We start from the raw sequence: 230686 nt of genomic DNA, 5'->3' as shown, positions 1-230686 counted from the left end.
AGATATGGACCACACAACAGGCGCCCGTCCGGTCCGAAGACGAGCTATTTCGAAAATCTTTGCACGAGCATGGCGATGATGATGATGACGCCCTGCACCGCGGCGACGAGGTATTCGGAAACGAAATCCGACAACACCATCAGGTTGGCGATCAGCTCCAGGATCACCGCACCGGCGATGGTGCCCCAGATGCGGCCCTTGCCGCCCCGCAGCGCCGTTCCGCCAATGACAACGGCCGTTATCACCTGCAGCTCCCAAAGCTGTCCGGTGGTCGGGGTGGCGGCTCCCAGACGAGGCACGTAACAGATTGCGGCGACCGCCACGCATGCACCCTGGATGACATAGGCAATGGTGCGCGTCTTGACGACCGAGATGCCCGAATAGCGGGCGACGTCCTCGTTCGCGCCCACCGCCGCGCATTTGCGGCCATATTTGGTCTTGTAGAGGACAAATGCGCCGACCACCGCAACGAGCGCCGACAGAAGGATCGGCACCGGAATGCCCGCGACGGCGCCGAAATAGACCGGCCGGTACGCGTCCCGCAGCGAGCGATCGATCGGGATCGTGCCGCCATCGGTCATATAGGTGATCAGTGCGCGGAAGATACCCATTGTGCCGAGCGTGGCGATGAACGGCTCGATCCTTCCGACCGTGACGATGAGACCGTTCGCGAGGCCGCATAGAAGCCCCGCGACGACTGCTATCACCATGCCTGCCGGGATGGCCCAAAGGCCGAGGCTGGGGGCCATCATGTTCATGAACATGATCGTGACGCCGGCGATGAAGGCGACCATCGAGCCGACCGAAAGGTCGAGCCCGCCTGATGAGATCACAAATGTGGCGCCGACGGCTATGATGGCGACATAAGCGCTGCGCGTGATCACGTTGCCCAGGTTTGTCGCGGAAAGAAAATCCGGATTGATGAGGAATCCCGCCACCAGCAGTGCGAACAATGCGAGGAAAGGGCCGGCATCCGTCCACGAGAAATGGTGCTGCCTGTCGCTTCGGGCAGACATGGAATGGGTAAGCGCCGTCACTGTCTTCCTCCTTGGGCCGTGCCATGGCCTTTGTCACTGGTCGCCAGCAGCGCGATGTTGCTTTCGATCATCGTTTCGCCCGAGACCTCGCCGCTGATCCTGCCTTCGCGCATGACCAGGACGCGGTCGCAGATGCCGACCAGTTCCTGCATCTCCGACGAGATGACGATGCAGGCTTTGCCTTGGCCCACGAGTTCCTGGATGAAGGCGTAGATCTGCGCCTTGTTGGCGATGTCGATCCCGCGCGTCGGCTCATCGATGATCACGACCGAAGGATTGGTCAGGAGCACCTTGGCCAGCAGAAGTTTCTGCTGGTTTCCGCCCGAAAGCTGCCCTGCCCTGGCGTTGTGGCTCTTCACCCGGATGTCGTAGCTGGAGACGGCCCGCGCGAGCGCCTCGGATTCGCGGCCGCGCAGAACCAGAAGTCCCGGATGCAGAAGGCCAAGCGACGAGAGGGTCAGGTTCGGCGCCAGCCGCTCCTGCAAAAGCAGGCCCTTGCCCTTGCGATCTTCCGTCAGATAGCCGATGCCCGCCTCTATGGCCTCGCGCTGTGAATGTATCTGTATCGGCGAACCGTTGAGCTCGATCGTAGCCGTCGCCGGCCTAAGCCCCACAATGCCTTCGAACAACTCGGTTCGCCCCGCCCCGATCATGCCGGCGAAGCCAAGAATCTCGCCTTTGTGAACGGTAAAGGACACGTCCCGTGCATAACCTGGAACAGTCGCGTTTCTGACGGTCAGCATGGGCCGGCTCGTCTGGACCTCGCGCTTGTGAGGATAAAGCGCGGCGAGTTCGCGCCCGACCATAAGCTGCGCCATGTCGGCCTGGCTCAACGCATGGCCGGGATAGGTGCCGATCATCTTGCCGTCGCGCAGGACCGTGACCTTGTCCGCCAGCCGCTGCACCTCGTCGAGGCGATGGCTGATGTAGAGAACCGCGATGCCCCGCGCCCTGAGCCCGAAGATGATGGCGAGCAAACGCTCGACCTCCCCACCGGTCAGCACCGCTGTTGGCTCGTCGAAGATGACGACCCTGTGGTCGTCGAGCAACGCGCGGGCGATTTGCACGAGCTGGCGATCCGCCAGCGAAATGTCTCGGACCAGCGCGGTCGGCGACACCTCGCAACCGATCTCGGCCAGTTTCGCGGCCGCTATGCGGCGCATGGCGCCTTCATCGACGATTCCGCGCCTGGAGAGCTCGCGGCCGAGAAAGAGATTGTCAGTCACCGTGAGCGCTTCGGCCAGGAGGATTTCCTGATGCACCAGCGCGATGCCGGCCGCCTGCGCCTGGTGAGGTGCCCTGAAACTCACGCGGTCACCGGCCATGGACAGGCTGCCGGCGGTTGGCTCGATGTAACCGGAAAGCAAGCGCATGAACGTCGACTTGCCGGCGCCATTCTCGCCGATGACGGCATGGATCTCGCCAGGGAAAATATCCAGCGTGATGTCCGACAACACGGTCACCGGGCCGTATTGTTTGCAAAGCCCTTCCGCGCGTAGCACCGGAGCCACAGCCGGTGTGGGCTCCGGCGGCAAAGCGGTGACGCTTCCGTCGATGCGAGTGGCAACTGGCATCGCGGCCTACTCGAATGCAGGCAGGAGCCTGTCCCGCGAATTCTCTATGTGCACGCGCATGGCCTTTTCGGCGGCAACCGGATCGCTGGCCGCGAAAGCGGCGAGGATGGCTTCGTGCTCGTCGAGCGCCTCCTCGGTGACCCGCGAGTGATACATCAGGCGGAAAATGTGGAAGTGGGTGTGCTGGTGGTTCAGCGTTTCGCGGATGAGCTCGTTCTGCGCGAACTCCATGACCTTGTCGTGGAAGATAGCATCCTGGCGGGCGAAGTTCGAATAACGCAGGCGTTCGTCCTTGCCCACCCGCCTGGCCATCACGCCAGCCGCCTCCTGCAAAATCATCAGCCGGGCTTCATCGAGCGCAGCGGCTGTCTTGGCGGCGGCTGCGGGTTCGAGCAGCAGGCGCAGTTCATAGAGTTCGTCGAAACGGCGCCGTGTGATCTGGGGCGCGGCTCGGTACCCGATAAGATGGGTTTTCACCACCAGGCCCTCGCCTTCCAGCCGCCCAAGAGCTTCGCGGATGGGCGTATGCGAGACGTTGAACTCCTTGACGAGGTTATCGACGGTGATCCGCGATCCCGGAGCTATCTTCAGCGACATCAGCTGCTGGAAGATCGCCTCGTAGACGTCGCCCGACAGGCTGTTGGCGCGCTGGATGCGGCCTGTCAACCGAGCGTCATTGTCGACGGTAAGGTCTGGATTCTGCATGTTTTGCCTCTTGACAGGGGCGACCTCTAACACGATGCTCCGCGCAATTCAATCCTATATCCTATACGATTTTATAGAGGATATTTCGTGAGGCAGGAAAACTCGACGACGGCTCTGGCCCGTGCCTTGCCCGAACCACGCCACGCACGCTGGGCAAGCGGTGATCTCCGATCCCCCGCTCCCCAATCCATATTCGAAGGACACACTTCATGACGCTATTTGCAGCAGCCCGGTTGCCGCATGAGATTCTTTTCGGCAAAGGCCAGCGCCACGCGCTGCCTGATATTGCCGCCAGATATGGCCGGCGCGCATTCATCTGCACGGATGAGCGTTTCGCCGGGACGCCAATGTTCGCGCAGATCAGCGCGGCACTGAGAGCAGGCTCGATCGAAACGCTCGTGTACGATCGCATCCTCCCGGATGTCCCTCGTGACAGCGTTGCCGTCTGTGCCGCCCATGCGAAGGACTTCAAGCCGGACATGGTGATCGGGATCGGTGGCGGCAGCTGCCTGGACATGGCCAAAAGCGCCGCGCTGCTGATCAGTCACGGCGGGTCGCTTCAGGACTACTACGGGGAGTTCAAGGTGCCCGGCCCCACGCTTCCGGTAATCGCGGTCCCGACCACCGCCGGCACCGGTTCGGAAGTGACGCCGGTGGCGGTGATCTCCGATCCGGAGCGGACGCTTAAGGTCGGCATTTCCAGTCCCCATCTCATTGCCGCGGTCGCGCTCTGCGATCCGGAACTCACCTCGACATGCCCGCCCTCCCTCACGGCAATTGCCGGAGCCGACGCGCTCACCCACGCGATCGAAGCCTTTACGTCCGCCAAACGCGGCGCCGATCCGCACTTGCCGCAGCGGCATGTCTTCGTCGGCAAGAGCGCCCTTACCGATCATTTCGCGCTGCTGGCCATCCAGCTCCTGGGCCGCAGTCTCGAAAAGGCGTACAGGGACGGCTCGGACGAAGACGCACGCGCCGATGTCATGATGGGAGCGCTGGCGGCCGGCTGCGCTTTCGGCACGGCCGGAACGGCGGCTGCCCACGCCGTGCAATATCCCGTCGGCGCGCTTACCCACACGCCGCACGGATTGGGCGTGGCGACGATGCTTCCCTACGTGATGAGCTACAATCTGCCCGCCGCGACCGACGAAATAGCGGCGGTCGGCGCCGCTCTGGGGGTGACGGAGACAAAGAGCGCCGAGGCGACCGCGCGCGCCACCATCGATGAGGTGGCCCGGCTGTTCGCGGCGATCGGCATCACCCGCACGCTGGCCGATCTGGGTCTTCCACACGACAAGATCGACTGGACCGCCGAGCAGGCGCTCGGCATCGATCGGCTGATCAAGAACAACCCTCGTCCTTTCGACATCGCCGCGATGCGGCGGCTGGTGAGGGCCGCCTATGACGGCGACATGGCCGCAAGCTCAGTCTGACCAGAGGTGATGAGATGAACGTACCCCAAGGGCAACTCAACGAAGATCCGGACATGTTCGACTACACCACATTCTCGCACGGCCTCTATATCGACGGACACTGGCGACCGTCTTGCGACGGTCGTCTCATTGAGGTGATCGATCCTTCCACGGAGGCCGTGATTGCGGCTGTCCCGGACGCCACGATTGCCGATGCCGCCGCTGCCGTCGAGGCGGCTGCGAAGGCGGCGGCAGGCTGGCGCGCAACCGCGCCGCGCAAGCGTTCGGAAATACTGCGGCGTTGTTTCGAATTGATGGTCGAACGGTCCGATACGCTGGCGGCGCTGATCTCGCTGGAGAACGGCAAGGCGCTGCGGGACGCGCGCGGCGAGGTCGCCTATGCGGCTGAATTCTTCCGCTGGAATGCCGAGGAAGCGGTGCGCATCAGCGGCGAGTTCGGCCTGGCGCCGTCAGGCGCCAACCGGATCGTCGTTGATTATCATCCGATCGGCATCTGCGTGCTCATAACGCCCTGGAATTTCCCCGCCGCCATGGCGACACGCAAGATCGCGCCGGCGCTGGCCGCCGGCTGCACCGTCATTCTGAAGCCCGCCAGCGAGACGCCCCTGACCGCCTACGCGCTCGCCGCGCTGTACGAGGAGGCGGGTGTGCCTCCCGGCGTCGTCAATGTGCTCACCACTTCGAACCCCGGACCAGTGACCTCCGCCATGCTCGCCGACCCGCGCGTCCGGAAGCTATCCTTCACCGGTTCGACCGGCGTGGGTCGTGTTCTGCTGGCCGAAGCCGCCAAGCACGTCATCTCATGCTCGATGGAACTCGGCGGCAACGCCCCGTTCATCGTCTTCGATGACGCCGATCTGGACGCGGCCCTCGACGGCGCGATGGTCGCCAAGATGCGAAACGCCGGCGAGGCCTGCACGGCAGCCAACCGCATCTACGCGCAGGCCGGCATCCATGACGCTTTTGCCGAAGGTCTGCGCCAACGCATGGCCGCGCTCAAGCTCGGTTCAGGCACCGACCCGGACACCGAATGCGGTCCGATGATTACCAGGAAGGCCGTCGACAAGATCGATCGGCTGGTCAAGGACGCGGTCGCCCGTGGGGCCAGGACCCTGTGCGGCGGCGCGGTCGCCGACGACAAGGGCTATTTCTATCCGCCGACCGTCCTTCGGGACGTGCCCGCCAATGCCGAGATGGCGCAGGAGGAGATATTCGGTCCGGTGGCCCCGATCAGCCGCTTCGAGAACGAGGACGAAGTCATCGCGCGCGCCAACGACACGGAATACGGCCTTGCCGCCTACATCTACACGCGTGATCTGGCCAGGGGCATGCACGTGGCATCGAAGATCGAAACGGGCATGGTCGCGCTCAATCGCGGCCTGATGTCGGATCCGGCGGCACCTTTCGGCGGCGTCAAGCAGAGCGGCCTTGGCCGCGAAGGCGGACAGAAGCACGGCATTGCCGAGTTCATGGAGGCGAAGTACATCGCCGTGACCATGTGAACGGGCACCCCATGCAGAATGATCCTTTCCGCATCCGCGACCACGTCGCCGAGTTCGACGACATCGTCGCCGAGATCGTTCGTCGCAGCACGGAGGTGCGCGCAACAATACCGATGGTTGCCGACATCGCCTATGGAGCGGATGCCACCGAGACCATCGACCTGTTCTTTCCGGAGGGCAAACGCGACCGCCTGCCGGTCCATGTGTTCATCCATGGCGGCTACTGGCGCATGTTCTCCAAGCGCGACTATTCCTATGTCGCCGAGACGGTGACGCGCGCCGGCGCAATCGCGGTCATCGTCGATTATGCGCTGATGCCGGCTGTGAGGATGGCCACGATCGTCGACCAGGTGCGGCGCGCCAAAAGCTGGGTGCTCGACCATATCGGCGATCACGGCGGCGATACCGAGCGCCTGACCGTGAGCGGACATTCAGCCGGCGCCCAACTTGCGACGATGCTTTTCAATGACGACGGCCGGACTTCGACAATCAAAGGCGCGTTGCTGCTTGGCGGTCTCTACGACCTGAAGCCCCTTCAGACCTCTTTCCTTGCCGCCGAGATCGCGATAACGGACGAGGACGCAGCCAGGTTCTCGCCGCTCACCCGCCGTTTCGATCCGTCGGTGTCGGTCGAGATCGCTGTCGGCACCGATGAAACGCCGCCATTCCACAGCCAGGCCGAGGCGTTTACGCGGCATCTGAAGGAGCAGGGACTACAGGTCTCGCAGACCGCCCTTCCTGGAGCCAATCACATGAGCAGCGTTCTCGACCTCGGCTTGGCCGGCACCGAGGCGGCAACCATGCTGACAAACCTGGTTTCCGGCTGAGGCCATTGGCGTTCCGTCAAAAGCTGGCACTTTCAGCTGTCACCCGCGTCCCGAGCGCTTTACCTGTCTCCATCGGATCTGCTCTCACCGCGCGGGGTTGGAAACGATCGCTCATGCGATGCCAGCGCCAGCTGGCTGAGCATGACGAATTGACGGACATCCACCGGCCGCGCAACGAGGTCGTCGAGCTTCCCGAACAGCGGCATCAGATGTGGCATGGAGAGGTGCCTGTCGAGATCGTCCTTCGAACGCCAGTTCTCGTAAAACATGAATACGCAGGGGTCAGCCGGGTCGACATGGAAGTCGTAGTTGATGCAGCCCTCCTCGGCACGTGTCGGTTCGACGAGGCCCGACAGGATTCTTTGCAGTTCATCGCGGGTTTCGGGTTTGGCAACCACGGTGCCGATGGCCGTATAGGGAACCGTCATCTCATTTCCTCCCCTGGCTGAGTGCAACGGCAAGGATGATGATGGCGCCGCGCGCGACTAGCTGCTGGCTGAACTCCAACCCCATCAGAATCAGGCCGTTATTGATGAGGCCGATCATCAGCGCGCCGACAATTGTCCCGATCACCGTGCCGGAGCCGCCGAACAGGCTGGTGCCGCCAAGCACCGCCGCGGCTATCACCGACAGTTCGTCGCCTTGGCCGAGTTGGAAGCGCCCCGATTGCAGCCGGCCGGCGTAAAGCATTCCGGCCAGCGCCGCCGCCATGGCCGAGATGGTAAGCACGCGGAACTTGACCGACTTGGTGTCGATGCCGGAATAACGCGCCGCGATCTCGCCGCCGCCGGTGGCCAGCACGCGGCGGCCAAAGCTCGTTCGCCTCAAAACGACGTGGCCGACGGCTCCCGGCACCAGCATCCAGATCAGCAGCACCGGCACCGGCCCGACATTGCCGCCGCCGAAGATCCAGGAGTAGCTCTTCGAGATGATCGGCACCGCAGCCGTATCGCTGATCCACATTGCGGTGCCGGTAGCGATGCCCATCATAGCCAACGTGGTAAGGAAGGATGGAATTCCGACCCGCGTCGTCAACAGGCCGTTGAAGGTGCCGACGACGGCGCCTGTGGCGAGCCCCGCCATCACACCGGTGATCGGTCCGCCGGCGTCGATCGCCATCGCCGTCGTCACCGAGGCGAGACCCGCGACGGCACCAACGGACAGGTCGATCTCGCCTGCCGACAGAACATAGGTCATGGCGATCGCCATCACCGCGATCATCGCCGTCTGCCGCACGATGTTGAGCAGGTTGTTGAGGTTGAGGAAGCCCTTGTCGAACAACGTTATCGCGAAAATGATGAAGATGACGACGAAACCGATGTAGATGATGTTCTGCCGCCAGTTGGTGAGCCCAAGCCTCGCTGCCAGCGAGGACTGGGACGCGGCAGCCTGACTAGTGGACATGTATTCCTCCCTGGCTCTTGCTCAGCGCTTTCTGGATGACGATCTGCAGCTTGCGCTCGGCCGCCTGGAGTCGCGCAACCGGATCGTTCTTTGGCGCCGAGGGATCGTCGAGATCGGCGCGGCTGACATCGTCCACGACGCGCCCCTCGGAGACGACGATGATACGGTCGCAGGCCGACAGCATCTCGGACAGCTCCGACGAGATCATGATGATTGCCTTGCCGGCGTTGGCGAGCTGGCGAACCAGCAGGATGATTTCCGACTTCGAACCGATATCGATGCCGGAGGTCGGCTCGTCGAGGACCAGGATCTCCGGATTCCTCGAAAGCCATTTGCCGATGACGACCTTCTGCTGGTTGCCGCCCGAAAGTGTGCGCACCGGGCTGTCGCGCGATGCAGTCTTGATCCGCAGCTGGGCGATCTGGCGATCAGTCAGCTCGCGCATCTTTTTCGTCGACACAAAGGCCTTGCTGCTCAACTGGTCGAGCACGGCGAGCGTCATGTTGGAGGCGACCGAATGCTCCGCGATGACGCCCTGCCGTAGCCGATCCTCCGGCACCAGCGCCACACCGGCCTCGATGGCGTCACTTGGTCTGGCGATCGCCACCGGCTCGCCGGCAATGCGGATCTCGCCTTCGACGATCGGATCTATGCCGGCGATGACGCGCGCGATCGCCGACCGCCCGGAGCCCAGCAGCCCGGCTAGGCCGACCACTTCGCCGCTGTGGACGACGAAGCTGACGTTCTTCGGTTTCTCCACCCCTGAAACACCGTCGAGCTCAAGCAGCGGCGCCCCGACATTCGATTCGCCGCGTACCACGTCGGACAGACCACGCGAGCGTTTGCCGACAATATGCTCAATCATCGTTTCGATCGGCAGTTCCGACATCGGCGCGGTGATGACGTTGCGGCCATCGCGCAAGATCGTGGCGCGGTCGGCGATGCGGGCTATCTCGTCCATGCGGTGCGAGACATAGATGATGGCGACGCCTTCCGATCTCAGTTTGCGCAGGAAGGCAAACAGCCGCTCGACATCGGATACCGCCAGCGCCGTCGACGGTTCATCCAGGACCAGCACTTTCGCATTCTGCGAGATCGCCTTGACGATCTCCGTCAACTGCCGTTGGCCGGCGCCGAGATTGCCGATCGTCGCTTTCGGATCGACCTCGACCTGCAGCATGTCGAACAGGTCCTTGGCGCGTTTTTCGGCGGTGCGATCGTCGATCAGGCCGAACGCGACCTTGGCTTCGCGGGTCAGGAAAACATTCTGCGCCACGGTCAGCGTGGGGATGAGGCTCATTTCCTGGAAGATCATGGCGATGCCCGCCCGCCTTGAAGCTTCGGGCGAGATTTCGGCGAGTGGCTTGCCATCGACTAGAATGGTACCGGTGTCCGGTACATGAACGCCGTTCAACACTTTCAGGATGGTCGACTTACCGGCACCATTGCCACCGAGCAATGCGTGGATTTCGCCTTTCTCTACCCGCAGGTCGACATCGACCAGCGCCTTGACGCCGCCGAAGGATTTGGTGACGCCTTTCATTTCCACCGCATGAACAGGCGCCGCGATTGTCATGGTCGGACCTTGGTCCACTGGCCGGATTGGCCGGATTCGATCAGCGCGTCGGCCACCCGCTCGGTCTTGTAGCCATCCTCGAAATTGGGCAAGGGCTGCTTGCCCGAAACAATAGCCGAGAAGAAATCGAAACACTCCACGATCTTGGTTTCGGAATAGCCGATGCCGAGCGCCGGGATTGGCCACAGACCCGACCCATAGGGGTGCGCCGGACCGGAATAGACGGACCTGAAGCCGCGTGCATCCGCAGGATCATCGGCAAACATCACCTGCAATTCGTCGCGCCGTTCGTAGTTGAAAGCAATGGAGCCTTTGGTGCCGTGGATCTCGAAAGTGATGAAATTGTTGCGGCCATAGGCGTTGCGGGTCGCCTCCAGCGAACCGATCGCGCCGTCGGCGAATTTCAGCAGCGTCATCACCTCGTCGTCGACGTCGACCTCAGCCCGCTCGGTATCGGTATTCCTCTCTGCCGCGCCGAGCCTGTCGAGATTGCCGCGTTGGATCGGTCGCGTTTTGTTGTAGGTGCGCACCAACGCGCTGACCTCGGCGATCTCGCCGACCAGATAACGGGCAAGGTCGACGACATGGGTGCCGATGTCGCCGATCGAGCCGGACCCGGCGATCTTCCTCTGAAAGCGCCAGGACAGAGGCGAATCCGGATCGGCCGACCAGTCCTGCAGATAGGTGCCGCGGAAGTTGAGAATCTTACCGATGCGGCCTTCCTCTATGTACTGGCGGGCAAGCGCCACTGCCGGCGTGCGACGATAGTTGAAGGCAACCATGTGGATGACGCCGGCTTTGTTCACCGCGTCGAGCATGGTCTTTGCCTCGTCGCCGCCGCGCGCCAGCGGCTTTTCGCAGATGATGTGCTTGCCGGCTTCAGCGGCCGCGATCGCGATCGCGGCATGGCTGTCGTTCGGGGTGACGATGTCAATGACGTCGATGTCGGATCGCGTCACCACCGAACGCCAGTCAGCGGATGATTCCTCGAATCCGTAGCGACGGCGGCCTTCGTCGGCCAGTGCCTCGGTGATGTCGACCACCACCTTGCGCACGGGGATGGCGGGGGCGGGCCAGAAGAACATCGGCATCGTCGCATAAGCGAGCGCATGGGCTTTACCCATAAAGCCGCCGCCGATCATCGCCACGTTGAGCGTCTTGGTCATGATGGTCTCCTGTCGAATTGAGAAGAGGTGCGGCCGGCTGGGAGTGCGCCGGCCGCAGGGCGCGCTACATGCTGCCCTTGATCTTGTCGGTCGCCTCGGCGTGATAGACGGCTTTCCAACCCTCGAGCAGCGTGTCCTTGGTGACGGGCAGCGCCGGCAAGGCGACGAAGGCCGGAGCCTCCTTGCCGAGCAGACCGTAGCCTGCGAGCAGGGCTTCGGTGACGCCCTGGTCAAACGGACGCTGGGCGCCCAGGCCCTTCACGAAGCCCCCGCCCGCCATATTGATTGCGACGTTCTCGCCGAGGTCGCAGGTGGTGATGACAAGGTCGTCGCGACCAGCGGTGCGGGCCGCCGAGATGACGCCTTCGGCCGGCACGTCCCACACCGCCCAGATGCCGTTGATGGCAGGGTTGGAAGTGAGGATGGCCGATGCCGCCTTTTCGGCGTCGCCGGTGAAGTCCGGGCCGCCAATGCCTTGTTCGGCGACAATCTTGATATCGGGGTAGTTGTCGGCGATCGTCTTCTTAAAGCCATCATAACGCTGTTTGGTGACAAAGAAGTCGGCGGCGTGGAAGACCAGACCAATGTCGCCCTTGCCCCCCAGCGCCTTGGCCATCAGATGCGCTGCGGCGACGCCGTTGCCATAATTGTCGGCCGAGACTACGGAGACGTAATCCTTGCCCGCGACGAAGCCGGCCGGCACGTTGTCCATGAACACCAGCTTCACGCCCTTATCGGCAACTGCCCTGTACGCGGACGCCGTCGCCGACGGGTCGGTGGGGATCGAAACGATGATCTTGGGGTTCTGGGCCATCACAGTTTCGAGGTCGGCGACCTGCTTTTCCGGCTTGAATCCGGCATCGGTCGTGGCGATCACCTCGATGCCCATCTTGCCAAACTGGTCTTTGAGGCCGGCGATCTGCGCGCGTGACCAGTCATTGCCGCCATAGTGCATGACGATCGCCGCCGTCGCCTTCATGTCCTTGATCTTGGCCAGTTCCTCCTGCGTCAGATTGACGGACGCCGCCGACGCTGGAGCTTCGCCGTTCGGCCCCTTGGAGAGCACTGTCTTCTGCAGTTCGGCGAGTGCTGAATCGGGGTCGGCGAAAGCGGGAGCTGCGGTATAGAGGCTGGCGGCCAGCAATGCCGCCGTGAACGTCCCGGCTATTGTGTTGAAACGTGTCATTTGGGTCTCCTCCCTGATGACAGGCTTGGTACCTGTCGGTTCAACTCTGCTTCAAAGCGCTCTTCAGATATTTCATGCTGAGTTCCGCCCCTTGCTTGGGGTCTGGCCAGGCATCCAGCTCGGTTGCGATCCAGCCGGAAAATCCGGTGTCCTCGAGCGCCTGGATGATCGGCTCCATATCAAGGTCGCCGCGGTCGAGCGGCGTGAAGGCGAAGGGATCGCGCTGCCAGCCCTTCAAATGCACATAGCTGATGCGCTTGCTGAATTCGCGAATCTGCGCGGCCGGATCACCGCCAGCGGCTGCCAGATGCGCGGTGTCCGGACAGAAATCGATCGCGGTATGTTTGAAAATCTCGCGAACTTCGTCGGGACCTTCGACGATGGTCGACAGATGCGGGTGATAGTGCGCGCGCAAGCCCGCCTTGGCTGCGATGTCGATGACCTTGTCGAGCGCCGCGCCGAGGCGCTTGAAATCATCTGGCTGCCGGCCTTTGGCTCGCTTGGCGCCACCGCCGACGACCAGATGCTCGCCGCCGAGTTCGGCCACGGCAGCCGCTCCGCGTTCGATCCGCGCCAACTCCTCGCCAAGGATATCGTCGAAGATAAAGTTGGCACCGGAGTAGCCGGCCACGAGCACGACGCCGGACTGGTCCAAGGCAGCGCGCAGCGCGCCATTGCGTCCTTGATAGTCGAGGAGATTGCCGTCGAAGAGTTCTGTTCCGGTATATCCGGCCGATCCAATGTCGCGGATCGCCTGCTCCATGTCACCGAAGGTGCGATAGGTAAGCTGGGTGATCGAAGTGACGCCGACGGCGTTGCCACCGAGCGCACCCCAGCAATTGGCGTGATAGGCCAGTTTCACCGGCATCTCGTATCCTCCCTGCCTGTAGCCGATGCATCACCGCGCGCAGCGCGGGGCCGGCATCTTTGGCTGGAGAAGAATTCGGACAACGGACGTGCGACATCCTTCGCCTTCGCGAGGGCTGTCGACGTTAGGAGCCCTCCTCCGAGCCTGGCTGATACTTATGCCCGCCTTTCGCCGCTCGTCAATCATTAAAATGCAAAAGTCGGCATACTTTTGTTTGTAAAATACATAAGTTCCTGCTTGATCCGTAAATGAGGCCACGGTACCCATGGCTAACGGCGTGATGACCCTGAGCCGGCAGCGATAGAGATCGGGAGATGAGCCTCGGCAAGACTATGGACGAGCGCAGCGCCACAGACCCCGTACAGTCGGACCAACCGCGCCGCGCCGCCGGCCGGCCGCGTGCCAGCGAATCCGCGCATGGCAGCCTGGCCACGCTGCTCAACCTTATACGGACCGAGGCGGCAACGACCCGCCAGGAGCTAGAGAACCAGTCGGAACTGGGGCGCGCCGTCGTCACGGATCGTCTCGCCACGCTGCTTCGGCTAGGGCTGATAGAAGAAGGCGAACTCGGCCCGGCGATCGGCGGACGCGCACCACGCCATGTCCGCTTCCGGCCGCGCATTGGCATGATCCTGGCCGCCGTGCTCGATCATTCCTCGCTGGCAGTCGGTGTATCAGACCTGTCCGGCCGCCTGCTGGCCGAACATCACGAAGCGGTGGAACTGGCCGCAGGTCCCGAGCCGGTGGTCCAGCGGCTAGCAACGCTGTTTGCCTGGATGCTGGAAGAGCATGGCAGTGAGGCCAGCATCTGGGGCATCGGGCTGGCGGTGCCCGGAGCCGTTGAGAAATGCGATGATCAGCGGCTGTTCGCGCCGGCGCTGAATGCGTTCCAGAACTGGGATGGATTCCCTTTCGTCGAGCAGTTGGCCACGCTTGTCGGCGCGCCGGTATGGGTGCGAAGCGGCGTCCAGACGATGACGATGGGCGAACTGAAGTCCGGCAGCGGCCTCGCCGACATGATCTTCGTCAAGCTCGGCCGCTCGATCAGCGCCGGCGTGGTTTCGGAGGGAGCGTTGCACCGTGGCGCGCAGGGCGCTGCCGGCATGATCGGTCATACTTTCATCGAGGGCAGAAATCTCGAAGCTGTTGCCGGCAGCGAAGCGCTCGGACGCGAGGCCCGCCAGGCGGCCGAGAGCGGGAGCAGCCCCTATCTGGCCGAGATGCTTGCGCGCGCCGGCGAAGTGACGGTCACCGACGCTGGCCACGGCGCCCAATTGGGCGATCCGTTCTGTATCGACCTTCTCGGGCGTTGCGGCCGTGCGGTCGGCGAGGTACTGGCGCCATTGGCCAATCTGCTGAACCCGTCATTGATCGTACTCGGCGGCAGCGTGGCCCAGACCGGGGACATACTGTTGGCAGCCGTACGCGAGGCGGTCTATCGCCAGTCGCATCCGATCGTCACCCGCGACCTGCGTATCGTCCGTTCGCAGATGGGCGGCTCGGCCGGACTGGTCGGCGCCGCCCAAGTCGTTGCGGAAGCACTGTTCGATGCGAAATTTCTGCAGGGGTGGATTACGCTCGGTTCACCGCGTGAGCATCCGGAATTCAAGGATTTTCTCGCGCGGGCCGCACTCGGAACCAGCGCTCGCCCGGCAAAGCCACGGCCACCGGGAGGAGCGCTTGCATAGCATCGCCAAGTCGGCCGGGCCGCGTGAACCTGGGGAGGGTTGAGGAATGGCGATCACCGGCCTTGGGCCGCATGGCGAACGGGCGGTTCCAGCCGACCAGGTCGGGTTGTCGAATGCCGACGCCGATCTCGCCCGCAACCGGCGCTTCTCGGTCGCCATCGTTCTCCACACCACCAAGAGCGACTGGGCTAAGGAGGAATTGGCCGGGATCGTCACCACGCTTGGCCGCTACGGAGCGGCGGTGGTCGAGGTCGTCGACTGCGGCTTCGACATCGAGCGGCAAATTTCGGAACTGAAACGGCTGGCCGGCGAAGCCGTGGATGCGGTGGTCTCCATTCCAATCGGCAGCAACCGTGCCGCCGACGCGCATCGTGCAATATCGGCGGCCGGAAAGAAGCTGTTGCTGCTCGACAATGCCCCAACCGGCATGCTGCCCGGCAAGGATTACGTCAGCGTTGTTTCCAGCGACAATTTCGGTCTCGGTCAGATCGGCGCAGAACTCCTGGCGCCACATATACCACAGGGCGGAAAGGTCGGCGTTCTGGCCTATGGCATCGATTTCTTCGCGACGCATGAGCGCGAGATTGCTTTCCGAAAATGGATGGCTGCTCGACGTCCCGACCTGACGCTGGTTCGCGGCAAGTTTGCCGACGTGTCGCAAGCGAGAGCCGCGACCGCCGACTTGCTGCAGGCCAATCCGGAGCTCGCCGGACTGTTTGCCGTCTGGGACGTGCCGGCAATCGCTGCCGTCGCGGCGATCCGCGATGCGGGCAAGGCTATTCCGGTGACGACAGTCGACCTCGGCAACGACGTCGCCACGGACCTCGTTGGTGGAGGCCTGATCAAGGGCATCGCCGCGCAACTGCCTCACGATCAGGGCGTTGCTACGGGCATTGCCACAATTCTCGGCCTGCTCGAACGCCAGCCGCCGGCCTGGATCGCGCTTCCCGGGCTCAGTGTCACGGCCAGCAATGTAGTAGAAGCCTATCAAGTCGTCTGGCGCACACCAGCGCCCGCCGCCTTGCTAATGGCGCGCAAGCCACGAAACAGCCTGCCTTGACCGACAATGTCGTCTTCGCGAGGGACCGCGCGGCAAAGAGCAACGGCACGCTGATCACAAGCGGTCCGCGTCTCGTCGGCGCCATCATGGCGTCAAATGTTTGCCTGGGCATCCGCAAGCAGGAGCCCGAGCTTCAGGCGATCCTCAACAAGGCGCTCGGCGAGATGGCCGCGGACGGTACGCTCGCGCAGATGTCGAAGAAGTGGTTTGAAGTGGGCTTGAGCCCGAAGAGCTAAAACAATTCCAGGAAAAGTGTAGAGCGGTCTTCCCGGAAAAGCGTGTAGCGCTTTCCCTGGAGAATTGCATAAAAGTGATAGAGCGCTTCGTCATTTCCATCGAACGATGAACCGCTTTAGGATATCGAGCCGCGCGCCGCTCGGCGCCGCAGCTATTGCGAGGCGGACATTCGGCCGCAGGTTCTGCGAAAACTCAGCTGGATACGGCCGTGATCTGGGCGGCCTTGTCGGCGCGCAGCAGCATGCCGAAGAGGTCGCGTGGCTCATCCGGGTCCGCCAGCAGATCGAGCTCCTCGTAGAGGCCGGTGCGCTGAAGCTGGTCGCGGACGTAGCGCAGCGCGGAAAAGTCCTCGATCGCAAAGCCGACGGAATCGAACAAGGTGATCTGGCTGGCATCCCGGCGGCCGGCGGCCTTGCCGGTCATCACTTGCCACAACTCCGTCACGGGATGGTCCGGCTCGAGTTGCTGGACTTCACCCTCGATGCGCGACTGCGGCGGGTATTCGACGAATATGTCGGAGCGCAGCAGAATATCGCGATGCAATTCCGTCTTGCCGGGGCAATCGCCGCCGACGGCATTTATGTGCACGCCCGATCCGACCATGTTGTCCGTCAGGATGGTCGCGGAGCGTTTGTCGGCGGTGACCGTCGTGATGATGTGAGCCCCTTCCACCGCCTCCTGCGCCGAAGCGCAGATCGCGATGTCGAAACCGAACCCCGCAAGGTTTTTCGCGCACTTCAAGGATGCCGACCGATCGATGTCATAGAGGCGAAGCCTGTCGATGCCGAGCAGGGCCTTGAAGGCGATGGCCTGGAATTCCGACTGGGCGCCATTGCCGATGATTGCCATGCAGTCCGCCGCATTGGGAGCAAGGTATTTGGCCGCGACGGCCGACGTCGCCGCCGTGCGCAACGCGGTCAGGATGGTCATTTCCGAAAGCAGCATCGGATAGCCATTGCCGACATCGGCCATCACGCCGAACGCCGTCACGGTCTGGCGCCCGTCGCGCGTGTTTTTTGGATGACCGTTGACATACTTGAAGCCGTAGAGCTGTCCGTCGCTCGTAGGCATCAGTTCGATGACGCCGTCGATGCTGTGCGAAGCGATGCGCGGGGTCTTGTCGAACAATTCCCAGCGTCGGAAATCCTCTTCGATATAGGCAGCGAGATCGATGAGAAAGCGATCGATGCCGACGGCAAGAACCAGCTTCATCATGTGATCGACGCTGACGAAGGGCACGATGTTGAGATGGGGGGTCACAGTTCAATAACTCCGTGTGGGACGGTCCATGATCCGCCGGCCCATCAGGCTCGCGGTCAGGTCCACGAGAAGGGTTGCGGTGCGGTTGCGTTCGTCGAGTGCGGGATTGAGCTCGACCAGGTCGAGGCTGGTGACGAGACGGCTGTCGTGCAACATCTCCATCACCAGATGAGCCTCGCGGAAGGTGGCGCCGCCCGGCACGGTGGTGCCCACGGCAGGCGCGATCGAAGGGTCGAGAAAATCGACATCGAGGCTGACATGCAGCATGCCGTTTTCGGCACTGACCCGCTCGAGAAAGGCGCGAAGCAGCGGGGCCATGCCGTATTCGTCAATCATGCGCATGTCGTGCACGGTGACGCCCGCCTTACGTAGCGCTTCGCGCTCCGCCGGATCGACGCTGCGGATGCCCAGTGTGCAGATACGGGCCGGATCCACGCAAGCCGCCAGGCTGGGGAAGTAGCCTTCGAAGCCGGGTTGCCCGCTGGCATAAGCCAGCGGCACGCCATGCAAATTCCCGCTGGTCGTGGTGTCGAGCGTGTGAAAATCAGGATGTGCGTCGAGCCACAGCACGAACAGCGGGCGGCCGGCTTCCGCCGCCCGGCGGGCGATACCGGCCAGCGTGCCGGCGGAAATGCTGTGGTCGCCACCAAGGAAGATCGGCATGGCGCCGGCGCTGGCTGCATAGGCCGCCTCGGTAATCGCCGCCGTCCATGCGACGATTTCCGGCAGCGCCTTCAAGGCGGCATTGCCGTGGCTGATCGGGCGCAGATCGGCAGAGGCGACGGTGCCAAGGTCGGCCAGCGTATGCCCGAGTTCAGTGAGCGCTGCCGCCAGGCCTGCGGTACGCAGCGCACTAGGCCCCATCTCGCAACCCATCCGGCCCGAGCCGACCTGGATCGGTGCCCCGACGATCGTACAATGCATCCGTATTTCCCCGCGCGTTTTCTAGGCCTCATTGGAGCGCGGATAACTGGCAGGATGAACATATCAAATTGGCAAATTTGTCGAAATTGGCTATCAAAATGGAATGATTTGATTGCATTCTGAGCCATGGATCAGCTTGACGAACAGCTCATCACGCTTTTGCGGCATGACGCGCGGCGCAGCATCTCGGACCTTGCCATGGATGTCAGCGTCTCGCGGGCAACGGTCAGGTCTCGCATAGAGCGCCTTGAAAAAGCCGGTGCGATCATCGGTTATACCGTCATCCTGCGAGCCGATGCCGTCGACCAGCGTGTACGCGGCATCATGATGGTGGAAATCGAAGGGCATGCCGCCGATCGTGTGATCCGCGCTCTTGGCGGCTTCTCGGAGGTTTCGACGATCCATACCACCAACGGCCGCTGGGACCTGGTGATAGAACTGGGGACACAGACACTGACCGAATTCGACGCCGTGCTGCGGCGCATCCGCCTGATCCCCGGCATCACCGGCAGCGAGACCAGCCTGTTGTTGGCGACACCCCGGAGCACCAAGGCGCGGCTTTGATCGCTGTCTGCGAATAGCCTAGCTGGCCAAACCGGCAGTGCTGCTCCTGCACCGTTGTGCGGCGCAACCCTAAATGAGCTCGGACTTGGCCAACCTGTGGCAACCTCCAGCGGGGGCGGACCTTGCTGAGAAGAACAGAGCTGCGTGAGCGGCGAGATCTGTCATCGACCCGCGTCACGCGACACCGATTGAGCGAACGCGTCAAGTCGCGCAAGTCTGCCCCGTCCTAGTGTTGGTGGCCTTCCGGCTCAACCATCTTGAACGGCAGGACCTGTTGCTTGCCCTTAGAGGTCAGGATCAGCCTCGCCTCGAACTCGTGCGGCTCGGCGGGGGCGACGCTGCTTTCACGGCGGTGGTGATTGCCGGCGACAGGCCCGAGCGAAAGCGTCTCGGGACCTTCGGACCGGTCGATGATCACGGTCGCCCCCAGATCGTCGGCATGGCTGTCGATGGTGAGACGCAAGCGCTCGCCAGCGGGCGTATCGACGATTTCGAGCGTTCCCGTTGCCAGGTCGCTGACGACCTTGAAAGGCTCCGGCGCATGATCGGCGTGGGCCGAACCGCCCGCCACGGATCCGCCTTCGCCTTCCAGACGGATGTTCGCCTCCGAGAGCGCCGGCAGGTGGTCGAACAGCTCCCCTCTCAAAGCCTCCGCGATGCCGACCACATCCTTTGCGCTCGCTGTCTCGGCCACCTTGATGGCGATATCCGCATGCAGCCTGTGGCCGATCCAGCGCGCCCGCACCTGGGCGACCCGTTGGATGCCCCTCACATGTTCAGCCGCATGATGGATTTCCTCGACGATGCCCGGCTCGACGCCATCCAGCATGCGTGTCAGCACCGCCTTTGAGGACTGCCAGACGATGGCGAGGACAGCCACAGTGATCAAAAGGCCGATGATCGGGTCCGCGAGCGGGAAGCCTAGCCAGACGCCGGCCGCGCCAAGCACCACCGCAAGGCTGGTGAAGCCATCGGTGCGGGCGTGATAGCCGTCGGCGATCAGGGCCGCGCTGTTTATCTCGCGGCCGACGCGGATGCGGAATACCGCGACAGCCTCATTGCCCAGGAAACCGACGAGGCCGGCGGCGGCAACCCAGCCGAGGAAGCTGATGGCTTGGGGATGGATCAACCTGTCGATCGCCTCATAGCCGGCGACGATGGCACTGAAGAGGATAATCAGGACGATGATGATGCCGGCCAGGTCCTCGACCCGGCCAAGGCCGTAGGTGAAGGTCTTGCTGGGCTTGCGCCGCGCCAGCATGAAGGCGATCCACAGCGGGATGGCGGTGACCGCGTCGCCGACATTGTGGATGGTGTCGGCAAGCAGCGCCACGCTGCCCGAGAGGAATACGATGACCAGTTGCAGCACCGCTGTGAGGGCTAGCAGCACGAACGACCATTTGATCGCCCAGATGCCGCGTGTGGTCGTCGCGATTGTGGGATCGACCACGCCATGCGTGTGGCCGTGTCCGCCCTCGCCATGGTCATGGCCATGCCCGCCGAAGCCTTGAGCTGCCGGGCCGAAGCCGAACCAGCCGCGAATGCCGTCCATCATGGAGCGTGTCTCACAAGTATTTGGTGATGTCCTTGAATTCATCGATCGAGCGGCGCTGCTCACGCGGCAGCGGCCCCACGACATCTTCCAGGCAGTGGTTTAGGTGATCCTGGATGAGCGTCTTCTTGGCCTGGGAAACAGCCCTTTCGACGGCATGAAGCTGCTGGGCAATGTCAAGGCAAGGCCGGCCTGCTTCGATCATCTCAATAACGCCCCTCAGATGACCGTCGGCCCGCTTCAGCCGTTTGACGATGTCGGGATGGGTCTCGTGAATGTGGGGACGCTCTTTCATTCTGAAGTGCTATCCCCCCGGAGGGGATATTGTCAATTCAGGATGCTCGATTCCCCGCGGCGTCCCGAACGCTACTTTCGACGGTTGCATGGCTGGTTCTGGCGATCGCGGCGCCAGCGACATCGCCCTGACGCTGCGCACCACTGTTAAAATGCACCGACGCGATGACGTAGCGCGGCGCCCCTAAATGTGATCATGCCGTATCGGCTGCGGGCGCACTCAAAACCCCGTGCGGCAAAGGTTTTCAAGATCCGCCTTTGCTATTCCCTCGAGGCCGAGCGCGGGAAGAATATCGTTATCCCCCTTGAGATCGCGACCGTAAGCCGCCGATAATATCGAAACTCCAGACTCGTGGAGCGTCGCCGGTTTCTCGGTGATCTTACCCAACAATACGGTCGGCAGCAGTCCAAACGGAACATCCTCGAGAATGTAGCGGCTTTCGATTGTTGTCGGACCAAAGCCGCCACGGCCTTGACGATCCATCTCCTGGTTCATCTCCGAAACGGTTCCCTTCGGAACATGAAACGACAATGAAAAATGCTCCTGGACGGTGCGAACCGCGATACCAAAATGGGCCGCGATGGCTAGCCGTTCGGCATCCAGAGCCTCGATAAGGCGGCCAGCGGCAGGGGTGACGTTTCCCCCCTGGCTCCATTGCTCGGCTTTTTCCATGCGTGTCAGGTTGAGAAGGGCAATTCCCAAGTGGTTTTGCGGATTGAGGTTGCTGAGCGCGATCGCAAGCATGCCGTCGCGCTTGACGAAACGATCACCGAATAAGCTCGTGCAAAGTCCGTATCCTTCATCCTGAGCTTTGAAAGGCAGCGTCGCGACATCAAGCTTCTGGCGAATGGTGGTGACATGGACCTCGGTTGGCCCGAGTTGCCGCCCGGTCAACAGTGTTGTGCCCCACAGGACGATCGGCAAGCTGACCTTGCGCTCCGCCAACCGCCTGGAGAGATACAGTGCCCCGAACGAACAATGCGAACTGATGATGACCGGGATTCCATCGATCAGATGGGGGGCGGCAGCATCCATCACCATCCTGTGGCCGTAAGCCGGAAGTGCAATCACCACCACGTCCGCGTTGGCGATGGCATCCTTGCAATCCTTGGCGATGCGCACCGGTACCGTCGCCGCGATGTCCCCCGTCGCTTTCAACAATTCGCCGGTAGCCAACCCCTTGGTGCGCTGCCCCGACGGTGACCAAAGCATTGGCGAATGCCCCGATCCTGCCAAATAGGCGGCAAAGCCATAAGCAATTGCTCCGGCGCCCAGAATACTCACGCGCATAATATTCCTCCTGTCGCAGGCTTTGTGGTTCGAGAATCCTTGCCGCCGTCACCTGAATTCTTTTCTTCAGGAGGCTTCGCAAGCTGGAGCCGCGTCTGACGTCCCTGTCCGCCTCCGACCCGGATTCTGGCGCTGAGGCCGGCATATGCACAAAGCCCGTAACGAACATTCGTTTCCGCTTGACATATATCAAAAACGAATGAGACGATGTCAATCATACGGATTACGCATGTAGGAGAAACATGGAAACCCGGGACCTTCAGACCTTCCTTGCGGTTGCTGCCAGCGGCAGTATCACCAGGGCGGCTGACATGCTCGGGCGTTCCCAGCCTGCGGTGACGCGCACCATTCAGGAGCTCGAGGCCGAACTTGGCTTCGAATTGCTGCATCGGATCGGTCGACGGGTGCAGTTGTCTGAAGAAGGAGTCGCGTTCGAGGAGGAAGCACGACGCCTGCTGATGTCCTTCACCGAACTCGCAGCGCGGGCCAAGATGATCGCCGCCGGCAGAGGGCGAATCCTGCAGATCGTCACCACCTCCGCGATCGGCACCGGCTTGATCCCTACGGCCTTGGCTGAACTCCAAGGTGCCGAGCTTCCGCACGAGACGCATCTCGGGCAGTTCCTTCCCTCGACCGTCGCTCAGGAAGTGCGCAGCGGACGTGCCGAGGTCGGGTTTTCAAGCCTGCCGCTCGATACGCCCGGTCTGGATGTCCTGCGGCTCTATTCGGCGCCTGATGTTGCTGCCGTGCGGGAGGATGATCCGCTGGCCGAACTAGATGTCATACCGCTTTCCGCTTTTGCCGGCCGCCGCGTCGCCACGTTGCTCAACCCGCTGCGTTTCCAGTTGCATGTCTCCAAGGCGTTGGCGGCCAGGGGCATCGACACCGGGCCAGTAATCCGCACGAATACCGCCTATGGCGCGTTGCAGATCGTACGCCGGACTGGTGTTGCGGCTGTCATCGATCCCCTCACCGCCTATGGCGTGGGCTTGCCTGGGGTCGTCATCCGCCCGATCGACGTAACCGTCCTCTTTTATTGGGGTGTTGTGGCTGGCGAAAAACGCCCCCTTCGTCCAGTCGCGCAGGCGTTGGTGGATGCGGTCGAGGCGGTGGCTGAACGGTCGATCGTTGGCTTCAAGAAACTCGATCCGACCCTGGCCGGCCAATTGGTGGCCGATCCTGCCTCCGGCACAAATCACGGAACGGGAATATGAAGCACACCCCCAGTTCGCACCCCCCGAGAGGTCTAGCCGCGCTTGAAGCACAACTTGCTCAGGACCTCGATTTTCTCGAACTGCCTGCCAAGCCATGGGTTCCCGCGCGTTCGCGCGATGGCGTGCCGGTCCGTGACGTCGTTGTGATCGGCGCCGGCATGTGCGGACTTGCTGCCACCGCAAAGCTGGTGCTGACGGGGATAACCAATGTCGTCGCCTATGACGCGGCTCCGGCCGGCTTCGAAGGGCCATGGATAACGTTTGCCCGCATGCAAACGCTCCGGTCGCCGAAAACGCTGCACGGTCCGTCGCTCGGCCTGCCGCAGCTGACATTCCGCGCCTGGTTCACGGCACAATGGGGCGTCGAGGCATGGCGGTCGCTGGACAAAATCCCCAAGGGCCAGTGGATGGACTACCTGGTCTGGTATCGGAACGTTCTTGGTCTGCCGGTGCGCAACAGCGTGCGCATGACAGGCGTTGCAGCCGTTGGCGATCTGATTGCGATCGATGTCGAGGGCGCGGAAACCGGCCGGGTTCTCACCCGTCGTCTCGTTCTAGCCACCGGTCGGTCCGGTCTCGGCGGTTTTGCCGTGCCCGATTTCCTCAGGGGCATCGATCGCTCCTATTGGGCCCATTCTGCCGACGATATCGATTTCGATGCACTGAAGGGCAAGCGTGTGGCGGTTATCGGCGCCGGTGCCTCTTCGATGGACAATGCCGCGACGGCGCTCGAGGCGGGCGCCGGTTCAGTCGACATGTTGATCCGGCGCAAGGAAATGCCGCGCATCAACAAGCTGACCGGAATCGGCAGCCAGGGTGTCATCCTCGGCATGTATCATTTGCCTGACGCCTGGAAGTGGAGATTCTTCGACTACACCGCCTCGACCCAGACGCCGCCGCCGCGTTCATCGACGCTTCGCGTGTCTCGTCATGCGAATGCCCGCTTCTTTCTCGACTGCGGCGTGGTCGCGGTAAAGGAAGATGCCGGAGGCCTTCTGGTCGAAACCACGCAAGGACCGGTGCGCTACGATTTCATGATCGCTGCGACCGGCTTTTCAAATGACTTCAGTGGTCGCCCGGAATTCGCTGCCCTCGCCCCACACATTCGCACCTGGTCGGATGGTCGATATACGCCGGACATGGGGCCGCCGCGCGCAGGCATGTTGGAGGCACCGGATCTCGGCCCCGCCTTCGAATTCCGCGAGCGCGTCCCCGGTTCCTGCCCGATGCTGGCGCATGTCCACTGCTTCAACGACGCCGCCATGCTGACCCATGGTAAGGTCTCCGGCGATATCCCGGCCGTCAGCGCCGGTGCCGACCGTCTGGTCCGCGGCATTGCCGCGTCGCTGTTCGCCGAAGACGTCGAAACCCACTTCGCCAATCTGATCGCCTATGACACCCCGGAGCTTCTGGGCGACGAATGGGTCGATTCAACACCCTTGTTGCATAAGGAGGCCGCACTGTGATCGACGCAATGGACAAGGCTGCGGGTCTTCACCGGACGATGCCCTTTTCGCTGCACGGCGGTTTCGGCCCGAATTCGTGCGAGGGGCTGAGGAATGTCGCCTCTCCGTCCTGCAGCCGGCAAACGATCAGGGGCTGGCGCCGAATTTGCGGGTCGCTCTGGCCCGTCGCATGGCAGCTCTGAACGCCGATCCTGTCCTGATGGCCGAATATGACGTGCAACTGGCTCAGCTTGGTCCCACGGAGCAGCTTCTGTCCTTGGCCTGGGGGGAAACGGGTTTGAATGAACCCCTGGCGACCATCGCCCGACATGTTGACCTGATCACCCTGACGCCGAAAAAGGCGGAGGCGAGCCACATTGCTCTGCTCGCCCAAGCCGGATTGAACAATCCCCAGATCGTTGCGCTCTCCGAATTGATTGCCTTCATCAACTTCCAGACTCGGGTCGCAACCGGCTTGCGATTGATGAGGCGGGCATGATTTCCTCGGTGCGCCTGAAGCCGCTGAATTGGCATCCCTATATCGCACCGGTCGAGCTATCGGAGGCAACGCCGGAACAGCTCGAAGCGATGAAGGTTACGCCGTCGGCCAAGAAAGTTTCGGAATATGTGCGCACCCTTGTGCATGATCCCGAGAGCTATCTTGCCCGCACGGTGTTGTTCAACGCGATCATGTACGTCGAGGGCGGGCTTGCCCGTCCCGACCGCGAGCTTGGCGCATTGGGTGCCTCGATCGTCAATGGCTGCAAATTCTGTGCCGTTGTTCACGCCCGCCGGCATGCAGAGCTGACCAAGAGCGATGAAGTGGTCACCGCGCTGTATCTCGACAAACCTGAAAAGCTCGGGTCGCGCGATGCGGCAATCTACAACTTTGCCCGCCGCCTGTCGGCGGCGCCGTCGGAAGCGACGGCAGACGACGTCGCCTCGCTGCGATCAGTCGGCATGAATGATGCCGAGATCATCGACCTCGTCCACGCCATAGCGATCTTCGGCTGGGCAAACCGGCTGATGCATGTCCTGGGCCATGCGGAGAGCGAGTGATGACGTCGCATACGGTCAAGCCAGTCCGTCCCACACTTTCCGAAGGGCCAACCAGCAATGCTTGAACTCAAAGATATAAAGCTGTCTTACGGAAGCACGCAGGTCCTGAACGGCGTCAATCTCTCGGTAAAGCGGGGTGACGTGGTGTCGATCATCGGCCCCAGCGGCACCGGCAAGACCACGCTGCTGAAATGCATCAACTATCTGGCCAAGCCGTCGTCAGGAACCATCGCGTTCGATCAGATTCGGATGGATTACCAGCGTGCCGACAAGGCCGCTGTCCAGGCGATCCGGTTGAGGACCGCGATGGTCTTTCAGCAGTTCAACGTCTTCAAGAACATGACGGTCCTCCAGAACGTGATGGATCCGCTCGTTGTGGTGCAGCGCAAATCCAGGGAAGAGGCGCAGGAAATCGCGCTCAGAGAGCTCGATCGGGTCGGTCTCTCGTCGAAGCGAGACAGCTATCCATCCCAGCTCTCGGGCGGCCAGCTCCAGCGCACCGGCATCGCACGCGCGCTGGCGGTGCGTCCTGACGTCATCCTCTTCGATGAGCCTACGTCATCGCTGGACCCTGAACTTGTCGGTGAAGTTTTGAAGGTGATCAAGGATGTCACGTCGTCAGGGATCACGTCGCTGCTTGTGACCCACGAGATGCAATTCGCAAAGAACATCTCGAACCGGATCGTTTTCATGGACCGTGGCGTGGTTGCCGCCGACGGCAATCCGGCTGAAATCTTCGACGCGCCTTCCAGTCCACGACTGGCTCAATTCCTGCAGTCAGAACTCGCTTTTCAATAGCTCAACAAGAAGGGAACCCAAGAAATGTCTGCAATCACATCCGGTTTTTCCCGCCGCTATGTCCTGGCCGTCGCTGGTGGCATCGCAATTGCCCTTGCAACCGCGGGGACCAGCTATGGTCAGGCCGTCCGGACGATCAAGATCGCGACGTCTGCCGAATCCAAGCCGCTGGCCTGGGGCGCCATCGGCGTCGAACCGCAAGGCTATGAGCCCGATCTTCTGAGGGCGATCAATGCGAAGCTGCCGCAATACAAGTTCGAAATGGAAGGTGTCTCTGATATCGCCCAGGAAACCGGCCTTGCCACCGGGAAGTACGACATCGCCGTAGGTGGCTACTACAAGTCGCCCGAGCGAGAGAAGCAATTCATCATTCCAGAGAACCCGATGGGCGCCAGTCTGATGAAAATCTATAGCAAGAAAGACAGCGGCATAAAGGAAATGAAGGACCTGGTCGGCAAGAGGATCGTTCCGACCACGGCCGGTGGCGGAACCTACAAGTTCATCATGAACTGGCAGAAAGAGAATCCGCAATACAAGCTCGACGTCACGGCATCGAGCGCCGGGATCCCCTACCCGAACCGCCTGGATGAAGTTCAGAACGGCAAGTTCGACGCATTGGTTCTACCGTCTAACCTCGGTGAGCAGGCGGTCATCGACAACAAGAAGCTCGATATCGTCGCATCGGATCCGGTCTACAGCAACAACACGTACATGCTGATTCACCGGTCAGCGGAAAACAAGATCCTGGCCGAGGACGTCAACAAGGTGCTCAAGGAACTGAAGGACGACGGCACGATCGACAAGCTCTCGCAGAAGTGGTTCGGCGAGGACATCGTGAAGTACATGAAGTAACAAGGCGTCCTTAGCTGCATCTGGATAGCCGGCGTTGAGGCAGAACTGCAAGAAGGAGTGTTCCAAGTGGACGTTTCTGCTATGATTCCCGAGTTGCTCTCGGCGTTGCCGCTGACGCTGGCCATCACTTTTACGGCCCTCATTGCTGGGCTCTGCCTAGCTCTCCTTGCGACAACACTCCGGGTCCGCAGGGTGCCAGTGATCAGTCACCTGGCGGATCTCTACGTATCCTATGCCCGGAGTGTTCCCGTCGTCCTCCAATTGTTCGTTGCGTTTTACGGGCTTCCCTTGCTGGTAATCCTGTTCGGCTCCGAAGATTTTTTCTCGCCGACGATCGCCGCGATGGTGGCGTTGAGTTTTTATCACGGCGGCTACCTGTCAGAAGTCCTGCGACCTGCATATCTGGCCGTCGATCGCGGCCAGCATGATGCGGCAGACAGTCTTGGATATACCTTTCGCCAGAAAATCACGCGCGTCATCGGGCCACAAGCAGTGCACTTCGCATTGCCGGGCTACGGGAACTCCGTCATCTACCTGATCCATAACGTTGCGCTGGTGATGTACATCGGGGCGGCGGATGTCATGGCGACCGCGCATTTGATCATGGAGCGCGACTATAATCAGTACCAGTTCGAAACCTATCTCGTGCTGGCGGTCATCTATTCGGTGATGTGCCTGATCGCATGGCTCATCGTCCGCTTCTTCGAGCTTCGTTCCCCGATGCAGGCACCGGAGGCTACGACATCTGCTCAGATCAAGAACACACTGATCGCGAGCGTGTGACCTAACAAGGGTATTTGACCATGTTTGAGACCGATATCCTGCTCCAGGACTCGCGGGAAATTCTGGGCGCCGTACCCGTAACGCTTGCAATGGCCCTCACGATCTTCGTGCTCTCGACGATGGTCGGCAGCCTGTTTGCGCTCGTGGAATATAGACGGATTCCCGCACTGCGAGAGCTCGTCATGGCCTACAAGGTCGTCTTCAAGGGCGTTCCGATGGTGATCGTGATCTTCCTCGCCTATTTCGGTCTTCCCCCCGCGCTTCAGTTTCTGTTTTCATTGGTTGGCATAGACTTCAACGCCCACCAAACGCCCAATTGGGTTATCCTTGTCATTGCGGTGACCGGCTGTGTCGCGGCGTTCCAGGCCGAGATTATCAAGGGAGCCCTCAACGCCTTTGACACCGGTCAGGCAGATGCAGCCTATTCGCTTGGCTATACAAGGGGCCAACTGTTCCGACGGGTGCTATTTCCCCAGGTCGCCCTGACAGCAATTCCCGATCTGACAACCTCGATGATGGTTATCATGAAGGCGCTTTCACTCGGATTCGCCATCGAGGTTGTCGATATCTTCGCGCAGTCACAGCTGACCGCCGCGTTGAATTTCTACTATCTCGAAGCCTTCGTAATTGCCGTCGTGATCTACATGGTGATTGCCTATATCGTCACACAAATCGCCGACAGGCTGGAGCAAGCGCTTAGGGTACGGACCTGAGGATGTAGAATAGAATCTTCTAGCAAGATCGACTTGTCTTCCGCGGAAGCATCCTGGTAGTCGATGCCGCAATCGATGCGCGCCTCGAGCCGTGCGGCGTTCCGCGAACCGTCACGGCGGCCGACCTTATCTGGTGCGGAATCGAGGGATAGAGCCGAGACAATTTGAGGCCTCTCGTTAAGAATGCGATAACCAATTGGTAACGGTGCCTGCCTAGCTTCGTGATCCGATGGCCGGCTCGCCCGGCCACATTTTACACGGAGCGGCGACGGGCGGGCGGATGTATCTGGTAATGGAGAAGCTTGTCGCCTTCCCGGCGTCATTGTTGAAATTCGCCTTGAGGATCTCGGTCGTCATCGTGTTTTGCGCCGCCTCTGCTTCCGCCGTGCAGGCCAATTCCAGATTTTCAGGCATTGTCATCGATGCCAAGACAGGCAAGACCCTCTACAGAGATCATGCGGACGCTCCGCGCTATCCAGCGTCTCTCACCAAGATGATGACGCTCTACCTCATCTTCGACGCGCTCGAGAGCGGCAGGATCTCGAAAGGCACGGCGATACCGGTGTCGGCCAATGCCGCCAACGAGGCTCCCTCCAAACTCGGACTGAAGCAGGGTCAAACGATCACCGTCGAACAGGTCATATTGGCGCTGGTAACGAAGTCCGCCAACGATGCCGCGACGGCCATTGGCGAGTTCCTCGGCGGGTCGGAGGTCGGCTTTGCACGTCTCATGACGCAAAAAGCACGACAGTTGGGAATGACCTCCACCACGTTCAGGAACGCTAACGGACTGCCCGACACAGCCAGAAGACCACGGCGCGCGACATGGCACGCCTTGGCCTGGCGCTCAGGGATCATCACCCTGGCTATTATTCCTACTTCAACACCCGATCCTTCAAATACAAAGGTCGGCGCTTCGGCAATCACAACCATCTGCTCGGCCGGGTGAAGGGCGTGGATGGGATCAAAACGGGATACACGAATGCCTCGGGCTTCAACCTGGTTTCTTCCGTCGAGGCGCAGGGCCGCAGCATCGTCGCGGTGGTGATGGGCGGACATACGGTCAGGAGCCGAGATGCACGCATGAAGCGTCTCATCAGCCGCTATCTGGCTAAGGCTTCCAACGGTCCGGACCGGTTCAGGATCGATCGTGGCGGAGAAAGCGCATTGGTCGCCTCCGCGGCTTCGAACGCATCGGTGCCCACTCCGACGTGGAAGCCAGCCCGGGTGGCCGATTCCCGAGCCGCTTTCGCCGCTGAGGCGATGGGCGATGTGTCCAGGGAGCAGGCCTTGTCTGCCGATGCCATCGATCCGATCAGCACCGCTTCCACCCAAGAAGGTCAATGGATCATCCAGATTGGATCGATGCCAAGCAAGGCCGCAGCTCGTGAAATCCTTTCACTGGCGGCTCGCAAAGCGCCAAAACTGCTTTCGAACACTTCTGCTTTTACCGAGGCCTTCGAAAAAGATGGCGATGTGTACTACCGCGCCCGATATGCCGGCTTCGATAACAAGTCGGAAGCGTGGCGCGCTTGCGGGCGACTGGCGCTCAAAAAAATCGATTGCTACGCGCTCACTCGGTAGGTGGGATCGAACGCCCATGCGAACGCTGCAACTCGCCTCTCCCGACGTTGTCTCACCAGGACCACGCGGCAATATCGAAAGATGTCCTCGAGCCCTCTTCAATCCTTCGCATGGGGCTTCGGTGTGAGACGCCGCGGTTGTGCGCCTCGGAGCAACGTCGTCTCGTCGACTTATCAAGACACCGGTTGCGGCTTTTTCGTCACGGGTAGCGTCCTTCGTTGTTGCCTCATCGCTGCACTATGTGTTGCAACTGTCACAAAGGCCGGCCCTCAAGCTGCTGTCAACGGGATTGCCTTGCCCCGCTTCGCGTCGTTGAAGAGTTCTCCTGTGAATATGCGGGTCGGACCGGGCACCCAATATGACGTCGAATGGGTTTATGTCCGGCCCAGGATTCCGCTTGAAATCTACCAGGAATATGGAAACTGGCGGCGCGTGCGAGATTGGCAGGGAACATCCGGCTGGGTCTTCGGTCCGCTTCTTTCGGGGCGAAGGACCGCTGTAACCGCCCCATGGAGCAAGGACAAGATCGCGCTGCGCCGGAAGCCTTCGGTTTCCAGCCTCGTCACCGCCTGGCTGGCGCCGGAAGTAATTGTCGAACTGGTGCGCTGCGACGGGCAATGGTGCAGGGTCGCGGTCAAGTCGCTGGCAGGTTTCGTCAGGCAAACCCGCCTTTGGGGCATCTATCCTAACGAAACACTCTAACAGCAGCACTCGTCAGAAGGCTGCTGCTGGTCGGCCGGTGATGGCATTTCGCGTCGCCTTCAGCCAAATCAAACCTCGCGAGAAGAACGCCGAGTTGAGGGCGTTCCGCACAACTATGGCTGACATCTGGCCGGCGATAGCGCCCCTCCCACCTGTCGCGAGCCTTCGCGACGGCCTGCCCGACTATTCCGGCGGCCGTCGAGCAATGGACTTCCTCAAGTCAGCCGTCTCCCAACACTACCTCCGCGGGCAGGTTCCAAACGTCATTCGGCAGCTTCGACCGATCTCGATGCCGCCACGATCCGCGCGGCACAATATTTGAACTCGGGGATCTTGCCGTAAGGATCGAGCATAGGATTGGTAAGCATGTTGGCCGGGCTCTCATTAAAGCAGAACGGCATGAACACCATGCCATCGGCGACCTCTCGATCGGCCCGCAGAATGGCTTCGACAATGCCGCGCCGCGTCTCCACGTTGATCACGTCTCCCTGCGCCAGGCCGCGGCGCTTGATCTCGTAGGGATTCATTGCAGCAATGCCGTAGGGCTCGATCGCGTTGAGCACCCCGGCGCGGCGTGTCATGGCGCCCGTGTGCCAGTGCTCCAGCAGGCGCCCGGTGGTTAGCACCAGAGGATATTCGTCGTCGGGCACCTCGTCGGGAGGCAGGAGGTCGGCGGGCACGATGCGCCCGCGGCCATCCGCGGTCGGAAACCCGGTGGTGAAGACGATCTCGTTGCCAGGAACATCAGGACCATCGGCAGGATAGACGACGGACTCCTCGCGTTCGATGCGCTCCCAGGAAATGTGCTTCAGCGACGGCATTACTTGCGCCATTTCGCCGAAGACGTCCGAAACGTGCCCGTAGTTCCAGTCCAGCCCCATGCGTCTGGCAAGCTCGATGATGAGATCGAGATCCTGCCGCGCCTCGCCCGGCAGGTTGACGGCCGGCCGGCCGATCTGCACCTGCCGATTGGTATTGGTGTAAGTGCCGAGCTTCTCAGCATGCGCGGAGGCAGGGAGCACCACGTCGGCATGCCACGCTGTTTCGGTCAGGAAGATGTCCTGAACAACCAGATGCTCTAGCTTGGCGAGTGCGGCGCGCGCATGGCTCTGGTCGGGATCGGACATGGCCGGGTTCTCGCCCATGATGTACATGCCCCGGATCTCGCCGTCATGGATCGCGTCGACGATCTCGACGACGGTCAAGCCGCGTTTGGGGTCGAGCGTCTGGCCCCAGAAATTCTCGTACTGGCCGCGGATATCGGCATTCTCCACCGATTTGTAGTCGGGGAAATACATCGGGATGAGGCCCGCGTCCGAGGCGCCCTGGACATTGTTCTGGCCGCGCAGCGGATGCAGGCCTGTGCCGGCGCGCCCGACATGCCCCGTGATCAGCGCCAGCGCGATCAGGCAGCGCGAATTGTCCGTGCCGTGGGTGTGCTGCGAAATGCCCATGCCCCAAAAAATCATCGAGCGCTCCGCCTTGGCATAGGTGCGCGCCACCTCGCGCAGTACACCGGCCTCGATGCCGCAGACGGGAGCCATCGCCTCGGGCGAAAAATCCTTCACCTTGGCCTTCAATGCCTCGAAGCCGGAGACATTGGCCTGGATGTACTGCTCGTCATAGAGCCTCTCTTCTATGATGACGTGCAGCAGCGCGTTGAGCATCGCCACGTCGCTGCCCGGCTTGAAGCGCAGCGCATAACTGGCGTGGCGCATCAGTTCCTGGCCGCGTGGATCCATCACGATCAGCTTGGTGCCGAGCTTTGCCGCTTGCTTGAAATAGGTGGCGGCCACTGGATGGTTTGTCGCCGGCCGCGCCCCGATGATGATCACGCATTCGGCCTTCATGGCGTCCATGAAAGGCGCCGAGACCGCGCCAGAGCCAACGCCCTCCATCAGAGCGGCCACGGAAGAGGCGTGGCAGAGCCGGGTGCAGTGGTCGATATTGTTGGTGCCGAAACCCTGCCGGACGAATTTCTGGAAGAGATAGGCCTCCTCGTTCGACCCCTTTGCCGAGCCGAAGCCAGCCAGCGCCTTGCCACCATGCTGGTCGCGGATGCGTTTCAGCCCGCTGGCAGCGCGCTCCAGCGCCTCTTCCCAGCTGGCCTCACGGAACACTGTCAGCGGGTCGACATTGCGCAGATCAATGTCGCCGGCCTTCGGCGCGTCGTCGCGCCGGATCAGCGGCTTCGTCAGCCGTTCGGGCGACATCACATAGTCGAAGCCAAAGCGCCCCTTGACGCAGAGCCGGTTCTCGTTCGCCGGACCGTTGCGGCCGTCAACCTGGACGATTTTATTGTCCTTGACGGCGACCTGCGTCTGGCAGCCAACGCCGCAAAACGGGCAAACCGTATCGACGACCTTGTCGAACGCCTGGACGACACGCGTCTTGCCGGTCTCGTCCATCAGCGATTTCTCGTAGAGCGCACCAGTCGGGCAAGCCTGGACGCATTCGCCACAGGTGACGCAGGTCGACAGGCCCATCGGATCGTGCATATCGAAGACAGGAATCGAGTGATTGCCGCGCTCGGCCATGCCGATCACGTCGTTGACCTGCACCTCGCGGCAGGCGCGCACGCAAGCGCCGCAGGTGATGCACGCGTCGAGATTGACGGCAATGGCCGGATTGGTGATGTCGAATTCTGGCGCTAGCCCCTCCTCGGTGAACTTGGAACGGTATCGGCTGCCCGAAATCCCCATCGAACCGGCCCATTGCCAGAATGCCGACTGGTTGTCTGGACCGTCGCTCGCCGGTCGCATGTTGCTTGCGAGAAGCTCGAATACCATCTCGCGCGATTTGCGGGCGCGTTCGGTATCGGTTTTCACGACCATGCCGGCGGAAGGCTGGCGAACGCAGGAGGCAGCCAGCACGCGCTCGCCTTCGATGTCGACCATGCAGGCGCGGCAATTGCCGTCGGGACGATAGCCCGGCATGTCGACATGGCACAGATGCGGAATCTTTGTTCCCTGGCGCTTGGCGACATCCCAGATAGTCTCGCCAGGGGCGGCGCTCACGGTTTGCCCATTGAGGGTGAATACCACGCTCTCGGCCATCAGAGGTCACTCCGGAAATGCGTCAGCAGATGGTTGATCGGATTGGGCGCCGCCTGGCCCAGGCCGCAGATCGACGAATCGCGCATCACGGCTTCGAGGTCGCGAATCTTATCTTCCGGCATCGGGCCCTGCTCCTGCAAGATAGCCACCAACTTTTCGGTTCCCTCGCGACAAGGCGTGCACTTCCCGCAGCTCTCATGTTTGAAGAATTTCATGAGGTTGAGCGTGACCTGCTTTATATTGTCGGCCCGCGAGAACACGACTATAGCATGGGAGCCGACGAAGGCGTCCTGCTTGGCCAGATCGCCGCCGAAATCGAGCGGAATGTCCCCCAGTGCTGCTGGCAGGATGCCGCCTGAGGCGCCACCCGGCAAATAGGCCTTGAACTCATGACCGTCCGCCATACCGCCGCAATAGTCGTCGATCAATTCGCGTACCGTGACGCCGGCCGGCGCCAGCTTGACGCCGGGATTTTTCACCCGGCCGGATACGGACCATGAGCGGATGCCAGGGTGGCCGGGCCTGCCCTGCGCAGCGAACCATTGCGCGCCCTTTTCGACGATGTCGCGGATCCACCAGAGCGTCTCGACATTATGGTTGAGCGTCGGTCGTCCGAACAGGCCGACCTCGGCGATGTAGGGGGGGCGGTGGCGCGGCATGCCGCGCTTGCCCTCGATGCTTTCCAGCATCGCACTCTCCTCGCCGCAGATATACGCACCAGCGCCGCGGCGGAGCTCGATGAAGCCCGGCTTGACGATGCCGGTGGCCTCGAGTGCGGCGATCTCCTGACGAAGAATGGCGAGCACCGCAGGGTATTCGTCACGCATGTAAAGATAGATCCGTTCCGCCTCGACGGCGTGCGCCGCGATCAATGCACCCTCAAAGGCACGGTGCGGATCTCGCTCGAGATAGATGCGGTCCTTGAAGGTGCCGGGCTCCCCCTCGTCGCCATTGATCGACATCAGACGCGGGCCCGGATAGGAACGCACGAACTGCCACTTCTTGCCAGCGGGAAAGCCCGCACCGCCCAGACCCCTCAAGCCTGCATCGCCCAGGGTGGCGATGAGCTCGTCCGTGGTCAGCGCCCCAATCCGTACCCGCTGCAAAAGCTGGTAGCCGCCCGCCTGCCGATACGCCTCCAGCCCGACATAATCGGGCAGGCTCACACCGGTCTCCGCTGCCGCGGCCATGCGCCTCAGGCCCTCGGCGGTTGCCTGGTCGACCTCGCGATCACCGATACGCGCGGCAGGCGCGCCAGCGCAACGGCCCATGCAGGGCGCACGCATGACCCTGATCGCCGCTGGATCGGCGCCCGCTTGCAATTCGGCCAGGAGCGTGTCGGCGCCCGCCAGCATGCAACTCACTGAATCGCACACGCGGATTGTCAACGGCGCCGGCGGGATCTCGCCTTCCTTCACAACGTCGAAATGGTCGTAGAAGGTCGCCACCTCGTAGACCTCGGCCTGCGACAAGCGCATATCTTGCGCCAGCGCCCGCAAATGCCGCGCCGACAGGCAGCCATATCGGTCCTGGATCAGATGAAGGAATTCGATCAGCAAGTCGCGCCGTCGCTGGCGCGCGCCCAGGAGCGCCTGGACCTCGGCGAGCGCGGCGTCATCCAGCGGCCTGCCCTTTGGTCCGCGATCACGCGGCCGTCGTTCCTGGATCGTCATGTGCTCACCTCCCCGAGTGAAACGCCCTTACCTCTTAACGATACCCCGCGGACCAGGATGTCGACTATGAGGCACGACATGTCCCCTGCACGACCAGCGCAAGCATTGCCTCGCAAATCTTGGGGCCGCCGCCGACGGGGTGCAACTCGTCACATCGTCGCGGGCTGCGTCTTTTCGATCATGAACACGACGCGATCGCCGTCGCGCTCCGTCGCTTCAAGTCGCTCGCCCATCTCGTTGAGCAGATTGGGGATATCGATGACCGCCAGCGGGTCCGTGCAGTGAACCTCGAGCCGCTCGCCTGGCCTCAAGGCTTTCAACGCCTTGCGGGTCTTGAGCGCGGGCAAAGGGCACTTAAGCCCGGTCAGATCCAGCTTCGCCGTGGTTATCATGGTCGGCATGATGCCCGACGGGACCTGGCCGCGTCAATCGAGCCTGGGTTGCGGCTCTCGTTTCGAGGACGCGATCCGACGGCGCTCACATAAGACTGGAATAGGGGAGGAACTGGACCGTGTGACCTGGCTCGACACGGACTATCTCCTCTCCCAACTCGACGAGACCGTCGGTCGCGACCAGGGATGACAACAGTCCTGCGCCTTCCCTGGGAAACTTCGTCGCTTCGTAGCATCCATCCGCGGCCGCGCGTACGCTTGCTCGCACATACTCGCGCCGTCCCTGCTTTTTGCTATAGGAAAAGGCGGCCCGCATAGCGATCGGGGTCGGTGGTTGCTGGAGGGCCCCCGCAAGGGCGAGGATTGCCGGGCGGGCAATATGCGCGAAGGTGACGAAGCTCGCCACCGGATTGCCAGGAAGTCCGATCAGCGGGGTTCCATCGATCACCCCCATGGCGACCGGCCGGCCCGGCTTGATCGCGACGCGCCAGAACACCAGGGTTCCGGCACTCTCGACGGCGGCCTTCACGCAATCTGCCTCGCCCGTCGACACACCGCCCGAAGTCAGGATCAGGTCATGGCTCAATGCCGCTTCGCTCAGCTTTTCAGCGATCAGGCTACTATCGTCCACGAGGATACCGAGATCGGTGATGTCGCAGCAGAGTCGAGCGAGCATCGCCGTCAGCATGAAACGGTTGGAGTCGAAAAGCTGCGCCTGTCCGCGCATGTCTCCCGGCGCGACGATTTCGTCTCCGGTCGAGAACACTGCGACGCGTATCCTGCGCCTAACCTGGAGTTCCGTGAACCCCAATGCGGCGGCGAGCGCGATATCTTGCGGCCGCATCCGATGGCCCGCCGGGAGGACGGTCTCGCCCAATGCGACATCTTCACCCGCAGGGCGCACATTGGCACCCTTTTTCAGGCCGGGCGGGAGAAGGATCCTGCCGGAGCCGTCGATGCTCACGTCTTCCTGCATGAACACCGTGTCGGCCCCGTCGGGCATTGGAGCGCCAGTGAAGATGCGTACCGTCTGGCCCGGCCGCACAGGTTCATTCGCCGCCATGCCGGCCTGAACCCTCCCGGCAACGGCGAATGCCGTCTCGACGGTCTGCGGCAGATCTGCCCCTCGCACGGCGTAGCCGTCGACCGCGGAATTGGTGAAGGGCGGCAGCGCCAGCGATGCCACCATCTCTTTTGCCAGGACGCGCCCATCCGCCAGCAAGAGCGGGACCGTCTCGACCTCCTCTACGGCGCTGAGTTTCGAGGCGATCAGCGCGGCAGTCTCGTCGATGGGCCGCATCTGTCCGCCGAAAGCGAAGCAGTCATCCGAGATTTGCGCCATTTATATTCCCACTCTACGAGCGTGTCGGCTTCTTCGTAATCGCATCAATCCGGCTTTTTTTAATCAGCTTCGGTTGAACAGCCTGTAAGATACGGCAAGCTAGCGCAGGCGCGAGCCAGAATACGACGTCAGGAGACTGCCATGCCTTTGATGCTACGCCAACCGGAACACGCTATCATCACACCCGATCCGCAAGACCAACGGCTGACGGAGCTGGTTGCGGGCGTCGACCATACAGGCGCGGCGGTAGAGGTCCGCGTACCGATCGAACGTGCCCTGACGCTCTATCTCAACGCTCAGGAGATCGTCACGATGATGACGGTCAACGACTACCCTGAATATCTTGCGCTCGGCTATCTGCTGAACCAGAACATGCTTCTGCCCACCGATGTGGTGACGGACGTCGAGTATGACGAGGACCTCCAGGTCGTGGTCGTTCGCACCGAGCGCAACACCGACTACGAGCAGAAGCTCAGAAAGCGAACGCAGACTTCGGGTTGCGCCCAAGGCACTGCCTTCGGCGACGTGCTGGAGGCGATCGAGGACATCACGCTCCCGCCCGCTGAGCTTCGCACCTCCTGGCTCTACGAGCTGACGCACAAAATCAACACCACGCCGTCGCTCTATCTGGAAGCAGGCGCCATCCATGGCTGCGTCCTTTGCAGGAAGGGCACGCCAATCTGCTATATGGAAGACGTCGGCCGCCATAACGCTGTCGACAAGATCGCCGGCTGGATGTACCGCCACGCCATCGATCCGGGGGACAAGATCATGTACACGACCGGGCGGCTGACCTCCGAGATGACGATCAAGACGGTTCGGATGGGCATTCCCATCCTGGTTTCGCGTTCCGGCTTCACCGCCTGGGGTGTGGCGCTGGCCCGCCAAGTGGGGCTGACGCTGGTCGGCCGGGCGCGCGGCAAGCGCTTCACCGCACTTTCGGGCCAGGAGCGGATCGTCTTCGACCAGGATATCGCTTCGGTCGATGAGGAAGCGCCGCGCCACCGCCGCAAGGGTGCCGAGCATGACGACTGAGCGGCCCATGACGCTGGGCGTCGTGCTCGCCGGCGGTCTGGGTCGGCGCATGGGCGGCGGGGACAAGCCGACGCGCGTGATCGGCGGACGCACGATGCTCGAGCATGTCATCGAACGGCTAGGACCTCAATGCGACGGGCTCGTGCTTAGTGCCAATGGCGACCCCGTTCGTTTCGCCCGTTTTGGCCTGCCCGTCGTCGCCGACACGATCGAGGGTTATCCGGGGCCGCTCGCCGGCATGCTCGCCGCGCTCGATTGGACGGCGGACAACAGGCCCGACGTCGAGTGGGTGGTCAGCGCCGCCGGTGATTGTCCTTTCCTGCCGCGCGACCTCGTTGCACGCCTCCAGCGGGCGCGCATGACCGAGGGGGCGGATTTGGCGGTGGCGGCATCCGGTGGTCAGGCGCATCCGGTCATCGGGCTCTGGAAAGTCGCCCTGCGGGACGAATTGCGGCATGCGTTGACCAACGAGAGCCTGCGCAAGATCGACCGGTGGACCAGTCGCTACGGCCTTGCCACCGTATCCTGGCCGGCAGAGCCGGTGGACCCGTTCTTCAACGCCAACACAGTCGAGGACCTCGCCGAAGCCGAGCGGCTGGCCGCGTTGCTTGCCGCTAACCCGGCCGGCTGAACCCCGCGCGCTCCAGCGCCGAATGCACCTCGTCGGCCTGGAGGACTTCGAGGAACGCGTGCACCGCGGGCCGATCCTTTCGCGCGCAAACCAGCGCGAAGTCGTAGTGCTCTTCGGTCAACGGGATAAGACCGAGCCCGGCCGCACGCGCGACCGGCGCAATGGTGACGCCCCAGTCAGCGCGCTTCTGTGCCACAGCCGCGGCCACGGCATTGTGTGTGCGCGGCTGGTTCCAGTAGCCGTCCGGGCGTTCCGCGCCGAGGAGTTGGTCGATCAGGATACGCGTTCCCGAGCCTTGGTTGCGGTTGACCATCATGCAATCGGGATCGGCGAGCGCGGCACGGACCGCATCCTCCGCGCCGAGGCCCTCGAAGCGCTCGTCCCCTCGGCGGAACACCAAACCTTGCATGCGGCGCCAGCCTGGCACGAGTTCGAGACCGTCACCGAGGAAGGGCGCGTTGTAGTTCCGCGTCTTCGGGTCGAAGAGATGGATGGGAGCGAGATCGCACTCGCCGCGCTTGGCCGCCGCAAGACCGCCCAGGCTTCCCACAGACAGCGAGCGCACCGAAATACCGCGACGCGAAAGTTCGCCAACGACCAGATCGAGGCCGACGCAATGACTGCCGATGACGACGAGGTCGGGAACGCGGACCCGCGGCGTGAACAGCGTCACCGGCACGTCGGCACCGGCAGGCACGTGATCGGCCAGGGCCTCGATGCGGATGAAGCCATCCGCCTGGGTAAAGGATGTTATCGCTCCCGAGCCCTTACCAGTCGGATAGGCCGTCAATCCTCCCTGCCCTTGCACAAGGGAGACCATCGCGAATTCGGTCCGTCCGAGTTCTGAAGGAACCCGCAACGGAAGGCTTGCGGTGACCTGAGCATCGACGCGCGGCGGCAGCCCCGCCATGCGCCGCAGGGCGGGTACCACCATGTCATGGAAGGTGAACATGGCCGAGGTCGGAAATCCCGGCAGGACGATGACCGGCTTGCCCCCGCACACCGCAAGGCAAAGCGGCTTTCCGGGCTTCAGCGCCACGCCGTGGGCGATGATGCCGGGTTTGCCCAGTCGGCCGATAATGCGATGCGTGACATCCCCTGCCCCTTTGGACGTGCCGCCCGACAGGATCATTACGTCGTGGGCGGCGAGCGCCTCGCGCATAGCCGTCTCAAGCGTTGCCTCGTCGTCCGGGAAGGCGCCGAGAAAATGCGCTTCGCCGCCATTTTCAGTGACAGCCGCAGCGATGATCGGCCCGTTGGCGTCATAGATGCCGGCCGCCCGCAGCGGCTCGCCCGGCTGAACGAGTTCATCGCCAGTGGAGAGCACGGCCACGCGTGGCCTGCGCGCCACGGCCACTTGTGCGATTCCGCACGCGGCGAGCATGCCGATTTCGCGCGAGCCGATTTGCGTTCCGGTGCGCAGCACGACCTCTCCTCGCGCCATGTCGGATCCTGCATTGGAGACAAACTGGCCGGGCGAGATGCCGCGCCCCACCTCGATGGCACTCAATCCCACCGGATGCGTATGCTCCACCATGATGATGGCGTCCGCGCCACGCGGCAGCGGCCCGCCGGTTGCGATGGGCGTGGCGGTTCCGGTCAGAACGGGGAGTTGCGGAACCGTGCCGCAGGCAATCGCTTCCGCATTCAGCTCAAGCCGAACGGGACGGGTTTCAGAGGCGGCAGCCAGATCGGCCGCACGTACCGCGAAGCCATCGACATTGGAGCGGTCGAAGGGCGGCACGTCGACCGGCGCCGCCACGTCCTCGGCAAGAACCAGCCCGAGCGCGTCGGCCAGCGTCCGCGTCTCGGTCGGCAACGGGCGGGGAAACAGCGCTGCCTCGAAGCGAGCCAGCGCAGCTTCGCGCGACAATATCGTCAGGAACTGCTCCTGCCCGCTGTTCTGCCGGGCCGATGATGGAGAATTCGTCATAGCGGCTCACTCGATCAAAAGTTGCGGAGCGGAAAGGCGGAGACGGGCGTACCGGCGGCATACCCTTCGCTATCGCCCGGGACCGCAAGCCAGGCGTCGGCAAGCCGCATCGCGTCCAGCGAAAAGTCGCCGACCGCGAGCGGCGTCCACATGTCCCTTTCCTTCCCGAGCAGAACGAGCTCGTAAAGTCCGACCGCGGATGAGATTTTCCGCGAGAGCGGCAAGATGATGCCGGGCCGTTCAGATCTGCCCGACAGGCGGTCCAGGACTGGCTGGACAAGCGCAAGGAACCCGGCGAAAGCTTGGTGCGGCGATCCGGCCAATGCGACCACCGGTGTCTTGCCGAGCCGGCCTATTGCCGTTGTCCCCCCGGGCCGTAAGGCAATGCCGTGCCCAATCAACACCCCGCGCCGCGCCAGAGCCTCGGCGGTCACGTCGGCGTGGCCGTCACCAGTACCGCCGATCAGGAGCAGAAAATCGCAGGCCTCGCCGTCAAGAGCGACAATGATCGATGCCGCGTCGCGCTCTACGGTCTCTATACCGACGATCGAAACGCCCGAGGCACTCAGGCTCTCGACCACGAGCCGCATGGAGAATGTCTCGTGGCTGTCGGCAGCGACATCGATCACGCGCACGCGCGGGCTCCGTATGGCAAGCTGGCTCAGTCCCACTTTGCGGGCGACCAGCAGGTCGGCGACGCCGATCGCCTTTCCCTCAAGCATTGGCGGGCGGGCCGCCGCCATATCCTCGCCCGCCCGGCGCACACCCTGACCGGGCACCGCTTCAGCTGCTGCTTGGATCATCGGTCCACTGCAATCGACGAGGCCGGCCTGCAGCACACAGTCGCGATCTTCAGGCATGGCCTCACCCGTCTCGACCCAGATCGGCGCGACCGGCAAAACTAAGGGCGAATAGGCTGATGCCCCCATGAGGTCGAGGGCGCGACACGCCCAGCCGTCGACGGCAGCGATGTCTCGCACAGGCTGAGCCGGCACGACAGGCGGCATCCCGGCAGCGACATAGCCCAAGGCTTGTTCAGGCGGCACCAAGCGGGGGGTGACGGGCATTACACCATCGAGCAGCGCGTCGAGCGCCGCTTCCAGGGGAGTCAGCGGGCCCGTCGAAGAAAACGTTCTCGTCATGGCGCGATATTGAAGCAGACGCGAGCCTGTTTGCAACCAGCTTCAGGAACGCCCGCGCTGCGCGTTCGGGAAGAAGAGCTGCTGGCCGTCGATCTTGTACTCTCCGATCGCCTTCTGGCCTTCCGGAGAAATCAGCCAATCGATGAAGCGCTGGCCGGCCTCCACTTTGACGCTTGGATGCTTGTGAGGATTCACCAGCATCACGCCATACTGATTGAACAGCCGCTTGTCACCCTCGACGGCGATGTCCAACTCGCCACGATTCTTGAATGACAGCCAAGTGCCACGATCGGAAAGCGTATAGGCGTTCATGGCTGCCGCGGCGTTGAGCGCCGCCCCCATGCCCTGCCCGATCTCCTTGTACCACGGGCCCCTGGCCGCCTCGATGTCGATGCCGGCCGTCTTCCACAGACCCAATTCGGCCGAATGGGTGCCGGACCTGTCACCACGCGACACGAAGGCCGCCTTCTTGGCTTTGATGGCGATCAGCGCGGCTGCGATGTCCTTGGTCCCGCTGACGCCCGCCGGGTCGCTCTTGGGGCCAACGAGGACGAAGTCGTTGTACATCACGTCGAAGCGCTTCACCCCGAAGCCTTCCTCGATGAACTTCTCCTCCTGCGCCTTGGCATGGACGAAGACCACGTCGGCATCGCCACGCCGACCGGTGTCGAGCGCCTGACCGGTGCCCTGAGCGACAATCTTCACGCCGATGCCGGTTTTCTTCTCGAACAGCGGCAGGATGTGATCGAACAGGCCGGAATCCTGGGTCGAGGTCGTCGACGCCACGACTATCGACTGGTCCTGGGCAGGCGCGCCGCCTGCTAGCATCAGAAGCACCACAAGCGCAGAGAATATTCGGCGGGTCAGCATCTCAATCTCGGTCCAGTTGATCAAAGCACGAGCTCGCCGCGCACGAAGGCAGCGGCTTGCGGGGTCGCGGGGCGGTCAAGGAAGTCGTCGGCGTCGGCATGCTCGCAAACGCGCCCCCGGAGCAGAAAGACGACGTCTGCCGCGATCCTGCGCACTTGGCCGAGATGGTGCGACGCCATGATGATTTTCGTGCCCGATTGGGCAGCCGTGATGATGATCTGCTCGACAAAACGCGTCGCCGCCGGATCGAGGCTGGCTGTCGGCTCGTCGAGCAGCAGGATTTCGGGCTGGCGCGCCAGGGCCCGGGCGAGGGCCAGCCGCTGCTGCTCGCCACCGGAGAGATGCCGTGCCGGACGTGCCGCGAGATCGAGAAGACCGACGCGCTCGAGCAGTTCCTCCACGCGCGGGGCCCGGAGCCGACGCGGACAGCCGGCTTGAGCCAGTGCATAGGCGACATTCGCGGCCGTCGAGCGGCGCAGCATCACCGGCTTCTGGAACAGGATTGCACGCCGTGTCGGCGGGGAAAACGTTCGTCCCCCCCAAGTCAGGGTTCCAGCAGAAGGTGCAACAAGCCCCATGCAGAGCCGCAGCAGGGAGGTTTTGCCCGACCCGTTCGGGCCGACGACCAGAGTCGGCGCGCGCGGCCCGATTGTCAGGTTCACCCGGTCCAGGATGGTCGTCGCACCGGCGACCAGCGACACGTCATCGAAGACAAGTGGAAGATCGCTCTGAGCAGCCCGCATCCCTAACCAGCCCGTTGCTCGGACCAAACTCGCACGCCCCAGGCGGCGGCGTTGATCAGCAAGATGAGGAAAATCAGCATCAGGCCGAGCCCCATGGCGAGCGGCAGATTTCCCTTCGAGGTTTCAAGTGCGATTGCCGTCGTCATGGTGCGGGTGAAGCCATCAATGTTGCCGCCGACGATCATCACGGTGCCGACCTCGGCCGCCGCCCTGCCGAAACCCGCGAGCAGAGCCGTGACGAGGCTGAAGCGGCCGTCCCACAAAAGCGTGGCGACCAGGCTCGCCGGCCCGACCTGCATCGCAGTCAGTTCCTCACGGTACTCGCGCCACAGATCCTCGACCGTCTGGCGAGTCAGCGCGGCAATGATGGGCAGCACCAATAGCGCCTGTGCGATGACCATGGCGGCGGGTGTGAACAAGAGGCCGAATTCACCCAGCGGCCCGGATCGCGATAGCAGCAGATAGACCGTCAGCCCGACCACCACCGGCGGCAGGCCCATGAAACCGTTCAGCAGCACGACGATCGCCGAACGACCGGGAAAGCGCACCAGCGCGATAATTGCGCCCAGCGGAAGGCCGGCGATCATGGCGATCGCGACAGCCAAAAGGCTCACGGCGAGCGACAGGCGCACGATGGCAAACAGCGTGGCGTCGCCGCTCGCGATCAGTTGCCATGCGCCTAGCCCTTCCGACATTGCTCCTCGCAGTCCTGTCCCGTGTCAATGTCCTGCAACTCCTCCGTCACTGTCAAATCCTTGAACCTGAACAGGAATATGCATATCAGTGCAGGATGGATTTGCTGACGACGTCCGAAGCCGCCGACTATCTGCGCATTGGTGAGCGCAAGCTTTATGAGCTGATTGCGGAGGAGCGTGTCCCGTGCAGCAAGGTGGCGGGCAAGTGGCTGTTTCCTCGGCATGAACTCGACCGTTGGGTCATGTCGGGGTTGATCCGGCCTGCAGGAATGACGCAATCCGAGCCGCCGCCGATCGTCGGTGGCAGCCAGGACGACCTGCTCGAATGGGCTCTCCGCCAATCAGCCTCCGGCCTGGCCTTTCTGACGGAAGGCACGGAAGCCGGCGTGACACGCCTGCTGCGCGGCGAGGTGTCTGTCGCCGCGATTCATTTCCACAGCCCCGACCCGGACCCGAATGTCGCCGCGATTGCGACTAGGCCGCGGCTTTATGATGCGGTGCTGGTCGGATTCGCCCGCCGCGAGCAAGGCCTGCTGCTCGCGCCAGGCAATCCAAAATCGCTCAACAACCTGACCGACGTACTTGCGACCGGCGCACGCATCGCGGTTCGTCAACGCGGCGCAGGCGCGGACATGCTGCTCACGCAATTGCTGGCGGACTCCGGCGCGAAAAAGGACGACGTCAATCGGTTGGAGCCGCCCTGCCTGACCGGACCCGATCTCGCGGCTGCCGTGCGCATTGGTAGGGCCGATTGCGGAATTGCCACGCGCGCGGCCGCCCGCGCCGCTGGCCTCGATTTCGTTCCATTGGCCTGGGAAAGCTTCGATCTCCTGATGCGGCAGCGGACCTACTTCCAGCAACCGATCCAGGCGCTCCTGCGTTTGCTAGGGCAGGAAATCTTCGCCAGCCGCGCCGCCGAGCTTGGCGGATACGATCCATCGCCCGCCGGGCAGATACGGTTCTTCAAGTAGCAGCCGACCCCGATCAAGCCGCAGCTCTCATCCAAGATCGATCTCGCCCTCCACGACATGGCGCAAGCCTGCCGGCTCCGAGGTGATGACGGCCCTCACGGTCAGTCGGCCCTGTCCTTTCAGGCCCTTCTCCGCCACGGCTTTCTCGATTGCCTGCTGCGAAGTCACGCCGACCTGCTTCAGGAACTTGCGCATGGAGACGTTGAAGGGATCGGTTTCCATATTCTGGGTCATATGATTGCCTCGAACGGTGTGGACGATATGGCCGGTCCGGCAAGCTTGGTGCCCGCAACGGCGGCGCTGCGCCAACGGAGCACGGAATGGCCCGGGGTGCAATGAGGACGACGCTCGCACTATGTCTGACGCGGTCCGTTCCTCTGTGGCGTAACAACGCGTGGTGCCGAGATTCCTGGTCATGCCGGAGCGCCGCGGGCGATTGCCGTGACGGCCGATGGGCAAACGGCGATCACCGGTGGTTTCGCAGCAAGTGGCAACTGATGAAGGGCATGATGGGATGGGCTGTTTTTCGCCCGTCAGCGCGCCCTAAGCAATCCTGGTACCACTACGAGCATCGAACAGATGCACCTTGGATACCATGATCTCCAACCCAACCTCTTGATCAAGTTTGAAGGGCGGCTGATCCCGCACCTCGGCCACGAGGTCGACTCCACCTGCACTTAATGTAAGCTCCTGGGCCTCACCGGTCGGCTCGACCACTTGCACCCTCGCCTGAGAGTGGTTGCCACCAACCGAAATGTGCTGCGGACGAATCCCATAAACTACCCCATCCTTGTCGCCCATCCGAGCATCCGCCGGCAAGGGTAAGCGCAAGCCCTGATCGGCGACGAATGCGCCGTTGTCGATGCGGCCCTCGATCAGGTTCATTTCCGGCGAGCCGATAAAGCTTGCGACGAACAGATTGACTGGGTTCTCGTAGAGCTCGGAGGGGCGGCCGATCTGTTCGATCCGGCCTTTGTTCAACACCACGATGCGGTCGGCGAGCGTCATCGCCTCGGTCTGGTCATGCGTGACATAGATGCTTGTTCGGCCGAGCCGTTGGTGAAGCTTCTTGATTTCGGCGCGCATCTTGACACGCAACTTGGCATCGAGGTTGCTGAGCGGCTCATCAAACAGGAAAGCGGCTGGATCGCGCACGATGGCGCGGCCCATGGCGACACGTTGGCGCTGGCCGCCGGACAACTGCCGCGGCATGCGGCCAAGCAGATCCTGCAGGCCAAGGATTTCGGCCGCCGCCTTGACCCTCGAGACAATCTCTTCCCTAGGGACCTTCGCCAGTCGAAGCGCGAAGCTCATATTGTCGGCCACGCTCATATGCGGATAGAGCGCGTAGCTCTGGAAGACCATGGCTATGTCGCGCGACTTGGCCGGCATCTCGTCGACGACACGCCCGCCGATGCGGATCTCGCCGGTCGTCTGCTCTTCCAGCCCGGCGATCATGCGTAGCAGCGTTGACTTGCCGCAGCCTGACGGACCGACCAGCACCACGAACTCGCCACTGGCGATCTCGATATTGACATCGCGCAAAACTTCCACGGCGCCGAAGCTCTTGCCGAGCTGTTCTATCTCAATTGCAGACACCTATTGTCCTCCCGTCCGGCACCACTCATTTTTGTTGAGCATGCCGCCATGCTCGGTATTCGGCCTCGCCCTCGGGGCTCAACGGATAGTATTTCCGCAGGTCTCCCCCTTGCGCCAGGCGCGAGCGCGAAAACTCTTCCCACTCAATATGCGCGCCGGCGAGCTCGACCAATTTTGGAGCAAGGGCGACCGGCACGACGACCACGCCGTCATCGTCGGCGACGATGATATCGCCAGGGATGACCAGCACGTTCGAGCAGGCGATGGGAACGTTGACGGCGAACGGCACGATGTTGGTTTGGGCGTGGAAATTCGGCGTGACGTCCCTCACCCAGATGCCGATGTCCAAAGCCGCCGCCTGGGCGGAATCGCGGATGCAGCCGTCGACAACCACGCCGGCCCCGCCGCGCCCGGCGAAATAGGTCAGCATCATCTCGCCGAAGATGCCGCTTCCCAGATCGCCGCGCGCATCGACCACCACCATGTCGCCCGGCTGCGTGGGATAGAGCACGTGACGGTGTAACTGCCGCTCCGGCTCCTCATATTCGGTCTCGTTGTAGAGATCCTCGCGCTTCGGCATGCACTGGAGCGTGAGAGCAGGCCCCGCCGCCGTGCGGCCCAGCCTCAATGGACGCGGGCCCCGTATCTGCGGGTCGCGAACGCCCATCTTGTGGTAGAGTTCGCTGGCCAGCGTCGCCGAGCCGATCGCCGCAAGCGCATCGACCAATTGTCTCGGCGGCCGCGAAATGTCCGATATCGCCGGTATCTGATCAGCTGCCATTCCGTATCCTCCGATTGCGCGGCGAGGTCCCTGACCCCACCGATCGTCACTCAGTTGCGTATCCCGTCGTCGAAGCCGTCGAGCGTTCTGGGTGCATGTCCGCCATTCAGCCGCGGACGGCACCGGTGGTGAGACCCTTGACCAGCAGCCCCTGGGCAAACCAGACAAACACCAGGGTCGGGATGACCATCAGGACGCCGGCTGCCGACATCGCGCCCCAGTCGATGCCGAATTGCGAGACGAAGTTGGTGAGCCCGACCGGCAGAGTCTGCGCGGCCTTGCTGGAGGTCAGGGTCAGGGCAAGCAGCAGGTCGTTCCAGGTGAAGAGGAAGGTGATGACCGCGCTGGCGCCAATACCAGGAGCAATCAGCGGCGTCACGATCTGGACCAGCGTGCGCACCGTGCCGGCGCCGTCCGACTGGGCAGCCTCCTCGATCTCTTTCGGCACGTCCTGGATGAAGCCCAGAAGCAGCCAGATGGCGACAGGCAGTTTGGCCGCCGTATGGCTCAGGATCAGCGCCCAGATGGTGTCGAGAATGCCCATGGCGGCAAACACGGCAAAGAGCGGAATGGCAAGCGCTATGACCGGGATCATGCGCATGATCAAAAGCATCCCGAAAATCAGCATGGCGCCCGGCATCCTGAAACGCGACAAGGCATAGGCGCAAGGAATGGCCAGCAGATGGACGAGGATGACCGTCGCCGCCGAGACGATGACGGTGTTCCAGACATAGTCCATCGTGTCGTACTCCGCGAAAACGGAGACGTATTGTGTTAGCGTCGCGGTCTCGGGAATGATGTGCACCGGCACCGAGAAGATGTCGGCCGAACTGCGGATCGACGTTAGGAACAGCCATACCAGCGGAAAGACGGTGAACGCGACGGTCAGGGCCAGCGCCATATACTGGCCGGCGGTTCCCACCGTAAATCGACGGCGCCGGCGCTTTGGCCTGGGACGTGCGCTAACGATTGCGGCTTCGCTCATATCGCTCTCCGTTTCGCAATCAGCCACGGTATTCCGTAGAGGAGCCCGAGCACGAACAGCGACATCCCCAAAGCAATGTAGGAGACGGCCGCCGCATGTCCGAAATCCACCGCCTGAAACGCCAGCAGGTAGGAATAGACGGTGAGCAGGTTGGTGGCGCCGCCCGGCCCGCCCTGCGTCATCAGCCAGACGACGTCGAAGGTCCGGAACGTGTCGATGATGCGAAGCATCAGGGCGATCATGATGATCGGACGCATCAGCGGCAGCACGATATGCCAGAAGCGCTGCCATGGCGTGGCGCCGTCCACGGTGGCCGCCTCGAGCGGTTCCTGCGGCAAGGACTGCAGGCCGGCGAGGAACAGTAGCACCATCAACGGCGTGTTCTGCCAGACATCGGCGACGATCACCGAGACGAGCGCCCAGGTCGGATGGTTGAGCCATGGAATGTCGGGCAGGTTGAACATGCGCAACAGCGCGTCGACCAGGCCGTACTGGGTGTTGAACAGCCACCGGAAATTCAGGCCCACCACTGCGGGCGCGATCATCGGAGGCACCAGGAGCAAGGTGCGCGCGAGCCGCATGCCGCGCAATTTGCCATTGACGAGCACGGCGATCGCCATTCCAGCCACCACTTCAATCGTGATCGAAATGATGCTGAATATGGTCTGATTTCGCAGTGCCTGGTTGAACTGGCGGCCGAAGAGTTCGTCGGTGTAATTTGCCATCCCGATGAAGGGCGCCGAACCGCTCAGATCCCAGCGGAAGAAACTCATGGTGAAAGAGTATCCGAGCGGATAGAGCAGGATGGCCAGCATGACGAGGAGCGCCGGGCTGGCCAGAAGGTATCCTCTCTGCCAGGTGTAGGGCAGCGGCGAACGTCGCCGACGCCTCGACACCGTATGCTGCGCGACGGACGGCATCGTCAATCGTAAGCTCCGGCCCGACGCATGATCTCCTCAGCCTCCGTCGCCGCCTGGTTGAGCGAGTCCGCGGGAGAGACCTGGTCGGTCAAGGCCTGTTCGATGGCCGAAAACATCAGCGTGCAGACTTTCGAGAAGCCGGCTAGCTTCGGCCATTCCTTGCCGTTGGCTATCGTCGTCTCGAGCTGCTGCAGCCACACTGCCTGAGGCCCCTTTGCCGCTGATATCACTTCCTTGGCGATCGCCTGGCTGCTGGGAAAGTTGGTGAATTGGTCGAACTGCAACCGCTGCGCCTCCGGACCGACCGTATACTTGATGAATTCGACGGCGGCGTCCTTGCGTCCGGATTGTCCGTTGAGCGCCATGGCATGCGAAATGGCGCATGAAATCGCGGCCTTGTCCTTGACGTAGGGCGCAGTCGACCACTTGCCGACGACACGTGAGGTCTCCGGATTCGATAGGGTCGCGAAGGCGCCCGGCCAATCGAAATTCGCATAGACCGTGCCGGACGAGAATTCGGTCGAATTCTCGTTCCACTGATAGCCTACCGCATCGGGTGGCACGATTTTGTGCTTCTGGATGAGATCGCGATAGAAGGTCAGGGCCTTGATGCCGGCTTCGGAATTGAAGGCCGGCTTGTTGGCCTGGTCCACCCAATCGCCGCCGGCTTGCCAGAGCAGATCGCTGAAGGTGCGTTGTGCTGGATCGCCCTGCCCCGGCACGACCAGCCCATAATGGCCATTGCCGGTCAGTTTCAGCCCGACGTCGACGAGCTCCTCCCAGGTCTCAGCCGGCTTCAGGCCTTTTTCCTGATAGATATCGCTGCGGTAGTACTGGACGCGCGAATCCATGTTGCGCGGAATGGCCGCCAGATTTCCAGTCTTGGGATCGCGCAGATACTTGACAGCGACCGGGTAGAATTCCGCGAGTTCGCTGTCGCTGAAATAGCTGTTCAGCGGCGCAAAATGGTTGAAGTAGGAATCGATCTGCGCCGTATGGGTGCTATAGACGTCGTATTGGCTCGATCGCGCTGCGCTCAACGTGACCACCTTCGCGGTCAGCGGGGTGAATTCCAGCAAGTCGTAGCGAACCTTGATACCGGTCTTGGCGGTGAAATCCTGAACGATCTTTTCCCAGTATTTGGGATAGAGCGGGCCGCCGGTGATCAGCAGTGCGGTGATCTCGTTCGCGTCTGCCCTGGCGATCCATGGCGCGGCTAGCGAGCCGGCCGTCACTGCCGCGCTCGCGGCCAGGAATTTGCGTCTCGATAGGTTTGCGGACATCATAATCTCCTCCTTGGTTTGATTGGTCGGCCCATCCAAGGGTCGGCCGATAACTTCAACCTTTCCGGCAAATCCGCGGCGGCTTGCTCCTCCCGCAGCGAGACTGCCTGGACTACGTCCCGAACGACGCTTGCGAGCCCGCCGGGCACCGTTCGATCCTCCCTTCCCGCAGGCCGAGTTATAGGCTACTGAGCACCATGAGATAAGTTGACTGCATATCTAGCTATCAGCCTATAAGCTTATCAGACAAGTGGATGTTAATGATGGATGCCATGGAGGTCAAGCTTCAAACTTTGCCCAAGCAGGTGGCCGGCGTGCTCGCGCGCCGCATCGCCAGCAGCGGCGTCGCCGGCGGCCAGGGACCGTCGGAGCAGCAGATCCTTCAGGAGTTCGGGGTTTCGCGCGCGGTGGCACGGGAAGCGCTCAAGATCCTGGCGTCTCTCGACATGATCGAGATCGCGCAGGGACGACGCGTGGTGCTGCGTCCCGCAGACGAATGGGACTATCTCAGTCCATTGCTTATCGACTGGCTGCCGCCCGAGCAGACCCGCGAGATCTTGGCGGAAGCACACGCAACGCGGATAATCATCGAACCGGCCATCACCGCCATCGCGGCCAAGCATATGACCAAAGAGAACCTCGAGCGTCTTGGCACTCTGCTGGCAGCGATGTCGGCCAGCGAAGACAATGCGGACGCCTATCTGAAACTCGACCTGGATTTCCACATGGAGATTTGCCGGGCAGCCAAGAATAGGATCCTCGACCGCTTCATGTACTCCTCCCGGTGGTGGCAGATGGCAAGCAGGCGCATCAGCAACCAGGTGCCTCATGCCCTGCCCTCGGCGACTGAGATGCACAGAGCGATCTACGAGGCGCTCGTGGCGCGTGATGCAAAACGGGCGGAAGAGGCGATGCGCCGGCACCTGAAGATCACCACGGCCGTTGGCCTGCCCCCATAAGAAATCGCCAGCCGATGCTCCCGAGCGGCGCAGCCAGCAATCGGGCTGGCCGCGCCGCTGCGCGCCGGGAGGACGCGGCCGATATCAGGCGCTTTTTGCTTGCTGTTCCTGGCGCTGGCGCGCGCGAAAACCGAACATGTCGCCCTTGTCTTTGATTTCCGCCCATACCGGTCCGGTAATCTTGTCGATGGCAGCGATGTCCGCGTCGGAAATCGCCCAGCCTGTGCTCTCAGCATTTTCCTCGAGTTCCTTGACCGTGCGCGCGCCGACCAGCGGCGAACTCACGCCCGGCCTGCTGGTAAGCCACTGGATCGCAAGCTGCGGAACCGTCTTGCCGTAGCGCGCCGCAATCGGCTTCAGGGCGTCGACGGCGTCAACCGCGCGCTCGTAGGTGCCCGGCTGGAACAGAACGGTGGTGCGGCGCTCATCGCCTTCGACGAATTTGGTGTCCGGCGACAACAGCCCTGTAAGCAAACCCTGGGCGAGACCGCTATAGGGCATCACGCCGATATTATGCTTGCGGCAATAGGGCAGCGTCTCAGCCTCAACCTCGCGCCACAGCATGTTGTAGGGTGGCTGGAGCACGTCGATGACGCCATGCTGACGGGCGCTGTCCATGTCGGCGGTGCTGAAATTCGAGACGCCGACTGCCTTGATACGCCCGGACGACCGCAGCCGCTCCATCATCTCCATGGTCGGGCCGATCGGAAAATCCGAGTTCGGCCAGTGGACAAAATAGACATCGACATAGTCCGTCTGCATCCGCTTCAGCGAACCGTCGAGCGCCGCCTCAATCGCGGCGGGTTCGAGGTGATTGGGCGCAACCTTGGTCGCGATAACAGCCTTGTCGCGACGGCCGGCCAGTGCCTTTCCGACGATCTCCTCGGCATGGCCATGTCCATAGGCTTCGGCCGTGTCGATCAGCGTTATGCCAAGCTCCGCGGCGCGTCGGATCACCCGGATCGATTCCTCGTCGTCGGCCGCGCCCCAAAAGGCGCCGGACATACCCCAAGTGCCTAGACCGATCTCCGATACCCTGACCGGCGACGATCCCAACTGTCGCTGTTGCATCCTGTTCCTCCTGATTGGCAGGCAGGGCCATCACCCTGCTGATGTCCAATTTATACGCTTATATACTCGTCTAACAAGTAGGTTCCGGCGGATTTATGGCGCTTGGCGCGGAGCCACGAATTTCCCAAATGATTCAATGATACCTGCCGCTGCGAGGTGTATTCGCGCAAAATCGTTCAAAGGGGGTTTACGTTCCATCTTCTCATCTTGTATGCTTATTGGACAAGTTGACCTAACTGACCATATGCATTTGTAGGCGCCGCGCGCCATCACGGGGAGGAGGTTTCGATGAAGATCACGGACATCAGGACAGCGGTCGTCGCCTATCACGGCAAGGCGACCCTGATCCGCATCGATACGGACGCCGGCATCTCCGGTTATGGCGAGGCAAATCCCGATGCAGGCGCCGCCGCAATCGTCGGGCTGATTTCGGAACTGAAGTCGGAACTGATCGGCCAGGATCCGCGCAATGTCGAATATTGCTGGGACAAGATTCGCCGTGACCATGTGTTTTCCGGTGCGCAAGCCGGCGTCTTTCTCATCGCGCTGACCGGGCTGGAGATGGCGCTCTGGGACGTGGCGGCGAAAGCCGCCGGGCAGCCGCTTTATCGCTTGTTCGGCGGCAAGTTCCGCGACCGGATAAGACTCTATGCAGATTGCGGCGATGGCGATGAGGAATCGGGATCGCCGCAGGGATGCGCGGCACGCGCGCGCCGCATGGTGGCGGAAGGCTTCACGGCGCTGAAATTCGACATCGACAATCTGCGCCACCCGGCGAAGTTCGACGCGGTGAACCATACCATCAACGGCGCCGAGTTGCGCTTCATGGTCGAGCGTGTTGCAGCGGTCCGCGATGCGATCGGCCCCGACGTCGATCTCTGCATCGACCTGCACGCGCGCTACGACGTGCTCAGCGCCAGCCGCATAGCGGCCGAGATGGAACGGTTCAACCTTCTCTGGCTGGAAGAGCCGATCCCGGCGGAAAATGTCGAGGCCCTGAAGCAGATCCGCATGCGGACCAAGACGCCGATCTGCGTCGGCGAAAATCTCTACCTGCGCTGGGGCTTCCGCGAACTGTTCCAGAACTATGGCGCCGACGTCATCATGCCTGACGTGCCGAAATGCGGCGGCCTTGCGGAAAGCCGCAAGATCGCGAATCTCGCCGAGATGTACTATGTGCCGTTCGCGCCGCATCTGGTGTCGACGCCGCTGGGCACGATGGCGACATGCCATGTCTGCGCCAGCGTTCCGAACTTCCTCGTTCTAGAGTGGCACGCGCTTGAAGAGCGGGAGGCGTGGGACAGTTACGTGCGCCTTCCGTACGGCGCGAAGTCGATCGTCGAGGACGGCCACATCGTGGTGCCTGACGTGCCCGGCATCGGCGTCGAACTCGACATGGAAGGCGTCCGCAAGCACGCCGTGCCAGGCTTCGGCATCTTTGAATAGCTGACGACCGGGCCGGGCGGATTGAACTGCCCGATCAAACAAATCCGTTGTGAGGAAGCCATGGGCAAGCGGATCATCTTCACCGGCGGCAGTGGCAAGATCGGCCGTCACGTCATACCCTACCTGCTCGAGCGCGGGCATCAGGTTCTGAATCTCGACCTGACGCCGCTCGATGTGCAGGGCGTCGACACCGTCATCACCAATCTTGCGGACGCTGGCGAGACCTACAATGCACTGACGCTGCATTTCGGGTTCAACGAATACTTCGGCGGAAGGAGCCGCGGCCCGGTCGACGCAGTGGTCCATTTCGCGGCGATCCCGCGGATATTCCTGCGACCGGATAACGCCATGTTCACCGCCAATGTGCAGTCGACCTACAATGTGATCGAAGCCGCCACCAAGCTTGGCATCCGCAAGATCGTCACTGCTTCCAGCGAAACGGTGTACGGTGTGTGCTTTGCCGAAGGCGACCGCGATTTCACATCGTTTCCGGTGGACGAGGACTATGACGTCGATCCGACCGACAGCTATGGTCTCTCCAAAGTGCTGGGCGAGAAGATTGCGCGCTCTTTCGCCTCCCGTACTGGAGCCGACGTCTATGCCCTGCGGATCGGCGGAGTCGTCGAACCGCGGGATTATGGCCGCTTCCCGGAATTCCTGGCCGACGCCTCGAAACGGCGGCGCGACGGCTGGACCTACATGGACGTGCGCGATCTTGGCCAGATCGTCGATCTGTGCATCGAGAAGGACGGCTTGGGGTTCCAGATATTCAACGCAGTCAACGACAACATCGTGGCCGAGATGCCGACGGCGGAATTTCTCAGCAAGCACGCACCCAACATACCAGTCACACGCGCCCTGGATGTATTTGAGGGACCGATCTCAAATCGGAAGCTGCGCGACATCCTTGGGTTCCGGCAAGAGTATGACTGGCGCACACAGCCTGCGGATACTTGACTGGTGGCGGAGAAGGCGGCGGTAGATGGGGATGTTCCTGAGGCCAAGGTTGGCGCAGAGACCAGATTTTCCTGAACTCAAGCAGCGCGCTGGGTAAACGTAGCACTCGGTTCACGAATATTGCCGGCGCTGCGGTGCCACATGGCTTCAGGGCCTTTGGCCGGGCTAGTCCAACGTCTGCTTCCTAGCTCACGCAGTTTGGAGCTAAACGGCGGGTTGGAGGCGCAAAGCTGCCATCCGCAGACGATGCGATCGGCGAGTGTCTAGACCATCGCCTCGAATCGCCTTGGCGAACCGCTTCGTAGCCTAATGGCGGATAACGACAATGGTCGGCCCGGAGGGTCGACGTCTTCTACTGGAAGTCAACACGTTAGCGGAGGGTTCGGCAACCCGTTTCCTTCATATTCTCTGGTATGATCTGGCGAACCTAAAGAACCGGGGGAGCACTAGTTTTTACTACGCGTGGTATCTCTGTCTTGTCCCGCAAAGGGGTCGATGCATGTTGACCCAGGGCATGAGCCCGACTGGTTAGGAGGCCAATAGCGGACGCGCGACTCCGAAGATATAAAAACCATAGGCCAACGTTATCCTGCGGTCCAACTCGAGGCGTAACACCCAAGTGACAACTACTCGTTTCCTTAGTATCTGGCGATCGCTCTCCGGTGTCGGCATGGCCCTCGGCATGCTGTTCTTCGCGGCCGCCCTGACGCCGACGCTCGTTCCCCGCACCGACCTGACGCAAGGCGTACTGGCGGGCGCGTGCTTCGCCATCGGCTACAGCCTTGGCGTCGCCTTGCGGTGGCTGTGGAAATATCTCGAGATTCCGGAACTGCCGCCACGGCCGCGTTTGCTGTCCAAGGCGATTATCCTGGTCCCGTGCCTCGGCCTTGCCGTTGTGGCACTGTGGCGATCCGGCGCGTGGCAGAACTCCATCCGCGCGGTGATGGGCATGCCGGCTGTCGATGGCGCTCATCCCCTCAATGTCTGCGCCCTGGCCATTTGCACCTTCATCGTCGTGCTCGCGCTGGCGCGCCTTGTCGCTTGGCTGGTGCGCGCCATCGCCGGGGCACTGAGACGCTACATACCCCGGCGCCTGGCGAATGTCGCCGGCGCCGCTGTCGCCGTGCTGCTCATCTGGTTGCTGGTGAGCGACGTTGCGATCCGCGCGATCTTCGGCGCGCTCGATTCCTCGTTCGCCAAGTTCGACGCACTCATGGAACCGGAGCGCCAGCAGCCGAGCGAACCCTCCAGGACCGGAAGCCCCGCCTCGCTGGTCAGATGGGACGAGCTCGGCCGCGCCGGCCGCGAGTTCATCGCGGACGGTCCCGCCGCCGCCGAGATAGGGACCTTCACCGGCCGGCCGGCGCAACAGCCGGTCCGGGTCTATGTCGGGCTGGGAGCGGCGGACAGTGCGCAGGCCCGCGCGAAACTCGCGCTGGAGGAGCTGAAGCGGGCGGGCGGCTTCAGCAAATCCACGCTTGTGGTCATCACGCCGACCGGGACCGGATGGATCGATCCGGCCTCGATGGATGCGCTCGAATATCTGTGCCGCGGCGATGTCGCCAGCGTCGCCGCGCAATATTCCTATCTGAGCAGTCCGCTGTCGCTGCTGGCGCAGCCGGAATACGGCGCCGAGACGGCCCGGGCGCTGTTCCTCGAAATCTACGGCTACTGGACCACCCTGCCGAAGCAGTGGCGGCCGAGGCTTTACCTGCACGGGCTCAGCCTTGGCGCCATGAACTCCGAAAGATCGGCCGGGCTGTTCGAGATCTTCGGCGACCCGATCAGCGGCGCACTCTGGAGCGGCCCGCCCTTCGAAAGCCGCATCTGGCGCTCGGTGAGCGATACGCGCAACAACGGCTCGCCGCAGTGGCTGCCGATCTTCCGCAATAGCAGCCTGGTCCGGTTCATGAACCAAAGCGGCCCGGCGGTGGCGCCCGACACGCCCTGGGGCCCGCTGAGGATCGTCTACCTGCAATATGCCAGCGACCCGATCGTATTCTTCGATTATCGCGACGCCTACCGGCAGCCGGATTGGATGAAGGCGCCGCGCGGGCCGGACGTCTCGCCGCAACTGAGCTGGTACCCGGTGGTGACCATGCTGCAGCTCGGTCTCGATATGGCCGTGGCGACAACCACGCCGATCGGCTACGGCCATGTCTACGCGCCGCAGGACTATGTGGAAGCCTGGAGTGCGGTGTTGGGCGTGAAGGACTGGTCGCGACAGGACCTCGCCGCCCTCAAAACCCATCTTGCCAGCAAGGTTGCAGCACAGGCCGACAGAGGCGGCTAGCTGGGGCTTCAGGGCACGGCCGAAATCAGCAGGAACATGGCGAATATGCCGAGATGGACCACTCCCTGGAGTCTCGTCGTGCGGCCCGTGCCGAGCGTGGGCGTGCTGACGAACATGGTGAGCAGAAGAAACACCGCGAGCCCCGACATCCGTTCAGGCTCATGATGCAGTCGATTTGCCACTGACGTAAATGGCGGAAAACGGCAGCGGGCGTAGGGAGCCCGCTGCCGCCAGGAGCGAGGCACGACGACGGACTGACGTGCTCGGCTCCTTGTTCCCGCAGCGGCTTGGCGGCAGACATCGCCGCGGGAAATTGCTGGATGTTCGCGGCTATCGCGGCGGCAGCATTTGGGGCGGGCGCCCTGAAACCAACAGGCTCCAGGCCGCCTTCTGTCAGGCCTTGCCCACGGGCAGCGCGACGAACCGGCTCGAGTCGTCGCGGGTGATCTGCATCAGTACGGCCTTGCGGCCAGCCTTGGCTGCATCGGCCATGGCCTTGGAGACGTCATCAGTGGTGTTCACCTTGGTCGAACTGACGGCGGTGATGACATCGCCCGGCTGGATGCCACGATCGGCCGCATCGCTATTGGGATCCACATCGGTGACGACCAGTCCTTTGCCATCGTCTGACTTGGCGATGGTCAGGCCAAGATCGGCCAATGCGTCGGCCTTGGCAGGCGCGACCTGCTTGCCGTCATCGCCGGAGGCCTGTTTGTCGCTGGACGGCAGTGTGCCGAGATCGACCTTGATCGTCTGGCTTTTGCCATTACGCAATACGGTAAGATCGACCGACTTGCCCGGCGCATAGGCGCCGATCGTGCGGGCGAGGTCTTTGGGCGAATCGACATCCTTGCCGTCGACCTGGGTGATGACGTCACCAGCGGCAATGCCTGCCTTGTTGCTGGGACCAGCGTCCTGGGCGTTCGAGACCAGTGTGCCCTTGTCGGATTTCAGACCAAGGGATTCAGCAATTTCAGCGGTGACCGGCTGGATCTGGACGCCGAGCCAACCTCGCTTGATGGAGCCTTCCTTCATCAGGTCTTCCACGACCTGCTTGGCGGTCGAGGCCGGGATGTCGAAACCAATGCCGACACTGCCGCCCGACGGCGAGAAGATGGCTGTGTTGATACCGATCACCTGGCCATTGAGATTGAAAGTCGGGCCCCCCGAATTGCCATGATTGACCGGAGCATCGATCTGGATGAAGTCGTCATAGGGGCCGGCGCCGATATCGCGGCCCCGAGCGGATACAATGCCGGAAGTGACGGTGCCGCCGAGGCCGAACGGGTTGCCGACTGCCACCACCCAATCACCGATGCGGATCTTGGAGTCGTCGGCGAAGTCGACATAGGTGAACTTGCCGCCGCCATCGACCTTCAGCACAGCCAGGTCCGTCCGCGGATCGGTGCCGACCAGCTTGGCGTCGAGTTCCTTACCGTCACTGGTGACGATGGTGAAGGACGAGCCTTCCGAGACGACGTGATTGTTGGTGACGAGATATCCGTCCTCCGAGATGAAGAAGCCTGAACCCTGTGCCACCGGGCGCGGCTTGCCGTCACCATGTTTGAAGCCGCCCTGCTGCCGGTTGTCGGGCAGGTTCTCGAAACCATCCTGATCGTCGGAACCGTCGTCGGCGACCGGCTGGACCGTGGACTTGACCTTGACGCTGACGACCGCCGGCGAAACCTGCTCGACGACATCGGCGAAGCTCGGCATCTGCGGCGCCTGGACATGCACCGCGTCGGCCAGCACGGGGGCAGTGCCGGAAACAACAGCTCCGACGCCTACAGCGCCTACAGCGCTCAGCGACACTACAGCCGCCGCCAGGCGCCGACGAGTTCCGGAATACGAATTGGGGACAATATTCATGGGGTTCCATCCTTTTGAGTGAGATGCACTGAGCATCCTTGGCCAGGATGGTTAGAAGAACCTACATTACGGCATCATTGCCATATCATGAAAGTTTTGTCATTTTCATTCCATAGTATTTATAAAGACGATATGTATAGTTATTTTCACTAATATTGCAAATTTGTAACTTGCACGTTCGATTATTATTCAATTCTGTGACATCGAATTCGGTGGATTTGCGATGTCACGACAATCTAAATCGACACTAGAAAAAGTGAATGTGCCTTCCGATTTATTCGGAGTTTACGCGACATTGGGCCGGGGCTTGCCGGGCGGCGATTTCAGATCGAATTTCATCGCGAGTTCTCTATGTGTTGATTGCATGGCAGGCCATTTGAAGGTAGCGCGCATGGCATTGGGCGCGCCTTTGTCGCCGGGACGCCAAGAGGCCGCTCCGGGCGGTGATTTTCAGCAGGGTGAGAGCCTCCCCAGGAGGTGATTATCGTCCAAGCGAGGCGTCGAGAGGGTCTGTCGCTAGCTCGCTAAAGACCGGCGCACCGCTACCATACCACTGGCCCTCCGTCCCGCATCGCCACCGGCATTCGAGCAACACTGGTGGCGCCTGTCGCGACGGGCGTCATTGGCGGAAAGACATGCTGTTCGACTAGCCTCATTCATACCGCAAGCAAGAAATAAACGCTCGATCCACGTTTGGGATTCACCGCATATTCCAAGAAAACCAGGTACTGCCTTAAATTACTTGGCTTTGATGCCATCCGCAGCAGCAGGTCGCACGGCGGGATGAAGTCCACGGAGAAGCATATGAGGCGCATCATCGTCGCTGCGATCATCGCAAGCATGGCAGCCCCCACCTGGGCAATGCCCGTCGGAGCGCTAAGGCCGTCGGCTTCCGATACGGTCACGAACATCGACCTAAGGAGGCCTTCCCGCCATCGACCGGGACATGGAGTACGGCCACCGCACCACAGGCCACCCCACTATCGGCCCTCGCGTCCGCCACGCCATCACCGGCATTCGAGGAACAATAGCGGCGCCGTCGCCGCGGGCCTCATTGGCGGAATGCTGCTCGGCGGGATGGCGATCTCGGCTGCCCGCCAGCACAATCACAGCGCTTGGAACAACCATGTGAACTGGTGCTCGCAGCGGTACCGCTCCTACCGGGTCTCGGACAATAGCTGGCAGCCCTACAATGGCCCACGCCGGCAGTGCATCTCGCCCTTCTGAGTGCGCTCTGGGCTCGCTGGTGCTAGGAAGCCTACTGGGATTTGTTGAAACGGCTGAATGCAAGCTTGGACGGGAGCAAAAGCGAGCCTGGCAAAGGCCGGCGGGGCCATTGGCGTGAGCCAGCGGAAGTATCCCGCCTGTTCAAAGAGCATCTCCGCGAAGGCGTTTGCCGATCAATTGATACATGTCCGGCGTTCTGGTCGATGCGACGAATCTCGGTCCGAAAGTCGTAGGTCCGCAGGGAAGACATGGTTCTCTGTTTTCATCCACGTCGATGCGCCAGTTGGGAGGACTATTGTGCTAAAAAATCTATCGATCGCGGCAATCAGCGCCATCATGATTGTAAGCTTCAAGCATTCCGCGTTTGGCACGTCGATCGGCGTGGGCAATCCCTACCCAGTCAGTCACTACGAGTGCCAGGACGGCACGCGTCTGGCAGTGCGTCTCCTCGGGGATCGCGCTTCTGTATCCGTCAACGACGCGGCCGAGGTCGATCTGCCCTCCAAGGGACCGGAAGGAACGACGTATTCGAACGGTCAGTGGACGCTGACCATCATACAGGGACGCCTGTCCTGGGGTGTTGGCCGAGCTGTGCCATCTCTATGCGCCGGCGGTTGAGCCTCCCACCTCAGGAAAACTGATGAAGACTATCCAGTTCGGTCGCGCACTTCATCGCAGCTTTCGAGATCCAGATACGCGTCGGCTCCTCGTGCATTGCAGTGTTTCTGGACGCCTGGTGCCTCGGCGCGGCCGGCGGCAGGAACAATGGCACCCATGACAATCTCCATCCGTCAAACCAGCGGTTAATGCATGTCGCCCAGAAGTGCGCAGCGGTTCTGGGCGACATGCATTAAAACAAAGACTTAAAGCGAGTCGCCTGAATCTGTTTCGACGCGACACGCTTTAATCCCAAGAGATGCGCTTCGACAATAATACCGAAAACGCACGCGCTCTGACGGCAGAGCATAAAATGCAAAGAATCCAGAAACTAGGCATTGTGTCTCCAAATATCCGAGCCACCATGCAGAATTATTGACAACGTGTTCGCATGCGCGTGATGTCGGCTTAATTCACCAAAGAGGACGAAAGATATGCGGAGATATGCACTAGCTGCCCTGTTAAGTGCCGCACTCGGCTTTGGTATTCCTCTTGCCGCTGTGTCCCCAGCGGGAGCTGTGACCGTAAATATAAATATCGGATCAAACCTTAACAACGGCCGCGCGATTACTTGCGCTCAAGGCCAGCGATTGATTCAGAGCAGAGGCTTCAGGGACGTGCGTCGCGTGGACTGCCGGGGACGCAATTTTGTTTATCACGCGCGTCGCATTGGCGGCAGCACTTTCGAAATAGTGCTGAATGCCCGTACTGGCCGCGTGGTGGATTTCCACCGCATTCGTAGATGACTCAGAGAGGCAAGGGAATGACGCAGTTGTCCGAGACCCAGCAACCCAGACGATCTGCGTGGACGAACTCGGCGATCGGAATCGTTTTTATCCTGGCAGGGATCTTCGTGTTGGGCGATCTGGCGCTGGCCACGACCATCAGCGCACTTGTCCTGGGAATTGCGATCGTATGCGCCGGCTTTGTCGAGATCGCCCTCGCCATCTGGGCCGGCGGGTGGCGTGGTTTTCTCTGGCAGACGATGCTCGGCATCCTGTACGTCGTTTTTGGCTGCCTGCTCATCAGCTTGCCGGTGCTGGGATCTATCATCCTCACATGGGTGCTCGGTGTCGTGCTCGTGATATCTGGGCTCGGAAGAATGTCTTTGAGCCTGCGCTACCTGTCCACCGACCGATGGATGATGCTTGTTTCCGGCCTGTTCGGTCTCGCGGCTGGCTTCTTGATACTCATCGGATGGCCATCGACCGGGGTTTGGGTGATTGGGGCGTTCATGGGTATCGACCTAGTTCTTCACGGCCTGGGCTGGCTCGTTACAGGCTTTCGGCCAACGGATACGACCCGATGATCCAACCATTTTCACCGTGACCGTTACCCGCTTTGCGGCATTGGCTCCTGTCCTGCCGCGACGGTTCCCAAGCGCGGCAAGCTTTTTGCGTAGGGTTTCATTTTGTCCTGGACGTCGCGAACGGCCCGTCGATGCGCACGATGCCGCATGATCAGCCACCCCTCGAGACCAGCAGCGCGCCTCTGATCACATAGGAGAAGTTCGGGCGGCTCCGGACGAGAATTCGTCGCGACAAAGCCGAGCGCAACGGACGAAGCGGCCGACAACCAATGTCGAGACCGCAGGCTTGCCAGTCGGACAGGCAAGCAAAATGAGACGTGCTGCACACTATTCGGATTTCCGGCTCAATCTTTCACCTTCTAGGATGTGTATTACGTGCCCTTGGAAAGTCTTAGCCTAGGAGGGTCCCATGTCCGATCTGATCGTCATCGTCTATCCAAACGAGGCCAAGGCTGAAGAGGTACGTCAACGGCTCATAGGACTTCAAAAGGAATACGTTATTAAACTTGGCGACGCGGTTATTGCCACCAAGACCGAGGCGGGTGCGATAAAGCTCAATCAACTTGTGAATACGACGGCGGCAGGCGCTGTATCCGGTAGCTTCTGGGGCTTGCTTATCGGTGTTCTCTTCCTGAATCCGTTGATCGGACTTGCGGTCGGCGCCACCTCCGGAGCCCTTGGCGGCGCTTTGACGGACGTGGGTATCAACGATGCGTTCATGCGCGATCTGTCAGCCAGCATCCAGCCTGGGGACGCTGCCCTATTCGTGCTCGCGCACGAGATGACAGCGGACAAGGTGCTCAAGGAGATCCAGGCCTTTGGCGGTGTGGTGCTTAAGACGTCGCTGGATGAGACGAAGGAGCAGGTTCTGCGCGATGCGCTTCAACGCGCTTCGGCGATGGCCGGCCAAGGCGCGGCCGCGACCGCCTGACCGCGGTCACGGAACATCCCGGAATCGGAACTCTGCTGGTCGGCAAGGGCGATGGATGGCCGGATAGCAAGTGGGCGATGCAAGCATGTCCGGCCTTGAGACAGCGGCCCTGCTTTTGATTGAAGCCATCTGCGGCGCGGGCGGAGCTTTCGCTACGACTTGGTTTTGGCGCATGGCTGCGCTGGGTTGGAAATCTGTCGCGGCGGCTGGCGTCGTGGGAGGACTGACCCTGACAGGGCTGGCCGGTCGGATTCCCGCCTTGGCAAACTTCCTCGGCAACGTCGAAAATGCTGTCGATGCCACCGCTCGTGGTGTCGGCACCCTCACGCCCGGCGTGCTGATTGGCGTCGGCATTGCCGGCCTTCTTGGCGGCATCCTGTCGGTTTGTATCATCGGCCTCGTCCGGGGCGCGGGATCCGGACGTCGCTAGGGGCCCGGCCAATCGAATTTCCTGGCGGCAATCACGCGTTCCGCCGATCGGCGGACCCAAGCAACTGAGCGATCCAAAGGGTCGCCGGCGATTGCGAGCAAAAAGTAACCAGCGCGATGGTGATGGGCACACCTATGAACGCGCCGAACACACCCCAAAGAAACGACCAGAAGAAGACCGAAAACAGCACCACAAAAGGCGACATCGCCAACACGTAACCGGCAACCCGCGGTTCTATGTAGCTGCCGATGACGAACTGAATGATGTTGAGGCCGGCAAAAATCGAGACGGCGGCCTGTGGCGATCCGAACTGCGCGAGCGCGTAAAGCGTCGGCAAGAATGTCGCGACGAACGGCCCGATAAACGGAATATAGTTCAAGGTGAAGGCGATAACGCCCCACTCGGCGGCAAACCGCAGTCCGAAAGCCGCCGAAAGCGCGCACACCATCGAACCGGTCGCAAGGCTCATCAATGTCCGAACCAGCATGTAACGTCGCCATTTCGATGCTGTCTGACTGCTGCCATTGATCAGTGCGGCCGCCGCCTGGGCGCTCAGCGCTACACGAGCATTGCGAGCCGCCGCTTCAGCGTCGAGAAGACCCAGAAGCACGTAAACGACGACAACGATCCAGAACGAGATCACGGTATTCAGCCTTGCGGTCACGCCTTGAGCTATCCGCACGAACCAGCCGACATTGAAATGCTCGGCCCAGGCGCCGGCCATCACGACACCGTGCCCTTCCAACCACTCGGCGAGTTGACTGTAGAGTCCTTGAAAGCGGGCGCTGTCGGCGAGGACCGATCGGCCAATGCGGCCAAAACCCCAACTGGCGATCGATGCAAAGGCGAAGAATGCCAGGACGACGACACAGACGACTATCGCCAGTGCGATCAGCTTTGGAAGAAGCCGCTGCAGGTTGCGCTGCAATGGCCACACCAGCGCGATGAGGAAAAGAGCGCACACGACTGGCGCGAAAATTGAGGCAGCGGCCTGCAGCGCCCATATGACGGCGATAACCGCCAGAATATACGTAGGCGCAAAGAGCGTTCGCTTCGCCATGGTATAGTCTGTTCCCGGCCGGCTGGATGACGTTACAGACAACTCCGAAATTGGTCCGGAAGCTTGCTCAGCGCCCAGACCAATGTTCATCGATATCGCTTAACCAGCTCGATTCGTGCTGAATAAAGCTGATCTTACGCATCGCGCCTAGCACCGTTTTGTGATGGGTCGACCCTGACGATCGCGAACCGTGTGACCCCAGCGATCACGAACCCAGCATTCGCGATGATGCGCGCGCGGTGCCGTCGCAGCGCCGACCACAGCCCCTGTGCCGCCACCGACCGCCGCGCCTACAAGGGCACCTCGACTGCCGTTTGCAAGGCCGCCGATGACCGCACCCGTTCCGGCTCCTGCCAACGCCGTGCCTGCTGTTCGCTGTTCCGTGGCAGTACAACCCGCGGCCATCAGAGCCAAAGCAGAAACGAATATAATACTTCTCATGGTTTCATCTCCTGGGTACATTTACATCCGCTCGCCAACAACGAGCATTCCGTCCAACAATGTGCCGATTGTTCCTATAGGATTGGGAGCGACTCCAACGCTCTATGAGCAATTCTGGGGTAGACGGTCTTTATGTGCTGGAGGCCGTCCGACAGGTATGGCCTTCAGACTATTTGGGGGCCGACCGGCCGCCTGTATCGAGCCCGGCCGGATTGCTATCAATAGTCGACCGCATCGCGAATGATGGGACAGGTCATGCAATGACCCCCGCCTCGGCCGCGGCCGAGCTCCGCGCCTGAGATAGTGATGACTTCTATGCCTTCCTTGCGCAGCAGCGTATTTGTGTACGTGTTGCGATCGTAGGCAAAGACGACACCAGGCGAGGCGCAAACCAAGTTGGCGCCGCTGTCCCACTGGGTGCGCTCGCGCATGTAGTCGTTGCCGCCGGTTTCAACGACGCGCATCTTCTTGAGACCAAGCGAGTCACGCACCGTCTCAATGAAACTGCCTTTGTCCTTGTGGAGTTCGACGCCCCCCTTGCCGTCAGGGCGATAGGAGAATGCGTCAATGCCGTTGACGATGTCCGGATACATCAGCACGCAGTCGCGATCGGCAAACGTGAATACCGTGTCGAGATGCATCGCCGCGCGCAGCTTAGGCATTGCGGCGACGATCACACGTTCGGCAACTCCTTTCTCAAACAGGGCCGCCGCCACTTGGCTGATAGCCTGGCGCGAAGTGCGCTCGCTCATGCCGATAAGCACATTGCCCTTGCCGATAGGCATGACGTCCCCACCCTCGAATGTGGCAAGCCCCCAATCCCTGGTCGGGTCACCCCACCAGACATTGACCTTGCCGGCGAAGTCCGGGTGGAACTTGTATATCGATGTGGTGAGGATGGTCTCCTCGTGGCGCGCAGGCCAATAAAGGGCGTTCAGCGTCACGCCGCCATAGATCCAGCAGGTGGTGTCCCGGGTGTAGAGCGTGTTGGGCAAAGGCGGCAGCAGATATTCGTTGACGCCGGCCGCGTCACGGATCAGCGCCAGTTGTTCGCCGCCGATGCTTTCCGGGAATTCGAAGGTCGACAGCCCGCCGATCAGTGTTTCAGCGAGGTCGCGATTAGAGAGGCCGTCGAGATAGGAGCGGACCTCGTCGATGAGGCCGAGGCCGACCTGGTTCGGTACGATCTGCTGGTCGAGGATCCACTTCTTGGCTTCCGGAATGGCGACCGTCTCGGCGAGCAGATTGTGCATCTCGACCACCTCGACGCCCCTGTCGCGCATCTTGGTCATGAAGTCGAAATGATCGCGCTTGGCATTGTCTACCCAGAGCACGTCGTCGAAGAGGAGTGCGTCACAATTGCTGGGTGTCAGCCGCTGGTGGGCGCGGCCGGGAGCGCACACCATGACCTTGCGCAACTGACCAACCTCTGAATGAACGCCGAATGAAGTATTGTTTGTCATGACCTTCCTTCTTTCTGTTCAAGGTGCGATGGCGCCCGTCAGCAGCCCGTAGGCTCCGATCAGGCCAGCGATGAGCGTGACGGCGAACACGAAGAGTTCGGCGAGCGTGAACAGCTGCAATTTCTGCTCGCGCCGCGCCCAGACGTAGAGGATAGTTCCGGGCGCGAAGAGGACGGCAACAAGCAGCACGTATTTGAGCCCGGCGGCGACGAACATGAAGATCGTGTAAATCGCCGCGATCCAGGCGAAGATCTGGTCGCGGCCGCGCTGATCCGGCGTCTTTTCATAGCCAACGCCGCTACGAGCGAGCAGGATGCCGTAGCCGGCCACGAGCAGGTAGGGCAGCAACGCGGTGACGCTCGTCATGTCGAGCATGAAGTTGAACGCGTCCCGCGACCAGTAGGTGGAGATCACGAAGAGCGATACGACGATGTTGGTGAGCCAGAGTGCGTTAGCGGGAACCTTGTTGCCATTCTGCGCTGCGAAGAGCCTTGGCATGTCCTCCGACTTCGCCGCCGCGAACAGCACCTCGGCGCAGATCAGGGACCAGGCGAGATAGGCGCCGAGCACCGAGATCAGAACGCCGATCGAGATGAAGACCGCACCCCAGTGACCGACGACCGCTTCGAGAACGCCGGCCATCGACGGCTGCTGGACACCGGCGACAGCCGATTGCGGCAGAGCCGCGTAGGGCAGCAGCGTGACCGCTACCATCAGGCCTGTGACGCCGACGAAACCGAGAATCGTCGCCGTACCGACGTCGGAACGCACCTTGGCAAAGCGGGAATAGACGCTGGCGCCCTCGATGCCGAGGAAGACGAAGACCGTGATCAGCATTGTGTCGCGCACCTGGGCGATCAGGGACTTCGGCGGCATGTCCAAGCCGCCGAAGAAATTCTCGCGGAACTGCCCGAAATGGAAGAAGAAGATCAGGAGCAGGATGAAGACCAGGATCGGCACGATCTTGGCGATCGTCACGACAGTATTGATGAAGGTCGCCTGCTCGACGCCGCGCAGGATCATGAAGTGGAAAGCCCAGATGCCTATCAACGAGACGATGATGGCGGTGGCGCTGCTGCCGTCCCCAAAGATCCCGGGAAAAAACCGCCCCAGCGTCGAGCCAATGAGCACCCAATAGAAGACGTTGCCCAGGCAACTACCGAGCCAGTAGCCGAAGGCGGACAGGAAGCCCATGTAGTTGCCGAAGCCGGCCTTGGCATAGGCGAAGACGCCTGAGTCGATGTCTGGCCTCTTCTCGGCCAACGCCTGGAACACCCGCGCCAGCATGTACATGCCGGTTCCCGCAATTGCCCAGGCAATGATTGCGCCGAACGGACCTGTCGCAGTCGCGAACCGGCCAGGCAGATTGAAGATGCCCGCGCCGACCATCGATCCCACAACCATGCTGGTCAGCGCAAACAGCGAAAGCTTCTGATTTTCGTTTGAAGTCATAAACCGCTCTCCTGGCTGCGCGAACCAGAGTTCGCGATCAGACGCCTCGCCGACACGTCTCGGTCCAGCAAGGTTATGTCTGATCAGAAGCAGTAAATGCGAATATCGGCAACCGGTTAAACGAGCCAAGGCAAAGGTTTTGGACGTCAGGTATACTAGTGGGATTTTATGCCAATCACGTGGGCGCCAGATTCGAGATAGGTTGCAGGCGTAACAATGAGGCCGCTGGACCGCCGTCCGCCAAGGAATTGTTGATCCAAATTCAATGAACTCGACCGTTCAGCAAAAATTCTCGATATGGACCCTGACGGCTATGGTCGTCGGTTCGATGGTCGGCGCGGGCATCTTCTCTTTGCCGCAGGCTTTTGGTCGCGAGACCGGTCCGTTCGGGGCCATGATCGCTTGGGCCATCGCTGGCGTCGGAATGCTGATGTTGGCCTTCGTCTTCCAGACCTTGTCGGTTCGCAAGCCGGACCTCGATGCGGGCGTGTATGCCTATGCCAAGGCCGGCTTTGGCAACTATCTCGGCTTCCTCTCGGCCCTCGGTTACTGGTCTGCCGCCGTTCTCGGCAACGTTTCCTATTTCGTGCTGATAAAGTCGACGCTGGGGCTTTTCTTTCCTGTGTTCGGCGATGGCAATACGATCACGGCGATCGTCATTTCCTCGATGCTTCTGTGGATCGTACATTCGCTGATCCTGCGGGGCGTCAAGGAAGCGGCGGCGATCAACACCATTGTCACTTACGCCAAGATCATTCCGATCTTTCTCTTTATCATCTTCGTTATCTACGGCTTCAGCGCCGATGTCTTCACGGCCAATTTCTGGGGCGGGGAAGAAATCAGCGTTGGCAGCATCGCGAGCCAGGTTCGCGGGACCATGTTGGTGACCGTATTCGTCTTTGTCGGAATCGAAGGCGCGAGCGTCTATTCGCGTTACGCACGCAACCGCGGGGATGTCGGGGTCGCGACGCTCCTTGGTTTTCTCGGCGTGCTCTGTCTGCTTGTGCTGGTCACCATTCCCTCCTACGGGATCATGCTTCGTCCTGAACTGACAGCGCTGCGCAATCCCTCCATGGCCGGCGTATTGGAAGCGGTGGTCGGGCCATGGGGCGCCAAGTTCGTCAGCTTCGGCCTGCTGATCTCCGTTGCCGGTGCCTATCTGTCCTGGGTGCTGCTGGCCGCTGAAATCCTGTTCACCGCATCACATCACCAGACAATGCCGCGTTTTCTTGCGTATAAAAACAAGCATGACGTGCCGTCGCGGGCGCTCTGGCTGACCAATACGGTCGTGCAGGTTTTTCTGGTCCTGACGCTCTTTGCTCAACAGGCCTTCAGGCTCGCTCTTGAGCTGACCAGTTCCATGATCCTCATCCCATATCTTCTTGTCGCCGCTTACGGGGTCAAGCTCGCATGGGGCGGCGAGAGCTACGAGAACGACCCCGTAGCGCGGCGTGTCGACTTCGCAAGGGCGGCGATAGCATTGATCTATACGGCCGGTCTCATCTATGCCGCCAGCGCCAAGCACCTGCTGCTTTCGGCCGTCATCTACGGACCGGGCACGATCCTCTTCGTCATGGCTCGGAAGGAGCGGGGGCAGAGGGTGTTTACTCCCGCCGAGATGGGGATGTTCGTCGTCGCCGCACTTGGCGCGGTCGCGGCAATCTACGGCATCCTTGCCGGCGCCATCGCAGTCTAGGGCCCAAAGCTGTTTCGCAGCAGAAGACTACTCAGCGTGTGCGCCCTGCTGTCAGGCTGGCTGATCTGCTGCGAGCTCGTGGCCTGGGCGCCTTGCCAGCCTTCCACGCGTGCCTCCTTTGGCGTAATGCCGAATTCCTTCCTGAACATCCGGCTATACGCCGATGGATCCGTGAAGCCCCAATCCCCGGCAATGGCGGAGATCGGGCGCCCATCCAAGCTGTCGGAAAGTATATCGCGTGTCTTGAGCAGGCGTTTGTGGCGAATATAATTCGAAACACCTCCGGCCGGTTCGAATATCCGGTAGAGGCGAGAGCGGGACACACCGAGTGCGCGGCAAAGCCTGTCGGATGCCAAGGACTGATCATTCAAACTTTGTGCAATGATTTTGGCAGCGCGCTCGGCGATCACGGCGTCGATCACACGCTTCGCCTCGGTGATGCGGTCATGTGATGGCGACACGCACGCAGCCAGCAGATTGGTGGTGGCAGTGGCAATGTGCGACACATCCACGGCCCTCAGATCGGAAAAGGAACGGTGCAGCAGAAGCATGTAGTCTGCCAGGAGTCTTTTCGACTCCTCACGTATTTCAATCCTGGACGATTGGATGAAAGGCAGGGCGCGTGGCAGGAAAACGGCAAGGAGGGCGTCGTTCTCCATCACGCATTCGTAGGGCTCTGCAAAAGATTGCAGGGTCGTTCTCACGACCTGCCAACTTCCAGGAAGCCTGCCCTTGGACAAGGGCAGGCTCAAATACCAATTGTCCACCGAAGGGTTTTTCAAATGCCGCCAGCGACAGCGGTAGCCACTGCCAGGCAATTCGAGGAACATGACAGCCAACGTTCCCAGATCCCACACTGTTTCATGTGCCGGAAACGAATGGCTCCGTTCTTGCATAAGTTCAGTGTCGGCAACGCCTTGATACCAGGTTCGAAACAGGTCGAATTGCTTAGCAGGTGGTGCCGTGGAGGTATCGATGTCGACGGCGCATTGCAGGGACTTCTCGGCACCTGCTCCTCCAGATAGCCCGGCGGCATGAACCATAGCATCCATAGCAACTATCCGTCTTTGTTGGTGCAACACGGGTTATTGCAAGAACATTAGTTCATTCTAATATATACAACTCCGGCAAGCAATGTTGAAGGTGGATGTAATACCCTGTCTACTACCAGCATAGAAGCATGTTAATCAATCGTTAACATGCCATCTGGCCCATTTGAGGTATCCACCAGGAATTCGTGAACTGGGCTTAATTGTACCCGACGGAAGTTGTGGAGGTGGCTGCGTGATATCCGAGGCTTATCACACCGGTTGTGGTGGCTCTCAACTCAGTATGCAAGGCATCCCAATCATAGACCACCAGTCCATTTTTCTTGTTGGAGGCTGTACTCCCTGAAATGTCTTGTGGGACTAATGCCCGGATACCACGCGCACAACGGGAATCGGTAAGGACGATCTAGCCGCCCTCGCACGCGTCACCGCGAGATCTGCAGCATGATCCTCATCGGCAGGGACCACACAGCCATGGCGCATGAAACCAGCGAGGGCCTCGGACGTCGCGACTTCATGATCGCATCGGTCGCTACCATCGGCGCTGCCGCTGCGCTCATGGCCGGGCCGGCGCAGGCGCAAACGGGCTCGGCACCTGCAAGCGCGTCTCCCGCAGGGACGTCGGGGACCGTCTATACCGGCGATGTCATCGACGGAAAGAAGGTCATCAGTTCGCTTGACATCTCGGATCTGAAACCAGGCAAGCACAGCTTTTATTTCCAGGGCGTACAGATGCCGACGGGCCAGCACTGGTACGTCTCGGTGATGGTCGCCAAGGGGGCAGCCCCAGGCAAACGACTGGGGCTGATGAGCGGCGTGCATGGCGATGAAATGAGCCCCATTCAAACCGTGCAATCCGTAATGCGTGAGCTCGATCCGGCCGCGATGTCGGGATCGGTGATGGCGGTACTCGACATTTCGCGCCCCGCAATGGAAGGCATGGAACGGAGATGGCCGAATTCGGGGCGCGGGATCGACCTGATCGACATCAATCGGTTGTTCCCTGGCAACGAGGACGCTCCCGACGCGCCGACGCGCCACGCCGGCCTGATATTCAAGCGGCTTCTGCGGTCAAACCTCGACTACGGGATCGATTTTCATACAGCCGCCACGGGCATGGACGCGACGGCGTTCCACCTTGCGCGCATGGATCTCCCCGAAGTGCGGGCGATGGCGGAACTCTATCCGGTCGATCAGATTTTCGACAACTTTGGCGAGCGAGGTCTTCTCGCCAATGCCCTCATCGATGCCGGCATTCCCGCCTTCACGCCCGAGATCGGCAAGCCGCGGATCTTCGATCACGACATGATCGCCCTGTTCGTCGAAGGAACGATGAACGTCATCAAGCACCACGGAATAATTTCAGGCCCTATCGGCAGAACCAGCAAGGATTCGAGCGTTTTCGTCGCGGACGGCATGTTTCCCGTCACCGCGACGCATGGCGGTTTCATCGAATTGTTGGTCGAACTCAATGAGACCGTTCGGCCCGGACAGAAAGTTGCAGTCCAAAGGAACACCTTCGGGGAAATCGTCGCGGAATACTCCGTGCCTCTCGGCGGCGAAGTCGGCGCCAGGCGGACCGATGCAACAGCGGAGTCGGGGACTCCGATCGTATTCCTCATCTTTGACAGCGCCAATCCTGTCGGCGGCGATGTGTTGGTCGAGTAACGGGACCTGAAACGACAAGAACCGCGACACGAAGCGCCGTCCGGCAGGTGTCAGTGTCGCTCAACCGAAAGCAAAAGACATGCTGCGGCTAGGCTCGAAGTACGGTCACCTCGTTCACAGTTCTGGTTGCGGTTGTCTCAATCCCGATCTTCAACGAGTCTCTCGTCGTCTGGAGGCCTTTTCCAGGCGTAGTTTTCTCTCCGGTTTCGGGGCTGCCGCCATCGCCGGGGTGCTGACAAAGCCGTCCTTCGCGCAGACGGCCGCGCCCCCTTCCAAGATCCTGTTTCGCGAAGTCCGGCTATTCGACGGCAAGTCGGGTACGGTGAAGGACGGAGCGCAAATCCTGGTGGAGGGCGGCAGGATTTCCGGAATCGATATGACGAACGCCCCTCCCCCGGAGGACGCCACCGTCATCAAATGCCGCAATGGCGTCCTCATGCCAGGGCTCATCGACGCGCATTGGCATGCGATCTTCGCGGCGGTCCCGGTCAACATCCTGCTTAACGGCGACCCGGGGATTATCTTCGCAGCGTCCACCGCCGAGGCGGATCGCACGCTCAGTCGCGGCTTCACCACCATACGCGATCTGGGAGGTCCCTCCTTCTCCTTCAAGCAGGCTATCGACACCGGGCTGATCCCTGGCCCGCGCATCTATCCCTCCGGCGCGATGATCACGACCTCCGGGGGTCACGCCGATCTTCGCCTGCCAAGCGAGATTCCGCGCGACGGCGGCAAGCTCAGCAAAGGTGAACTCCTGGGGGGAGCGGCCATCGTCGACGATATCGGCGACCTGAAGATGCGGATCCGGGAGCAGCTTCTCCAAGGCGCGTCACAGATAAAGTTGGTGGGCGGCGGTGGCGTATCGTCGCCCCGCAGTCCGCTGGACATCGTCACCTTCAGCGAAGAAGAGCTGCGGGCAGGCGTCGAGGTGGCACAGGATTGGAGCACCTACGTTACCGTGCACGCCTATACGTCTCGCGCGATACGACGCGCGCTGGCAGCTGGGGTGCAGTCGATCGAGCACGCGCATCTGATGGACGAGGACACGGCGGCGATGATCGCCGAGAAGGGCACATGGCTAAGCACCCAGCCCTTCCTGACGGCGGAGGACACCGGCCCGCTGACGGGACCTAGCGCCGACCGCGCCCAGGAGCTTTTCTCAGGGACGCCGAGGATATATGCCTTTGCTCGCAAGCATGGCATCAAGACGGCCTGGGGTTCCGACGTGCTGTTCTCGCCTGCGTTGGGTCCGCGCCAGAGCATGATGCTCACGCATTTGGCCAACTGGTACAAGAACGCCGAAGTCCTGCAGATGGCCACCTCCGGCAATGCCGAACTGCTCGCACTCTCCAATCTGCGCAACCCTTATCCGGGCAAGCTCGGCGTCATCGAAGAAGGAGCTTTCGCGGACCTCTTAGTCGTGGACGGCAACCCGCTCGACGACATCCGGCTGATCGAGGATCCGCATAAGAACTTCGTCGTCATCATGAAGGACGGCCGGCTTCACAAGAGCACCCTTTGAGAGTCAGCGGAAAACCGTATGCCGCCTTCACTTCCCAGCAATCAGTTAATCCGACACGGCCTCATGGTCCTGACGAAGCAAGGCCGCGAGAAAATCTCGACTAGGCAGTGGTCGTCATCGGGAAATCTCGCCGCGAGGCAACCAGACAGGCTCCTGACGCTCCGTCCGGCAGACTTATTCCTGATACTTTCCATTGAGCGCTCTCGGCTCTCTTCTCTGCCCGCAGGGTGCGAGATCGATATTTAGAACCTGCATGGAACGGGGACATGCCAGAAAAATCGGATCACCCACCTGCAACGCCATATGAACGGGCCGAAATCGAGCAGGGCAAGTGGCGCAGGTTTCTGCTCTTTGGGCTCCTCCTGCTTGCGGGCGGCGTGTTTTCAGTCGCAGTTCCCAGCGTTTCCAATTTCGCATCCAACGTCGTGTTCGCCGTGGCCCTGATGGCAGTCGGCGTCATCAAGGTCATCCAATCGCTCTGGATCAAAAGTTGGGTGGGCTTCGTGTGGCAGGAACTGACCGGCTTCTTCGAGCTCATCGGCGGCATCATGATTTACTTCAATCCTATCAAAGCATCGGCCGCAATATCACTGTTCATAGCGTTTGTACTATTTGTCCACGGTGTTCTTCAATTAATCATCGCCGCTGAAGTCAGGAAAGTCGGCGGCTGGTATTGGTTCGCCGTTTCCGGAATCGTGGCCATATTCGCTGCTTTCTCCATACTGCTGAAGTGGCCGATCGTCAGAGAGATGCCGACTGGCTTGGTGGCCGGATTTTCCATGATGATTGCTGGACTGGCGTATCTCGTCATTGCCCTGAGCGTGCGCAGGACGAAGATTTTGTCTTGAGAGCAGGATCCGACGATGATGAAAAGCAATTTTGACTTTCGAGCCAGGGTCGTGGCGGCCGCATTGCTAGTCAGCGTGGGCGGCTTCGCGGGAGCGGCACGTGCGCAGACCGCGGCGACGGTGCCAGTGGTCGTGCAGAAGGTCCAGTCCGGTCCGGCAAACGCGCCGCTGACATACAACGCGCAGGTCGAGGCGATCGATGCGGTCGACATTCAGGCGCGCGCGTCCGGCCTGCTCAAGGAGATCAGGTTCTCCGAAGGCCAGCACGTGAAGGAGGGCGATCTGCTTTTCGAAATCGAGCCGGATCAACTGTCGGCGGCGGTAATGTCCGCACAGGCGCAAGTGGCCAGGACCGAAGCCACCCGCAACGCCGCGCGACAAAGCCTCTCACGCGCCAGGGACCTGCTCAGCCGCAGGACTATTTCTCAGGCCACGTTGGATGACGCTCAGGCTGCATTCGATGTCGCCGCGGCGGATGTTCAAAGCGCCAATGCAGCCCTCAATACGGCCGAACTCAATCTTTCCTATGCTCAGATCAGGTCTCCCATCAATGGCACCATCGGCCGCTCCCTGGCGACGCGCGGTAATCTCGTGGGGCCCGGCTCCGGATCATTGGCGCGCGTCGTCCAGCTCGATCCTATCCGCGTCGCATTCTCGATCGCTGACAGCACTTTGGTCGACATCAGGCAGAAACTTGCCGGTGGCCAGAAGATCGATGCGAACAAATTCCACCTGAGTCTGTCTCTCGCCAACGGCACACAATTTGCTTTGCCGGGGCGGGTGCAGTTCATCGACAACGAGGTCAATCAGCAGACCGGTACCGTCGCTGTCCGCGCGCTGTTCCCCAACCCCGACCACATTTTGGCGCCTGGCCAGTTCGTCCGGCTAACAATCGTCGACGAAGAAGCCAGGAAATTGCCGATGGTGCCGATGGCGTCCGTTCTTCAGGACCGCCAGGGCAAGTTCGTCTTCGTGCTCAACGACAACAATACCGTGACCAGGCAGGCGATCACGACCGGTGCGCGCATCGACAATCGCTGGGCGGCGACGAGCGGATTGGAAGGCGGCGAAACGATCGTCGTCGAGGGCCTGCAACGCGTTTCCGATGGTCAGCAGGTCAACCCCCGCGAAGCGGAGGATACGCCATGATCTCGGACCTCTTCATCAGCCGCACCCGGCTCGCGATCGTCGTCTCGATCATCATTTCGATCGCCGGCGGGATCGCGGTGTTTTCCCTTCCCATACAGCAGTATCCGCAGATCACCCCTCCAACGGTGACGGTGTCGGCCTCCTATCCGGGAGCAAGCGCGGAAGTCATCGCCGACGTGGTGGGCGGCCCGCTGGAGACGGCCATCAATGGCGTGGACCACATGATGTACATGTCGTCCACCAGCTCCAATGCCGGCCAATACACGCTATCGGTGACCTTCGAGGTCGGAACCGATCCCGAGACAGCACAGATCAACGTGCAGAACCGCGCTCAGCTGGCGATCTCGCGCCTGCCGGCAGCGGTCGCGCAGCAAGGTGTCTCCGTGCGTGCCCGCTCGCCGGATTTTATCCTCGGCATCGCTTTCTATTCGCCGGACGACAGCCTCGATGCGCTGGCGATCACTAATTTCATCACCACGACCGTCGCCGACACGATATCGCGCGTGCGGGGCGTCGGCGAGGCTTCGGTCGCCGGGGCTTCGGAATACTCGATGAGGGTGTGGCTCAACCCGCAGCGCATGGACGCGCTTGGCCTGACGCCCGACGATGTCTCGGCCGCCATCCAGCGGCAAAACATCCAGGCGACGCTCGGACAGGCCGGCGCCCCCCCGCAGGCGCAGGGCTCGGAGCTGCAATACACTCTGGTCGCGCAGGGGCGGCTGAGAAGCGTCGAGGAATTCGGGGACATCGTCGTGCGCACGGGCTCGGCGGGGGCCAAGGTCTACCTGCGCGATATCGCGCGGCTCGAGCTTGGCGCGTTAAGCTATGCTTCGAGCGCCAGCTTCGCCGGACACGCCTCGGCGATGATGCAGATCAACCAGTCGCCCGGCGCCAACGCCATCCAGACCGCGGCGTCGGTCCGCGCCGAACTGGAGCGCCTCTCGTCACGCTTTCCCAAAGGCATGCAGTATCACATCGTCTACGACGCGACCCGCTTCGTGAATGCCAGCATCTCGCTGACGGCCAGAACCCTGCTTGAAGCGTTCCTGATCGTTCTCGCAGTCACCTACGTCTTCCTGCAGGATTGGCGCGCCATGTTCATCTCGGCGCTTGCCATCCCGGTTTCCATGCTCGGCGCCTTGGCGGTGCTGTTTGCCGCCGGCTATTCGCTGAACATGATTTCTCTTTTGGCGCTGGTGCTGGCGATCGGCCTGGTGGTGGACGATGCCATCCTTGTCGTCGAGAACGTCAAGCATGTGCTGGAGGATACCCCTGACATCGCGGTCGCCGACGCCACGCGCAAGGCGATGCACCAGATCACTGGGCCGATCATTTCCACGACCTTGGTGCTGCTTGCCGTGGTGACGCCGACTGCGTTTCTCGGCGGCATAGGCGGCCAGCTCTACCGGCAGTTCGCCGTGACGCTGTCTTCGGCCCTGGTGATTTCCTCCTTTGTCGGATTGACCCTGAGCCCGGCGCTGGCCGCACTGCTTTTGCGGCGCGATGTGGGCCATTTCAAGCGTGGCCCGCTGGCCTGGTTCACGGCATTCATGAACAAGACGCGTGACGGCTATGGACGCCTCGTCGGGTTTCTGGTGCGGCATTGGTACGTGCCGATGGCGGGATTGCTTGCCTGTTTTGCCGCCGCCTATCTGATCTTCACCGGGCTACCGTCGACTTTCCTGCCCGACGAGGACCAAGGCGCGTTGTTCGTCGACATCCAGTTGCCCAATGCCGCTTCGCTCGACCGCACGAAAGCCATCGTGGAGGACGTGCGCAAGATTCTGACCGACACCGGAGGCGTGCAAGACGTCATCACGGTTGCGGGGTTCAGCATCCTTCAGTCGACGAGTTCGCCGAGCGGCGCAATGGCGGTCGCGGCGCTGAAGCCCTGGGACGAGCGCAGGTCCAGCGAACTGCAGCTCGCCGGCATCCTGCAGGCGCTGCGGATGAAGTTCTCCCAAATTCCGGGCGCGAACGTCGCCGTGTTCGCGCCGCCGGCGATTGCCGGCATCGGCTCGGTCGGTGGCCTGGACTTCCGCCTGCAAGCGCTTGAAGGACAGCCGCCACAAGAGATCGCGCAGGTCGTCGGCGCCCTGCTTGGCGCCTTCAATCATCTGCCGGAGCTCGGCGGGGCCGCCACCACCTTCAGCGCCAATGTCCCGCAGGTCTATGTCGAAGTCGACAGAACGCGCGCCGAAGCGCTTGGGGTAAGCGTGTCGGACGTCTATTCCACCATCGGCGCGGCCTTCGGATCGCGCTACGTAAATGATTTTACGCTCAATGGCCGCGTGTTCCAGGTCAATCTGCAGGCCGATGCCGATTTCCGTGCCCATGCGGAAGACATCTTGAACCTGCATGTGCGTAGCCGGAACGGCACCATGGTGCCCTTGAACAATCTGGCGTCGTTGACGACGATCCTGTCGCCATTCGCCATCCAGCGTTACAATCTCTCGGTCGCCGCTCCCATAAACGCCATTACCGCACCTGGAAGCAGCAGCGGCGGCGCCATGGACGCGATGGAGAAGACAGTGGCCCAGCTGTTGCCGAATGGCTATGGCTTCGAGTGGTCAGGCCTGTCGTTTCAAGAGCGCCGCGGCAGTGGCCAGGAGGGGCTGGTCTTTGCGCTGGCGTTCCTCTTTGCCTATCTCTTCCTTGTCGCCCAATACGAGAGCTGGTCGCTTCCGTTGATCGTCATCCTTTCGCTCGGAGCGGCTCTCTTCGGCGCCATAGCGGCATTGAAGGTCTTCGGGTTGCAGAACAGCCTCTACGTGCAGATCGCCATCGTGCTGCTGATCGGGCTGGCGGCGAAGAATGCCATCCTGATCGTGGAATTCGCCAAGGAGCGGCGCGATGAGGGACTAAGCATAATGAAGGCGGCGCGGATCGGGGCCGAGCAGCGCTTCCGGGCCGTCATGATGACCGCGGTTTCCTTCATCCTCGGGATCATTCCTCTTGTCGTGTCGACTGGTGCCGGTGCGGGCGCGCGGCGGGCTGTTGGCGTCACAATTTTCGGGGGCATGGCCGCGGCTACGACTATTGGCCTGTTGATCATCCCCTCCGTCTATTTTGTCGTCCAGAAAGCAACCGAGTATCTGTCGTCCCGGCGTCGGGGAGATCGTACGGAACGCCTCGATACGATCGAACCATCACATTGAGGTTCGTCCTCGCCAAAGGGCGGTCGAGATGGCCCGCGGCAACCATTTATGTTCTTGGAATCTCAATTCTTGGCTTTGCGTCCATTTCTTCGCCGAATGGACTCGTTCTCCGAACCGCGGCGATGGACTGACGGCCGGATGCAAGTACATTCGGCGCAATATTTGGCGAAGTTGCCCCCAGAGGCCGGTTTCCGGGCGGCCTTCGAGTTCAGTGACGCATCGTCTGGAGGCTGCAACCGTGAGTCCAGAGTCCTGCTCATCCTTGCCGTTGGCCGCTTCGCTCGCGGTGTTGTCGCTGTACGCCACCGCAACGAGCAATGCGGAGGCTGCCTCGTTGGCTGCACGCGGCAACGAACCCGGTTGGCAAATCAGCATCTCGGACACCGCGCTCAGCTTTAACGCCTTAGGGGGCGAGACCTTCACAGTTCAGCCGGCTCCGCGTCCCACAAGGCAAGGCGACGCCGACACCTATCTGGCGACGGTAGACGGCCGGCAACTCGCGCTGACCATCGCTGCCAAAATATGCGTCGATACCATGAGCGGAATGCCATACCCCCAAACCGCGACCGTCATCCTTGGCGACCGGAAATTTGGGGGCTGCGCCGGAGAGCCGGGCGACCTCCTTCACGGAGATTGGCTCGTGGACGAAATTCGAGAAGAAACCACGGTCTCCGATTCGAAACCCACCCTTGCCTTCGAGCCAGATGGACGCATCCATGGGAATGGCTCGTGCAATCGGTTCTTTGGCGGCTTCGCCTTGACCGGAGAAGCGCTGACGATCTCGGAAACCGGCTCGTCCAGGATGATCTGCGATCAGCCCCTCATGGATCAAGAGCGCAGTCTTCTGAAGGCACTCGGGTCCGTCCATCGTTTTGAAGCCCCACAGACAGGACGAGTGCAACTGTTGGACAAGGATGGCCAAACGCTGGTGAGTTTACGAAGATAAGCCGGCGCGGCCAGCAGCATGCAGAACCCCGCAGGACGATTTGTGTTGGTTATCTCGCTGGCGTTGCTGGTGCAAAGCTGCGCCGGTCCAAGAGCCGTGACGGGCCTTGCCTCGCCTGTACAAATTAGCAACAAAATGTCGGCTATTTCCTTCCTGATTGCCACCACGCGCACAAGGTTCCCCACCTCCGAACCGCCCTATTCGCGGGATCGTTCCCCGACGTTGAGTTTTTCGCAGTTGACTGTCGTCGTGCCGGCCACACACCGGCCGGGCGTCGTCGAGACGTCATCGACATCACCCGATCCGAAGCGCCATTTTTCCGCTCGTGATCTTGTCCGCTTCGAGAACAGAGCATCCTTCGCAGGTCGGTTGAACGGGATGCTGGCGAAGCGTCCGCCTTCGGAGCGCGAGGTGTTTATCTTCGTGCACGGCTACAACAACAATTTTGCCGAAGGCCTGTTTCGTAATGCCCAAGTCGTCCACGACTACCGCATCTCCTCGGTTCCGGTTCATTTCTCCTGGGCGTCGGCGGGATCTATCGGCGCCTATCTTTTCGATCGCGATAGCGCTCTCCAGGCGCGGGACGGCTTGGCCGAAACGATCGAAATCGCAGCTCGATCGAACGCTAGCGGTGTTTTCATCGTCGGCCATTCCATGGGCGCGTATGTCGTAATGGAGGCGCTTCGCACCCTTGTATTGCAAGGTAAGGCGGCGGTTACCTCAAGAATCCGCGGCGTCTTGCTTGCCGCGCCCGATATCGATCCAGATGTCTTCAGCAGCCAAGTCAGGGACATACCCCAACTGCCGCACCCCTTCACGATCGTTGTCTCTCGGCGAGATCGCGCCTTGAGCCTGTCGCGGCGCATTGCAGGTGGCCAGCCACGAGTCGGCAGTGGCTTCGATATCCCGCTCCTCCAGAAAAAGGACATTCAGGTTATCGACATTTCCGACGTGGACGGCGGCGGCCACAGCGGCTTTGCAACGTCGGAAACACTGATGAAGCTGTTGAGGTCCGGGCCCCTGCTGCGCCGTCTCATCGTGAACGAAGATATGCCGGTCGAAGACAAAGCCGAAGAGACCCGGCAGATCATCTTCGATAACGCCTCCCTCGTTCTCCATCTGCCGCTCACAATCCTGAAGCGGTCGGCATCCCGGCAATCCGTGTCCCAGCAGCCGGCGTCCGAGATCGGCGCCATGTGATGAAAGCCCCTGCATTTTGAATCAGACGGAATGAACATTTGGAAGCTGAAGTCGCGATAACTCAATCAATCCTGCTGAAGCTTGTGCTTGCGTTGCTGCTCGGCGCGCTGATCGGTGCGGAACGCCAGTACCGGCAACAATATACAGGACTTGTGACGCACGCGCTGGTCGCACTGGGCGCGGCGGCATACTCCTCGCTGCCGGGCGCTCTTGGCTCAGGTCTCGATCTTAGAATGGGGGCTCAGGTCGTAACCGGCATTGGCTTCCTTGGCGCCGGCCTGATCATCAGGGACGGTTCCAACATAAGAGGGTTGAGTACGTCCGCGACGATCTGGAGCACTGGCTCTGTCGGGGTCTTCGTAGGCTTTGGCTTTCTGCTGCTGGCCGCGGAAACCGCAATGCTCATTATTATACTCAATTCGCTTCTTCCTAATTTCTCAAGATTCTTTCGAAGGCACTCTCAGGAACAACCTGCCGTCGAATACACGTACACTATAGAGATCGTATGCTCACGAGATAATGTTTATTTGCTCAGATCGATTCTGCTTCAGACCATCAATACAAACCTCCTCCGCCTACGCTCCCTTAACAGCCATCCCATCAATGAGGGCGACGCCATGAGAATAGAAGCAACGTTGTTCAGCAACCGTGATGATGCGCAATCAGTCGAACGCGTCGTCGCTCACCTCGCGCTCGACTCGAATGTTCAGTCGGCTTCCTGGGAGCCGGAAGAAAAGACCGAATAGAGCGAAAGCCAGAAAGACCCTCGACACCACCTCGAAACGTCAAATTTTAAGGAGCTGCTACAATGGAAGGAAACACCAAGGCCTTGTTGGCAAACAAATTGATAGCTATCGGCCTCTTGCTCATAGGCTTTCTCATTTTTGCATCGGGCTATCGCTATGGCTCTCCATCGAGCATCATGGTTGGCTGTCTTCTCTTTGCTATCGGAATCATTCTTCTGATTATAAAGATCGCCCGCAGAAACAAGCCGGACTCGGTTGCTTGACTTATCGAGTTGGACGAAAGCGATCGCGTCCAACTCCAGTCCGGACAAAAGACTTGGAGAGGCCCTCGTTGTTGGAGGCTCCTAACTGGTACGCCCGCCAGTATAATTCCGTGGTCGCGCGCACCCGCGAGTCCGATCCCGACGCGGAATTCCATATCCAGCAGATTGGCGAGCAGCGCCATGCATCGAGCCTTGCAACGATAGACTATGGCGACGCGTTCGTCCTCGATTTGCGGGACAAGGGTGGCATCGCCATGTCCGGGGCGATCAATGACGATGCGTTGACGGCGGTGTTCCTCTGGGGCGAAGGCACGACCTTCAACGGACAACGGAGTGAAGTACCGCAGTTGCGGATCATCGGCCCGGGAACAGAATTCAAGCTGGAGATGCCAGGAAGCTATCGCCTCATGCGGATCGGTCTGCGTGGGTCCGCGCTCGAGTCTCTGCGCACGGCATCAGCCTCCCACCTGGGCCAGAGGACCGCGCTGATGCCAGGGATACATGAGCAACGCCTCACGGCAGGAGCCGAGCTGGAGCTTCAGCAGAGGCTGCTGCGAACCGTCGGGTTCGCGGAAGCTGCAGCACAGCGTGGCTATGACCTAAGTGCCGGCCTGGCCGTTGCGGCGAGCGAAGCGGGCGCCGCGCTCGCGCGGGTGCTTTCCCTCACGGAGCAACCATCCCCCCGCGCCCTCGGTTCCAGCGATCGGCGCGATATCGTTGATGCCACCCTGGCCATTCTGGAGGCAAGGCCTCATAGCCCTGTTTCCGTCAGTGCAGTCTGCGAGGTACTGGGCATTGGCGAGCGAATGTTGGAGCGCGCCTTTCAGGAACGTCTGGGAGTCAGCCCTCGAGCTTACGAGCGGGAGCGGCGGCTTCGGGCCGCGCACGGCCTTATCCTGACGCAGGGCGATCGCCTCTCGATCACCGACATCGCCATGAGCTTTGGTTTCTGGCACCTGGGCCGTTTCGCTGGAGCCTATACGTCAATCTTCGGATGCTCCCCCAGTGAGGCGCGTCGGCGCTTCTGGAGACACGCAGCACCAGACTGATGGGATGCTCAAACCTGCCGATCCGAGGCTGGTTAACGCGGTGCCTCAGGCATTTTGATCAGGATGGGAAGACGATGAAGCCGTCGGCTCCTGTGGACGGAGGCAGTCGGCAGAAATGCCGGATCCCCCGCGGTCGGCGAATCCTAAAGCCAACGACACACCTACGCGTAGGGCCTCATCACAGCTATGTGCAGCCCGCATTCGGCCTAGTTGCCTGCTGAACCACCCCAATCCGAGAGCTTTCGGGCACTCCGTCGGAAAGTGGATAGAAATTGGTTGGCCGTCAGGAGATTCTGATGGCGCGACCTCAGTGGGGCCGCGACAAACCTTCCGACCGGTTGGTCGCAAGCAAGAGAAACGCAAGGTCACTCCACATGGCGCGCTCGGCGCCGATGAGAATGGCCATAGTCGCAAGGGTAAATACGATGCGAAAACGCTGTCCCAGCTTCCACGAGAAATAAACGCATTGTCTACGTTTGGGATTCCTAGCCCACTCTAGGGGAGCATCTCCGGCTTAAGATTGCCTCAAAATCAATCTCATCCGCGGCGGCAGGTTGAGGGTGTGTTTTATTGTCGGTTTCCTTGCGGGAAACGGCCTGCCGACCTCTTGAGCTGCCTATACTTCGGCGTCTCATGTACGACAGGAGTTTGTTATGGACGCGAGAGTAACCGCTGCCGGCATTCCCACCGACCCTTTTGCGGATGAGCCTCTAAGATGCGCCATCGACGTAAATAGCTTGTCGGCACCCCCAGCCGAACAGTTTGATTTCTATCGATCATGGTTTGCTGGGGTTGCCGAAATACAGCTTCTTCGGGCCGAGCACGCCGTGTTCCCGGCTCGTCATCAGGTATGGCAGTTGGGCGATCTGGCGTTGAGTTCCATCGAAATCCCAGGCTCCGGCTACGAGATACAATGGGAACATCGCAGACGGTCCCTGTTGGATCACTGGATGCTGTCCGTGCCGTTCTCGCAGTCTGCTGCCGGCGAGATGATATCTCGTCGGCCCCGCATGAGGTGTCTGGCCTTGCCCGATGTTGGAGTGAGCAACGATGATCTGTTCATCACACTGTTTCTGCCCCGCACATGGCCGGCAACCAGATCATCGAAAATCGAAGCCAGCGACGAGGCACTGGATTTTCTTGCGCACTACGCCGTTCTGCTGCACCGCTCACTTCCTCATTTGAGAGAAGCGGATCTGCCCCATATCGTCACCGCGACTGCCAACATTTCCGCGGCTGCTCTTATGCCGACAAAAGATCATCTGGCAGAGGCGCAAGGGCCTGTGAACGCGGTGTCTGCCGCTCGGATTGCCAAGCGTATCGCAGAGAGGTTGAGCGATCCCGACTTGACGCCCAACAAACTCTGCCGCGCGGTCGGTGTCTCACGCTCCCGTCTCTACCGGATTTTCGAGCCGGTGGGCGGTGTGTCCAACTATGTGCGGCGCAAGCGGCTGCTGAAAACGCGCGACGCTCTAGCGGACAGTTCGGACAGGCGAACGATCTCCAGCATTGCCGAAGTATGGGGCTTCCAAGATCCGTCTACCTACAGCCGGATGTTCAAAACAGAGTTCGGCATCTCTCCAAGGGAAGCGCGCGAACTCGGGTGGCAGGGCGTCAAGCATTCGACCTGGCTGACTGTGGATGAGCCCCTCGCGGATGCTGGCATCCTGAGCAACCTTCTGATCAACAATTCATTGGGATTGTCCCTTTCTTCAAGACAGTGACGGATTCCTGGCAGAGGTCGGGGCGCCTGGAGATCATCCCACAAGCTACAAGAAATATACGTCAAACCCATATTATGGATTCCTCGCATATTTTTCAAAAATCGATGACCGTTTAAGCTCGGCCGTGTCCTCGTCATTAGCATCACGATTTTCGATAACTCCACTCTGGGTTTTTAATTGTCAGGACCGTCTCCTTGCGAAAAGCACATCGTTCATTGTTGATCTACTAGCTCGATAGGAGCTTGTGATGGAGGTAACAGTACGAAGCGATACTCTTGGCGAGCCGGTCGCTGGAGCAGTTGCCATACACGCTGCCGACATCCGCACATCATCGATTCTGCTGGCTGGGCGAGATGTTCTTGTCGACTGGTTCTATACCACCCAAGCAGGTGCGGGTGTCGGGATTTCAAGTCCCATAACCTCGATCTCGCCGCGGCTACATCCGCCGGGGATGAGCCCGATACGTCTGGTCTCTTGATCGAGAATTCCATGGGGTTGCCGTCACCCTCTTTCAAGCAATGAGTTTGCCTCAATGCAAGACAAGCCATCAATTGTCAGCGAAAGCGAAACGATCGGGACCCCAGAACCTCTAAGATGCGTCGTAGACGTTGATACCTCGCAGGCGCCACCGCCCGAGCAATTCGACCTTTTCCGGAGTTGGCACTCAAATATAGCCGACGTCGAATTGCTGCGAGACGAGTTCGGCTCGTTCTCTGCGCGCGAGCGGGCGTGGCGGTTGGAGAGCCTCGTGCTGGCTTTCATCGAATATCCCGGGATGGGGTACCGTCGGCGGTGGCGCAGCAGAAAGAGTCCGGTGTTCGACCACTGGGCTCTTTCGGTGCCCCAGACAATCCCCGCGGGCGGCGGCACGCCAAGAATGGGACAGCTGCGCTGGCAATGCCTGGGTGCACCCCATGAAGACCAGGGTGAGGATGACGGTGTCCTTGCGCTATTCCTTCCGCGGGATTTCGCCTTCTCGCAACCCTTCACGCTCGATATCCGGCCCGAGATGGCCGCATTCGTCGCCGACTATGTTCTGCTGCTCTATCATTCCTTCCCCCATCGCACGGAAAGCGACGTCCCGTATGTCGCATCGGCGACCACCAGCCTGCTTGCCGCGTGCATTTCCCCGTCCCGGGATCACTTTTTCGAAGCACAGGAGCCGATCGACGCGGTCATCATGGCCCGCGCGAACAAGATCATAATAGCCAATCTGGCCGACCGGAATCTGACACCGGGAAAGCTCTCGCAAGACCTCGGCATTTCACGCTCTCGACTTTATCGGATTTTCGAACCAGCCGGAGGAATCTCGCACTATATCCGGCGACAGCGGCTGCTGAAAACGAGGGACGCGCTCGGAAACATCGCGGATGGACGCCCGATTTCGAGCATTGCGGAGGAGTGGGGCTTCATGGATCCCTCGACATATAGCCGGACATTCAGGCGCGAGTTCGGAATCTCGCCCAAAGAGGCGCGGGAGGCGGGCTGGCTGGGCCTCAAGCACCCTCCGTTGGCGGAGCGGTCGAACAACGGCAAACCTTCTCTGAACAGCCTCCTGGCCAACAATTGCCTTCTCAGCCATCAGCTTTCGAGTACGTGATTGGAATCTTCGGCTGAGGTAATCTTGTCGAAGACAAGAGTGAACCCATTCCTTGGCGAAGCTGGAGATTGGACGCCGGTTCGAACTGCCCGCCGGGAACACCCCGCAGTCTGACGAGGCGCTCGTATGGCATGAGATTGCACCCTCAGCGGAGAGGCCGATGTCAGAAATGTTGGTCCCGATAGCGCAGGCTCATCGAAGCTCATAAAATACCAGCCAAGAAGTCATTAAATTTCGGAGGTTCATTTGGTGAATTCTTTGAGCAGACGATCCGTGATCGTTGGGGGAATATCATTTCTGGCGCTGTCCGGGCATGCGGAAGCTTCCCAAAAGAGTTGGTATATCGGGAGAATTCCAGATAAGCCTTTTGACATCCCTCTCGTAGACAAGACGCGCATCCCCCGGCAATTCCGTCGGCAAACGGTGCCTTACTTGGGTAGGGAAACCGCCGGAACAATCCTAATCAACAAGCAGGAGCGCTTCCTGTACTATGTCGAAGACGCAGGCAGGGCGATCCGCTTCGGCATCGCTGTCGGTCGGGATGGACAGAGATGGGGTGGAGAGGCCATCGTTGAACGAAGAGCCCAATGGCCGACCTGGACCCCCACCGCCAACATGCGACGCCGTAATCCGAGCTTGCCGCAGCGCGTTCCGGGAGGCCCAAACAATCCTCTCGGCGCCCGGGCGCTGTATCTGTATCGCAATGGCCAGGACACGCTGTATCGCATTCATGGGACCAATGAGCCGTGGACCATTGGAAAAGCTGCATCATCCGGCTGCATCAGGATGTTGAACGAGCATATTTTTGAACTCTTCGGAACGATGCGCAACGGCGCGCGCGTTATCGTTGTCTAGCCTGCGGCAATCATGAATGCCATTGCGCGGCACCTCTAAATGCCGAGGCCGACGCGTGGAGACATCCTCGTCACAGGACACCGTCTCTCCGGAAGGTTGAGCGCAAAGGAAGCCGGCGCTTCTCCGGTTTCGTTTGGCTACCGCACGACCAATACAGGCACACTTCCATCCGCGAGAACCTCCGACGTCTGGCTTCCCAGCAAAAGCTTTCTGATGCCACGACGGCCATGGGAAGCCATCACAATCAGGTCGCAGCCTCGTGACTTGGCGGTGTCGATAATCGCCTTGGCCGGGTAGGTATCCGGGACATGTAGAAATTCTGCGGAAACCCCCATCCGGTCGGCTGCCTCCCTGACTTGATCGAGGACTTGCCCTGCGAATTCCTTGCTCGCGGCCTCAAAACTATCAACCTCCTCCTGCGAAGGAATAGACCCGGAGGTAAATCCGGTTCCATAGTCAATCAGCATTGGCTCCGTGACCGTGACAACTGTCGCCTTGGCAGCCAAGGCTTTCGCCAGGGCTATCCCCTGCTCAACGCCCTTCCTGGCGACGTCGGAGCCATCCGTGCTCACGAGGATATGAGTGTACATCTGAGTTCTCCCTGCCTGGTCGACCACGGTTCCGGCAACACCAACACTCGTCGAGATATGCACGTTGGTGCACTGCAAGCCTCTCTTGGACATCCAACTCACGCTGCTTGTATCGCGACGCTGGGCACATTCGGGAGCGGACGCACCATCTCCAAACCGCGGAGGAATAGCGCTAGCCCGGCCCGACGATCACCAATTGCCTTTTCGTGTACCAGCTATGGTTAAATCACAGACAAGACGACAGATGTTCGCAATGCCTTTGTTGCCCGCTCAACCTACAATTCATCGAGTCATTGCGTTATGTGCAATTTATCCCAATGAATTGCATCTCGTCCAATTCTCCTTATTGCGACGTGCATATGTTGGCGATTCCCCTTTCGACCCCAAAATCGAACAATATGATTTGATCAATGTATCTTTCGGTGAGTATCTCCATGTGAAAAGAAGCACATTATTGACTGAAGGGGCGGCAGCCGTCACCGCCTGTCTGCAAAGCCCGCCTTTTCGCAGTCGATGGGACGTGCATCTTGGGGTTAAAGGCGAGGCGCCCCTGCACCGCGCGAATGACTCGGGCGGAAGCCCCGAGCCCGAGCGACCAATCGATCTTTTCTGATCCCGGCACAGGATCGTTTTCGGTCATAATTCGAAGAAAGCAGACAGCCAGATCCGCGACTATGCCGATTTGCGTCCGGCTTTGGCTTTGGGGCGGTCCTTGATCCCCTCCTTGGCGAGACTCTTGCGGAGAACCGACGCCAGATCGATAACGTTCTCCTTGGGCGGGGGCACCGGTTTGGGCGGCTGCTTGCCCTTGCGTTTTGCGTCGATCAACGCGATGAGCGCATCCTCGTAGGTGTCTTCAAATTTCGACGGATCAAACTTGGTCACTTTTTTGTCGATCAGCAGGCCTGCGATTTCGAGCAGTTCCTGGTCATATTCATGGCTTTCCAGGTCTTTGAATACGGTCTCTTCCGAGATCATCTCGTCATGGGTCCGCAACTCGGTAAGCAGCATTCCCTTGCCATATGGCTGTATCACGACTTCGCGCCCGCGTTGGTACAGCACCACGCAGGACCGCGCCGCCACGCCCTTCTTGGCCATCGCTTCGCGCAGCACGGAGAAGGCCTCGGTGGAAGCACCGTCGGCAGGGATCAGGTAATAAGGCTTTTCCAGGTAGCGCGTATCGATATCCTTGATGGCGACAAACTCGTCGACCTCAAGCGTGTGCTCAGACGTCATCTTTAGCTTTTTGATCTCGTCCGGTTCGACCTTGATGAAATCGCCCGCGTCTGCCTCGTAGCCTTTGACTTGGTTTTCGCTAACGACGACATCGCCCGTCTCTTCGTCAACATAGGCAGCCTTGACGGGTAATCCATCTTTCCGATTCAAAATCTTGAAGTGGATTTTCGATGCCTCGCTGGTTGCACCCACAAGCTTCACTCCGCACGACACGGACCCGACTTTCAGAAACCCTTTCCAAACTGCTCGTGGGGCCGCCATGCAGTCCTCCTGTCGCGCCGATCCTTGGCACAAACGTCAGCCGGATCGTTCCGTTCCGCCCGCCTGATCAGCATCGACGCACGCGATCGCATCACGGATGGTGCGGCTTTCCATGCCAACGGTGCCCCCGCGCGGCGTCAATCCTGCTTTCGCCGCGACAAATGCGAGAGCAGCGCGGTGATCAGGCTGCTTACCACAATCCATGCGGCGATCTCGCCGTCATGCACCTCAGGCCGGCGCGGCGTGTCTATCTTGTCGCCGCTCAACGCCACTACCGGCGCAAGGTCTGGCCGGCTTCCGCGCCTGACCGAGTAAGCGCGCGTAATTTCTGCACCGAAGAGGAATATCTGCGCTGAATAGTAGACCCAAAGCAGCACCACCATAAGCGCGCCTGCCGCTCCGTAGGAAGTCGCTATCGCGCTGGTGCCGATATACCAGCCGATCAGCGACTTGCCGATGGTGAACAGCAACGCAGTAACCACCGAACCGACGGCAACATCGCGCCATTTGAGCGTGCGATCCGGCAAGACCTTGTAGATCGCGGCGAAGAGCAGCCCAATTAGCAAGAAAGAGACAACGGTGTTGACGGTGCCGAGCACCAGTTCGCCGAACGGCAGGTGGTGATTGATGACATCGCTCAGCGCGGTGATCGCTGCGCTTGCCGCCAGCGATACCAGCAGCATGAAGCCCAACGCGGCAACCAGGCCGAGGCTTGCCGCGCGCGCCCGCACCAGGCGCGAAAGCGACAGGCCGTCGGCTTTTACCTTCCAGATCTCGTTCAACGACTGTTGCATCTCACCGAAAACACCGGAGGCAGTGAAGAAGAGCGTCACCAATCCGATGAGCGTGGCAAGCGTCCCGGACCATCGGTGCGAAGCCGTCTCGATCGTCGCCTTGAGTAGATCGGCACTCTGCGCGCCCATCGCGCCGGATATCTCCGTTGACAGGGCGAGCTGGGCCGCATCCTTGCCCACGGCCAGACCGGCGATCGCCACGACGATCAGAAGGATCGGCGCCAGCGATGTCGTGGCGTAGAAAGCCACCGCTGCCCCGTGGCTCAACGCATTATCGTCGATGAAGCCGGTGACGGCGTCCTTCAAGAGAATCCAGGTACCGCGAACCCAGTGTGGCATCTCCCCTCACCAGTCACGCCATATGGGACGCGGAGCGTCGCGACCTATCTCGATCATGCCTGTCACGGCTCGTCGCACAGGGCTTCCCGTAGCCGATACAGCGCGCGGGTTGGGGTCAAGCTTCATCGAGCGCAGCCCGTCGGTAAGGCTGGCGCGGTGAGATGGCGTGGATAATCCCATCCCGCGAGCTCGGCCTCGTTGGCGAGCCTTACGTCGCAGGGTGATGCGTCAGCCATTTCGGGCCGCGCAATTTTTCTTGAGCCTTATGATCGCCGATTTGTCGACGGTAACCACCCCGCCACAGTCAATCCGTACGCTCAGCTTGTTGGTTTCAGGATCGACCCGAGTGACGTCCCCAACAAGAACGACTTTGTCTCCGACGTGAGTTCTGGGGGGCGCATCGATCGCATAAGGACGATCATAGGAGGGGATGCTCACCCTGGCGCGCCCACTGGGAAGCATGTCCATGACCGTACTCGTCAGGGCAACTTCATCACCGATTGCAACTTCTCGAGGCAGGTTGAATTGCAGCATGGCATTTCTCCCGAGACTATCCCAAATCAATGCTGGCAGCTCGAGTTGGTTGCCTGAAATCGCACCTACATAGCAGGCAATCGGAGACGTGCCGACGCGGATCGCGAGCCGCGGGCTCAACAGCTCGCCGGGGAGGAGCACACGGGGGCGGAACCTTTAAGAGCCAAGCCAACCGATATTGCGTGATCGCGAAACGTCCCAGCGCGCAACGGCGTCTCGCCCGAGGTTGGGTTGCATCTTGTAGGGCTCGCGTTCGCCGTAGCACCGGCGGTACCCCCGAGTTGGACATTTGCTGTCCGTTCCCGCAGGAGAAGCATCCAGCCTGCAGCACGTTAGGCGCAGTCTCTTTTCGCGAAATGTTGAGGCGAATTGCGTGGCCGACAAGGCAGGCCGACCACACGGGCGCCAGCTTGCCGTAACGCTGACGTAGAACAAGTTGAGATCGGAGCATGGGGCGCGCGAGACGCTCCGTCATCTCGATGCAGCGCCCTTCGCCGTTGGAGACAAAAGCGCATCTTTGCGGAACAAGCAGCCCGCGCCTCAGTTATGCAGGTACTCATCCCCGGGACGGCGGCTGGCTAAGATGTTTTCCAGTGTTACACCGTTGTAGTCGAGGCCTATCGCTTCTCTGGATTTTCGCGGCGGTAACCCTGTCGGGTTGCGCGGGAGGCGTGCTCGACCCGCAGGGACCGGTCGGCGCGGGGAACCGCACGATCCTCCTGAACTCACTGGCCGTCATGCTGGTCATCGTCATTCCGACGCTGGTCGCGCTGCTTGCCTTCGCCTGGATATTCCGTGCCTCGAACCGCAGGGCTCGGTATGATCCAGAGTTCACCTATTCCGGCCGGATCGAGCTCATCGTCTGGTCGATTCCGACGCTGACCATCCTCTTCCTCGGTGGCTTGATCTATTATGGATCGTACCATCTCGATCCTCGCAAGCCGATCGACTCCAGCCGGCCGCCACTCGAAATCCAAGTCGTGGCGCTCGACTGGAAGTGGCTGTTCCTCTATCCCGATCAAGGTGTCGGAACGGTCAACCAGCTGGTTATTCCGACCGGCATGCCGGTGCGTTTCAGATTGACCTCGGCCAGCGTCATGAACACCTTCTTTGTGCCCCAGCTCGGCAGCATGGTCTATGCCATGAACGGCATGCAGACCGAGGTCAACCTGCAGGCTGATCGCGAGGGCGAGTACTTCGGCCTGTCGGCGCATTTCAGTGGCGATGGCTTTTCGGACATGAATTTCCGTGTCAGGGCAGTCTCGGCTGACGCCTTCGCCAGTTGGGCCTCCTCCTTGCATGGCGGAGGCGGCGTGCTCAACGCCAGCGCCTATCGCCAGCTTGCCAGGCAAAGCATCAACGCGCCGGCATCCTCGTTCGGCCATGTGCAGCCGGGCTTGTTCGATGCGGTCGTGCACCAGACGCTACCTCCGGGGCCGGGACCTGCTGGAACCGCCGCCGGAGAGCCGCAGGTGAGCCCGAAAGCTGAGCCCAAGGCGGGAGCGCCGCCCATGGCTCACCAGCACGATGAAGGAGGATGACGATGCTCGGCAAGCTCGACTGGTCGGCCGTTCCCTTTGACCAGCCTATTCCGCTCGGCGCGGCCCTGATCGTCTTCCTCGCCGCCGCCGCCGTTCTGATCTGGGTAACGATCAAAGGCTACTGGCCCTACCTTTGGCATGAGTGGATAACCTCCGTCGACCACAAGCGGATCGGCGTCATGTATATCGTGCTGGCGGCGCTGATGCTTCTGCGCGGCTTCGTTGACGCCGTCATGATGCGCACCCAGCAGGTGCTCGCCATCCACGGGCCGGGATACCTGCCGCCGGAGCACTACGACCAGGTCTTTTCGGCCCACGGCACGATCATGATCTTCTTCGCCGCGATGCCCTTTGTCATTGGGCTGATGAATTTCGTCATCCCGCTGCAGCTCGGCATCCGCGACGTCGCCTTCCCGACGCTGAACTCAGTGAGCTTCTGGCTGACCGCGACCGGCGCGCTGCTCGTCAACATTTCGCTCGTCGTCGGCGAGTTCGCGCGCACCGGGTGGCTACCTTATGCACCGCTGTCGGAGACGACCTACTCGCCAGGCGTCGGCGTCGATTATTATTTGTGGTCGATCCAGATCTCCGGCGTCGGCACCCTGCTCACGGGCGTCAACCTGGCGACCACCATCCTCAAGATGCGCGCGCCAGGCATGGGCTATCTGCGCATGCCGATGTTCTGCTGGACCTCGCTTGCCTCCAACATGCTCATCGTCGCCGCATTCCCTATCCTTACCGCAACCCTCGCCATGCTAACCCTCGACCGTTATCTCGGCTTCCATTTTTTCACCAACGAAGCCGGCGGTAACCAGATGATGTTCGTCAATCTCATCTGGGCCTGGGGTCACCCCGAGGTCTACATCCTCGTGCTTCCCGCCTTCGGGATCTATTCGGAGATCTTCTCGACCTTCTCGTCGAAACCGCTGTTCGGCTATCGTTCGATGGTTGCGGCGACGATGTTCATCTGCATCGTCTCCTTCATGGTCTGGCTGCACCACTTCTTCACCATGGGCGCCGGCGCTGATGTCAATGCGGCTTTCGGCATCGCCACCTCGGTTATCGCCGTCGGCACCGGGGTCAAGATCTACAACTGGCTCTTCACCATGTATGGCGGGCGCGTGCGCTTCGAAACGCCAATGCTGTGGGCGCTAGGCTTTGTCACCACTTTCATCATCGGCGGCATGACCGGCGTGCTGCTCGCCGTTCCGCCGGCCGATTTCATGCTGCACAATTCGCTCTTTCTCGTGGCGCATTTTCACAACGTCATCATCTCGGGCGTGCTGTTCGCGGCCTTTGCCGGCTTCACCTACTGGTTCCCGAAAGCCTTCGGGTTCCGGCTGCATGAGGGTTGGGGCAAGGCGGCGTTCTGGGTCACGCTTGCCGGCTACATTCTGGTGTTCGTGCCGCTCTATATCGTCGGCCTTCTCGGCATGACCCGCCGCCTTCAGCATATCGACATGGATATGTGGGCGCCGTGGCTTGTCGTGGCGGCCTTCGGAATCGTGGTGATGATCGTCGGCGCCGCATGCCAGATCACGCAGCTCGTCGTCTCGATCAGGCATCGCGACGAGTTGCGCGACGAGACCGGCGACCCTTGGGACGGGCGCTCGCTGGAATGGTCGACATCCTCGCCGCCGCCCGTCTTCAACTACGCGCGGCTGCCGCATGTCGAAAACGAGGAGCCCTACTGGACCATCAAGCAAAGGGCAATGGACGAGCAGAGTCAGGAGACCGAAGAGGACTACGAGGCGATCGAGATGCCGCGCAATAGCCCCACAGGCTTCGTCACCGCCTTCTTCAGCACTCTGATTGGCTTCGCGCTCATCTGGCACATCTGGTGGTTGGCGGTTGTCGGCTTCATCGGGGCCTATGCCACCTTCGTTGTATTCGCCTGGCGCGAGCATGGCGATTACGAGATCCCTGCCGACGAGGTCGGCCGCATCGATCTTGACCGCAAGGCAGCCCAGCTTGCCTGGATGCGTAGACGCGAGCGTGTGGCATGAGCGACATCCCCGCCGGCACCGCAACGCGCGATCCCCACCGGCTGGGCCGCACCGCAGGGCATGGCCATCACGTGTTCTCGGCGACCGGCCACGGCGAGGGAGGCCCGGCCTCGAAGTTCGTCACGGTTGCCTACGGCTTTTGGATCTTCCTGTTGTCGGACATCATAATGTTCTCGGCTTTCTTCGCCGCGTATGCCGTCCTGTCCAATTCGGCGGCGGGCGGGCCAACAGGCAAGGAGCTGTTTGAGTTGACGCGCGTCGCGGCACAGACGGCGCTGCTGCTCACCTCGAGCTTCACCGGCGGCCTTGCGATGCTCGCGACCCACCGCCGGTCAATGGCCGCCACCCAGTTCTGGTTGCTGGTGACCGGCCTGCTTGGTGCAGCCTTCCTGTTCCTGGAGGTGCAGGAATTCGCGGCCATGGTGAATGAGCAGGCGGGCCCATCACGCAGCGCCTTCCTGTCCGCGTTCTTCGCCCTTGTGGGCTGCCACGGAACTCATGTTGGACTTGGCCTGCTTTGGCTCGGCACCATGATGGCGCAGCTCTGGATAAAAGGCTTTCTTCCCGACATATTGCGCCGGCTTCACTGCTTCAGCCTGTTCTGGCACGCGCTCGACATCATCTGGATCGCCATCTTCACCCTGGTCTATCTGCTGGGAGCGTCATCATGAGCGAAATGGACAGCCGGAACGAGGACATGCTTGACCGCCGCGATTCCGCACCAGGCGAAGAACGCAGCGAGGAACACGAGGTGGCGGGAGGCCTTTCCGGCTATCTGCTGGGCTTTGGCCTGGCAATCCTGTTGTCAGTGGCGTCCTTCATTGCGGCACAAACCGATCTAATTTACCAGCCGGCCGTGATCTCGGCCCTGACGGTGCTTGCCATCGCACAAATGGGCGTCCATCTCGTCTTCTTCCTGCACCTGACGACAGGACCTGACAACACCAACAACGTGCTCGCGCTCGCTTTCGGTGTGCTGATCGTGACCTTGGTCGTTTTGGGCTCGGTGTGGATCATGAATCATCTCAGCCAGAACATGGGAGCGATGGATGCGCAACAGGCTCACATGATGCCATAACGCGGTTCCAGGTCTGTGGCCTGGGCGCAAAACCGCCTGTCCGTCGGTTCGGTTACCTTGCGCATAGCGTCTGCACTTTCAGGCGTCGAAAATCCATAGGTGCGGAGAGCGGTGAGGAGCTGGTCGAGCTGTTTGGCCCGGCAATGTCTATATCGGCCCGCTCACGGTCGGCGGCAGAATGAGCTGCTGCCCATGGTCGCAACGTCTGTGCCTTCCATCATAATTTCAGGAACTAGGAACATAGGGGCCTCGTCCGAGTTCCATTGAAAGTGTGGGAACATAGCTCAGTTTGCCAAGGGATCGGGCGAGGATTCCTTGCTCTGTGAGCGCTCCCACTTTCCACATTGTGTTCAACGAATGCTCCGGATCATGGGTCGCCCACAGCTTTCCTCCCTGGCTTTCAGCCTCCTGGTACTCGTTAATTGTGCATTGCTGCAAAGCAGGGCCTGGGCACAGCTACCCTGCCCCGCCGACCACGCCAAGCTCCTGGCTGCCCTCAAGGCAAACGTCAAAGCAAGCGGAGGCCCCGCCAATGGCGGCTTCGAGACCAATGAATGGGCGGCGATCGTTACGCGTGACGGGACAGTTTGCGCCGTTGCTTTCAGCGGCCCCACCAGCGATGCGCAGTGGCCCGGCAGCCGGCTGATCGCAGCCGAAAAGGCCAGCACGGCCAACGGGCTCAGCGTTGCCCAGATGGCTCTCTCGACGGCGAATCTATATGCTTCTGTTCAGCCGGGTGGCCCCTTGTTCGGCTTGCAGCTTACCAATCCTGTCGACCAGGCAGCCGCTTATGCCGGCGACAGCAAGACCTTTGGGAGTGCGAGCGATCCGCTGATTGGCAAGCCGATCGGCGGCGTCGTGGCATTTGGCGGCGGCCTTGCTCTCTACGACGGCAAAACGATTGTCGGCGGGCTTGGCATCAGCGGCGACTCCTCCTGCGCCGATCACAATGTCGCTTGGCGCCTGCGTGCGGCCCTGGGCCTGGACAAGGTTCCGGCGGGCGTCAACCCCAACGCCAAGGACGCCATCGTCTACGATCTCGATCCTGGCGGAAAGAGCGCCTCCGGCTGGGGTCATCCGTTGTGCGCGGGAACCGAGGCGGACGTCGCGGCGGAACTCGGCGCCGGAGTGGGAGGTTCGATCCGCAAATGAGGGGATCTCTGAAAGTGGCGGGGAAATACGCATCTGCGACACCAGACGGCCGAGGAGCGGAAAGGGGCCGCGGTTTCGACTTTAGGCCGTTGAAGTGGCTGGTGCTGGCCGCAAGCTGCTCATTGCTGAACGCCGCGGCCGCGCAGTCCGCGGTGACACCATCCATCGCACCGCCCGCCGCGGCCGCGCCACCTGATGACGGCCAATGGACAATGCCGGCTAAGAACTATGCCTCGACGCGCTACAGCGAACTGGCGGACATTAACGAGGACAATGTCAGGAACCTTCAAGTTGCCTTCACTTTTTCGACCGGAGTGAACAAGGGTCAGGAAGCGGCGCCACTCGTGGTCGGCAACACGATGTATATCGTGACCCCTTTTCCAAACATCGTCTACGCGCTCGATCTTTCCAAGCCGGGCGCGCCGATGAAATGGAAATATGAGCCAAATCCTGAACCTGCCGCGCAGGGCGTTGCCTGCTGCGACGTCGTCAACCGCGGCGCGGTCTTCGCCGACGGGCGCCTCTTCTTCAACACGCTGGATGGTCACACCATCGCGCTGGATGCTGCCACTGGCCAACCGGTGTGGAACGCGCATGTCGGCAACATCAACATCGGCGAGACCATAACCATGGCGCCGCTTGTGGTGAAGGGCAAAGTGCTGGTCGGCAATTCCGGCGGCGAGATGGGTGTGCGCGGCTGGGTCAAGGCGCTGGACGCGGGCGACGGACATGTCGTCTGGACGGCTTACGGCACCGGACCGGACAAGGACGTGCTGATCGGGCCGGATTTCAAGCCGCATTACGACATGGACAAGGGCAAGGACCTTGGCGTGACCACATGGCCGCCGGAAGCCTGGAAGATCGGCGGCGGCAACATGTGGGGCTGGATCTCTTACGATCCGGACCTCAACTTGATCTATCACGGGACCGGCAATCCAGGGCCGTGGAATCCGGACCTTCGGCCCGGCGACAACAAATGGACCTCTGGGATTTTCGCGCGCGATCCCGATACCGGAGCCGCGAAATGGTTCTACCAATGGAGCCCGCACGACCTGCACGACTACGACGGCATCAACGAGCAGATCCTGCTCGATATGAATTGGCAGGGTAAGCCGCGCAAAGTGCTCGTCCGCCCGGAGCGCAACGGCTATCTCTACATTCTGGATCGGACCACCGGGGAAGTCCTGTCAGCGACACCCTATGGGGCCGTCAATTCCAGCAAGGGCGTCGATCTGAAAACCGGGCGCCTGATCGAAAACCCGGACAAGAAGACCGGCACCGGCAGGGTGATCCGGGATATCTGCCCGACAGCATCCGGGCTCAAGGATTGGCAGCCATCTGCGTTCTCGCCGAAGACAGGACTGCTCTACATCCCACACAACAATCTGTGCATGGACGAAGAGGGCCTCGAGGTGAACTACATCGCCGGCACTCCCTATGTCGGCATGAATGTGCGCATGATCCCGGGCCCGGGTGGCAACCGCGGTGCTTTCACCGCCTGGGACATCGCGGCCGCAAAGCCAGCTTGGAACCTGAAAGAGAATTTTCCGGTGTGGAGTGGCGCGGTCGCCACCGCCGGCAATGTCGTGTTCTACGGCACAATGGAGGGCTGGTTCAAAGCTGTGAGCGCAAGGACAGGGGAATTGCTTTGGCAGTTCAAGACCTCGTCCGGGATCATCGGCCAGCCGGTCACCTATCGCGGCCCCGACGGGCACCAATATGTCGCGATCCTGTCGGGCGTCGGCGGTTGGGCCGGCGCGATCGTATCGGGCGACCTCGACCCGCGCGACGCTACCGCCGCGCTCGGCTTCGTCAACGCGATGAAAGACCTGAAGAACGCGACCACGGCGGGAGGCACGCTCTATGTGTTCCGGCTCCCCTGATGCTTTCGAGTTGAAGGCAGTTCGAAGACGCGAGGCGAACGGGCGTCTTGTGGCCGCGGTGGTAGCGTTTGCCTCGCTGCTCTTCGCGGTTGCCGCCGACGCACGTGAACTCAAGGTATGTGCCGACCCTAACAACATGCCGTTTTCCAACGCCGCTGGACAGGGCTTCGAAAACAAGATTGCCCAGATCATCGCCAAAGAGCTGGATGCAAGACTTTCCTATACCTGGTGGGCCCAACGCCGCGGTTTCGTTCGCAACACGCTCAAGGCAGGCCTGTGCGATCTCATACCTGGCACTCCCGCCAATCTCGAAATTCTCCGCGCCACCGCTCCCTATTACCGCTCGACCTATGTCTTCGTGACGCGGCGGGACAGTCCCGAGATCACGTCTTTCAACGATCCACGCCTGCGCACTCTGCGCATCGGCGTGCAGCTCATCGGCGATGACGGGGCCAACTCCCCACCGGCCCAGGCACTCGGCCGCCGCGGCATTGTCGGTCATCTCGTCGGCTATCCAGTCTATGGCGACTATTCGGCTCCCAACCCGCCCGCGCGCATTGTCGAGGCGGTGGCCAGCGGCGAGATCGATGTTGCCGTCGTCTGGGGCCCGCTCGCTGGTTATTTCATCGCCAAGCAGAAGACACCGCTGCGCATCACGCCCGTGACACCTCGAATCGACGGGCCTCAATTGCCAATGGTCTACGACATCTCCATGGGCGTCCGACGCGGGGACGACGCGCTGCGCGACGAAGTGGATGCAGCCCTTGCCAAGCACAAGGCTGAGATCGACGCGACCCTGGCCCGATACGGTGTGCCGCGCCTTGATACCGGCGGGAGCGCGGACCGATGAGGCGGAACCTCACCGTGCTCTTGTCGGCGATGCTGGCCCTTGCCGCTTGCCAGCGGGAAGAGCGCGACACACGTCCGCAATCGGCCCTTGGGTCCGGCCAACAGCCAACGCCGGTGACTGCGCTGGAGCCAGGCGGCCAAAGGCCGCTCCCGAGCGACAACAAGGCGGCCAGCTTCGAGGCCAACGCCTTTCATCTCAGCGAGGGCAAGCGCCTGTTCAGCTGGTTCAATTGCTCGGGGTGCCATGCCAATGGCGGCGGCGGCATGGGACCGGCGCTGATGGATGAGAAGTGGGTTTACGGCGGCTCGATCGAGAGTATCCACGCAACGATCCGGGACGGGCGGCCTAACGGCATGCCTAGCTTCCGAAACAAGATACCCGATGATCAGATTTGGGAGCTTGCAGCCTTCGTACGTTCGCTGAGCGGCAACGCCCCCTCCTCCGCCGCACCGCAGCGTAACGACGACATGATGGTCCATCCGTCGGAAAATCGCCTCCCCGATGCCGCGACGCTGGGGAAATCGCCGTGAAACGATTTTTTCCCAAAGCGTGTTGCGCAGCCGCTCTCCTGGCGCTTTCAGGTTGCTGCGGCTGGCAGTCCGCTCTCGATCCGAAAGGCCCGGCCGCGGGCGAGCTAGCCTGGCTGATCTGGTTTTTCACTGCCCTGTGCGCGGCCGTGTGGATGCTGGTGATGGTCGTGCTGGTCGCTACCCTGTTCCAGCGAGTTCGAACAGGAAAAGATCCGCTCGTGCTCGACCTCGCCTCCGAACATCGCAAAATGCGCGTGGTCTTGACCGCGGTTGGGGTGACTGCGGCGATTCTAATTGGGCTGACCCTGTTGAGCTTTTTCGCCAACAGGACGCTTGCCGGGATCGGCTCGGACGAGGCGCTGACGGTCCGCGTGACCGGCCACCAATGGTGGTGGGAAGTGCGCTACGAGAATGCTCAGCCAAGCCGCATCCTGACGACGGCGAACGAGATCCATATTCCGGCCGGCGAGCCGGTTCGGCTTCTTTTGACTTCAACAGACGTAATCCACTCCTTCTGGGTGCCGAGCCTTGCCGGCAAGCTCGACCTCATCCCCGGACATATGAATGTGCTGGACATCAGGGCTGACAAGCCAGGCGTCTATCGTGGTCAATGTGCTGAGTTCTGCGGCGCGCAGCACGCCAACATGGGCACCTTCATCATTGCCGAGCCGCGGCCGCAGTTCGATGCCTGGCTGGACGACCAGTTGCGGCCTGCCGCCGCTCCGACCAATGCCGAAGCCAAGGCCGGCGCGGATCTTTTCCTCCAGCGGCCCTGCGTGATGTGCCACAGGATCGGCGGCACACCCGCAGGCGGCACGGTAGCGCCCGATCTTACCCATATAGCCAGCCGGCAAACTCTCGCAGCCGGAACGCTGACGATGAGCCGCGGCAATCTCGCCGCTTGGATCACCGACCCGCAAGGCATCAAGCCCGGCTCCCACATGCCTGTAACGGCTCTCAATGGCGACGAGCTCAATGCCATCATTGCCTACCTCGAGGGGCTGAAATGACCAGCGCCGACCTGACGAGCGGACGTGACCTGCGGGCGGAGGCGCAAGCAAAGGGAGATCTCGCTCCCGAGCATGACGGACCGCGCGATACCGGCATGGAGCAAGCCGATCTCCAGCGGTGGCTGGAGCGCACCTGGCGTACGCCCCCGGGCATCATCGGCGCGCTGTCGAGCGTCGACCACAAGGTGATCGCCAGGCGCTATCTGATCACTGCCTTTGTCTTTCTGTGTCTGGGCGGGCTCAACGCAGTGGCTATGCGTGTTCAGCTCTCGGGACCACAGCGTGGGCTGATCGGGCCGGACCTCTACAACCAGCTGTTTACCATGCACGGCGTCACGATGATGTTCCTGTTCGCGGTACCGATCGTGCAGGCGACCGGCATTTATCTCGTGCCGCTGATGGTCGGCACCCGCAACATCGCGTTTCCGCGGCTGAATGCGTTCAGTTATTGGGTCTATGTTTCGGGCGGCCTGTTCGCCTGGGTGTCTTTCGCTCTCAACATGGCGCCGGACGTCGGCTGGTTCGCCTATGTGCCGCTGTCCGGTCCCGAATTCGCCCCTGGCAAGCGCGCCGACGTCTGGGCGCAGATGATTACCTATACCGAGGTGTCTTCACTGGCTGTGGCAGTGGCGACGATCGTCACGATCTTGAAGCAGCGTGCTCCCGGCATGTCGCTGGACAAGATCCCGCTATACGTCTGGGCGATGCTGGTCACCTCCTTTGTCATCGTCTTCGCAATGCCGGCGGTGATGATCACCTCGACATTCCTGATCCTCGACAGGCTGGTCGGCACACACATCTTCAACCCGGCCGAAGGCGGTGATGCCTTGCTGTTCCAGCATCTGTTCTGGTTCTTCGGTCACCCCGAGGTCTACATCATCTTCCTGCCGGCGACCGGCATGGTCTCCTCGATCATCCCGGCTTTCGCCCGGCGACCGGTGTTCGGCCATCTCGGCATGGTTCTGTCGTTGATCGCGGTCGGCTTCCTGTCCTTCGGCCTGTGGGTCCACCATATGTTCGCGACAGGCCTGCCCAAGCTCGGCGCCAGCTTCTTCACCGCTTCCAGCATGATGATCGCTATTCCCAACGGCGTACAGATCTTCTGCTGGCTGGCAACGATGTGGGACGGCAGACCGGTGATCCGCACGCCAATGTTGTTCGTGTTCGGCTTCTTCTTCATCTTCGTCATCGGCGGTCTCACCGGCGTCATGCTGGCCTCCGTACCGCTGGATCTGCAGGTGCACGACACCTACTTCGTCGTCGCGCATTTCCACTATGTGCTGATCGGCGGATCGGTATTCCCGCTGCTGGGTGCGGCCTATTTCTGGTTTCCTAAAGTCACCGGCCGAATGATGAGCGAGCGCCTGGGCCGCTTGCATTTCTGGCTGGCCTTCATTGGCTTCAACGCCGCCTTTTTCCCGATGCACATCGTGGGGCTGTGGGGCATGCCGCGACGGGTCTACACCTATCCGGCCGAGCTTGGCTGGGGGAACATCAACCTGTTCATAACAGCAGGCGCGGTGGTCTTCTTCCTGAGTTTCGTCCTGTTCACCTTCAATCTTGTGCATGGCGCGTTGAAAGGCGCAGCGGCAGGCAACAATCCCTGGGAGGCCGGCACCCTGGAATGGGCAACGCCCTCGCCGCCGCCGAGCTATAATTTCGCGCGCATTCCGGTCGTCACCAACGCGGAGCCACTCTGGGCCGAGCGCGACGCTCTTCCCGTAGCGACCGGGCTTCGCGTCGACGCGCGCGAGCTGCTGGTCTCGACAGTCGCTGAAGCCCATCCCGACATTCGCGAGAAATCGGCGACACCGTCGATCTGGCCGCTCTTTGCAGCGTTCGCCGTAGGCGGCACGTTTCTCTATTCGATCTTCACCCCCTGGGCCATCGTGTGGGGCGCCCTGCCAATCGCCGTCACCTTGATCGGCTGGTTCTGGCCAAAAGGTGATCCGGAGGACGAGGAATGAACGAGCGTCCCGTCACAGATGTTTCCGGTCTCCCCACCTTTGGGCATGGTCCGCGCAGCCCGACCTGGTGGGGCACGCTCGCTTTCATGGCTCTGGAGGGCACCGGCTTTGCGCTCGCCGCAGCCGCCTATCTCTACTTGGCGGTCTCTTGGCCTGAATGGCCGTTGAGTGCACCGCAGCCGAACCATTGGCCAGGAACGATCGTCACGCTGCTGCTGATCGCCAGCCTGGTGCCGAACCACATCCTCGATCGCTATGCCAAGCAATGCGCCATCGTGCCGGTGCGGATCGGACTGGTTGTCATGTCGCTGCTCGGCCTCGCCCCGCTCCTTGTGCGCTGGTTCGAGTTTCCGGCCTTGAACGTTTACTGGGATACGAACGCCTACGGCTCGATGCTTTGGGTGCTGCTCGGGCTCCACACCACGCATCTGATAACAGATGTCGGCGATACGATCGTGCTGACGGTGCTGATGTTCACGCGCCATGGCTATAGCGGGCGACGCTTCGGCGACGTCGGCGACAATGTTTTCTATTGGGATTTCGTGGTCGCAACCTGGCTTCCGATCTATCTGCTGATCTACTGGGTACCGAGGCTCGGCTGACATGCGCGCGGTCCGGTTGGGAACTTCCTGGGGTGGGCTTTTGTCGGGCCCGTTGGCTTGGGCAGTCTCGACGCAACTGAACTACTCGCTGGTTCCCTGGCAATGCAATCACCAGGTGCCGGTCGTGCTTCCCTTAGCGTTGCTGCTCGCCTTGTTCTCGCTTCTGGGCGGTGCTCTGTCCTGGCAGGCAAAGCGGCAAGGCGGCGCTGCTTTCAAAGCAGAACGCACGCGCGGTACCGAGCATTTCGTCGCCGATCTCGGCATGCTGGCGGCTCTCCTGTTTGCACTGGTCATCATCATGCAGGGAAGCGCCGCACTTATCCTGGACGAGTGTCTGCGATGAACCTGGCCACGCTCTTCTCCACCTCGATCTGCTATGGCTCCGGCGCGCCCGAGGCCGGATGGACACTTGCGCTTCCCATCACGGCCCCGCTGACGGCCGTCGCGCTCATCTACATGGCCGGTGCGATGCGGCTGTGGCGCCGCAGCACTCGCGGCCGTCCGCTACGGATGCGTCAGGCGCTGCTGTTTGCCGCCGGCTGGAGCGTACTGACGGCAGCGTTGGTCAGTCCGATCCATGCTCTCGGCGAGCGGCTGTTTGTCGCGCACATGATCGAGCACGAGTTGCTGATGGCAGTGGCGGCGCCGCTGCTGGTCATCGCCTGCCCCGCCCCTGCTCTGCTGTGGGCATTTCCCGTAACGTTTCGGCGTGCCCTGGGTATGGTTGGGCATGGCAAATCGCTGCGAGCGCTCTGGACCTTTGCGAGCCGGCCTGTCACCGCAACGATTGTTCACGGGATCGCGATATGGGTGTGGCACATTCCGGTCCTGTTTGAGGCAGCGCTCGAGCATGGCGTGCTGCACTATGCCCAACATGCGAGCTTCCTCGGCACAGGCCTGCTCTTCTGGTGGGCGTTGCTGCCGCGCCCAAGCCAACAGCAGACCTATGGAAATGCCGTGATGCATCTTTTCTTCACCTCCCTGCACACCGGCCTGCTCGGCGTCCTGCTTCTTCTATCGCCGAAGCTCTGGTACCCGGAGAATGCTGCCGGGGCGGCAGTGTGGAATTTAAGCCCGATCGAGGACCAGCAGCTTGCCGGGCTCGTTATGTGGGTCCCGGCCGGCCTTATCTATGGCGGGGCAGCGCTATTGCTGGCCGGCCTCTGGATAACGACGAGCGGAACCAGGAAGGTCGCGCATGCGCCCTGGCCCATCTAAATTGATCATCGCCGTGTGCATTCTGCTGGTCGTCGCGGGCGGCGCGCTCGCATTGTGGGCCGACCGAGCCCGTCGGGTGCAGCAAGAGGCGGATGCCGCTACCGGCGGCGTCGGTGCACGTGCGATACCGATCATGCTGGCGAATGGCTGCGCCGGCTGCCACACCATCACCGGTGTACCCGGTGCGGTAGGCCACGTCGGCCCACGCCTGGACGCCAGTCTATCTGACAGGATCTATGTTGGCGGTGTGCTGGCTAACAATCCGGAGAACATGATCCGCTGGATACGGTCAGCAAGGGACATTAATCCGCACACCGCCATGCCATCCACCGGCATCACCGAGCAGCAAGCGCGTGACATCGCCGCCTATCTCTATGCTTTGAGATAGACCGCCGCTTCGGCGGGACCACGGGCTGCGCCCAGGACCATAGCCGACGACGGGGAACAAAGCTGCCCGATCACGGTTTGGACAGCAGCCGGCGCAGTACAAATTCAAGTCCGCCGTGCTGCTGGGCCATAAGCCCCAGCCAAGAGCCCGCTTCCCCCTCCCTCAAGAGCGGGCTCTTTCCTTGTGGATCGGATGCGGAGCGATCAGGGGCGAGGACTGAGGCGACATGAAGCAACTTCTGTCAGATCTCGCCGCAATGGCCGAACCCGGCTTCTGGATCGCCTTGGGGCTTTTAGCCCTGCCTTACTCCGTGGGAGTAATCTTCCTGATCAAGACATGCCACTGCCTCTGATCGCCCAGCCGTCCGGTCGTACGGGCTTTATTACCTGCCAGCGCAAGATGTGAGTGACCATCACGAACTGGGATCGTCGCCAAGGCCATCCGCGCCGCTCGAACACCCATAAGGTTGCCGACCATGCGTTGGAGGAAGCATGCATTGCCGCGGGAGGAGCCTCCCGCACTTGTATGTCGCCTTCGGTGGCCCTGAACGATGCACAGAAGCGCGCGTTCACAGCATCGAACTGGCCGGTTGAACATACCGCGACGTTGGTCGAAGGAACCGGATTGCGGCGAGCACATTTCTCCCCTTTTTCGGTCACATTTTATCGGGCGGATCCCACTCACACCGATGCGGCAACCATCGAGTCTGAGGACACACTGGACAAATCGTTCTGTTGCTGGCGGCGAAACCAGTCCAGGGTGAGGCGCACACCCTCTTCAAGAGGTATTTGACAGGCCCAGCCGGGGACGATCCTCCGCGCTAGAGTTAAGTCCGGACAGCGGTTCGTCGGATCTTGGGGGATCGGATCAACATGCACGATTTTGGTGCCTGGCACCAAGCCCGCGACGTAACGGGCAACATCGACAACGGAAATCTCGCGATCGTTTCCGATGTTCAGGGGACCAATATAACCATGCTCCTCCCCCCAGAAGAATTGTTCTAGGCCGTCCACGATATCGCTGACGTATCCCCAACTCCGCGACTGCAAGCCGTCGCCAAAAACGACTATAGGTTTGCCGAACAGCGCATTCGTGATGAAATTTGATACTGCACGTCCATCGTCAGGTCGTGTCCTAGGTCCGTAGACGTTGAACAATCTTGCAACTCGAATGTCGAGCCCGCTCAATCGGTTACTCTCAAAAAGCAGGGCCTCGGCGCAACGCTTACCTTCGTCATACGATGAACGCGGCCCCGTGCAATCAACGGAGCCCCTGTAAGTTTCCGGTTGCGGCGTTACCAGCGGATCGCCGTAAACCTCAGACGTGGACGTGAAACAGAAACGGCCCCCGGCGCGAAGAAGGGTCAGAAGCCGCATAGTTCCTATTACGTTGGCCGAGATGGTTCGTACCGGATCTTGCATATACCAGGGAGGCGAAGCAGGCGAGGCGAGATGATAGATCTCGTCAAAAAGGCTCCCCTGCTGAAAATCTTCAACAGCCACATCTACCACGACCAAGCGAGGGTCGGCGATATGATCCAGATTGGCACGAGTACCAGTCCAGAAATTGTCAACAGCAACAATTCGATTGATTTCTTGCCTTAACAACAGTCGATCAACCAGGTGGGATCCGATGAACCCGGCTGCTCCCGCGACAAGAACACTTTTCATTTCCGACCCAAAGCTTTGCAGCTTGCTCAGGAGCTATGAACGCTGACTCGTCAAGCCGTCTGAATTGCCAATGAGATGTCACTCCCTCCACGCAATGATGGTTCGCGCAACGCGCATCGCCCGAACAACCCAAATCCGCGCAAATAGTACCACCCCATTGGACAATGGCACATCTTAAGGACCCTGTCACCAGCGGTGCAGTGCATACACTACACTGTAAAAACGAAAGATTTCTGTAGCCTGACTATCTTCGATGGGCATAACATCACCACAAGTTCAATAGGGAAATGTATCCTCGACAACCCAGCACAGGTGGGAGAATAGCGGTAGAAACTCAGACGGCCCGGGCAGGTGTTCGTTCGCATCCGGATCGAACGTAAAGTCCGTGTGCGAGAAATGCCCTCCGTCTGGTTGGACTTATCGAACAACGGGGATATGCGGCGCGATCTCGCGCCTCCGGAGGATCTGGTCGAGCATTGAGGGCGGCTGCTATGCGCTCTCGAATGGTGAGGCTCGTGAACGGCAGGCACCATCAAAAGTGCTGATTGCACTGCGCGGAAATGTAAGCCTCAATGGGGCTGTCAAGGGAGGCGGACGCCATCATCGTGTCGGACCAGACAGGCGCGCAATCAGCTGTCGTGACAATCATCGATCCGTCCCGCAAGCGAGGACTGTTCGAACCTTCCGAGCTTTGGCGATATCGGGAAGTTGTGTTCTTCCTGGCCTGGCGTGATTTCAAGGTCAAATACCGGCAGACTTATCTGGGCATCCTTTGGGCAATGCTGCAGCCGCTCGTTGCTATGTCGGTCTTCAGCATCTTCTTCGGCAAGCTCGCAGGCATTTCGTCCAACGGCGCGCCATACCCGCTATTTGTTCTGTGTGGGCTTGTGCCATGGAGTTTTTTTTCGCGAGCCGTCGCCAGCATGACGGGCAGCCTCGTCAGAAACCAGGAGCTGGTGAAACGCGTCTATTTCCCGCGTCTGATCATTCCCATCTCCACGATGGCCTCATGCCTGACCGATATGCTCGTCGGCTTCGCTCTTTTGTTCGCCGCCATGCTGGCATTCGGAAGCTGGCCGGCACCACAAGCAGTCTTCTTGCCGCTGTTCGTGCTCGTAATGGCTGCGTCAGCGACTGGAGTGGGCGTGGCATTGTCGGCGATCAACGTTCGCTTTCGCGATGTGGGCTATCTGTTGCCGTTCAGCCTTCAGATACTTCTGTTCATGACCCCGATCGTGTATCCAGCCAATCTCGTCCCTCAATTGTGGCGGCCGCTCTATGGTCTGAACCCAATGGTTGGGACAGTCGAAGCCATCCGCTGGAGCGTGCTGGGCACGCCTGCGGACTGGCTCATGATCTCGATATCAACGCTCTCCTCGCTAGCCCTTCTCGTTGCCGGACTGACTATCTTCTCAAAATCCGAACGCGCGTTTCCGGACCTGATCTGAGTGATGACCGACATCGTGATCCAGGCTGCCAATCTCTCCAAGGCGTATAGACTTGGTGTGGCGAACAACAGCTTCCCCACGCTGCGAGACGCGCTCGCCAGCAAAAGGCGGGGTCTTCGCGGGGAGGCCGATACAAGCCACCGCAAAGGTGCGGACGAGCCGTTCTGGGCGTTGAAAAACGCCTCCTTCGAGGTGCACGCAGGCGAAGTCCTTGCCGTGATCGGTCCCAACGGTGCAGGAAAGAGCACCATTCTCAAGATACTGGCGAAGATCGTGGAGCCGACTTCCGGCCGCGCGACGATACATGGACGGCTGGGAGCTTTGCTGGAGGTCGGCACGGGGTTCCATGCCGAACTGACCGGCCGTGAGAACATTTATCTCAACGCGGCCATACTCGGCATGCGGCGCGTCGAGATCAATTCCAAGCTTGACGAGATCGTGGATTTCTCCGGGGTCGAGCCGTTTCTCGATACGCCTGTCAAACGATACTCAAGCGGCATGTACTTGCGTCTGGCCTTCGCGATTGCCGCCCACGTCAATCCCGACATTCTGGTGGTCGATGAGGTCTTGGCCGTCGGCGATGCCACGTTCCAGAAGAAATGCATTGCCAAGGCAGCGAGCATCGCCGGGACAGGCCGCACCGTGCTGATCGTCAGTCACCAGATGCCGGTTCTACAGCGACTTTGCACCCGCGCAATCCTTATCGACGGCGGGACGATCCAGGCGGACGGCCCGACTCAGGACGTGGTCCGGGATTATCTCCAGACGCTTGAGGCCCGCGCAGGAACCGATCTGAGTGTGCGATCCACGCGCACCGGGCGCGGCCGCCTCCGTGTGGTCGGCATCGAAGTTTTCAATGAAATGGGTCCCGTCGCGTCCGGGCAGCCGGCAACTTTTCGGCTTCAGGTTGATGGGCCGCGCGAAACATTGCAGTGCCTTGTGACTATCATTGATGATCTCGGGGATCCTGTGACCTCATTTGATAGCCGGGAGCAATCCCTGCATGACCGTCACGGCGAAGTCTACACGGTACATGTGGACAGCCTTATGCTGAGACCAGGGCGCTACAGGATTGACGTAGCGCTGGTGGCGGACGACAGGGTGGTCGAAGACCATGTCGAGACGGCCGCTGTGTTCGATGTCATGCCCGGTTTGCTCGACGATCGACCGGTCAGCGCCCAGCCTGGCTTTGGCAATGTCAGCTTCCCGCATCGATGGGTGGTCAGGAAGTGACGCCTGTTTTCACCTGGCCACGTGCGCAAGCTGTCGCCGAATCCTGCGCCGCTGCTTTGCTGTCCACATCATGATCTTCAGGGCAAGCCGTTCGGCTTTGCTTCCGATCGTTGCAGGCGTGACATAGGGCGCGCGTGCCAGCCGCAGCGCCAATTGGAGGCGGAAATCCCGCGTTCCACTTTCCATCATATGCTCCGCGATCCAGTCCAGAAAAGCGGCGCGGGCGGGGTGTTTCCCCATCCGATCGTAGAGCCCTCGCTGAGTGGCAATCGCCGAGGCCGAACTGGAATGCTGCCGGTAACGTGCGAGAGTTACAGGAGTGATAAAGGCTGGGAATCGCAGGAATAGCTTCGCCCACAGAGCCTGGTCTTCATAGAGCTCAAAGTGCTCCTCAAAGCCACCAACCGTGCTAACCGCGCTTCTCCGCAAGAGCACGGAACAGGTACACGGAACGTGGCCGTCCTGCATCAGCACCAGCCGACCCAAAAGCCGGGGGGGCTGATGTAAGCGTGCGGCAAGTCCATCTGTCGGCTCGACCCAGTCGGAGCGCGCTCCATCCGGATACCACCATTTGGTCGGCCCGAAAATCATTGCGGCATCCGGGTTGGCATCGGCTGCCGCCAGGACCGTCTGCAGCATATGCGGCTCGTACAAATCATCTGCATCCAGGAAGGCAAGCAAATCGCCGCAGCTGGCCGCTATTCCGGCGTTTCTCGCTGCCGCGGCGCCACGCTTGGATCCGGGAGGCCTGCGCAGCACCTTAATTCGAGGATCGATTGCCGCGGCATCATTGGCGATCCTGATACTGTCGTCCGTCGAATTGTCGTCAACCAGCAAGAGTTCCCAATCTGCAATCGCCTGGGCCCGGACGCTGGCGATCGCTTCGCCCAGATTTGACGCCGCATTGAGGAAGGGGGTTATGATCGTCACCCGCGGCACGGAAGTCATCGCTGCAGCCGTCTTACGATGCTTCGCTTGCTCGTCTTCCAGGTTTCGCGCGCGAGCACTTTCCAGATTGCGGAACGAATGCGGAAGGAGGCGCCCTGATCCGCCATCACCCCATTCAGCCATCTGAGAAACGTGATACGCGCGGCTTCGTCAGCGCCTGCCCTGGCAGAAGCGGCAGAGCAGCTTTCGACGTGCTGGCGGTATCTCGCCCAGGTCTGGCCGGACACGTAGACCGGCGCGAATGCGAGCGCCTTCGCAAAGAAGGTCTGGTCTTCGAACATCAGGCGGAAGCTGTTCTCGAATCCCCCGAGCGTTGCCAACAAACTTGAACGCATCAGGGCGTTGCAAGTTGTCGGCGTCTGGGCTTGGTTCTGCAGCAGCAGTTCCAGCAGCACGGGCGGATCGTATCGGGCGTTCGGTTCGACTCCGAGCGGGTAATAGTAGTCCGCACGACCAGCAAGCTTTGCCCAGCTATGCCAGATCAACGTCCGGCCGTAGATTAGACCGAGCGTCGGATCGTTTTCCATGATGCAGACTTGTTCGGACAGCTTTTCGGGCAGCCATGTATCGTCTGCATCGAGAAACGCGACATAGGCGCCCCGCGCCTCGGCCAGCCCGCGGTTGCGCGACGCGCTGATACCATGATTGCCCTTGTCGGGATGGGAGAGTAGTCGCACCTTGCCTGGCAGGCGCTGCGCATAGTCGCGCACGATGACAGATGAACGGTCCGTCGAGCCATCGTCGACGACGAGGAGTTCCCAGTCAGTGAAGCTTTGACCTACAACGCTGTCAATAGCTTCCCGGAGGTATCTCTCGCCGTTGAACACGACGATGATTGCCGTGACGCGCGGTTCTCGGCATGCATGGTCAGCCATGGCAAAGGACCGCGCGCCGGAACTCTCTCTCACCCCAATCAGCGACCGTGACCCGCGGCAGTCGGAAGGGGTCGACCCTGAGCCCAGCTTCACGCGGCAGGGTGGTTACTGCATAGTCCATGCCAGCAGATCTTACCGCTTCGGCGGTGCTGTCATCGAAGTCTCCGAAGGGGTATGCGAATCCCGCCACCCTCCGCCCTGTGATCTCTTCGCATTGTTGGCGGCTAGCGGAGATCTCGCGTTCAAGACTGTCCCGTTTCAGCAACGGCAGGGATGGATGCGTGCAGGTGTGGGCACCGATCGAAACGCCATCGGTGTCGGCGAGATGCCGCAGCTCCGAATGAGTCATGGCGCGGTCACGCCTTCGGGGGCTGGCGTCGGTTCCTGCCCATCTTGCCAGCTGCTGCAGCGCCCTCCTCCGTTCGTGTACTCTCAACGGCTTCAGCAGTGCGTGCAAGCCGAAATGGAGCGCCGTGCGGCTGATGACGAGATTCGATTTCGCGCGCGTGGCGTCCTCCGTCACGAGCCAATCATAGTTTCGGCCTGCGATCTGGATCGCGAGCCTCTCCGGGAGAGCAGGCGTTTCCAAAGTGATGCGCGACAGAATATCCCACCAGAACACTGAGGGGTCGGTGAGCGCGTGGGTGGTGACGAAGACGGTCACAGGAGCGTTCATGCGTAGCATGATCGGCACGGCATTTTGCACGACATCCGCATAACCGTCGTCAAAGGTGACTGCCACGGCATTTCTCGCTGGCTTTCCGTCCCGAAGCCGTTGTGCCAGCCATTGCAAGGGAACAATATCGCGCGCCTTTGTCAGGATTTCGATTTGGCGTGCGAAATTTTGTGGCGAGACCGAGAGTTCCCAAGGATCGACGCGTGGTTCTCCGACGCGATGATACATCAGCACGAGCGGCCGGTTGTAACCGGCAAGCAATCGGCCCCGTCGCAGGAGCTTGCTAAGAGCTTGACGCACTGTCACGCCGCTCATCGCCTGAAAGCGCGCGCGGCGACAATCACCGGGCAACATGGGTCATGCACATCGAGCATTGCCGAATTCAGCTCATGCTCCGCCAAGCCATAGAGAAACCCGGTAGCCGAATAGGCGTTTCCATAGTGGCGGACTTCGACATTCTCCACCCCGAACCTGTCTGAGAGAAGCCGGCCCAGCGCCGCCGGGGTTATCGACCAGAACCAGCTCTCGCCCCATTCTCCTCGGTCAATCGGGCTTACCCAAGGGACCGTGACCAGAAGCACGCCTCCCGGTTTCAGCATCCGCCATAGGGTTGCAACCGCGACAGGCATGTTGAAAAGGAGGTGCAGGGTCTGGGTGAGCACGATGCAGTCAAATGTCTCGAGCGGCAGGTCGTCGCCGTTGGCCAGATCGCCAACGAAGGTCGTCAGCGGGTGGCCTTCATATCGGTTTAGAACGTCGCTCCTGGCAACTCGACTGCCTCCGAAGCGGGTCGTATAGGCGTTGTCCCCGATCTCCAGAACCCTGCCGGATATGTTCAGCGAACATGATGCGAGGAAAGTCTCGACATAGCGGCGGTCCACTGGCTTGCCGCGATCAAAACCGAAATTTGTACTGAAGGGCAGCGGGCGGCTGAGGTCACCGAACCGGACGCCCGATCGGCGCCGACTTGACCAGCCCTTGAAACGCTGCCGCAGCATCATGGTGGTCTGCAATGGCGCTGCGAGCGAAACGGCAATGGTGTTCAGGAGCTGACCGCCGAGCGAAGAACGGGATCGAACCGCTGTACTAAGCTGTCCCAGTTGCATGTGCGCATAATAGCGTTTCCAATTTTCGACGCCCTGATGGTAGGCGGCCGTCCAGTCTGGATTGGTCCGCGCAAGATTCCTCTGCCGGCCAAGGACTTTGAGCGCCGCGCGCAACATCATCGGATTGCTGTTGGACATATTCGTTGCGTGCCTGCGGTAATCTGCGAGACACTCCGGGGTGCATGCGGCCTTGTTTGCCCGAGACAGGCGAAGGTAGACGTCGTAATCCTCGCAAGCCCGCAGGGATCGGTCAAATCCGCCAGCAGCCTCCAATGTGCTACGCCGATAGAGCACTGTCGCATGCATTCCAATCAGGTTGCCGGTCAAGAATCCGGCATACGGGTCCTCTCCCACCGGCCTCAGCGGAACTGAATTCCTGACTGCGCCGGCCTCATCGATGTAGCAATAGGCTCCATAGACCAAGGCGCAATCCGGACTGTCATGGAACAAAGCAAGATTGGTAGCGAGCGCCGTCGGGCGCAGCCTGTCATCGGCATCCAGGAACGCGATGAATTCGCCACGTGCTGCCTTCATTCCCGTATTGCGGGCAGCGGCTAAACCCTGGTTTCCTTGGCGGATGTAGTGGACGTCGACATACCGGCGAACAACATTTTCGGGATTGTCCAACGAACCATCGTCCACAACGATGATCTCATCGGGCCGCACGCTCTGGTTCCGGACACTGTCGATCGCTTCCGCGAGAAATCGAGCATGGTTATAGGTCGTAATGACAACCGAGACACAGGCTGCGGCGGGTCTGACGGTCATCTTTCGCCCACTTGGCTCTGCGCAGTCGGGTAGCCGGCAAAGGTTAGCCATGCGACTGAGCGCCGACATGCCTCCTCGAAGCCGACCACCGGCTGGTATCCGAGCTCGCGCTCGGCCTTGGCCGACGGGAGTTTCACCCGACACCGGTGCAACAGCGCACGTTCTTCAGATACCTTGATCTTTGGAGCCATAGGCGGCCTCTGATCGAGCCCTGATTTCCGCCACTCGGCATAGCCTACCTTTAGTCCGCTACGAACGGGTCTCGGGAGGCTTCGGACAAGCCGCCGGTAAAGGTCGCCATCTCTCAGCCATTGTGTCCAGTTCGGCGCGAATGACAATGGCGCGGAAACCGAAATCGCAGCCAGGTCGAAGCCCAATGCCTCGGCTATCGGGCGGCAAAGATCTGCCCAACTTATCCTTTCGCGGTCCCCGACCAGATAAGTTCGCCCAGCCGCCTCGGGCACTTCGATGGCAAGCTTGATCGCATGAACGACATTGTCGACATAAGCGCTGTTGCAGATGCCATGGCCGCCATCCACCAGATAGGCAGAGCCGTCGAGGAGATCGTTGGCGAAGCCCCCCGTCCAGCTGGAGCGCGGGCCAAAGACAATTCCGGGCCGCAGCACCACCACCTGGACTGCACCGTCCCGTGACAATTCCCCGAGACGACGTTCAGCACGAACCTTGGCATTGTTGTACTCGACCGTCTGGCCGTCGTGCAGCGCGCTCGTTTCGTCCGTTCCGGGCAGCGGCGATTGGCCATGAACGGATGCGCTACTGAGGTAGACCAGGCGAACGACGCCCGCAGCGGCGGCGGCAAGATAGACAGGCTCGACGGCATCGACGATCGTGCGACTATCACCGGCAACTGCATGAACAACGGACTGACAGCCAAGAAGGGCCGCAGTAAGAGCCGGAACGTCATGCGCGTCCGCCACCCTTCCATCGATCGCAAAGCGGGACAGGCTGGCGAAAGCACTCGGCCTGCGAACGATCGGCCTCACCTCAGCCCAGCCGGAAAGATGCAGCAACTCCACTGTCCGGCAACCTATGAAGCCGTTGGCGCCAAGCACGGCAACAGTGCCGGTCATTGTCTGGTCTCGGCGGAAGCAATGACGTGGCGAAAGTCTTCTGCTCCGAGCCAAGGCATGTCCAGCCGTTTCCGTCTGGCATAGCATTCCTCGATTCGCTTGAGCACGTTGCGCCCCGCTGTGGCTGACCCGGAAAGGAGGGTTCCATTTCGGACCGTGTCGACCAAGTCCGAAATCTGATCGCAGAACGCGTCGACGAAATCGCGCGACCGGTCGTCGGTGTTGGTGAAGGAGGCGGTGGCTGCCGTGCGGCATCCTTTCAAGGCGATCTCTACAAGCTCCGTCTCATTGACTGCCCAAGAAATCGAGCCACGTTCGCCCTCAAGACGGTAAAGGTTCGGACGAGCCCAATCACGGCTCAGCCGGACCGTTGCCTCGAAGCCGCCAAAACCTAACCGGACAAGGCAGTTCGCCTCGACGCCGCCCATTGCGTCATCGGCGTAGTGGATTTCATGGGGCTCTCCGAACCACCAGGTCAGGAGGTCAAGGCAATGCGTGCCTATGTCCTGAAGCACGCCACCGCCGGATTCCGCGCGGCTGAAATAGCTCGTCGAAGCGACAGGCCACTGGAAAGGGCCACCCTCAAAACAACAGACACCTTGAATTTTTCCGATCAATCCGCCCTCGACCATGGCCTTTATCGATCGGGTGGCAGGGAACTGCCTTCTGACGAGGCCTGTTGCCACATGCAGATTGTTGGCTGCCGCTACCGCCAGGATAAGGTCTGCGTCGGAGCTGCTCGTGGCCATCGGCTTCTCGCACAGAACATGCATGCCGGCCCGCAACGCCTGCATCGACTGATCAAGATGGTATCGAGGCGGGGAAGCGATGATCGCCACATCGGCGCCCACAGCCAGAAGGCCGTCGAAACTGGCTGCAACCTTCGCTCCGGGCAGCCGCGCCTGTACGACCGCGGCGGATTTCGCTTCGGGATCAAAGATGGCTGCGACTGCGATCTGGCCTCTGCCTTGAAGGCGCGACAGCGCTTCCGCATAGTAGAGCTTCGTGACGGCGCCACATCCGGCCAAAACGAGACGGACAGGCTCACCTTGCCGCAGCCGTGCCGGCTGCCGTTGCACAGTTTCAATTTGGGCGGACAATCTCGCCTCCCTGCTTCGCAACGAGCCACAGCATACGTCCAATTGTCTTGAGCGACGGATCGAGGTGGAAGGCTTCACTCATTTGCGCGAGGCATCCAGCCCAATCACCAGAGCCAAGCAGCCGCCGTCCGGTTTCGAGAGCGCTTTGCGAATAGGTCCGCCGAGCCGATGCGGCGACATCGTCCGCGAGTTCGCTTGGAAGATAGCTCTTGAAAATATCAATCGCCATTCGCGTGTAGGCCATGTCCGCGGCATTCCGGATATGGCGCCCTGTGTTCGATTGCGGGTGCATCCGATAAAGCGCAAGGGCTTGCGGTTCGTACCAGACGGGAAAACGAGAAGCGATGCGTATCCACATCTCCCAGTCTTCGCTGCATTTCAGCCGCCGGTCGAAGCCGCCGAGTTCTTCGTAGACCGCGCGTCGGACCGCGATGGACGGCGTCATGATGCGCTGTTCGAGCGCCAATCGGATCACCGCATTCTCAAGCCTTCCGGAGACTGACTGCATTGCAGGTTCGATCGACAACTCCTGTCCGTGGGCGTCCATGAAGACCGTCCGGCAGAACGCCGCTCCTATTCTCGGATCCGCATCGAAACCCCGACCGAGCAATTCGTAAAATTCTGGTCGGACGGCATCGTCGCCGTGCAGGAGATGGACAAGTTCCCCCTGGGCTCGGCTCAGACAGGTATGGAAGTTGCCGATGTGGCCGAGGTTTTGCGGCTGGCGGAAAAAGCCGACACGCCTTCCCCCGATTTCGTTCACGACTTTTTGCGGATCGTCGGACGAACAATCGTCAACCACTTCGATCTGCATATGAGCCGGGTCAGGGGCTTGCGCGAGCACGCTTTGCAGCGTTGAGGCAAGAAAGCGGGCGCTATTATAGACGGGGATCATCACCGACCACTTCGGACGAACAGCCGCCTGTGGCAATGACGGGACCGGATCGCGATTCTCGAAGTTGCGGAAAGCCGTCATCTCCCGAGCACCGAGGATTTCAGCAGGAGCAGTGCCAACCGCGCGATATCGCGTTTCGGCACGTTGTTTCCGCCAGTGCCGCTTCGCAGCAATCGTAGGAAGCACGATCTGGCCGACGGCAAGTCACCTCCGTTCAGATACTGCTTCGACCATTCGTAAAAGTAGCGGGAACAGCCGCCACGGGCAAACTGTGCCCCACGGGCATCCATGACATTCGCCATTCGCCGGTAGAATCCCTCGATCGCATCAAGCCTGAGCGGGCTTGGCAGCGCCGATACAAGCCCACCCGGGTGCAGACGATAGATACCTGCCACCTCGTCGACAAAGGCGAGGTCTGCTGTCTTTGCGCAATGCACATACAGCGGCCAATCAGTAATCGGAAAGAAATCTGCATACCAAGACGGTACATCCCGAACGCACGCGGTTCGCATCATACCGCCGCAAGTGGCGAAGGGATTGCCTTCCCAAATTTCCCTTTGTGTGATTAAGGGCTTCTGATCCCGTGGCGTCCACCGCCGCGACGTGATCTCGTCGCCGTGCGCCACGAGCGCATTGTAAAATATGGCCGAGAGCTCAGGATGCGCGTCAAGATGGGCCACCTGATCTCGCAGCTTGGTCTTGGATGTCCACAGGTCGTCGCCATCAAGGATCGAGACATAGCGCCCGCGCGCAACCCGGAGTCCTCTCGCAACGACCTCGTTGGATCTCAAATTGCTGCCAGAATAGATCGCCGATAGTCTTTCGGGATAATCGGATACATACCGCTCCACGATCTCCCGGGTACCGTCCGTCGAAAAATCTTCGCTGATCAGGATCTCGACACCGGATTCCGTATCTTGCATGAGAACGCTGTCGATCGCTGCCGCTACGTAGCGAGCGTGATTGTAGGTGACAATGAGCACGGTCACACTGACCGTCGGTTCATTCACTGTCCGCTCAAAAGTGCATTCTGCCGTCTGAGCCAAATTGCGGCCCGACGACATCTGCTCTTCCGACAGCAGCAGCTTCTTCATTCCAAGCCTCTAAGGAGAAACGGGCTGTCTGAGCCGCTGCCCTCTTGGGGCATTGCAAAGGTTCCTCGTTCGGGATGCTGCGCCAAATAGCCTCCGCAGGGTCCAAGTTTGCTGTCCATTGCAGCCAGATTGTTGAGCAAGGCACGGTAATCGGTATTCTCGCCGCGATCGAAAAGCTCATCGACAGCGTAGTCCCAGAACGGTTTCCCGATCCCCGAGCTGCGGCCTTCGCGTTCCAGTTTGGTTCCTTGTTTCGCCTTGCGCCGGAAAATGGCAAGCGTCGCACCGACGACTTTCGCGAACTGCGAGGGCGATCGCCAGAGCACTCTGGCGAAGTTCATGCCGACGGCAGCAAAGCGGCGCCTTTTAAGCCCGAGCCTGGCGATCTCGACATCGTTACGGAACATCACATCCGATAGGATCGGGCTCACCATCTCGCTGCAGCGAGCAAAGAGGCTCTCGAGCACCATCCGACGCGAGATGAGCATTCGGACGAAATCTTGCGACATGGCTCCTGGCGTTCGGCGGTATCCGACCAAGTGCTCCTTGACGACATCGAATCGGTATTTCGAGGCGATACTCAATTGGAGGAAGAAGTCCTCACAACCCTCCGCACCGTTTTCGCGCAGTCGCGAGGAATAGCCACCCATTTCGAGTAAGACATCGCGCCGGAACATTGCCGAACTTCCGTGACCGATAAAGTTCTGTCCGAGATGCTGCATGAATACCCATCCGTGCGGGTGCATGCGCTTAGGCGTAATGATCGCCTTATCATCGGCATCAATCGTCCGGTAAAGCGTATAGACAAGCCCAACATCATTGCCTGCTGCAGCGAAAACACGCAGCTGCTTTTCGAGTTTGGTTGGGTGCCAGAGATCGTCGGCGTCTATAGGTGCTATATAGATACCCTTGCTTGCACGTATCCCCGTATTCCGCGCCGACGCGACGCCACTGTTCTTCTGTTGGAGCAGCTTGATACGCGGGTCGTCATTGGATAGTCGGCGGACGATTGATGCAGTTTCATCAGTCGAACCGTCATCAACGACTATTATTTCGATGTTTCTGTAGGTCTGGTTTATCACCGACGCCAAGGTGCGTTCGATAAATTGTTCTGCGTTGTAGGCAGGGATAATGACAGCCACAAATGCGTGAGTAGGACATTGTGAGTTGCTCGTAGAACAACTCCCCTTGGTGCGGCCACTTCCCTTCACTGTCACCCGGCCTCTGAGCCCTGCATGTACTGCTAAACGGCCGCTGTCCGGCTCACTAACATTTGGGGCCACGCACACTGGACGGCCCTCGCGCGGCCTTCTTAGGTGGCCGATCCATTCTCCTTGTGCGACAGCCCATAGCGTATTTTCCTTTCGCCCCTGGCGGACTTGGTGTTCGAAAACTCACGCAATAGCCACGCCGCCCCCTGCCTAAGTGACCCGAAATGATCTCGCCCGTGCGTAGAGCTGCACACGCAGAGTGGCGGATCCGAGAGTATCTGCCGTTCCTGCAATCTATGCTCCTGGATGGCGAGTAGATAGATCGTCAAAAGCGGTACCCGTTAAGGACAATTCGCGACCGTTTCGGGATGCCCCGAGAATAAACGGTCTCTTTGCTGAGCGCGTTCACGAATGTCACGAGCTGACTCAATCGCACCCAAGGCTGCGGAAATTCGCGTTCCATCTGGAGTTCGCCCCTGGGACCGGACAAATTGAACAGCAGAATTGACTTGGAAGCCGGGCTTTCGAAGGATGGAAGCGATGGTGACTTATCGCACGCACAGCATCGAGTTCAAACGTCAAGTAGTGCAGGAGTTCCTCTCTGGCGAGACGCTGCATGGTCTCGCCAGGCGGCACGAACTGCCGCGTAAACCTGATCCGCATCTGGGTCCTGAATTACGAGGCCGGCTCCTTCGACGAGACGTGGCGGCGGCTGACACGATGCAGACGTATGAGCGCGGATCGCAGCCTTGGAGCGGCTGGTAGGCCGACAAGCCTTGGATCGAGTTTCCAAAGGGCTCTGAAAAGCGTGCCACGTCCCAGAGGCGGGACTACATCTGCCTTCGGCGGCAGGACCTCGCCGTATATGTCACGACCTTTGCCGGGAAGAATGCTTGCGAATCGCTGCGGAGATCGCCGCCAGGCCACCCCGCAGTTCGTCCTCAAGAGGATAGAGGAAGCCGATACGCATGTGGTTGCGCGGCATCTCGAACCAGTGGCCCGGACCGACATAGGTGCCATAGCTTTCCAGCAGGTCGGCGTAAAAGTCGTCGAAATCGAATCCCGGACCATGACGGAAACGGGGGAAGCAGACCACGCCGCCCTGGGGCTCGACCCATTCGATCAGCTCGTCGCTCTCAATCCAATCGCGCATGATGGCAAGGCGTCCGGCCAGCACTGGCGCCTGCGCGGCGAGGAAGGCGTCGCGGCCTTCCAGGATGCGGGCGCCGATCCACTCGTCGACGACGCTGCCGCAGATGCCGATCTGCTCCTTCGCCGCCAGGAAGCGCTCCATCAAGTGCACGTCGCGCGTCATGATCCAGCCCACGCGGATGCCCGGCGCGCCGTAAGCCTTGGACAGCGAAGCCACACTGATCGCGGCGGGGCTGAGCGAGGCGGCGGGGGGCAGCATCTCGCCATGGGTCAGGTCGCGGTAGGTTTCGTCCACCAGTAGCCTGCATCCCGCCTTTTCGACCAAGGCGATCAGCGCGTCCAGTTGAGGGCGGCCGATCATCGTGCCGGTTGGGTTATGCGGGCAGGTGATGCTGACATAGCGGGTGTTCGGGCGCAGAGCGCTGGCGACGGCATCGATGTCGAGGCCGAACCGATCGTCGAATTTGAGGTCGATAAAGGTGATGCCGCAGCCGATGGCGCGCGGCGTCTCGATGTTAGTGGCATAGTTCGGCCGCACCACGACAAGATGGTCGTCGCGCGATAGAAGCGTGGTGGCGATGATGAACAGCGCGCCAGCGGCGCCGGCGGCCACCAAAACGTTGTTGGGGCCGAGGCCCTTGCCCTGCGCGGCTACCAACGCCCGAAGCTCAGGGTCGCCGCGATGCTCGCCATAGGGCAGCAGCAGGTCAGGGACGGAGAGATGGAAATCGGACAGCTTACGGTCTCGTACGGAGCTTTCCGACAGGTTGAAGCGAATGCGGTCATAGCCGTATTCCTCCGGTGATTCCTTCTCGATCACCATGCGTGCGTAGTCCATGCTTTCCCCCGTCAGGCTGCCAGCCGGGCGACGGCCAAAACGGCCTGGTCGACCTCGTCTGCTGTGGTGTAATGCGATAGGCCGAGCCGAGCGACGCCGCCTTGCTCGCGCAGGCCGAGCAGGCCGGAGGCTTCATAAGCGTAGAAATCGCCGGCCCAGCCGAAGATGTTTTCGCCCGCCAGCGCGGCTGCGATCTCCTGCGGCGACCTCTTGGCCAGCCGGAAGCTGAAGGTGGGCACACGGGCGTCCAGCCGGTTGCGGCTGGCGATGCCGCAGAGCTTGAAACCGGGAATGCCGGCAACACCCGCCAGGAACCGGTCCATCAGTCCGGCTTCGTAGTCGGTCGCCGCCTCCAATCCCGCCACGATGCGCTGGCGCAGCGGCGCGGCAACGTCGACGCCGGCGCACTGCTCGCCGAGCCAAGCGATGTGCTCGATCGCCGCCTGCGTGCCGGCCTGCGCCTCGAAGGAGGGAGTGCCGGGGGTGTGGCGCCACGGCATGTCGAAGGAGGCGGGCCGCACCTTGAGCGGCGTGAGCCGGTCGCGCAGCTCCGGCCGTATATACATGACCCCGGCGTGCGGACCGAAGAACTTGTAGGCAGAGCATGCGAGCAGGTCGCAGCCGATCGCCGACACGTCGAGGGCCAAATGCGGCGCCGACTGCACGGCATCGACCATGGTGACGGCGCCGGCAGCTTTACCAGCAGCCACGATACGGGCAACGTCGTTGACGGTGCCAAAGATGTTGCTCGCGTGATTGCAGGCAACCAGACGCGTGCGCGGGCCGATCAGTTCGTCCAGCATGTCGTAGCGATATTCGAAGGTTTCGGTATCGAACTCGAGCCAGCGGACGGTGACGTCACGTTCCTCGGCTGCGATGATCCACGGGCCGACATTGCCATCATGGTCCATGCGGGTAAGCACGATCTCGTCGCCCGGTTTCCAGTCGCGTGCCACCATGCGCGAAAAATGGAAGATCAGCGAGGTGCTGTTGAGGCCGAAGACGATCTCGTCCGGCTGTGCACCGAGCAAGGCGGCCGCCGCTGCATGCGCTCCCACCAAGATGCGGTCGCTATCACGCGAGGTGTGGAAGGCACCGCCCTCGTTGGCGCAGCTTCGCAGCATCACCTCGCTCATGCGCTCGACCACGCGTGCCGGTACTTGCGAGCCGCCCGGCGCGTCGAGATAGATACGTGGCTTGCCGTCGTCGGTGATCGCCAGCGCCGGGAAGGCCCCGCGCACCGCCTCGATGTCCCATCGTCCAGTCGTCATGGAATTCCCTTTCAGGTCGGTCGCACCGCCGCGATCGCGGTCGTCAGTTCGTCGTAGTCGAAATTCCCGCCGCACAGCACGATCGCATTGACTTGGCCGCGGTACCGTTCCGGGTGCTTCATCAGCCCTGCCAGCGCTAGGCCGGCTGCACCCTCGACCAATAGATGCTCTTCGATCGCGAGACGGGCGAGCGCGCCGGCGATCTCGGCTTCGGAACAGATGACCACATCGTCGACGACCGACCGGGCGAGGCCGAGCGTGACTGAATCCTCATCCATGCCGCCGGCGACGCCGTCGGCCAACGTCGGCAAGTGCTCGACATCGATCACCTTGCCCGCTTCCATCGACGCTGCCAGCGCCATGCTGTTGGCGGCCGCGCAGCCGATGATCCGCGTGCGCGGACTGAAGGCCTTCATCACGGCGCCGATGCCGCCGATCAACCCGCCGCCGCCCATGGCGATGAAGACATTGTCGATACGCGAATGCTCTTCCAGCAGTTCGAGCCCGATCGTGCCCTGGCCAGCAACAACGTCGGAATCGTTGTACGGAGATACGTAGACGAGTCCCTTCTCCTCGCCCAGGCGGCGCGCGTGCGCCTCGGACTGGCCGCTTTCGTCGCCATGCAGGATCACGTCGACGCCAAAGGACCGTATGCGCGCCAGTTTGGCCTTCGTGACATTGTGCGGAAGCACGACCGACAATTTTCGGAACAGGCGCGACGCCGCGAAGCTGGAGGCTATGCCGTGGTTGCCGGACGAGGCGGTGACGAACGGCCGGCCCCCGGTCGCATCGTCCATCGCGGTCAGCTTCGAGAAGGCGCCTCGCGCCTTGAAGGAGTTGGTGAACTGGAAATTTTCGCATTTGAACAAAACGGTGCTACCGATCGCGTCGCCGACGGCGGACGCGCCCAGCAGCGGCGTCTTCGCGATGTGGCCGCGGATGCGGGCATGCGCCCGCACGGACCGCGCGGCAGCGGCGGCGATGTCACCTTCGTTCGACATGGTTCTGTCCTGGGTCAAGAGTTTGCGGCTGTGCCGGCGCTCGCGAGGATGGCGCTGGCGATTGCCGCGTCCTCTGCGCCGAGGCCGGTCAGGTCGGCGATGCTGATGTCACCAGGCTTGCGCGTCAATGAGCCAGTCCGCAGCGATACGCCGATCTCACCGATCCGCTCTGGCTCGACGAGGCCGGCCGCGATGGCATGAGCGAACTCGCCATGGTCGATGCTCTGCAGGGCCGAATCGGCGAGCAACGTGTTGGCGCGCGCGACCAGCGTATTCTCCAATTCCTGTTTGCCGGGCGCATCGGCTCCGATGGCTGTAATGTGCGTGCCGGGCGCGATCCATTCAGCGCGCACCAGCGGCGCGGTCGCGGGCGTCGTGGTGACAATCACTTGTGAATCGGAACAAAGGTCGGCGAGCGAGCCGACTGGCGATACCTGGAGGCCAAGGTCGGCCACGTCGGCGGCGAAGCGTCCCGCCGCCGCTGGCGAGCGGCCCCATACCGCGACCGAAAGCGGCTCGCCGTGAGCCAGCGCTCGCAGCGCGCGTAACTGCATGCGTGCCTGGGTTCCGGTGCCGACGATGCCGAGGCGCGTCGCGCCCTTAGGCCAGCACAGCCGGGTCGCCAGCGCGCCGGCATAGCCAGTGCGCCAGTCGGTCAGCATGCCTTGGTCGAACAGCAGCGCTACCGGTTCGCCTGTCGTGGCCGACAGCGCCACCATCATGCCGTTGCCGCTTGGAAGGCCCTTGGTCGGATTGTCGTAGAACCCAGTCGCGACTTTGACGACGAAGATCGACGCGCCCGATACATGGGCGCATTTCACATGGCAATCGCCGTTCGCCGCCGCGAATCCCATGTGGACGACGGGCGGCTGCTGGACTGCCCCGGCGCTGTAGGCGACGAGGCTTTCGCGAACGGCCGCAATACCGGCGGCGTGGTCGAGCCGCCGCAGGATCTCCGCCCGGTCGAGGATGAGCGGCATGTTTGCGGCTGGCCTAGCCATGGTCGTTCCGTTCAGGCCGCCGAGCGGGCAAGGCCGCGCAGGAAGAGCTGCACACGTTCCAACCCGCCTTCCAGGACATGCGCCGGCGCGCCGATGCCGACGCGGAAATAGCCGTCCATGCCGTAGACGTCGCCCGGCGCGACAAGCACGCCCTGCTCGTCCTTGACGCGATGCGCCAGCTCGGTCGAATTTATCGGCAAGTGATAGCGCACGAATGCCATGCCGCCTGCCTGCGGCGGCGCCAGCGAGACCAGCCCCTCGTTGGCGCGGACCCAGCGCACCATCATGTCGACATTGCGTGACAGGAGGTCCCGGCTGCGGTCGAGGATCGCCTTGCGGCGCGCCGGCTGCAACACCATCGACGCGACCAGTTCGCTGACCGCGCCGGTAGTGATGGAGGTATAGTCCTTGCGCTGCCAGGAGGCATAGATCTCGGCAGCGGGGCCGACCAGCCAGCCGATGCGCAGGCCCGGCATCGCCATCGCCTTCGACAAGCCGCTGGTGACGATGGCTTTCTCATAAAGGTCGACGCTGCTCGGCGGCTCGAGGGTACCGTATTCGGCTCCCTTGTAGACCTCGTCCGTATGTAGCCAGATGCCGTTGGTGCGTGCGATGGCCACAATTTCCCCGAGCAGGTCCGCCGGCACCACGCGTCCGGTCGGATTGTTGGGCGTGCAGAGCGTGATGACCTTGGTGCGGGGCGAAATCGCCGCGCGGATGTCGGCCGGATCGGGCAGCCAGCCCAGTTCCTCGCGCAGCGGCACATCACGTACCACCGCGCCGAGCGCCTTCGCCCATCCCCTGATCTGCAGGTAGTTGGGGACGACGACGATGATCTCGTCGCCCGGCTCCAGCAGCGTCATCGCCATCAGAAAATTGGCTTCGGCCGAGCCGTTGGTGACCATCACCTCGTCGGCCGTACGATTCTTGTATGTGGCCGCGATCGCCTCGCGAAGGACGACGGCACCGTTCGTCCAGCCGTAACCGAGTTCGGCGGCAAGCACCTTTTCGCGTTCCTCCGGGCTCAGCAGTTCGTTGAGCGAATAGGGGTGTACCCCGCTATCGGAGAGGTTGTACTCGACGATGTTCTCGTAGAGCGACTGGATGCGTTCGAGGGTGAATTCTTCGATCTGCATGTGTGTACGATTCCTCTTCTTCAGGAAGCCGCGCGGGCCGGTGAGGTCGCGTTGGCCAGGATGCCTAGCACAGTTCTGTGCAACTCAGGTGTGGCGCTGGCCACGACGGAACGGCGGCCGGAACGGATCGTCAGCTCGCCGCCCTGCCAGTCGGTCATGACGCCCCCGGCGTTACGCACGATCGGGATCAGCGCGCAATAATCGAAGGCGTCCAGCCCCCCGTCCACATTGATGTCCAGCGCGCCGTCGGCGACGCGGCCATAGGCATGGCAACCGCCGCCATAGACGCTCCAGCGCACCTGGCGGCGCAGCCTCTTGTAGGCGGCCGTATCCTTGTCGTCGAAGGATTCCGGGTTGCCGTTGCCGACAAGGGCCTCGCTAAGGTCCTGGCAGGCGCGCGTGCGTACGGGCTTGCCGTTGAGGGTGGTCGGCGAACCGTCGGCGCCCAGCCAGCGCTCGTTGGTGACGGGATTGTCGATGACCCCGAGCATGGGAACGCCGTTGCGGGCCAGCGCGATCAGCGTGCCGAAGGTCGGAATGCCGGTGATGAAGGCTTTGGTGCCGTCGATCGGATCGATGACCCAGACCCATTCCGCGTCGAGGCCGACGGACCCAAATTCCTCGCCAAGGATGCCGTGGTCGGGATACGCCTCCTGGATGCGCGCGCGCAGCCTCTCCTCGACCTCCCGGTCTACCGCGGTGACAGGGCTTGCATCGCCCTTGGAAACGAAGCCGTGTTGCTCGCTGAGCGCTTCCTGGATTGTCGCCCGGCTGACGTCTGCCAGCGAACCGGCGAAAGCCGTAAAGGTCTTGGGGTCAGATGCCGGCATTGTCGGCTCCCTCTATGAGTGGGGTTGCGGGTTCGTCCAGAGGACGCGTGTGTCGTGAAAGCCTGTATTCGAGGGCGCGCAACGCCGTGGTGAGCACGTAGGTAATGGTGAGGTAGATAAGCGCCGCGGTGATGAAGAGCTCATAGGGCGCGAAGGTGCGGGCGACGATCGTGTTGGCGGCGCCGGTCAGCTCCATGACGGTGATGGTCGAGGCGAGTGATGTGGATTTCAGCATGCTGACCACCTCGTTGCCGTAAGCCGGCAGGGCGATGCGGAAGGCGCCCGGCAGGATGATCGTGCGGTAGGTCAACGCCGTCGACATGCCGCAGGCACGCGCCGCCTCGATCTCACCGGCTGGCACCGCCTCGATGGCGCCGCGCAGGATGTAGGCGGTGTAGGCGGCCGTGTTCAGGCTGAAGGTCAGAATGGCGCACACCCAGGCCTGGCGCAGATATGGCCACAGAAAGCTGTCGCGAACGACCTCGAGCTGGGCGAGACCGTAATAGACAAGGAAGATCTGGACCAGGAGCGGCGTGCCGCGGAAGAAGTAAATGTACCAGTGCAGCAGGAGGCGCACCGGCGCCGGGCCGCTGACGCGCAGGATGGCGACGGGAAGTGCCACCGCCATGCCGCAGAAGAGTGAGGCGACGAGCAGTTCGATCGTCGTGACGGTGGCCGACAGCAGCGCCGGCAAGCTCTCGACCATAAGCTCGAAGTTCATCGCGCCAGCTTCCTCTCGCCGCGCGTCGCACGCCGTTCCAGCGCGTCGACAATCGAGGTGTTCAGTATGGTGAGCAGGAGGTAGATCAGCGCCGCGGCGAGGTAGAAGCGGAAGGGTTCGCCATTGACCTGCGTCGCCATGGTGGAGATGCGCATCAGCTCCTCCAGCCCGACGATGGAGATAAGCGACGTGTCCTTGATGAGCGAGATCCAGTTGTTGCCGAGGCCGGGCAGCGCGTAGCGCCACATCAGCGGCAGGCGGATGTGGATGAAGCTGGTCGCGGCCGACATGCCGAAGGCATCTGCCGCCTCGATCTCGCCCTTGGGAATGGCGAGATAGGCGCCGCGCAGCACCTCGGCCGCGTAGCCGCCGAAGACCAGGCTGAGCGCGAAGACGCCGGCCGGCATCGCCGGCACTTCGAGAAAGTGGATGCTGGGGTCAATCATCTTCGCCAAGCCGGTCAGGGCCACCGTGCCGCCGAAATAGGCGATGAGGATGATGAGGAGTTCGGGCGTGCCGCGCACGACCAGAGTGAAGCCCCGGCCGATGGCGCGCAGCACACAGTTCGAGGAGAGCTGTGCCAGCGCGCCGAGAATGCCCCAAACGAGGCCGACCGCCAGCGACAGCAGCGCGACCTCGACGGTGGTCATGAGCCCGCTCGCGACCTCCAAACCCCATCCCTGGAAAATGTCCATCTGCCGCTCCTGCGGTGGCAAGAAGAAAGACGCCGGCCATCGGGTGAAATGGCCGGCGATGAACCGTACGGCTCGGCCTAGTTCGATGCCGGCAGCACGCTGAACGACCAGTACTTGTCGTTGATGGTCTTGAACGTGCCGTCGTCGATCATGGCCTTCATCGCCTTGTCGAGCTCGTCGCGAAGGCCGGCATCGTCCTTGCGCATGCCGATGCCCACGCCTGGCCCGAAATACTTCACGTCCTTGATCTCCGGACCGATGAATTTGTAACCCTTGCCTCGGTCCTTGTTGAGGAAGTCGTTGGCGAGCTTGATCGGGCCGGCGAAGACGAGATCGGTCCGCTTGGAGGTCAGGTCGAGCAGCATGTTGTCGGCCGTGTCGTAGAGCTGGATCGTGGCCTCAGGAAAGTTGTCTCGCATGTAGTTCTCGTAAGTTGAGGCACGCTCGATCCCGATGGTCTTGCCCTTGAGACCATCGGGGTTGGGCTTGCCGTCGTCCGTCAGCGGCTTGGCATCGCTTCCGTCCGGACCGACGAACCGGGCGGTGGAGGAGCGGTACGGGATCGAAAAGTCGATGCTCTTCTTGCGCTCGTCGGTGATCGACATCGACGCGGCGAGAAGATCGAACTTGCCGGCGACAAGGCCCGGAATAAGCGAATCGAAAGGCATGCAGACAAAGGAGGCGTCGGCGCCGAGGCGCTTGACAACTTCCTTCGCGACATCGATGTCGAAGCCGCGCAACTCGCCGTTCGCGTCCTTGTAGTTGAACGGCGGGTATGTGCATTCACTGCCGACGCGCAGGTCGCGCGCCGAGACCTGCGCGGCGAAGGCGGCGAGGCCGGCCGCAAGCATCAAGACAAGTTTTTTCATCATGTTCCCCTGTTGTTTGTCCTGTTCAAAGAACGCGCTGCAGGAAGGCCCGGCAGCGCGCCGATTGCGGATCGCCGAGAACCTGTCCCGGCGGGCCGCGCTCCTCCACCATGCCCTGGTGGAGAAAGAGCACCTCGCGCGAGATCTCGCGCGCGAAACCTATTTCATGGGTGACGACGATCATCGTGCGTCCTTCTTCGGCGAGCGTGCGCATGACCGAGAGCACCTCGCCGACCAGTTCCGGGTCGAGCGCGGAGGTCGGCTCGTCGAACAGCATCAGCTTCGGCTCCATCGCCAGCGCGCGGGCGATGCCGACGCGCTGCTGCTGGCCGCCGGAAATATGCGCGGGGTAGTGGTCGCGCTTCTCGAACAGCCCGACCTTGGCGAGATAGGCCCCGGCTCGCTGCCGGGCCTCCTGTTTGGACAGGCCGAGCACCTTCATCGGTGCAAGCATCACGTTGTCGAGCACGGTGCGCTGGCTCCACAGATTGAAGCTCTGGAAGACCATGCCGATGCGGCTGCGGATGCGATTGATCTGGCGCGCATTCAGCTTCGCGCGCCCCGAACTGCGATCCAGCGTCAATTCCTCGCCTTCCACCGCGATCGTGCCGGCGTCGGGAATTTCCAGAAGATTCATGCAGCGCAGGAAGGTGCTCTTGCCCGACCCGCTGGCGCCGATCATGGTGATCACGTCATGGGCATGGGCGACCAGGTCGACGCCTTTCAAGACTTCCAGAGCGCCGAAGCTCTTACGGATGTTATTTGCCCGCAGGACGGTGTTTTGGTCCATGTCCACTTGGTGCCCTTGCCTCCCGATCGGCTGGACACGGAGATTGTCCCGGAAGCGCGGCTGCCCAAAGAGCCAATTTCGCCGACGGGCAGCGGACCAATTCCAGTCCCGTGGGCTGTGAATGCGTCGTCAACCGTGTTCGAGGATAGTCTGCGCGAGGATGTCGACGCAACGCGGGATGCGGCGGACCGACGTGTTGCCGAAGCCCAGCACAAGACCCCTCGGCTTGGTTTCCCGGCGTGCGTAGCGCGAGAGTGGTGGGCAGTCCAGCCCCTTCTGGAGCAGTGTTCGCGATACGGCCACGTCGTCAAACGGTTCGCGTGCGTGGACGGTCAGGTGCAGGCCGGCGTGAACGTCGGGAACGTCGAAGCCGTCTCGCAGCTTTGCGCGCAGGCATTGTGTCAGGCAGGCGGCGCGATCGCGGTAGATGGTGCGCATACGCCGAAGGTGCGAGGCGAGTCGCCCCTGGTCCATGAAGTCGGCGACCAGCGCCTGGTCCGGTAGCGGTGCGTAGAAGGAGAAAATACGCTGGGCGAGGGCGAACGCCTCGACCAGCGGCATCGGCGCGATCAAATAGGCGAGCCGCAGGCCGGGCGCCAGCATGCGGTTGAACGAGCCGGCATAGATGACCCGCCGCGGATCGCGCGCGTAGAGCGTCGTCTGCGCTTCGCCCGACCAGCGGATCTCGCTATTGGAATCATCCTCGAATATCCAGCCGGGCCGGTCCGCCGCCCAATCAAGCAGCTTTTGCCGGCGATCCGCCGTCATCGTGCAGCCGAACGGCCATTGCTCGGTCGGGGAGACAACGGCCATACGCGCCTCTCGGACCATCACGCCGGCGGCTTCTGTATCGAAGCCTTGCCTGTCGAGCGGGGCGGGAACGGTGACAAGGCCGAAGGCTTCCAGCGTGGCGATCTCGGGCATGTGGCAAGGATCCTCGACCAGAACGGTGTCGCCGCGGTCGAGCAGAACATGAGACGCGAGAGCGGCCGCTTGCAGCGTATTGCCGATGACGATGATCTGTTCGGGACGACAGTTGATCGCTTTAGCCTCCGCCAGATAGCCCGCGATGCGGGTGGCCAGCAGTGGCGCGCCGCGCGAATAGTCATAGCCGGTGTGGGCGCTGGCGTGCTCGCGCCAGCGGCGGCTAGCGATCTGAGCGAACTCGTCATAGGGGAACTCGTTCAGCGCCGGCACGCCGGCGCTGAGATCGTAGGTCTCGATGCGTTCGGCTGGCAGGTTCATGTCGAGCAGCGCCTGGCCGCGGCGCGAGGGTGCCGGGAGCGCATTTGGACCTGACACCGGTATGACCGCCGTCTCGGCTCGGGGGTGATTGTCTTCCGGCAGCATGGTTTCGACGAAGGTGCCGGCGCCGATCCGACGTGCGACATATCCCTCCGTGGCAAGTCGCTCATAGGCAAGGACAACGGTGTTGCGCGAGAGCCCGAGTTCCTCGGCCATGACGCGGCTTGGCGGCAGGCGCGCTCCTGGCGCCACGATGCCATCCCGTATCCAGCGGCGCAACTGCTCGAAAAGTTGCTCGTTCAACGGCGTGCCACGGCTGCGGTCGAAGACGATCCTGTTCCAGCTGGGATAGTTGAAAGCGTGCATGTCTGTTCACCGGCTACGGCGGGACCTCACGAGCGGCGACGCAGCCATAAGGATGATCTTCCTATCGAATTGAAATCACCCTATCACATGACGAACGATGAGCAGAAAGCCTTCTCTGCATGCGTCGAACGCCAGCTTTCAGCCACTGGCAGCGTGCACCAAATGGCCGAGATGCACGCGCAAATTGTTCACGGCTCCACTCGTGAAGTGGAGCCGCTCTTGATCACACCTCAGTTGCCTCGGCAAGTTCGAGAGCATCTTCTACATCGACTCCCAGATAGCGGACCGTGTTCACGATCTTGCTATGACCGAGCAAGTCTGGATGGCTCCCAGAGGATAACTGACCTCAATCCAACAAGCATGTTTCTGACAGCTCAGCCTCCGCACGTCGACAGAGCCGGTTTGGGCGGGCCTAGTCCTTTCCGAATGATTCTCTCTGCTGCTCAGCCGCCGCCAAAGGTTTGTGCCCCTCCGAGCACAGGAACCGCTATTGACCGCTGAATGCCGCAAAGCTTTTTTCGAAGCGGTCGACGACATCCTCGATATCGGACATTGCTAAGCAAAGCGGCGGACACATGCGGATGACATTGCGGTACGGTCCCGAGCGGCTGGCGACGAGCCCGTTGCGGCGCGTTTCCTCGAAAATGGCGAGCGTCTCCTCCGGCGCCGGCTCTTTCGTCGCGCCGTCCTTGACGAGTTCGATCGCAAGCATAAGCCCACGGCCCCTGATATCGCCGATGATTGGAAAGCGCTCCTTCATGTCGTTAAGGCGACCCTTGAGCACCGCGCCGACATCCCGGGCGTTCTCCTGGAGTCGTTCCTCTTTTATGGCCTTTAGCACGGCTCGGCCGGCCGCGCATGCCACCGGATTGGCGCCATAGGTGTGGAACAGAAATTTATCGGCCATGGATTCAGCGACATCTCGCTTGGCGATGACCGCGCCGAGCGGGATGCCGTTGCCCACACCTTTGGCGACGACGACGATATCGGGCACAATGCCATGGGATTCAAACGCCCAGAAGGCATCGCCGGTTCGGGCGACACCGGATTGCACTTCATCAATGATACAGAGACCGCCGGCCGCGCGGACACGCTCGACAGCGCCGGCAATGTAGCCCGGCGGCATCGGCACGATGCCGCCATAGCCCTGCACCGGCTCGATAATCATGCCGGCCAGCCCGCCGCTGGTTGAACTCGCTATGGCGCGCTCGACCTCGTCGAGATAGGGCTGCAAGCCTTCGCCATGAATGCCGCGATACTGGTTGGGCTCGGCCACGAAAGTGACCCCGCCAAGCTGGGGCACGGGATGGCGAAAACCCGCTATCCCGGTCACCGACTGCGCACCGAAAGTGGCGCCGTGATAGCTCGAGGCAAGCGCCAGCATGTCGATGTTGCCGGTATGCGAGCGCGCCATCAGCAGCGCAAGATCGATCGCTTCGGCCCCGCTGTTGGTGAAATGTACGACCCAATCGTGACCGGCCGGCATCGTTGCCACCAGTTCCTCGGCGTACTGAGCCGGAACCGGGTGGTAGAACATCGTCGTGCAATGCGTCAGTTCCGCCAGTTGCTCGGTGGCCGCCTTGACCACCTGCGGATGCGCGTGGCCGACCGAGATGCAAAGGTTCATGCCGAGCAGGTCGATGTATTTACGATCCTTCTCGTCCCAGACATACTGGCCCTTGCCGCGCTTGAGGATCAGCGGGTCCTTGTAAGGAACGAACTTGCGCTGCGTGGCCGAATAGAAGCGGTTCCGCCGATCGACGATGGCCTCGGTCGACCAGTCGATGTCCAGGTTGGAATGGACGTGCGGAGCGTTCATGCCGTGTCTCCCGTGTTGCGAACTCCTGGATTGAAAACACGGAATGCGCGGCGCGCACACCGCCAAACCTCCTTATCAGGATAACTGATGGAGTTGATTAGTCATGCGACGAGGGGCGATCGACGGCATAGCAGTCGGCGGGAAGGCCAGGCAGGCGGGTGCTGATCGCGTTGGTCAGCACTTCCGCGGTACGCGTGGCGAAAGCCTCGGGGAGGTTTCCGAGCTCCCGCTCGCGCGCGACCAGAAGGATGTTGCGCGACAGCCCGGTGAACGGCAAGGGATGGACGTCAATCTCCATACCCTCCGCCAGCCCGTCGATGAGCAGGGTCGGCGTCAGGATCGCAAAGCCCATGCCGGCCGCGACCGGCGCCATCACCACGCTGGAGCGGTCACCTTCCATAGCACGCGGGATCTCGATGCGCAGGCGGCTCAGATGCTGGTCGACGCGCAGGCCAACCGGCGTCTCGCGCGAGAAGCGCACGAAGGCGAGCTTCTTGGAGAGCTTGACGATGTCACCGACATCGCCGGCAAAACCCTTTGGCGTCACCAGCAGGAATTTTTCGGTCATCACAGGATAACGTGTCAGTCCCTCAATCTCGAACAGCTCGCCGGAGGTGACGGCGAGGTCGGCGCGGCGGGCCCGCAGCAAGGCGACGTGGTCGGTCGCCAAACCCGCGAACAGGCTGAGCTCGGGAATGCCGAAACCCTTGCGGGCAAGGACCGAAAGCGCCGGCGCCAGCGTTGTCGCGATCGACGCCAGAAGCGCGATGCGCAACAGCGGCAGCGGTGCTGCATTGACGCGCCGCGCGTCGGTGCGCAGGCCCTCGACCTCGGCCAGTATGGCAACGGCGCGGCGATGCAGCGCGATGCCGGCTTTGGTGAGCTCGATCGGCCGCAAATTGCGATCGATCAGGCTGACGCCGAGCGCGCTTTCCAGGTTCTTCAGATGCTGCGAAGCGGCCGATTGCGTCATGCCCAGCATCTGTGCCGCCTGGGTGACGTGCCTGGTCTCGACGATGGCGACGAAAACCTCGATCGATCGGAAAAGGTTGAAATCGAAACTGCCGCTCTTCACCCGCAACTCCGCCCGTGAAGCATCATAAGTTTTCCTAATGTTGCGAAATTTGGGTTGAGCGCAAGTGGTTTAGCGGGAAAAGATCGCGCTGTTCCAATCCAGCGAAGGTATCCCACAAGGTGAATGGCAGCGCACGCATCGTGATCATTGGCGGCGGTGTCATTGGCCTCGGCATTGCCTATCACCTTGCCGAACTGGGCGTGAGCGATGTCGTCCTTCTGGAGCGCCACCAACTGACCAGCGGCACATCCTGGCACGCCGCCGGAATCGTCGGTCCGTTACGCGCCAGCCTCAACCTGACAAGGCTGGCGCAATATGCGACCGAGCTGTTTCCACGCCTCGAGGAACTGACGGGCCAGGCGTCCGGCTACCGCCGCACCGGCGGCCTGTGGCTGGCGCGACGTGCGGAGCGCATGGACGAACTGAAGCGCATCGCGCATTTGGGCGATGTCTGCGGCCTCACCGTTGGGATTGTCGATCAGGCGGGCGTGGCCGAGCACGTGCGCGGCATCGTCACCGATGGCGTCGAGGGCGCGCTGTGGGTCGAGGAAGACGGCCAGGCCAATCCAGTTGATATCTGTGCGGCCTATGCAAAACGGGCCCGCGCCGCCGGTATCCGCATCCTCGAGGGGTTAGCCTGTTCGGGCATCGTGACCCGCAACGGCCGGGTCGTTGGCGTCAAGCTGGCCTCCGGCGCCACCATCGATTGCGAGACCGTCGTCAACTGTGCCGGCGCCTGGGCGCGCGATATCGGCGCGCTCGCCGGCGTTCCTGTGCCGCTGCAGGCCGTCGAGCACATGTATGTCGTGACGGAGCCGATCGCCGGTCTGCAGGATCCGTTTCCCATCCTGCGCGACCTCGACGAAGGCATCTACATCAAGGGCGATTCCGGCAAGCTGGTGTTGGGCGGCTTCGAGCCGAACGCCAAGCTCTTCGATGTTCGCGGACCGGCTGGCGACAGGCCATTCCTCGAACTGCCCGAGGATTGGGAGCAGTTCGAGCCTTTCATGTCGGCCGGACTGAAACTCCTGCCGGCGCTGTCGCAGACCGGCATCAGGCACTTCATGAATGGCCCGGAGAGTTTTACCCCCGACACGCGGCCGCTGATGGGCGAGTCGCCCTATCTGCGCGGCTTCTATGTCGCCGCCGGCTTCAACTCGACAGGCATGATGTCGTCGGCCGGCGCCGGCAAGGCCATGGCCGAATGGATCGTCGACGGCGAGCCCAGCCTCGATCTGTGGGCGCTTGACATCGCCCGCTTCGACCGCGCCGCCGCGGCGCGCTCTTTCGTCGGCGCCAGGATGGAGGAAGCGGTTGCCGACCTCTTCCGCATGCATTGGCCTTACAAGCAGGCCGCCGCCGGGCGCGACGTGCGGCGTTCCGCCTTTCACCGTACGTTCGCCGAAGCGGGTGCTGTGTTCGGCGCGCCGACCGGCTGGGAGCGACCGCTCTGGTTCGGCGGCACGGAGACGCGCGGCTATTCCGTCGGCGCTCAGAAATGGTGGAGCCCGGCCAGGGCCGAAGCCGATCGAATGGCGCAAGGCGTTGGCCTGTTCGAGCTTTCGCCCTTCACCAAGATCGATGTGCGTGGACGCGACGCGATCCAGCTGATGCAAAGCCTGTGCGCGGGGGACGTCGACAGGCCCGAAGGCCACGCCGTCTATACGCAGATGCTCAACGCACGCGGCGGCATCGAGGCCGATGTGACGGTCACGCGAGTCGACGAGCACGGCTTCCGGGTTATTTCAGGTGCCGCGACCAGACAGAAAGATTTTGACTGGATCGCGCGCCATGCTGAGGATCTTGGTCTCAACGTCTCGGTCTTCGACGCCACGTCCGCAGAGGCCGTTCTCGGGGTCATGGGGCCGAATTCGCGGGCGCTGCTGCAGAGCCTGACCGACGTCGATCTTTCGGACGCAGCCTTCCCGTTCTCGACTTCGCGCCGCATCGACATCGGCACCGCGAATGTGCGGGCGACCCGAGTCAGCTTTGTCGGCGAGCTCGGCTTCGAGCTTTATGTGCCGGTCGAACACGGCGAGAGCCTGCTTGCCATGATCGTCTCAGCGGGCGGCGCCCATGGCCTGACCTTTTGTGGCCACTACGCGCTGGATGGCTGCCGGTTGGAAAAGGGCTATCGCCATTGGGGCCATGATATCGGGCCGAAGGACACGCCGCTGGAGGCGGGCCTGTCCTTCGCGGTGTCTTGGAAGAGGGATGATTTCATCGGCCGCGATGCCCTGCTGAAGCAGAAGGCCGATGGCCTGAAGCGCCGGCTCATGCATTTCGCCGTCGACGGCGACAATCCGCTTCTGCTGCATGACGAACCGATCTATCGCGACGGCAAACTTGCCGGGTTGACGACGTCAGGTGGCCTCGGCGTTCGCACGGGGCTCAGCCTTTGCCTGGGCTACGTTGCCTGTGATCCAGGCGAGACGAAACCGCAGCTGCTTGCCTGCGACTACCAGATCGCGGTGGCCGGTGCGCGCTACAGGCTGCGCCCACTCGACAAGCCACCCTATGACCCAACCGGATCGCGCATGCGCGTAAGCGCGGAGGAAAATTCATGAGACAACAGGCCCGCGTGGTCGTTATCGGCGGCGGCGCCATGGGCGTGTCGCTGCTCTATCACCTGGCCAAGCGCGGCTGGAGCGATGTCATGCTCGTCGAGAGGCAGGAGCTGACAGCAGGCTCGACCTGGCACGCCGCCGGGCTCTGCACGCATTTCGCCCACAATGCGACGATCATGGAGATGCGCGCGCATTCGGTGCGGCTCTATCGCGAAATCCTGACCGCCGAGACCGGGTTGCCGACAGGTTTCCACCCAAGCGGCGCATTGCGCATTACGCGCTCGCCGGAGCGCATGGACGAATTCCGCCATGTGCAGGGGCTTGGCCGGTTCGTCGGCCATGACTTCCACATTCTCAGTCCCGATGAGCTCAAGCAGATCTATCCGCTCTGCCATACCGACGGCATCATAGGCGCGATCTACGAGCCCAATGACGGTCATGTCGATCCGACGCTGGCGACCAACGCAATGGCCAGCGGCGCGCGCTCGCGCGGCGCCGAGATCGTGCGCCACAATCCGGTCCTGGCAATCGAGCGCAAGCCATCGGGCGAGTGGCTGGTCCGCACACAACAGGGTGACATTGTCGCGGAGCATGTGGTGAACGCGGCCGGCACATGGTGCCGCGAGATTGGCGCCATGATGGGGCTCGACCTGCCCGTGGTGCCGATGCTGCACCAATATGTCGTGACCGATACCGTCCCCGAGATTGCCGACCGGATCGCCGCCGGCGCCAAGGAACTGCCGATCATCCGCGATCCGGAAGAAAGCTGGTATCTGCGCCAGGAGCGCGACGGCTTTATCGTCGGCCCCTATGAAAAGTCGGCTCACCCCTGGGCGGTCGATGGCGTGCCACCAGAATTCGGCATGGACTTGCTGCCGCCCGACCTGGATCGGGTCGAGCACATCATCGCGCTGGCGATGGAGCGTGTCCCGGCACTCGCCAATGCCGGCATCAAGACGGTGGTCAACGGGCCGATCACCTTCACGCCGGATGCCAATCCGCTGGTCGGTCCGGCATTCGGCCTCGGCAATGCCTGGCTGCTCACCGGCTCAAGCATGGGCGTGATGGAAGGCGGCGGCGCCGGTCGCTTTCTCGCCGACTGGATCGTCGACGGATCACCGCCAATGGATGCGCTTGCCATCGACCCACGCCGCTTCGGCAATTATGCCGACCGCGACTATCGCATCGACAAGGCGGTGGAAGGGTTCGGCCTGCAATTCGGCATCCACTATCCCAACGAGGAACGCGAGGCCGGCCGCCCGCGCCGCACGACGCCGGCGCTCGAACTTCAGAGAAGCCAGGGGGCAGTGCTGGGCGCCGCCTATGGCTGGGAGCGGCCGAACTGGTTCGCTGCCAAGGGCGCCGACCGTGACCCGCCACTGACCTTCCGCAAGCCCGGCTGGTTCGACGCGGTGCGCGGCGAGTGCCGTGACGTGCAGGCCAGCGTCGGCGCCATCGACCTTTCGGCCTTCTCCAAATTCGAGATCGGCGGACCAGGCGCCAGCGCCTTCATGGCTTCGCTCGGCGCCAACCGACCACCGGAACGTCACGGCCGCATCGGGCTCATTCACGCGCTGACGGCAAAGGGCGGCGTGGCGTCGGAATTTACCGTGACCCGACTCGGCGACGAAGGGTTCTACCTGACCAGCGCAGCACTTGCGGAGCGACATGACGAAGGTCTGCTACGCTCACGCGCCGCAGCCTTTCCAGGTGTGACGATCGACAACGTCACCGAAAGGCGCGGCGTGCTCGGCGTAATGGGACCGCGTGCTCGCGACCTCTTGGGAAAGATCTGCGAAGCCGATCTATCGAATGCTGCATTCCCCTGGCTTTCCGCGCAGATCATCCGCGTGGCCGGCATCAAGACGGCAGCGCTCCGGGTCTCTTATGCCGGTGAGCTCGGATGGGAACTGCACGTTCAGTTGGCGCAGTTCGGCAAGCTCTACGAAGCGATCACCAAGGTCGGAACGCAGTTCGACCTGCGTCCGTTCGGCATCTACGCGCTCAACGCGATGCGGTTGGAAAAAGGTTATCGTGCTTGGGGCGCCGACCTGACCACCGAACGTACGCCGCTGGAGGCTGGGCTGGGTGCGCTGGTCAAGACTGACAACCGGACGTTCGTCGGCCGTGAGGCGATGCTGGAGCGCATCGGCGAAAGCGCCTGGTCCATGCTGCTGCTCGAGATCGATGACGACGGCGAAAGGCTGCCGTTCTACGCCCACGCCGTGATGCAGGCGGGGCGCCCGGTCGGGGTCGTTACCTCCGGCAGCCACGGCTTCCGCACCGGCAAGACCGTTGCGCTCGCCTATCTGCGACCCGGTGTTGCGGCTGAAGGCCTGACCGTCTCGATCCTCGGCAGGGAACTGACGGCGCGGGAGCTGAAGAAAGCGCCTTACGATCCGGACAATCTGCGGCTGCGCGGCCTTCAGGCCGATGCGCCGGCCGCCTTCATGCCTGCCTGATCACGGAGACGAAAATGGACAAGGACGCGATGATCGACGCTCCAGCGCCACGAAGCGGGGGCCGAGCGGGAAGGCAAGGCCAGCGCCTGGCCCAGCAGGCGCCGCGGCGTCCCTACATCAGCCGGCGGATCGGCACGTTCAATATCCTCGACGAGGAAGGCCTGAGCCTGATCGAGGCGAATGCCGACCGGCTGCTCAAGGAGGTCGGCATGGAGTTCCATGACGATCCCGAGATCCTCGACATCTTTCGCGATGCAGGCGCCGACGTGCAGGGCACCAGGGTTCGCTTCGAGCCCGGCATGTGCCGCAAGATCGTCCGCGCCACCGCGCCTTCGCAATTCAAGCAGCACGCCCGCAACCCGGCCAACACGGTGGTGATCGGCGGCGACAACACCGTGCTGTGTCCGTCGTGGGGACCGCCCTTCGTCCACGATCTCGATCGTGGCCGTCGCTACGCGACGATCGCGGACTTCCGCGATCTGGTGAAGATCCATCAGATGATCCCGCATCTACATCATTCGGGCGGCGTCGTTTGCGAGCCTGTCGACCTGCCGGCCAACAAGCGTCATCTCGACATGCTCTACACCCACATCCGCCATTCGGACCGTGCCTTCATGGGCGCGTTCATCGGGTCGAGGCGAGCGCAGGACGCGGTCGACATGGCCAAGATCGTCTTCGGCGAGGAGTTCGTCGCCCACAACGCTGTGCTCTACAACGTCTCCAACACCAATGCACCGCTGGTGCTCGACGCCAACATGTCGGGTTCGCTGAAGGTCTGCGCCCGCAACAACCAGCCGGTCGCCTGCACGCCATGGACGCTGGCCGGCGCGATGAGCCCGTGCACGGTCGCCGGCACGCTGGCGCAGGTGCTGGCCGAGGCGCTCGCCTGTCTCAGCCTCGTACAGCTGATCAACCCCGGCGCGCCCTGCCTGATGGGAAGCTTTGCCAGCACGATCTCGATGCAGAGTGGAGCGCCGACATTCGGGACGCCGGAAGCGGGCAAGATGGTGCTCGCCTGCGGGCAGTTGGCGCGTCGCGTCGGCGTGCCGTTCCACACCGTCGGTTCGCTGTCGGCCTCAAAGCTTCCCGACGCACAGGCCGAGCAGGAAGCGACATGGGGCATATTGATGTCGATGTTTGCCGGCGCCAACGTGATCAACCACGCCACCGGCTGGCTCGAGGGCGGACTGGTCACCGGTTTCGAAAAGACGGTCATCGACGCCGATCTCTGCGGCAAGGTCGCCAGCCTGTTCGAAGGCATCGATCTGTCGCTCAATGCGCAGGCGATGGAGGCGATCGAAGCGGTCGGGCCGGGATCGCATTTCCTGGGCAGTGCGCATACGCAGTCCAATTTCCTCTCGGCCTTCTATCGCTCCACCAGCAGCGACAACAATTCCTTCGAGCAATGGAACGAGGACGGCCGGCTCGACGCCGCGCAACGCGCCAACCGGCAATGGAAGAGGCTGCTCGACGACTACCAGGATCCGGGGCTCGATCCGGCGATCGACGAAGCGCTCCGGGCCTTCATCGCCAACCGCAAGGCCAGCGAGCCGGACCAGGCTTATTTCTAGAGCCGGCACCGCATCTTTGATGGCCCGTTCGTGGAATGTTGACCGGCCGAGCTCCGCGAGAAGATCGTTCCCAAACGGCTTTATCTGGTTCGTCCTTGCACGATACGGTCGATGATCATGGCGCAGAGAAGTATGGCGAAGCCCGCGAGCAGTCCCTGCCCGACAGCTGCGTATTGAAGCGCATTGAGGACATCTTCTCCCAACCCTTTGGCGCCGATCAGGGAAGCGATGACCACCATTGAAAGGCACATCAAAATGGTCTGGTTTATGCCGGCCATGATGGAAGGCATCGCTAGCGGGAGGTCGACCCGGGTCAGGAGAAACCATCTTGTTGCACCATAGGCTTGCGCGGCCTCTCTAATGGCCGGCGGGACACCCTGCAAGCCGAGCGCGGTCAGGCGCACCACTGGCGGAGTACCGAAAATCAGCGTGGCGATGACGCCGGGCGGCTTGCCGATGCCGAACAATGCGATCACCGGGATCAAATAGACAAATGCCGGCATGGTCTGCATGAAGTCGAGCACCGGCCGCACGGCGGCATAGACGCGCGGTCGGCGCCCGCACCATATCCCAAGCGGAATTCCTATCGCGAGGCAGATAATGGCCGATGTGCCCAACAGGGCGACTGTTTCCAGGCTCTTTTCCCAAAAGCCAAGCACGGCAAGATAGGCGAGCGCAGCCGCGGTGAAGATGGCGACGCGCGGCCCCGCCAGTTGCCAGGCCAGGGCTAGAATGATCGCCATTGTCACTGGCCAGGGCATGCCCGTCAGTCCATAGGCCAAGGCATCGAGCACCAACGATATTGCGCCTGTGATGCCGCCGAAAAAGCCCTCCCCGAGATGCGACACCCCTCCCATCAGGCTGTCCAGACCCGATGACAACGCGGCCTGCCACTCGCGATTCGAGGGCGCGGCAGTCAGCCAGACGGCTGGTGTCGGCGCGGCGAAGCGATAGACCGAAAGCCCATAGGCTGCGATGCAGAAGGCAAGGGCGCATAGCGCCAGCGGATGATTGAGCCCGCGCTGAAGCGTCGGGTTCGAACGCCAGCGCGCGAAGCGCCGCTCCAGCATCCGGTTGGCGAGGAAACCGGCGATCAACCTGGCGAAGAGCAAAGTGACAATGCCGGACCCAATTACAACTGGCGCCTTCGCCTTTGCGGCGTCGGCCCGCATTCTGGCCGTGTTGGCAGCTTTCTCCAGAGCGGCCGCTGATGATTTCAGGCCAGCTGCATTGTCCACCCCCGCTGCCTCGGCGGCCTTTGCCTGTTCCGCGCGCGCCTGTGCCTGCTTGGTGACGCGTTCGGCGCGTGCTTGCTCCCCGGCGCCGAGGTTGCCAGCCGCGCCGACGCCGATCTGAACTACCGCAAGCGTCTCCAGGAAGAAGATGAGCCAGAACAGAAGTGTGATGCCTCGGGCAGCGGCCCACACCGGTCCAAGCAGCGCGGCCGCCAGGTTGAACGGCCAGACGGCACCGGAAGCCCGCCGGATGCGGGCGAACACATCGATATAATAATCGGGGTTGCGGAGGACGAATTCTCGTACGAGTCCTTCCTCTACCGGTTGGGCGTGCTCTATCGATTGCACAGCGACAGGATCATGGGCGTTCACGGATTTCGCCCTTTCGCAGACCGTGGAGCAGTATCTGCCTGTCGACGATGCCGACGACAGACCCACCGGGATCTGTCACAGCAAGCGGTGCGGCATCCCGTGCCGCGAGTTCGACGAGTTCGGCCAGGGATTCTCGAGAATCCACCCTGCGCAACCGCTCGACGTCCAATTCCGGATGAGACCGGCTCTTGAAACTCTCGACCGACTCCATGATGCGCCCGGCGGTGATCACCTTCAGGCGCGAGATGTCGGCGACGAATTTCGCGACATAGTCGTGCTTCGGAGATGTGACGATCTCCTCGGGCGTGTCGGTCTGGACGATGACGCCATCTTTCATGATCGCGATGCGATCGCCGATCCGGATCGCCTCGTCGAGGTCATGGGTGATGAAGATCACTGTCTTTCCCATCGAGCGCGAGAGGGCCAGGAACTCGTCTTGAAGTTGCCGCCTTATCAAGGGATCGAGCGCGCTGAATGGCTCGTCCATGAGCAGGATCGCTGGATCGGCAGCCAAAGCGCGGGCGAGGCCGACGCGCTGCTGCATGCCGCCTGAGAGTTCATGGCAGTAGCGATCCCCCCAGCCCGACAGGTTCACCTTGGCAAGTGCCGCCTCGGCGGCGTCAAATCTCCGCTGCTTGGTCGCGGCTTGGATCTCCAGCGGGAGCGCGACGTTGTCGCGTACGGTGCGATGCGGAAGCAGACCGAAGCTCTGGAACACCATGGCGATCCTTCGAGACCGCAATGCCCTCAACTCAGCGGGCGACTTGGCCATGACGTTTTCACCGTCGACGAAAATCTCGCCGGCGGACGGCTCGAGCAGGCGGTTTATATGGCGGATCAATGTCGATTTGCCACTGCCCGACAGGCCCATGACGCAGAAGATTTCACCCGGCCGAACCGAAATGTTGACGTTGGCGACGCCCACGACACATCCGAAGCGCCTGGCCACTTCGTCCTTGTCCAGGCGGTCGCGCAAAATCGCCATCATCGCCACTGGCGCGCGGGCGCCAAAGATTTTCCAGACGCCCTTCAAAATGATGGCGGCACCGTGGCTTGCCGCGTCTCCGCGGTCCGCCAGGCCGGGTCCTCCCGGCGCAATGATCGGTGCGGTGTCCACCGGCTACCGCTCCCGTCCGATCACGGATTTGAGCGGCCGGGCAACAGTGCAGGCCGGTTCAGAGCCTGCAATGCCGGCCCTGGCCTTCAATGACCGAACCACTTCGCCACGTCGTCGGGGTAGGCTTTGATCCATTCCTTCGCCACATCGCCTGCCGGCTTCTTGTCGACGATGATTGCATAGGCCCATTTGCTGATGTCGTCCGGATTGAAAGTAATCCGATCCAAAGCGGCGGTCAGTTCCGGTTGCCGCTGGGCCAGCGAAGCAGCATAGGCGATGTGCACGGTGGTGTCAGCATATGCCGACGACACTTTCGATTTTTCGAACCATTGAGGATCCTCGCTCGGCTGCAGCATCACGAACTTGGCTGGGTCGTGTTTCGGTTCTGTGAGAAAGGCAAGCTTGTAGCGGGCGAAATTCTGGTGCGGGCCGTAGCAGTATCCGACCCATGGCTTGTCTGCCTTCGCGGCCCGGTCGAGCGATGCCGCGGCCACCGCTTCGTCGGTCACCTGGAGATCGAAGAAATCGGCGAATCCATAGTCGCGGGCCCGCACCTTTTCGATGTTTGTCGACTGCCAACCTGACGCGCCGATCCAGATTTCGCCCTTGCCGTCGCCATTGGTGTCGAAGATCTTGGCGTTGTCCGGATTGGTGAGATCCGCGACATCCTTGATGCCATATTTGTCGATCGTGACCTGGGTGACGCAGTAGCCTTGCTTGGCTTCGTAGCCGTTCTGCGCGAGTTTCACCGTGCCGGCGCCTTTGACATATTTGTCTACCAGGCCCTGCTGGTTCGGCAGCCAGACATCTGGCCAGATGTCGACCTCCCCTTTGTTGCGATCCATGGCTTCCCAAATGACTGGGACTGCGGTGGTGGTGACGGTGGAAACGTCGAGCCCAAGCTCCTGTTCGGCCGCGTTCTTGATGACGTTCATGACCGCCGTTGCGGTAGCATAGTTTGGATCCGGCATAGTCACGTCTGCACCGAACGCCGACGATACCGGCGCCAACAATAGAACGCCGAGAGATGGTGCAAGAAGTCGGTTTTTCATATCGTTCCCCAGTTGAGTTGCGCTGATTTTTCTCAGCTTATTGGTCAAGTTAGCGAAACGTGCAGGCAATCCATCCCAAATTGTGCCGCATTAGCAAAAACGATGAAGCGCATAAGGCGGTCGTTGAGATTCCGATACCCGCTCTGTAGGCAGAGGGTGTCTCCATGCTCAGGCCGTCACGTATATGCTCCCTGCCTCGACGGAGACTGGGAACGTCCTCGCGCGAACGGACGGGTTGACCAATGCTGCGCCCGACCTGATGTCGAATTCCCACCCATGCCAGGCACAGCGAACGATTTCATTCTCACGGTGATAGATGAATTCGGCTCGCTCGACGGGAGCAGTCGTTCCGCATTGCGGTCCCTCACAAAGGGGGGCCCCTCGATGCGGGCATACATTCAGCAGCGCATGGAAACTATCGCTGATCCGGAACACGCCGATCGACAGGCTGCGCACCTTGGCGATGAACGGCGTTCCGACCTGGATCTCGTCGGCGCGACAAATATAAGTCTTCTCAGCCATGTCAGGTCGTCACGCTGCAGCAGCGGCTTGCGGGCGGGGAATGCGCTTGTAAACGTCCAGCGCATTCTGGCCGAGCACCTTGCGGCGCCATTCCGGCGGGATGTGCAAAGTGTTGACGTCATCGTAGTCCCAATGGGGGTAGTCGGACGCAAACAGCAGCGTGTTCTCCCCGTCCATGGCCTCCAGGATCGCCCAGAGGTGGTTGACATTCGAAGGCTGCTCCAGCGGTTGGGTGGAGAAACGTATGTTACGCCGGCAATATTCCGACGGCAGCATTTTCAGCCATGGCGTCTCTTTTCGCAGTGCTTTGTAGTCGGCATCCAGGCGCCACAGGACCGACGGGACCCAGGCGACGCCGCACTCGATGATCACGAAGTAGAGGTCCGGCCATTTCTCAAAAACGCCATGCGCAATCATGCTTGCCACATGCGACATGGCCGACATGTGCAGGATCGCATGGGTCTCCCAGAAGAAAGTGGTGGGCGCTGGCGCGACAGCGTTCCAGTTGATGCCGCCATGTCCACCAAGATGTATGGCGAACGGCAAACCGACCTCGGCACAGGCCTCGAAGATCGGGTGATAGAACGGGTCGCCATACGGCCGCACAGAGCCTTGGGAGGCCAGAACTTGCGCCATCCGGGGATGCTCGCCGAGGCGCCGGATCTCCGCCGCCGCAAGGCGCGGGTCTTGCGGTGCGATGATGATGGAGCCCATGAAGCGGCTGTCTTTCGGCAGCCATTCATTGATCTGGTAGTCGTTGTAGGCGCTTACCAGCGCGCTAGCGTAATAGGGATTTGCCAGTGTCGACGCTTCGATGGGCTCGTCGCCAGTTAGGATTGCCACTCCGACATTGTATTTATCGAGGTGCTTCTCCTTCATGATCAGGTAGTTGTCCGCCTCCACCTTCGGTCGCACATCCTTGCGGGAGAAATCCTGCGGATGAAACCAGGGGCGATGGCCGTGCGGAAAAGCGCCGACCGGGCCGGTCTTCTCGCCCTCGATGAACATGTCTTTCCAGACACCGGACAGGTAGGGCTCCAGCACCGTCGCGTTGGACCAATAGTTGTGGCAATCGCAATCGACTATGAACATTTTTCCCTCTTCCTTTGATGCGGCCGTCACTGACGCCGTGGCTTCTGCACCGAACTTCCGCTTTGATAGTGCACGGATCAAGCGTATGAACAGCTAGATACGATCGCAAAAATCGATGGCTCGCCTATGCAGTTGGAACAAATAGAAACGTTTCTCGACATCATTGAATCGCGAAACTTCAACCGGTCGGCGGAGCGCCTCGGACTGACGCAATCGACGGTCAGCACCCGTGTCAAGAACCTGGAGGCCGCCGTGGGGTCCGAACTCTTCCATCGCGGCCGCGCCGGTGCCGAGCCGACCGCGGCAGGGCGGCGGTTTGAGGTTTACGCGCGGTCAATGCTGTCGACCTGGTCCCAGGCCCGTCACGACGTGCGCGCCTTTAACAGATTCGAAGGCAGCCTTCGGGTCGCTGCCCAGGTTGGAATGACCCGCTCGATCCTGCCTGGTTGGTTGGAAATGCTGCTGCAAGTCTTGCCGCGGTCCTCGATCCATGTCGAATCCGACTACTCGCCGCAGATGATATCTGATCTGAGCCTGGGAAACCTCGATATTGCTGTTGTTTATGCTCCACGCTACCTGCCCGAGATCACATATGACCAACTGATGGTCGAGGAATATACAATGGTCTCGACCAAGGCACGCCGGCTTAGCGATGTAAGCCCGGACAATTACATCCGGCCGGGTTACACCGTTGCGCTCGAGAAGGCTCATGCCGAGGCGTTGCCAAATCTGACTGCGTGCCGGCTTTCGATGGGCTCCGAAACGCTGGCCGACAATATGCTGAGGCGCGCAGGCGGCACCTGCTACATGCGCGCCGACGATGCGCGTCGCTTCGCCGCCGAGCAACCCTCCCACATTGTGGAAGGTGCTCCAACTCTGCATCAGCCCGTCTACACCGCAATTCTCGCGCGACGCCGGCATGAGCCAATCATAAAGAAAGGCATTCGCGCGCTTCATCTTGCGGTCATGTCGCTGGAAGGTTGATCGATATTGTCGATCATAGATGTTTGAGGTTCCTCCTGTATCGAACGTAGGCCTGCTGGCATTCTTGGCCCCTTAATGGGAGCCAGATGATGAACGCCCTCGTTTCTTTCGCTCCCTCCTGCCGATCCGACCGCGTCAGCGGACGTCACACGCTGATCTGTCGCGGCATCGTTCAGGAGACGCACGACGTGAAGACCTTCGTCTTTTGTCCAAAGCGCGGGCAGGCCGGCCAGTTCAAAGCCGGGCAGTTTATCACTCTGAACCTCGTGATCGACGGCGCTCCGGCCGTCCGGACTTACTCGATCTCTTCGCCGCCAACCCGGGTGGGAGACCTCAGGATAACCGTCAAGCGCGTCCCCGGCGGCCTCGCTTCCAATTGGCTGCATGACAATCTCGAACAGGGAAGCGAAATAGAGATCGACGGCCCGTCCGGCAGCTTCAACTGGGATGACCTGCGGAGCGACCGGCCGCTTTTCCTCTCCGGCGGCAGCGGCATAACACCGGTGATGTCGATGCTGCGCACGCTCGCCGACAGTGGCTCCGACAAGGATGTCTGCTTCATTCATAGCGCACGCTCGCCGAAGGACATCATCTTCGGTGACGAGCTTGACAACCTGGCACGGGACCATCGCAATTTTCACGTCCATGTCGTCTGCGCCGAAGCTGTGCATAATTGGGCCGGTCCAACTGGATTGGTTGGTGAGTCCATGTTGCTGAAGTTTGCTCCCGACATTAGGGAGCGCACCGTTTATGCCTGTGGGCCCGAGCCTTACATGAACGCAGTCCGGAACGCCCTCAACAGCATCGGCTTGGATCCTGGTCGGTATCATGAGGAGAGCTTTGGCGGCCTGCTGAAGCCTGCACCGGTGTTGCAAACAGCCCAGGCCGCTTCCGTGCGTTTTGCTCGCACAGGTGTCACCCACCAATGCCGTTCGACACAGACCCTGCTCGAAATCGCTCGGAGCGTTGGTCTGTACCTGCCAAGCGCTTGCCAGCAAGGGATTTGTGGGACCTGTCGTGTGCTGAAGGTCAGCGGCGACGTGGAAATGTCTGATTTCGGCGGACTCAGCGCACAGGAGAAGGACGCCGGATATGTGCTCGCCTGCTGCACACATCCCATGGGAGCGGTGTCGATAGACTTGTAACTGCAGGCGCACACCGCGGCCGTGCAAATCACAAAGCAATTCAATACCGATATTGTCGTGGAAGGCACCGAACCGATGACCAATTCGCGTGAGAGATAAGACATAGGCAGCATCGATCTGGTGTTCGACGTCATCGGTGGCGACATCCAGAAGCGGTCTGCAGCCCTGATCCGGGGCGAGGTATGCTGGTGACCGTCGTCGGACCAGCCGAGGCGCAGCCCGCGGATGGGTTGGCGGTCGATTTCGTCGTCGAGTCCGGTCGTGGCCAGTTGAGCGAGATCGTCCAGCAGGTGCGGAACGGACGGCTGCGGACGAACATTGGCAAGGTCGCGATCTCGACGAGGCGATCGCCGCCTCAGGAAAAAATACTGTCAGAGCATTGTCACCCGACAACGCTTCACTCACAACAACGCGTGCATGTCACGACGCGATTCGCGGCCGCCCGGTGGCTGTCGCGACGACGATGGCTTCCACGAAACTGCGCTCGCCTTCGATTGTAGCAACTCTTATGTCGCGTGCGATCTCGATCCGAGCCTGATCGGCCCCGGCGCGCTCGGCAAGACCTGCCGCCAAGACTCGAATGTGGGCTTCGGCTGCGGCCATCGCCTCGTCCTCGGTGTCATAGTCGTCCAGCCGCTCGCCGGAATTGAGACGGAAAAGCCCGATCTCCGGTTGGCTGACGCGCGCTTCCGCTGACATTCGCACCTGTCCAACCACGGCGCCCAACGCATTTGCGACATCGGCGTGTTCGGCAATGCTGCATTCATTGCCGATCAATTGCGGCAGCCCGGCAAAGTGCAGCGAAGCCGACGCCCCGAGGCCGATCACCGGCCGGTCGAGCGCGATCGACAGCCGCGCCATGCCGCCTCGCCCGCCAACCGCCCGCTGAACCAGCGGGTTGGCAACGGAGACGCCGCCCTCCAGCCCGTCCTCGGCAAATACCGATTCAAGAATTACTTCGGCAGAACGCCGGGTGACGGAGGCAAGAACCATCTCGGAAAACGCTTCTGCGCCTTTGGCGACACGATGCCCCTGGCCGTCGCGCTTGCGTGAGAACAATTCGGCGCCCAGTCGAGCCGCGACAGGATCCCAGTTCCCTTGCCGGCCGAGCACATGGGCTGCATCGGATGGCGTGAAGCCGACGATATGCACCAGGCCACGTGCGACGAGGCGATTGAGCGTCGCGACCTGTGACGTCGATACGAGCAGCCGGTCGAGCGCGGCGGGAATTGCCGAAATGTCAGCATAGAGCCGCGTCTCGGTAACCGTCAGGCCTGCGGTTAGACGTTCGGGCACACCTGTGCGCAATGCGAAGCGGCCGTCCAGCCGGCTGGTGTTGGGACTGAGCAATTGCCGGTTGAGACCTTGGCATATGGCATCGCCGTGTTTCACCGCGGCGAGCGCCAGCGGTACCAGCCGCCGGGGCCCGAGCACGATCGTCGAAGCCAACGACTGCTCATGAAGCGAAACTTCCGAATCCCCACCAAGGCCAAAGGTGTGCATGGCGACGGCTTCCACCATGGTTCGCATTCCGCCGACGGTGGCGCCTTCCGGATCGAGCCGCAGGCGGCCACCATCCAGAACTGCGATGTCGGTGGTAGTGCCGCCTATGTCGGACACCACCGCATCATCGATGCCGGTCATGTACCGCGCGCCCACCAGGCTTGCCGCTGGTCCTGACAGAATGGTCTCGATCGGCCGAGCGCGGGCGAATTCTGCGGTAATGAGCGCGCCGTCGCCGCGCACGACCATGAGCGGAGCGACGATCCCGCGTCTTGCCAGAAATCCCTCCGTGGCGTCGACAAGGCGATCGATCATCGAGATCAACCGGGCGTTGAGAAGCGTGGTCAGCGCCCGACGCGGGCCGCCGAGTTTCGACGACAATTCATGCGAACAGGTCACCGGGAGCCCGACGCGCTCGCGGATGACGTCACGTACCGCGATTTCGTGTTCGGGATTGCGAACGGCAAAATAGGAGGCCACGGCGACGCCTGAAACCGTGTCGGCGAGAAACGGCAGCGCAGCCACGAGAGCGTCGAGCACCAGCTCACGCGGATCTCCGTGGACGTCATGTCCGCCCGGGCAAAAGATCACGGGATCGGAGCCAAGGGCCTTTGACAATCCGTTCCGGGCAAGGTCGGCTTCAGTGAAGCCGATCATCACCAGCGCGACCCGCCCGCCCTGCCCTTCGACGAGGGCGTTGGTGGCCAGCGTGGTCGACATCGAGACGAGCTTGATCGCGCTGGGCTCGATGACTGCCTCGGACAAAACAGCGTCTGCGGCGCCGGCGATGCCCTCGGCAAGATCGTGCCGCGTGGTCAGCGACTTGGCCTTGGCCACGATGCCTGTGGATTCCGACCACAGCACGGCATCGGTGTACGTGCCGCCAGTGTCAATGCCCAGATAAAGTGGCGACGGCTGGAGCGCATATGCGTTCATTTTGATCAGTCACCCGACCCAGGTTCCGGCGAAAAATATTTCGCGAGCTTGTCCGCTTCGCCGTCGAACGCCTTGGCGTCGGCGGGTGGATCGCGCTTGATCGCAATATTGGGCCACGCAGACGCATACTCGGCGTTCAGCGCGAGCCAATCGTCGAGACCAGGCTCGGTATCGGGAAAAATGGCCTTCGCCGGGCATTCCGGCTCGCAGACGCCGCAGTCGATGCATTCATCGGGATGGATGACGAGCATGTTCTCGCCTTCGTAGAAGCAGTCCACCGGGCAGACTTCCACGCAGTCCATGTATTTGCATTTGATGCAATTGTCGGTGACCACGAATGTCATTCGGTGGCCTTCAGACCAAGCCGTAGGTCATATCGAGGGGAATGCGATGGTCATCGATAGCCCGCACGCCAGCGGTGTTTTCAGCCAGGACGATCGAGGCTTTCCGCTCCTGCTCCGACAGATACGTTCCCCACAGGGTGACCACGCCGTTGTTCACGATCACGTCCGAACTCGAGGGCCACGATTCGGATCGCAAGGCATCGACAATCTCCATCCTGATGCTGCTGTCGTCATGCAAGGCCGGAGCGCGCCACCCTTTCCTGGCAATGACCAGCGCTCGCACCAGATTAGCGCGGCTGACGATCCCAACCACCTGCCCGTCGCGCAGCACTGGGGCACGCTTGATCCGATTATGCTCAAGCAGGGTTGCGATCTCGGCGACTGGCGTACTCTCGACCACCGTCGCAACCTGCTGTGTCATGACGTCGATCACATGATCGGAATGAGACTTGACATAGCCTTCCGCCTGAACCGCGTTGTTGGTGAACAAATGAAGCCACCAGGAACAGCCCTGCGGCGCTGTTCCGATCTCCGCCCGGCGGATCAGGTCCCCTTCACTGACGATGCCCAGCAGCGCACCTCGATCAATCACCGGCACGGCGCTGATCCCGTGCGACAGAAGAATACCGGCGACCTCGTCCACCGTACTGTCAGGCCCTACCGCGATGACCGGCGACGTCATGACGTCTTTGGCGATCAGCATTTCGTTCTCCTTCACCGGTCTGCAGGCGGCAGTACCGGCGGCAAGGTCGTTCCTGAGCCTTGCCCGTTGCCAGCATGGAGATGGATCGCGCGACAAAACTCCCTTGCATGGAAAGCGTAAGCTTCCAGATCGGCCGGATCGCCAGCGAACAGCCCCATGTCCTCGGCTTTGTGGAAGAACCAGGGAGCGGGCAAACCAGGATCGAGCGCGTTCACGGCAACAGCCGCAAGCAATGGCAGGCCTTCGTCCGCATCGTCGTCCATCAGTTGTTCGAGTGCACCCCGGATCACGCCTGTTGCTTCCGAACCAACCATGCTCTCGGCCAGTCTTGCATAGGTGATCGGCAGCCGGGTCCGTGCTTGCAGGAGCAGTTCCTCGCGCAGCCGCGTTTTGAGAGCATTGTCATCCACGGGTACGATTGGGATGCCGTCATCTGCGTCAGGGCGATTGGCAGATACCATTCGACCGACGACATGACGCCGAATGTCCGGGCCAGAAAGAATCCTGCCGAAATCGTGTTCAAGCCTGTCCATTATTGTCATTGCCGAGCCCAAGGTGCCCTTCGCGCGATATCGCCAAACAGTCTCCTAGCGTTGAGACCTGCTGGCTGGCACCCAATCTGTCGTTTCGCTACGCACGAGCTTCACTCATCCTTATCTGCAAGACAAACGAAATTTATTGCCGCTTCAGCACAATTATTTTGCATCATGATTCGATCGCGGTGAGGGGCGCAACCCTTTCCTTTTCGGATTCGATATGCATTTTTTACGGACGCGGCCGTCGCACTCCCAGCGTCCTGGGTTTCAGCAGGCGGCAATTCGCTCCCAAAGCGATCCAGAAGGAGATTTTGAGGATGATCACTGGTGCTCAATGCCGTGCCGCTCGCGCACTGGTCGAATGGACCCGTGAAAAGCTCGCCGGCAATTCAGGCGTGGATGCGCTGGTCATCGAAGAATTCGAGCGCCGGATCAACCTTCCTGACCGAGATATCTGCGACACGCTGCAAACCGCGCTTGAAAGCGCCGGCGCCGTTTTCATTGCCGAGAACGGCGGCGGTATTGGCGTTCGCCTGAAGCTCAACCGCTCGGAAGTCAAGCGGATCGGCGTTCTGGAGAATGAAGGCGGCATTGTCGGAACAGATGCCGTTCCATAAGCAAGACCTTCGGGGCCCAATGAATTCATGGTCGCAGCCCGTCGCTGGACAATCCAGGATCGGCATCGGCTTGATAGTGCACACAAGGGAGATGGCTCTCATGACAGTTATCTGGGACGATCTCACCAAGGAGGAGCAGACGGCACTCAAGCGAATGAACCGCGGACCCTACCCATCTCTATCGAAAGCCTTGGCCGAACGTCTTGTCTTTCTCGGGCTGGCTGAAGAAAGACCCAGCGGGACCGGGATAAACCGGGCCGGAAGAGAGCTGGTGATAAGAACGTTGCTTGGCGCCCGCTCTGACTAGTTTAGGATTGATACCCGCCAAACTGCACCGAGGTGGCTGACTTGACTTCCCGGATTGCTTCACCAACTATGGTCCTATGAACGCCGCAGTCAGAATTCGTCGCGATTTTCTTTTCCGGGTTTGCCCCATAGCGGGAATGTAGCCCCCGGCTCGGCTGCCATGCGTGCCCCGAGCCGAGGGGCGGTGCGATTACCCACATGGGATGGTTCCGCAGGACCTCAAGCCTCCGGAGCATTGGCGTTCCATCAAGATTTTCACGAATTGGCTCGATTCCGGCACCCTCCGTGGCGGCTGGTCCGAGCGGAAGCACGAGTATTCAAATGCAAAACAACACGAAAACGCGGCGCAAGCCGAACATCCGCATCTCACAGTCAGACCATGCGCGTCTGTCGGCGGTTGCGAGCACCGTGGCCGCGCGCAATCCGGAGGCCTCCGATGAACTGCTCGCCGAACTCGAGCGGGCACGTATCGTCGCCGATGATTGGGTCTCCGCCGGCACCGTCCAGATGGGTTCGACGGTGACATTCAAGCCCGATACTGGCAATGCCAAAACAGTCACGCTGGTTTTTCCTGGCGACGCGGACATCTCCGAAGGCAAGGTTTCAGTCCTCACGCCGATCGGCACGGCCCTGATCGGCCTCTCGGCCGGACAGTCGATCATGTGGACAGCGCGCGATGGGCGCCGGCACAAACTGTCGGTGCTTGCCGTAGGACAACCCGCTGCGGAAGGCGATGCAGTCGATCGGCGCGCACCAGCGTCTTCGGCGATCCCGGCAGACGCCTAGACATGGGCGTTTCCACCCGTCTCCTCAATCACGCAGGCAGCCTGATCGCGGGAGTGTGACCCCTGCGCCGGCCTGTTCTGGTCCGGCACAGGGGTAGCTTCCACATCCGATCAAATGCTTGACGCCGGAACCCTTTCACGGGTCCGTCTTGGAGACGCACCATGCCCACTATCGATAGCTGCCAACTGACCACCAAGGACTTCACGATTCTTGAAGTGATGCAAGAGCGCCATCCCCGCGGCGATGCCTTGTCCGTTGTCCTTCAACGGAAGATTTCGAGCGCAATTGTGATGTTTCGAGAAGACATTCCGCCAACGGTCGTGACGCTCAGCACCCGAGTGACCTATCGTGTAAACGACGGCCCTGCCGAGACCCGCATCGTCGCACATGACGAGATGCGCGGTCTGGTTGGCATGCTTTGCCGATCACCAACCCGCGCGGCCTGGCGCTGCTTGGTCTGGCCGAAGGTCAGTCCATGTCCATTCCGACCGCGCAGGGCGGCCATGAAACGCTGACTGTGCATGAAGTGGTCTACCAGCCGGAAGCGGCAAGGCGGGAGAGATTGGAGCTGGCGGGGGATGCAGCGCCGGACCCGTGGCGACCGAACGGACCGGTTTTGCGCGTCGCCCATCACTCTGATGAGTCACAACCCAAAGCGGAAAACAGCGTCATGGCGGCTTTCAACGACGGGTTCGACGACCCGGGGCCGTCGGCCGCCTGAGGCCTCGACTATCCAGAACGCTGGGAAAGCGGGTAGACAAGCGTTCCGTCGAGCCTTGCCTCCACACCGTCGGTGAGCTTCGCCGGCTCGACCTTGTCATGGCCCATCAGATGAAAAACGGACTCGCCACGACTGATCAGATAGTCCGCGACGATTCTTCTGTGGCAACGCCACCAAAGCGTTTCCGAGCACATGATGGCGCACCGCTGCTGCCTGCCAAGGGACACAAGCCGCTCCAGACCGCCATGAAACTCCGCTGACAGCGCGTAGTCGGCGTAGTTGTGAAAACTCTGGTTGAGCCAGAATGCGTTGAGCGTCGGTGGAATGGCGTGCGCCCTGCCGCGCAGGCCGCCAAGCTCGGCAATATGCTCATATCCGATCGCGAAATCCGCAAGGCTGTCCGGCAGCGTTTCGCTGTTGAATTGCGGGTTGGTCCGCGATCGCCGGATGGTCCTTATGTCGACCACCAGGGTAATCTCGCCAACCCGCAACAGGGCGACGAATTCGGCGGTCGGCCGGGTCGAGTGGCCGATGGTGTGGAACGGATAAGGCATGTTCGATCAATCCATGGCGGTGGATTTCTTTCCGGCCGCATGATCAGTGATTTGGAACTGACAGAACACGGTCATTTCACCACCTGCTTCAATCCACGTAGCGCCTCCTGTACGTCGGTTCGCGACGCGCTTGCATCCGGATAGACTGCATAGGCCGGATAGGTGAATTCCGGCGCGCCCTCCACGACCTCCAGCTGCCCGGCCTCGATATGGGGCGCTGCCGCGCCCCTACGGAAATAGCCCATTCCGCCGGCGCGCAGAATGTAGCTCAGCCCAAGCGGACCAAGGCCGACCATTAATCCCGGCTCGCCGAAGGCAGAGGAACTGGCGCCATGTTGGGCCGCAAACAGCGGCCCCCAATCGACATAGACATAGTCCCTTGAGGCGTCCAACTCCGAGTCTCTGTCCGTGCTCCGAACCAGGACGAGTTGTTCCTCAACGAGCAGCTCCACCCTGAAGCCTGGCAGCAGCTTCGGCGCATAGAGCACCGCGATGTCGAGAACGCCAGTCCTGAGCTGCTCGAGGAGCTGGTCCGGCACGCCGACCTGGGCTTGGATGGCGATTTCCGGCCTGGCCTTCTTCATCCAGACCAGCCAATCGAGCAGCAGCGGGTTCCACAGGCTGAGCTCCCCGCCCAGGGCAACGACGCTTGTCCGTCCCGATGGGATGGCGAGCTGGTGGCGTGCTCGTTCCCAGATTTGCACGAATGATTGCGCGAACCGCTCGAACTCCCGGCCCGCCTGCGTCAACTGCGCACCATTGCGATTGCGGACAAAGAGCTGACGTCCGAGCTCTTCCTCCAACGTGCGTATCCGCGCGCTGACAGTGGTCTGGGTGACGTGGAGTCGGTCGGCAGCTCTCAGAAAGCTGCCGGAATGGACGATTTCCAAAAACGTGCGCGCGCGGTCGATGTCCATGCTGGTTCCGGCATTAGTGCAATAATCTTGCATCAATACAGCATTTAATTCCGTTTGCCTTCCTGTTTTACGCAGCGCAACGTCCACGAAGGCGGGGCTCCGCTGCAACGGATATGGAGCATGCGATGTCTGATCAGGAGGATGTTTACCCGGAGACGAGAGAATACGCCTCTCCGCCATGCTTTATGCATCAGCTTGTCCCGGGGTACGGCACTGAGCCGGCCGTTCAGGACGCATGGCCCGAGGTCTGTCGATGGCGCAAGGCGGAACGCAAGCGTCTAATCGATGAGCGTCTCGCGATCGACGCCGAGGAACGCAATGCGAGGTCTTTACGCATCGCTTCCGTTCTCGACCTGGCCGTCGGTCGGGTGAGCGGACGGATCGTCAGCGGCTATTGGCCGTTCCGCGGTGAGCCCGACCTCCGCAACTGGGCGATAAAGGTGATCGAGCGCGGCGGTCGGATCGCGTTGCCGGTCGTCATAAAAAAAGGTTGGCCGCTGGAGTTTCGCGTCTGGCGACCCGGAGATCCGCTGGAACGCGGCATCTGGAATATTCTTGTCCCGCCACACGGGCCATCGGTCCAACCGGATGTGGTCATCGCGCCCGTTGTCGGTTTCGACGAGGCTAACTATCGCCTGGGTTATGGCGGCGGCTTCTTCGACCGGACCCTGGCCGCGGCGCCCAGGCGGCCTCTCGTCGTCGGCGTCGGTTACGCCCGTAGCAGGATCCGAACCATCTATCCGCAACCGCACGACATTCCGATGGATGTGGTCGTCACGGATGAATGAATAAACGCGGGCAAGACCTAGCCCCGTGTGACGGCGGATCGCAGGTGCCGTCCATGGTTGAGGCCGTCTTGCCTGCCGGAAGAGGAGAGCAGGAAGCATATCATGTCCATTCCAGCCACGACCTTGGATGATCACAAGCCCCGGTTTCTCGTCCGATGGCTGTTCTCGACCAACCACAAGGATATCGGGACGCTTTACCTGCTGTTCTCGATCATGGCAGGCATCTTCGGTACGGCGCTTTCCGTGTTGATCCGCATGGAGTTGCAGGAACCGGGTTTGCAGATATTTGGCGATCCGGGCGTCTACAATGTGGTCGTCAGTGCCCATGGGCTGGTCATGATCTTTTTCGTGCTCATGCCGGCGCTGATTGGTGGCTTCGGCAACTGGATGGTGCCGATCATGATTGGCGCACCCGACATGGCTTTCCCCCGCTTGAACAACATCTCGTTCTGGCTGCTGGTGGTGTCATTCATCCTCTTCATCACCTCGATGTTCGTTCCGGGAGCGCCCGGTACACTCGGCCATGGCGGCGGCTGGACGCTCTATCCGCCTTATTCGACGGATGGCCAGCCAGGTCCCGCCGTCGACCTCGTTATTCTGTCCATCCACCTTTCGGGGGCCTCCTCGATCCTCGGCGCGATCAACTTCATCACGACCATCTTCAACATGCGCGCACCCGGCATGACCATGCACAAGATGCCTCTGTTCGCCTGGTCGATGCTGGTCACCGCCTTCATGCTTCTCATGTCGCTGCCGGTGCTCGCCGGCGCGGTCACCATGCTGTTGACCGATCGCAATTTCGGGACGACCTTCTTTTCGCCGTCCGGCGGCGGTGATCCGATCCTCTACCAGCATCTGTTCTGGTTCTTCGGCCATCCCGAAGTCTACATCATGATCCTGCCTGGCTTCGGCATCATCAGCCACGTCATCTCGACCTTCGCCAAGAAGCCGATCTTCGGCTATCTCGGCATGGCCTATGCAATGGTGGCAATCGGCGCGATCGGCTTTGTCGTCTGGGCACATCATATGTATACGACCGGCCTGTCGGTCGACACGCAGCGCTACTTCGCCTTCGCATCGATGGTCATCGCCGTTCCAACCGGCGTGAAGGTGTTTTCGTGGCTGGCGACCATGTGGGGAGGATCGATAGAGTTCAAGACACCCATGATGTGGGCTCTCGGCTTCGTCTTGCTGTTCACCATCGGTGGCGTCACTGGCATCATGGTTGCGAACCCCGGTATCGACCGCGTGTACCACGACACTTATTTCGTGATCGCTCACTTCCACTATGTGCTGTCTTTGGGGGCGGTCTTCGCGATCTTTGCCGGCTTCTACTACTGGTTCCCGAAGATGACCGGCTACATGTACAGCGAAACGCTCGGCAAGCTGCATTTCTGGCTGATGTTCATCGGCGTCAACCTCGTCTTTTTCCCGCAGCATTTTCTGGGCATGGCCGGCATGCCGCGACGTTACGCCGACTATCCCGATGCTTTTGCCGGCTGGAATTTCGTCTCGTCGATCGGTTCCTACATCTCAACGGCCGGGCTTGTCGTCTTCTTCATCGCGGTTGCCGAGGCCTTCAGCCGAAGACGCCAGGCAAGCGCCAATCCTTGGGGCGAAGGGGCGACGACGCTGGAATGGCAGCTGCCATCGCCGCCGCCCTTCCATCAATGGGAGAAGCTGCCGCGCATTGCCTAGTGTTCGCTCCGGTTCCGAACCGGCGCCTGTTTCGACATTCTGTCGGGAGAACGTCATGAACGAAACCACAGATCCAAACAACCAGATCCTGCTCGTGGCGATCATAGCGTTTTATTGGGCATTGCTGGGCAGTTGGGGCCAAACTCTGCCGCGCTCGGGCAACGACAAGGCCAAGCAGGACGATGCGCCGACAGAGCAGCGAACCGGCAGTATCGACGATATATCCTATACGGACACACGCTTGGATGCGATCCGAGAGATCGACCCAACTTTCGACCTTGCCGCGTTTCTGACCGGTGCCAATATGGCTTATGAAGCTATCCTGCGCGCGTATGCGGACAGCGACATCCCAACGTTGAAGCGTCTCGTCGGGCCGGAAGTGCTCGATATCTTCGGACGAGCGATTGCCGGCCGCCGGGATCGGGGGGAGATGCTGCAACTCACCTTCATCGGCACGAAGGAAGCAAAGCTTGTCGACGCTCTTGCGGAGAATAGCACCGCTGAGATTGCCGTTCGCTTCGTTTCCGACGTGGTCAGCGTTACACGCTCGGCCAACGATGCGATCGTCGCCGGCGATCCCCAGCAGATCGTTGAGGTGATCGATACGTGGACGTTCGCCTGTGACACCCTGTCAACAAAGCGCAATTGGATGTTGATCGCCACGGAAGGCGAGTAACGAGTGCATGCTCACCCGATGCCTGCCTGACAGCCTTGTCACTATAGATGGGCGGTCAACCCGGAGCGCTCAAGCCGCGCGGAATTTCCAGCTTTTGACAATGTGCATCCACGACTTGTGTATCACGATCAAATCGGCATGACCGGTTCAGTCGATCATTCTCAAGCCGCGAGCGGGTAGCACCGCCAAAGATCCACTCCCTGAACCTGCTGGCCGTAGGCGCCGGATATGGTCAGATCCGCATGCATCGCATCGGCCACATCAGCGATTGATCCACCATCAGATCTTTCCGGAAACACGTCAGCCTTCGCCCTTACGCCGTGGCTCGAAAGGAAGGCGACGATATTGTTCAGGCTGTTCCAGGTTTCATCGGTCGCGGCATCCTCGATCGTGATTATACCAGCCTCCTGAGCCATTTGAAAAAGGGGCACGGCATCGGTAACCGCGCGCTTGGCTTCACGCCTATCCTTCCATCCGACAAGAATCTTGTTGATGCGGAAATTTTCCTGGCTGGTCGAGGCGACGAAGACAGGCCGTCCTGCCTGGAGGATCAGGCTACTAGGTGGGTGGAACGATGAAAATTGCCAGAAGAGGCGCCCTCGGGCGACGCTGCGACGATGCCGGCTTGGCCAAGGGGAAAACGTCAACAGACACCCTGCCGCGCAACGCGGCTTCACAACGCGACAACCCTCAAAGCCGGAGGTCTACCTGCACAGTTTCAAAAAAGTCGATGATGAACGATGGTTGTTGGTGAGAAGTACGCCGGCCGACGTGATCGTGAATGTCCTCCCTACTCGAACATGATCCGAGCGGTGCCTCTTTTGGCAATCAACAGTCTCCGAGCCTCTTGGATCCGCTCAGCCTGTTGTTTGGAATAGGGACCCATTGGCCGAGTCTTCTCATCGCCGCGACGGACCCTGCAGTACCAGCGGCCCCTGTCCGAAAAGATTTCGACCGAGGTCGGCGCCTCATCGGACGCTTCCCTGGCCACACCGGTACCGAACTTGACGATCTTTGAATGAACCGCGTCCAATCCGTTGGTGGTGCTCGGTTCCTGTTGCACTGTGGACATAAGTCGAACTCCTTTCAGTCACAGCGACGCACCGCTGCGCCATACGGGTTGCGCTCTCTACGGATCGCGGTGCCCAAGAGCGCTTGCTACCTTGCCATTTGGCGCTCCATTTCCATCTCCGCCCCTAGACTTTCGATGTCACGGAAGATCGAAGCGACAGCCAGCGTGCGCCCTTCGCGCTTGAAGCGCAGCAGGCAGTCCCTGGCACCGATGTCTCCATCGACAGCAATCTCGTCCCATTGCCCGGCATGGCCGACATAGTTGATGGGAACGTCGTAGTACTGGCTCCAGAAGAACGGCACGGCCGCGAATTTCTCGCGATGGCCGAGCATGTTCAGGGCCGCGGTTTGCCCCTGCCTCTCTGCAACCACCCAATGCTCGACCCGAATGTTCTCGCCAGTGTGAGGATCCGGCCACCGCGCAATGTCGCCGGCCGCGAATATGTCCGGTGCGCTCGTCTCCAGAAAGGCATTTACGGCGACGCCGCGGTCAAGAGTGAGCCCCGCCCTTTCGGCAAGCCCGGTCCGCGGACGCACGCCGACGCCGGCGACGACGAAATCCGCCGTCAACATGTTGCCACTGCTTAGTTTCACTTTGTTGCCGTCGATGCTGCTCGCGGTGTCCTCGAGATGGAACACGACTCCATGCTCCTCATGGAGTGCGCGGATGAAGTCACCCATTTGCGGACCGAGGACCCGTTCCATGGGTCGTTTATCCGGCGCCACGACATGAACTTCGATATTGCGCGCGCGCAGCGCTGCGGCAACTTCCAAGCCAATGAAACTGGCGCCAAGCACGATGGCGCGGCGCGCAGTCGTGGCTCGCTCGATGATCACCTTGCAATCTGCAAGCGAGCGCAGCGTGTGAACATGTGGCTGATCCGCGCCGGGGATGGAGAGGCGCACCGGTTCGGCCCCCGTGGCAAGTAGCAGTCTATCGTAAGGAATCCTGCTTCCGTCAGCCAGAATGACCTCGCGAGAACGCAGGTCGATATCGACGGCCTTCGTATCGAGACGCAGGTCGATGTCGTTTTTTGAATAGAATTTCTGGCCGCGCAGCGGAATCCAATCCTCCGGAGCCTTTCCTGCGAGGTAGTCCTTGGAGAGATTCGGCCGGTCGACGGGCGGCGCATGGTCGTCGCTGATCATGACGATGCTGCCCTGGTACTGCTCTCGCCGCAGCATTTCGGCCGCCGCGAAACCGGCCGCGCCGCCGCCGACAATGACGACTTTCTCGGGGACCCCGCCCGCGCTTCCGCCGCGCGGCTTCGGCGCCGTCCGTTTGAGTTTCTCGCCCACGAATATCCGCCCATCGCGCTGTTCCACCGACCAGCAAGCGAGTGGATTGAAGGCAGGCGCTCGCAGGGCTTCGCCTGTGCGCATATCGAAGCAAGCATGATGCCACGGGCACCGAATGGTATCCGCCACCACAAGACCGTCACCGAGCGGCCCGCCGTAATGTGTGCATGTCGCGCCGATGGCGAAGATCTCGGCCCCGCGGCGCACCAGCAACACCTGCTCGTCGCCGCAATGGCCGACAAGCTTTCCGCCATCGGGAAGGTCGGACAGCGCGATCCCCTGGACCAGATCCGGTCCGTTTGATTTGGTATCAGCTTCAGCCATATTCTCGTCCTTGGCGATCCGTGTCAAAACCGCTCGTGCGGCGAAGCGGCACACTGCTTCGGGGTACCTTCTGCCTGGCTAGTGCGCCTTCAGATTCTCAGCATTATCCGCGCCGACATTCCGGCTGCGTCATGTACTGGGCTGAGTGGCTCAGACCGCAGTCTCCCGCTCTCGCGGACATCATGCAAACGAATTTAATCGATAGTTGAGTGCAGTTTTCATGATGGCTTTCCCTCCGCGATTCCACTGCGCACAACTACAAGATCGCCTGCCCAGTCTTTCCCCAGTCGGCAAGAAACGACTTGAGGCCCTTGTCGAGGTGAGTGGATGTCTGGCGAGGTTTCTGAGTATCGCTGGTGGTACGGTCGCGACATCCGCGCCTGCGATCGCCGCCTGTTTGACATGGAGTGGAGTGCGAATTGAGGACGCCAGGATTTCCGTCGTGAAGGATTTGCCGTTGTCGTAGATCGCACTTCAGGTTCGGGAGCGACTCCGGCTGGCACGGTCATCTGATGAGGCGTTGGCGACTCTCGAAACTGAGCCACATCGGGAATTCCCCGCCAATTTAGATACTTCCGGCCTCGGGCCTGGGGTGATGTCCAGGCAGTTCGGAAATGCCTAGGATTCAGGGCTCGTCATTCGCCGCTTGGTCGGACAGACCCATTTCTGGTGCGGCATCACGGCGTCTTGCCACGCAATAAGATAGATTGATAATATATCTTATATAGAGGATCACATCGAAGAGCGAACCAAGGCTTCAGCCAGCTTGCGTCGGAGAAAACAGGAGCTTCGGAATGACCGCGAACGGTCGAAGCAAGAGAACAATCGTGGTCGACGGCGTGCCATTGCCCAACATACTCGACGAGGCAATGATCCGCAGTGTAGTCCACGGGTTTTATGACGAAATTCGCCGTGATGACCTTCTCGGCCCCATTTTCCACGATCGGATCGAGCCAGATAAATGGCCGCAGCATCTGGCGAAGATGTGTGACTTCTGGTCCGCTACTCTACTTCGGACATCCCGATACGACGGCAGGCCACTGCCGCCGCACCTGGTCATAGCCGGCCTCGGCGCGGCGCATTTCCGTCGCTGGCTAATATTGTTTCGGACAACGGTGCGTCGCATTTGCCCGGCCGAGGTGGCGACGCTTTTTATGGATCGCGCGCTGCGAATTGCTCACAGTTTCCGTCTCGCGATCGCCTTCAACCGCGGCGAGACCACGATCGGCATCGAACCTATCGTCGAGAGAGACTTGTGATGCACGACCGGTTTGTGAGTGGTTCCTACAATGCACAGCGATCGACAGGGAGCCGTGATTCATGCGGCTGACCAGCTTTTCGGATTATGCATTGCGGATGCTGATGTACACTGCCGCCGCCGGTAGCCGGCTTATAACGATCGAGGAGGTTGCCCGCACCTTCAACGTGTCGAAGACGCATCTGAACAAGGTCGCCAACACCCTGACCCGTGGCGGCTATATGAAGGCAATCCGCGGCCGTTCCGGTGGTCTCATTCTCGGGCGCCGGCCTGAGATGATCCGGATTGGCGATGTCGTGCGGTTAACCGAGCCGGATTTCGCGCTGGTCGAATGTTTCGCGACCGGAAACCGGTGTGTGCTAACCGCCTCCTGCAAGCTTTCAGGCATGTTTGACGAAGCGACAGCCTCCTTCCTGAACGTCCTTGACCGCTACACGCTCGCCGACATCACACTGATGCCCGAAGACTTCCTCGGCGGTCAGATACCACCCGTTCGCACCGGGGCGACACGCAAGACCGTATAGTGTTGCGCGGCTTCGACGCGCGCTGTTTTTGCTCGGATGTGAGATGGGCCATGGCTGAACCAAAGAAGAATGATCAACAGGTCACAAAGGACATTGATTCTGATATCGACCCGGACAACACTCTGCTGCCGATGCTTATCGGTGGGCTTGTCCTGATAGTTATCGGAGCGATCATCGTGATGATGTTTGTGTAGTTTCGCAACGATGGCGTGTGACTTTATCGGCCCGGCTGTTGTCTGGGCGCCTGCAACCCCAATTGCGATTTGGCGGATGGAGAACTGTCGGCCGAGGAGGGGAAGTACAGAGCGCGCGACCGGCGGGCGCTTGGACAGCGCATAGCCGGCGACGATGAGCTGCAGGAGGTATATCGTCGTCTGCGCCAGCCCGGCCCCGATGATCCGGCAGAGCCGATCTCCACGGCCGAGATGCGGCGCAAGCGCCTGCTGCTCACCCCGCGGAGACGTACGTCGTCATTGAGTTCAGAACTTGCATTCCGCTTCGTTAAACTACCATTTCGCACTGCTCTTGTTCCGAGCCCCTCATGACGTCGGCGTACCGTTTTGGGTTGAAGTGCAGATAGAGAAACGCTGTGACGGTCACGCAGCCGAGATGCATGATCCATCCGCTGCTGAAGCTCCCGCTCCAGCCATGCAGGAGCGCGGTGGCGAATGGACCAAGCGCGGCGATCAGAAAACCGCCGCCCTGCATCAGCGCAGCCAGCGCGCCCGCCTGCTCCGGCCGCGGCAGATGATCGAGCGCCGTGACGATTGCAAGCGAGAAGCTTCCGCCAAGACCGGCCCCGCATATCCCCACCCACAGAACGGGCGACAGTGCGGGAAAAACCGCAAGTCCGGCAAAGCCCGCCGCCTGCAGCAGCAGCGTCAGCCAGAGCCAGGGACGGCGGTCGATGCCTCGACGCGCCAGGACAGGCAGCACCAGGGCCGAAGCCGCCTGGCAAATGGCCATCACGGCCACAAGGTTGCCGCTGGCGGCACTGCTCCATCCTTGCGCCTGGTAGTAGGGCGCAAGCCAGGCGACCATAGAGGAATAGCCGGAGTTGACCAGGCCGAAGGCCGCCATCAGGACCCAGGTCCGTGGGCGGCGAAGCAGAAAACCGGTCAAGGCGCGATCGGGTCTTGAAGCCTTGGCGTCGGACAGAACGCGGAATGCGGCGCACAGCGCGATGGCGGCGGGAGCCGCGAGCCAGGCAAGGGCTGCCCGCCAGTCGTATCCGTTGTTGACGAGCAGGGGCGCCAGACGTGCGCCAAGCGCCCCACCGCCCATGATCATGCAGGAATAGAGGCCGGTCACGGCGGGTGTGCTGGTCGGGAACTTTGCCTTGATGATCCCCGGAAACGCGGCCTGGATGAAGGCCACCCCCGCCCCGCAAAGTGCCGCCGTCAGGATCAACGACAGGCCGCCGGGCACGACAAGCCTGAGCAGCGAGCCCGCTGTCAGCACCGTTAGCGCCGCGAGCAGGCCCCGGCGCGTTCCGACGGCCGCCTGGATGCCCGGTGCAACGAACGCACCGAGGCCCATCAGCAGCATCGGCAACAGCGTCAGCATGGCCAGGCTGCCATAGCCCATCCCGGTGTCGGCCACGATATCAGCCAATATCGGTCCCGGGGCCGTCAGGAAGGGACGCAGGTTGATCCCGATTAGCACGACGAGGGCAAGCAGGGTCCATTGCCTGTCGGTTACAGGTTGCGCGGTCATCGACATTTTCGCGCTGTTCATCTGGCGCCCGCTTGCACCAGCAGGGTTATCATCTGCGCATAGCCGTTCCTGCGCGCGTGCCGCAGCGGTGTCGCCCCGTCCTTGTCGGCGAGATTGACGTTGGCGCCGGCCTCGATCAGCCGCTTCACGATCTCGACATGACGCTGCCCGCCATCGCCGAGGATGATGGCCTCCAGCAACGCGGTCCAGCCGAGCTTGTTGACGTGATCGACATCGACACCGGCATCGATCAGCGCGCCGACGGTCTCGACATGTCCGCGTTCGGCGGCCGGAATGAGCGCGGTGCCGCCATAGCGATTGGTGCTCTTGAGGTCGGCGCCGTGCGCAAGCGTCATCTTCAGGATTTCGAGATGCCCGCGTGCGCCGGCGTAGAGATATGGACTATCCTGGATATCGTCCTTGGCGTTGACGTCCGCGCCAGCCTCGATGAGAGTCCTGGCAGCGCTGACCTTGTTGCCGTGGGTCGCGACGAGAAGAGCCGTGCGGCCATTCTCGTCGCGCGCGTCGATCCGGACCCCCTCGGAAACAAGCATCTTGATCATGGAGACATCGTCATTTGCCGCAGCCGAGTGAGGCCTTGTCTCATTCATGTTCTGCCCCAACGCTATCAATGGAATGCAGGCGACGATGACGCCCAGCAAAAGTCTGCGCTTGACCATCGGCATCAGCCCCCCGACACGCTGTGCGTGGAAGCCGAGCGGGTTGCTGCGGCGAGCGAAGCCGTCATGCTCCGCCGAGAGGTGGCGAAAGCATCCTGCCTGGGATGAAGTTCCAGGCCGACGAGCAATTCCGCGAGCCTGACAGCCGCCGACACCCCTTCGACGACCGGGACACCGTGAAGGCTGGCCAGTCGCCGCGCCATATCCGACATGCCGGCGCAGCCAAGCACGATGGCGTCGGCGCGATCGACCCGCAGCGCCTCCTGGATTTCTTCGCTGATGATCGACAAGGCTGCCTCGCCATTCGCTTCCAGCGCCAGGACGGGAATGCCGCTCGCCCGCACGGTGGCGAATGGCGAAAGGCCGTAGCGAACCAGATTGTCCTCGATAATAGGAACGGAAACCGGCAAGGTGGTGATAACTGTGAAGCGCCTCGCCACGATGCTGGCGACGCGGGCGGCGGCCTCGCCTATGCCGATAACGGGCTTGCGCGTCAGCATCCGCGCGGCGTCGAGCCCGGTATCGTCGAAGCAGGCGATGATATAGGCCTCCACGGCGTCACTGCGCTCGGCCCGTTCGATCCGGTCGAGAAGACCCGGGACCGCCTTCGCGCCATCGATCGGGCCTTCGATGGAAGCCGGGCCGCTGTCGTTCTGCATGGCGATGATTTCGGTGCCGGCCTGCGCGGTTCGCCGCGCCGCGACGGCGATGGATCCCGTCATCGACACGGTCGAATTGGGATTGATGATGCCGATGCGTACCATGCGAAAATTCCTATAGCCGCCGTCCGACGGAACGTGCATCGCTGCCGTTCCGCATCGCTGATGGGACTGTCTCGATATTGAAGCCTATCCGATCAGATCCGTGTCGCGGCTGTGCCGCCAGAACCGGTCCGGGGTCCTGAGCAGATCGCGCAGGCCCAGCCGCTCAATCATCAGTTCCGTCTCCCGTTGCGCAGCATCGAGCACGGCATCCTGATCGACATGAACCGGCTTGCGGTCGCGCAACAGCACGCGTCCGCCGACCAGCACGGTGTGGACGTCGTTGCCGTTGGCAAAATAGGTGACACGGAATTCCGGCATGTTGGCCGGGTAGAGATGCGGGCGCCGCAAGTCGACCAGAATGACGTCGGCCTTCTTGCCCGGCTCCAGCGATCCGACCTGATGGTCGAGGCCCAGGACACGCGCGCCGTCGATGGTGCACATCTCCAGCGTCTTGCCCGGCGGAAGCCAACTCGGATCGTGGAAATGGGTGCGATGATAGTGCATGCATTGCTGCATGTGACGGAACATGTCCGCGGAGCGGTCCGGCGCCGTCGCATCGGAGCCGATGGCCACCACGACGCCGGCATCGAGAAGTTCCGTGACCGGGCAGCGCGCGAGAATGGCGGCCACGGCGCTCGGATTGTGCACGATGCTCGTGCCGGTTTCGGCGCAGATCGCTATTTCCTCATCAGTCAGGGCGGTCGCATGCGACAGCAGTGTGCGCGGCCCCAGAATGCCGATCTCCCTGGCGATCTTCACGCTGCCCTTGGTATGACCATCCTGGGTGAAGATCAGGCCGCGCTGTTCGGCGATCTGCCTGACCTTGCGCGATTGCGCGATGGCGTCCCCTGCCCCGGGACCATCAAGATGTTCCTGATGCATGGTCGGCGTCAGCAGGGCGAGATGCAGACGATCCTCGTGGGTGCCGTGCCAGCGGTCGGCCAGCTTTTGCGAGGTGGCAAGCTGCTGGTCGAACGACACTGGATAATCGGCACGGCTGGCGCCTTCCCAACGTGCATAGGTCAGGGGGTGCGGCGGGCGCGTGGTGCCGACGGCGACCACGGAGCGCGTGCCGATGCCAAGCACGCCTTCCATATGGGCGTTGCCATAGGCCGGATCGTCGGTGCGCATGACCGAATCGCCGCCGCCCAGCAAGGACACGCCGGTCGTCACGCCGAAACGCAGGCGTTCCAGCGCGGCAAGCTGCGCCTCCGCATGCCAGAATTCCGGCGTCGAACCCACCGTATAGGCACCTTGGCATGCCCTGTACCAGAGGTCGCTGCGGCCGCCGCCCATCGTCTTGATCAGCCCGTGCCCGGCATGGGCGTGGCTGTCGACGAAGCCTGGCATGACGGCCATGCCGCGGGCGTCGATCGTCTCGCGCGCCGGATGGTCCCGCGCCACGTCTTGCGAAGCGCCGACGGCCACGATGCGGTCTCCCTCGATGGCTACGGCGCCATCGGGAATGATCCGCCGATCGGGATCGACAGCGATGACGGTGCCGTTTCTGATCAGAATGTCTGCCATCACAGGCTCGCTTCTCTTTTTTCGCTGCAAAGGATGCGGTCGAGCGAAGGCGCGAGGCGCAGGAGTTCGCGCGTGTATTCGTGAGTGGGCGCGGAGAACAATGTTTCGGTATCCGCGAGTTCGACGATCTCGCCGCCTTTCATCACGGCGACCCGGTCGCACATCTGCCGTATCACCGCGAGGTCGTGGCTGATGAACAGCATCGACAGCCCGGCAAGATCTCGTAGGTCCTTCAACAGGTTGAGAATTTGCGCCTGCACCGACACGTCGAGCGCCGAGGTCGGCTCGTCGCAGATCAGCAGCGATGGCCGGGGGCCGAGCGCCCTCGCAATCGCGATGCGCTGGCGCTGGCCGCCTGAAAAGGCATGGGCGAACCGAGAGCCGGCCTGCGCCGGCAGGCCCACCGCCTCGAGCAATGTCTCGGCGTCCAGCCGCGCTTCCGCCGCGCTGGAGGCAAGCTTGTAGAACAGGATTGGCTCCGCGATCGCCGAATTGATCCGCAGCCTTGGATTGAGGGCCGAATACGGGTCCTGGAACACCATCTGGAGTGACTGGCGCACGGTCTTGTCGCGACGGGCGGCCAATGCCGTGCCCTGAAACTCTATGGTTCCCGAACTCTGCGTCACGAGACCGGCAATGGTGTTGGCGACCGTGGTCTTGCCGCAACCGGACTCGCCGACAAGCCCGAAGATTTCGCCGCGGCGCACCTCGAAGGAGACGTCCTTCACGGCCTTGAAGACCGATGCCTTGCGGCCCGGGATGAACGAGCGCTGGCCGTATTCCACGCAAAGATTGCGTACAGTCAGCGCGGCTTCGCCGTTGCTCCCCGCAGCGGTGCCGGTGTTCTTGGAGCGCACGGCTTCGCGCGCCTCCAGTGTCGTCTTCGTTTCCTCGCTTGGGACCGGCAGACGGTCAAGGCGAATGTCGATCGGCGGAACGGCGGCGATCAGCGTGCGCGCGTAAGGCGCCTTGGGCGCCGTCAGCACATCGCGTGTCAATCCACTCTCGACCACGCAACCGTTCTGCATGATCGTGACCCGGTCGGCAATTTCCGCAACCACGCCCATATTGTGGGTAACCAGCAGGACGCCGACGCGGCGATCATCGGCAAGTTCGCGGATCAACTTGAGGATTTGCGCTTGCACCGACACGTCGAGCGCCGTCGTCGGCTCGTCGGCGACGATCAGCCTTGGGTCGCAGGCAAGTGCGGTGGCGATGACGACACGCTGGCGTTGGCCGCCCGACAATTGATGCGGATAGTTGCCCAGCCGGCGTTCCGGCTCGGGAATGCCGACGGCTCTCATCAATTCGAGCGCGCGGGCCCTGGCTTCGCGGCGCCCGATCTTCAGATGCGCCAGCATGCCTTCGCACAACTGGCTTTCCACGGTGAAAAGCGGGTTCAGGCTTGTCATCGGATCCTGAAAGATCGCGCCGACGTCACGGCCTGGAATGATCCCCTTGGTGCGACCGGTTCGGATGTCGATCGGCTTGCCCGCTATGGTGATGGTGCCGGAAGCAATCCTGCCGGGAGCCTGCAACAAGCCCATCAGCGCATTGCCGACGGTGGTTTTTCCCGCACCGGATTCTCCCACCAGTGCATGTATCTCGCCGGGCCGGATCGTCAGGTCGATGTTGTCGACGGCAGCGAGAATGCTGCCGTTGGCAAGCGGATATTCGACCCGCAGGTTCCTGATATCGAGTGCGTGTGGCGTTGTGTTTTCCATCAGTTCGCCATCAGTTTGGGGTTGAAGCGATCGCGCAGGTAATCGCCGATTATGTTGACTGCCAGAACCAGGACGACCAGCACGACGGCGGGCATAACGGCGATCCACCACAGGCCAGAGAACAGGAACTCGTTGCCGATGCGGATCAGCGTGCCGAGCGAGGGATAGGTGGCCGGCATGCCGGCGCCGAGGAACGAGAGGGTCGCCTCCGTCAAGATCGCGCCCGCCAGATTGATGGTGGCGATCACCATGACGGAGCTCATCACGTTGGGCAGGATGTGCCGCATCATGATGCGGCGGGAGGGAAGACCGATGACCTTGGCGGCTCGTACATAGTCGCGGGAAATTTCCACCATGCTGGAGGCCCGCACGGTGCGGGCATATTGCACCCATTCGTTGACGGCGATCGCGAAGATCAGGATGACCGGTGCCCAGCTCGAGACCGTATCGGCGCTCAATTGCGCGCGGGCTATGCCGCTGATCAGAAGCGCGACGAGGATCGTCGGAAAGCTCACCAGAACATCGGCGATCCGCATCACGATGCTGTCGATGATACCGCCGAAATAGCCGGCTATCGATCCCAGCGTGACGCCTATGGCAGCGGCCAACAATACCGCCCCGGCGCCGATCAGCATCGATATGCGCAGGCCGAAGAGGATGACCGAGACCAGATCGCGTCCCTGATTGTCGGTGCCCAGCAGGAAGCGCGGATCGCCACCGTCCATGAACACGGGCGGGATTTCCATGTCGATCAGCGAATACGAGGAGACATCGCGCGGATCGATGGGTGCGATCAACGGAGCGAAGATCACCAGCACCAGCATGGTCATCAGGATCAAGCCGGCGATCATGACCGAGATGGGAGGAAGCCTGCGCGACAGAGACACCTGCGTTGCCATCATTTTGTCCTCAGCCGCGGATCGATCAATGCGTAGAGCATGTCGACGACCATGTTGATCACGACGAACAGGAAGCCGACGAACAGCAGATAGGCCGCGAGGACGGGGATGTCCGGATAGCCGACGGCGTTGGTGAAAAGCAGCCCCATGCCCGGCCACTGAAAGACGGTTTCGGTGACAATGGCGAAGGCGATGAGTTGCCCGATCTGCAGCCCGGTGACGGTCACGACCGGCATCAGGGCATTGCGCAGCGCCAGACGGCCGTAGATGTAGCGGCGGGGCAGACCGCGCGCGAACGCGAAGCGGACATAGTCCGAAGAGAGCACGTCGATCATCTCGGAGCGCACGAGGCGCATGATCAGCGTCAACTGGAACAGCGCCAGTGTGATCGAAGGCAGGATCAGCGATTTGAGGCCGGAAGCCGTCAGGAAGCCTGTCTTCCAGAAACCGAGATCGACAAGCTCGCCACGCCCCGAGGACGGCAGCCAGCGCAGACTGACGGCGAAGATCAGGATCAGCAGCAGGCCGGTGACGAATGTCGGCATGGATATGCCGACGAGGGTCAGCGACTGGATCAGCCGCGACAGAAAGCCGTTCGGCTTCAGGGCGCAGAGAACCCCCGTCGGGATGCCGATGAACAGCGACAGGAGGGTCGCGACCACGACCAGTTCCAGCGTTGCGGGGAGCCTGGTCAACAGCAGGCTGACGACAGGCTCCTGGTAGCGAAAGCTGGTGCCGAGGTCGCCATGAAGCGCGCGCCCGACGAATTCGAGGAACTGTACGAAAAGTGGCCTGTCGAGTCCGAGAGCGACGCGCATGGCATCCTTCTCAGCCTGGCTCGCGCCTTCGCGCACCATCGTGGCGACCGGATCGCCGACGAAACGGAACATGATGAAGGCGATGGCGGTTACGGCAACCATCACGAGGATGGCCTGCAACAGCCGCACCGATAGAATCCGGATCATCAGGAAAAACCTTTCAAGAAGCGCGGATCGAGACAGGCGGGGCTTGCGCCACCGCTGGAGCAGCTCGCGATCCACCACGGATAGCAGGCGCTCCAACGGAGTCAGGCGTGTCCGCGAAAGCTCCCTCGCAAGCGCGGGCACGCCTTACCGGCGCGTTTTCCTAGTTCATATGCGCGAACCAGGGACGCACATACTCGTCGGGGAATTGCGGCATGTCGACCTTGTCGCTCATCGCCCAGGCGACCGGCTGCTGGTGCAGCGGCAGATAGAGGGCCTCATCATGCGTGATCTTGAAGGCCGCCTTCAGCATATCCACCCGCTTGGCCTCGTCGAGTTCGGTCGATGCCGAACGGGCCAATTCGTCGATCTTGGCGTTGGAAAGCCCGTTGGGGTTGCTGCCGCCATAATTGCCGTCATTGGTCGCCAGCAAGGCTTGCAGCACGCTGTAGCCATCCATCGGCGGTAGCGAGGCCCACCCGAGCATATAGATATCGAGATCGCCCTTATCCATTCGAGGGAAATAGGTCGTCTTGCTTTCGACGTGCACGTCGGCCTCGACGCCGATCTTGGCCCACATCGACGCGATTGCCAGGCAGATCTGTTCGTCGGCGATGTAGCGGTCGTTGGAACAGGCCAGTCCAACCTTGAAGCCGTCGGGATAGCCGGCTTCCGCCAGCATGGATTTCGCCTTCGCGACATCATAGTCCAGCGCTACGTCGATCGACTGATCGTAGCCGGTGACCTGTGGCGCGACCAGCATGCCGGAGGTGCGCGACTTTCCGCGCATCAAACGCTTCTGGATCGTGTTCAGGTCGACCGCGTGCCAAAGCGCCTGGCGCACTTTCACGTTCAGCAGCGGATTGGGCTTGCCGGGCGCTGCATGAAGTTCCGGCCGGAAGCTGAAGCCGAGAAAGATCTCGCGCAGCGACGGGTTCTCCACAACCTTCAGGCCGGCGGTGTTGGCGACCCGGTCGATGTCCTGCAACGGAACCGGCGCGATCATGTCCAGTTCGCCCGAAAGCAGTGCCGCGACGCGCGTGGCGTTCGAAGCGATCGGGCGGAATTCCACCCCCGTCAGATTGTGCTGCGGCTTGTCCCACCATTCCTTGTTGACGGCGAAGACCGAGCGCGAGTCCGGCTCGTAGCTGACCAGCTTGAACGCGCCGGTGCCATTGGCATGATTGCTGGCGTAGGTGACGACCCCCGTCGAGGCATTGCCGGGCTTGAGGGCATTGTGCTCCTCCATCCATGGCTTGCTCATCATGTAGATGGCGACGAGATCGTTCAGGAGCAGCGGATAGGGTCCGCGCAGGATCAGGTCGACCGTGTAGTCGTCAACCTTCTCGACGCCGGTTACGGCGGAGAGGTTTTCTCGGTTGCGCGCGCCGGGATCGATCTGACGTTGGATGGTGGCGACGACATCGTCGGCATTGAAGGGTTGACCTTCGTGGAACTTGACGCCCTGCCGCAGCTTGAAGCGCCAGCGCGTCGGCGAGACGATCTCCCAGGAGGTCGCAAGCGCAGGCTCGATAGCCATTTCCTTGTTGCGGCGCACCAGCCCGTCGAACACCATGTTCTGGACGCTCTGGGTAAAACTGTCGACCTGGGCATTCGGATCGTACGAAATGACGTCGCCGGCCGATGACCAGCGCAGTGTCTGTGCAAGCGAAGGCGCTGTCACCGACATCACCATCGCAAGTCCGGCGAGCAGGACCCTAACGCATTTTCTCATTTTCTTCTCCCATTGTATACGAAGTTTCCAATCTATTGGATACCATTTATCCCCGTTGATATCGTACACACATTGTGCACAATATCAAGGCAGGCATGTTCGATTTCGTTTCTCATGTGCAAAACCGCTCAAGTGACCGTTCCGAAAAGGGATTCCGAATGACCCAGGCCTTGCTGATAGAAAACGGTGTCATCGTCACCATGGATGCGAGGCGCCGGATTTTCTCGAGGGGTCATGTCCTGGTGGAGGATGGCCGGATCGTCACCGCCGGCGACGGCGCGGCCCCCGCCACAGATCAGAAGGTGGCGCGCATCGATGCTTCGGGAATGGTTGTCATGCCGGGTCTCGTCGACACGCACGCGCATGCGGGTCACATGCTGACCAAAGGCCTGGGAGACGATTCCGAAGCCTGGATGACTATCGCGGGGCGTATCTATGCAGAGGCGTCGGATACGGAATTCTGGGCAGCCGAGGCCACATTGTCGGCCCTTGAGCGCATAAAATGCGGAACGACCACCGCTGCCCTGCTGTTTGGCGGCGGGCCGGACATCATGCGCACCGAGGCGCCGGGGGCAGCACGGGCACATCTTGCCGCCATCGCCGAAATGGGAGTGCGCGAGATACTCGCCGTCGGGCCGAACCGGCCGACCTCGTCCCATGTCTATCGGGACCACGCATACGTTCCGTATGTCGAAATCACCATTTCGCCGGAAACCCAGTTGGCAGTGTGCGCGGAAATCATCGATGATTGGGCTGGTCGCGATGGCCGGGTGCGGATTGCGGTCTCTCTCCCGGTGTTCACTCGGCGCGAACTTGACGAACAAACGGTATACAATCTGTCCCGCAATGCTCGCGACCTTGCTCGCGCAAAAAACGTGCTGTTCATCCAGGATGGCCATCGCGACGGTTCCATCGCCGCCAATGCGGAACGGCTCGATCTGTTCGACGAGCATTCGCTGCTGGCGCACTGCATCGAACTGACCGAGGCAGACATCGCCGCGCTGAAACGCAGCCACGCCAAGGTGGCGCATAATCCAAGTGCTCTGATGTCGGTTTCGGGCCGTTGTCCGGCGACGGAACTGATGGAAAGGGGTGTCACTGTGTCGCTCGGCACCGACGCGGCGGCGCCCGATCGCTCTTTCGACATGTTCCGCAACATGTTCCAGGCGCACCGCTATCATGCCCGGCACTTCAGGAACGATGCGGTCCTGCCGCCGATGCAATTGCTGGAGATGGCGACCATCGAGGGCGCGCGTGCCCTGTCGATGGAGAACGAAATCGGCTCGCTGGAGCCGGGCAAGCGCGCCGACATCATCCTGGTCAACATGCGCCAGCCGCATCTGTGGCCGCCGGCGCACCCCGCGCAGCGGCTGGCACGCTTCGCCAACGGCGCGGATGTTGACACGACGATCGTCGACGGGCGTGTCCTCATGCGTGGACGCCGCCTCGTCGATCACGATGAAGACGCCATTCTGGATCGCGCCGAAGGAGCCTTCCATCTGATGATGAAACGCGCCGGGCTGGCATAGGCCGAGTTCCGGGGCGCAAACAGGGAGACCCAGATGACCGAAGACCTTCTCATTCGCGATGTCAGGCCCTTGGGCGGCGCTGTCACGGACCTCTACATTCGCGACGGTCGGTTCGCGCAAGCAACCAGCGGGAAAGCGGCGCATGAAATCGACGGGCTTGGACAGGTTGCCCTGCCCGGCCTGGTCGAGGCGCACACGCATCTCGATAAGACGCTTGTCGGCATGGACTGGTTTCAGAACCGTGTGGGACCCACGCGCAACGACAGGATCCTGGCCGACAGGAAGGCCAAGCGGGAACTCGGCATCGATGCGCGCAGGCAATCGGCGCGTCAGATCGTGCAGACGCTGGCTTTCGGCGTGACGCATATCCGCAGCCATGTCGATGTGGATACGGAAATCGGCATTACCAACATCGAGGGTGTCGTTGCAACGCGCGAAGCCTTCAAGGGATTGGTCGACGTGCAGGTCGTCGCCTTCCCGCAAAGCGGCATGCTGGGACGCGAAGGCACGCAGGCGCTGATGGAGGACGCATTGAAGGCGGGGGCCGATATTGTCGGCGGCATCGACCCGGCAACGATCGAGCGGGATCCGGTTCGCCACCTGGACGCAATCTTCGCGCTCGCGGATCGATACGGCAAGCCGGTCGACATTCATCTGCACGAACCGGGAGAATTGGGCGCCTTCTGCCTTGAGCTGATCGTCGAACGGACCAAGGCGCTCTCCCTTCAGGGCCGCGTCATGGTGAGCCATGCCTATTGTCTCGGCATGCTGGACACGCATAGGCAGCACACGTTGATCGACGCGCTGGCGGCTGAAGACATCGCCGTCATGACGGTCGGCAGCCCATCCGCGCCGGCGGTTCCGCTGCGCATGATGCGCCAGTCCGGCCTCGTCGTGGCATCCGGTTCCGACGGCATCCAGGGCACCTGGGAGCCATGGGGCAATGGCGACATACTGGAGCGGGCCAAATATCTTGCGCAGCGCAACGGCATGACCAACGATGCCGATCTGGAAGAGACGGCGCGCGTTTGCACCTTTGGCGGCGCGCAAGGTATCGGCCTGACGGATTATGGGCTTTCGCCCGGTTGCCACGGCGATGTCGTGCTGGTTTGCGCGCGGACCCTGGCGGAAGCCGTGGCCCTGACCCCACGGAAGCGCACGGTCATCCGCGGCGGCCGCGTGCTCGTGCGTGACGGTGCGCTGGCCGGAGATCTGCCCGATGTCGCATAGTCGTCGGACGAACCAGCGTGACGACGGACCCGTCCTGCTCACCGCACGATGGGTTGTCGGCCACCGGGACGGGCGCCATGTCCTTCTGGAGAATGGCGAGGTCGTCCATGAGAACGGCAGGATCGTCTTCGTCGGCCATCGCTACGGCGGGCCTGTAAAGCGGCGGATCGATCATGGCAGGGCGCTGATCGGCCCGGGTTTCATCGATCTGGATGCGCTTTCGGACCTGGATACGGGCGTGCTCGGCCTCGATCATCAACCCGGCTGGAAGAAGGGCCGCGTCTGGCCGCGCGACTATGTGGAAGCCGGGCCGGTAGAAATGCTGGCGCGCGAGGAGCTGACGTTTCAAAAACACTATGCCTTCGCGCAACTCATCCGCAACGGCATCACTACTGCATTGCCGATCGCATCGCTGTTTTATCGTGCATGGAACGAGACATCGGACGAATTCGCATCCGCCGCCGAAAGCGCCGCAGAGTTGGGCCTTCGCGTCTATCTCGGGCCTGCCTTTCGCGCGGGCCATTCCGTCATCGAAGCGGATGGCGGCATCGTCGTCGAGGTGGACGAAGAGCGCGGCGCGGAGGGTCTGGACGGGGCCGTTGCCTTTTGCCTGGAGCACGAAGGGGGCTTCGGCGGATTGGTGCGAACCATGCTTGCACCGGACCGTGTCGAGTTCTGGACCGCCGACCTGTTGCGCAGGACCGCCAATGCCGCGCGAGACCTCGGCGTGCCGGTCCGTCTGCATTGCTGCCAGTCTTCATTCGAGATCGAGACAGTGCGTCGCCGGTTCGGCACGACATCCGCCCGCTGGCTCCAGGACATCGGCTTTCTCAGCGAAAGAGCGTTGTTGCCGCATGGCACCCACGCCGACGGCGATGATCTCGAAATCATCGCCGGTTCGGGTGCCACATTGGTGCATTGCCCGCTGGTGATGGCGCGGCATGGCGCGGCGCTCGACAATTTCGCCCGCCTTCGCGGCCAGGGTCTGCGCATCGGCATGGGCACGGACACCTGGCCACCCGACATGGTGCAGAACATGCAGGTCGGCCTGATGCTCGGCCGCGTCATGGCGGGCAATCTGGAGACGCCGAAATCAGCCGATCTCTATGACGCGGCAACGATTGGCGGCGCCGACGCGCTCGGCCGGTCGGACCTGGGACGTTTGCAGGCGGGAGCAGCCGCCGACATCGTCGTGTTCGACCTGTCCGGCAACCATCTGGGACAGGTCCTCGATCCGATCGCCTGCCTGACGACGTCCGCAAGCGGACGCGATGTGCACACGGTCATCATTGACGGGCGCACCGTGATGAGCGCCCGAACCATTCCGGGTTTCGATCTCGATGCAGCCCACCAGCGCGCACAGGCCCAGTTCGAACGGCTTGTCCAGCGTTATCCGCAACGCACCTGGCGACATCCGACGGTCGCCGAGATTTTCCCTCCCAGCTATCGGATGTTCATGGCATGAGGGCTCCAGAAACGACACACAACGATTGGAATAAACCTTGATGGCACGCGAGCCGACGGCATTGGCCCTCGACGCCGGGCCGTTTGCATCTCTAAACTCCGGCTTTGCGGATGCTTTTCTTCTTGTGTGCTTGGATATGAATTTCAGGATCGGTCATGACAATCAACATTCGCAATAAAAATCCGAAATCCGCCGTATCCAAGTCCGACGCGGTCTATCGCACGTTGAAGCGCGTCATACTCGACCAGGCGCTGACCGCGGGAACAAAGCTGCCTGAGGATTCGATCGGCGAGCGGCTGGGCGTCAGCCGCACCATTGTCAGGCAGGCGCTGGCAAGGCTGAACGGCGAAGGCCTGGTCGAATTGCGTCCGCACAAGGGCGCCTGCGTCGCGCAGCCGAGCCTGGAGGAAGGCCACAATATATTCGAGGTGCGGCGGGCGCTTGAAGCGCTGGTGGTCGACACGCTGATCGGCAAGCTGACGCCGCAAAAGATCAAACAGCTCGAAGCTCATGTCGACGCGGAAGAGATGGCCAAAGCCAACAATGCCGCGTCGTCGATTCAGTTGGCCGGCGAATTTCATGTGCTGCTTGCCTCGCTCACCGGAAACGAACTGTTGCTGCGCTATGTCACGGAACTCGTTTCGCGTTCATCGCTCATCCTGTCGCTCTACGGGCGGCCGCATTCGTCCGACTGTGCCGTATCCGAGCATCACGAGATCATTGCCGCCCTGGCCGCGGCCGACCGGAACAAGGCTGCTGCCTTGATGGATCATCATATTGATGCAATCACCACACGTGCACTGCTGAAAGCGAAACCCGAAAATGACTTTCCGGACCTTCTTGCTGCCTATGCGCGGGAGGAAGGGCTATGATTTATTGGATGAATGCCGAAGAGACGAGGAGTGACCCGAAAATGATCAGGACGAAGGTGATGTCAGGTTAAATCCGCCTCCTCATGCGGTCGTGGCGACCAGCACTTCGGTCGGCTGGAACTTCAACACATCGATCAGTCCGATGTCGGAGATGCGCAATTCCGGGATGACGACAAGCGCCAGCAGAGAGTGCTGCATATAGGCATTATTGAGGGCGCATCCGCAGGCAAGCATCGCCGCGATCAGGCCATTGGCTTCTTCTGCCACGATCTCGGCGCGCTGGTCAGACATCAGTCCGGCGATCGGCAGCCTGACAAGCGCAAGTTCGCGTCCTTCGCTGAACAGCACGACGCCTCCGCCGACCTGTCCCAGCCGATTCGCCGCCAGCGCCATGTCGTTCTTGTCGGTACCCACCACGATCATGTGATGACTGTCATGGGCGACGGTGCTGGCGATGGCGCATGGTTTGTCGTAACCGAAGCCGGAAACAAACGCGTTGATGACCTTTCCCGTGCCGTGATGCCGTTCCACCAGCGCGATCTGGCAGACGTCACCGGTCCGATCCATCTGAACGATACCATTCAAGACGCCGAGCGAAGCCTCCAGGGCACGGGTCGGTGCCTGGTTCTCGAGCACGCCGATGACCCGCGCCGTGACCTGGTTCGCACCCTCGGGCGCCACGATGTCGAAGTCCGCCGCGGAGAGCTTCTTGCCCAAGCGAACCGTGTTCTTGGTCGAGGCGGGATAGTCGTAGGGCGTGATGTCGGCGACGAGCTTGCCGTCGTTCGACACCACACAGCCGCGTGCGATGACGGTTTCGACCGGGAGTTCGGTGAGATCGGAGGTCAAAACCAGGTCGGCGCGCCGCCCGGGCGTTATCGAGCCAAGCTCACGCTCCATGCCGAAATGCTGAGCAGTATTCAGGGTGGCCATCTGAATCGCGGTGATCGGCTTTAATCCCTGGGCGATGGCATGGCGCACAACGCGGTTCATATGGCCGTCATTGACTAGTGTGCCGGAATGGCTGTCGTCGGTACACAGCACGAAATTGCGCGAGTCCAGGCTGAGCTCGGTCAGCGCCTTGATCTGCGCGGCGACGTCGTACCAGGCGGAGCCAAGCCGTAACATGGCGCGCATGCCCTGGCGCACCCGAGATCTTTCGAGGCATAGTGGCCGCCCACCGTCTTGCCTGCCGCCTGAGTGGCAGCGATCTCGGCCAGCATGTCGCCATTTCCGGCGACCACCCCAGGAAAGTTCATCATCTCGCCGAGGCCGACGATGTTCGGCCACGACATCGCCTCACGCACGTCGGCGGGACCGAGGCTGGCACCCGCGTTCTCGAGGCCCGGAGCGCTCGGCACGCAGCTCGGCATTTGCACGAACACATTGATCGGCAGTCCGGCAGCCTCGTCGTGCATCAGCTTGACGCCCGGCATCCCTAGGACGTTGGCGATCTCGTGCGGGTCGATGAACATCGAGGTGGTGCCATGCGGGATGACCGCACGCGCGAACTCGGTAACGGTAACCATGCCGCTCTCGACATGCATATGCGCATCGCACAGCCCCGGCAGCGCGTAGCGGCCCTCTCCGTCGATAATCTGCGTCTCGGGGCCCACGGCATGGTCGGCATTCGGGCCGACGAAGGCGAAGCGGCCGACCGCGATGGCAATGTCCGTCGCGGGGATGATCTCGCCCGAATGGACATTCACCCAGCGCACGTTCCGGACCACCATGTCGGCCGGCGTGCGTCCCATGGCGACATCAACCAACTGCGGCGCGCATTCGAACCAGCTCTGGATCATCTGTTGTTTTCTCCCCCGGCGCGCGCGCCCGCAAAGGGCCGCACGACCTCGACGCAATATCTTGGCGAACTGTAAGCGGCGCGCTGGCGGTAATAGTCCAGGCAGAAATCAAGGAAAGCGGCGAACTTACGCGACACATACCGGCGTCGCATGTAGAGCAGATTGATTGGAACCAGTGGCGAGCGCCATTGCGGGAGCACCGGCACCAGATCGCCGTTCTTGCACTCGATCTCGGTGAAGAAGGCTGGCAGATAGACGATACCCTCGCCGGCTACGGCGAAATATTTCAGCATCCAGTAGTCGTTCGCCATGCACTGCGCGGTCGGCATGAAGTCGACCGTTTCCGCGCCGCGCTCGAGGTGCCAGGATTGCACGCCGCTCGGGCGGCGGAAGGCGACGGCCCCATGGCCCGCCAAGTCTGCGGGCGTCGACGGTTCCCCGAATTGCTCAATGTAGCGCGGGCTGGCGTAGAGACAGAAGGAAGCCTCCCCGAGCTTGCGAGCGATGTAGTCTGAGTTCGCCGGCTCGCCCCAATGGAATATGCCGTCGAAAGGCTGGTGCTTTTCGGGCGCCAGGAAATATCCGAGCGAAAGGAAGATCACGTCGACATTCACCTGCGGATACTGTTGACGGAAGGCGAACAGCAGTTCCGAGGTGAAGGAAGTGCCGAACTCGCCGGTCGAGCCGATCGTCAGCGTGCCGGCGATATCGTGGCCCGCCTCGGCGATCGCCGCCTTGGCTCCTTCGCAACTTTCCTTGATGCGTTGCGCATGGTCGAGGAACTCGGCCCCGGCATCGCTCAAATGCAGTTCCCGACCGTCGCGCACAAACAGTGCGACACCGAGCGAATCCTCCAACGCGCGCACTTTGTGACTGAGGCTGGACTTGGGCAGTCCATACAGTTTCGCGGCGTGCGAGAGCGACTGCGCCTCCGCCACTTTGATAAAATAATCGATCGCTTCAAAATCCATCAATCGTCCAAGAATTTGAACGGTGCGTCCAGAACTAGCCAGAAACTGCCATTTGCATGGACGACCCTAATACGACAGGATCAGAGCGCGCAAGGTGGGATTTTTGGCGCAGACAAGCTTGGTCCCAAGCCCGAGCGAGGCCACACGAGCGGAGATGAATTTGTCCGACATACGCGAATTCATCCGTGCTGGTCGCGCCGAGCATAAATCGACTCTCATCGTCACCGGCGGCACACTAGTCAACGTCGCTTCGGGTGAGATCTATCCGGCCGACGTCGCCGTCTACAAGGATCGCATCGTCGCTGTCGGAGACGTCTCGGAGTACCGCGGCCCCGAGACCGAGATGATCGATGCTACTGGTTATTTCCTCTGCCCTGGCCTGATAGACGGCCACCTCCACGTTGAATGTTCCAAGATGTCGGTAACTAGCTTCGCCAAGGCGGTGGTGCCGCTCGGCACCACTTCGATTGTGTCGGGCCTCGACCAGATCCTCGTGGTGTCCGGCCTGGAAGGCGCCCGCGAATTCCTCGACGAGGCCAAGGCAACCCCTCTCAAGATCTTCTGGGGCGCACCATGCAAGACGCCCTACACACTGCCTCGCTCCAACGTCGGCTATTATTTCGGACCGGACGATCACCGCGCCACCCATTCCTGGCCGGAATGCGTCGGCATATGGGAGACGGTGCGCGAGTTCGTCGACACGATGGATGAGCACGTTCTGCAGGCGGTCGAGATCGCCGAAAAGAGCCGTCTGCCGATCCTCGGCTGCTCGCCGATGTGTCGCGGCAATCGATTGAACAGCTACCTGCAGGCCGGAGTGCGCTCCGACCACGAGAGCTACACGGCGGACGAGATGCTGGAGAAGCTGCGCAAAGGCATGCATGTCGTCATTCGCGAATCTTCGATCTCCCATTTTCTCGAAGAGAACCTGCGGATGGTCACCGAGATGGGAATAGCCGCGACGAGCCGGGTCAGCTTCTGCACCGATGACGTGGTCGCCTCGGATATCCTGGCCCGCGGCCACCTCGACAACATGATCCGCATGGCGGTCGCGATGGGAGTTCCGCCGCTCACCGCCATCCAGATGGCGACCATCAACGGCGCCGAGGCGCTGCGCATCGGCCAGAAGGTCGGCTCGATCTCGCCCGGGCTCGCCGCCGATATCCTGCTGGTCAAGGATATCGCGGATTTCCATGTCTCAGGTGTCATCGCGAAGGGCAAGCTGGCCGCCCGCGACGGCAAGCTCGTGGACGATCTTGCGCCGCCTGCCCGCAGCGCCGTTGTCACCAACACATTCAAGGTAGCGCCGGTTTCACAGAAAGACCTATTGGTGCGCGCGCCCGGAGCGGGCGACAAGGCGGCCGTGCTGGCGATCGCCGTTACGCCCGAGAGAATATTCGTACGCACGCGACGTGATGTCGTGCTCCCGGTCCGCGACGGCTATATAGACGCGGATCCATCACAGGACGTGCAGTATCTCACCGTCGTCGAACGCTACGGCCGCACTTCCCATCGGCCGGTCGCGTTCGCTTCAGGCTTCGGACTGCGCTCCGGCGCACTCGCCACTTCGACGGCGCCTGATGATAACAACATCGTTTGTGTGGGCACCAATCCCCACGACATGTCGTTGGCAATCAACCACATTATCGAGAACAATGGCGGCCAGGCGGTGGCGGACGGCGGTCGGATCGTGTCATTCCTGCCCCTGCCGATCGGCGGAATCGTATCGGACATTGATCCTCCAGAGATGGCGAAGAAAGAGCAGGAGCTCGACGCGGCCGCGCGCGCGCTCGGCTGTAGGCTGCCATGGCCTTTCATGTACATGTTCGTGCTGCAGATCACCGCGATACCCGATTTCGCGATAACCGATCTCGGCCTGATCGATTGCATAAACCTGACGGTGGTCGATCCGTTAAGCCGGCTTCATGACTGGGAACGCTAGAAAAGGGAGGGAACCATGCTGAAAAACCTTGTTGTCGCTGTTTCGCTCGTGGCCGCGACGTGGCTGTGGGGCGGCCGCGTACAAGCCGAAGAGCCGACCAAGCTCAGGATCGCCGGTATTCTTTCGGCGGGCAAGGAAGCACCGTGGGAATCATCCTTCGTGAGTTCCATGGACCGGATCATCGCCGCCAAGCCCCACGGCCTCGACATCGAGGTCAATTATACCGAGAACGTTTACGACAATGCCGAGCAGGTGTTCCGCACCTATGCTGAGACCGGTGACTACGACATCTTGTTCGGCGACACCGCCTATGCAGATGCGATCGAGAAGCTGAAGGACGAATTCCCCGATACGATGTTCGTCATGAGCGGTTCGGGCAATCGCGGACTCGGCGGCAATGCCTATTGGATATTCGTCCACGCGCACGAGCCTGCCTACGTGATGGGGCAACTGGCCGGCAAACTCACGAAGTCGAATGTCATCGGCGCCATCTCCACCTTCCCGGCCGAAGATACCAACGATCAGATCAATGCCTTCTTCACCGGCGCCAAGGAAGCGAACCCAAAGGTGAAACAGAAGATCACCTTCATCCAGTCCTGGTTCGATCCGGCTAAATCGAACGAGGCGACCTCGGCGCAGATCGCCGCCGGCGCGGACATGATCTACCAGATGTCGGGCGCCTTCGAGGTTTGCGAGGAGCGCGGCATAGGCTGCTTCGGCAATTATGTGGACATGTCGAAAGTGGCGCCGAAGTCGATCGTCGCCTCCACCATCGTCAAATGGGATCCGCACATTAATTGGATCATCGATGAATGGTGGAAGGCAAAGACCATGAACGCCAAATTCGACGCGCCGAAGGAACCAAGGTGGTTCAGCTGGCAGCAGGGTTCGGGCGACCTCATCCTCAATCCTGCCTGGGAAGCCAAAATGCCCGATGACGTAAAGGCGCTTGCGGCTGAAACGGCCAAGGCCATCCAAGGCGGCAAGAAGAAAATCGAGCTCAATGTGAACGAGCCGAAATCGGACTGACGCCGGAGGTGGTGCCGGGCCGATCCGAGATGAGCAAGATACCGCGCCTGTCGGTTCGGCACCTGACGAAGCGTTTCGCTGCGCTTGCTGCCAATGACGACGTCTCGCTCGACGTCATGCCCGGAGAATTGCATTGCTTGTTGGGGGAGAATGGCGCAGGCAAGTCGACACTGTCGTCCTGCCTCTACGGGCTCTACCAGCCAGACGCCGGCGAAATTCGGGTGGACGGCAAGACCGTCCAGCTAGGCTCGCCGGGCGAAGCCATCCGCGCCGGCATCGGTATGGTGCACCAGCATTTCGTCTTGGTGCCCAACTTCACTGTGCTGGAGAATGTGGCGGTAGGAACGGGCTCCGGCTGGCGGCTGGGCCGGGCTGAGGCTCTCTCCAGGATCGAGACGATCTGCTCCACCTACGGCATCTCGCTCAACCCACACCGGCACGTCGGCGACCTTTCCGTCGGCGAACAGCAATGGGTCGAGATCGTCAAGGCGCTCTACACTGGCGCCAGACTGCTTATCCTCGACGAACCGACGGCGGTGCTGACGCCCGAGGAATCGCGCCGCCTGTTTGCGATCGTGCGGCGGCTCACCAGTGAAGATCTGTCGGTCGTGCTGATCAGCCATAAGATGTCGGAAGTGATGCAATCCGACCGGGTCAGCGTGCTGCGCAAGGGCAGACTGGTCGGAACGGTCATAACCTCGAACGTCAGCCGCGACCAACTCACCACCATGATGGTCGGCCGCTCCGTTGCGGCGCCGGCGCGCGCCGCAGATGCGAAAGCGACCGGCGAGACGGTGCTTTCGGTGCGTGGGCTCACGCACCTGCGCGATGGAAGGCCCGTGCTGGACAACGCATCGCTCGACATCGCAGCCGGCGAGATCGTCGGCATCGCCGGCGTTTCCGGGAATGGCCAAGACGAGCTGTTCGAGTGCCTCGCAGGCCTCGCCGCGCCCGACGGCGGCACGGTCTTGCTCGATGGCGAAACTCTGCAGGCGTACTCACCGGCGACGGTTGCTGCGAAAGGCATTGGCTACGTGCCCAGCGACCGCTTCCGCGACGGGCTCGTTGCCGATCTCGATATCGGCGAGAATCTTGTCCTTGGCCAACAATGGCAAACGCGCTGGCGCAATGGGCCATTCATCGACACCGCGGCGCTCGACGCAAATGCGCGCATGGTCATCGCTGCCTATTCGATTGCCGCAACCGGGCCGTCGTCACCCTCTCGCAAATTGTCTGGCGGCAACGCGCAGAAGGTCATCCTCGCCCGCGAGTTCGCCAAAGCGAAGCGGCTTCTGCTGTGCAACCAGCCGACGCGCGGACTCGATGTCGGCGCCATCGAATTCGTTTACCGACAACTCCTGCACAAGCGCGACGAAGGCTGCGCCATCCTGCTTGCGAGCGAGGAACTGGAGGATCTTTTCGCTCTCAGCCGTCGTATATGTGTGATGTTTCGCGGCCGCATCCTTGCGGTGCTCGATACGGAAAAAACCACCTATGACGAAATCGGCAGCCTGATGGCCGGCCATGGGAGCGAGGCTGCGGCGTGACCGATTTCAATCTCGTGGAGTGGCGCCTCGAGCGCCGGCTGGAACCGCGGCCGACCGCGCGCATTGTTGCACTTGCTTTGGCGGCGATCGCGGCGGTTTTGGTTTGCAGTCTGCTTTTCGCCGCCGCGGGCGCCAGCCCGGGTGCCGCCTTCACGGCTCTCCTGAAAGGCAGCTTTGGCTCGTTGCGCGCCGCCGGCGAAACGCTGGTCAAGGCAACGCCCCTGATCTTCACCGGTCTTGCCGCCTGTGTCGCCTTCCGCGCGCGTATCTGGAACATTGGCGCCGAAGGCCAGGTTTTTGCCGGCGCCATGTTCGCTTATTGGGCGCAGCACAATCTCACCGGATTTTCGCCTTTCATCCAAATTCCTGTGGTTATAATCGGTGGCATTGTCGGCGGCGCACTCTATGCCGGCCTTGCGGGCGTGCTGAAGACCCGCTTCTCGGTCGATGAGGTGATCTCGACCGTCATGCTCAACTACATCATCGTCTATGTCCTTTCGCTGCTGCTGCTGCGCGGCCCATGGAGCGAGGCGGGCGCCTTCTTCGAACAGACGCCGAAGGTCGATCCGGGCTCGGTGCTTCCGTTGCTGTTTTCCGGTTCACGCCTGCATTCCGGCTTCCTGCTGGCGATTGTGGCGGCTGGCTTGGTTCACATGCTGTTGACGCGCACACCGCTGGGCTATGAGATCAAGGCTGCCGGGTCCAACATGCGCGCGCTCGATGTACAGGGCACCAATACTCGAAGGCTGGTCATAGTTGTGCTTCTGGTTTCCGGCGCGCTTGCGGGGCTCGCGGGGATCACGGAAGTCTACGGCGTCCATTACCGCCTGAAGGCAGGCGTAATAGCAGGTTACGGCTACAGCGGCATCATCGTGGCCATCCTCGGCCAATTGCATCCGCTTGGCGTCGTCGTTGCCTCGGTGCTGTTCGGAGCGTTGCTCAACGGCGCTACGCTCATGCAGATCAAGACCGGCGTGCCCTCGGCGCTGATATACGCCATCCAGGCGATCCTGCTTTTGTTCTTCCTAGCTGGCTGGGCAGCGTGCAATTTCCGCCTGCGGAGGGTCGGCCGTGCTTGACGCACTCTTTCAAACCTCAATCCTGGTCAGTGTGGCGGCGGCCACCATCCGCATCAGCACCCCGCTCCTGCTCGCCGCACTTGGAGAACTTATCGCCGAGCGCAGCGGCGTCTACAATATGGGTCTTGAGGGCATGATGCTGATGGGAGCCTTCACCGGCTATCTCGCCGCCTATGAAAGCGGGTCGTTATGGCTGGGCGTCCTCGCTGCCGGATTTACCGGCGCGCTGATGGCTCTCGTCTTTGCCGTGCTGGTGATCACGCTGAAAGTAGAGCAGATCGTCACCGGTCTTGCCGTCAACCTGCTCGGCGCCGGCCTTTCCACATACTGGTTGCGTTCCGCTTTCGCTGGCGACGGCAAGACGCCGACCATCCCTTTCTTCGCCGATGTGCCGGTGCCGGGGCTGAGCGATATTCCCGTGCTGGGCCCCATCCTGTTTGACCAGCGGGTGCTGACCTACATAGCCTTTCTGATGGTGCCGGCGGTATGGCTCTTCCTGTTCCGGACGCGTTATGGACTGATCGTGCGCTGCGCCGGCGACAATCCCAAGGCCCTCGATGTTAAGGGGGTAAAGGTCGCGCCGGTGCAATATGCCGCCGTGCTCTTCGGTGGCCTGATGGCGGGCGTTGCCGGCGCGTTTCTCTCCGTCGGCCAGGCGGCGCGTTTCGTGCCGGACATGACCAACGGGCGCGGCTGGCTGGCCATCATCATCGTCATCGCCGGCCTATGGCGCCCCTACCCGATTTGCGTGGCGGCTCTGGTGTTCTCCTTCCTCGACGCGCTGCAATTGCAAATCCAGGGCGTCGGTATCGCCATTCCCTACCAATATATGTTGATGATGCCTTATGTTGCGGCGATCGTTGCGTTGATGATCCGTCGCTCGCGGACCAGCGCACCGGCTATGCTGGGCGTGCCGTACAGGCGGGAATAGGACGGTCGGTTTTCATTCTGCTGCTGTAAGGCTGCCTGTACGTAGCTGCCATGCGGCATGGCCCAACCCGTGACCGCGGCAGCAAGCTTCCAGCAAGATCGACCGCTTTGGCGAAGCCGGTATTGTAGCCAACCCGCCCAGGCAGGGAGACCTGACCGTCAGTCACGGGACGTCACAGGGCAAGCAATTTGCCGCCCTGGAAATCTGGATCGTTGGAACTCGACTATCCCGCTGGTGGTTAGCCAGAAGGCTGCATAAGCCTCGCTCAGGAACGCCAGCCACCACTGCCGAAGTGACCTGAACTACGGAGCGTCGCCAGCAGGATGTTGGCTGCTCCGCGTTGATCAATCTTCGCTTGCTCACCAAGCGGAGACGCATTCCAGGCAGCCAGTTCTGACACCAAAAGAGCGGTATCCCCGTCTACCGATGCGCATCTAAGTTGTCCGTTCTTCCCCATCACGATTATAGCTGTACCTATCACGCCATATCCAATCGCAGCTATCCGCTGAACCCAGGTATCGCCGTCAACGCGGACATCGAACAGAACCGACCCTTCGGTTTTTTCCGCAGCGTCCGCCACACGATCACAGAACGGTCGATTGAGGCCTTCGATGTTGCCGAGTGACTGCTCAAACAAGGCCAATTCGACATGCTCTGCCACCATAGCTGTGAGAGTGCGCGCTAGCTGGCCCAATCAGCAAGACACCAGGACCATTATCCACAGCAGCCACAGCTGGTCCCCTTTTTGCCTACTTAATGCCCCCCGTCGGACCGCGAGCCGGGCAACGGCCTCTATGGCTTGGTCGACCTCGTCCGTCGTGGTGTAGTGTGACAGACCCAGCCGGGCGACGCCGCCTTTTTTCGCGCGGTCCAAGCCTGCCGGAGGCTTCATGGCATAGAGTCGCCGGCCCAGCCGAAGATGTTTTTCCTCAGCCAGCGCGGCCGCGTTTTCCAGCGGCGAGCGATTGGCCAGCCGGAAGCTAAAGGTCGGCACGCGCGCGTCCAGTCGGTTGCGGCTGGCGATGCCGAGAGCGTCAGGCCGGGTATGGCCGTCGTACCGGCGAGGAATCGATCCATCAACCCAGCCTCGTAGGCGGTCGCCGCCTCCAATCCCGTCACGATGCGCCGGTCCAGCGGCGCCGCCGCGTCGACACCAGCACATTGCTCGCCGAGCCACGCGATGTGCTCGATCGCCGCTTGCGTGCCGGCCTGCGCCTCAAAGCACGGCGTGCCGGGCGGACGCACCTTGAGCGGGGTGAGCCGTTCGCGCAATCCGACCGCCACGAACATCATGCGCTTCTCGACGACAGATTTGGTCCCCCGTGCTGCGCCTGAGGGCTCATCTGGAGCTTCGGTATGGATATCATTTTTAGCCTCTCCATCACGCATCCTGCCCCCTTTTCCCGGTTCGGTGCCCTTGACAAGCGGAAAGTATCGGTATTTTCTCCATGAAATGATATTATTATTATCTGGAAAAGATGTTTAATTCACCTCTCAGATGTCCCGCATCAGGGCATCGGACGAGGGCCTTGAGTGAGGAAGACAGGAGAACCGGATGGCGGGCGAGCTCAGCAAAATGAAGATGTATATCGGCGGCGAGTGGGTCGAGCCGGCATCAGGGGACTACTTCGAGACGGTGGATCCCTTCACGGCCAAGCCATGGGCGCTGGTGCCGAGAGGAAATTCCGCGGACGCTGACCGCGCCATTCGCGCTGCGGACCGTGCTTTCAGAAAAGGTCCCTGGGGATCCATGCATCCCTCCGAGCGCGGAAGGCTTATTTATCGGCTTGGCAGCCTCATCGAAGAACATGCCGACGCGCTCGCGGAAATCGAGGTGCGCGACAATGGCCGCCTGCTCGCGGAAATGCGGCATCAAATCCGCTACATTCCCAAATGGTACTACTACTATGCGGGTCTGGCCGACAAAATCGAAGGCGTCGTCCATCCCTGCGACAAGCCGGCGCTGAGCTATTCCCGTCCGGAGCCTTTGGGGGTTTGCGTAGGCATCGTTCCATGGAACGCGCCGTTGCTCCTTTTCTCGCTCAAGGCCGCGCCCGCTCTCGCAGCGGGGAACACCATCGTCATGAAGCCGGCGGAACATACGTCCGCCACCGCCCTGAAGCTTATGGAGTTGGTCGAACTGGCTGGCTTCCCGCCTGGGGTGATCAACGTCGTGACCGGGTTTGGCAAGGAAATTGGCGAGCCGCTCGTTACGCACCCATTGACGCGTCATGTGGGCTTCACGGGCTCGACGGCAACTGGAGCGCATCTGTATTCGCTTGCGGCTCGCGACGTGAAGCGGGTCAGTCTCGAGCTGGGCGGCAAATCGCCAAATATCGTCTTCGATGATGCTGACCTGGACAACGCTGTCCGCGGCGTGGTCGGTGGCATTTTTGGAGCGACAGGACAGACCTGCATCGCCGGTTCGCGCCTGCTCGTGCAAAGACGCATTCACGACCAGTTCGTCGAGAAGCTTTCGGCCTTTAGCGGCGCGGCACGCGTCGGTGATCCGCGCAAGGTAGAGACCCAGATCGGCCCGATTGCCAACGCCATGCAGTACGACAGGGTGCTGGGTTACATAGACATTGCAAGGCAGGAGGGCGCAAGCCTCGTCTTGGGAGGCAAGCGACCCCAGCTTGCCGAGTGCAAGGACGGTTTCTTCATAGAGCCGACCATATTCACCGGCGTCAAAAACGATATGCGGATCGCCCGCGAGGAAGTATTCGGCCCGGTCCTCTCGACGATCGTATTCGACGACCAGGAAGAAGCGGTAGCGATCGCGAACGACAGCGAGTTCGGCTTGGCGGCCGGCGTCTGGACTTCAGACATGAAACGTGCGCTCCGCATGTCCGAACAACTCGATGCGGGCAGCGTCTGGATCAACACTTATCGCGACATCTCCTACACGACTCCGTTCGGCGGCTACAAGAAGAGCGGCTTAGGGCGCGAAAACGGCGTGGAGGGCATTCGCGAATACCTCCAGACGAAGGCGGTGTGGCTATCTATGGCCAAAGAAATCGAGAACCCCTTTGTCATCGGTTGAAGGTCAGCGGGTAGATTGGAGTCGGGCCGGGGAGCGGGTGCGCAGATGATGAAGCGGAAAGGCAGCGAGATCCTCGCTGACGAACTTAGGCTCAACGGAGCCGAACTTGTCTACCACGTCCCTGGCGAGAGCTTTCTTTCCGTTCTGGACGCTCTGGCGTGCCGTCATCCGGAAATCCGCACAGTCACCTGCCGCCACGAAAACGGCGCTGCCCAGATGGCTGAGGCCCATGGCAAACTGACCGGACGGCCCGGCATTGCATTTGTCACACGCAGTCCCGGCGCCACCAACGCTGTGAACGGCGTGCACACGGCCTACCAGGATTCTTCGCCGATGGTCCTGATGGTGGGCCAGGTGAAGCGTGGGTTGATGGAGCGCGAAGCGTTCATGTCCTACGACTTTCGCACGATGTTCGCGCCCATGACGAAATGGGTAGCGCAGATAGATGACCCGAGACGCATCCCGGAATTCATCCAGCGGGCCTACCACACGGCCATGACCGGCCGGATGGGTCCAGTCGTCCTTGTGGTGCCGGAGGACGTGCTCGAGGAGGAATGCGTCGTGGCGGAAGGAAAGCCTTACAGGCGAGCCTCGGTTGGGACACCCGCGCTCGCCGACATGGAGAAGGTCCGCGCCATGCTCTGCGATGCGGAGCGGCCGCTAATTATCGTCGGCGGCTCGGGCTGGACCGAGCAGGCGCGCGACGACATCCAGCGGTTTGCCGAGAATTGCAGCGTGCCGGTCGTCACCACGTTTCGTCGTCGGGACATCATCGACCATCGACTGCAATGCTACGCCGGAGAGATCGGCATTGGCGCCAATCCGGCTCTGCTTTCGCACATCAGAGACACCGACCTGGTGATCATGGTCAATGACGCGCTCAGCGATGTGAACACGATTGGTGCCGGATATATGGAGGGCTTCACGCTCTTTGATATTCCCGTGCCGAAGCAAAAGTTCGTCCATGTGACGAGCAGCCTGGAAGAATTGAACCGGGTCTTTCAGGTCGATCTCGCAATACTTGCCGGCAACGACGCGTTCGCCGCCGCGCTAGCCAAGTTTCCTCCGGTCGACCGCGCTGCGAGAGCGGAATGGGTCCGCCGGCTGCGCAAAACCTTCGAGATGGAAACGACGCCGGGACCGTGCCCAGGTCCGATCGACTTGCCGAACATGATGAAATGGCTTCGGGACCGGTTGCCCGATGATGCGATCGTGACGAACGGCGTGGGCGCCTACGCGACCTGGAGTCAAAGATATTTCGCCCACTACAAGCTGCATACGCAACTTGGTCCGATTAGCGGCTCGATGGGTTATAGCCTTCCGGCCGCCATCTCGGCGAAACTGCTTTACCCGGAGCGGGTTGTCGTCAATTTCGTCGGCGACGGCTGCTACCAGATGTGCGGAGAAGAACTCGCAACCGCTGTCCAGTACGGCGCCAACGTCATCATCCTGCTTTTCAACAACAACATGTACGGGACGATCCGTATCCATGAGGAAAACAGGCTCGAAGGCCGCGTCAATGGGACCAACCTGACGAATCCCGATTTCTGCATGCTTGCCAAGGCTTACGGCGCCCACGCCGAGCGTGTGCGTAAGACCGAGGATTTCGCTCCGGCGTTCGAGCGCGCGATCGGCTCTGGCACCCCTGCCCTGATCGAACTCGCCCTCGATCCCGAGGCGATCCATACGCGTTACTCGCTGACAGATTTAAGAAACCGCAGATCGGGAAGGGCGTGAGCCATCCTGTCTGACGCGAGCAAAATTAGCCGGTTCGATAGCTGGCCGGCAGAAGCACCCTCGGCAGAAGGGGTGAGCAAACAAAAGGGTGTCAAACCCTCTCAACCACACAAGCGAAGGGGAAGTAAAATGAGGAAAGTGATACTTGCAGTTTCGGTCGGGCTCTTTGCCGTGACCGCTCTCGTGCTCGGCAGGCCGACAGTCGCGCTTGCCGATGACGCAATCACAGCTTCGGTCAAGACCGATCCGGCCCTGCACGCGATGCTGCCCAAGAGCATCCAGGATTCCGGAATTATCAAGCTGGCGACCGATGCGCATTATCCTCCGTGCGAGAGCTTCGCGGAAGACAATGTCACGATGATCGGCTGGGAGCCGGACCTTTGGGATGCCCTGGCGAAGAAGCTCGGGGTCAAGGTCAAAGCGGAATCAATCAACTTCGATGGCTTGATTCCCGGCGTCCAGAGCGGTCGCTACGACACCGCGATGGAGTGCATCTCCGACACGGTCGAGCGCGAGAAACAGGTGACGTTCGTCGATCTGTCGATTTCCATCAACGGCATCTTCACGCTTGAGAACAGTGCGATCACCGACAATCCGCTGAGCCTGTGCGGCCTGAAAAGCGGCGCGCAGAAGGGCACGACATTTGTCCAGAGCATCAAGGAATTGCTTTCGCCTCTCTGCGTGAAGAACGGCAAGGCGCCGATCGCAACGAACGAGTTCGCTTCGGCGGATGCCACTATCTTGGCGCTGCTTTCAGGCCGCGTCGACTTCCTGGTCAACGATGCTTCCGCCGCCGCGTTTATCAAGAAACAGTCGTCTCAGCCGGTGAAGCTGATTGTGCTTGACGTGCTGCCGAAGCAAATCGACGGCTTCATCGTCAAGAAAGACAACACGGAACTGGCCAATGCGCTATTGGCCGGAACGAAAGCGCTGATGGATGAAGGCGTCTATGACCGCATCATGGACAAATGGGATATCGCGGCTCTGAAGCTGAAAACGCCCGGCATCAATCTGGTCTCCAAGGGCGCGACCGCCAACTGAGACCCGAACGGCCAAGGCACAAGCTTCCATCGTTGCCTTGGCACCGCAGCTTTCCGGCTCCGATCGCCCAATCGGGAATCGGAGCCGGAAAAAACCCGCCGGGACAACCATCTGGACTTCGATGAAGACAGCGCCGAATCTTCTTGCAAGACTACGGCGCATGGGAGGAAATGTTGGAAGCCATGCAACCACGAAAGTTCGACCGGCTCGTGCCTGAGACGCCGCTCGACCAGACGGAGCAGAAGCGGCTGCAACGCAATCTTGCGTCTGATCACAAGCTGATGGTTGTTCCTGTCCGCAAGCCGGGCAGATGGATCGCCGCAGCGGCCATGGCGGCGGCGGCGATATGGCTGGCTCATGGAATCGTCACCAATACCAACTTTGGGTGGGACGTGGTCTTCGCGAACGTGTTTGAGCCGATCGTCCTGCAAGGGCTTGGACTGACACTATGGCTGACCGTTGCCGCGATGTGCATCGGAACCGTTTTGAGCGTCATCCTCGCGATCATGCGGATTTCGGAGAACCCTTTTCTCAATGTGCCGGCCGGGCTCTACCTTTGGTTCTTCCGCGGAACGCCGGTCCTTGTGCAGCTCATTTTCTGGTACAATCTCGCCTTCCTGATACCGGAAATCGTTATTGGAATTCCCTTCGGCCCGACCTTCTTCAGAGGTTCGGCCAACGATCTGATCACACCCTATTCTGCCGCCCTGCTCGGCCTCGGCCTCAACGAAGGCGCATACATGGCGGAGATCGTCCGCGCTGGCATCATGTCGGTAGATCAAGGTCAGCAGGAGGCTGCTCGGGCGCTGGGAATGAGGCCAGGACAGATTCTGAGGCGGATCGTTCTCCCGCAGGCAGTACGAGTCATCGTGCCGCCGACGGGCAATGAGACGATCGGGATGCTGAAGATGACGTCGCTGGTGAGCGTCATTGCGCTATCCGATCTTCTCTATTCGGTCCAGACGATCTCATCGCGCACCTTCCAGACCATCCCGCTGCTGCTCGTCGCCTGCGTTTGGTACCTCGCCATAACCTCTGTGATGACCGCGATACAGGGACGGATAGAGAAACGATTTGCTCGGGGAGACCGCACGGCAACGGTATCATGGTCGAGACGGATGTTCGGTGGCTCAGGCATAAGGAATTCGAAATGACAATGCCCATGGTTTCCGCCGTTCAGGTGGGCAAGAGCTTTGGCGCCCTTTCAGTCCTCAAGGGAATTGATTTCGATGTCGAACTCGGAGAGGTCGTATGCCTGATCGGCCCCTCCGGTTCAGGCAAGTCGACCTTGCTCAGATGTATCAATCATTTGGAGAAGATCGATTCCGGGGCGCTCTATGTCGATGGCGACCTGGTGGGATACTGCCGCAGGGGAGATCGACTTTATGAACTTAAGGAAAGGGAAATCTCCGTCAGGCGATCCAATATCGGCATGGTCTTCCAGCGTTTCAATCTGTTCGCCCATATGACTGCGCTGCAGAATGTGATCGAGGCCCCCATCCTGGTTCAAAAGCGCCCACGGAAGGAGGTTGTCGGCGAGGCGATCGCACTCCTCCAACGGGTCGGGCTGGGCAGCAGGCTCGATGCCTATCCGGATCAGCTTTCCGGCGGCCAGCAGCAGCGGGTGGCAATCGCGCGCGCTTTGGCGATGAAGCCCAAGCTCATGCTTTTCGATGAGCCGACGAGTGCACTGGATCCCGAACTCGTCGGCGAGGTGCTCGACGTCATGCGCTCGCTCGCCGCCGACGGCATGACGATGATCGTTGTCACTCACGAAATGCGCTTTGCCGAAGATGTGGCGGACAAGGTCGTATTCATGGACGGCGGGATGGTCATTGAAGAAGGGCCACCAAAGCTGATTTTCGGCAGCCCCCGTCATGAGCGGACACGCGCGTTTCTTTCGCGCATCATCTGAACCTGGCATACGCCAATCCATGGACGCGGACGGCGATTTTTGGCGCCGCCTTCCCGCTTCCGTCGATGGTGACGGCCGCACGAACCTGGAAGGGGCGCATGCCAAAGGTTCGGGAACGCTACGCCGCTTCGACTAGGCCGCCGCCATGGAAGGCAAGCGCCGCCTTGGCCGGCCATGCTGGCCGGCGTGCCCTTCGGCATCCAGTAGCGCCGGGTCCTTTCACTTGAAGGCCATCGCGTGGTCATTGACTGCTCGTTTTTCAGGCATCCTTCGAAATGGCTCAGTCGTTTGCGCAGATGATGGACTTCGCGCAGATGTAGCCCCACGTCAGGTTGGGCCCCAATGTGGTGCCGGCTCCCACCGCCCACGTGCCGAACGGATTAGCCATCGCCACGCCCACGCAATAGAGACCTTCGACCACTCTCCCGTCCGCTCTGAGCACGCGACCGCCGGCGTCGGTTCGAGGTCCGCCCTTGGTTGAGACGATGGTACGGTTGAATGGAATTGCGATGAAGGGAGCCTTTTGGATCGGTGACAGGCGGCTTTTCCCGGGACCCTTCTTCGCCTGGCCCGATGCCATACCCTCACGATGAAATTGTCCATCCACGCCGGACGCACAGGACGCGTTGAAACGCTCGATCGTCCGCGCGAATTCATCGGCGGGCAGTTTGGTTGCTTCGGCAAGCGCCGAGAATGTTTGCGCCTTCTTGGTCCAACCCGGATTGCGCGCTGCAAAGTGCCGCAGGATGGGCGAGTTCTCAAGGAACGCTTGATCGCTGACAAGCCATGCCGGCAGATGAACCGGCTGACCAGTGGAAGGATCGCGTTCATCTATGACTTCCCCCAGGTTGAAGCGGTATTCGTTGACGAAACGTCGGCCATGCCGGTTGACAACAATCGCGTTGGGTTCCTGGTGAAAAAAAGAGCTGACGCCAAAGGGTCGACGTGACCCACTCAGCGGGAAGCCTCCAGTGATGTTCGCTTGATCCATGTGAGCAAGTTCTGCACCGGCCGCAACCGCGATACGAACAGCGTCCCCATCATTTCCCGGCGGACTTGCGATGAAATCGCAGTGCCCGGGAAAATGCTTTTCCCGCAATTCGTTATTCCATTCAAATCCACCGGTAGCCAGGACGACTCCCTTGCGAGCCAGGATGCTCCGTTTCGCGCCCGCCGCCTCGACCACCAGCCCCTTCACGCGTCCCTTTTCAACGATCGGGGCGACCGCGCGGGCTTCGAGCGCTATCCGGCAGCCATGGTGCAGGCAACCTTTGAGCAGCCCCGTGACGAGGGCGGTTCCCATCCCTCTGGCGCCGGTTAGCAATCGCCAGAACAATTGCGGCCACCTTCTGAAGGCGGCTTCGACCGGATGATGGAATGGGTCGAGTTCAAGCATCTCCTGGAAAGTGAATACATGCGGGAGACTTGGGGGCCTCAGAATCCGGGCATAGGGCCCGGCTAGCTTCCGTCTTAGCACCCCGGGCGACAGCATCCGCCCGACATTCACGGCTCCTGCTTTTTCGAGATGAGGATCGCCCTCCGTCATCAGCGAGAAGCGTAGCGGGGTCTCCCTTTCGAGGAAGGCCAGCATGTTCGGGGCCTCATCGACGAAGCTGCGCCAGAGCGCGTCTTCGGTCTCCCTCCAACCGTCGGGAGCCACAGCCCGGATATAGGTCAGGGCGCGCTCCCGGTCGTCCGACAGGCCAGCGGCGGCAGCGTGGTGGTTCGCCGGAATCCAGACGGCCGCTCCGGACATCGCCGTGGTCCCGCCGACGAGACCGGTCCGTTCAAGAATGATGGTGGATAGACCTGCGGCGGAAGTGCGAAGTGCCGCTGCCAGGCCGGCCGAGCCAGATCCCGCGACCAATACGTCGCACGTTTCATCAGGCTCTGCCATCGGCCTGACCCTTAGACCGCGTCTGCCGCTAGGAGCAGCAACGCCGCCACAAGCGAGAAATTGACCAGGATCATGTAAAAGTGTCGGTCGCGTTCCGGCCCGCTATACATAAACATGTTGTGGTAAAGCGGGGTCGCCACCACAAGGAAGGCGATCAGCACAACGACCGCCGGCAATACCCAGTATCCGGCGATCAGCGCCAGGCCCGCCACTGCCTGAGTCGCAAACCCGGCAGCCATTATCGGCGCCGGCAAAAGCCAGCCATAGCTGGTTTTCACCACCGTGACCCGCTGCTTGAAATGCAGAAAGTGCCGCGCGCCGGCGATCAGGAAAAAACCGCCAATGATTACCCGGCCAATCGCCTCAAGAATCGACACTCTCTCGCTCCATGTGCATATGATATTTTTTCTTCTATGCTATAATATCAGTTTTATCAAGCCCAATGCCTGAATCCCCTGATTGATCCGGCCTCTTCTTCGCCGCTTGGCGGTATCCCATCCCATGGGCACGGAGGCCGAGACGGTTCCCTGGACGCCACCCGAGAAGCTCAAGCCCTTGCAAGGATGGGCAAAAACAGCAGAATTGGCAATATGCGCGCCGTAAAGCGGACCGAGTGGGCAGCGCAGATCAAAAATATCATTATTGACGTTTATTGATATGGAAATTGGCTGCTGAAACGTATAGCACTGTCCCAGTTTGATTAACTGCGGAGGATGAGATGAAGTTCAACCACAGCATGGTGCGAGTGCGCGATCTGGATGCTGCTTTGGACTTTTACGTGCACAAGCTCGGGCTTGTCGAAGTGAAGCGCACGGAAAATGAAAAAGGCCGCTACACCTTGGTCTTCCTCTGTGCTCCCAACGATATCGAGATTCTCGGAGGCAGCGCGCCGCAGATCGAGCTCACCTACAATTGGGATATCGAGGACTATGGATCGGCCCGGAATTTCGGGCACCTGGGCCTCGAAGTGGACGACATCTACGCAGTCTGCGAGCGGCTGGTGAAGGGCGGCGTTACGCTGAGCCGACCACCGCGAGATGGTCGCATGGCGTTTGTCCGATCGCCCGACCTCATTTCAATCGAACTGATGCAGCGAGGTACACCGTTGCCGCCGGGGGAGCCTTGGGCCTCAATGCCCAATGCCGGTGCTTGGTGAACCGATCGAGTAAAGGCAACTATGCGCAACCCGGCTGGGCCGATCTGACTTTGGATGCCCTGTCGGGCCGCGCAAGTGCCATGTCCCTTTTCTGTGATGCGCAGGAATACCGGGCCTACCCTACCCATCGGCAGCATCACTTAACTTGAGGCTGGAACTTTCATGCGCAATCGAATCTTTTCCGGGGCCTCGTCCGAAGCCATAGCCGGTTACGCCAAAGCCGTCATCGATGGTAGGATCATCTACGTTTCGGGCACTACTGGACGCGATCCAGTCACAAACGAGTTTCCCGAGGATCCAGCCCAGCAGGCACGAAATGCCCTGTCGTCGATCAACGATACCCTTCGCCAGGCGGGATCGAGCTTGGCCGATGCTGTGGTTAGCCGCGTCTTCGTTACGGACGCCGAGGCGGCATCGGCCGTCGTACCGGTTCTTGGTGAGGTCTTCGGCGACATCAGACCAACAAGCACCTTTCTCATCTGCCAGATTCCTGCTTCCGGTGCCCGGGTCGAGATTGAGATCACCGCGTCCAGATCCGACTCGGTAATCCTGGGGTGAACGGACAATCCCGGAGTTGGACCGCTCTGCTTCCGGGCTGTATGGCTCCCCCTCCTCGCGGCCGCCTTTTTAGTCTTTCCCGGCCGGCCTGCGGATTGGCAGTTGCGCACCTTGAAGCGGCTGAAGCGCCTGCCATCAAGATCGAGACCAAGATCCGGTTAAGCGCGAGTCCGCGACGAGTTGCGGCAAGACGGTCCCTACTGCGAGATAACCTATTCCGCAGTATTCATCCTGCCTTCGGCGAGGTCCAACTTTTTGCGAAGCGCATTGGTGACAAGGCCGAAATGTCAACGGGCGATCGCCGGCCCGCGGCGAGGTCCGAGAGAACCTTTCCGGCCATCGGACCCGGGCCAAAGCCATGACCGCTGAACCCTGTTCCGACAAGCATGCCCGATATGCCTTCAATTGGGCCCAGAACCGGAATGACATCCGGCATTGTGTCGATGATCCCCGCCCAAAAGGTCTCGATCTCCAGAGAGGCCAATGTCGGCAAGAGCCGAGAAAACTCACGACTCGACTGCTCCACGCGAAAGAGTTCCGGACGCGGGTTGTCGCGGCTGGGCGGAAAGTCGGCGACCGGCAAGTGTGTCCGCAACGGAAAAAACCGCTTGATCGGCGCAAGATAATCTATGCGTGCCGCATCGGGATTGGACTTTCGTGTGGCCTCGTACCATCGCATATGCCGCCAGGAATCCAGCCGCAGGTCGTATTCACCTCCGGCGACGGATATCAAATAGGCCCCGTTCAGATCCTGCCGGATGCCGGTATGTTGACCCGAGACGCAGGCCGCTATGCGCGATTCGGGCCTCGCCACCGTTCTTGCGACCGTCGCCCGGACGAACTCCTGAGGCAGATCCAGTCCTGCCTTCCTCAACAGGGCGGCACTCCCGGCTCCCGCGGCGACGATTACCGTGCCCGCGCGGTAAAGCCGACCGCGGATCCGGACACCGGAGATTTTCCCGGCGCCGGTTTCTATGCGAGTGACCGACTCACCGAAAGCGAATGCCGCTCCGGCTCCGAGCGCCGCATCAAAAAAAGCCCGGGTCGCTCGGGCAGGCTCGGCCTTCCCGTCACTGGGCGTGTACATCGCTCCGACCACGCCGCAATCAGTTGCCAGTTGAGGTACCAGCGCGTGGGTTTCCGTTGCCGACAGCATCCGCGTGTCGAGGCCAAACTCTTCGGCCGCCCGCTTTTGCCAGGCACGCCGGGAAACAAGATCAGCCTCGCTGAACGCCAGAGACAGGTTCCCGCCTTGCTGCCATCCCACCCGGCGCCCCAGTTCCGCTTCGATTTCTTTCCACATCGACAGGGCGCCGATCATCAGTGGAAGCTCTCGAAAGTCGCGATTCTGCTGACGGACAAAGCCGAGGTTGCGGCCAGATTGCGCTGATCCCGGTGCGTCTCGCTCCACTAGCAGGACACGCATTCCATTCTTGGCGGCATAATATGCCGCGGAGCATCCGACAACGCCCCCGCCGATAACGATCACGTCCCAGTCGCGTTTGGATATCGATTCCATCATGCCGCCGCGTTGCCGTGTTCCGCAGAGAAAGTCTTATCGCTCCACGCGGGATCATCGAGAACCTTGGCAGGCTTTGCCGCGCGAAGACGTCCCGTCTATCAACAATGACTGGCCGCTCACCGCCAAGCCGTGACCATGATTTCCACGTTAAGAGCAGGATCAGCCAACCGCGACTCCACGCAGGCGCGAACGGGCTTGCCGACATCGGCGACCCATTCTTCCCAAACCGTATTGAATTCGTTGAACGTAGCGCTGTCCGTCAACCAAATCTGCGCGCTGACGAGATTCGCTTTGCTGCTGCCTGCTTCAGCGAGATGATGGTCGATCCTCTGGAGGACCTCTTTTGTCTGCGCGGCCACGGTAGCGCCGCGCGTCTCCACCGCGGTAAGGCCAGCCAGAAAAACGAAGCCACCCGCCTCCACGGCAAGACTCATGCGATTGTTCTCGCTATGTCGAACGATCCCGCTGCTCATTCCAATCCTTCCCGCACCAAGAGATTTATATATTACATTGGAAACTATATGATAGGATAAGTGACGCATAGCCTTTGTCAAGCGGTTAGGATTCGCGGCTTAACAGACCGTCGTTTCCCAACTGGTCTCAGATTTCGCCAATTTCCCGCGAATTGCCGCCGATTCCAGACTCGCTATGATCAAAGCGAACCAAATGACGCTGGACAATCCAGCCGAAATCGTCGTATCAATTGACCTAACATATGATATTACAATGGGGCTGGAATGGCGAACGAACTTCAAAACTCGCAACCCCTCTACGGGCAGATCAAGTCGGCCATTGAAAAGCGCATACGCGGCGACGAATGGCCTGCCGATTTCCGCGTGCCTTCCGAGGAACTGCTCGCCGAGGAATTCGGCGCCTCTTCCCTGACAGTGCGCCGGGCCCTGCGGGAACTTCAGTCAGAAGGCATGCTGGTTCGAATCCAGGGTCGCGGCACTTTCGTCGTCGGCCCCCGGATGCAGTGCGCCATATTCGATCTGCCCGACGTCTCGGAGGAAATCGCCCTCAGTGGCGGCGTGCATACCAGCGAAGTGCTCTTTCTGGGCTTTGTGCCCCCCGAAAGTCCGTTCGCCGGCATGCTGCCCCTGCCCTATGAAGGGCCGGTCTGCCACTCACGCCTGCTTCACAAGGAAGATGGAACGCCCATCCAGATCGAGGATCGCTTCGTCAACCCGGCGGAGGCCCCCGGCTATCTGAAGCAGGACTTCACCCGCATTACGCCTCACGCCTACCTCCTGCGGGAAACCGAAGTCACCTATGTCGACAATACGATCCGGGCCATCCGGGCCGACGAAGAAAGCAGGCGGGCCCTTGAAATCGACGGCAACCAGCCTTGCCTTCTGCTCGATCGCCGCACATGGCGCGAAGGCGTGCCCGTCACCCGCAGCCGCTTCCTCTATCCGGGCGACCGTTACCGGTTGCGCAGTTCACATGAAGCCACACCGAGCCGCGGCGGCACTATGCAACAGCGAAGTGCCCCGGCATCCAGGAGAATCCGATGAGAGACTACATTGCCCGCTTGCGTGAACGCGGCGACCTGCTTGTTGTAGACAAGGAGATCGATCCGTTCCACGAACTGGCGGCTGTCACCCATGTGGCCCAGAAGCGCTGGGGCAAGCCGATCCTTTTCAACAACGTCAAGGGCACACGCTTTCCGGTCGTTACCAACGTCTATGGCTCGCGGGAGCGCCTGGCGGAGGTGATCGGCATCGATTCCACCGATTTCTGTCGTCAGTGGAGCAATCTTGCCAATCTCGGCTCGACAAGCGTTGACGAACCCTTCGTCAGCGTCGAGGACCCGGAACTGACCGAATGCAAGCTGTCTGAACTGCCACTCATCACCTACTCCGATCGCGATGCCGCGCCCTATTTCACCTCGGCCATGTTCATTGCCAAGGATCCCGAAACGGGGGTCGGCAATCTGTCCTATCACCGTTCGATGTATGTGAGCGACAGCGAGTTGCGCTGCCGCCTGGCGCCGCGCCATCACCTCACCATCTATCATGAAAAGGCCGAGAAGATGGGCAAGCCGCTGGAGGCGGCGATGCTGATCGGCGCACCGGCGACATCCTTCCTCACCGCCGCGGCTCCGCTGCCCTATGACGTGGACGAGCTTGAGGTCGCGGCGCGGCTGAAGGGCAGCCCCATCGCCATGCGCAAGTGCAAGTATATCGACCTCGAGGTTCCAGCCGACACCGAGATCGTCATCGAGGGCCGCTTCCTGCCAAACGAACGCCGGCCTGAGGGCCCGTTCGGCGAATTCATGGGTTACTACGTCCCTGAAGGCCCAAATGCGGTGTTCGAGGTTTTGGGGGTCACCGTGCGGCGCGACGCCATGTTCCACAGCATACTGTGCGGTTCGGCCGAGGAGGTGCTGACGCTGGAACTGTCGGTGTCCGCCAACATCTTCCAGCGGTTGAGCGCGGCGCTACCCGGCATTCTCGACGTCACCTGCCAGCCCTTTGTCAATCATGCCGTGATCAAGGTCGACCAGCAGTTCGAGGGGCACGCCCGCCAGGTGATGCTCGCCACCATCGGCGCCGAGCCGATCTGGGCCAAGGTGGTCACCGTCGTCGATGAGGATGTGGACATCTACAGCATGGACGACGTGATGTGGGCGACCCTGACCCGTTGCCGTCCCGACAAGGACATGATCATCATTCCCGATACGCCTTCCTTCTATCGCGACGAAGCCAAGGATCATTGGGGGCGCCTGCTCGTCGACGCCACCAAGCCGTTCCACCGCAAGGCCGAATTCGAACGCAAGAAGATCCGCCTTGCCGACAAGGTCGACCTTGCGGACTGGTTCGAAAACGCGTGAGCGGATCGGCTTCACTCTGGCAGGGCGGCGGGGGCGGGCCACAGCCTCCGCGCATCATCGTCGGCATCAGCGGCGCCTCCGGCGCCGTCTATGGCGTCAGGGCGCTCGACCAGCTCAGGGCCGCTGGCATCGAGACCCATCTGATAGTGACGCGGTCGGCGCATCTGACGCTTTCCCAGGAACTCGGCATGCGTCCTGCGGAGATCGCCGAACGGGCCAGCGTCTTCCACAATGTTCAAAACATCGGCGCCTCGATTTCCAGCGGATCCTTCCGGACGCTCGGCATGCTGATCGCACCTTGCTCCGTCAGGACGATGTCCGAGATCGCCTCCGGCGTCACCTCTAGCCTCATGAGCCGCGCCGCGGACGTCGTGTTGAAGGAACGCCGCAAGCTCGTTCTGATGCTTCGCGAGACTCCGCTGCATCTCGGGCACCTTCGGACAATGACCGCGCTCGCCGAAATGGGGGCGATCCTCATGCCGCCTGTGCCTGCTTTCTACGCCAAGCCGCGCTCGCTCGAAGAGATGGTGGACCACAGCGTCGGCCGCGCGCTCGACCTCTTCGGCATCGACAGCGGCAAGGTGGCGCGGTGGGAGGGAATGAGCGTCGACCGCGAAGCCTGTCCGAAGCCCGCCGACGACGCCTCCTGACCCAGCAGAGTCCTTACCAATGCAACCTGTTATTAACGTCCTGCAAACCGCTGATCGCCCGCACAGCCACCGTCCAGTCCACGGCGCGCATGTTGGCATTATCGTGCTCGACACGGGGTTCGAGCGCCTTCCCGGCGATGTCGCCAATGCCCTGACTTGGCGTTTTCCGGTACAGTATCATGTTGTCACCGGAGTACGCCCACAGGATGTGATCGAAGGCGCTCCCGAAAAGGTCTTGCCGGCTTTTTACGATGCGATAGACCGGTTGACCCAACTGGGCGTGGACGGCATCGCCACCAGTTGCGGGTTCCTGGCGGTGGTGCATCCGCAATTGCGCGCCTACAGCCGGGTGCCGGTAGCCTCATCCAGTCTGATGCAAATCCCGCTCGTGCTGCAGACGTTGCCGGCGGACAAGACTGTCGGCGTCATCGTTTCGGACCGCAAGGCCATTACAGACAAGCATTTCACAAATATCGGGGCTCCTGTCGGCCTTCCGCTCGGCGAACTCGCCTTTGACGGGCCGATCCGCGCCAATATGCGCAACAACGCCTCCCGGGTCTCCTACGCGGCACAGGAACGCGACGCTCTGGAGACCGTGGAGCGCATGCTCGCCGAAACGCCGTCGATAGGCGCCCTGGTCAGCGAATGCGCCAATCTTCCTCCCTATTCGCAGGCAATCGAGAAGGCCTTTGGCGTACCTGTCTACGATGTCGTGTCGCTGGTCGAGTGGCTTCACGCAGGCTTGAGGCCTCGCGGTTTCCACCCGGAAACCTCGTGAAGTGCAGTAGCGATGGAGGTGTTCGACCTGATCGTCGTGGGGGGCGGCCTCGTCGGGGCGGCCCTTGCATGGGGCGCGCAGACTGCCGGAGCCAACGTCGTCCTGCTCGACGAAGGCGACCAGGCCCATCGCGCCGCTCGTGGCAACTTCGGCCTTGTCTGGCTCCAGGGAAAGGGCGTCGGCACCCCACACTATATGCAATGGTCACTGCACGCAGGCCGAATGTGGCCGGGATTTGCCGCAAAGTTGAGCAACGCCGTTTCCTTCGACATCGGGTGGCGGCAACCTGGAGGGCTGCAATTCTGCTTTAGCGAGGCGGAACTAGACAAGCGCCGCGATGTCATCGCCCGCACACGGGCCGATGGCGGCGACATCGACATATCCATCCTCGACCGCGCCGACTTGCGGGCTATGCTGCCCGGTATCGGTGATGACGTGGTTGGCGCTTCGTTTTCCTCGCTCGATGGCCACGTCAATCCTCTGTATCTGCTACGCGCGCTGCAGGGAGGGCTGCAGGACGCCGGCGGCAGCTACCGCCCCGGGTTCCGGGTCGAGAACATCGCCACGGAAAAGGACGGGTTCAAGGCAGTCAGCCGCACTGGCTGCGTTACCGGCAGGCGGATCGCCCTGGCCGCTGGTCTGGGCGCGGCCAACCTCGCCGGGCATGTGGGGCTTTCAATGCCGGTGAAGCCCGAGCGGGGACAGATTGTCGTCACCGAACGGATTAAGCCATTCCTGCCCTATGCCACCAACTGCATCCGGCAATCGGTTGAGGGCACGGTCCTGCTTGGCAGCAGCCATGAAGGTCGAGGTTTCGACGACGGAACAGACGTGATTACCGCGGCCGCGCTTTGCAGGACGGCAGCCCGCGTTTTTCCCGCGCTGGCTGAGGCCACGGTGGTGCGCAGTTGGGGTTCGTTGCGCGTCATGACGCCTGACGGCCTCCCCATTTACGAGGAATCCGCTCGTTTTCCGGGCGCCTTTGCGGTCACCTGCCACAGCGGCGTCACCCTCGCCAGCGTGCATGCGCTGGAAATCGGTCCGGCGCTGGCGAAAGGCCGGCTACCGCAACATCTTTCGAGCTTCACAGGCGGCAGGTTCGATGTTCACCAGAGTTGAGTGTAGTTCCGCACTGCCTCCGGGCGCCAACGTCCTCGACTTTGAGGGCTCCCAGGTTCCCTTCCAGTCTGGCGACAGTGTCGCTGCGGCGCTGCTGGCGGCCGGAGTTTCACTATTGAGAGGAAGCCCTGTCGACGAAAGCCCGCGCGCACCCTATTGCATGATGGGCGTGTGCTTTGAGTGCCTGGTCGAAATCGACGGCAAGCAGAATCAGCAATCCTGCCTGACAAGGGCCCGCCCCGGGATGATCATCAGGCGCCAGCACGGTGCGAGGACGCTCGGATGAACGGCCTTTGGGACGCTATCGTGATCGGAGCCGGACCTGCCGGAATGACGGCTGCCGCAACACTGTCCGAAGGCGGTGCCCGCACACTCGTCATCGACGAACAACCCGCGCCCGGCGGACAGATCTACCGCGCCGTCGAACGCAACACGGACAGTGCGAGACTTTCCGCAGTGCTCGGCTCCGACTATGCGGACGGCGCTGCGCTGACGGCCAGGATGCGCGCCAGCGCCGCGGAGTTGCGTTTCAACACGAGCGCCTGGCGCATCGATGCCGACGGCACGGTCTGGACGAAGGCCGACGGCAAGGTCGAGCAGTTGCAGGCAAAGGCCCTCGTCATTGCCTCGGGCGCGATGGAGCGGCCGGTTCCGGTGCCTGGCTGGACGCTGCCCGGCGTCCTGACGGTCGGCGCCTTGCAGATCATGCTCAAGGATGCGGGGCTTCGCCCTTCCGGGCGCCTCGTGCTGGCCGGCTGCGGTCCTCTCGTCTACCTGTTCGCGGCCCAGTGCCTTGAAGCCGGCGTTTCCGACCTCGTGCTTCTCGACACCGCCAAGCGGACCAATCTCATACCCGCACTGCGGCATTTGCCGAAAGCCGTTTGCGGCCACGGTTTGGGTTACCTTTGGAAAGGCCTGGGATTGATGGCCGCGTTGCACCGACGCGGCGTGAAAATCTATCGCGGCGTTTCCAAGCTGCGCATCGAGGGCGCCGAGCGCGCTGTCGCCGCCAGCTTCCGGACCCGAACGGGCACCATACGCATCGACCTCGATCTGGTTGCCCTGCACGAGGGCGTGATACCGAGCCAGCAGATAGCCCGATCCATCGGCTGTGCCCATCGATGGGATGAAGAGCAACAGTGCTTCCTCCCGATCCTCGACCCGATGCGGGAAACCTCCATTTCGGGCGTCTTCATCGCCGGCGACGGCGGCGGCATCGTGGGCGCGATGGCAAGCGCCCATACCGGCGCGTTGTGCGCGCTTGCGATCCTCAAGGGTCTCGATAAGATTTCCGATACCGAATTGGAAAGCCGAAAGGCCGTCGCGCAGCAGGCCCTTGACGCCCACCTGACGATCAGGCCTTTCCTCGACCGGCTCTATCGTCCGCGCAATGAAGTGCTCGTTCCGGCGGACGACGTGGTCGTATGTCGTTGCGAGGCTATTCGTGCCGGAGCCATTCGCGACATCGTCCGGCGGGGCTGTCTCGGCCCGAACCAGGCCAAGGCGTTCCTGCGTTGCGGCATGGGTCCTTGCCAGGGCCGTATGTGTGGTCCGACGGTCAGCGCCATCGTCGCGCACGAAACCGGCCAGACTCCCGACGCAACGGGATATTACCGTATCCGCCCCCCCCTGAAACCAGTCTCGATCGGCGAACTGGCCACCCAATACGAGGAGGATTGACTTGAACGAACAGTCCTCTCCCGCAGACGCCGCATGGGCATTCCTGATTGACTTCTATGGGCGCGAGGGCGTTTCCGAAGCCTGCCTCGTCCTGCAGGACGAGGCAGGTCTGGACGTGGTGGAAATGCTGATGCTCATCTATGCCGACATAGCTTTGGGCAAGTCCCTTTCAAGCGATGAGATCGCAGCGCTGCGGGCCGCAATGTCAAGCTGGCGTGAAGACGTAGTGCTTCCGCTGCGCGCGCTTCGCCGAACATTGAAGTCGCCACGCGAGGATATCGCCGACAATGCGAAAGAACAGCTGCGCGCCCAGATCAAAAAAGCCGAGTTGACGGCGGAGCGGCTGCAGATCGATTTCGCCGCAAATTGGCTGGAGAATGCGACCGGTGGCGGCCCACCGCCGGTAGCGACCCTGTCGAGGCTGATTGCCGAACGCAGCCACAACGGCATGGTCGAAAAAGCACTGGCGCACATCATAGCGGTGGCGCAGACCGGCCAAGACGCCCCTACACGAGCAGCAGCCGCTCCCTAGACGCCGCGAGCACGCGGTGCCGGGCGTGTGAACTTAGCGCATCGCCCGAGGGCGTTTTGGACGTGATTACGGGCGTGTGGTTGCAGGAGGTTGAATTCCGATGACCATTCCGGCCGACCCGCTCGATCCCGGTGGCATCCGTGGCTTCGGTCGCCGGATGCGGGCCGGCGAGACGACGGCCGTTGCCGCGACTGAGGCCTACTTGGCGCGGATCGCCGCCTACGATCGCCAGCTGCAAACCTATGAACACGTGGCGGCATCAGCCGCGTTGCGAGCCGCCAAACTCGTCGACGAGGCACTCGCCGGCGGCGTTGATTTCGGCCCCTTGATGGGTGTTCCCATCGCGATCAAGGACATCATCGCCGTTGAAGGAATGCCGACAACGGCCGGCTCGGATGTCGATGTCTCGGACCTGATCGGCGGCCCGGGCGGTTTCATGCGCAGCCTTGCCGCCGCCGGCTGCGTCATTATTGGCAAGACCAAGGCCGTCGAGTTCGCGATGAGCGGCACAGGTACCAATTATCGGCGGGGTACACCGCGCAATCCATGGGATGCCGCTGTATTTCGACTGACCGCCGGCTCTTCCAGCGGGTCGGCGGCCGCCGTGGCTGCGGGCCTTTGCGGTTTTGCCATTGGCACCGACACCGGCGGCTCGATCCGCGGCCCGGCTGCGTTCTGCGGCGTGTTCGGTCTGAAGCCGACGGCGAACATCTGGCCGACGGATGGCAGCTTCCCGGTCTCGGCGACGCTCGACACTATCGGCCCGCTAACTCGTTCGGCCGAGGACGCCGCCATCGTTTGGGCCGCTCTTTGCGGCACTCCCGTGCCTCCGGCGGCAACGATCAGAGGAGTAAAGCTCGGCCGACCTCGGGCCCTTTTCGGCGACCTTCTGGACCGTCATGTGGCGGCTCGGCTGGAAGGCGCCTTGTCGACGCTTGCAGCCGCCGGCGTCACGATTGTGGAAATGGACATTCCGGAACTCGCCGAGATCGATCCGCTCTTCCGCACCATCAGCCTAGCCGAAATGGTCACCTCGTTCGGCCGCGAGCGGTTCCACCGCACGAGCGCTTTGATGAACCCAGACATTGCCGCCAGCATCGCCGCCGGGTTCGACATCACGCAGACCTCGTATGCGAGTGCCCGTCGGCGGCAGCAGGAACTTGTCCAGCTCAACACTGCCTGGTTCAACGGAATCGATGCCTGGGTCGGACCGGTGAAATGGAAGCTGCCGCCGGCATTTCCGGGAGATTTTACGTCTCTGTCAGCATCCGCCGCTCTTCTGGACGCCTGCGCCGGCCCTACTCGATCGGCAAATGTCCTCGGCCTCTGCGCGGCGAGCCTGCCGCTCCCCCATGCTCCGTCGACATTGCCTACGGGTTTGCAACTGATCTGTCCTGGCAGAGCAGACGAACTGCTCCTCTCCCTCGCCTGTACGTTCGAATCAGTACTGGGACGCTCGCCCTCCCCCGACCTCTCAGGCTTCGCTCGCTCGTGACCGGCTGTTCTTGCCCGCTTTTTTTGGGCTCGTTCAAAATATCGGGTGGGGACAGTAAATCAGGGTATGATTACCGGGTCTATATGTTGCTCCCGCCAGGTTGTTGCGGTCCAAAAGATCTTTGGCCTTTGACCTGACCCTGCAGGCATCCGAGCCCCCCGGCACAACGCCGTCGGGCTCTTCTTCTCGGGCGGCAGCGCAAAGTCCGCTCGGCGTGCACACCATATGTGTCTCAGCTCGGCCCTTTTTTACTTTGCGTTGGATTCAAGGTGAAATTAGGGGACGCAAGCGAGAGGTCGGCTTTCGGCATCAAGCGGGCTAAGCAGTCATTCAACTCCTGGCCTCAAGCAGCTCATGCACGCTCCACTTGACGGTGCGTGCCGCCCCAGCCGATGTCGGGTTTATCTATGTCGACGGCGAGACATGCCTTTGACCACGCTTATTGGGGGCGCCGACTGGCGAGCCGCTTCGCCATCATTAGCGATGGAACGGAAAAGAAACCATTCTGCATAAGACTGCTGCTTTTCGACGCACCTTTTCGAAACGTCGGAACGAGCGCTTTTCGCGCAGGCCTCGATGCCCCCATAGGTGAACCGGTTCCATGACGAGTCTGACAATACGCCACCGCATCCTCGTCAGTTTCGCTGCCGTTCTGGTGGTTATGTCCGTGATCGCCGTTATCGCGTACGCCTGGTTTCTTCAGGCGGAGCGGGAGGCAACTGAGGTCGAGAAGGGCATCCTTCCAGACCTCTATCACAGCACCGAGATCATGATGGGGCAGATGAAGGCACATAGCCTGCTTCAGGAATATGCCCTCCAGGACAACCCGTCGGATAAAAGCACGCTTGAAAGCACGATCGCGACCAATCGCGACCAAGTGCGGCGGTTGATGGACGAGTATGAAGCAACGATCGTCTCCGACATCGACAAGCAGAATTACGCAGTCGTCAAAGAACTCGCCAACCAATTTCGGCTGGCGGAAACTGCTGTGCTGGACACGAGCCGAGCTGCCTTGTCGAAAGGTGAAACTCCCAATGAAAGCCCGGTCATCAAGAACACGGTAGAGCCGATCTTTGTGAAATTGCAGTCCGCTCTGCAAGCCATGCTCGAGGATCACAGAGGCGAGGCAAACAGCGCGACGCAGCGAATCAGCTCAATCGTTAGCACGGCGGAAGTCGGTTTGAGCGTGGGCTTGTTGATAGCCCTCGGACTAGCCCTTCTTTTGGGTTACCAGCTGTTCCGCGCTATCACAGCTCCGCTCACACGTTTGGTCGACGCAGTTCAAATGATACGGCAAGGCGACTTCAGCGAACGCCTCGATCTGAGGCGCCGGGACGAATTCAGCGTGCTTGCCGACGGCTTCAACGCAATGGCAGACGATCTCACAACTCTCATTGGTCAGGTACAAAGGTCCAGCATACAGGTCGGCACGTCGATAACTGAGATTGCTGCAACCTCCAAGCAGCAGCAGGCAACAGCGACTGAAATCGCCGCGACCACAACTGAGATCCGCGCGACAGCCAAGGAAATTTCCGCCACTTCAAACGAGCTGGTTCGCACGATGAACGAGGTCTCGACAGTTGCCGAGCAAACGGCGGCCGTCGCCGGCGGAGGGCAAGAGGGGCTGACCCGTATGGAAGGAACCATGCAGCAGGTCATGGACGCGGCGGGTGCGATCAATTCCAAACTCGCGATCCTGAGCGAGAAAGCTGGCAGCATCAATCAGGTGGTGACGACCATCACCAAAGTGGCCGATCAGACGAACCTGTTGTCGCTCAACGCTTCCATCGAGGCTGAGAAGGCCGGGCAATATGGCCGGGGCTTTGCAGTGGTGGCGACAGAGATCCGAAGGCTTGCGGACCAGACGGCCGTCTCCACTTACGATATCGAGCAGATGGTCAAAGACATCCAGTCGGCAGTCGCTGCCGGTGTGATGGGCATGGACAAGTTTTCCGAGCAGGTCCGCCGGGGCATGCACGAAATCCAGCAGGTCGGCGGGCAACTCTTCGACATCATCCAGCAGGTCCAGGGGTTGGTGCCACGTTTCGAAGTCGCCAATGAAGGCATGCAAGCACAAGCGATCGGCGCGGGACAGATAAGCGACACGCTAACCCAGCTAAGCGAGGCAGCTCAGCAAACAGTCGAGTCCCTTCAGCAATCGACGCTCGCGATCGACGAGCTCAATCAAGTCTCAGGTAGCATGCGAAGCAGCATTTCAAGGTTCAAGCTGAGAGCATAGCGGGCCGGCAGTAGGAGGTGATAATGCTATTCCTCGCCTTCAGTATGGGTTCGGATCGCTACTTGATCGATGTCCACCAAATTGAAGAGGTGCTGCCCTATATCGATGTCAAAGTTCTGCCGGGTGCGCCAACCGGTGTGGTCGGTCTGGTCAGTTATAACGGAATACCCATCCCTCTCATCGATGTTACTCTTCTTGCGCTTGGCCGGCCATCGGAGCGCCTATTGAGCACCCGGATCGTTGTTACGCGCTACCCGGCGCGAGATGGCGAGCAACGCCTGCTTGGGTTGGTCGCGGAACGGGTGACGGATACGGTCGAGCGAGACCCTGCCGACTTCGCGCCGTTCGGCCTCGAGCCAGAAACGCCGTCTTATCTTGGTCCGGTGGCTTCGGATGGCACGGAGATCATTCAGTGGGTCAAAGCGGAAGCGCTGCTTTCGGAAGAGATTCGTACCGCATTGCTCCGCCAGGCCGCGATGAGTGTTTAATGACCGGCGCAATAGAAAAGCTCCTGATGGAAACCATTGGACTGGACAGTGCCAGCGTTGGCCCGACAGTGGTCCGTCAGGCGGTCAGAGACCGGATGGCAGCGTGCCGGATTGCCAATCCTCAGGCCTATAGGGAACACTTGACCGGTTCCCCGCAGGAGCTGCAGGAGCTGATCAATGCGGTGGTGATCCCGGAGACTTGGTTCTTTCGCGACCGAGAAGCGTTCACGATGTTGGCGCGGCATGCGCGCGTGCACAAGCGTGCTCAGCCGACAAAAGTCTTGAGCCTGCCATGTTCAACCGGTGAAGAGGCCTATTCGGTCGCAATGGCCATGTTCGATGCCGGCTTTGAAGCGCACGAGTTCAACATCGATGCGGTGGACGTCAGTACCCGCAATATCGCGTTGGCTGAACGTGCCGTCTACGGGCGCAATTCCTTTCGCGGCAGCTATCTCGAATTCAGGGACCGCTATTTCGAAGCGGTCGAGGGTGGGTTGCGGCCCAGTGCTGCGGTGCTGAAACAGGTTCGCTTCAGGGTCGGCAACCTATTCGGTACTCGCGCAATTTTTGGGCAAGAGGTCTATGACATCCTACTCTGTCGGAATTTGCTGATCTATTTCAATCGCGAACTGCAGGATCGCGCATTGACCCGCCTGAAAGATCTCTTGGCCACGGACGGACTTCTTCTGGTCGGTCCCGCGGAAGCAGCACTTCCAAGGCTGCATGGCTTTATTTCCGCTGAATGGCCCTTGGCCTTTGCCTTCCTGGAATCGGAGCCCATCAAGGCCGCGGCGCCGACAACTGCTATCCCGGTGCGGACATCAACCCCGAAGCTCAACAAGAGCAAGCCCGTTCTTCCGCCACGACTGACCGTCGGCAAGGAAAACAGTGCGCCGGCCCTGGCCAAGCCCGTTGATCAGGTCTCGGAAAGCCTAGTCGCGGTTGAACGGATCGCCAATGCGGGTCGGGTAAAGGAGGCACAGGAGGTCGCCCTCGCCCATCTCGAGAAATTCGGTCCTTCCGCGCAAATCTTCTATCTGCTGGGCCTCGTTCAGGATGCGGATGGCGCTGCATCCAAGGCCGCGCAAAGCTATCGCAAGGCACTCTATCTCGCGCCAAATCATCGAGAGGCTCTGGTCCACCTGGCTTTGCTGCTTCGCAAGCAAGGCGACCACAGCGGCGCCGAGGCGCTGGCCGGAAGGCTGGTCCGGGTCCAGAAAAGGAGCGGCACCTGATGCCGGCTTCGACAAGGATCGCTCTGCCAGTGGAGCAGATTGAAATCGACGACTGCTGGCGGCGGATAGGCGTTCGGGGTGACAAGTCCTGTCCCCAACTGGAGCAGCATCTCCACTGCCGGAATTGCCCGACCTATAGGAAGATTGCACGGCGCCTCCTTGATCGTGCGGCGCCCTCGGCATATCGCGGCGAATGGCCTGATGACGCTGGTCGTGCAGCGGTCGTTTCAACGGACGATGAAGCGCTGCAGACGGCCGTTCTCTTCCGGTTGGGGAACGAATGGCTGGCGCTTCCAGCTGGCATTTTTCATGAAGTGGCTGAATCCCGTCCCGTTCATTCCCTTCCACACCGCAGGAATAGTGCAGTGCTCGGCATCGCCAATGTCCGGGGCGAATTGCTGATTTGCCTGTCGCTCGCTGAATTGCTCGGGATCGACGAACCCAAGGAGGAGGAACAAGGCAGACGAGCCAAGATATTTCGCCGCCTCGTCGTGGTGGGCGAGCGGGACAAGCGGGTTGCTTTCACGGTTGATGAGGTCCACGGCTTACATCGCTACCGGGCACGCGACACTCTCGCTGTGCCCGCTACGATCGGCAAGACTCTGTCGGCGGCTACTGTTGCCGTTTTGCCCTGGCGTGAACGGGCTGTTGGCTGTCTCGACCCGGGACAACTGCTCACGATGATGGATCGGAGCATGGCATGACAGATGAGGACTTCAGTCAGGTTTCGATGTTGAGCCTTTTCCAGGCCGAACTGGAGACGCAATCACAGGCTTTGACCTCCGGCCTTCTAGCGCTCGAACGCGATCCTGTCGCCACCGACGCCCTGGAAGAATGCATGCGGGCCGCGCATTCGCTGAAAGGAGCAGCCCGCATTATCGATCTGACGCCCGCCGTCAAAGTTGCAAATGCAATGGAAGATTGCTTGGTCGCCGCGCAACGTGGGCATCTGAGGGTACGCAAGGAGCATATAGATGCGCTTCTGCAAGGCTCTGACCTTCTGAAATTGATCGCATCGGGATCATCGAACGAGAGCGTCAACCCGGAAGTCGAAAGCTTTCTGGCGAAGTTCGAGGAACTGTCCCTCCCCGAGCCCGCACCCCAAGATTCGGCAGCTGATTTCGCAACCCCAGAGCATAGCCGAAAGGAGCCGGCGGCAACCTCGTCAGCGAACCCCCTTGTCGAGCCGAAAGCTCAAGCCCGAGGGAGCATCGGCTCAGATAGAATGGTTCGGGTGACGGCAGAAAGCCTGAACCGATTGCTCGGTTTGGCCGGCGAGTCGCTGATGGAAGCTCGGCGGCTCAGGCCATTCGCTGACGGGCTGCTGCGGCTGAAGCGCCTTCAATCAGACATCGCAAGTGCGTTCGACAATCTCGATGCAGTGCTGCTGCCGGTCGCAAAAGATGCGGCTGTGGTGGAGGCGCTGGTTGAAACGCAGCGAAAGCTTCGGTTGAGCCAAGCCTTCTTGGCGGAGCGTCTCGATGAGTTGGATTCAGTCGATCGGAAAGCCACCGATCTTGCCAACCGATTGTACGAGGAGACGTTGGCGAGCCGGATGCGACCTTTTGAAGACGGGGTGAGACACTACGCAAGAACGGTCCGCGACCTCGGTCGTACACTTGGCAAGCAGGTGCGACTGGAGATCGTAGGCGGCTCGACCGGCATCGACCGCGATATCCTCGAGCAGCTGGATGCCCCCTTGGGGCATCTTCTGCGCAACGCGGTAGACCATGGGCTTGAACCGCCTGATGAGCGCCTCGCAACCGGCAAACCCGAAGAGGGACTCATCAGGCTCGAAGCGAGGCACAATGCCGGACTGCTGCAAATAGCCGTGGTGGACGACGGCAGAGGGATCGAGCTCTCGAAGCTGCGCGAGACTGTCGTCGCCCGGCAGTTTGCAACCAGGGAAAGCGCCGACGCGCTCAGCGAAACGGAATTGCTGGCATTCCTTTTTCTGCCCGGCTTTTCGATGAAAGTTGGCCTGTCCGACGTCTCCGGCCGTGGCGTGGGACTCGACGCAGTGCAGGCGATGACGAAGGAGGTCCGCGGAATCACGAGCGTCTCCTCGGAATTTGGTCGAGGAACCCGGTTTCAACTGCAACTGCCGCTGACGTTGTCAGTCCTGCGCACCTTACTCGTCGAAGTCGATGGGGAGCCCTATGCGTTTCCACTCGCTGCCATCTCCAAGACAATGAAATTGCAGCGGGTGGAGATCAACCTCCTGCAGGGCCGCCCGCATTTTCGCTTGAACGATCGACAGATCGGGTTGGTGACAGCGCGCGAGGTGCTGGATCGAGGAGAGTCTGCGTCCGAAGCAGAGGAACTCTCGGTCGTCGTGGTGGAAACGGGTCGGGGGGACGCCTACGGCGTAATCGTCGACCGTTTTCTCGGGGAACGCGAACTGGTGATCAGACCTCTCGATTCCCGGTTTGCCAAGATCAAGGACATCAGCGCAGCGGCCCTGATGGAGGACGGTTCGCCTGTTCTGATCTTCGACGTCGATGATCTGGTTCGATCGGTGGAAAAGCTTGCGTCGTCCAGCGGATTTCGAGCCCTTCGGCGAGCCGCGGGCGGTCCCGGACCGAGCAGACGCAAGCGCGTGCTGGTGATTGACGATTCACTCACGGTTCGCGAACTCCAGCGCAAGATGCTGGGCAATCACGGTTATGACGTCGAAGTGGCAGTCGACGGTATGGACGGGTGGAATGCCGTCCGATCTGGTCCTTTTGATCTCGTCGTCACTGACATAGACATGCCGCGCATGGATGGTATCGAACTGGTGAGCCTGATCAGAAAGGACGTCCATCTCAGGAACACACCCATCATGATCGTTTCATACAAGGATCGGGAAGAAGACCGCTCGCGCGGGCTTGACGCCGGTGCCGACTATTATCTGACCAAGAGTACCTTTCAGGACGAGGCGCTGATCCATGCCGTCGTGGACATGATCGGCGAGGCGACTGAATGAGATCGAAATTGGCGACCAACGAATGAGAATTGGCGTAGTCAACGACATGCCGATGGCGGTTGAACTTCTGCGCCGGCTGGTCATGTCGACCGGCGAACACCAAGTCGCATGGATTGCGACCAATGGGCGTGAGGCGGTCGAGGTCTGCAGACGTGATCTGCCGGATCTGATACTCATGGATCTAGCGATGCCAGAGATGGACGGGGTGGAAGCGACCCGCAGAATCATGGCGGAAACCCCATGTTCAATCTTGCTGGTGACAGCCAGTATCGAAGCCAACGTCGCCGGCGTCTACGAAGCGATGGGGCATGGCGCGCTCGACGCCGTCGATATTCCCTCAGTAGGCATCGAAGGTGATGCGTCCTCGCAATCCGCACGGCTGTTGACCAACAAGATAGCAACGATCGGCAAGCTGATCGGCGATGCGCCGGGCAAGGCAAGAAGGAGGATGTCCCGTGCGGCTGAGCCGACAGCTCGACGGCTAATTGCAATCGGTGCCTCTGCTGGCGGGCCGGCCGCCGTTGCCGCAGTCCTGAGCGCGTTTCCCGTTGATTTCGCCGCCGCCATCGTGCTCGTACAGCATCTCGATGCCCAATTCGTTCCAGGCCTTGCTGATTGGCTCGGCCAGCATACGCCTCTCCCGATCCGTCCAGCGCGGGAAAACGATAGTCCTCAAGCGGGCACCGTTCTCATTGCCAGTTCCGCGGATCATCTGGTTTTCAAGTCAGCTCAGCAACTTGGCTATACGCCTAGCCCCGAGGACAGCGTTTATCGGCCGTCCGTAGATGTGTTCTTCGAAAGTGCCGCGCAATGGTGGCCTGGCTCGGTGATTGGAGTCCTGCTCACAGGCATGGGCAGGGATGGTGCGCACGGGTTGAGACAGCTCCGCGACAAGGGGCATCTCACAATCGCGCAGGATAGAGCAACCAGCGCCGTCTACGGCATGCCGAAGGCCGCCGCCGATGTCGGCGCGGCTGTTGATATTCTTCCTTTGAGTGCGATCGGCTCACGCATAATCGAAGCCCTTTCAGCGCTCCAGGTGAAAGGGTTCGTCCGATGACGCTAGAACCACAGCTGGTCCCACCACTTGCAGATAACTATTCATCCATGGTTCTGCTCATCGATGACCAGATCATGGTTTGCGAGGCGGTCAGGCGCGCTCTAGCCAGCGAGCCTGATATCTCGTTACACTTCTGCACCGACCCATTGAGAGCGATCACGGTCGCCGACGAGGTAAAGCCAACCGTCATCCTGCAGGATCTCGTCATGCCCGGGGTCGATGGGCTGCATCTGGTGCGAGAATACCGGAAGCATGCTTCGACACGCGCGGTCCCAGTCATTGTGCTGTCGAGCAAGGAAGACCCAGCCACCAAGGGCGAAGCGTTCGGTGCGGGAGCGAACGATTATCTCGTAAAGCTTCCGGATCGTATCGAGCTGATTGCACGCGTTCGATATCACACGCGGGCCTATCTGGATCACGTCCAGCGAGAAGCTGCATACCGAGCGCTAAGGGAAAGCCAGCGACAGCTGATCAGTGCTAATCTCGAGCTTGAACGTCTGACGCGGATCGATGGCCTGACGGGCCTCGGCAACAGGCGCTATTTTGACGAATATCTGGCGTCTGAATGGAAGCGTGCTTTTCGCGCACAATCCCCATTGTCGCTGTTGATGATCGATGCCGACAACTTCAAACGATACAATGATACCTATGGCCATATGGCCGGCGACGAGGTGCTCAAGCAAATCGCCCGCGTAATCCAGAGCGGTTCCGGCCGTTCCACCGATCTCGCTGCGCGGTACGGAGGCGAAGAGTTCGTCATCGTGCTGGTCGACACTTTACTGGAACAATCCAGTGCGATCGCAGAGCAGCTCGTCCAGAGCGTGCGGGAGCTGAACATACCCCACGGCTCGGATCGCGTGACCATCAGCGTTGGCGTCGCAACAGCGGTGCCCACCGAGAACGAAACGCCGAAGGATTTCGTCAATGCCGCCGATCTGGCTCTTTTTCGTGCCAAATCGGAAGGACGAAATCGTGTTGCGCTTCAGATGTCCCGCGCTTGACGAGTGGCTAGGCAAACTGTTGGGCCATGCAAGCCGTATTGCCGGTCGTGAGCTCATGGCGGCAGGATGGTACACTTTCACCAATTGCATGATAGCGGACGTGCTGCGGCCGCCGACCTGTCGGCCTATCCGAATACCGCAGCAGGCTCCAAACATTTGAAAATACGTTGAATGCACCCCGCTCGCCGGCCTTCAAGAAGGTCTATGCCGACCAGCTCGCTCATTCCGCGGTTGGACATCAAAAACTCATCGCCATTGCATTTGGCTGAAGCGGGCGCCGCAGTTCTGCTCTGACAGGAGCGTGGACCGCAAGCAGTTCGTTCCACTCCACCGAGTTTTCTGCTTGAATACCTCTAAAGCCATCCATGGAGGCCCCTTCCATTCTGAATGATCCCTTCGCCCCCTTACGACAGCGTTTCCTGGCTCGGTGCGCCACTCAACTCGCGGAGTTGAGGGCGGCGCGTCAGAGAGGCCCGTCAGTGGGCTCCAACGACACCCTGATTCCCACCGCGCACTCGCTCGCCGGGGCCGCGGGGACATTCGGGTTTGCGGAGATCAGCGCGCGGGCATCGGCGTTGGAGACATTGCTGATCGAGCAGGCGGACGATGGGGCCTCGCACGCCGCACTCGATGCACTTATCACGGAGATCGAGCGGACGCTGAAGTGACTCAGCAGACGGGGCTCACTTCTTCGCGCCGCCCAGGCCGGTCCTGGTCATCTCACCCCAGCTCTGGTCGGCCCGAAGAAATTGCCACCAGCCCTTCACGCGCCAGAAATTGTTGAGCTGGCGGTAGCCGAAATTCTCGATCACGGCGACCGCCGTCAATACCGCGAGGTCCCTGGCGCGGGGAAAACGCTGCAACTCGGCCTCTTCGAGAACGAGGGAGCATACGCTCACGCAGACGCCATAGGTGAAGATGAGCGAGGTGAAGGCCAGAAGATATTCGGCCGAAAGGACACCGAGCAGCCAGAAGGCGGGGATGAGGATATAGCCCAGCACCTCCGCCACCGGTCCCAGAACGTCGACAATGAAGATGTGGCCGAAGCCGAGAAAGCCGACGCGGCCATAGCGCGGGTTGAAGAGCATGGAGCGGTAGCGGAAGAAGCATTCGAGCGAGCCGCGCTGCCAGCGCGTGCGCTGCCGGGCAAGGACGCTCAGCGATTCCGGCGCCTCGGTCCAGCACACCGGCTCCGGAATGAACTGGATGCGGTATTTGCGCTTTTTATCCCGCATATAGCGGTGCAGCTTGATGACGAGGTCGAGGTCCTCGCCCATCGAACCCTTGGTGAAGCCGCCGACCGCCACCACTTCGGCTCGGCGAAACATGCCAAAAGCGCCGGAGACCAGCATCAGTGTGTTGATGCGGCTCCAGGCAAGCCGCGCCATCAGGAAGGCGCGCAGGTATTCGACCACCTGGAGCAGTGGCAACAGACGGCGTGGCAGACGGACCTCGCGCACCCTGCCTGCCTCGATCCTGGAGCCGTTGGCGATGCGGATCGTGCCGCCGACGGCAATGGTGCGCTCGGGGTCGTCGATGAATGGCTGGGCGGCACGCATCAGCGCGTCGGGCTCAAGGATAGAGTCGCCGTCGATGACACAAAAGAGCGGCGCGCGACAGACATTGATGCCGGCGTTCTGGGCGTCGGCCTTGCCGCCGTTCTCCTTGTCGACGACGAACAGCCGCTCGGTCATCGGTGACGAATAGAGGCCGCGGATCGGATTGTGCGCGAGCGCCTCCTCATAGGGCCGATGGAACTTTACCAGCTTGAACGCCTCGATGAGGCGCAGCAAGGTCTCGTCTTTCGAGCCGTCGTTGATGACGATGACCTCGAAATTGGGATATTCGAGCGCCAGCATGGAATGGACGCTCTCGACCACGTTCAAGGCCTCGTTGTAGGCGGGCACCAATAGCGCGATCGGCGGCGCGACATCGCCATAGCGGTGCCAAAGCAGCGCCGAGCGCGCGACCGGTGGGCGCTTGGACAATGCATAGCCGGCGACGATGAGCTGCAGGAGGTATATCGTCGTCTGCGCCAGCCCGGCCCCGATGATGAACCAAGACAAGATGGTGGCGGCAAGAACGATCTCGTCGCTCCAGTCGGCGATCATACGGCTGGTCCCTCGGCAAGAATGAGCGAGGCGGTGCGCTGGCTGCGCGAGACCTCACTGTCGGCAATCTGGCGCAGCAACCGCTCTCCCGGCTGGCCGAAGGAGCGCAGCGCGTTGGCGGCGGCATAGCGCACGTTCCACACCTCGTCGCCCATCAGCTTGGATAGCGGCCGGCCAAGTTCGGCGAGGCCGAGGCGGCCGGCGGCATCGGCGGCCGCGCTGCGCACCTCCCAGTCGCCTTTTGTCATCGCGGTCGAGAGGATCGCCGGCGCGTCGGCATTTCCGGTGAGGCCGAGCGCCCGCAGTGCCGCCGCGGCAACCTCGGGCGAGGCGTCGTCGGCCAAGCGGGCGAAGAGATCGGCGAAGCGGAAGCCGCCGGCGCGGGCCAATGCGTCGATCGCGGCCGCCCTTATGAAGGGCACGGCGTCGGCGCGCGCAGCATGGTCCGCCAGTTCCTCCAGGCGCGCGTGCGGAAAGCGCCTGAACAGCTCGATCAGGCGTCGCGAGCGCTGCCCGGCCACGCCGATCTTGCGCAGCGCAATGCCGAGCGGCGGCAGGCTGTTCAGATCGCAGAGCGCTATGGCGACGGCGATCCTGACCTCGCGCGAGCGGTCGTGGTTCAGCGCGGAAAGCAGGCTTGCCACCGCACCTTCCGAGCGCAGCGCCGCCAGCATCTCGGCCGCATGGATGCGTTCGGCGCCGTTGCCCTTTTCCAGTTGCCTGCCGACAAGGGCCGGCAGGCCACATTCCTTGAAAGCAGCAAGGACATCGTCGTGCTCCTCGCCGCGCAAAAGCGAAATGAACTCGAAGCCGGTATTGATCGCCACGCCAGCCGGCACCGAAAGAATGGCCGTTTTCAACACCTCGCGGTCGCGGCTCTCGGTGAAGGCGATCAGCGCAGTCAGAAGCTGACGCCGCTGATCGGCCGCAGCCTTGCTCCGGCGCTCCTGCAGGACGCGTCTCGCGATCAGGAACAGCATGATCACCAGCGAAAGAGCGCTGAGCAGTATGGAGAGATCCCAGATGTACCACATGGTCAGAACCGCGCGGTCAGGCCGAGACCGAATGTATTCCGGTCGAATCTCGGTCGTTCTTCATGCGCGATGCTGGCGCGCAACGTCAGCGGATCGCTGATGTCCCAGGAAACACCACCAAAGACCGCGCGCGTCGGCACCAGCGTGCCGTCGGAGATTTCGGGAGCGTCGGCATAACCGCCGAACACGTTGAAGTGCGGTGTCGCAGCAAGGTCGACGCGAAGCACATAACCGTCTGCGCCCGTGCCGATATCATCCTGCGCATGAACCCAGCGGGCGGAAAGCCCCAGGCGGCCGTCTAGGATAGAGGTCTGCACCCATGGCGAGATGCTGGTGACATTTGTGTCGGCGAAATTGTCGTAGCGGGCGTCGATGTTGAGCGAAAGCGGGCCGAACGCCTTTGCCGGCGCCATGACCTGCCACGAAGCCCCGGCGCCGATCGAATAGCGCGCGAGGAAATCAGCGTCCGGCGTCGCCGCCGCCAGAGCATAGGCAGAGAACGCCGGCGAGAAGGCCTGGTCGATACGGCCTTCGATCTGGACGTCGGTGCGGCCGAAGCGTGTAGCCAGCCGGGTGCGACCGGAAATCGTGGTGCGCGGCGACAGCCGATAGGCAAGACCTGCCGAACTGTCGGTCCAGTCGCCGAGCTCGCTCGTGAGATCGCTCACCTCGCTGCCGAGATCGAGCCGCCATTTGCGCGGCGGCGGCACGGCCAGCCTTTGCTCGATATCGAAAGAGCCAGGCTCGACGGCGAGCGCTTGGCTGTAGGCATCCCGCGCGTCCTCCTCTTTACCCTCGGCGCGGCGCACATCGCCGAGCCCGACCAGCGCCTCGGCATTGCGCGGATCGGCCGCAAGCACGCGCTGGAACGACTGCCCGGCCCGCGTGTAATCGGCCTCGAGCAAAGCCACTCTCGCATCCAGCTCGAGCGCCTCGACATTGCCTGGCACTGAGGCCAGCACGCCATCGACCAAGCGGCGGGCGCTCGGCGCGTCGCCCCGCCAGATCGCCAGGCGCACCTTGCCGAGCCGCGCGTCGAGAAGGCCCGGCTTGATCGCAAGCGCGCGGTCGAAGAAAAGCCCCGCCTCGTCGAAGCTTTGGCTGGAGCCGACGACCAGGCCAAGGGCGACGAGGATGTCGGTGTTCTTCGGCGCCAGTCCCAGTGCCCGGCGATAGACTTTCTCCGCCTCGGGCAGCTTTCCCGCCGCTCGCAGGCGTCTGCCCTGCTCCATCAGACCGGCGACGGGATCGGGCCGCCGGCTAGTCGGTTTCTTTGTCGGCGCCGGAACCGCGGGAGACCGTCTCACCTCACTGCCGGCGGCTTGCTTCGCCTTCTGGATATTCGCGATAAGCGTGGCGGCGTCAGCGTTGCCGGGCTCGGCCCGCAGGGCCGTTTCGGCTAGCGGAAGCGCGGCATCCAGATTGCCCGAGCGGAACTCGACCTCAGCCATGCCAAAGCTGGCGTCCCGATAGGTTGGGGCCAAGGACAGGGCGTTGGAAAAAGCGTCGCGCGCTGCCGACAGATTGTCGCGGCCGAGTTCGGCAAAACCGAGTTGCACCAAGGCGTCGGCGTTATCGGGTTTAAGCGCAAGGGCGCGCCGTAAAAACTCCACCGCCTCGTCAAAATGCTGCGCTTGCCTGGCCTTGACGCCGAACTCGTAAAGTTCATCCACCGTCTGCGCCAGCACCGCGCCCTGGGGCGCAGCGATCGCCAGGATCAGACATGCGCCAAGGGCTGCGCACCGGCGGCGCCGCATCAGCGTTTCCCGCTCTTTCGCGCGAGCAGACGCGCCAACCGCGCCAGAAGCTCCTCGGGGATGAATGGCTTCACAAGGTAGTCGTCGGCTCCTTTTTCGAGGGCCGAGACGATGTCCCTTTCGCCCTTGCGGGCGGTCAGCATGACGACCGGGGTTTCGGACAAAGCCGGATCGCCCTTGATGCGGGCAAGGACCTCCAGGCCGTCGGCCTTGGGCATCATCGCGTCGAGCACGATGATGTCCGGCGCCTCATGCTCTGCCTTCGAGAGCGCTTCCGCCCCGTCTACTGCTTTGATGACCTCATATCCCTTTGCCCTGAGCCTGAATTCCATCAGCTCGATCAACAAGGGATCGTCATCGCAAATCAGAACTCTTGCCTTCGCTCCGTTCACCAGCCTTGCTCCGGTTCCGTCGCCCCCCGGAGTGATCCCATGAACCGACATCCGCCAATGCGGTCCATGCAGACAGAAATATTCGTCTCGACTCTCTCATCGACGTCCGCCGATGCCACGCGATTATAGACAACCTGATTCGCTGCGCCTGCACCTCGGCACAATCAGTAGATGAATAAGGCGACATGGTATAGGAGCCCTGAACGGCATCGCACAGTGTGCAGACAAACTGCGCTCGGTGGCCAAGCCATACGTCGGCTCAGGTGCGCGATAGAAGCAATCTTTTGACTTCACCGGCAAGCGCAAGCGGGTCGAAAGGTTTGGCGATCACCCCCACCGCCCCCATAGCCAGATAGCGTTCGACCTCATGCGTCTGGGTGCGCGCGGTGATGAACACCACGGGTATCGACGCCGTCGGCCGGGACTCGGCCAGGCGCCTCAGCGTCTCCGGTCCGTCCAAGTCCGGCATCATCACATCGAGCAGGATGAGGTCGGGCCGCCATTCGGCGGCATCGGCCAGCGCCTGCATGCCCGAAGAACAGGATCGCACCTCGAATTCCGGCTCGAGCTCCAGCGACATCTGGGCGATTTCGCGGATATCGTCCTCGTCGTCTACATAGAGGATCCTTGCGGGCATTAGCATCACTCCTTGGCGTGCGCGGCAGGCCGAGTGCCATTGCGGGACGAAACCAACATGTTCCGTACCAACTTTGCCACATCGATTTCCGACGCTCTGGTCTTGGTCATGATCGCCTGCACCCGATCGCCGAGCTTCTGGTCGAGTTCCGCCGCCGAGAACACGATGACCGCAGTCTCGAGCGGCAGATCGGTCAGGAGGTCGAGGCCCGATCCGTCGGGAAGCGCGATATCCAGGATGACTAGGTCGAAGCGATGGCGGGCGATCGCCTCCTGGGCCTGCTTTAGTGTCTTCGCCGAGGTGATCGAGACGCCCGAACCCAGCCCTTCTGACATCACCGCAAGCACGCCCTCATCGTCTTCGACATGCAGGATTTGTGGCTTCGGCTCGACCCTACGGCCGACGATCTTGGCAAGAGCGGCGTGAAGCCGTTTCGAATCCACCGGCTTCTCCAGCCAGTCGACGATGCCGACGGCGCTGCCGTTCAGCGAGCGCCTGGCCTCGTCGGCGACGGCGGAGATGACGATGACCGCAATGTCGGAATTCACCGGTGATGCCCGTATGTCGTGGAAGAGCTTGATTCCGGATTCCCCCGCCAGCTTGATGTCGAGCGTCAGCGCCACGTAGTCGCGCGAGCTCAGCAGCGCCTTGGCGGTGTCGATATCGGGCGCGACGTCGCTGGCAAAGCCTTCTGCATCGAGAAGTGCTGCGATCACCACAGCAATGTCAGGCTCGTCCTCGCAGATGAGGACACGCAGGCGGCCATCGCGCTTGCGCGCCCGGCGCTCGACCGAAACCGGCTTCTCGGTCTGCCTGTGCGCTTCGGGGAGGTCAATGTGAAACGAGGTTCCCTTGCCTTCCTCGGTTTCGAAGGAGATGCCGCCGCCCAGCTTTTCAGTGATGGCCTTGACGATGCCCAAGCCCAGGCCAGTACCGCCTATCTTGCGAGTGCTGGAGGCGTCCGCCTGCTCGAACTTCCCGAATATGCGACTGCGGAACGCCTCGGGGATGCCAGCGCCCTGGTCCACGACCGAGATGCGCAGCATATCGGGGGCACGACGATGGAGTTTCACCGTGACGATGCCATCAGTGTGCGAGAACTTGATCGCATTCGACAGCAGGTTGGCCATCACCTGATGCAGGCGATCCGGATCTATGTTGGCTTCGGCGCGCGGGGCATCGTCGACCAAGACGATCCTGATTCGGCTGTCGGCCATGTAGTTGGTGCTGGCGGCAATCGCCTGTTCCAGGACCGGGCGGACAGCCATCTGCCTGATCTTGAAGGTGATCACGCCAGATTCGATCTTCTCCATATCAAGGATGTCGTTGATGAGAAGAACCAGCCTTTCACTGTTGGTGTGGGCGATGTTGACGAGATTGGCGGCCTTGGGGGGCAGTTCGCCGGCGACGCCGGCCGCGATCAAACCAAGTGAGCCGCGGATGGAGGTCAGTGGGGTGCGCAATTCGTGGCTGACCGTCGAGATGAAATCGTTCTTCAGCTGGGCATTTCGCTTTTGCTCGGTGATGTCGCGATTGTAGGTGATGACGCCGCTGATCTTGCCGGTCTCGTCGCGGAACGGTGCCTTCAGCGTGTAGAGCCAGCCTTGTCTGCCGTCCGGGAAAACCGCCGGCTGGTCGATGCGCAGCGTCTGCCCGGCTTCCAGAGCGCCCATCTCATCCTGCCGGAAGCGCTCGGCCACGTCCTTAGAGTAGAAATCGAAATCCGTCTTGCCGATAAGCTGTTCGACCGAAGCGGCGCGCATCATTTCGGCAGTAGCGGGATTGGCGGCGATGAACCGGCCGTCGACATCCTTGATGTTCAGGCAATCCGGGAGTTCGCGGACCATGGCGCGGTAGATCATGTTGGACATCGCAAGATCGCGCCGCCGCTGCTGCCGGTCCAGCAGAACGCTTATGAGGACGGTGCTGAGGAAGCGGAACACGAGTGATGGGAGTGTGCTCTGCTGCACCAGGTCGGCAACGACTTGCGAGGGGATGATCAGGAGCGTGATCAGCCCGGCGAAAGCTACCGACACGCCGAGTCCGAATATGTCGAACATGGTGCGAGACCGGGCAGTAACGATGTGGTGCCACGCAATACCGACTATAGCGGTGATGAGGATCCCCACGACACCGACGCTCGCGCCCTGTCCACCGAGATAGATGCGATAGGCAATGGAGCCGGCAGTAGCGATGAACATCGCCGGCCATCCACCGAAGAACGCGGCAGCCGCAATGAAGGCGGCGCGGAGATCGACGACGAAGCCGGAGACGGACAAGCCCGTCGCCATGGAAATGATCGCGCCCATGCACATGACCACACCAAGAACCAGCGACTGCATCCGCGTCGACAGACGCCCAGTGAAGTCCGCCACAAGATCCCAGGCGACCACGAGGATGGAGACCAGGGCAAGATTGGCGAGGAGTGACTGCCAGAACTCGGTCATAACTTTCCCGCTCCTTTTCCCGATAGATACCGCCAAAACCTATCCGAGGTCTAAAGAAGCTACAGGCTCCGGCCCTCTGCCAGTTGAGGCTCGCTGCTCGAAGTCGCGTCGGTGGTTAATCGGCGCGTCGACAGCCCTCTGGCCGAGCCTGCCATAGCCCGGGCGGAGCCATCCTCTCCGCTCGCGGTTTGGGCGAGCAACCCAAAGGGAGAGCTTCATGACACAATCGCGCGACTGGTTGATACAGTGGCTGAGAGACGCTCACGCCATGGAGGAGCAGGCCGAGACGATGCTCTCCGGGCAACTGTCACGCCTCGAAAGCTATCCGGAACTCCGCAACCGCATCCGTCAGCATCTCGACGAGACGCGGCAGCAGGCCTCGCGCCTCAAAAGCTGTCTTGACCGGATCGGAGAGGGATCTTCCGCGATGAAAGACGCAGGCGGCAAGCTCACCGCCATGGCCCAGTCGATCAGCGGCGTGTTTGCCGGCGACGAGGTGATGAAGGGGTCGCTCGCCAGCTATACTTTCGAGCATATGGAGATTGCCTCCTACATGATGCTCATCGCCGCGGCCCACGCCGAAGGGGAGGCCGAGGTGGCGCGTGTGTGTGAACAGAATCTGCGCGAAGAGGAAGCGATGGCGGATTGGCTCAAGAGCCACCTCGCCGAGACGACGCAGATGTTCCTGTCTCGCGCCGCGGCCGACAGCGATGCCGCGAAACGGTGACGCCCAAATGGCGCGGGCGGACTTTTTTTCTGGCGATCGGGTCCGCTGAGCGGCTCTTGCGCCGGCCGCTGGGTCTTAGGTCGCAGCTAAGAGCCCGCTTCTCCTCCCACAAGAGCGGACTCTTGTCTCGAGTTTATGATCGGCCGCGGATTCGTCAGGGCACGGGTGGGGCAACATGAAGCGACTTCTGTCAGATCTCGCCGCAATGGCTGAGCCCGGCTTCTGGATCGCCCCGGGGCTTTTGGCGCTGCCTTACGCAAGTGGGCGTATTCGTCCTCATTAAGACATGCCGGTGCCTCTGATCGCTCAGGCTTCCAGCCGCCCATGCGCGGACCTTAATACACCATCGTTGAGAGCACTTTCGGGTCTCACTGTCATGATCGCAAAGGGGCCGCGTGACCGACGAGGTGGGGATGCATCGACCGATGAAGTTGCTGGGCGCGTGTTGAGCAATCCGCTCGGTGTTATTGCGGGGTTGCTCCCATTCTTGCGCGTGGCGCACCATATTAGCCATTTGACGGGCGCAGATGCCGTTTGCGGGGACTCGCCCACCAAGAGGCTCTAGAGTTGCGAGTGTAGTCTGCTGGCCAGCCAGTCCGATACTTTTTCGGTCAGGGGGCGCGCTTCCCATTCGCCCAAACTGATCTGCCTTGATCGCGCAAGATCCTGGCTGAACAGGTCGATCTGCGTTTTGGCAAAATCTCGGCCGTAGACATTCAGCGTGGCTTCGTCGTTCAGTCGCAAAGAGCGCTCGTCCAGGTTGGCAGAGCCAAAGCTCGTCCAGACGTCGTCGACGATCAGGAGTTTGGGATGATACATCGTTGGCTGGAACTCGAAGATCCGGACCCCAGCATTGAGCAAGTCGCCCCAGAAGTACCGCGAGCCCTTTCGGACCAGGGGCACGTCTGTGAGCCAGTTGGGCACGATCACGTCGACTGCTACCCCTCGTTTCCTGGCGTCCAAGATCTGCTGCAGGGCAATATCGTCAGGCACGAAATAGGCCATTCCGATGCGAAGATGATCCCTGGCGGCAGCGATCGCCGCCAGCATCATCAGTTCCATGTTCTCCGAGCCATTTGGCTGCGATGACAGGATCAGCTGAGCGCTAAGCGACCCCGCAGGTTCGGAGGGTGGGTAGAACTTCTCACCTTGCAATGTCTCGCCGGCCGTCTCCAACCAGTTTTCCGCGAATGCCGCCTGGAAGGCAGACACTGCGGGTCCTTTGACTTGATAGTGCGTGTCGCGCCACTCATCTGG

General features: G+C 61.3%; 210 protein-coding genes and 5 pseudogenes. 112 read left to right on the top strand and 103 right to left on the bottom strand.

From position 1 onward, the window contains the following. Nucleotides 1-44: 44 nt before the first annotated feature. Genes FJ946_RS16710 through FJ946_RS16700 form a run of 3 tightly spaced genes read right to left on the bottom strand, consistent with a single transcriptional unit; the run spans nt 45 to nt 3316 of the window. Nucleotides 45-1016 carry an ABC transporter permease gene (locus FJ946_RS16710; protein WP_140499447.1) on the bottom strand — a complete coding sequence of 324 codons (972 nt, stop codon included), beginning with the start codon at nt 1014-1016 and terminating at the stop codon, nt 45-47. Nucleotides 1017-1033: 17 nt separating this feature from the next. Beyond that, entirely contained in the window at nt 1034-2611 is a 1578-nt protein-coding gene (locus FJ946_RS16705; RefSeq protein ID WP_140565577.1) for a sugar ABC transporter ATP-binding protein, read from the bottom strand. Nucleotides 2612-2617: 6 nt separating this feature from the next. Continuing rightward, entirely contained in the window at nt 2618-3316 is a 699-nt protein-coding gene (locus FJ946_RS16700; protein ID WP_140565580.1) for a GntR family transcriptional regulator, read from the bottom strand. Between the two features lie 209 nt (nt 3317-3525). Here FJ946_RS16700 and FJ946_RS16695 point away from each other — a divergent pair, with 209 nt between their 5' ends. The 3 genes from FJ946_RS16695 to FJ946_RS16685 are packed head-to-tail and all read left to right on the top strand — an operon-like array spanning nt 3526 to nt 7078. Further along, on the top strand, nt 3526-4749 hold the full coding sequence (locus tag FJ946_RS16695) for an iron-containing alcohol dehydrogenase (protein ID WP_140499298.1): 1224 nt from the start codon (nt 3526-3528) through the stop codon (nt 4747-4749). Between the two features lie 14 nt (nt 4750-4763). Then, nucleotides 4764-6251 (top strand): NAD-dependent succinate-semialdehyde dehydrogenase, encoded by a 1488-nt coding sequence (locus tag FJ946_RS16690; RefSeq protein WP_140565582.1) that lies wholly within the window; start codon nt 4764-4766, stop codon nt 6249-6251. 11 nt (nt 6252-6262) lie between these two features. After that, nucleotides 6263-7078, top strand: coding sequence for an alpha/beta hydrolase (locus FJ946_RS16685; RefSeq protein WP_140499302.1), 816 nt, complete (start codon nt 6263-6265; stop codon nt 7076-7078). 59 nt (nt 7079-7137) lie between these two features. On the opposite strand, the gene FJ946_RS16680 is transcribed toward FJ946_RS16685, so the two are convergent. The 6 genes from FJ946_RS16680 to FJ946_RS16655 all read right to left on the bottom strand — a co-directional run bounded on the left by FJ946_RS16680 (nt 7138) and on the right by FJ946_RS16655 (nt 13278). Further along, entirely contained in the window at nt 7138-7506 is a 369-nt protein-coding gene (locus FJ946_RS16680) for a putative quinol monooxygenase (protein ID WP_140565585.1), read from the bottom strand. A gap of 1 nt (nt 7507) precedes the next feature. Further along, the gene (locus FJ946_RS16675) at nt 7508-8482 is read right to left on the bottom strand and encodes an ABC transporter permease (RefSeq protein WP_140565588.1); all 975 of its coding nucleotides are present in this window, start codon (nt 8480-8482) and stop codon (nt 7508-7510) included. Beyond that, the gene (locus tag FJ946_RS16670) at nt 8472-10058 is read right to left on the bottom strand and encodes a sugar ABC transporter ATP-binding protein (protein WP_246681596.1); all 1587 of its coding nucleotides are present in this window, start codon (nt 10056-10058) and stop codon (nt 8472-8474) included. Before FJ946_RS16670 ends, FJ946_RS16675 begins: the two co-directional genes overlap by 11 nt. After that, entirely contained in the window at nt 10055-11224 is a 1170-nt protein-coding gene (locus FJ946_RS16665) for a Gfo/Idh/MocA family oxidoreductase (RefSeq protein WP_140556250.1), read from the bottom strand. Before FJ946_RS16665 ends, FJ946_RS16670 begins: the two co-directional genes overlap by 4 nt. Nucleotides 11225-11288: 64 nt before the next feature. After that, complete coding sequence (locus FJ946_RS16660; protein ID WP_140499310.1) at nt 11289-12410, bottom strand: substrate-binding domain-containing protein; 1122 nt, start codon at nt 12408-12410, stop codon at nt 11289-11291. A gap of 40 nt (nt 12411-12450) precedes the next feature. Further along, entirely contained in the window at nt 12451-13278 is an 828-nt protein-coding gene (locus tag FJ946_RS16655) for a sugar phosphate isomerase/epimerase family protein (RefSeq protein ID WP_140499312.1), read from the bottom strand. A gap of 314 nt (nt 13279-13592) precedes the next feature. Here FJ946_RS16655 and FJ946_RS16650 point away from each other — a divergent pair, with 314 nt between their 5' ends. The 3 genes from FJ946_RS16650 to FJ946_RS16640 are packed head-to-tail and all read left to right on the top strand — an operon-like array spanning nt 13593 to nt 16262. Beyond that, complete coding sequence (locus FJ946_RS16650; RefSeq protein ID WP_224519041.1) at nt 13593-14966, top strand: ROK family protein; 1374 nt, start codon at nt 13593-13595, stop codon at nt 14964-14966. A 46-nt stretch (nt 14967-15012) separates the two neighbouring features. Continuing rightward, complete coding sequence (locus tag FJ946_RS16645) at nt 15013-16026, top strand: substrate-binding domain-containing protein (RefSeq protein WP_140499314.1); 1014 nt, start codon at nt 15013-15015, stop codon at nt 16024-16026. Then, nucleotides 16023-16262, top strand: a complete 240-nt coding sequence (locus tag FJ946_RS16640) for a transporter substrate-binding domain-containing protein (RefSeq protein ID WP_181167255.1) — start codon at nt 16023-16025, stop codon at nt 16260-16262. The genes FJ946_RS16645 and FJ946_RS16640 overlap by 4 nt, the downstream gene beginning before the upstream one ends. Before the next feature lie 193 nt (nt 16263-16455). On the opposite strand, the gene FJ946_RS16635 is transcribed toward FJ946_RS16640, so the two are convergent. Together FJ946_RS16635 and rocF are read right to left on the bottom strand one after the other, a co-directional pair. After that, nucleotides 16456-17523: an ornithine cyclodeaminase gene (locus FJ946_RS16635; RefSeq protein ID WP_140565591.1), complete on the bottom strand. Its 1068-nt coding sequence runs from the start codon at nt 17521-17523 to the stop codon at nt 16456-16458. Between the two features lie 3 nt (nt 17524-17526). Then, a complete protein-coding gene (gene rocF / locus FJ946_RS16630) occupies nt 17527-18447 on the bottom strand; it encodes an arginase (protein ID WP_140559896.1) in 921 nt (306 codons plus the stop codon). 126 nt (nt 18448-18573) lie between these two features. Here rocF and FJ946_RS16625 point away from each other — a divergent pair, with 126 nt between their 5' ends. Continuing rightward, complete coding sequence (locus FJ946_RS16625) at nt 18574-19011, top strand: Lrp/AsnC family transcriptional regulator (protein WP_140499320.1); 438 nt, start codon at nt 18574-18576, stop codon at nt 19009-19011. Between the two features lie 226 nt (nt 19012-19237). Here the strand turns inward: FJ946_RS16625 and FJ946_RS16620 are convergent, their stop codons facing one another. The 3 genes from FJ946_RS16620 to FJ946_RS16610 all read right to left on the bottom strand — a co-directional run bounded on the left by FJ946_RS16620 (nt 19238) and on the right by FJ946_RS16610 (nt 22148). Continuing rightward, nucleotides 19238-20566 (bottom strand): cation diffusion facilitator family transporter, encoded by a 1329-nt coding sequence (locus tag FJ946_RS16620; RefSeq protein WP_140565593.1) that lies wholly within the window; start codon nt 20564-20566, stop codon nt 19238-19240. Nucleotides 20567-20576: 10 nt separating this feature from the next. After that, complete coding sequence (locus FJ946_RS16615; RefSeq protein ID WP_140499324.1) at nt 20577-20858, bottom strand: metal-sensing transcriptional repressor; 282 nt, start codon at nt 20856-20858, stop codon at nt 20577-20579. Between the two features lie 219 nt (nt 20859-21077). Beyond that, complete coding sequence (locus FJ946_RS16610; RefSeq protein WP_140565596.1) at nt 21078-22148, bottom strand: NAD/NADP-dependent octopine/nopaline dehydrogenase family protein; 1071 nt, start codon at nt 22146-22148, stop codon at nt 21078-21080. 242 nt (nt 22149-22390) lie between these two features. Between FJ946_RS16610 and FJ946_RS16605 the strand changes: the two genes are divergently transcribed. From FJ946_RS16605 to FJ946_RS31175, 11 genes are all read left to right on the top strand, one after another. Next, a complete protein-coding gene (locus tag FJ946_RS16605; protein WP_140499328.1) occupies nt 22391-23362 on the top strand; it encodes a LysR family transcriptional regulator in 972 nt (323 codons plus the stop codon). Beyond that, nucleotides 23359-24828, top strand: a complete 1470-nt coding sequence (locus FJ946_RS16600; protein WP_140565598.1) for an NAD(P)/FAD-dependent oxidoreductase — start codon at nt 23359-23361, stop codon at nt 24826-24828. Before FJ946_RS16605 ends, FJ946_RS16600 begins: the two co-directional genes overlap by 4 nt. A gap of 169 nt (nt 24829-24997) precedes the next feature. Beyond that, entirely contained in the window at nt 24998-25306 is a 309-nt protein-coding gene (locus FJ946_RS31180) for a hypothetical protein (protein ID WP_246673072.1), read from the top strand. Beyond that, complete coding sequence (locus FJ946_RS16590) at nt 25303-25866, top strand: peroxidase-related enzyme (RefSeq protein ID WP_140559900.1); 564 nt, start codon at nt 25303-25305, stop codon at nt 25864-25866. Before FJ946_RS31180 ends, FJ946_RS16590 begins: the two co-directional genes overlap by 4 nt. A gap of 57 nt (nt 25867-25923) precedes the next feature. Beyond that, complete coding sequence (locus FJ946_RS16585; RefSeq protein WP_140565601.1) at nt 25924-26664, top strand: amino acid ABC transporter ATP-binding protein; 741 nt, start codon at nt 25924-25926, stop codon at nt 26662-26664. A gap of 24 nt (nt 26665-26688) precedes the next feature. Further along, nucleotides 26689-27516, top strand: a complete 828-nt coding sequence (locus FJ946_RS16580) for a transporter substrate-binding domain-containing protein (protein ID WP_140565603.1) — start codon at nt 26689-26691, stop codon at nt 27514-27516. A 66-nt stretch (nt 27517-27582) separates the two neighbouring features. Further along, a complete protein-coding gene (locus tag FJ946_RS16575; RefSeq protein ID WP_140565605.1) occupies nt 27583-28299 on the top strand; it encodes an amino acid ABC transporter permease in 717 nt (238 codons plus the stop codon). 20 nt (nt 28300-28319) lie between these two features. Then, nucleotides 28320-29012 (top strand): amino acid ABC transporter permease, encoded by a 693-nt coding sequence (locus FJ946_RS16570; RefSeq protein ID WP_140559903.1) that lies wholly within the window; start codon nt 28320-28322, stop codon nt 29010-29012. Nucleotides 29013-29304: 292 nt separating this feature from the next. Then, a complete protein-coding gene (locus FJ946_RS31545; protein ID WP_348640505.1) occupies nt 29305-29961 on the top strand; it encodes a serine hydrolase in 657 nt (218 codons plus the stop codon). Then, nucleotides 29853-30596, top strand: coding sequence for an SPOR domain-containing protein (locus tag FJ946_RS31540; RefSeq protein ID WP_348640508.1), 744 nt, complete (start codon nt 29853-29855; stop codon nt 30594-30596). The genes FJ946_RS31545 and FJ946_RS31540 overlap by 109 nt, the downstream gene beginning before the upstream one ends. Nucleotides 30597-30923: 327 nt before the next feature. Next, nucleotides 30924-31298, top strand: coding sequence for an SH3 domain-containing protein (locus FJ946_RS31175; RefSeq protein ID WP_281405857.1), 375 nt, complete (start codon nt 30924-30926; stop codon nt 31296-31298). Between the two features lie 263 nt (nt 31299-31561). Here the strand turns inward: FJ946_RS31175 and fdhF are convergent, their stop codons facing one another. The 4 genes from fdhF to glp form a co-directional block, all read right to left on the bottom strand. Next, nucleotides 31562-34354: a formate dehydrogenase subunit alpha gene (gene fdhF, locus FJ946_RS16555; RefSeq protein ID WP_140565609.1), complete on the bottom strand. Its 2793-nt coding sequence runs from the start codon at nt 34352-34354 to the stop codon at nt 31562-31564. Then, nucleotides 34354-36027 (bottom strand): NAD(P)H-dependent oxidoreductase subunit E, encoded by a 1674-nt coding sequence (locus tag FJ946_RS16550; RefSeq protein ID WP_140565612.1) that lies wholly within the window; start codon nt 36025-36027, stop codon nt 34354-34356. Before FJ946_RS16550 ends, fdhF begins: the two co-directional genes overlap by 1 nt. Before the next feature lie 149 nt (nt 36028-36176). Beyond that, complete coding sequence (locus FJ946_RS16545) at nt 36177-36428, bottom strand: sulfurtransferase TusA family protein (RefSeq protein ID WP_224671395.1); 252 nt, start codon at nt 36426-36428, stop codon at nt 36177-36179. 76 nt (nt 36429-36504) lie between these two features. Next, complete coding sequence (gene glp / locus FJ946_RS16540; protein WP_140565614.1) at nt 36505-37761, bottom strand: gephyrin-like molybdotransferase Glp; 1257 nt, start codon at nt 37759-37761, stop codon at nt 36505-36507. 150 nt (nt 37762-37911) lie between these two features. Here glp and FJ946_RS16535 point away from each other — a divergent pair, with 150 nt between their 5' ends. Together FJ946_RS16535 and mobA are read left to right on the top strand one after the other, a co-directional pair. Continuing rightward, nucleotides 37912-38796 (top strand): formate dehydrogenase accessory sulfurtransferase FdhD, encoded by an 885-nt coding sequence (locus FJ946_RS16535; protein ID WP_140499459.1) that lies wholly within the window; start codon nt 37912-37914, stop codon nt 38794-38796. Next, the gene (gene mobA / locus FJ946_RS16530) at nt 38786-39427 is read left to right on the top strand and encodes a molybdenum cofactor guanylyltransferase MobA (protein ID WP_181167674.1); all 642 of its coding nucleotides are present in this window, start codon (nt 38786-38788) and stop codon (nt 39425-39427) included. Before FJ946_RS16535 ends, mobA begins: the two co-directional genes overlap by 11 nt. Here mobA and FJ946_RS16525 read toward each other — a convergent pair. The 5 genes from FJ946_RS16525 to FJ946_RS16505 form a co-directional block, all read right to left on the bottom strand. Then, nucleotides 39411-41360 carry a molybdopterin biosynthesis protein gene (locus FJ946_RS16525; RefSeq protein WP_140521333.1) on the bottom strand — a complete coding sequence of 650 codons (1950 nt, stop codon included), beginning with the start codon at nt 41358-41360 and terminating at the stop codon, nt 39411-39413. The genes mobA and FJ946_RS16525 overlap by 17 nt on opposite strands. A gap of 14 nt (nt 41361-41374) precedes the next feature. Beyond that, nucleotides 41375-42502: a molybdopterin-binding protein gene (locus FJ946_RS16520; protein WP_140565616.1), complete on the bottom strand. Its 1128-nt coding sequence runs from the start codon at nt 42500-42502 to the stop codon at nt 41375-41377. Between the two features lie 42 nt (nt 42503-42544). Further along, nucleotides 42545-43330, bottom strand: coding sequence for an extracellular solute-binding protein (locus FJ946_RS16515; RefSeq protein ID WP_224519050.1), 786 nt, complete (start codon nt 43328-43330; stop codon nt 42545-42547). Between the two features lie 62 nt (nt 43331-43392). Continuing rightward, complete coding sequence (locus FJ946_RS16510) at nt 43393-44115, bottom strand: ATP-binding cassette domain-containing protein (RefSeq protein WP_140517407.1); 723 nt, start codon at nt 44113-44115, stop codon at nt 43393-43395. Nucleotides 44116-44117: 2 nt separating this feature from the next. Next, nucleotides 44118-44810: an ABC transporter permease gene (locus FJ946_RS16505; RefSeq protein WP_140565618.1), complete on the bottom strand. Its 693-nt coding sequence runs from the start codon at nt 44808-44810 to the stop codon at nt 44118-44120. Nucleotides 44811-44905: 95 nt separating this feature from the next. Between FJ946_RS16505 and FJ946_RS16500 the strand changes: the two genes are divergently transcribed. Further along, the gene (locus FJ946_RS16500) at nt 44906-45781 is read left to right on the top strand and encodes a helix-turn-helix transcriptional regulator (RefSeq protein ID WP_140565621.1); all 876 of its coding nucleotides are present in this window, start codon (nt 44906-44908) and stop codon (nt 45779-45781) included. Nucleotides 45782-45808: 27 nt separating this feature from the next. Here the strand turns inward: FJ946_RS16500 and FJ946_RS16495 are convergent, their stop codons facing one another. The 6 genes from FJ946_RS16495 to FJ946_RS16470 form a co-directional block, all read right to left on the bottom strand. Further along, the gene (locus tag FJ946_RS16495; protein ID WP_140499366.1) at nt 45809-46015 is read right to left on the bottom strand and encodes a DUF6494 family protein; all 207 of its coding nucleotides are present in this window, start codon (nt 46013-46015) and stop codon (nt 45809-45811) included. Nucleotides 46016-46324: 309 nt separating this feature from the next. Next, nucleotides 46325-47380, bottom strand: coding sequence for a sn-glycerol-3-phosphate ABC transporter ATP-binding protein UgpC (gene ugpC, locus FJ946_RS16490; RefSeq protein ID WP_140565624.1), 1056 nt, complete (start codon nt 47378-47380; stop codon nt 46325-46327). A gap of 25 nt (nt 47381-47405) precedes the next feature. Beyond that, nucleotides 47406-48161, bottom strand: a complete 756-nt coding sequence (locus FJ946_RS16485) for a ribonuclease activity regulator RraA (protein WP_140565628.1) — start codon at nt 48159-48161, stop codon at nt 47406-47408. Between the two features lie 106 nt (nt 48162-48267). Further along, nucleotides 48268-49146: a carbohydrate ABC transporter permease gene (locus FJ946_RS16480; RefSeq protein ID WP_140499370.1), complete on the bottom strand. Its 879-nt coding sequence runs from the start codon at nt 49144-49146 to the stop codon at nt 48268-48270. Beyond that, nucleotides 49143-50066: a sugar ABC transporter permease gene (locus tag FJ946_RS16475; RefSeq protein ID WP_224618856.1), complete on the bottom strand. Its 924-nt coding sequence runs from the start codon at nt 50064-50066 to the stop codon at nt 49143-49145. The genes FJ946_RS16480 and FJ946_RS16475 overlap by 4 nt, the downstream gene beginning before the upstream one ends. A 2-nt stretch (nt 50067-50068) precedes the next feature. Continuing rightward, complete coding sequence (locus FJ946_RS16470) at nt 50069-51349, bottom strand: sugar ABC transporter substrate-binding protein (RefSeq protein ID WP_181167675.1); 1281 nt, start codon at nt 51347-51349, stop codon at nt 50069-50071. A gap of 272 nt (nt 51350-51621) precedes the next feature. On the opposite strand from FJ946_RS16470, the gene FJ946_RS16465 reads away from it, so the two are divergent. Then, nucleotides 51622-52308 (top strand): FCD domain-containing protein, encoded by a 687-nt coding sequence (locus tag FJ946_RS16465; protein ID WP_224671538.1) that lies wholly within the window; start codon nt 51622-51624, stop codon nt 52306-52308. Between the two features lie 84 nt (nt 52309-52392). On the opposite strand, the gene FJ946_RS16460 is transcribed toward FJ946_RS16465, so the two are convergent. After that, nucleotides 52393-53379, bottom strand: a complete 987-nt coding sequence (locus FJ946_RS16460) for an aldo/keto reductase (protein ID WP_140521324.1) — start codon at nt 53377-53379, stop codon at nt 52393-52395. A 288-nt stretch (nt 53380-53667) separates the two neighbouring features. Here FJ946_RS16460 and FJ946_RS16455 point away from each other — a divergent pair, with 288 nt between their 5' ends. The 3 genes from FJ946_RS16455 (at nt 53668) to FJ946_RS16445 (ending at nt 58075) form a co-directional block, all read left to right on the top strand. Further along, nucleotides 53668-54825 carry a mandelate racemase/muconate lactonizing enzyme family protein gene (locus FJ946_RS16455; protein ID WP_140565632.1) on the top strand — a complete coding sequence of 386 codons (1158 nt, stop codon included), beginning with the start codon at nt 53668-53670 and terminating at the stop codon, nt 54823-54825. 60 nt (nt 54826-54885) lie between these two features. Further along, on the top strand, nt 54886-55782 hold the full coding sequence (locus FJ946_RS16450; protein WP_140521322.1) for an NAD(P)-dependent oxidoreductase: 897 nt from the start codon (nt 54886-54888) through the stop codon (nt 55780-55782). A gap of 670 nt (nt 55783-56452) precedes the next feature. Continuing rightward, nucleotides 56453-58075, top strand: a complete 1623-nt coding sequence (locus FJ946_RS16445; RefSeq protein WP_140565776.1) for an alpha/beta-hydrolase family protein — start codon at nt 56453-56455, stop codon at nt 58073-58075. Nucleotides 58076-58083: 8 nt separating this feature from the next. On the opposite strand, the pseudogene FJ946_RS16440 reads toward FJ946_RS16445, so the two are convergent. The 3 genes and pseudogenes from FJ946_RS16440 to FJ946_RS31170 all read right to left on the bottom strand — a co-directional run. Beyond that, a pseudogene (locus tag FJ946_RS16440) lies at nt 58084-58209 on the bottom strand (ionic transporter y4hA); the annotation flags it as partial. A gap of 259 nt (nt 58210-58468) precedes the next feature. Continuing rightward, entirely contained in the window at nt 58469-59944 is a 1476-nt protein-coding gene (locus FJ946_RS16435; RefSeq protein WP_140556221.1) for a Do family serine endopeptidase, read from the bottom strand. 656 nt (nt 59945-60600) lie between these two features. Continuing rightward, nucleotides 60601-60855, bottom strand: coding sequence for a hypothetical protein (locus tag FJ946_RS31170; RefSeq protein ID WP_224655846.1), 255 nt, complete (start codon nt 60853-60855; stop codon nt 60601-60603). Between FJ946_RS31170 and FJ946_RS31535 the strand changes: the two genes are divergently transcribed. The 5 genes from FJ946_RS31535 (at nt 60749) to FJ946_RS16405 (ending at nt 64498) form a co-directional block, all read left to right on the top strand. Continuing rightward, nucleotides 60749-61171 (top strand): BA14K family protein, encoded by a 423-nt coding sequence (locus FJ946_RS31535; RefSeq protein WP_348640289.1) that lies wholly within the window; start codon nt 60749-60751, stop codon nt 61169-61171. The two genes, FJ946_RS31170 and FJ946_RS31535, sit on opposite strands and share 107 nt — an antisense overlap. 57 nt (nt 61172-61228) lie before the next feature. Further along, nucleotides 61229-61789, top strand: coding sequence for a hypothetical protein (locus FJ946_RS31165; RefSeq protein ID WP_224655847.1), 561 nt, complete (start codon nt 61229-61231; stop codon nt 61787-61789). An 802-nt stretch (nt 61790-62591) separates the two neighbouring features. Beyond that, entirely contained in the window at nt 62592-63137 is a 546-nt protein-coding gene (locus FJ946_RS16415) for a DUF308 domain-containing protein (RefSeq protein WP_181167676.1), read from the top strand. A 409-nt stretch (nt 63138-63546) separates the two neighbouring features. After that, nucleotides 63547-64068, top strand: a complete 522-nt coding sequence (locus FJ946_RS16410; RefSeq protein ID WP_140499392.1) for a DUF1269 domain-containing protein — start codon at nt 63547-63549, stop codon at nt 64066-64068. An 85-nt stretch (nt 64069-64153) separates the two neighbouring features. Next, the gene (locus FJ946_RS16405; protein ID WP_140499394.1) at nt 64154-64498 is read left to right on the top strand and encodes a hypothetical protein; all 345 of its coding nucleotides are present in this window, start codon (nt 64154-64156) and stop codon (nt 64496-64498) included. A gap of 31 nt (nt 64499-64529) precedes the next feature. Here FJ946_RS16405 and FJ946_RS16400 read toward each other — a convergent pair whose 3' ends face one another. From FJ946_RS16400 to FJ946_RS16385, 4 genes are all read right to left on the bottom strand, one after another. Continuing rightward, entirely contained in the window at nt 64530-65558 is a 1029-nt protein-coding gene (locus FJ946_RS16400; RefSeq protein WP_140499465.1) for an AI-2E family transporter, read from the bottom strand. Between the two features lie 147 nt (nt 65559-65705). Then, on the bottom strand, nt 65706-65963 hold the full coding sequence (locus FJ946_RS31530) for a YMGG-like glycine zipper-containing protein (RefSeq protein WP_348640292.1): 258 nt from the start codon (nt 65961-65963) through the stop codon (nt 65706-65708). A gap of 254 nt (nt 65964-66217) precedes the next feature. Beyond that, nucleotides 66218-67462 (bottom strand): arginine deiminase, encoded by a 1245-nt coding sequence (locus tag FJ946_RS16390; protein ID WP_140559915.1) that lies wholly within the window; start codon nt 67460-67462, stop codon nt 66218-66220. An 18-nt stretch (nt 67463-67480) separates the two neighbouring features. Beyond that, a complete protein-coding gene (locus FJ946_RS16385) occupies nt 67481-68914 on the bottom strand; it encodes a basic amino acid/polyamine antiporter (protein ID WP_140565636.1) in 1434 nt (477 codons plus the stop codon). A gap of 265 nt (nt 68915-69179) precedes the next feature. Here FJ946_RS16385 and FJ946_RS16380 point away from each other — a divergent pair, with 265 nt between their 5' ends. After that, a complete protein-coding gene (locus tag FJ946_RS16380) occupies nt 69180-70610 on the top strand; it encodes a basic amino acid/polyamine antiporter (RefSeq protein WP_140565639.1) in 1431 nt (476 codons plus the stop codon). Here FJ946_RS16380 and FJ946_RS16375 read toward each other — a convergent pair. Beyond that, nucleotides 70607-71662, bottom strand: coding sequence for a helix-turn-helix domain-containing protein (locus FJ946_RS16375; RefSeq protein ID WP_140565642.1), 1056 nt, complete (start codon nt 71660-71662; stop codon nt 70607-70609). The two genes, FJ946_RS16380 and FJ946_RS16375, sit on opposite strands and share 4 nt — an antisense overlap. A gap of 471 nt (nt 71663-72133) precedes the next feature. Here FJ946_RS16375 and FJ946_RS16370 point away from each other — a divergent pair, with 471 nt between their 5' ends. From FJ946_RS16370 to FJ946_RS31445, 13 genes are all read left to right on the top strand, one after another. Next, nucleotides 72134-73327 (top strand): succinylglutamate desuccinylase/aspartoacylase family protein, encoded by a 1194-nt coding sequence (locus FJ946_RS16370; RefSeq protein WP_140565779.1) that lies wholly within the window; start codon nt 72134-72136, stop codon nt 73325-73327. 79 nt (nt 73328-73406) lie between these two features. Beyond that, nucleotides 73407-74849 (top strand): amidohydrolase family protein, encoded by a 1443-nt coding sequence (locus FJ946_RS16365; protein ID WP_140521318.1) that lies wholly within the window; start codon nt 73407-73409, stop codon nt 74847-74849. A 266-nt stretch (nt 74850-75115) separates the two neighbouring features. Then, a complete protein-coding gene (locus tag FJ946_RS16360; RefSeq protein WP_140499407.1) occupies nt 75116-75697 on the top strand; it encodes an HdeD family acid-resistance protein in 582 nt (193 codons plus the stop codon). Nucleotides 75698-75748: 51 nt separating this feature from the next. Then, the gene (locus FJ946_RS16355; protein WP_348640507.1) at nt 75749-76846 is read left to right on the top strand and encodes an efflux RND transporter periplasmic adaptor subunit; all 1098 of its coding nucleotides are present in this window, start codon (nt 75749-75751) and stop codon (nt 76844-76846) included. Next, nucleotides 76843-80004, top strand: a complete 3162-nt coding sequence (locus FJ946_RS16350) for an efflux RND transporter permease subunit (RefSeq protein WP_140565649.1) — start codon at nt 76843-76845, stop codon at nt 80002-80004. The genes FJ946_RS16355 and FJ946_RS16350 overlap by 4 nt, the downstream gene beginning before the upstream one ends. A 238-nt stretch (nt 80005-80242) precedes the next feature. Next, nucleotides 80243-80950, top strand: a complete 708-nt coding sequence (locus FJ946_RS16345; protein WP_181171825.1) for an META domain-containing protein — start codon at nt 80243-80245, stop codon at nt 80948-80950. A gap of 18 nt (nt 80951-80968) precedes the next feature. Next, nucleotides 80969-82150 carry an alpha/beta fold hydrolase gene (locus FJ946_RS16340; RefSeq protein ID WP_140565652.1) on the top strand — a complete coding sequence of 394 codons (1182 nt, stop codon included), beginning with the start codon at nt 80969-80971 and terminating at the stop codon, nt 82148-82150. Nucleotides 82151-82188: 38 nt separating this feature from the next. Continuing rightward, nucleotides 82189-82896: an MgtC/SapB family protein gene (locus FJ946_RS16335; RefSeq protein ID WP_181165254.1), complete on the top strand. Its 708-nt coding sequence runs from the start codon at nt 82189-82191 to the stop codon at nt 82894-82896. A gap of 62 nt (nt 82897-82958) precedes the next feature. Next, a complete protein-coding gene (locus FJ946_RS16330) occupies nt 82959-83159 on the top strand; it encodes a hypothetical protein (RefSeq protein ID WP_140499417.1) in 201 nt (66 codons plus the stop codon). Between the two features lie 110 nt (nt 83160-83269). Next, a complete protein-coding gene (locus FJ946_RS16325) occupies nt 83270-84208 on the top strand; it encodes an AraC family transcriptional regulator (RefSeq protein ID WP_140499419.1) in 939 nt (312 codons plus the stop codon). A gap of 653 nt (nt 84209-84861) precedes the next feature. Continuing rightward, nucleotides 84862-85932 carry an AraC family transcriptional regulator gene (locus FJ946_RS16320; RefSeq protein ID WP_140499421.1) on the top strand — a complete coding sequence of 357 codons (1071 nt, stop codon included), beginning with the start codon at nt 84862-84864 and terminating at the stop codon, nt 85930-85932. Nucleotides 85933-86464: 532 nt separating this feature from the next. Continuing rightward, nucleotides 86465-87532 carry a helix-turn-helix domain-containing protein gene (locus FJ946_RS16315; RefSeq protein WP_140499423.1) on the top strand — a complete coding sequence of 356 codons (1068 nt, stop codon included), beginning with the start codon at nt 86465-86467 and terminating at the stop codon, nt 87530-87532. Nucleotides 87533-87781: 249 nt separating this feature from the next. Further along, nucleotides 87782-88387, top strand: coding sequence for a L,D-transpeptidase (locus tag FJ946_RS31445; RefSeq protein ID WP_140565654.1), 606 nt, complete (start codon nt 87782-87784; stop codon nt 88385-88387). A gap of 137 nt (nt 88388-88524) precedes the next feature. Here FJ946_RS31445 and FJ946_RS16305 read toward each other — a convergent pair whose 3' ends face one another. Next, the gene (locus FJ946_RS16305; RefSeq protein WP_140499425.1) at nt 88525-88977 is read right to left on the bottom strand and encodes a universal stress protein; all 453 of its coding nucleotides are present in this window, start codon (nt 88975-88977) and stop codon (nt 88525-88527) included. A 244-nt stretch (nt 88978-89221) separates the two neighbouring features. On the opposite strand from FJ946_RS16305, the gene FJ946_RS16300 reads away from it, so the two are divergent. Further along, complete coding sequence (locus FJ946_RS16300) at nt 89222-89590, top strand: hypothetical protein (RefSeq protein WP_140565657.1); 369 nt, start codon at nt 89222-89224, stop codon at nt 89588-89590. A 59-nt stretch (nt 89591-89649) separates the two neighbouring features. Here the strand turns inward: FJ946_RS16300 and FJ946_RS16295 are convergent, their stop codons facing one another. The 3 genes from FJ946_RS16295 to FJ946_RS16285 form a co-directional block, all read right to left on the bottom strand. Next, entirely contained in the window at nt 89650-90474 is an 825-nt protein-coding gene (locus FJ946_RS16295) for a Ku protein (RefSeq protein ID WP_140565660.1), read from the bottom strand. A gap of 137 nt (nt 90475-90611) precedes the next feature. Further along, nucleotides 90612-91607, bottom strand: a complete 996-nt coding sequence (locus FJ946_RS16290; protein WP_140565663.1) for a YihY/virulence factor BrkB family protein — start codon at nt 91605-91607, stop codon at nt 90612-90614. A 228-nt stretch (nt 91608-91835) separates the two neighbouring features. Then, the gene (locus FJ946_RS16285) at nt 91836-92141 is read right to left on the bottom strand and encodes a preprotein translocase subunit YajC (protein ID WP_140565665.1); all 306 of its coding nucleotides are present in this window, start codon (nt 92139-92141) and stop codon (nt 91836-91838) included. A 449-nt stretch (nt 92142-92590) separates the two neighbouring features. Between FJ946_RS16285 and cyoA the strand changes: the two genes are divergently transcribed. From cyoA to FJ946_RS31440, 15 genes are all read left to right on the top strand, one after another. Then, nucleotides 92591-93682 (top strand): ubiquinol oxidase subunit II, encoded by a 1092-nt coding sequence (gene cyoA, locus FJ946_RS16280; protein ID WP_348640504.1) that lies wholly within the window; start codon nt 92591-92593, stop codon nt 93680-93682. Nucleotides 93683-93684: 2 nt separating this feature from the next. Then, nucleotides 93685-95688, top strand: a complete 2004-nt coding sequence (gene cyoB / locus FJ946_RS16275; protein ID WP_181167678.1) for a cytochrome o ubiquinol oxidase subunit I — start codon at nt 93685-93687, stop codon at nt 95686-95688. After that, nucleotides 95685-96359, top strand: coding sequence for a cytochrome o ubiquinol oxidase subunit III (cyoC, locus tag FJ946_RS16270; RefSeq protein WP_140565668.1), 675 nt, complete (start codon nt 95685-95687; stop codon nt 96357-96359). Before cyoB ends, cyoC begins: the two co-directional genes overlap by 4 nt. Then, on the top strand, nt 96356-96766 hold the full coding sequence (gene cyoD / locus FJ946_RS16265; protein WP_140565671.1) for a cytochrome o ubiquinol oxidase subunit IV: 411 nt from the start codon (nt 96356-96358) through the stop codon (nt 96764-96766). The genes cyoC and cyoD overlap by 4 nt, the downstream gene beginning before the upstream one ends. Before the next feature lie 429 nt (nt 96767-97195). After that, nucleotides 97196-97918 (top strand): heme-binding protein, encoded by a 723-nt coding sequence (locus FJ946_RS16260; RefSeq protein WP_224618825.1) that lies wholly within the window; start codon nt 97196-97198, stop codon nt 97916-97918. A gap of 122 nt (nt 97919-98040) precedes the next feature. Next, nucleotides 98041-99801: a methanol/ethanol family PQQ-dependent dehydrogenase gene (locus tag FJ946_RS16255; RefSeq protein ID WP_224647516.1), complete on the top strand. Its 1761-nt coding sequence runs from the start codon at nt 98041-98043 to the stop codon at nt 99799-99801. 49 nt (nt 99802-99850) lie between these two features. Then, nucleotides 99851-100651, top strand: a complete 801-nt coding sequence (locus FJ946_RS16250; protein WP_224618829.1) for a substrate-binding domain-containing protein — start codon at nt 99851-99853, stop codon at nt 100649-100651. Beyond that, a complete protein-coding gene (locus tag FJ946_RS16245) occupies nt 100648-101181 on the top strand; it encodes a c-type cytochrome (protein ID WP_140565677.1) in 534 nt (177 codons plus the stop codon). The genes FJ946_RS16250 and FJ946_RS16245 overlap by 4 nt, the downstream gene beginning before the upstream one ends. Further along, on the top strand, nt 101178-102191 hold the full coding sequence (coxB, locus tag FJ946_RS16240) for a cytochrome c oxidase subunit II (RefSeq protein WP_140565680.1): 1014 nt from the start codon (nt 101178-101180) through the stop codon (nt 102189-102191). Before FJ946_RS16245 ends, coxB begins: the two co-directional genes overlap by 4 nt. Beyond that, a complete protein-coding gene (ctaD, locus tag FJ946_RS16235; RefSeq protein WP_140565683.1) occupies nt 102188-104158 on the top strand; it encodes a cytochrome c oxidase subunit I in 1971 nt (656 codons plus the stop codon). The genes coxB and ctaD (FJ946_RS16235) overlap by 4 nt, the downstream gene beginning before the upstream one ends. Beyond that, nucleotides 104155-104760 carry a cytochrome c oxidase subunit 3 gene (locus FJ946_RS16230; protein WP_140500655.1) on the top strand — a complete coding sequence of 202 codons (606 nt, stop codon included), beginning with the start codon at nt 104155-104157 and terminating at the stop codon, nt 104758-104760. The genes ctaD (FJ946_RS16235) and FJ946_RS16230 overlap by 4 nt, the downstream gene beginning before the upstream one ends. A 1-nt stretch (nt 104761) precedes the next feature. After that, nucleotides 104762-105103: a hypothetical protein gene (locus tag FJ946_RS16225; protein WP_140500656.1), complete on the top strand. Its 342-nt coding sequence runs from the start codon at nt 104762-104764 to the stop codon at nt 105101-105103. Continuing rightward, entirely contained in the window at nt 105100-105978 is an 879-nt protein-coding gene (locus FJ946_RS16220; RefSeq protein WP_140500657.1) for a cytochrome c oxidase assembly protein, read from the top strand. Before FJ946_RS16225 ends, FJ946_RS16220 begins: the two co-directional genes overlap by 4 nt. Nucleotide 105979: 1 nt before the next feature. Further along, nucleotides 105980-106366, top strand: a complete 387-nt coding sequence (locus FJ946_RS16215) for a c-type cytochrome (RefSeq protein WP_224618831.1) — start codon at nt 105980-105982, stop codon at nt 106364-106366. Between the two features lie 226 nt (nt 106367-106592). After that, nucleotides 106593-106718, top strand: a complete 126-nt coding sequence (locus tag FJ946_RS31440) for a hypothetical protein (protein ID WP_263486168.1) — start codon at nt 106593-106595, stop codon at nt 106716-106718. Between the two features lie 328 nt (nt 106719-107046). Here FJ946_RS31440 and FJ946_RS16210 read toward each other — a convergent pair whose 3' ends face one another. Continuing rightward, nucleotides 107047-108036 carry an NAD-dependent epimerase/dehydratase family protein gene (locus FJ946_RS16210; protein ID WP_140565685.1) on the bottom strand — a complete coding sequence of 330 codons (990 nt, stop codon included), beginning with the start codon at nt 108034-108036 and terminating at the stop codon, nt 107047-107049. A gap of 605 nt (nt 108037-108641) precedes the next feature. Between FJ946_RS16210 and FJ946_RS16205 the strand changes: the two genes are divergently transcribed. Beyond that, on the top strand, nt 108642-109484 hold the full coding sequence (locus tag FJ946_RS16205) for an ABC transporter permease (RefSeq protein WP_181167680.1): 843 nt from the start codon (nt 108642-108644) through the stop codon (nt 109482-109484). Nucleotides 109485-109487: 3 nt separating this feature from the next. Continuing rightward, nucleotides 109488-110717: an ABC transporter ATP-binding protein gene (locus FJ946_RS16200; RefSeq protein WP_140565690.1), complete on the top strand. Its 1230-nt coding sequence runs from the start codon at nt 109488-109490 to the stop codon at nt 110715-110717. A 9-nt stretch (nt 110718-110726) separates the two neighbouring features. On the opposite strand, the gene FJ946_RS16195 is transcribed toward FJ946_RS16200, so the two are convergent. From FJ946_RS16195 to FJ946_RS16085, 23 genes and pseudogenes are all read right to left on the bottom strand, one after another. Beyond that, nucleotides 110727-111665, bottom strand: coding sequence for a glycosyltransferase (locus tag FJ946_RS16195; RefSeq protein WP_181167681.1), 939 nt, complete (start codon nt 111663-111665; stop codon nt 110727-110729). Further along, entirely contained in the window at nt 111662-112540 is an 879-nt protein-coding gene (locus FJ946_RS16190) for a glycosyltransferase (RefSeq protein ID WP_140565696.1), read from the bottom strand. The genes FJ946_RS16195 and FJ946_RS16190 overlap by 4 nt, the downstream gene beginning before the upstream one ends. Beyond that, a complete protein-coding gene (locus FJ946_RS16185) occupies nt 112533-113477 on the bottom strand; it encodes a polysaccharide deacetylase family protein (RefSeq protein WP_181167682.1) in 945 nt (314 codons plus the stop codon). Before FJ946_RS16185 ends, FJ946_RS16190 begins: the two co-directional genes overlap by 8 nt. A 50-nt stretch (nt 113478-113527) precedes the next feature. Further along, nucleotides 113528-115090 (bottom strand): glycosyltransferase, encoded by a 1563-nt coding sequence (locus FJ946_RS16180; RefSeq protein WP_140565701.1) that lies wholly within the window; start codon nt 115088-115090, stop codon nt 113528-113530. Beyond that, entirely contained in the window at nt 115087-116181 is a 1095-nt protein-coding gene (locus tag FJ946_RS16175; protein ID WP_181167683.1) for an NAD-dependent epimerase/dehydratase family protein, read from the bottom strand. The genes FJ946_RS16180 and FJ946_RS16175 overlap by 4 nt, the downstream gene beginning before the upstream one ends. Then, nucleotides 116178-117281 carry a Gfo/Idh/MocA family oxidoreductase gene (locus FJ946_RS16170; protein ID WP_181165249.1) on the bottom strand — a complete coding sequence of 368 codons (1104 nt, stop codon included), beginning with the start codon at nt 117279-117281 and terminating at the stop codon, nt 116178-116180. The genes FJ946_RS16175 and FJ946_RS16170 overlap by 4 nt, the downstream gene beginning before the upstream one ends. Further along, nucleotides 117265-118257, bottom strand: a complete 993-nt coding sequence (locus FJ946_RS16165; RefSeq protein WP_140565703.1) for a glycosyltransferase — start codon at nt 118255-118257, stop codon at nt 117265-117267. Before FJ946_RS16165 ends, FJ946_RS16170 begins: the two co-directional genes overlap by 17 nt. Next, on the bottom strand, nt 118254-119270 hold the full coding sequence (locus tag FJ946_RS16160; RefSeq protein ID WP_140521285.1) for a glycosyltransferase family 2 protein: 1017 nt from the start codon (nt 119268-119270) through the stop codon (nt 118254-118256). Before FJ946_RS16160 ends, FJ946_RS16165 begins: the two co-directional genes overlap by 4 nt. After that, on the bottom strand, nt 119267-120412 hold the full coding sequence (locus FJ946_RS16155; protein WP_181165248.1) for a glycosyltransferase family A protein: 1146 nt from the start codon (nt 120410-120412) through the stop codon (nt 119267-119269). The genes FJ946_RS16160 and FJ946_RS16155 overlap by 4 nt, the downstream gene beginning before the upstream one ends. Before the next feature lie 937 nt (nt 120413-121349). Next, nucleotides 121350-122471 carry an aminotransferase class I/II-fold pyridoxal phosphate-dependent enzyme gene (locus FJ946_RS16145; protein WP_140565706.1) on the bottom strand — a complete coding sequence of 374 codons (1122 nt, stop codon included), beginning with the start codon at nt 122469-122471 and terminating at the stop codon, nt 121350-121352. An 11-nt stretch (nt 122472-122482) separates the two neighbouring features. After that, the gene (locus FJ946_RS16140; protein WP_140565709.1) at nt 122483-123742 is read right to left on the bottom strand and encodes a cysteine desulfurase-like protein; all 1260 of its coding nucleotides are present in this window, start codon (nt 123740-123742) and stop codon (nt 122483-122485) included. 11 nt (nt 123743-123753) lie between these two features. After that, complete coding sequence (locus FJ946_RS16135) at nt 123754-124743, bottom strand: pyridoxal-phosphate dependent enzyme (RefSeq protein WP_140565712.1); 990 nt, start codon at nt 124741-124743, stop codon at nt 123754-123756. A 14-nt stretch (nt 124744-124757) separates the two neighbouring features. Then, entirely contained in the window at nt 124758-125744 is a 987-nt protein-coding gene (locus FJ946_RS16130; RefSeq protein WP_140517483.1) for an ornithine cyclodeaminase family protein, read from the bottom strand. 11 nt (nt 125745-125755) lie between these two features. Next, on the bottom strand, nt 125756-126880 hold the full coding sequence (locus tag FJ946_RS16125) for an aminotransferase class I/II-fold pyridoxal phosphate-dependent enzyme (RefSeq protein ID WP_140500675.1): 1125 nt from the start codon (nt 126878-126880) through the stop codon (nt 125756-125758). Between the two features lie 20 nt (nt 126881-126900). Next, on the bottom strand, nt 126901-127710 hold the full coding sequence (gene hisN, locus FJ946_RS16120; RefSeq protein ID WP_140500676.1) for a histidinol-phosphatase: 810 nt from the start codon (nt 127708-127710) through the stop codon (nt 126901-126903). Further along, complete coding sequence (locus FJ946_RS16115) at nt 127697-128431, bottom strand: ABC transporter permease (RefSeq protein ID WP_140500677.1); 735 nt, start codon at nt 128429-128431, stop codon at nt 127697-127699. The genes hisN and FJ946_RS16115 overlap by 14 nt, the downstream gene beginning before the upstream one ends. Next, nucleotides 128428-129126, bottom strand: coding sequence for an ABC transporter permease subunit (locus tag FJ946_RS16110; RefSeq protein WP_140517485.1), 699 nt, complete (start codon nt 129124-129126; stop codon nt 128428-128430). The genes FJ946_RS16115 and FJ946_RS16110 overlap by 4 nt, the downstream gene beginning before the upstream one ends. A 77-nt stretch (nt 129127-129203) precedes the next feature. After that, nucleotides 129204-129995 carry a transporter substrate-binding domain-containing protein gene (locus FJ946_RS16105; protein ID WP_181165247.1) on the bottom strand — a complete coding sequence of 264 codons (792 nt, stop codon included), beginning with the start codon at nt 129993-129995 and terminating at the stop codon, nt 129204-129206. Between the two features lie 25 nt (nt 129996-130020). After that, on the bottom strand, nt 130021-130785 hold the full coding sequence (locus tag FJ946_RS16100; protein WP_140500680.1) for an ATP-binding cassette domain-containing protein: 765 nt from the start codon (nt 130783-130785) through the stop codon (nt 130021-130023). A gap of 129 nt (nt 130786-130914) precedes the next feature. After that, complete coding sequence (locus tag FJ946_RS16095) at nt 130915-132396, bottom strand: PLP-dependent aminotransferase family protein (RefSeq protein ID WP_140565719.1); 1482 nt, start codon at nt 132394-132396, stop codon at nt 130915-130917. A 223-nt stretch (nt 132397-132619) separates the two neighbouring features. Then, nucleotides 132620-132729, bottom strand: a pseudogene (locus tag FJ946_RS31155) (integrase); the annotation flags it as partial. A 154-nt stretch (nt 132730-132883) separates the two neighbouring features. After that, nucleotides 132884-134215 carry an aspartate aminotransferase family protein gene (locus tag FJ946_RS16090; protein ID WP_140565722.1) on the bottom strand — a complete coding sequence of 444 codons (1332 nt, stop codon included), beginning with the start codon at nt 134213-134215 and terminating at the stop codon, nt 132884-132886. A 97-nt stretch (nt 134216-134312) separates the two neighbouring features. Continuing rightward, a complete protein-coding gene (locus FJ946_RS16085) occupies nt 134313-135290 on the bottom strand; it encodes a LysR family transcriptional regulator (protein ID WP_140500683.1) in 978 nt (325 codons plus the stop codon). Nucleotides 135291-135409: 119 nt separating this feature from the next. Here FJ946_RS16085 and FJ946_RS16080 point away from each other — a divergent pair, with 119 nt between their 5' ends. The 3 genes from FJ946_RS16080 to FJ946_RS16070 are packed head-to-tail and all read left to right on the top strand — an operon-like array spanning nt 135410 to nt 141890. Then, complete coding sequence (locus FJ946_RS16080; protein ID WP_140565724.1) at nt 135410-137857, top strand: FAD-dependent oxidoreductase; 2448 nt, start codon at nt 135410-135412, stop codon at nt 137855-137857. Continuing rightward, on the top strand, nt 137854-140319 hold the full coding sequence (locus FJ946_RS16075) for an FAD-dependent oxidoreductase (RefSeq protein ID WP_140565727.1): 2466 nt from the start codon (nt 137854-137856) through the stop codon (nt 140317-140319). The genes FJ946_RS16080 and FJ946_RS16075 overlap by 4 nt, the downstream gene beginning before the upstream one ends. A gap of 14 nt (nt 140320-140333) precedes the next feature. Further along, nucleotides 140334-141890: a trimethylamine methyltransferase family protein gene (locus FJ946_RS16070; RefSeq protein ID WP_246672637.1), complete on the top strand. Its 1557-nt coding sequence runs from the start codon at nt 140334-140336 to the stop codon at nt 141888-141890. Nucleotides 141891-141970: 80 nt separating this feature from the next. On the opposite strand, the gene FJ946_RS16065 is transcribed toward FJ946_RS16070, so the two are convergent. From FJ946_RS16065 to FJ946_RS16045, 5 genes are all read right to left on the bottom strand, one after another. Further along, nucleotides 141971-143497: an ABC transporter permease subunit gene (locus tag FJ946_RS16065; protein WP_210240088.1), complete on the bottom strand. Its 1527-nt coding sequence runs from the start codon at nt 143495-143497 to the stop codon at nt 141971-141973. After that, nucleotides 143484-144575: a betaine/proline/choline family ABC transporter ATP-binding protein gene (locus FJ946_RS16060; RefSeq protein ID WP_224519145.1), complete on the bottom strand. Its 1092-nt coding sequence runs from the start codon at nt 144573-144575 to the stop codon at nt 143484-143486. Before FJ946_RS16060 ends, FJ946_RS16065 begins: the two co-directional genes overlap by 14 nt. A 125-nt stretch (nt 144576-144700) precedes the next feature. Beyond that, nucleotides 144701-145714, bottom strand: coding sequence for a glycine betaine ABC transporter substrate-binding protein (locus FJ946_RS16055; RefSeq protein WP_140565730.1), 1014 nt, complete (start codon nt 145712-145714; stop codon nt 144701-144703). 120 nt (nt 145715-145834) lie between these two features. Continuing rightward, nucleotides 145835-146188, bottom strand: coding sequence for a Rieske (2Fe-2S) protein (locus tag FJ946_RS16050; protein ID WP_140565732.1), 354 nt, complete (start codon nt 146186-146188; stop codon nt 145835-145837). A gap of 9 nt (nt 146189-146197) precedes the next feature. Then, complete coding sequence (locus FJ946_RS16045) at nt 146198-147280, bottom strand: amidohydrolase family protein (protein ID WP_140500737.1); 1083 nt, start codon at nt 147278-147280, stop codon at nt 146198-146200. Nucleotides 147281-147406: 126 nt separating this feature from the next. On the opposite strand from FJ946_RS16045, the gene FJ946_RS16040 reads away from it, so the two are divergent. The 3 genes and pseudogenes from FJ946_RS16040 to FJ946_RS31150 form a co-directional block, all read left to right on the top strand. Further along, nucleotides 147407-148264, top strand: a complete 858-nt coding sequence (locus FJ946_RS16040; protein WP_140521272.1) for a LysR family transcriptional regulator — start codon at nt 147407-147409, stop codon at nt 148262-148264. An 89-nt stretch (nt 148265-148353) separates the two neighbouring features. Further along, nucleotides 148354-149409 carry a hybrid-cluster NAD(P)-dependent oxidoreductase gene (locus tag FJ946_RS16035; protein ID WP_181167684.1) on the top strand — a complete coding sequence of 352 codons (1056 nt, stop codon included), beginning with the start codon at nt 148354-148356 and terminating at the stop codon, nt 149407-149409. A gap of 99 nt (nt 149410-149508) precedes the next feature. Then, nucleotides 149509-149761: pseudogene (locus tag FJ946_RS31150) on the top strand (zinc-binding dehydrogenase); the annotation flags it as partial. Nucleotides 149762-149829: 68 nt separating this feature from the next. On the opposite strand, the gene FJ946_RS16025 reads toward FJ946_RS31150, so the two are convergent. The 4 genes from FJ946_RS16025 to FJ946_RS16010 are packed head-to-tail and all read right to left on the bottom strand — an operon-like array spanning nt 149830 to nt 153428. Beyond that, nucleotides 149830-151848 (bottom strand): hydantoinase/oxoprolinase family protein, encoded by a 2019-nt coding sequence (locus FJ946_RS16025; RefSeq protein ID WP_140732248.1) that lies wholly within the window; start codon nt 151846-151848, stop codon nt 149830-149832. 5 nt (nt 151849-151853) lie between these two features. Beyond that, nucleotides 151854-152192, bottom strand: a complete 339-nt coding sequence (fdxA, locus tag FJ946_RS16020; protein ID WP_140518339.1) for a ferredoxin FdxA — start codon at nt 152190-152192, stop codon at nt 151854-151856. Nucleotides 152193-152202: 10 nt separating this feature from the next. Continuing rightward, nucleotides 152203-152895 carry a CBS domain-containing protein gene (locus tag FJ946_RS16015; protein ID WP_140567986.1) on the bottom strand — a complete coding sequence of 231 codons (693 nt, stop codon included), beginning with the start codon at nt 152893-152895 and terminating at the stop codon, nt 152203-152205. Nucleotides 152896-152906: 11 nt separating this feature from the next. Continuing rightward, on the bottom strand, nt 152907-153428 hold the full coding sequence (locus tag FJ946_RS16010; protein WP_140518337.1) for a hypothetical protein: 522 nt from the start codon (nt 153426-153428) through the stop codon (nt 152907-152909). 2 nt (nt 153429-153430) lie between these two features. On the opposite strand from FJ946_RS16010, the gene FJ946_RS31145 reads away from it, so the two are divergent. From FJ946_RS31145 to FJ946_RS31140, 4 genes are all read left to right on the top strand, one after another. Beyond that, entirely contained in the window at nt 153431-154048 is a 618-nt protein-coding gene (locus FJ946_RS31145; RefSeq protein ID WP_246671102.1) for a hypothetical protein, read from the top strand. Between the two features lie 100 nt (nt 154049-154148). Further along, the gene (locus FJ946_RS16000; protein WP_140500693.1) at nt 154149-154355 is read left to right on the top strand and encodes a hypothetical protein; all 207 of its coding nucleotides are present in this window, start codon (nt 154149-154151) and stop codon (nt 154353-154355) included. 320 nt (nt 154356-154675) lie between these two features. Further along, nucleotides 154676-155140: a nucleoside diphosphate kinase regulator gene (rnk, locus tag FJ946_RS15995; protein WP_140567983.1), complete on the top strand. Its 465-nt coding sequence runs from the start codon at nt 154676-154678 to the stop codon at nt 155138-155140. Between the two features lie 418 nt (nt 155141-155558). Next, nucleotides 155559-155861, top strand: a complete 303-nt coding sequence (locus FJ946_RS31140) for a hypothetical protein (RefSeq protein WP_246673079.1) — start codon at nt 155559-155561, stop codon at nt 155859-155861. Nucleotides 155862-155869: 8 nt separating this feature from the next. Here the strand turns inward: FJ946_RS31140 and FJ946_RS15985 are convergent, their stop codons facing one another. Together FJ946_RS15985 and FJ946_RS15980 are read right to left on the bottom strand one after the other, a co-directional pair. Continuing rightward, nucleotides 155870-156415 (bottom strand): DUF488 domain-containing protein, encoded by a 546-nt coding sequence (locus tag FJ946_RS15985; RefSeq protein ID WP_140500695.1) that lies wholly within the window; start codon nt 156413-156415, stop codon nt 155870-155872. A gap of 71 nt (nt 156416-156486) precedes the next feature. After that, on the bottom strand, nt 156487-157332 hold the full coding sequence (locus FJ946_RS15980) for a LysR family transcriptional regulator (RefSeq protein ID WP_140518333.1): 846 nt from the start codon (nt 157330-157332) through the stop codon (nt 156487-156489). A gap of 125 nt (nt 157333-157457) precedes the next feature. Between FJ946_RS15980 and FJ946_RS15975 the strand changes: the two genes are divergently transcribed. The 3 genes from FJ946_RS15975 to FJ946_RS15965 all read left to right on the top strand — a co-directional run bounded on the left by FJ946_RS15975 (nt 157458) and on the right by FJ946_RS15965 (nt 160494). Beyond that, complete coding sequence (locus tag FJ946_RS15975; RefSeq protein ID WP_140567980.1) at nt 157458-158120, top strand: 5-formyltetrahydrofolate cyclo-ligase; 663 nt, start codon at nt 157458-157460, stop codon at nt 158118-158120. A 102-nt stretch (nt 158121-158222) separates the two neighbouring features. Continuing rightward, nucleotides 158223-159818: a cytochrome c oxidase subunit I gene (gene ctaD, locus FJ946_RS15970; protein ID WP_140525738.1), complete on the top strand. Its 1596-nt coding sequence runs from the start codon at nt 158223-158225 to the stop codon at nt 159816-159818. Nucleotides 159819-159873: 55 nt separating this feature from the next. Continuing rightward, nucleotides 159874-160494 (top strand): Tim44/TimA family putative adaptor protein, encoded by a 621-nt coding sequence (locus FJ946_RS15965; RefSeq protein WP_140567978.1) that lies wholly within the window; start codon nt 159874-159876, stop codon nt 160492-160494. A gap of 161 nt (nt 160495-160655) precedes the next feature. Here FJ946_RS15965 and FJ946_RS15960 read toward each other — a convergent pair whose 3' ends face one another. The 3 genes and pseudogenes from FJ946_RS15960 to FJ946_RS15950 form a co-directional block, all read right to left on the bottom strand. Continuing rightward, entirely contained in the window at nt 160656-161141 is a 486-nt protein-coding gene (locus FJ946_RS15960; RefSeq protein WP_140567975.1) for a universal stress protein, read from the bottom strand. A 511-nt stretch (nt 161142-161652) separates the two neighbouring features. Next, nucleotides 161653-163188, bottom strand: a complete 1536-nt coding sequence (locus FJ946_RS15955) for an FAD-dependent oxidoreductase (protein ID WP_140567972.1) — start codon at nt 163186-163188, stop codon at nt 161653-161655. Between the two features lie 256 nt (nt 163189-163444). Beyond that, nucleotides 163445-163656, bottom strand: a pseudogene (locus tag FJ946_RS15950) (transaldolase family protein); the annotation flags it as partial. A 326-nt stretch (nt 163657-163982) separates the two neighbouring features. On the opposite strand from FJ946_RS15950, the gene FJ946_RS15945 reads away from it, so the two are divergent. The 3 genes from FJ946_RS15945 to FJ946_RS30780 all read left to right on the top strand — a co-directional run bounded on the left by FJ946_RS15945 (nt 163983) and on the right by FJ946_RS30780 (nt 165164). Next, the gene (locus tag FJ946_RS15945; RefSeq protein ID WP_140567969.1) at nt 163983-164447 is read left to right on the top strand and encodes a group III truncated hemoglobin; all 465 of its coding nucleotides are present in this window, start codon (nt 163983-163985) and stop codon (nt 164445-164447) included. Nucleotides 164448-164508: 61 nt separating this feature from the next. Then, entirely contained in the window at nt 164509-164970 is a 462-nt protein-coding gene (locus FJ946_RS15940; RefSeq protein ID WP_140518192.1) for an Rrf2 family transcriptional regulator, read from the top strand. Nucleotides 164971-165020: 50 nt separating this feature from the next. Continuing rightward, nucleotides 165021-165164 (top strand): hypothetical protein, encoded by a 144-nt coding sequence (locus FJ946_RS30780; RefSeq protein ID WP_181165452.1) that lies wholly within the window; start codon nt 165021-165023, stop codon nt 165162-165164. A 307-nt stretch (nt 165165-165471) separates the two neighbouring features. Here the strand turns inward: FJ946_RS30780 and FJ946_RS15935 are convergent, their stop codons facing one another. The 8 genes from FJ946_RS15935 to FJ946_RS15900 all read right to left on the bottom strand — a co-directional run bounded on the left by FJ946_RS15935 (nt 165472) and on the right by FJ946_RS15900 (nt 174977). Beyond that, nucleotides 165472-166686 (bottom strand): cyanate transporter, encoded by a 1215-nt coding sequence (locus tag FJ946_RS15935; protein WP_140567966.1) that lies wholly within the window; start codon nt 166684-166686, stop codon nt 165472-165474. A 17-nt stretch (nt 166687-166703) separates the two neighbouring features. Beyond that, nucleotides 166704-167366 carry an ankyrin repeat domain-containing protein gene (locus FJ946_RS15930; RefSeq protein ID WP_140567963.1) on the bottom strand — a complete coding sequence of 221 codons (663 nt, stop codon included), beginning with the start codon at nt 167364-167366 and terminating at the stop codon, nt 166704-166706. Between the two features lie 5 nt (nt 167367-167371). After that, on the bottom strand, nt 167372-168130 hold the full coding sequence (locus FJ946_RS15925; RefSeq protein ID WP_140567961.1) for an aspartate/glutamate racemase family protein: 759 nt from the start codon (nt 168128-168130) through the stop codon (nt 167372-167374). Nucleotides 168131-168214: 84 nt separating this feature from the next. Next, nucleotides 168215-169657: an amidohydrolase family protein gene (locus FJ946_RS15920; protein ID WP_140567958.1), complete on the bottom strand. Its 1443-nt coding sequence runs from the start codon at nt 169655-169657 to the stop codon at nt 168215-168217. Then, nucleotides 169657-171381: an ABC transporter ATP-binding protein gene (locus tag FJ946_RS15915; RefSeq protein WP_140567955.1), complete on the bottom strand. Its 1725-nt coding sequence runs from the start codon at nt 171379-171381 to the stop codon at nt 169657-169659. The genes FJ946_RS15920 and FJ946_RS15915 overlap by 1 nt, the downstream gene beginning before the upstream one ends. Then, nucleotides 171381-172280 (bottom strand): ABC transporter permease, encoded by a 900-nt coding sequence (locus FJ946_RS15910; RefSeq protein ID WP_140567952.1) that lies wholly within the window; start codon nt 172278-172280, stop codon nt 171381-171383. Before FJ946_RS15910 ends, FJ946_RS15915 begins: the two co-directional genes overlap by 1 nt. Next, a complete protein-coding gene (locus FJ946_RS15905) occupies nt 172280-173245 on the bottom strand; it encodes an ABC transporter permease (protein WP_140567949.1) in 966 nt (321 codons plus the stop codon). The genes FJ946_RS15910 and FJ946_RS15905 overlap by 1 nt, the downstream gene beginning before the upstream one ends. Before the next feature lie 160 nt (nt 173246-173405). Continuing rightward, a complete protein-coding gene (locus FJ946_RS15900; RefSeq protein WP_140567947.1) occupies nt 173406-174977 on the bottom strand; it encodes an ABC transporter substrate-binding protein in 1572 nt (523 codons plus the stop codon). Between the two features lie 158 nt (nt 174978-175135). Between FJ946_RS15900 and FJ946_RS15895 the strand changes: the two genes are divergently transcribed. The 4 genes from FJ946_RS15895 (at nt 175136) to FJ946_RS15880 (ending at nt 180073) form a co-directional block, all read left to right on the top strand. Next, the gene (locus FJ946_RS15895; protein WP_140518218.1) at nt 175136-176506 is read left to right on the top strand and encodes an amidohydrolase family protein; all 1371 of its coding nucleotides are present in this window, start codon (nt 175136-175138) and stop codon (nt 176504-176506) included. 33 nt (nt 176507-176539) lie between these two features. After that, entirely contained in the window at nt 176540-177736 is a 1197-nt protein-coding gene (locus FJ946_RS15890; RefSeq protein WP_140567944.1) for an amidohydrolase, read from the top strand. Next, a complete protein-coding gene (locus tag FJ946_RS15885; protein WP_140558788.1) occupies nt 177726-179201 on the top strand; it encodes an amidohydrolase family protein in 1476 nt (491 codons plus the stop codon). Before FJ946_RS15890 ends, FJ946_RS15885 begins: the two co-directional genes overlap by 11 nt. Before the next feature lie 155 nt (nt 179202-179356). Further along, entirely contained in the window at nt 179357-180073 is a 717-nt protein-coding gene (locus tag FJ946_RS15880; protein WP_140500714.1) for a GntR family transcriptional regulator, read from the top strand. An 81-nt stretch (nt 180074-180154) separates the two neighbouring features. Here FJ946_RS15880 and FJ946_RS15875 read toward each other — a convergent pair. Continuing rightward, a pseudogene (locus FJ946_RS15875) lies at nt 180155-181875 on the bottom strand (adenine deaminase). Further along, entirely contained in the window at nt 181872-182846 is a 975-nt protein-coding gene (locus FJ946_RS15870; protein WP_140500716.1) for a LysR family transcriptional regulator, read from the bottom strand. The pseudogene FJ946_RS15875 and the gene FJ946_RS15870 overlap by 4 nt, the downstream one beginning before the upstream one ends. Nucleotides 182847-183006: 160 nt before the next feature. Between FJ946_RS15870 and FJ946_RS15865 the strand changes: the two genes are divergently transcribed. Genes FJ946_RS15865 through FJ946_RS15845 form a run of 5 tightly spaced genes read left to right on the top strand, consistent with a single transcriptional unit; the run spans nt 183007 to nt 189374 of the window. Continuing rightward, nucleotides 183007-184788 carry an adenine deaminase gene (locus FJ946_RS15865; protein WP_140500717.1) on the top strand — a complete coding sequence of 594 codons (1782 nt, stop codon included), beginning with the start codon at nt 183007-183009 and terminating at the stop codon, nt 184786-184788. Between the two features lie 15 nt (nt 184789-184803). Further along, nucleotides 184804-185817, top strand: coding sequence for a BMP family protein (locus tag FJ946_RS15860; RefSeq protein WP_140500718.1), 1014 nt, complete (start codon nt 184804-184806; stop codon nt 185815-185817). 29 nt (nt 185818-185846) lie between these two features. After that, the gene (locus FJ946_RS15855; protein WP_140518204.1) at nt 185847-187364 is read left to right on the top strand and encodes an ABC transporter ATP-binding protein; all 1518 of its coding nucleotides are present in this window, start codon (nt 185847-185849) and stop codon (nt 187362-187364) included. Beyond that, complete coding sequence (locus FJ946_RS15850) at nt 187361-188443, top strand: ABC transporter permease (RefSeq protein ID WP_224680353.1); 1083 nt, start codon at nt 187361-187363, stop codon at nt 188441-188443. Before FJ946_RS15855 ends, FJ946_RS15850 begins: the two co-directional genes overlap by 4 nt. Beyond that, nucleotides 188436-189374: an ABC transporter permease gene (locus FJ946_RS15845; RefSeq protein ID WP_140560694.1), complete on the top strand. Its 939-nt coding sequence runs from the start codon at nt 188436-188438 to the stop codon at nt 189372-189374. The genes FJ946_RS15850 and FJ946_RS15845 overlap by 8 nt, the downstream gene beginning before the upstream one ends. Before the next feature lie 265 nt (nt 189375-189639). On the opposite strand, the gene FJ946_RS15840 is transcribed toward FJ946_RS15845, so the two are convergent. Together FJ946_RS15840 and FJ946_RS15835 are read right to left on the bottom strand one after the other, a co-directional pair. Further along, nucleotides 189640-190068, bottom strand: coding sequence for a hypothetical protein (locus FJ946_RS15840; RefSeq protein WP_224680354.1), 429 nt, complete (start codon nt 190066-190068; stop codon nt 189640-189642). 194 nt (nt 190069-190262) lie between these two features. Then, a complete protein-coding gene (locus tag FJ946_RS15835) occupies nt 190263-190667 on the bottom strand; it encodes a hypothetical protein (RefSeq protein WP_140567941.1) in 405 nt (134 codons plus the stop codon). Nucleotides 190668-190929: 262 nt separating this feature from the next. On the opposite strand from FJ946_RS15835, the gene FJ946_RS15830 reads away from it, so the two are divergent. From FJ946_RS15830 to FJ946_RS15810, 5 genes are all read left to right on the top strand, one after another. After that, complete coding sequence (locus FJ946_RS15830; RefSeq protein ID WP_140560692.1) at nt 190930-192417, top strand: aldehyde dehydrogenase; 1488 nt, start codon at nt 190930-190932, stop codon at nt 192415-192417. 48 nt (nt 192418-192465) lie between these two features. Continuing rightward, entirely contained in the window at nt 192466-194154 is a 1689-nt protein-coding gene (locus FJ946_RS15825; protein WP_140567995.1) for a thiamine pyrophosphate-binding protein, read from the top strand. Between the two features lie 129 nt (nt 194155-194283). After that, the gene (locus FJ946_RS15820) at nt 194284-195195 is read left to right on the top strand and encodes an ABC transporter substrate-binding protein (protein WP_140567938.1); all 912 of its coding nucleotides are present in this window, start codon (nt 194284-194286) and stop codon (nt 195193-195195) included. Between the two features lie 143 nt (nt 195196-195338). Next, nucleotides 195339-196349, top strand: coding sequence for an amino acid ABC transporter permease (locus FJ946_RS15815; protein WP_224619924.1), 1011 nt, complete (start codon nt 195339-195341; stop codon nt 196347-196349). After that, on the top strand, nt 196346-197110 hold the full coding sequence (locus FJ946_RS15810; protein WP_140560690.1) for an amino acid ABC transporter ATP-binding protein: 765 nt from the start codon (nt 196346-196348) through the stop codon (nt 197108-197110). The genes FJ946_RS15815 and FJ946_RS15810 overlap by 4 nt, the downstream gene beginning before the upstream one ends. Before the next feature lie 280 nt (nt 197111-197390). Here the strand turns inward: FJ946_RS15810 and FJ946_RS15805 are convergent, their stop codons facing one another. Both FJ946_RS15805 and FJ946_RS15800 read right to left on the bottom strand, forming a co-directional pair. Next, a complete protein-coding gene (locus FJ946_RS15805) occupies nt 197391-199007 on the bottom strand; it encodes an FAD-dependent oxidoreductase (protein ID WP_140567935.1) in 1617 nt (538 codons plus the stop codon). Nucleotides 199008-199018: 11 nt separating this feature from the next. Continuing rightward, nucleotides 199019-199384 (bottom strand): DoxX family membrane protein, encoded by a 366-nt coding sequence (locus FJ946_RS15800; protein ID WP_181167694.1) that lies wholly within the window; start codon nt 199382-199384, stop codon nt 199019-199021. A gap of 341 nt (nt 199385-199725) precedes the next feature. On the opposite strand from FJ946_RS15800, the gene FJ946_RS15795 reads away from it, so the two are divergent. Together FJ946_RS15795 and FJ946_RS15790 are read left to right on the top strand one after the other, a co-directional pair. Then, nucleotides 199726-200163 (top strand): VOC family protein, encoded by a 438-nt coding sequence (locus FJ946_RS15795; protein ID WP_140560687.1) that lies wholly within the window; start codon nt 199726-199728, stop codon nt 200161-200163. A 162-nt stretch (nt 200164-200325) separates the two neighbouring features. Next, complete coding sequence (locus tag FJ946_RS15790; protein WP_140567930.1) at nt 200326-200721, top strand: Rid family hydrolase; 396 nt, start codon at nt 200326-200328, stop codon at nt 200719-200721. A 226-nt stretch (nt 200722-200947) separates the two neighbouring features. Here the strand turns inward: FJ946_RS15790 and FJ946_RS15785 are convergent, their stop codons facing one another. Next, complete coding sequence (locus FJ946_RS15785) at nt 200948-202243, bottom strand: FAD-binding oxidoreductase (RefSeq protein WP_140567927.1); 1296 nt, start codon at nt 202241-202243, stop codon at nt 200948-200950. Nucleotides 202244-202359: 116 nt separating this feature from the next. Then, nucleotides 202360-202716, bottom strand: coding sequence for a RidA family protein (locus tag FJ946_RS15780; protein WP_246673080.1), 357 nt, complete (start codon nt 202714-202716; stop codon nt 202360-202362). A 264-nt stretch (nt 202717-202980) separates the two neighbouring features. Here FJ946_RS15780 and FJ946_RS15775 point away from each other — a divergent pair, with 264 nt between their 5' ends. From FJ946_RS15775 to FJ946_RS15695, 17 genes are all read left to right on the top strand, one after another. Beyond that, entirely contained in the window at nt 202981-203760 is a 780-nt protein-coding gene (locus FJ946_RS15775) for a UTRA domain-containing protein (RefSeq protein WP_140560684.1), read from the top strand. Continuing rightward, nucleotides 203757-205079: a UbiD family decarboxylase gene (locus FJ946_RS15770; protein ID WP_140567924.1), complete on the top strand. Its 1323-nt coding sequence runs from the start codon at nt 203757-203759 to the stop codon at nt 205077-205079. Before FJ946_RS15775 ends, FJ946_RS15770 begins: the two co-directional genes overlap by 4 nt. Continuing rightward, complete coding sequence (locus tag FJ946_RS15765; protein WP_140567921.1) at nt 205076-205729, top strand: UbiX family flavin prenyltransferase; 654 nt, start codon at nt 205076-205078, stop codon at nt 205727-205729. The genes FJ946_RS15770 and FJ946_RS15765 overlap by 4 nt, the downstream gene beginning before the upstream one ends. A 19-nt stretch (nt 205730-205748) precedes the next feature. Continuing rightward, nucleotides 205749-206507: an aspartate/glutamate racemase family protein gene (locus FJ946_RS15760; protein WP_140567918.1), complete on the top strand. Its 759-nt coding sequence runs from the start codon at nt 205749-205751 to the stop codon at nt 206505-206507. A gap of 12 nt (nt 206508-206519) precedes the next feature. Then, nucleotides 206520-207626 carry an FAD-dependent oxidoreductase gene (locus tag FJ946_RS15755; RefSeq protein ID WP_140560680.1) on the top strand — a complete coding sequence of 369 codons (1107 nt, stop codon included), beginning with the start codon at nt 206520-206522 and terminating at the stop codon, nt 207624-207626. Continuing rightward, nucleotides 207532-207912, top strand: coding sequence for a (2Fe-2S)-binding protein (locus tag FJ946_RS15750; protein WP_348640512.1), 381 nt, complete (start codon nt 207532-207534; stop codon nt 207910-207912). The genes FJ946_RS15755 and FJ946_RS15750 overlap by 95 nt, the downstream gene beginning before the upstream one ends. Then, on the top strand, nt 207909-209306 hold the full coding sequence (locus FJ946_RS15745) for an NAD(P)/FAD-dependent oxidoreductase (RefSeq protein ID WP_140560678.1): 1398 nt from the start codon (nt 207909-207911) through the stop codon (nt 209304-209306). The genes FJ946_RS15750 and FJ946_RS15745 overlap by 4 nt, the downstream gene beginning before the upstream one ends. A 1-nt stretch (nt 209307) precedes the next feature. After that, nucleotides 209308-209838: a TIGR02444 family protein gene (locus FJ946_RS15740; RefSeq protein WP_181167695.1), complete on the top strand. Its 531-nt coding sequence runs from the start codon at nt 209308-209310 to the stop codon at nt 209836-209838. Between the two features lie 100 nt (nt 209839-209938). Further along, nucleotides 209939-211333 (top strand): amidase, encoded by a 1395-nt coding sequence (locus FJ946_RS15735; protein WP_140560676.1) that lies wholly within the window; start codon nt 209939-209941, stop codon nt 211331-211333. A 601-nt stretch (nt 211334-211934) separates the two neighbouring features. After that, nucleotides 211935-213572 (top strand): methyl-accepting chemotaxis protein, encoded by a 1638-nt coding sequence (locus FJ946_RS15730; RefSeq protein WP_140525724.1) that lies wholly within the window; start codon nt 211935-211937, stop codon nt 213570-213572. A 23-nt stretch (nt 213573-213595) separates the two neighbouring features. Next, the gene (locus tag FJ946_RS15725) at nt 213596-214060 is read left to right on the top strand and encodes a chemotaxis protein CheW (protein WP_140500722.1); all 465 of its coding nucleotides are present in this window, start codon (nt 213596-213598) and stop codon (nt 214058-214060) included. Beyond that, nucleotides 214060-215295 carry a protein-glutamate O-methyltransferase CheR gene (locus FJ946_RS15720; protein ID WP_140500723.1) on the top strand — a complete coding sequence of 412 codons (1236 nt, stop codon included), beginning with the start codon at nt 214060-214062 and terminating at the stop codon, nt 215293-215295. The genes FJ946_RS15725 and FJ946_RS15720 overlap by 1 nt, the downstream gene beginning before the upstream one ends. Next, complete coding sequence (locus tag FJ946_RS15715; RefSeq protein WP_140567913.1) at nt 215295-215999, top strand: chemotaxis protein CheW; 705 nt, start codon at nt 215295-215297, stop codon at nt 215997-215999. The genes FJ946_RS15720 and FJ946_RS15715 overlap by 1 nt, the downstream gene beginning before the upstream one ends. Then, complete coding sequence (locus FJ946_RS15710) at nt 215996-218263, top strand: hybrid sensor histidine kinase/response regulator (protein WP_140567910.1); 2268 nt, start codon at nt 215996-215998, stop codon at nt 218261-218263. Before FJ946_RS15715 ends, FJ946_RS15710 begins: the two co-directional genes overlap by 4 nt. Nucleotides 218264-218285: 22 nt before the next feature. Then, the gene (locus tag FJ946_RS15705) at nt 218286-219323 is read left to right on the top strand and encodes a chemotaxis response regulator protein-glutamate methylesterase (protein ID WP_140500726.1); all 1038 of its coding nucleotides are present in this window, start codon (nt 218286-218288) and stop codon (nt 219321-219323) included. Nucleotides 219324-219370: 47 nt separating this feature from the next. Beyond that, nucleotides 219371-220324, top strand: a complete 954-nt coding sequence (locus FJ946_RS15700; protein ID WP_281405858.1) for a PleD family two-component system response regulator — start codon at nt 219371-219373, stop codon at nt 220322-220324. Between the two features lie 365 nt (nt 220325-220689). Continuing rightward, entirely contained in the window at nt 220690-220992 is a 303-nt protein-coding gene (locus FJ946_RS15695; protein WP_181165450.1) for an Hpt domain-containing protein, read from the top strand. A 15-nt stretch (nt 220993-221007) separates the two neighbouring features. Here the strand turns inward: FJ946_RS15695 and FJ946_RS15690 are convergent, their stop codons facing one another. From FJ946_RS15690 to FJ946_RS15665, 6 genes are all read right to left on the bottom strand, one after another. Then, complete coding sequence (locus FJ946_RS15690; RefSeq protein ID WP_181165449.1) at nt 221008-222435, bottom strand: glycosyltransferase family 2 protein; 1428 nt, start codon at nt 222433-222435, stop codon at nt 221008-221010. Then, on the bottom strand, nt 222432-223469 hold the full coding sequence (locus FJ946_RS15685; protein ID WP_140500728.1) for a HEAT repeat domain-containing protein: 1038 nt from the start codon (nt 223467-223469) through the stop codon (nt 222432-222434). The genes FJ946_RS15690 and FJ946_RS15685 overlap by 4 nt, the downstream gene beginning before the upstream one ends. A gap of 2 nt (nt 223470-223471) precedes the next feature. Further along, complete coding sequence (locus FJ946_RS15680) at nt 223472-225226, bottom strand: YaiO family outer membrane beta-barrel protein (RefSeq protein WP_140500729.1); 1755 nt, start codon at nt 225224-225226, stop codon at nt 223472-223474. After that, nucleotides 225226-225618 (bottom strand): response regulator, encoded by a 393-nt coding sequence (locus FJ946_RS15675; RefSeq protein ID WP_140500730.1) that lies wholly within the window; start codon nt 225616-225618, stop codon nt 225226-225228. The genes FJ946_RS15680 and FJ946_RS15675 overlap by 1 nt, the downstream gene beginning before the upstream one ends. A 259-nt stretch (nt 225619-225877) precedes the next feature. Further along, nucleotides 225878-226255, bottom strand: coding sequence for a response regulator (locus FJ946_RS15670; RefSeq protein ID WP_140500731.1), 378 nt, complete (start codon nt 226253-226255; stop codon nt 225878-225880). A 5-nt stretch (nt 226256-226260) separates the two neighbouring features. Next, complete coding sequence (locus FJ946_RS15665; protein ID WP_140567905.1) at nt 226261-228702, bottom strand: ATP-binding protein; 2442 nt, start codon at nt 228700-228702, stop codon at nt 226261-226263. Between the two features lie 217 nt (nt 228703-228919). Here FJ946_RS15665 and FJ946_RS15660 point away from each other — a divergent pair, with 217 nt between their 5' ends. After that, nucleotides 228920-229429, top strand: a complete 510-nt coding sequence (locus tag FJ946_RS15660) for a DUF892 family protein (protein ID WP_140732246.1) — start codon at nt 228920-228922, stop codon at nt 229427-229429. 561 nt (nt 229430-229990) lie between these two features. Here the strand turns inward: FJ946_RS15660 and FJ946_RS15655 are convergent. Then, nucleotides 229991-230686, bottom strand: a 696-nt coding sequence (locus FJ946_RS15655) for a phospholipase D-like domain-containing protein (RefSeq protein WP_246675806.1), incomplete at its 5' end; no start/stop codon positions are given.

This window comes from Mesorhizobium sp. B2-4-7, from assembly GCF_006442685.1.
Lineage (GTDB): Bacteria > Pseudomonadota > Alphaproteobacteria > Rhizobiales > Rhizobiaceae > Mesorhizobium.
This window is presented reverse-complemented; position numbering and strand designations above follow the sequence as displayed.

What these genes read in the sequence shown, in the direction of transcription:
- FJ946_RS16070 (WP_246672637.1), top strand. Translation starts at nt 140,334, where the DNA reads ATGGACAAGGACGCGATGATCGACGCTCCAGCGCCACGAAGCGGGGGC.
- ctaD (WP_140565683.1), top strand. Translation starts at nt 102,188, where the DNA reads ATGACCAGCGCCGACCTGACGAGCGGACGTGACCTGCGGGCGGAGGCG.
- FJ946_RS16645 (WP_140499314.1), top strand. Translation starts at nt 15,013, where the DNA reads ATGGCGATCACCGGCCTTGGGCCGCATGGCGAACGGGCGGTTCCAGCC.
- FJ946_RS16550 (WP_140565612.1), bottom strand. Translation starts at nt 36,027, where the DNA reads ATGACGATCCAGGAACGACGGCCGCGTGATCGCGGACCAAAGGGCAGG.
- FJ946_RS15730 (WP_140525724.1), top strand. Translation starts at nt 211,935, where the DNA reads ATGACGAGTCTGACAATACGCCACCGCATCCTCGTCAGTTTCGCTGCC.
- FJ946_RS16410 (WP_140499392.1), top strand. Translation starts at nt 63,547, where the DNA reads ATGTCCGATCTGATCGTCATCGTCTATCCAAACGAGGCCAAGGCTGAA.
- FJ946_RS15965 (WP_140567978.1), top strand. Translation starts at nt 159,874, where the DNA reads ATGAACGAAACCACAGATCCAAACAACCAGATCCTGCTCGTGGCGATC.
- FJ946_RS15700 (WP_281405858.1), top strand. Translation starts at nt 219,371, where the DNA reads ATGGTTCTGCTCATCGATGACCAGATCATGGTTTGCGAGGCGGTCAGG.
- FJ946_RS16350 (WP_140565649.1), top strand. Translation starts at nt 76,843, where the DNA reads ATGATCTCGGACCTCTTCATCAGCCGCACCCGGCTCGCGATCGTCGTC.
- FJ946_RS15710 (WP_140567910.1), top strand. Translation starts at nt 215,996, where the DNA reads ATGACAGATGAGGACTTCAGTCAGGTTTCGATGTTGAGCCTTTTCCAG.
- FJ946_RS16110 (WP_140517485.1), bottom strand. Translation starts at nt 129,126, where the DNA reads ATGGACATTTTCCAGGGATGGGGTTTGGAGGTCGCGAGCGGGCTCATG.
- FJ946_RS16000 (WP_140500693.1), top strand. Translation starts at nt 154,149, where the DNA reads ATGACAGTTATCTGGGACGATCTCACCAAGGAGGAGCAGACGGCACTC.
- FJ946_RS16700 (WP_140565580.1), bottom strand. Translation starts at nt 3,316, where the DNA reads ATGCAGAATCCAGACCTTACCGTCGACAATGACGCTCGGTTGACAGGC.
- FJ946_RS16360 (WP_140499407.1), top strand. Translation starts at nt 75,116, where the DNA reads ATGCCAGAAAAATCGGATCACCCACCTGCAACGCCATATGAACGGGCC.
- FJ946_RS15795 (WP_140560687.1), top strand. Translation starts at nt 199,726, where the DNA reads ATGAAGTTCAACCACAGCATGGTGCGAGTGCGCGATCTGGATGCTGCT.
- cyoB (WP_181167678.1), top strand. Translation starts at nt 93,685, where the DNA reads ATGCTCGGCAAGCTCGACTGGTCGGCCGTTCCCTTTGACCAGCCTATT.
- FJ946_RS15835 (WP_140567941.1), bottom strand. Translation starts at nt 190,667, where the DNA reads ATGATGTTCGTGGCGGTCGGATTGCGCGAACGGCTCACCCCGCTCAAG.
- FJ946_RS15780 (WP_246673080.1), bottom strand. Translation starts at nt 202,716, where the DNA reads ATGAGCAGCGGGATCGTTCGACATAGCGAGAACAATCGCATGAGTCTT.
- FJ946_RS16580 (WP_140565603.1), top strand. Translation starts at nt 26,689, where the DNA reads ATGTCTGCAATCACATCCGGTTTTTCCCGCCGCTATGTCCTGGCCGTC.
- FJ946_RS15810 (WP_140560690.1), top strand. Translation starts at nt 196,346, where the DNA reads ATGACAATGCCCATGGTTTCCGCCGTTCAGGTGGGCAAGAGCTTTGGC.
- FJ946_RS15660 (WP_140732246.1), top strand. Translation starts at nt 228,920, where the DNA reads ATGACACAATCGCGCGACTGGTTGATACAGTGGCTGAGAGACGCTCAC.
- FJ946_RS16675 (WP_140565588.1), bottom strand. Translation starts at nt 8,482, where the DNA reads ATGTCCACTAGTCAGGCTGCCGCGTCCCAGTCCTCGCTGGCAGCGAGG.
- FJ946_RS15760 (WP_140567918.1), top strand. Translation starts at nt 205,749, where the DNA reads ATGCAACCTGTTATTAACGTCCTGCAAACCGCTGATCGCCCGCACAGC.
- FJ946_RS16460 (WP_140521324.1), bottom strand. Translation starts at nt 53,379, where the DNA reads ATGCAACAGCGACAGTTGGGATCGTCGCCGGTCAGGGTATCGGAGATC.
- FJ946_RS15880 (WP_140500714.1), top strand. Translation starts at nt 179,357, where the DNA reads ATGACAATCAACATTCGCAATAAAAATCCGAAATCCGCCGTATCCAAG.
- FJ946_RS16100 (WP_140500680.1), bottom strand. Translation starts at nt 130,785, where the DNA reads ATGGACCAAAACACCGTCCTGCGGGCAAATAACATCCGTAAGAGCTTC.
- FJ946_RS16470 (WP_181167675.1), bottom strand. Translation starts at nt 51,349, where the DNA reads ATGTCCGCAAACCTATCGAGACGCAAATTCCTGGCCGCGAGCGCGGCA.
- FJ946_RS15665 (WP_140567905.1), bottom strand. Translation starts at nt 228,702, where the DNA reads ATGACCGAGTTCTGGCAGTCACTCCTCGCCAATCTTGCCCTGGTCTCC.
- FJ946_RS16095 (WP_140565719.1), bottom strand. Translation starts at nt 132,396, where the DNA reads ATGCACGCTTTCAACTATCCCAGCTGGAACAGGATCGTCTTCGACCGC.
- FJ946_RS15830 (WP_140560692.1), top strand. Translation starts at nt 190,930, where the DNA reads ATGGCGGGCGAGCTCAGCAAAATGAAGATGTATATCGGCGGCGAGTGG.
- FJ946_RS16125 (WP_140500675.1), bottom strand. Translation starts at nt 126,880, where the DNA reads ATGCAGATCGAAGAATTCACCCTCGAACGCATCCAGTCGCTCTACGAG.
- FJ946_RS15945 (WP_140567969.1), top strand. Translation starts at nt 163,983, where the DNA reads ATGACCGCGAACGGTCGAAGCAAGAGAACAATCGTGGTCGACGGCGTG.
- FJ946_RS16245 (WP_140565677.1), top strand. Translation starts at nt 100,648, where the DNA reads ATGAGGCGGAACCTCACCGTGCTCTTGTCGGCGATGCTGGCCCTTGCC.
- FJ946_RS16505 (WP_140565618.1), bottom strand. Translation starts at nt 44,810, where the DNA reads ATGTCGGAAGGGCTAGGCGCATGGCAACTGATCGCGAGCGGCGACGCC.
- FJ946_RS16475 (WP_224618856.1), bottom strand. Translation starts at nt 50,066, where the DNA reads ATGCCGTCCGTCGCGCAGCATACGGTGTCGAGGCGTCGGCGACGTTCG.
- FJ946_RS16585 (WP_140565601.1), top strand. Translation starts at nt 25,924, where the DNA reads ATGCTTGAACTCAAAGATATAAAGCTGTCTTACGGAAGCACGCAGGTC.
- FJ946_RS16290 (WP_140565663.1), bottom strand. Translation starts at nt 91,607, where the DNA reads ATGCCACACTGGGTTCGCGGTACCTGGATTCTCTTGAAGGACGCCGTC.
- rocF (WP_140559896.1), bottom strand. Translation starts at nt 18,447, where the DNA reads ATGCATTGTACGATCGTCGGGGCACCGATCCAGGTCGGCTCGGGCCGG.
- FJ946_RS16145 (WP_140565706.1), bottom strand. Translation starts at nt 122,471, where the DNA reads ATGGACTACGCACGCATGGTGATCGAGAAGGAATCACCGGAGGAATAC.
- FJ946_RS15895 (WP_140518218.1), top strand. Translation starts at nt 175,136, where the DNA reads ATGACCCAGGCCTTGCTGATAGAAAACGGTGTCATCGTCACCATGGAT.
- FJ946_RS16620 (WP_140565593.1), bottom strand. Translation starts at nt 20,566, where the DNA reads ATGATGGACGGCATTCGCGGCTGGTTCGGCTTCGGCCCGGCAGCTCAA.
- FJ946_RS16415 (WP_181167676.1), top strand. Translation starts at nt 62,592, where the DNA reads ATGACGCAGTTGTCCGAGACCCAGCAACCCAGACGATCTGCGTGGACG.
- FJ946_RS16075 (WP_140565727.1), top strand. Translation starts at nt 137,854, where the DNA reads ATGAGACAACAGGCCCGCGTGGTCGTTATCGGCGGCGGCGCCATGGGC.
- FJ946_RS16445 (WP_140565776.1), top strand. Translation starts at nt 56,453, where the DNA reads ATGGCCCTCGGCATGCTGTTCTTCGCGGCCGCCCTGACGCCGACGCTC.
- glp (WP_140565614.1), bottom strand. Translation starts at nt 37,761, where the DNA reads ATGGCGCAAATCTCGGATGACTGCTTCGCTTTCGGCGGACAGATGCGG.
- FJ946_RS31545 (WP_348640505.1), top strand. Translation starts at nt 29,305, where the DNA reads ATGGAGAAGCTTGTCGCCTTCCCGGCGTCATTGTTGAAATTCGCCTTG.
- FJ946_RS31170 (WP_224655846.1), bottom strand. Translation starts at nt 60,855, where the DNA reads ATGTTCGTGACCGTATCGGAAGCCGACGGCCTTAGCGCTCCGACGGGC.
- FJ946_RS16010 (WP_140518337.1), bottom strand. Translation starts at nt 153,428, where the DNA reads ATGGACAGGCTTGAACACGATTTCGGCAGGATTCTTTCTGGCCCGGAC.
- FJ946_RS16140 (WP_140565709.1), bottom strand. Translation starts at nt 123,742, where the DNA reads ATGACGACTGGACGATGGGACATCGAGGCGGTGCGCGGGGCCTTCCCG.
- FJ946_RS16210 (WP_140565685.1), bottom strand. Translation starts at nt 108,036, where the DNA reads ATGAAAAGTGTTCTTGTCGCGGGAGCAGCCGGGTTCATCGGATCCCAC.
- FJ946_RS16050 (WP_140565732.1), bottom strand. Translation starts at nt 146,188, where the DNA reads ATGGCTGAGAAGACTTATATTTGTCGCGCCGACGAGATCCAGGTCGGA.
- FJ946_RS16465 (WP_224671538.1), top strand. Translation starts at nt 51,622, where the DNA reads ATGGAGGTCAAGCTTCAAACTTTGCCCAAGCAGGTGGCCGGCGTGCTC.
- FJ946_RS16190 (WP_140565696.1), bottom strand. Translation starts at nt 112,540, where the DNA reads ATGGCTGACCATGCATGCCGAGAACCGCGCGTCACGGCAATCATCGTC.
- FJ946_RS16330 (WP_140499417.1), top strand. Translation starts at nt 82,959, where the DNA reads ATGGAAGGAAACACCAAGGCCTTGTTGGCAAACAAATTGATAGCTATC.
- FJ946_RS16435 (WP_140556221.1), bottom strand. Translation starts at nt 59,944, where the DNA reads ATGAATATTGTCCCCAATTCGTATTCCGGAACTCGTCGGCGCCTGGCG.
- FJ946_RS16165 (WP_140565703.1), bottom strand. Translation starts at nt 118,257, where the DNA reads ATGACGGCTTTCCGCAACTTCGAGAATCGCGATCCGGTCCCGTCATTG.
- FJ946_RS16090 (WP_140565722.1), bottom strand. Translation starts at nt 134,215, where the DNA reads ATGAACGCTCCGCACGTCCATTCCAACCTGGACATCGACTGGTCGACC.
- FJ946_RS16545 (WP_224671395.1), bottom strand. Translation starts at nt 36,428, where the DNA reads ATGCCGACCATGATAACCACGGCGAAGCTGGATCTGACCGGGCTTAAG.
- FJ946_RS16485 (WP_140565628.1), bottom strand. Translation starts at nt 48,161, where the DNA reads ATGGCAGCTGATCAGATACCGGCGATATCGGACATTTCGCGGCCGCCG.
- FJ946_RS15775 (WP_140560684.1), top strand. Translation starts at nt 202,981, where the DNA reads ATGGCGAACGAACTTCAAAACTCGCAACCCCTCTACGGGCAGATCAAG.
- FJ946_RS16315 (WP_140499423.1), top strand. Translation starts at nt 86,465, where the DNA reads ATGCAAGACAAGCCATCAATTGTCAGCGAAAGCGAAACGATCGGGACC.
- FJ946_RS16680 (WP_140565585.1), bottom strand. Translation starts at nt 7,506, where the DNA reads ATGACGGTTCCCTATACGGCCATCGGCACCGTGGTTGCCAAACCCGAA.
- FJ946_RS16510 (WP_140517407.1), bottom strand. Translation starts at nt 44,115, where the DNA reads ATGCGGGCTGCTCAGAGCGATCTTCCACTTGTCTTCGATGACGTGTCG.
- FJ946_RS15725 (WP_140500722.1), top strand. Translation starts at nt 213,596, where the DNA reads ATGCTATTCCTCGCCTTCAGTATGGGTTCGGATCGCTACTTGATCGAT.
- FJ946_RS16515 (WP_224519050.1), bottom strand. Translation starts at nt 43,330, where the DNA reads ATGCTAGCAGGCGGCGCGCCTGCCCAGGACCAGTCGATAGTCGTGGCG.
- FJ946_RS16340 (WP_140565652.1), top strand. Translation starts at nt 80,969, where the DNA reads ATGCAGAACCCCGCAGGACGATTTGTGTTGGTTATCTCGCTGGCGTTG.
- FJ946_RS16225 (WP_140500656.1), top strand. Translation starts at nt 104,762, where the DNA reads ATGCGCGCGGTCCGGTTGGGAACTTCCTGGGGTGGGCTTTTGTCGGGC.
- FJ946_RS15745 (WP_140560678.1), top strand. Translation starts at nt 207,909, where the DNA reads ATGAACGGCCTTTGGGACGCTATCGTGATCGGAGCCGGACCTGCCGGA.
- FJ946_RS15975 (WP_140567980.1), top strand. Translation starts at nt 157,458, where the DNA reads ATGTCTGATCAGGAGGATGTTTACCCGGAGACGAGAGAATACGCCTCT.
- FJ946_RS15755 (WP_140560680.1), top strand. Translation starts at nt 206,520, where the DNA reads ATGGAGGTGTTCGACCTGATCGTCGTGGGGGGCGGCCTCGTCGGGGCG.
- FJ946_RS16375 (WP_140565642.1), bottom strand. Translation starts at nt 71,662, where the DNA reads ATGGATGCTATGGTTCATGCCGCCGGGCTATCTGGAGGAGCAGGTGCC.
- FJ946_RS16230 (WP_140500655.1), top strand. Translation starts at nt 104,155, where the DNA reads ATGAACGAGCGTCCCGTCACAGATGTTTCCGGTCTCCCCACCTTTGGG.
- FJ946_RS15890 (WP_140567944.1), top strand. Translation starts at nt 176,540, where the DNA reads ATGACCGAAGACCTTCTCATTCGCGATGTCAGGCCCTTGGGCGGCGCT.
- mobA (WP_181167674.1), top strand. Translation starts at nt 38,786, where the DNA reads ATGACGACTGAGCGGCCCATGACGCTGGGCGTCGTGCTCGCCGGCGGT.
- FJ946_RS16655 (WP_140499312.1), bottom strand. Translation starts at nt 13,278, where the DNA reads ATGCCGGTGAAACTGGCCTATCACGCCAATTGCTGGGGTGCGCTCGGT.
- FJ946_RS16045 (WP_140500737.1), bottom strand. Translation starts at nt 147,280, where the DNA reads ATGTTCATAGTCGATTGCGATTGCCACAACTATTGGTCCAACGCGACG.
- FJ946_RS16520 (WP_140565616.1), bottom strand. Translation starts at nt 42,502, where the DNA reads ATGACGAGAACGTTTTCTTCGACGGGCCCGCTGACTCCCCTGGAAGCG.
- FJ946_RS15930 (WP_140567963.1), bottom strand. Translation starts at nt 167,366, where the DNA reads ATGGTCAAGCGCAGACTTTTGCTGGGCGTCATCGTCGCCTGCATTCCA.
- FJ946_RS16570 (WP_140559903.1), top strand. Translation starts at nt 28,320, where the DNA reads ATGTTTGAGACCGATATCCTGCTCCAGGACTCGCGGGAAATTCTGGGC.
- FJ946_RS15825 (WP_140567995.1), top strand. Translation starts at nt 192,466, where the DNA reads ATGAAGCGGAAAGGCAGCGAGATCCTCGCTGACGAACTTAGGCTCAAC.
- FJ946_RS16305 (WP_140499425.1), bottom strand. Translation starts at nt 88,977, where the DNA reads ATGTACACTCATATCCTCGTGAGCACGGATGGCTCCGACGTCGCCAGG.
- FJ946_RS31440 (WP_263486168.1), top strand. Translation starts at nt 106,593, where the DNA reads ATGAAGCAACTTCTGTCAGATCTCGCCGCAATGGCCGAACCCGGCTTC.
- FJ946_RS15670 (WP_140500731.1), bottom strand. Translation starts at nt 226,255, where the DNA reads ATGCCCGCAAGGATCCTCTATGTAGACGACGAGGACGATATCCGCGAA.
- FJ946_RS16705 (WP_140565577.1), bottom strand. Translation starts at nt 2,611, where the DNA reads ATGCCAGTTGCCACTCGCATCGACGGAAGCGTCACCGCTTTGCCGCCG.
- FJ946_RS16590 (WP_140559900.1), top strand. Translation starts at nt 25,303, where the DNA reads ATGATTTCCTCGGTGCGCCTGAAGCCGCTGAATTGGCATCCCTATATC.
- FJ946_RS15905 (WP_140567949.1), bottom strand. Translation starts at nt 173,245, where the DNA reads ATGATCCGGATTCTATCGGTGCGGCTGTTGCAGGCCATCCTCGTGATG.
- FJ946_RS16625 (WP_140499320.1), top strand. Translation starts at nt 18,574, where the DNA reads ATGGATCAGCTTGACGAACAGCTCATCACGCTTTTGCGGCATGACGCG.
- FJ946_RS15690 (WP_181165449.1), bottom strand. Translation starts at nt 222,435, where the DNA reads ATGATCGCCGACTGGAGCGACGAGATCGTTCTTGCCGCCACCATCTTG.
- FJ946_RS15985 (WP_140500695.1), bottom strand. Translation starts at nt 156,415, where the DNA reads ATGCCTTATCCGTTCCACACCATCGGCCACTCGACCCGGCCGACCGCC.
- FJ946_RS15785 (WP_140567927.1), bottom strand. Translation starts at nt 202,243, where the DNA reads ATGATGGAATCGATATCCAAACGCGACTGGGACGTGATCGTTATCGGC.
- FJ946_RS16220 (WP_140500657.1), top strand. Translation starts at nt 105,100, where the DNA reads ATGAACCTGGCCACGCTCTTCTCCACCTCGATCTGCTATGGCTCCGGC.
- FJ946_RS15805 (WP_140567935.1), bottom strand. Translation starts at nt 199,007, where the DNA reads ATGGCAGAGCCTGATGAAACGTGCGACGTATTGGTCGCGGGATCTGGC.
- FJ946_RS16130 (WP_140517483.1), bottom strand. Translation starts at nt 125,744, where the DNA reads ATGGCTAGGCCAGCCGCAAACATGCCGCTCATCCTCGACCGGGCGGAG.
- FJ946_RS16035 (WP_181167684.1), top strand. Translation starts at nt 148,354, where the DNA reads ATGAACGCCCTCGTTTCTTTCGCTCCCTCCTGCCGATCCGACCGCGTC.
- FJ946_RS16610 (WP_140565596.1), bottom strand. Translation starts at nt 22,148, where the DNA reads ATGCGCGTGAGTATTCTGGGCGCCGGAGCAATTGCTTATGGCTTTGCC.
- FJ946_RS16040 (WP_140521272.1), top strand. Translation starts at nt 147,407, where the DNA reads ATGCAGTTGGAACAAATAGAAACGTTTCTCGACATCATTGAATCGCGA.
- FJ946_RS16455 (WP_140565632.1), top strand. Translation starts at nt 53,668, where the DNA reads ATGAAGATCACGGACATCAGGACAGCGGTCGTCGCCTATCACGGCAAG.
- FJ946_RS15915 (WP_140567955.1), bottom strand. Translation starts at nt 171,381, where the DNA reads ATGGAAAACACAACGCCACACGCACTCGATATCAGGAACCTGCGGGTC.
- FJ946_RS15935 (WP_140567966.1), bottom strand. Translation starts at nt 166,686, where the DNA reads ATGACCGCGCAACCTGTAACCGACAGGCAATGGACCCTGCTTGCCCTC.
- FJ946_RS31180 (WP_246673072.1), top strand. Translation starts at nt 24,998, where the DNA reads ATGGCAGCTCTGAACGCCGATCCTGTCCTGATGGCCGAATATGACGTG.
- FJ946_RS15735 (WP_140560676.1), top strand. Translation starts at nt 209,939, where the DNA reads ATGACCATTCCGGCCGACCCGCTCGATCCCGGTGGCATCCGTGGCTTC.
- fdhF (WP_140565609.1), bottom strand. Translation starts at nt 34,354, where the DNA reads ATGGCCGAGAGCGTGGTATTCACCCTCAATGGGCAAACCGTGAGCGCC.
- fdxA (WP_140518339.1), bottom strand. Translation starts at nt 152,192, where the DNA reads ATGACATTCGTGGTCACCGACAATTGCATCAAATGCAAATACATGGAC.
- FJ946_RS16390 (WP_140559915.1), bottom strand. Translation starts at nt 67,462, where the DNA reads ATGACAAACAATACTTCATTCGGCGTTCATTCAGAGGTTGGTCAGTTG.
- FJ946_RS16200 (WP_140565690.1), top strand. Translation starts at nt 109,488, where the DNA reads ATGACCGACATCGTGATCCAGGCTGCCAATCTCTCCAAGGCGTATAGA.
- FJ946_RS16295 (WP_140565660.1), bottom strand. Translation starts at nt 90,474, where the DNA reads ATGGCGGCCCCACGAGCAGTTTGGAAAGGGTTTCTGAAAGTCGGGTCC.
- FJ946_RS16450 (WP_140521322.1), top strand. Translation starts at nt 54,886, where the DNA reads ATGGGCAAGCGGATCATCTTCACCGGCGGCAGTGGCAAGATCGGCCGT.
- FJ946_RS16105 (WP_181165247.1), bottom strand. Translation starts at nt 129,995, where the DNA reads ATGAAAAAACTTGTCTTGATGCTTGCGGCCGGCCTCGCCGCCTTCGCC.
- FJ946_RS16710 (WP_140499447.1), bottom strand. Translation starts at nt 1,016, where the DNA reads ATGTCTGCCCGAAGCGACAGGCAGCACCATTTCTCGTGGACGGATGCC.
- cyoD (WP_140565671.1), top strand. Translation starts at nt 96,356, where the DNA reads ATGAGCGAAATGGACAGCCGGAACGAGGACATGCTTGACCGCCGCGAT.
- FJ946_RS16660 (WP_140499310.1), bottom strand. Translation starts at nt 12,410, where the DNA reads ATGACACGTTTCAACACAATAGCCGGGACGTTCACGGCGGCATTGCTG.
- FJ946_RS16115 (WP_140500677.1), bottom strand. Translation starts at nt 128,431, where the DNA reads ATGAACTTCGAGCTTATGGTCGAGAGCTTGCCGGCGCTGCTGTCGGCC.
- FJ946_RS15925 (WP_140567961.1), bottom strand. Translation starts at nt 168,130, where the DNA reads ATGGTACGCATCGGCATCATCAATCCCAATTCGACCGTGTCGATGACG.
- FJ946_RS15910 (WP_140567952.1), bottom strand. Translation starts at nt 172,280, where the DNA reads ATGGCAACGCAGGTGTCTCTGTCGCGCAGGCTTCCTCCCATCTCGGTC.
- FJ946_RS16525 (WP_140521333.1), bottom strand. Translation starts at nt 41,360, where the DNA reads ATGACGAATTCTCCATCATCGGCCCGGCAGAACAGCGGGCAGGAGCAG.
- FJ946_RS16175 (WP_181167683.1), bottom strand. Translation starts at nt 116,181, where the DNA reads ATGACCGGCACTGTTGCCGTGCTTGGCGCCAACGGCTTCATAGGTTGC.
- FJ946_RS16320 (WP_140499421.1), top strand. Translation starts at nt 84,862, where the DNA reads ATGGACGCGAGAGTAACCGCTGCCGGCATTCCCACCGACCCTTTTGCG.
- FJ946_RS31535 (WP_348640289.1), top strand. Translation starts at nt 60,749, where the DNA reads ATGAGGCGCATCATCGTCGCTGCGATCATCGCAAGCATGGCAGCCCCC.
- FJ946_RS16015 (WP_140567986.1), bottom strand. Translation starts at nt 152,895, where the DNA reads ATGCTGATCGCCAAAGACGTCATGACGTCGCCGGTCATCGCGGTAGGG.
- FJ946_RS16160 (WP_140521285.1), bottom strand. Translation starts at nt 119,270, where the DNA reads ATGAAGAAGCTGCTGCTGTCGGAAGAGCAGATGTCGTCGGGCCGCAAT.
- FJ946_RS16665 (WP_140556250.1), bottom strand. Translation starts at nt 11,224, where the DNA reads ATGACCAAGACGCTCAACGTGGCGATGATCGGCGGCGGCTTTATGGGT.
- FJ946_RS15860 (WP_140500718.1), top strand. Translation starts at nt 184,804, where the DNA reads ATGCTGAAAAACCTTGTTGTCGCTGTTTCGCTCGTGGCCGCGACGTGG.
- FJ946_RS15855 (WP_140518204.1), top strand. Translation starts at nt 185,847, where the DNA reads ATGAGCAAGATACCGCGCCTGTCGGTTCGGCACCTGACGAAGCGTTTC.
- FJ946_RS31165 (WP_224655847.1), top strand. Translation starts at nt 61,229, where the DNA reads ATGCAAGCTTGGACGGGAGCAAAAGCGAGCCTGGCAAAGGCCGGCGGG.
- FJ946_RS16650 (WP_224519041.1), top strand. Translation starts at nt 13,593, where the DNA reads ATGAGCCTCGGCAAGACTATGGACGAGCGCAGCGCCACAGACCCCGTA.
- FJ946_RS16405 (WP_140499394.1), top strand. Translation starts at nt 64,154, where the DNA reads ATGTCCGGCCTTGAGACAGCGGCCCTGCTTTTGATTGAAGCCATCTGC.
- FJ946_RS16300 (WP_140565657.1), top strand. Translation starts at nt 89,222, where the DNA reads ATGTTCGCAATGCCTTTGTTGCCCGCTCAACCTACAATTCATCGAGTC.
- FJ946_RS30780 (WP_181165452.1), top strand. Translation starts at nt 165,021, where the DNA reads ATGGCTGAACCAAAGAAGAATGATCAACAGGTCACAAAGGACATTGAT.
- FJ946_RS16690 (WP_140565582.1), top strand. Translation starts at nt 4,764, where the DNA reads ATGAACGTACCCCAAGGGCAACTCAACGAAGATCCGGACATGTTCGAC.
- FJ946_RS16380 (WP_140565639.1), top strand. Translation starts at nt 69,180, where the DNA reads ATGAACTCGACCGTTCAGCAAAAATTCTCGATATGGACCCTGACGGCT.
- FJ946_RS16480 (WP_140499370.1), bottom strand. Translation starts at nt 49,146, where the DNA reads ATGAGCGAAGCCGCAATCGTTAGCGCACGTCCCAGGCCAAAGCGCCGG.
- FJ946_RS15770 (WP_140567924.1), top strand. Translation starts at nt 203,757, where the DNA reads ATGAGAGACTACATTGCCCGCTTGCGTGAACGCGGCGACCTGCTTGTT.
- FJ946_RS16495 (WP_140499366.1), bottom strand. Translation starts at nt 46,015, where the DNA reads ATGACCCAGAATATGGAAACCGATCCCTTCAACGTCTCCATGCGCAAG.
- FJ946_RS15715 (WP_140567913.1), top strand. Translation starts at nt 215,295, where the DNA reads ATGCCGGCTTCGACAAGGATCGCTCTGCCAGTGGAGCAGATTGAAATC.
- FJ946_RS15885 (WP_140558788.1), top strand. Translation starts at nt 177,726, where the DNA reads ATGTCGCATAGTCGTCGGACGAACCAGCGTGACGACGGACCCGTCCTG.
- FJ946_RS16385 (WP_140565636.1), bottom strand. Translation starts at nt 68,914, where the DNA reads ATGACTTCAAACGAAAATCAGAAGCTTTCGCTGTTTGCGCTGACCAGC.
- FJ946_RS16605 (WP_140499328.1), top strand. Translation starts at nt 22,391, where the DNA reads ATGGAAACCCGGGACCTTCAGACCTTCCTTGCGGTTGCTGCCAGCGGC.
- FJ946_RS15680 (WP_140500729.1), bottom strand. Translation starts at nt 225,226, where the DNA reads ATGCGGCGCCGCCGGTGCGCAGCCCTTGGCGCATGTCTGATCCTGGCG.
- FJ946_RS15870 (WP_140500716.1), bottom strand. Translation starts at nt 182,846, where the DNA reads ATGGATTTTGAAGCGATCGATTATTTTATCAAAGTGGCGGAGGCGCAG.
- FJ946_RS16600 (WP_140565598.1), top strand. Translation starts at nt 23,359, where the DNA reads ATGAAGCACACCCCCAGTTCGCACCCCCCGAGAGGTCTAGCCGCGCTT.
- FJ946_RS15790 (WP_140567930.1), top strand. Translation starts at nt 200,326, where the DNA reads ATGCGCAATCGAATCTTTTCCGGGGCCTCGTCCGAAGCCATAGCCGGT.
- FJ946_RS16195 (WP_181167681.1), bottom strand. Translation starts at nt 111,665, where the DNA reads ATGACTTCCGTGCCGCGGGTGACGATCATAACCCCCTTCCTCAATGCG.
- FJ946_RS15940 (WP_140518192.1), top strand. Translation starts at nt 164,509, where the DNA reads ATGCGGCTGACCAGCTTTTCGGATTATGCATTGCGGATGCTGATGTAC.
- FJ946_RS16400 (WP_140499465.1), bottom strand. Translation starts at nt 65,558, where the DNA reads ATGGCGAAGCGAACGCTCTTTGCGCCTACGTATATTCTGGCGGTTATC.
- FJ946_RS15705 (WP_140500726.1), top strand. Translation starts at nt 218,286, where the DNA reads ATGAGAATTGGCGTAGTCAACGACATGCCGATGGCGGTTGAACTTCTG.
- FJ946_RS16025 (WP_140732248.1), bottom strand. Translation starts at nt 151,848, where the DNA reads ATGAACGCATATGCGCTCCAGCCGTCGCCACTTTATCTGGGCATTGAC.
- FJ946_RS15955 (WP_140567972.1), bottom strand. Translation starts at nt 163,188, where the DNA reads ATGGCTGAAGCTGATACCAAATCAAACGGACCGGATCTGGTCCAGGGG.
- cyoA (WP_348640504.1), top strand. Translation starts at nt 92,591, where the DNA reads ATGGGGCGCGCGAGACGCTCCGTCATCTCGATGCAGCGCCCTTCGCCG.
- cyoC (WP_140565668.1), top strand. Translation starts at nt 95,685, where the DNA reads ATGAGCGACATCCCCGCCGGCACCGCAACGCGCGATCCCCACCGGCTG.
- FJ946_RS16285 (WP_140565665.1), bottom strand. Translation starts at nt 92,141, where the DNA reads ATGCTGCAATTCAACCTGCCTCGAGAAGTTGCAATCGGTGATGAAGTT.
- FJ946_RS16695 (WP_140499298.1), top strand. Translation starts at nt 3,526, where the DNA reads ATGACGCTATTTGCAGCAGCCCGGTTGCCGCATGAGATTCTTTTCGGC.
- ctaD (WP_140525738.1), top strand. Translation starts at nt 158,223, where the DNA reads ATGTCCATTCCAGCCACGACCTTGGATGATCACAAGCCCCGGTTTCTC.
- rnk (WP_140567983.1), top strand. Translation starts at nt 154,676, where the DNA reads ATGCAAAACAACACGAAAACGCGGCGCAAGCCGAACATCCGCATCTCA.
- FJ946_RS16500 (WP_140565621.1), top strand. Translation starts at nt 44,906, where the DNA reads ATGGATTTGCTGACGACGTCCGAAGCCGCCGACTATCTGCGCATTGGT.
- FJ946_RS16670 (WP_246681596.1), bottom strand. Translation starts at nt 10,058, where the DNA reads ATGACAATCGCGGCGCCTGTTCATGCGGTGGAAATGAAAGGCGTCACC.
- FJ946_RS16370 (WP_140565779.1), top strand. Translation starts at nt 72,134, where the DNA reads ATGGCGCATGAAACCAGCGAGGGCCTCGGACGTCGCGACTTCATGATC.
- FJ946_RS15980 (WP_140518333.1), bottom strand. Translation starts at nt 157,332, where the DNA reads ATGGACATCGACCGCGCGCGCACGTTTTTGGAAATCGTCCATTCCGGC.
- FJ946_RS15695 (WP_181165450.1), top strand. Translation starts at nt 220,690, where the DNA reads ATGGAGGCCCCTTCCATTCTGAATGATCCCTTCGCCCCCTTACGACAG.
- FJ946_RS15900 (WP_140567947.1), bottom strand. Translation starts at nt 174,977, where the DNA reads ATGAGAAAATGCGTTAGGGTCCTGCTCGCCGGACTTGCGATGGTGATG.
- FJ946_RS16685 (WP_140499302.1), top strand. Translation starts at nt 6,263, where the DNA reads ATGCAGAATGATCCTTTCCGCATCCGCGACCACGTCGCCGAGTTCGAC.
- FJ946_RS16180 (WP_140565701.1), bottom strand. Translation starts at nt 115,090, where the DNA reads ATGACCGTCAGACCCGCCGCAGCCTGTGTCTCGGTTGTCATTACGACC.
- FJ946_RS15685 (WP_140500728.1), bottom strand. Translation starts at nt 223,469, where the DNA reads ATGTGGTACATCTGGGATCTCTCCATACTGCTCAGCGCTCTTTCGCTG.
- FJ946_RS15820 (WP_140567938.1), top strand. Translation starts at nt 194,284, where the DNA reads ATGAGGAAAGTGATACTTGCAGTTTCGGTCGGGCTCTTTGCCGTGACC.
- FJ946_RS16135 (WP_140565712.1), bottom strand. Translation starts at nt 124,743, where the DNA reads ATGTCGAACGAAGGTGACATCGCCGCCGCTGCCGCGCGGTCCGTGCGG.
- FJ946_RS16365 (WP_140521318.1), top strand. Translation starts at nt 73,407, where the DNA reads ATGCTGCGGCTAGGCTCGAAGTACGGTCACCTCGTTCACAGTTCTGGT.
- FJ946_RS31530 (WP_348640292.1), bottom strand. Translation starts at nt 65,963, where the DNA reads ATGGCCGCGGGTTGTACTGCCACGGAACAGCGAACAGCAGGCACGGCG.
- FJ946_RS16535 (WP_140499459.1), top strand. Translation starts at nt 37,912, where the DNA reads ATGCTACGCCAACCGGAACACGCTATCATCACACCCGATCCGCAAGAC.
- FJ946_RS15920 (WP_140567958.1), bottom strand. Translation starts at nt 169,657, where the DNA reads ATGGCAGACATTCTGATCAGAAACGGCACCGTCATCGCTGTCGATCCC.
- FJ946_RS15750 (WP_348640512.1), top strand. Translation starts at nt 207,532, where the DNA reads ATGCGCTGGAAATCGGTCCGGCGCTGGCGAAAGGCCGGCTACCGCAAC.
- hisN (WP_140500676.1), bottom strand. Translation starts at nt 127,710, where the DNA reads ATGCCGGCATCTGACCCCAAGACCTTTACGGCTTTCGCCGGTTCGCTG.
- FJ946_RS16615 (WP_140499324.1), bottom strand. Translation starts at nt 20,858, where the DNA reads ATGAAAGAGCGTCCCCACATTCACGAGACCCATCCCGACATCGTCAAA.
- FJ946_RS15720 (WP_140500723.1), top strand. Translation starts at nt 214,060, where the DNA reads ATGACCGGCGCAATAGAAAAGCTCCTGATGGAAACCATTGGACTGGAC.